Below are 230,686 nucleotides of genomic sequence, written 5' to 3'. Positions count from 1 at the left end.
CTCCGGAATCCGCGTGGTAAAATTTTTTGCCAAAGAAAAATACATCGAAAATAACTATTCGAATAAAGTCAAGGATTACCAGGACAAAGCTCTGGATCTGGCGAAGACCGAAGCCTACTTTTTTACCATCATTCTTTTCGTCATTGGCCTGCTGAATGTGGTGATTCTCCTGATCGGTGGCCAGAAATATATGAACAACGAGCTGAGCGTAGGCAAGATCGCTGATTTCTTTCTGTATATCAATATTCTGATTTTCCCTTTCTCAATGGTCGGTTGGGTGACCTCTGTAAATCAAAGGGCTGAAGCATCAATGTCCAGGATCAATGAATTCCTGGATATGAAAACTGACATCATTAATATAAACCATGAAGTTTATCCCATCAAAGGAGATATTGAGTTCAGAAACGTGTCGTATACTTACCCGAACACCGGAATCAGGGCGCTCGATAATTTAAGTTTTAAAATAGAAGCGGGAAAATCACTGGCAATTGTCGGTAAGACAGGTAGCGGAAAATCTACCATCGCGCTCCTGCTGTGCCGTTTGATCGATCCTACGGAAGGCGAAATTCTTGTGGACGGAAAAAATCTAAAAGAACACAATCTGGAAAACTACCGCCGGCATATCGGCTATATCCCGCAGGAAAGTTTTCTGTTTTCAGATACCATTGAAAATAATATTGGTTTTGGCGTTGACCATCCGACACCGGAACTTGTTGAAGAATATGCGAAGAAAGCAGATGTCCACAAAAATATCGTGGGCTTCAAGGAAAAATACAAAACCCTTGTGGGCGAACGCGGCGTGATGCTTTCCGGTGGCCAGAAACAAAGGATCTGTATCGCGCGCGCGCTCATCAAACAGCCGAAGATTCTGATCTTTGATGATTCACTCTCTGCTCTGGATACGGAAACCGAAGAAAACATACTTCGGAATATTGAAAATGATATTCAGAAATCAAGTTCAATCATCATTACCCATCGAGCCAGCAGCGCCAAACGTGCAGATAAAATCCTGAATCTCACCAAAATAGACAATCCTTTGCCGGCTTAGGTGCAGATTATGCAGTTATAATTCTGTTTTCTTAACAAAAAGTTAAAAAAAATTTTGCAGTTAAAAGAAATCTTTTATATTTGTGATATAGATTCACAAATTGAAAGGACATGAATGATTATAATCAAAGGAACGAAAACGAAATTTTTACAAAAGTTCTGAAGGCAGGCCGCCGAACCTATTTTTTTGATGTGCGCGAAACCAAAGCCGGCGATTACTATCTCACCATTACCGAGAGCAAAAAAAATTATGGCGAAAACGGTGATGCTACTTTCGAGAAACACAAAATTTATCTTTACAAAGAGGATTTCAAAAACTTTGAAGACATGTTTAAGGACTCTACCGATTTCATCATCAGCCAAAAAGGTGCAGATGTAATTTCTGAGCGGCACGACAAAGATTATAAAACACGGTCTTTCACCATAGAATCAGAAGAAGAACTGTAAAATCAATCAGCACCCAAACGGGTGTTTTTTTATTAATGGCTTTAAGATCTTCCCCAAGGTCACGCAGCAAAACAAAAAAAACGCATTGAAGATCAATGCGTTTTACGTGGGTGAATGAGGGGTCTCGAACCCCCGACCTCCGGAACCACAATCCGGCGCTCTAACCAACTGAGCTACAATCACCGTTTGGGTGTGCAAATATAGTATTTTTACAAATATTACAAAATTATTCCCTCAAAATTTTTGAAAGCAAGCAGCTTTTCTGTCGTAAAGCCCTCTGCAAAGGCCACGCCGGAAAGCCGGCCGAGATCCTGAGCTCTGTAAGTCAGGCTTTCGAGGAAATCTTTGGTCGCGATGGGCGTCATCGGTTCGGTTGACTTTGGATCATAAAACTGTGTTTTATACGCCAGGCATGCCTCAATCTTCTGATCCATAAAATCCGAAATATCGATCACGAAATCCGGTTCAATATTCCGCCACTGGATATAATGAAAAATGTGCTTTGGCCGCCACGGCTGTTGAATTTCGCCGTCGAGCTCTGTTTCTATCTTAACAAGTCCGGAGAGAAAACAGGCATCGGAAACGAGTTTCGCCGCCTTTGCATGATCAGGATGGCGATCATCGATCGCATTGGCAAGTACAATTTCGGGTTTGTATTTCCGGATCATTTTCACGATCTGCATTTGGTAATCTCCGCTGTTAAGCAAAAAACCATCTTTCATTTTCAGATTTTCGCGTGCTGAAAATCCGAGAAGTTCTGCGGCGTGAGCTGCTTCTTCGGCTCTGGTCAGGTTTGTCCCCCGCGTACCCAGTTCACCCTGTGTAAGATCAACCACGGCTACTTTTTTACCTTCACTGATGAGTTTGGCTAAAGTTCCGCCGCATCCAAGTTCTACATCATCGGGATGTGCGCCAATTGCTAAGATATCTGTTTTCATGATGCAAAGATACGAAACCGCCAAATTTTGAGCGGACGATTAAATACTTTAAAGGAAAGCGGAACATGAAATCCTGAAAACTATTCAGCCGGTACCATTAACAGGAAAAAGAGAAAAATAATTTTTTAGTAAACTCAGCTCCTTATTTAATTTCCTGATAAATCGTGGTGAGAAACTGGCCAAATGACTGCTCGACGCGGATGATGTCGCCGGACTTTAAATTTATTCCTGCCGAGCCGTAGGGATTTGAATTGACTGAAAATCCGGAAATCTGAAAATACTGCGCCGGCTGGTCTTTCTGGCCGGATAGCTGAATGGTAGAGCCCAAAAGCTTTTTAGTTGAAACTGTAAGGATTTCGCCGTCGGAAAGTTTTCTCTTGGTAAAACTGCGTGGCGGGAACAGCAATGTCGCTTTGTTCACCGCGATATTCTGCTTTTTGTAGGGCGACGAAATCAAATAAACCATATTATTTTCAGCGGGAAAAGCGGTGGGCTCCAAATAATAAAGCGCGAGTCTATAATGGGCGGGATCAAACTTCTGATTTCCTCCTTCCAGCGATTCAAAGGGTTTGAAAGCAAAGGCATTTGCACCGACTTCTTTGGCTTTTTTATAGATCATCCCGAAGACTTTAACATCATCATCGGAATATCCCTGAACTTCGATTTCTCCCAGATATTCGGCTGCCGTATCCTCCGGCGATATCTTATACAGGAAACGGTCGGTATTGGGGTGCGTTTTTACGACTTTGTTTAAGATCACATTTTGTGCAAAAGCAAAAGAACTGAAAAACAGGAAGGTAAAAAAGTATCTGATCATTGTTTCTGTAGGATTTCAATACATTCTTCGAGGGAATTTTCCCAGTATTTAGGTTCGATACCGTATACCTTTTCAATTTTATCCAGAGCCATTGTGCTGCGTTGCGGGCGCTTTGCTGCAGTGGGAAACTCAGCCGTGGTTATCGGCTTTAACTTTATTTCTGAGGCTGCAAGCTCAGCTATTTTTTCAGCAAAATCGAACCATGTCGTTTCGGGATAATTGGAAAAGTGGAAAATGCCGTAAGTTTTCGGCTCGGCTTCTATAATTCTCATTACCGCTTCTGCAAGGTCATTGGCATTTGTCGGCTGGCCGAACTGGTCTGCAACAATTCCCATTTCATCCTTTACAGTAAATAATTGCAGCATGGTTTTCACAAAGTTTTTGTTGAATTCCGAATAAAGCCACGAGGTGCGTAAAATGACTGTCTTCGGATTTTCCTCAAATGCCAGCTCCTCGCCTTTGAGTTTCGATGCACCATACACTCCCTGCGGCGCAGTAAAATCGTCTTCGTCATACGAAATATTAGTGTCACCTTCGAATACATAATCCGTTGAAATATGAATCAGCGTGGCTTTTTGTTCAGCGCAAGCCTGCGCTAGATTGGCAGCACCGCCCGCATTGACGCTAAACGCTTTTTCAGGTTCCGACTCTGCAAGATCTACAGCAGTGTAAGCTGATGCGTTGATGCAGTAATGCGGTTTATAGTCCTCAAAAAAATCGAGCACTTTTTCGAAATCTGTGATATCCAATAGGTCGGAATCTGCGAATATAAATTCATATCTGTTTTCGAAATCGGGCGCGATCTTTCGGAAGCAGTTCCCAAGTTGGCCATTGGCGCCGGTTACAAGTATTTTTTTTATCATTTCAGGGCTGCTTTATTAAATTTTCTGCACGACTGAACCCGGCTTGCAAAGTCTTTTTCATCCATATTGACCAGAAAGCGCTGAAACAACTCCTTGGTATCATCCGGATGCTTGGCTGCGCGGCGGGTTTTCATATCAAAATACAGCACCGTGAGCCACAAAACACTGTGAATTATTTTGCCATCGGGACTGGTCATTAGAATTTCCACCTTCGACAGTGTGTCGCCGACTTCAATTGTTTTGCTGGTGATCAGAACCCGGGCATTGTAGCGAACTTCGCGCAGGTAAGCGATCTCATTCTGAACTGTGATCCAGGTGCAACCCGTTTTGCGGGTATATTCCTCATAAGTGAAGCCGTAACCGCTTTCCACATGATCCTCTCTGGCATTGAGCATATACTCCAAATATTTCACATTGTTCAGATGACCGATCGGATCGCAGTCGCTGAAGCGGATCCTGACCAGTGACGATAGTTCTTTTTGCATGTTCCAAAATTAAAAAAACCATCCCGAAGATCGAGATGGTTTCGTTTAAAAAAAATATTGATTAGAGTCCTAATTCTTTTTTAACTAAAGGAGTAGCATCGGCACCGCCTTTGTAAATAAGAGCTGTAGAATCTATTACGAATTCGTATCCGTTAGCCTTAGCCACTTTAGTCACGGCATTGTTCAGCTTTTCGATGATCGGTTTTACCGCTGCATCTCTTTTCTGAGCAAGGTCATTCTGAGCGGTTTGCTGGAGGCTTTGTAGGTTCTGTTGTTTTTTTTGCAGTTCAGATTCCTTGGCAGTTCTTTGGGCTTCAGTCATTTTAGCACCTTCTGCCTGATATTGCTGTACTTCTTTTTGAAAGGCTTCGGCCTGTTTGTTGAGTTCGTCACCTTTGGTTTTGCTGAAAGTATCTAGATCCGAGGTCATTTTCTTAGTTTCCGGCATTGCAGACAAAACTGCTTCATAATCCATAGAAGCAACTTTTTGAGCCTGAGCAAATCCTGTTGCTGCAAACATCATCACCGCTGCAAATAATACACTTAATTTTTTCATAATAAGGGATAAATTGATTTATTGTTGGTTTTTAAATTTTATTTCTGTGTGCTTCTGGAGCGGTCGATCGCTCTTCTTCCTGAACTTTGCTGAAGCATCTTCTCTTTTTCACTTCGTTCTGTATTCACAGAGGTTCTGGTTGATGTTTCGGTGTTTTTCGTTGCCGAATTTTTCAGCAGCAAATCTAAGACTTTATCCGTATAGTCGTATCTTTTTTCCAGAAAAATCACACTAATGTTATTGCTTTTATCAAGAACTATGCCTAAGCTATTCTTGTCGGAAACGGTCTTGATTGCGTTCCAGATCTGATCCTGAAAGGGTTTTGTGAGATTTGACCTGGCATTGTTGATCTCGCCCAACAAGCCGAAACGGTTGTTGACCATGGTCTTGATTTTCTTGTCCAGATCATCAACTTCTTTTTGTCTTTGTTTCAGCTGATCGCCTACAAGAAGCACTCTTTCGTTCTCCAGTGTGGCTTTCTTTTTTTCGAAATCAGACTGCAGGGTTTGAATTTCAGTTTGCCAGGCAGTGATCTGGGCATTCAGTCTGTCTTCCGCATCTTTGTATTGCGGCAGTTTGCTCAGAATGTAATTCGTATCAACCACTCCTATTTTTTGGGCGCTGAGGATCCCTGCAAGCAGAACCAGCGCAACCGAAAATATTTTAAACTGTTTCATAATTATGTGTTTATAAAGATTGATTCATGAGGAAGTGCGTTTTCCAGCCGGATGGTTCAGTTCCCATAAGCGTTTTATCAAAACCATATGCGAAATCAAACCCGATAAGTCCGAAAGCACCCATATAAACCCGGATGCCAACACCGGCTGAACGTTTCAACTGGAAAGGATTGTAACTGCCAAAGGAGTTCCAGGCGTTACCACCTTCCAGGAAAGTAAGTGCGTAGATCTTTGCAGTTTGGTTCATCGATACAGGATATCTCATTTCAAGTGCAAAACGGTTATAGATCGTAGCACCACCATAAGGCGTGATATCTTCCTGCGCACCACCCGACGACGATGAGTTTTCGTAACCGCGAAGCGGCACCAACTCACGCCCATCGTACCGGCCGCCAAGCAAACCCGTTCCACCTACATAAAATCTCTCAAACGGCGGAGCTCCCAGTTCTTTGTTATAGCCATTAAGAAAGCCCATCTCTGCGGTACTTCTTAACACCATTTTCCCTACTACCGTGTTGTACACATCGGCTTTTAATTTCACTTTATAGAATTCCAGCCATTTATACTTTTCAACCGGCGACATCGTAGAATAATCCTTGTCGCTGAAAAGTGAATATGGCGGCGTAAACTTAACCGATGCCTCAAGGTTTGAGCCCTGTGTTGGGAAAATTGGATCTAATCCTGCGGAATTCCTGCTTAAACCTACATTAAAACTGAAGTTTTTGGCCGAACCGTTATACTCGGTAGTATTACCGAACTGGAAAGGATAATTTTCGAAGTCGTAACTCTGATACTGGATTCCCGTGTAAAGCGAGAAATAATCATCCGGCCATCTGAGAAGTCTGTTAAGACCTGCGGAAGCGGAGAAAATATTCAGTTTCTGCTTAGCACCAAACTGATCGGTATAGCGCACCAGCGACTGATTTACACCTACAGAAAGTGCGGTCGGTTTTGTACCGAACAACCAGGGTTCTGTAAATGAAATACCATAATTCTGGAAATACTGTCCTGCCTGCGCCTGAATGGATAATGTCTGGCCATCTCCCTGAGGAACGGGTTTGAAATCCTTAAATTTCAAAAAGTTCTTTAAGGAAAAGTTATTAAAAGTAAGGCCCAGCGTTCCAATGAAGGAGCCACCGCCATAACCTGCCTGGAGCTGAACCTGGGAAGAACCTTTCTCCACAAGTGTCCAGTGAATATCCACGGTATTGTCCTGTGGATTCGGTGTAATCTGCTGACCTACCTGCTGCGGATCAAAGAACTGCATACCCGCGAGGTCGAAATAAGTTCTCTTGATATCACTTTTCGCAAATAAACTTCCCGGTTTTGTACGTAAAGACCGTAGAATTACGTGGTCGTGTGTCGTGGTATTTCCACTCCAGGTCACGCGGTTCCAGGTGGCTTTTTCACCTTCGCTGATTCTGATCTCCAGATTGATGGAATCACCCTGAACACCTTTTTCGATCGGTGTTACATTAGAAAAGAGGTAACCATTGTTCATATAGATCGACTTGATATCGGAATCATCTTCCTTACCGCCGTCTTCACCCACTTTTTTATTAAAGCCGACCGCATCGTAAATATCACCCGTTTTATAACCGAGGATCTTTTGCAGATAATCGGTCGAGAAAGCAGTGTTACCTAGAAAATTGATATCGCCGATGTAATATTTTTTTCCTTCGTTGAGTTTTACATTGATCTCATAATCGTTCTTCGGGTTTCTCCAAACCGAATCGGACACAATCCTTGCATCGCGGAAACCTAATGAACGGTAATAATTAATGAGGTTTACTTTATCTTCCTCATATTTTTCTTCGATGAATTTGGAAGGTTTTAAAATTCCCTTGATACCGAATCTTTTCTGTTTCGTGTCTTTGAAAGCTTTGTTGCGCAGTTTGCTGTCCGAGACGCTTTCATTTCCTTCAAATTCAATGTGGCTGATCTTTACTTTTTTGCCTTTGGCAACATCGATGGTCCAATCGACAAGATTTGGATCTTCCGCATTCACTTTATCCTGAATCGTAACTTTCGCATCAGCAAAACCTTTTTTCACATACTCTTTCGGAATATTGGTTTTAAGTGTTGAGATCAGATTCTGGGTAATTTTGGTGCCGGGTTTCAGGCCGTTGTCTTTGGCGAGTTTTTCACTTTTAGATTTGCTGATACCTTTTCCCGTAAATTTCACGGTTCCCAGCTCCTTTAAATCCTGAAGATTAAAACGCAGAACGATCTGCTCGCCTTCAATGCTTTGAATGTAAACTTCCACCTCGGAAAACGACTGTGTTTCCCAAAGTTTTTTAATGGCGTTGCTGATCTTCTGACCTGGAATTTCAACGCTTTCGTTCTTATTCAGACCTGTAAACCTCAGGATTTGCGCCGGAGTATATTTTTTTACACCATCTACAACAATGTCTTTCAGGATATAAGTGCCTGCTTCATTTTGTGCATACACCGGGGAGTTGTCCGGGTTGTTCTGCTCGGGCGTAATTTGACCATAGAAATGCGCCGAGGCCGCAAACATGATGATAGGTAAGAATTTGAACTTCATTTTTTATCTTGCTAACTTTTTCTTTTATAAATTTTCGTTAAGCTGCTCGCTTGTTTTGCCGAATCGCCTTTCCTTGTTCTGGAAGTTATAAATGCACCGGAACAAATCCTCCCTGCCGAAATCCGGCCACAGAATATCCAGAAACTGCAGTTCCGCGTAGGCGATCTGCCAGAGCAGGAAATTACTGATCCTCACCTCGCCGCTGGTGCGTATCAGCAGATCTACAGGCGGGAACTCCTTAGTGTAAAGATGCTCTTCGAATACTTTTTCGGTGATTTCGTTTTCGGTGAGTTCACCGTTTTTAACTTTCGTACTTATCTGTTTTACAGCGTTTAGGATCTCATTTTGGGAACCGTAGCTCAGCGCCAGAATCAGGTTTCCGCGCGTGTTGTCTTTTGTAATATCAACCAGATGCAACATCTGGGTCCGGACCAGCTCGGGTAATTTATCAATATCCCCGATCACGTGCATTCTAAGGCCTTTAGAAAAAATTTCCTCCGCCTCCAGCAGCAAAGTCTCGGAGATCAGACTCATGAGTGTACTAACCTCATCATCCGGCCTTTTCCAGTTTTCTGAGGAAAACGTGTAAAGTGTGAGAAATGGAATATGTATTTCATTGCAGGCATTCACCACATCGCGCACAGCTTTTATGGCATTTCTGTGCCCGAAAGTCCGCGCCTCGCCACGTGATTTTGCCCAGCGTCCATTCCCATCCATAATGATGGCAACGTGCTTTGGGAGCTGCTCCAGGTTTAATTGATCTTTTATAGACTGCATTTTATTGTCCACAATAACAAGGTGGTCTGCCAAAGGAGTAAGTGAGACCCAGGGTAACCGAGTTCACCCAATCTTTGGAATTAATATTACCGATCTGCCGGTTTTCTATGAACTCTGCAGCGCGCTTTTGGGCTTCCTCAAAATAAGGACTGTCCTGCAATAGCGAATTGGTTGTTCCCGGCGAAGTTATATCTTTATTATAAGTTATCTTCACGTTTTTGTCATCGATCATACTGTAATCAATGGAATCTGAAAAAGTAGGCCTGAACATGAATTCGCCGAAAAGCGCCCAGTTGTAGTTGAATTTATATTTTAGACCAACACCAAATGGAATCGCCATGGTAAGTTCTTTACCGGAGACGTAGGTTGGGTTGGTATCGAAATCCTGTGCGCTGGTTGGCGCGATGGCATTTCCGCCCGGATCTCGCTTAAAGTCATTTGCCAGTGAAACCTTGGTGGTGTTTGCAAGCATTCCGCCGACACCTCCAAAAATATAGGGACTCAGCAAACTCTTCTGCTCATCATTCACCGGAAAAAAATTATACTCGAAAAGCACATCAGCCTCTACAATTGAATTTGTACCCCAAAGTTTTCTTTTGCGCCGGTAGTTTTCCTTCGCAGCACCATCCACAAACTGTATGTTACTGAAACCCAGATTTAAACGTACGGTCTGATAAGGATTAAAATTCATGCGGTAAAGAATTCCGCCATAAAAAGGTATACCGTAATCTGAAACGTTACTCAGCGGTCTTTGTAACACATAGTTCGTTCTGCCAATATCGCCTACTAAATTACTCATGCCAAGCTGCACGCCTATTTCATGACGCTGCCCCTTATAGGAAACTGAAATAAAAATGGCTGCGAGCAGGGAATAAATAAATTTCTTTTGCATGAACGGCGGGACCTCTATTTTCATAAATAATTTTGCAAATATAATATAATTTTCCTTGAAGGAAATTCTTAATTTTTAGTTAAATAAGCTCAAAAAAGCATAATATTTTGCCTTAAAAACGGGAAAATACTTATTTTATGATTTTATAAGAACAAAACCCCCGAAGAGGAGGGTTTGTGTAAAATCAATTCCGGCCGAAAAGCTTCCGGAGTTTATTGCGGATCTTTATAAGTGTAGGCTCCTCATAATTCTTGTCCTCATCGAAATAGCCATAACCGTAGCCATAACCGTAGCCATAGCCATAACCGTAACCCTGATTCATCTGGAAGTCATTGTAAACCAGACCAAGATTCTTGATCTCGTGATTCTGATACTTTTCGGTGATCATCTTCAGCATATATTTCTCCGTATACTCGTGGCGCACCACATAAATGCTCGCGTCTACATACTTCATCAGTTCAAACGGATCGGCCACCAAACCTACGGGTGGAGAATCGATCACAATAAAATCGTAATGTCTTTTCAGTTCTTTAATGAAATCAATATTTCTGTCGCTCATCAGGAGTTCCGACGGATTTGGCGGGATTGGCCCCGAGGTCGCCACATGAAGATTCGGGATTTTTGTTTTATTAATGATGGTTTCCATATCTACCTCACCGGTGAGGAAATTTGAGATTCCATATTTATTATCGATTTTAAAGTCGCCGAAAATTTTCGGCTTTCGGAGGTCCATTCCCAGGAGGATGGTTTTTTTGCCGCTTAAGCCTAAAACCGAAGCAATATTGATCGAGATATAGGTTTTTCCTTCGCCACCTACCGATGAAGTCAGGAGTATTACTTTGGACTGTTCATCTTCTTTATGCAGAAAACGCAGGTTCGCACGTATACCTCGGAACGCTTCAGAAATAGAAGATCTGGGCTGCTCGAGCACCGTAAGATTATTGTCGTGCGTATTTTTACCAATAACTCCCAACAGCGGAATTTTTGTTACCTGCAGTAACTCTTTTATATTTCGCACGCGGTTATCCAGCGCTTCAGAAAGTGCGATGATCAGCAACGGCAAAAGCAGTAACCCACCCATAATTGAATATTTTGTTCGCTGTACATCCGGCGCTATTGGTCCCTGTCCCAGATTCTTAGCTGGATCAATTACCGTAATATCGGATTTATTGGTAGCGACACGGATCTGTGTTTCATTCTGTTTTGTGAGCAGGCTGTTGTAGGTGGCTTCGATCATGTTATATCCCCGCTCCGCATCCAGGTACCGGCGTTCTTTCTCAGGATAGGCTACGAGGTCGCGGCCTTCTTCCGCGATATTCCGGTCAATTCGCGAGATCTCATTGAGGTAAGTACTGAAATAAGTTCGCAGTGATCCCGTGGAGTTTCCGCGGGCTTCGCTGATCAGCCTGTTGATCTCAATCATGGGTTCAGAATTCGGCGTGTAAATTGTCGCCATCTCCCTTCTTTTGGCATACAGGGCCTTGAGCTCGGATACACTTGCGGTGAAAGCCCCGTCGTCAACGCCTGCAGAATTCAGGCTGATCAACCGGTCAAGATTTTGGGAGGCCAAAGAATTTTTAATGGCATTAAGCGAATTCACTTTGGTGATCAGGTCCGCTTTTTTAGCCTCAAGCTCTTTGATCCTGACCAAAGCTTTCTCGTCGCGGTCTTTAATATCATAAAGACCTTCAGACACTTTCATGTGGTTTAAAAGCGTAGCGCTGGAATCGAGTTTTTTCCTGATTTTGGAAAGGTTTTCGTCGAGATAGTTCTCGGTGTTTTTGTCCACCGTATTTCGGTCTACAAGCCGTTTCTTTTCGAGTTCTTCTACCGAAGTGTTCAGGAAATTAACAGTTCCGTTCAGGTTATAACCACTTTTGGTAATGACCATAATGGTATTGATCTCCTTGTCGAAATCAACATTAATGGTGGAAACAAGATTGTTAACCGTTTGGTTCACCGTAGAAAGTGAAATGATAATATTATCAAGAATAATCGGACTTGGGACAGGATTTCTAACGAGTTTAAATTTCAGGTGCGGTGAAACATACCATTCATTAAGGGAAATAATTTTATTTTCAGGGCGGCTGAATTTTGGGATATTGCTGAAATTTTCGGTCTGAAAGGAATAGAGATAAGTGCTTTCACCTTCTTTAGGCAGCACCACTTCGAAGCGGTTACCGGATTTGGGAAGTAAGGTTACGGGATAATTCGGCTGCTGGAGATGGGCTTTATCGATCTCCAGGAAAACCGGCGAATCATATTTATCCAGATAGGTTTGTTTGATGAGACCTTTAGTAGAATAATTCACATAAAGGTCAAGCTGGTTAACCAAATATTCATTATGCGAGCGCGAGAGCAGCATTTTCTTCAGGTAAATCCCGTCCTGATTCCCGGTTTGTCCCCAGATAAAGTTGATTGACTGATTGGGCGTAAAATAACTCGCGGTGTTATTCGAAACGCTTAGGGAAAGGTTTGAGGCATAAATGCGCTGTGCGTAATATTTACTGTAAAACCAGGAAATACAATAACCCAAAGCCGCCATAAGAACGAACCAATACCAGTTCCGCAAAACCCTTCTCAGGAAATGCTCGATATCGAAAAGTGCAAAGGAACCGGCTTTTTCAGCTGTTCCGGCAGATGCAGTTTCATTTTCTTTTCCCGGTATCATCTAGAGTCGTGTTAAAATTAGATATACCGACAAGGCTGTGGTAATAACCGAAACTCCTGTCGTAATCGTCTGGATGGGGTCTTTGCCTAAACCGTTCAGATTCTTGGCCCGCGTGTTGAGCAGTATCTCATCACCGTTTTGCACCCAGTAATACGGTGAATTCATTACATCTTCGCGCGTGAGATCTACTTTTGCGATTTTGATCCCTTCGGGAAGTTTCCGGTGGATGATGATATTTGTACGGTCTACGGTTCTGTTCAGCCCACCATTTATCGCCAGCGCCTCGGTGAGTGTAAGTGTATTTTTATGTGTTTTTTTTTCACCGCTGATGCCCACTGTTTCTACATCACCCAATAAATAATAGGTGATCCCGTCGGTATTCAGCCGGACTTCTGATTTGCCGTCGAGAAAATTCTCGTTTACACGGTTCTGAATTTCAGTTGTAATATCTTCTATGGTGCGGCCTTCGGCTTTTACAAAACCAATGCCCATGATATTGATATCGCCCTTGGAATCCACCTTTAAACCATTAAAATAGAAATTCGCATTTCCACCGTCGCCCTGTACGGAATTGAAATTGGAGGAAGCACCTGCGCTGTTTACGGTATTGGGAGGCGGCGCATTGAGCGCGGAATAAAACTGAGCGGCATCACCTTTCGGCGTGGTCACGATATTTAAATTCAGCATATCGTTTTTCGTTACGCGGTATACAGGAATATTGTAGGGAACCAAACCCTCTTCGTTAATGACGAGATTCTCGTTAGGCTGCATGTACCGCACATCTTTTGTTGAAATGCAGGAACAGAGTAAAAGTGGTAAAGCGAGAAAAACAAAGAGTTGATTTATTTTCATCTTGTGGTATGTGTCGTTACAAAAATAGCAAATAATTAATTGATTTCCTTTCTTTTCAGCAAAATGAGCCGTGGAATATAGGCGCCTGTAAAACCAAGTACCACGATGAGTAACAGAAGCACATTTACATTAATATGCCTGAAGTAATACGCAACCGCCACGATGAAAAGATAATACAGTATAATATAAAAGGTTGACCGCCTGTGCGAGAGCCCCAGTTTTAAAAGTGAGTGATGAATGTGATTGTTATCGGCAATAAAAGGCGATTTACCGGCTGAAATTCTGATAATGAATACATTAAGCGTGTCGACCAGCGGCAAAATCAGTATTGCAATCGCTATAGCCGGCGCGGCCTGAAGGTAATATCTCGGAACATCCGGCAGTTCTTTATCAATGAAAATATCAATAAAACAAATCGCCGTGAAAGCAAGTAAGAAACCCAGAATCATGGAACCTGTATCTCCCATAAAAATCTTTTGGGTGCGAGATAGTGCGAGATTATAATATAAAAATCCAAGCACGGACCCAATGATTACGGCAGAAAGTACCACAAGCGGATAATTATATTCACCTAAGCGGAAATAACTGATCCCGAACAGGGCACTGCAAATGATGGAGTAAACTCCGGCCAGCCCATCGATGCCATCAATTAAATTAAAAGCATTTATTAAAACAATAAATGTAAAGATGCTGATCGCCACACTGGCAAAGTATGACAGTTCATAAATGCTGAACAACCCGAAAAAACTTCGTATCCGCACATCCGAACCAATCACCATCAAAGCGGTTACAATAATTTGGGCCAAAAGTTTCTTATATGCACGCATCACCACAATATCGTCCATCACACCAATGTAGAGCAGGATAACGAGCGACGCAAAAAGAAACTTGTACAGATCGAAAAGCTCAAAAGCAAAGATAGACGCACAAACGGCAAGCGAATAAAACATGGCAATTCCGCCGAGATTTGGAATTTTACGCAGGTGCGAACTCCTGAGCCCGGGTTCATCCATCAGATTTTTCCGTTTGGATATTTTTACAATGGTAGGTACAGAAAGGAAGGTGATCAAAAACGAACACACCAAACCCAAACTCAGTTTTAAATAAAACTGCGCGACTCCCAACTCATTTAATATGCCTTTAATACCTTCCATTTTTACCAAAGTGCATTTTGATACCGCTCGGTAGTGAAGCCGCCACGATGACCGTTGCCGCTGCCAAAGTAGAAAAACATCGCCACAAAATACGCCATAAAGCCCAGATAGAGGATCTGGCGCGGACGCTTCGGTACAGCATAAACCAAATTGCTCAAACAGAACATGGTTACAAAAAACATGTATGCACCCGGCAGACGGATCGCAAAGATCTCATTGGACCGGAAAAAGTAGAAAAGCGCCATGCCAAAAACCGCCAGGTTCCGCATGTATTCGTACCACCACACGCGTTCGCAGCCATCTTTATCGTAGCGGATCAGAATAAAGATGAAGATGAGTTTTACAATATCATTTAATCCCGTTTCTACCTGTGTGCCATAGTAGCGGTCATCCAGATAACCGGTATATGCGCCGGAAACATCTTTCGGCGACAGCGTGGCAAAAAATTCACCGCCCAGGCGGTAAAGTTCAAAGGGAGAACTCAGTACAGCGAGCACCAGGATCCAGAATATACGTTTGCTGTTAAGTGGGATTTTCACTAGCCAGTAAGCGGGTAAAAATATGATCGCGGTTTTATGAAATCCCAGCGCAATATAAATACAGAGCAGAAAAAGGGGCAGGTTTCTTTCTTTGATAAATTTAAATGAGGCCACGCACACGGCGATTCCCAAGCCCTGGCGCATTTGCCCCGAATCCTCAAAAAACATGATCGGCATAAAATAGAAAAGTAAAGCCAACGTAGGAAATCCCACATTTCTATAAATCGCTGTAAACTTCAGCGAGACAGTGATCGCGGCCATGATCAGCGTTACAATGTAGAACGGAAAGCCAAAATCGAAAACAAGTTTATTGATAAGTACAAAGATCCACTCGATCTCCTCGGTATTTGGGCGAAAGAGTGCCTTATCCAGCACATCGCCATACGTTGTGTAAATAGCAAAACCCGAGAAAAGCATTTTGTATACGGGATAATCAGCGCCCACATTGATTCTGAAACCAACCGCAAGTACCACGAGAATACCTGTGATCCAAACAAAAATACTCTGTTTTTTCTGCAGAAAGAAAATCTCCAGATAGCTTGCCACGGCAAGAAACAAAAAGATCAGTATAAAAACAGGGTGCAGGATCGGCATCTAGAGCATTGTGTTTAAATTAATTTCCGCATCAGATCTTCCTGCCCCAAAAAATACAGCAAATAGTATATTTTTTTCTTTACAGACAAAGATAGCAGATAATTCCTTCCAAAGCGTTTGTACCGCAATATTTCTGCAAGCGAAATATCTTTTGCTTTCAGGAACACTTTCAGTTCGGCCGACATTTTTTTGTAAACCTCATCATCTTTAACAAATGCTAGGTAAGCGAGAAAACTGTACACACCTTCCAAAATCTGAAAATCCTTAAAAATTCCCGCGTGATTTCGGTAGCGCGAGTTCCGGAAAACATCTTCAACTTCATTTACCGCACGCAAAATATCCAGACCTTTTTCGGTATATGTTTTACTAATGGAGTCTGACCTTTCCAGATACTGATAATGATAGCGGGAACTATGCGCAATAACTTCAGAATCTAAAATCAGTTGGGGAATCAGCTGTATATCTTCAAAGTGAACTCCGCACTTAAACCGTCTCTGCTCGAACAGCGATTTCTTGAAAATTTTATTGCAGGCAAAATAACTGATGTCGGCAAAAAGTGAGAAATCCTCGGCCAGAATTACTTTTTCCGGCAGGTTAGGTATCTGTGGAAGTTTCTGCCGTACCTTGTCGTTTTCATCAACTTTCTGCAGATCGCAGAGTGCGATTTCGGCATCGTATTTTCTTGCAAGCATATAAAGATTTTCAAACATGGTTGCCGAAACTTTATCATCGCTGTCTACAAAACCAATATACTCACCGCGCGCATGATCCAGACCTAAATTCCTTGCACTGCTCAGACCGCCGTTTTTCTTTTTAAAGGCTTTAATTATTAAAGGAAAATCTTTCGCGTAATCATCAATGATTTGCTGTGAGCCATCGGTACTGCCGTCGTTCACGACGATAATTTCAAAATCACCCAAAGTTTGATTCACAAGCGAATACAGACATTTGCCGAGGTATTTCTCTACATTGTAAACCGGAACGATTACCGAAATCCTTTTCATTGCACCTTGTTTTTTTGCTGGCGTACGTAAAGATAATAGTCCTTCCCTATCGGCCGTATTTTGTAGATCCAACGCAACATTTCGGGTGCTTCTTCATAAATCTTCGAGATGCGGTATTTCCTGAGGAGCTTATAATCTTTAAGGAAATTCTGTTCGTCATTACGTTGCATCCTGTAAAAGGTATCAGGATTTCCGGCCTGGGCACCCACTGTCAAAATATAAGTGGGCTGGAATTTCCTGACCGAATTGCTCCACCAATAGTTTTCATCAGCCAGCATTTCTGCGGTGATTTTTTTATTGACGAGCCCAACCTCATCATAAGTATAGAGCCGGGTGTAGAAAGGAATAATGCCCGCAGGCTCCAATAAAACCGACCCGCCTTTTCCGCCGGAAACAGCCAGAATATCTTTCGCGACCTGCATCCGCTGGCCATGCTCCATGTAACCAATGGCGTAAGACTGCAGAAGCTGAGAAGCGTACAATCCTAAAGAACCGATAATCATCAGCAGCAATAAAATACGCAGCCGAAGCCGCACATAATCCAGCAAATAAAACAGCACAGCGACGAAAAGAAATGTTCGCGGCAGCCAGTAATACCAGTCGAAATATGCTTTTAGAAATGCAAATACAGAAATTTTCGCCAGAGCAAAAACCACCACGGAAATTAAAATGATCTTGGCGCGTGTTGAAGCCGTGTTTTTATCGCGTACGACTTTAAAAATAATCCAGCCAAGAAATCCGAGAAACGCAAGCCATAATATAAAGGTGAAAACTGAATATTTCTTGATAAGGCCGCCATAATAAGCCCACTGAAAAAGATAAAATTCCGGACTGCTGTTTTGCAGCAGATTCCTGTATGCCAGTTTTTTCGCAGTAATGGTATGGTTTACAAACTCACCAAAATAAAAATAATTGAACAGTATTACGCTAGCAAGGCCGACTAACCCACCAAAAATGAAAGAAGTGTTCAGCCGTTTCCGGAGGACGATGTCAGCTAAAAAGATGATGCCGAGAAAAACAACACTGTCGATTCTGGTCCAAAGCATCAAAACAGGAAAAAGGAAATATGCCCATTTTTTACCTTTTTGCAATCCTAAATAGATGAGTCCACAATACAGGAAAAACAAAAGTCCGTATTCCATTCCCAGAAATGAGGCGGTAAGTGCCGGCGGAGTAGCATTAAGAAAAAGCACAAAGAATCCGCGCTTTAAATCGTCATTTTCAAAAAATATTTTTGCCAGCCAGAAAGTTCCGACCGCAAAAAGGATCCCACTGAAGATAAGCAGCGGATAAATAAAGTTTCCGCCAAAAATAAACTGAAAAAACGCGGAGACCAGCACATAAAGATGTGTAGTGGAAGCTGAAATACGTTCTTCACCATTGAAACCGATCACACCAAAATCCAGCAGATTTCTCGCCACGCGCCAGGTGATAAAGGAATCCTCCTGAATGTGTCTGGTAAAAAAAAGCGGCACCTTAATAATTACTGCAAGTAAAATCAGCAGATAAGGGTGAGAAAAAATCCGGATTAGTGCGCTTTTCATCTAAATGTGTGTAAGCAAAAATAGCGTTTTAAATCTATTCTTGCACATTTGCTATTTCAGGAAACGCGGATTCAGGAAACCGCGTTTTGCATCCTCATATTCCCATTTCCCACAGGGAATTAAATCGGCGGCGTTTTCACTGTCGCCAAAATACCAGAGATTGGTAAAGGTATCGCGTTTAAAGGCATACTGAGCATCATCGCTCAGAACCCAAAATGTCTCGAAAGACCGTTCAGCAGGATGCGATTTCTGAATATTAATGCCTTCGATAAGATACCAGATCATTTGCGCCAAAAGCTGGTGATTCAGGATATCTTCCGACTGCCCATTAAAATTAAAAATGCCGACCGAACGCAGATTCTCACCAAGTCCGATCTCTTTCATATAAGCGCAGATTTCTCTTTTATTCAAGCCGTTAACCTGCGGATTTACCGAGAAACCATCACCGATACTTTCTACGGCATCGCAGTTTACAGTTACAAGGTCTGCGCGGCGCAGAAAGGGTTCGGCGCGCTCTGTTGTGTTCATCATTTCGGCAAGCCGCATTACATCAAACTCCACTTCTTTCATGAGTTTCACAGAATCTACAGCGTTCAGATGCTTTTGATAGCCGAGATGATGATAGTTTTTTAAACTGAATGTTTTTGAACTCAGGATCCGCGAAAGAAAGTTTTTCCCGGTAAGTTCCGCTCCGTCATTTGCCAGAGAGATTACGTTCGAGATCTGCGTATAACTGATGTTTTGCTGCTGAAAATTCAACGCTGAAAAAAGTGAAAATGCCAAATCGCTACTGCCGCCGATTACGATCGGAACAGCATTCTTCTGATGGCACATCGCAAGAACTTCCTGCAAAATAAAATGCGAATCCTCATGCGACCTGCCGGAAATAAGATCTCCAAGATCACAAACAGGAATTTCAAAATCGAGGCGCGACAGTTCGTAAAGTTGTTTTCTCACCTTTCTGAAATCGAGAATTTCCGCGCTGCCGTTTTTCAGACCCCGGTAATCGGAACAGAAAATGAGAACAATACCATTTTCCTGAATTTCTGAGGAAATCATATTTCCGAGTTGCCATTTTTCAGTTTCAAATTCGCGCGGCGGCAGCAGGATGTCTTCGATATTCATTTTAATAGTAGCTTCTGTGGGAAATTTTGAAGCGAAACAAAAGTAACAAAAAAAGCACAACCCCGGAAGATTGTGCTTTTCATTAAACAAGAAGAATTTACTGCTTGATCATTTTTTTAGAAAAAGCCGAACCGTCCTTTAATACAACTTTTAAGACGTATGCACCATTCTGCAGTTTGCCGGCATTTATTTTTTTATTAATGATTTCGCCCTTCAACAGCATTTTTCCGCTGAAATCGTAAAGTTCATACGAAACCGCATCAGTATTGCTGACTTCAAATTCATCGCGGAAAGGATTCGGATATACCTTGATTTCCTTTCGCGCCTGACCGGTAACTTTGGGATCTACGCCCTCGGTGCCCAACTGGGGATATTCTACAGTGGCACCCAGCAGACGTTTTTCGTCTTTAGCGCAGCGCACACTCATCCCAGCTTGCGGGTAAACGCCTGTTCCGGTCTGCATTTTATTACCCTGAAACTGCATCGCAAGGGCATAACCTGTATTCATATCGGCGAGTGCCGCTGTCCATACGCCTGAGCGCTCATAGGACACGGTGTTTTCTCCCAATTCACCACGAATCCCGTCGCGCGGGAAATCGCCTATCCTGAAATTCGCGTCTTCAAATTTCCAGCCGTTTGTTCCTGCCACATTACCTCCATAGAAGCTCGCCACATCATGCCACTGATCCTGAATCACACCCTGCTTTCCGTACGCATCAGCGCGGTAACCGTTGTACCAGGGCGAATTCCCTTTGGACCCGGTGTACAGGTTTGTAAAAGAAACATCGGGCACACGCCATCCTTCCGGACACGGATCGAACGGTGATTTTTTATCAGCATGTCCCCATCTGTTGTTGGCCTGGCCACGCTCGTCCGATGCCCAGTCGCGGATTCTGCTGAGATCGTTCGCGTAATGATTTCCGCCGTCGTAGAGCGTTCCAATTCCTTTTTGGTACAGGAATTTAAGGGGATTTTCAACGGAATATTTGATGTTGTTTCTAACTTTGATCCTTTCCGAAGGATTTGCGGAACCATAGATGTCATAGGATTTCGTATAATCTGTCAGATATTTTGTGGCCGGCACATCGATATAGGTTGGCACACCTGAACTGCCGGTACTTCCATCAATATAAATCAATGGTGAGGAGGCATTGGCAAAAGTCGGCAGCGGATCTTTTCTGCCCCACTGATAATGCAGCCCATCAGCACGCCCGGATGTAAGGTCACTGCTCTGCGCACCGAGATTACGGTCCATAAACGTTGTTTTCAGCGTAGGACTTTTACTCACCGTTGGATTTATAAAGTTGTAGGTTACAGGGATTGGCGCTTCAGTAACGTAGGTTAAAGGGTTAGCTGTAGGATCATTATCAGGAGCCCAAATATGCCAGCTCCAAAGTACAGGACTGTTTTGGCTGTTATAAGATAAAGCGACCACCGCGTTGCCTTTAATGTTCGGATCAAGTTCGACTTCTATCGTTGATAATCTGGCGTCTGCTGAATTGGTATTTAGCGTTATGTTTTTAACCAAACCTTTCTGGGTGGTCCACAAAACCTTCGCCGCAAGGTTTGTTGATGGAATCATTTCCTGGTCAGAGAGCAACTGGTTATACACCGAAAAAGCTTTACTTACAGGAATTGAAAGATGTGTTTGATTAACAGCCACATAAGAATTCGGGTTATCTAAACCAGCCGTAAAGTTTTCTTTCTGAGAAGCAAAATACTGTGTGGCAAAATCACCGATTTTAGCCATATTCGGATCTTTCATACAGCGTACGGCGTTTCCGGCTTTTGATGGGTTGGTCTGGTTAATATAAATTGCGTGTAAACCGACACTTGTATTTGTACGCACAGGATCGGTAATCAAGGAAAAAATTCTTGCACCGTCGTAGGCATACGTAGAACTCCATAACCCACCGTTTGCAGCATTATCCTGAAAAGTTATTCCTACCGGTGCATTTGGAGCTGCAGAATTCGGATAGTACACATAAGTTCCAGAAGCCGGTAAAATCCCCAGATTTCTTTCTCCTGCTAATGCCTGTGTAAAATCCATGCCCAGACCGGGATAAACTTTTATACCATGAAGGTTAGGGTTTTGGGAGTCCGGAAAAAGCTGTCTTTTTGCGGGATCAATATCATCATTATTCCAGTCGTGTTTTCCGAAAAAAGCAAGGTTATTGTTTTGCGTTTCGCGGCCCAGATAAGATGGAATCCGCCAGCCGTTCGGGCACGGATCCAACTCCGATTTCAACTCGTAAGAGCGGCTTTCCTTTTGCAAAGGCACGCTTGAGCTGTTACCATTGCTGTTACCACCTTTGGCATTATCCGACCACAAATCCCAGGTGATATAATTGGGGCTTACACCGGCTACTTTATATCTGTTGCTGGAGAACCAGTTTCCCGTCGCATCTGTATTTATAATATAAGTTATGGGATTCTTTACAGAATACTGAATGTTCTTTTCAATTTCATTAAATGGCCGCACCTCAACCGGGATTGTGTTCAGTGCATCGATCTGCTTATGTCGCAAAACACCTACTTCGCCGGAAATCGCATAGAAATCTGCATCTTTATAAACCAGCGGTGGAAAAGGATCTTTCCTGCCCCATTCGTACATCAGGCCGCCGGATTTCTGCCACTGATCATCGAGAAAGCTGTGGGTTGTGGCTCCCAGATTCCGGTCCATATATTTATTTACAAAAAGATTTCCGTCGATATCAGTTTCTGTACCGTGGCTGAAAAGGTTGCCGTTTTCGGGATTGTCGGTTACCCAGATATGCCAGCTCCAGTAAATCATGCCGTCAACTTTAAAGGCAACTACTGCATTTCCTTTACCTTTTCCCTTATTGATCTCTACTTTTATTTTGGAGGCCGACGGTTCGCCGCCGGGCACAATACTTACATTCTGCACAAGACCGGGTACATCTTCCCAATACAGTGTTGCTGACTGTATGCCGGGCGGGATCGGTGTAAAAGAGCCGTTGGTTTTCAGGTATTCATACTTCGACCACATTTCGTAGGCCTTCACTACAGGTATTTCTAATCCGCCGTAGTTATTGGACTGTGCGAGCTGTATATCGTAAATATAACTGTTGGGAGCTTTCGCATTATTCACCATTTGGGAATAACCTAAGTTTGCCGCAAGGCAAAGAAGGAGCAAGTTAAATTTTATCATAGTTAAAAAATATTACGTACAATTTTGTAAATCTTTTAACATCATTTGTGTGATATTATTTCTAAAATCAGTGTGTTTTGATAAATATTAATCTTCTCATTGTGGATGTCAAATATATAAATATTCTCGAAATCGACATACGTTTTTTAAAAAATATTATGCACAGAATATAACACCCTGATAATCAATGTGTAAATTTTTAAAATATATGAAAAAGGTTTAGATATGACGAAAAGCGCGTGCAAAACCCACAAATCATTCGGTAAAAAATTCACCAAAACAATCACTTTGACTGTTTTTTTTCTCGAAATTAAATTTTTTCACGAACCAATATGGATGAAAAATAAAAAACCCGAAATATTTACTATTCCGGGTTTTTTGTTAAAGATATGACAATCAATGTCTATTTTTTTGGAGTTGTCTTTTTTGCAGGCGCTTTTTTAGCAGTGGTTTTCTTTGCAGTGGCTTTTTTTGCCGGTGCCTTCTTTGCTTTTACTTTAAAGGCATTTTTATCCTGTGCAGTAATCCATTTTTTTACCTCGTCCAGCGAAACTTCCTTCAGTTCTTCAGCTGTATATTTTTCATCGTTCTTATTCTTCGGAATTTTGAACATGGCTTTGCCAAATTTTATAAACGGTCCCCAACGGCCGTTTTCCAGAGAGATCCTTTCGCTTTCCCACTGCTGTATGTAGCGGTTGGCCTCTTTCTCGAGTTTCGCATCGATCAGTTCATTGATGTCGTTTTGCGAAAGATTTTCGAAGTCATATTTTTTGGGCACATTTACAAAAATAGATTTGTACTTCAGAAAAGGACCAAATCTCCCCGTTCCTTTTGTCACAGGTTCGCCTTTGTAAGATGCAATCGGCGCATCGGCGATTTTCTTTTCGGCAATAATTTCTTCCGCTCTTTCCTGCGTGATCGAAAGTGGCTCTTCGCCGCGCGGAATACTGATATAGGTTTCGCCCCATTTTACGTACGGTCCGAAACGGCCTACGCCTACCGTAACAGACTCTCCATCAACATCCTGCAGGTCAAACGGAATTTTAAAAAGTTCCAGTGCTTCCTCCAGCGTGATTGTAGCGATATTCTGGGTTTGCATTAAACTGGCAAAAACAGGTTTCTCTTCATCGTCCTGCTCACCCATCTGTACGATCGGCCCAAATCTGCCGATCCGTGCGATTACATTTTTTCCGGTTTTCGGATCAGTTCCCAAAATTCTTTCACCACTGGCGCGGTCAGCATTTTCCTCTACATCTTCGATACGTGGGTGAAACTCTTTATAGAAACCCTGTAAAACTTCTTTCCATTTCTCAGCACCCTCGGCAATATGGTCAAAATCCTGCTCTACTTTTGCCGTGAAACCATAATCCAGGATTTCTGCAAAATTCTGAGTCAGGAAATCATTAACTACTTCACCAATATCGGTGGGAACGAATTTATTTTTATCGCCGCCAAATTTTTCGGTCAGGATTTCTTTTTTCAGACCGGCTTTGCCTAAAGTCATTTTCATGATCTCTCTTTCCTGTGGCAGGATTTCGCGCTTGTCCACATATTCCCGATTCTGGATCGTCTGTATGGTAGGTGCGTAGGTAGAAGGACGGCCGATGCCGAGTTCTTCAAGTTTTTTAACAAGTCCCGCTTCTGTATATCTTGCAGACGGCCGTGTAAATTTCTGTGTAGCTTCAATTTTTTTATAGTTCAGATTTTCACCTGCAGAAACTTTGGGCAACAATTTTTCATTGTTTTCTTCCTCGTCGTCATCGGTCTTGGTCACGCCATATACTTTCAGGAAACCATCAAAAACAATCACTTCACCCTGCGCTTCAAAATTCTGCGGAAGCTTTGAGTTTCCGATCTCAATTACGGTTTTCTCAATTTTGGCCGGCGCCATTTGCGAAGCTAAAGTTCTTTTATAGATCAGCTGGTACAGTTTATTGAGCTGCACATCGGCGATCGACTTTAATGAAAAATCTGTCGGGCGGATGGCTTCGTGAGCTTCCTGTGCTGATGCTGACTTGGTGGTGTAATTTCTGGGATTCGAATATTGCTCGCCGAACTCTGAAATGATCTGGGATTTTGCTCCGTTAATGGCCTCCTGCGAAAGATTTACAGAATCCGTTCTCATATAAGTTATGAAACCTTCCTCATAAAGCCGCTGTGCCACGCGCATGGTAGAAGTTACGCCGTAACCCAGGCGGTTGCTGGCTTCCTGCTGCAGAGTGGATGTGGTAAAAGGTGCCGAAGCAGTGCGTGTGCCGGGTTTTTTCTCCACATTCAGCACTTTAAATTCGGTGTCTTTGGCCAATGTCAGAAATTTCTCTGCTTCGTCTTCTTTGGCAAAATCTTTTTTGAGCTTCGCGGCAATCTCCTGCGAGGCTGCATTTAAAAATATACCTTCAACTTTATAGGATGATTTTGGCTGAAAGCCGCGGATCTCGAGTTCGCGCTCTACAACCAGACGCACAGCAACCGACTGTACACGCCCGGCAGAAAGTCCGGTTTTTATTTTTTTCCAGAGTACGGGCGACATCTCAAAACCAACAATACGGTCCAGGACGCGGCGTGCCTGCTGGGCATTAACCAGATTCTGATCGATTTTGCGCGGTTTCTCGATGGCTTTTAAAATGGCATTTTTGGTAATTTCGTGAAAGACAATTCTCTTGGAGTTCTCATCGTTCAGTTTAAGCTCCTGCGCAAGATGCCAGGCGATCGCTTCACCTTCGCGGTCCTCATCGGAAGCGAGCCAGGTCATGTCAGCCTTTTTCACAGCAGCTTTCAGCTCGGTTACAATTTTCTTTTTATCGGCAGAAACTTCGTAATCCGGCGTGAAGGATTGCAAATCGATCCCCATCCCTTTTTTGGGCAAATCCCGAATGTGTCCGAAACTGGATTTAACCTCGAAATCCTTTCCCAGATACTTCTGAATAGTTTTTGCTTTTGCGGGTGATTCTACGATTACTAAATTTTTTGCCATCCTTGAAATTTTTGCAAAAGTAGAAGTTTTTTTTTAATAGTTATTTCAGGCTAGTTCAAACACCTTTAAATATAAGATCAGAAAATTTTGAAACGCTTATTTTTGTGGTCAGTGTCCGGTCGTGAAAAACATCATTAAAAATACCATTCAAAGTCAGAAAGTATTCTACCGATATTTCCGGAAGAAAGGTTTTAAGCGTTTCCTGAAGGAGAATATTCTGGAAAGTGAGGGTTCCAGTGAGGTTAAAGCGAAGTCTGTGGCTCTTGGTGTATTGATCGGTTTATCGCCGATCTGGGGATTTCATATGGTCGCGGTTTTATTTCTGGCTTCGTACCTGAAACTCAACAGAGCCATTTCTTATATGTGTACGCATGTGAGTTTTCCGCCATTCATTCCGTTCATCATCTTACTTTCCATGATTGTGGGCGCACCCTTTACGGGAGGCCACGCTGATTTTGCGCACGAAACGCTGGATTTTTCTTTTATAAAAAGACATCTGCTGCAGTATCTGGTAGGAAGCCTGATCCTAGCTGTCAGCTGTTCCGCGATTTTTGGTTTTGCCACATATTATTTTCTGGAAAAATTCGGGAACAGGAAAAGTATGAGAAACGGTGCAGGTACAGCGCAGAAATAATTGGATTTAAAATCCTATTTTTGTGAATAAACACATTTTAGGTATGCTCGCAGTAATTCGTACGATCATTGAACGCGACACCTACAACAGTCTCCTTTATACTATATTGGGCGGACTTCTGCTGCTGACCACTTATCACCTGATGCTGTTTTTTCAGAACCGAAGCAGAGCGTATTTACTATACAGCTGCTACACTTTTTTTTCAATGCTTGCATATATTCCGTTAGCAGAAGGCGGTTTCCTGCAGGAAATATCAACATACTTCGGCCTGGATGACGGCACGAAACAGTATTTCACCATTATATTCAACTGTCTTTATTTTGTGTTCTTCGCCGCATTCCTGAGGATCAGAAAGGTGAACCCAAAGTGGCACCGGATCATTACACTGCCGGTTTATATTCTAATGGCTGCGGCAACGCTGAGCTTTTTGGTCATGCGGTTCGGCGATTACGATCTTTTTTTTCATCTGTTTAAGAAATCGTTTATCCCGCTGATTGCCGTACAGATCTTTGTTTCGTTTTCGCTACTGTTACGGGTTAAAAACGATCTGAAGTACTATATTATTTTTGGTGGCGTTATGCTGTTTGTCACTTCGCTCATTGGTGTGCATTTCGTGCGCGAACTCCCGTGGATCAACATCAGCAGAAAAATGGGCGATGCAGTTTATTATTTCGGAGTTATAGTCGAAAACCTTGCGTTTTCCTATGCTTTGGGTTATCAGCAAAAAATAAATTATCGGGACAAGGTGACCTTACAGGAAAACTTCATCGCGGAAATGAAGAAAAATGAACTTTTAAAAGACAGCATTAGCAGGGAAAATGAAAAGCGTCTGCTGGTTGAAAATGAAAAAATTAAGTACCTGCAGGAAATTTCGGATCTTAAGCTTTCGGTATTGCAAAGTCAGATCAATCCGCATTTTATTTTTAATGCTTTAAACTCCATTAAATATTACATTTTGGAGCATGAAACCCAGATTGCCGCAGAATATCTGACTAAATTCTCGAATATAATCCGCACCATTCTCGCGGCATCGATGAAACGCGAGCTCACCCTCGAGGAAGAACTTCACACCCTGAAAATTTATATCGATATTGAAAATCTGCGTTTTAATAATGAAATGGATTTCAGTATAAAAATCAGTCCGGAAATTGATCCTACAAAAGTTACCCTTCCACCGCTCGTGTTGCAGCCCTTCCTGGAAAATGCGATTCTGCACGGTATTTCCACCGTTGATAATAAGAAGATCAATGTAGAAGTTGAACCTTGCAACAATGGGATAAAAATCAGTATAAAAGATAATGGCATCGGTCGCGAGCTTGCCTTTAAAAACAATAAAAACCCCGTTACGCGGCAGTCAATGGGACTGAAAATCGCACACGGAATGCTTAAAAATTATTTTGGTGCCGGCGCGTATGACATTAAATATGTAGATCTGTACGAAAATGAAAAACCTGCCGGAACGCTGGTTGTTGTAGAATTGCCGATATGCAAGTCCTGAGAAACACAGCACCATAATTTCACGAAAAAACCTTATATTCGCAAACTTAATTAAAAAAGACAATTCTTTTTGAACCGACTGACAATGAAGAAGTTTAGCGAATATAAAAATCTCGATTTAACCGCTGTTGCCAAAAACATTTCAGATTTTTGGGCAGAAAATAAAACTTTCGAAAAATCTGTAGAAATACGCACCGGCCAACCCGAATATGTATTTTATGAAGGCCCGCCATCGGCGAACGGTATGCCGGGAATCCACCACGTGATGGCCCGTGCGCTGAAAGATATTTTCTGCCGTTACCAGACACAGCAGGGAAAACTCGTTTTTCGCAAAGCCGGTTGGGATACACACGGTTTGCCAATAGAACTTGGTGTAGAAAAGGAACTTGGCATTACAAAAGAAGATATCGGTAAGAAGATTTCTGTTGAAGAATACAATCAGGCCTGCCGAAACGCGGTCATGCGCTACACCGATGTGTGGAACGACCTTACTGAAAAAATCGGCTATTGGGTAGATCTCAAAGATCCATACATCACTTACGAACCGAAATATATGGAAACGGTTTGGTGGCTTTTGAAACAGCTTTACAACAAGAATCTTTTGTACAAAGGCTACACGATACAGCCTTACTCGCCGAAAGCCGGAACCGGATTATCGTCGCACGAACTTAACCAGCCCGGAACGTACCGGGATGTTTCCGACACCACTGTGGTTGCGCAGTTTAAGATTAAAGACACGCAGAAAAATCCGAGCGGACTTTGGAAAAGACTGGCAACATTGTCTTTTGCAGAAAGCAAAACGGACAGCAGCGAGATTGCAGAAAACACTTGTGGCGGCGCTTTGCACTGGGCAGAATTTGACAGTGAAAACACAAAGCCGGATATTTACTTCCTCGCGTGGACGACCACACCATGGACTTTACCGTCGAATACGGCATTGGCCGTGGGGCGCGATATTGAATATGTGTTGGTTAAAACCTTCAACCAATATACTTTTGAGCCCGTACACATTATACTGGCGCGGGTGCTTCTGGAGAAAAATTTCGGTAAAAAATATTTTGAAGGAAATGCGGACGACTTTAACACTTATAAAGCCGACGATAAAAAAATTCCTTACCAGGTTCTTGGTGAATTTACGGGAGCAGATTTAGCAGGAACTGAATATGAACAGCTGATTCCATGGTTTTTACCTGCAGAAGATCCCGAGAATACCTTCCGCGTGATCACGGGAGATTTTGTGACCACCGAAGACGGCACCGGGATCGTACACATTGCGCCGACTTTCGGGGCAGATGATGCGCGCGTGGCAAAAGAGAACGGCATATCGCCGATGCTCATTAAAGACGACAACGACAATCTTGTGCCGCTTGTAGACCTTCAGGGAAGATTTGCCAATGGAAAAAATGTTCCCGAAATATTTGCCGGCAAATACATCAAGAATGAGTATTACGACGAGGGGACAGCACCTGAGAAATCCTGGGATGTAGAACTGGCCATCCTTCTGAAAACAGAAAACAAAGCCTTTAAAGTAGAAAAATACGTACACAGTTATCCGCACTGCTGGCGCACAGATAAACCGGTTTTATACTACCCGCTGGATTCCTGGTTTGTGAAGATGACTGCCGTTAAAGACCGTTTGGTGGCTTTAAACGAGACCATCAACTGGAAACCGAAGTCTACAGGTGAAGGCCGTTTTGCAAACTGGCTCGAAAATGTGAACGACTGGAATCTGTCGCGCTCCCGGTATTGGGGAATCCCGCTGCCGATCTGGCGTACCGAGGATCAGAAGGAAGAAATCCTGATCGGTTCCGTAGAAGAATTAACTGCAGAGATCGAAAAATCAATAGCTGCAGGTTTCATGACAGAAAATCCTTTCGGAAAATTCGAAACTGGAAATATGTCCTATGAAAATTACGCGAATATCGATCTTCATAAAAATATTGTTGATGACATCACGCTGGTTTCACCTTCCGGAAAACCGATGAAACGGGAGGCAGACCTCATCGACGTGTGGTTTGATTCCGGCTCTATGCCGTACGCACAACTCCATTATCCGTTCGAAAACAAAGAACTCATCGACGAAAGAAAAGCTTTTCCCGCAGATTTTATTGCGGAAGGAGTTGATCAGACGCGCGGTTGGTTTTACACCTTACACGCTATTGCGACCGCCGTTTTCGATTCTGTAGCTTATAAAAATGTAATGTCCAACGGTTTGGTCCTGGACAAGAACGGCCAGAAAATGTCGAAACGGCTGGGCAATGCGGTAGATCCATTTACCACGCTCGATAAATACGGTCCCGATGCCACGCGATGGTACATGATCGCCAACGCAAATCCGTGGGAAAATCTGAAATTTGATGTGGAAGGTATTGATGAAGTGCGCCGGAAATTTTTTGGAACACTTTATAATACGTATTCATTCTTTGCGTTGTATGCGAATGTCGACGGTTTCAGCTATTCTGAAAAAGAGGTGGAAAACCGCCCGGAGATCGACCGCTGGATTTTGTCAGAATTGAATCTTCTTGTTAAAGAGGTCACCGGTTTTTACAATGATTACGAACCGACGAAAGTGGCGCGCGCCATTAATAATTTCGTGAACGACAATTTAAGTAACTGGTATGTAAGACTTTGCCGACGAAGATTCTGGAAAGGCGATTATTCCGAAGACAAGATCTCGGCGTACCAGACATTATATACCTGTCTGGAAACCGTAGCAAAGATTTCTGCACCTGTAGCTCCGTTTTACATGGATCAGCTTTATCAGGACCTTAATGAAATCACCGGAAAAGAAGTGGCGGAATCCGTACACCTTACAGATTTCCCGCAAGCGGATGAAAAACTGATCGACAAAGATCTGGTCGCAAAAACACATCTCGCGCAACAGATTACTTCCATGGTATTTTCATTAAGAAAGAAAGAAAATATCAAAGTTCGGCAACCGCTTCAAAAACTCATGATCCCCGTGATGGATTCAAAAACCAAAGCACAGATCCTTGCCGTCTCCGACCTCATCAAACAGGAAGTAAACATCAAAGAGCTGCAGCTGATCAATGCAGAGGAGGCCGCGCATCTTATTGTAAAACAGATCAAGCCCAATTTCAAAACCCTGGGATCGCGCCTCGGAAAAGATATGAAAGCGGTTGGAAACGCAATCTCAGCATTAACTTCCGAAGATATTACTCAATTCGAAAAAGAAGGCAGGATCGATATTCAGGGATACGGGATCACTTTAGATGACGTAGAAATCTTTACCAAAGATATACCGGGCTGGACCGTGGCCAATGAAGGCAAAATCACAGTGGCGCTGGACCTTACGTTAACACCGGAACTGAAGGCTGAAGGTGTAGCACGGGAATTCATCAACAGGATACAGAACTTAAGGAAAGATAAAGGCTTTGAACTCACCGACAGAATAACCATTGAAATCGAGGCGAATTCGCCTTTTGAAAAAGAACTTCTGGCGAATAACACCTATATTTCCGAAGAAGTATTGTCAGATAAAATAGAAATTGTAAATTCACTTTCAAATTTTGACGAAATAGAAATCGATGATCAAAAATTTAAGGTAAAAGTAGCACAGCAATGAGTCATAAACAAGTTATACTCATCACGCAGCTGAATTATCACACTAACAAATTATTAAAAAAATGCAAGAAGAAAGACAAAGATACAGCGCTGCCGATTTGGAGGAATTCAAAGAACTGATCCAGGCAAAAATTGAAAAAGCGGAAAAAGATCTGATGCTGATCCGCGAGAGTTTTATCAACGACCAGAATAATGGCACCGATGATACTTCGCCAACCTTCAAAGCTTTTGAAGAAGGTGCAGAAACACTCAGCAAAGAGCAGAATGCGATCCTGGCCGGGCGTCAGGAAAAATTCGTACGGGATCTGAAAAACGCACTCGTACGTATAGAAAACAAAACCTACGGCGTGTGTCGGGTAACTGGCAAACTCATCGGCAAAGACCGTCTGAGAGCTGTTCCACACGCTACATTAAGCATCGAAGCTAAAAATATGCAGCGATAAAATTATGCTTTTCGTACAGTAAAATGTACAGAGTATCTTGTGTTTTTACTGTTTAAAACGCATTTTACTTTGTACATTTTACATTATACCAAATTATGGAATTCATCTTTATACTGCTCGCGGTAGCCGTAATCTTCATTTACTTTTTCCGAAAGGATATCAAGGAAAAAATTCGCCCCGCCAGGCAGAAAAATTATACGATAGACGACCGCTACAATTCTGAAAAACGCGAACGCGAAAAGGAAATCGATACACTGCTCTCTAAAATGAAGAACAACGGCGTGGGAGATCTTACCGAAAAAGAACTCAACCGCCTGAATGAACTTTCAAAAAAATAAATGAAAATGGAATCACTTGTTGTACATCCGAAAAATCAAATGGAACTGAATGCGCTGAAAAGTGTAATGAAGGAGATGGGAATCCGGTACGAAAAATTTCACACCAGAAATACAAAAACCCAGTCTGGCGAACCACGAACCGCGATTAAAAAAGATAAGCCGGCCAAAAATTTTAAAGACAAACCAAAGACGGATCTCTAATGAAGAAAATCGCTCTTATTACGCTTGTAATTCTGCTGATCGATCAGCTTTCTAAATTTTACATTAAAACACATTTCCACCTGGGCGAAAGCGCAGATGTATTTCCCGGTTTTAAACTGACTTTTGTGGAGAATCCCGGCATGGCTTACGGTTTTCATTTCGGCGGTCTGCTCGGTAAATATTTTCTGGTGATCGTACGCGTATTTTTGATTGGCGGCATGATCTACCTTTTCGGAAAATGGCTGAAGGAAGGCGCCAGCAATTACCTCATCATTCCCATGTCGATGATATTTGCCGGTGCGATCGGTAACCTGCTCGACGGTATGTTTTATGGCCTGATCTTCGACAGCGGAACCGTGTATGATGAAAGTATCGGCCGCTGGATTGAATATGGCGGCATATCAAAAGTGACGGAACTTGGAAACGGTTACGCAGCATTTATGAAAGGTTGTGTGGTCGATATGCTTCACTTCCCGCTCGTAGACTGGGATGTGCCGGAGAGCTGGCCACTGGTCGGCGGTAAACATATCGAGTTCTTTCGGTATATTTTCAATATCGCAGACTCTGCAATTACGGTCGGTGCAGCGCTGCTGCTGATCTTCCGGAAGAAGGCTTTTCCTCATGGACTTGATTTTTGATTTGCAGAAAATTCAACTGCAAAGCGGATCACCTTTGAAAAAAATAAAAAAGTTCGCCGGAAAATTTCCGACGAACTTTTTTTTGCGAAAAAATTAATGAAGTTTATTTTTTAAGTACTTTAATACTCTGCGTTTCGTTACCTGTTTTTATTTTCAGGATATAAGCGCCTTTTGCAAGTTTAGACACGTTCAGACCCTGGTCTGTAATCTTTTGCGCCGACAGCACTTTTTGGCCGCTCAAATTATAAATTTCTATGCCCGTGATTTTAGTTGCGTTTGACAGGTAAAGAACGTCTTCCACAGGATTTGGGTAAATGCGAACTTGGTTCTGCTGATTTACGTGTTCTGTTGCCAGAAGATCAGTCAGCTTAATCACGAAACCCACATAATCGTAATCTCTTGCGCCGATACCTGCTATATTTTTTCCATCTGGAGATAATCCCATTGGCAGGGCAAATGTAATCCCAAGATCGTTTAAACCTAAAGCCGCCACATGTGCATTCAGGTCGACCGTACCTGTTTCTTTTGTCCAGATAAAACCACTTCCCGTCAGCGCTCCTGTTCCCCATTCCCGGTAAAAGCCGATCACTGTTTTTCCGTCATCGGAAACTCCTGTAGCCACACCTTCGAACATAGGATTTTCGTGTGCCAATTCTGTGAAACCATCGGCCTCGTTCCAGATGAAGGGATTTTCGTAGTTCGCGCCGATCATTGTTTTGCCATCCGGAGTCACCGCAGAAATTTCACCTACAAGCTCGCCATTGTTATCGGTGAGGTGGGTTTGCACGCCATCCTTCCAGTAAACGCCAAACCGGTCGCCATAATCATCGTCCTGCCAGCCTACGACAACCGTTCCATCATCATTCACTGCATTGGCTCGGGAACTGCTCCCCGAAACCGTGCTGCCCAGATCAACCAGTCCTGTGGTTTCTGACCATTTTACAGCATGGCCCAAATAATCCTCTTCCTGGCCCAGGCCTACGATTACGGAACCGTCGCTGGTCATTCCCCAGGAAGAACTCGTACCGGACGCACTGAGCGCACCCAGGAATTTCCACGTTCCTGCTGCAATATCATAGCGGGACATCTGCTCCAGCCCGGTCGCAGGGTTCACCATGCTTCCCGAAATATATTTTCCGTCGGACGAAATACTTACCATGCCGGGAACCTGATCACCGTTTGCCATGGTGCCGATGTTTACTGTGCCGTTTGCCTCGGTCCACATTACATGTGAGTCGCCGCTGGCTCCGGATGCAACGCCCGTATTTGAAACATCATGCATAAATACCATGTCACCAGTTTCAAAAACCTGCGCGTGCGTTAAACCGAATCCGGCGAAAAAAAGAGCTGCTAAGTAATAATTCTTCATAATAATAATTAGATTTTATAGTCTTTCAAATCTAGATCAAAAACTCACTTAACAGGGAAATTAGGGTTGCAGATTTCACGAAATTTGAAAATAGCATCACGGTTTATTAATGATTATCAAAGGATTATTACATTTCGCATTTTAATTAACAGGGTTCACATTTTGTGATCTGAACTTTTACGCGTTAAACTTCTTGGCAAAAAGATATTAAAAAGGTTATTTTATTAATCAGCGGGAGTTCCAAAAATGAGTATTTTTGTGAATGCGCCAATCGTTGCGGTTTCTTTTTTTCTTTGTTTTTGGGGTGAGCGTGCTGTCAGCTCAAAGCACTTCCGACTTTAAAATGCGCGTGGAAAACAGTTTCCTGAAACTCTATGAAAATCCCGACGTGGCACTTCATGCGGCCAAAGAAATCAGGAACAGCGCCCGGCAGCTTATTGTAAATGATATTTTGGCTAAAGGTTACTTACTGAAAGGTGACTATTTGGAATCTGTGCGGCTCGCTTTTGAACAGTCTGAACAGCAAAATCCAGCGCAGGACCTGCACCGAAAGCTTATGGTGGCAAGGGAATTCTATGAACTCAATCTTTACGAGCAAGCCGCTAAAATACTTTCACCATTACTTTCCGACACGCAGAAACCAAAGTTCCGGCCCGAAGACGATGTTCTGTATGCGCAGCTTTTTCAGTTGCAGGCCAGAAACTATTTAGCATTAAAACAGTATGACCAGGCCCGGAAAGATCTCAACCTAAGTTCCGATTATGCGAATGGCGCGGGAAATCCATCAGAGTTGGTCTTAAAAGAGAATGATTTGCTGGCAGCCGTTATTCTGTCGGAAAAAGGCCGGAAAAAGGAAGCCTGGAACCGGGCAGACAGGTTGCTGTCCGATTTGGGAAAGATTCCGCGTGCGGTCTATCTGCGCTCACTTACACAGCAGTTTCGCGGTGAACTTTATTTTGAGGAACAAAAATATGATGAAGCGGTACAGTGCTTAAAAAGTGCTTTACTGCCTGTCGAAAAGCTGAGTTACGAACCACTAAAACGAAATATTTACGCAGATCTTCTGAAGAATTACCTCGTCATTAAAAACACTTCAGAATACGACTTTTACAAGAAGAAACTAGCGGAAAGTTCTAAGTCATTAGAGGAAAATAAAAAAGAAGCCCGCCGCGCACTGGTGCAGCTCAATACCGAACTGCTGACCGAGCAGACCAAATCTGCCGCACAACAAAAGAAAATGCAGTTTTTTTATATTGCCGGAATTTTACTTTTAATGCTGCTGGCGCTTGGTTTTCTGTACGTGCGCGAAGTTCAGCGGGCGAAGGTCCTTAACAAGCAGATTAAATTTTTCCGGTCAGTAAACCTCCCGAACCCGCAGAAAAAAGTACAGGCCAACGAAAAGGAAAATTCAAAAAAACCACTCCTTATTCCAAAAGAAACCGAAACTGAAATCCTGGAAAAACTGGAGCAGTTCGAAGAATCCAAAAACTACCTCGACAACAACATGTCACTGGCGACACTGGCTGCACAGTTGGGAACCAATACAAAATACCTCTCGGAAATCATCAATAAATTCAAAGACAAGAATTTTAATTCTTATATTAATGAACTTCGGGTAAAACACGTCATTCAGCTTTTATCTACTGACCGAACGTACCTGCAGTATAAAATAAGCTATATCGCAGAAATCGGCGGATTTACTTCACACAGCGCCTTTACCAATGTTTTTAAATCCATAACCGGCATGTCTCCACAGGAATATATGCAGACTTTAAGAAATACGTAATGAAGCACTTTACCACTCTTTCGGTTCTATTTTTTCTGCTCTGGTCTGCAGGATTTGTGGCTCAGCAAAACAACGATTCGCTGATGAAAAGGGCGAGGCTGATCATCTACGAAAATCCTGACGAGGCGATATCGATTGCCCTAAAATTATTGAAGCAGGAAAATAAAACCGATGAAGTCGCACATCTTTACATGCTCGTCTCCAATGCATATATCGCTAAAAGAAATAATGACAGCTCACTTTATTATATTCTGAAAGCAACGGATCTCATTGATAAAGAAGCTTTGCCCACGACAAAAATCAAGATCCTTAATTCTGTCGCCGTGCAGTATCAGCAGATGGAACTATACGATAAAGCGCTGGAAACTCTGGACAAATCACTTATACTCACAGAAAAGCTGGATAATGGCGACAAAGAGCGCCTTCCCAACATCGGTTTTAATTATGCAGTGCGGGGCATGATCTACCGCAACCAGTCCAACCCCGACCTGGCGCTGGAAAAATTTAAAATGGCAGCAGAAAGCCTGAAGAATTCCGTACCCAATAAAAATACCGCCGCAAATCTGCGCATCATCAATTACAATATCGGTTACTGTTACATGGATTTGGAGCAGCTGAAAAATGCTTCGCAGTATTTTGCACTTTCGGAAACGTACGCGAAAACGGCAAAAGCCAAAAGCCTGGAAGCCTATGCTTTAAAAGGACAGGGCGAAAGTCAGTTCATCACCAAAAATTATTCGGGATCACTGGAAAAACTTTACCGGGCAGAAGAGCTCGCTTTGCCAATTGGCGATCTTATTTTAAATGAAGGGATTTATAAACTGTTGGCAAACAATAATCTCGCGCTTAATAATTTCGAAAAGTTTCAGGTGTACAACAACAGGTATCTCGCGATCCGCAAAACGCTGGAGCAGAATGAACTGAAATCACTTAACCGGTATCTCAACACGCGGGATCAGGAAGAAAAAGTACAAATTGCGGCAGTTACGGAGCGTTTTCGGATATACAACTGGCTTTCGGGAATCGCGGCCCTGGTGTTCGCGGCATTTTTAGTAAAGAATTATCTTACGCTCCTGAAACGGAACCGCCGCCAGCGAAAACTTCTGGAAACACTGACAAAAGCAAAAAAGTAAACGCACAATCGCGCGCACGGTTGGCAAAGAGGCATTTCTTTCGTATTTTTGCGCAAAGCAGATTATAATATGTCCAGAATACTTACAGGAATACAGGCGACAGGAACGCCACATCTCGGAAATTTACTTGGCGCCATCATTCCCGCTATCGAACTTTCGAAAAAGTCTGATAACGAATCATTTCTTTTCATCGCCAATCTGCACTCATTAACCCAGATCAAAAACGCAGCGGAACTTCGGCAGAATACGTATGAAATTGCCGCAGCGTGGCTCGCATGCGGCCTGGATCCGGAGAAAACTTATTTTTACAGACAAAGCGACATCGCCGAAGTCTGCGAACTTTCCTGGTATCTTTCCTGCTTTTATCCTTATCAGCGATTGACGCTGGCACACTCTTTTAAAGATAAAGCCGACCGGCTGGATGATGTGAACGCAGGACTTTTCACTTATCCCATTCTTATGGCTGCGGATATTTTACTTTATGATGCCGAAGTTGTTCCGGTTGGCAAAGACCAACTTCAGCACCTGGAGATGGCGCGCGACATGGGTTCCAGATTCAATCACCAAATGGGCGAAGTCTTCGTGTTGCCACAGGCGGAACTTCAGGAAGACACCAAATATGTTCCGGGCACCGACGGCCAGAAAATGAGCAAATCCCGGGGAAACATCATCAACATCTTTCTGCCCGAAAAGGAACTGAAAAAACAGGTGATGGGAATTGAGACCGATTCCAAATCCCTGGAAGAACCAAAAGATCCGGAAACCGACAAGGTTTTTGCGCTCTACGAACTCATCGCTACGGCTGAGCAGACGGCAAGTTTAAGACAAAAATATCTCGCCGGAAATTTTGGATATGGGCATGCTAAAAACGAACTGCTGAACCTCATCTTAACGCGTTTCGCAAAAGAGCGGGAACTCTTCAGTTATTACATGAACAATTTACAGGAACTCGAAGAGAAACTTCAGCAAGGTGCTGTAAAAACCCGAGCCATTGCAAAGGAAACACTTTCCAGAGTACGTGAAAGTCTGGGAGTTTAAAAAATTTAATCAAGACCTTTTCGATTATTGAAAAGGTCTTTTTTCTTTATAAGATATCTTTAAGTTCGATCAGTTTTTTGATCACAGTTACATTTTCCGCTTCGAAATTATCATTAAAAACATCGAAAAAAACGACCTGTAAGCCAAAGGATTTACCACCTTCCACATCAGCGATCCAGTCGTCCCCGATCATCATTGAGTTTTCCTTTTGCGCGCCGGCTTTTCGCAGGGCGTATTCGTATACTTCGGGATGCGGCTTTCTCACGTTGATTTCATCAGCGCTGGTGATGGTTTGAAAATAGTTCTTGATGCCCGAAAGTTCGCATTTCTTATAGGTCACTTCCTGGAAACCGTTTGAAAGAATGTGCAGGACATAATCTTTTTCGGAAAGATATTCCAGGATCTGAAACGCACCTTCCACGAGATCGTTATAATTAAGAATCTCATCAAGAAAATTACTTTCAAAAGTCTGGGCGAGCGTGGCATCCTCGATCCCGAAAAACGCGAAAGCATCGTAGAAACGGTGTTCGCGGAGATAATCCTTGGTAATCTCACCATCGCGGATCTGTTCCCAGAGTCTCTCGTTGATCGTAAAGTATTCTTTGTGAAAATCCTCAAAATCGAGGTTGTATTTTTCTGAAATATCTTCTTTTTTAAAGATTTCTTTCAGAGTGAGATACGCATTTCGGCGGTGATCCCATAGAGTGTTGTCGAGGTCAAAAAAAATGTGCTGAATTTTCATACAGCACAAATTTAATCAAATTAAGGTTAATTCTTGGATACGGTCTGACTTTTACCGGAGGTTTTCAGAACTGCAATACTCCTGGAATAACTTAGTAAAAAGTCGACGGTCTGTCTTTTTGGTTTCAAAAGGTTTTGATTTAAAGTGTCATTTTTTTTCATAGGCGGGATGTTTTATTTCCCTAAAAACGAAACTTTATTTCAATTATTATCATCTGGTTAAAATAATCTGATGGTCGGCCATAATTTTACGCAAATTGATAAGTGCATAGCGCACTCTGCCCAAGGTTGTATTGATGCTGCTGTCGGTTTGCTCGGCAATTTCCTTAAAACTTAAACCATCAAAAAAACGCAGCCGGATCACTTCCTGCTGATTTTCGGGCAGATAAATGAGCATTTTGGTAAGGTCATCGTGAATCTGCTGACTGATGAGGCGCTCTTCAATATTTTCTTCTTTCTCAGAAATCAGGTCAAATATTGAAAATTCGTCATTGTCATAAGTGGTCTCAGAAACCTTGATGTGTTTGGCCTTTAACCGGAAATGATCGATGATCAGGTTGTATGCGATGCGTTTGGCCCAGAGGATAAATTTACCTTCTTCGTTGTAGCGCCCTTCCTTCAGCGTTACAATAATTTTCATAAAAGTATCCTGGAATATGTCGTTGGCCAGATCTTCATCCATCAGTTTATAAAAGATAAATGAGAAAAGATCTTTTTGATGTCTCTCGATCAACACCGGCAAAGTACGTTCGTTTCCGTTGCGGTATTCTGAGATCAACCAGCTGTCTGTTTGTGTTTTCATAACTCTCTTCTGTTTTTTCACCGTGTGTGCACCCCAAAATAAGTTCAGGTTGGGAAATCCGGTTTTAAAATAAGAAGTAGAGTTTAGTCGATAGTCGGTTGTTTTATGGAGTGGTAAAAATAGCAAAAAAGTTAATACAACGTTAAAATTTCGAAAATATTTAACAGAAATAAATTATTGTGACAGATCATGCAGCAATACAAGCGGGATATTGAGGGTAAAATTGATATTTAATCCTTTCAATTCTTTGCCATTGATTCCACTTTTGTCCAGTGAAAAAGCGTAACCGCCTGTAAGGTCGAGCAAACCAAATAAGGTAAGACCGACTTTCGGCGCTATATATTTCGTGGTAACTTCTGCGCCTGCCAGAAAATAATAGGAATGATAAAGGTCAACATTCCGCTCAAAATTAATCAGAATATCGCCCTGAAGCTTGGGTAAAACTGCAAACTTTCCGTTGGCAGAACCCAGCAGTGCCGCAGCGCCGATCCTGTAAATCACATCATCGGTATTGAGGAGCAGCAGTCGGCCGCCTATCTCGCCGAAACTTTGGTTCTGGTACACGTAACCTGCGTGAACCATTTTGTGCACCGTGAGCTGAGCCTTGGCCAGACTTCCCACCGAAAACACTATTAAAAGGAATAAAAAAAGATTTTTCTTCATAAATTAAAATCGCTTATCTGCGTAAAGTTAAAAAAAACTGCCTTATCAGTTCCGATAAAGCAGTTTAAAATTAAATGGTAATTAAATACCAAATTCCTCTTTGATCTCATCGACCTTATCGAGTTTTTCCCACGTAAAGAACTCGAGGTTGTCGATCGTTTTTTCGTTGTTCTTTCCTTTATTAAAGGTTTTCGACGCCGTATAATATTCCCGGCCCATATGCCCGTAAGAAGCAGTTTCCTGGTAAATCGGATTTCGCAGTTTCAGATTCTGCTCGATAGCGTAAGGCCGCAGGTCGAAGATTTTTTGGATCCGCTCCGCAATCTCGCCGTCGTGTAAATTAATTTTCGAGGTTCCGTACGTATCAATGTAAAGACCGCAAGGTTCGGCCACACCGATCGCGTAGGAAACCTGCACCAAAACCTCATCGGCAACGCCGGCTGCAACCAGGTTTTTCGCCATGTGACGTACGGCATACGCGGCACTTCGGTCTACCTTGGAAGGATCCTTACCGGAGAACGCTCCGCCACCGTGAGCACCTTTGCCACCGTAAGTATCGACAATAATTTTCCGCCCGGTTAAACCTGTATCGCCATGTGGCCCGCCGATGACAAATTTTCCTGTTGGGTTGATATGATATTTTATCTCATCGTTGAACAGTTCCTGAATTTCTCTTTTCTGAGCTGCCTTCACTCGCGGAATCAGAATTTCGATGATGTCTTTTTTTATTTTTGCAAGCATCGCCTCCTCACTCCCGAAATCATCGTGCTGGGTTGATACTACAATAGAGTCAATTCTCACCGGTTTATGATCATCGGAATATTCTATGGTTACCTGTGATTTTGCATCGGGTCGCAGATATTTAATGGCGTCGTTCTCGTCGCGCAGTTTCGAGAGTTCGCGCAGAATGGTATGCGCAAGGTCAAGGGCCAACGGCATATAATTATCGGTTTCATTGGTCGCATAACCAAACATCATTCCCTGGTCACCGGCTCCCTGAGCATTGGCGCGGGTTTCGAAATCTGCATCATCGGAAACGCGGTCTACACCCTGGTTAATGTCCGGCGACTGCTCATGTATTGCAGAAATCACTCCGCACGAATCACCGTTGAACATGTATTCACCTTTGGTATAACCGATATCATTGATCACTTTTCTTGCAATTTCCTGAACATCAAGGTAAGCCTGGGATTTCACTTCGCCGGCAAGAATTACCTGACCGGTGGTGACCATCGTTTCACAGGCTACTTTGGAGTTGGCATCGTAAGCCAAAAAATGATCGATAAGCGCATCTGAAATCTGGTCGGCAACTTTATCAGGATGACCTGCGGAAACTGACTCAGACGTAAATAGATAGGACATATTTCTTTTGTTTTTAAAAAAGATTAATTTTTAAAGGAAAATGAAGTGATTACAAAAGAAACTAAAATAGAAATTCTGTTTTAGCATTTTTTATGGAGGTTGCAATCAGGTCAAATTTTTCCTCGTGAAGTTCTTCGGTTGCAAATTTAGAAAGTATTTGGCGATCCACAAAATTAATTCACGGAATTAACCTACTGCGGTTTTACACTTACAAAATCTGCGGGATTCTTGTTAAAATTAAGTTTTGCCGCCACCGAATCTTTAATGTAAACCGCCATTTCACTCAGAATTTTCTGCTTGTAAGTGGGTTTATAGTAAAGCAGGCTGATTTCTCGGAACGGAAAAGGTTTCCGGAAACGGGAAACTTTTTCTTTTTGTGCGCCTGAAAGCTGTGGCAGCGCCAGCTCGGGCAGCACCGTAATACCACCAACTGTATCTACCATTTGAATCAGCGTATTGATATTCGAGGCCATAAAATCCAGGTTTTTTGGCTTCAGTTCGTTTTCCTTTAAATGACAGATGTTTTCGAACTGGGTTTTCAGGCAGTTTCCCTCTTCCAGGAGCCAGACCTTGTTGGTGTCAATTTCCTCCGGCACTACAAAGGAATCATCTTTTAAAATTTTTTCCGATGAGTAAATCATCAGTTCTTCATTAAAAAGAAAATCCTGGTAGAAATCGGCGGCTGCATCATAAGGCGTAGAAATTATGCCCGCATCAAGTTCACCCGATTTTAGGGCTTTAATGATATTTTCGGTCGTCATTTCTTTTACTGTAAGTTCAATCTTCGGATTTTCCTGCACAAAACTGAAGATTTCTGAAGGCAGTATAAAACTCGAAACGGTAGGAATAATACCAAGATTCAGTTTTCCGGCCAGGATATTATTCAGCAGACTCGCTTTATTTTTGAGTTCATTTACGGAGCTGATGACCTGTTTTGCTTCTTCAATTATATGAATTCCCACATCGGTTGTACGGATCGGATGCGTGGTACGGTCGAAAATCTTCACATCCAACTCTTCTTCAAATTTATGGATCATCGCGCTGAGCGTAGGCTGCGTAATGAAACACGACTGCGCGGCTTTGCCAAAATGTTTGTACTTATCGACCGCAATAAGGTACTCTAACTGTTGAATGTTCATGTGGAAATTTTTCTGTCGCAAATATACCATGTTTAATTGATTTCAATTTTTTTAAGGTGTGCGTTGAAATACCTAGATTTGTACTAGAAAATATACAGAAATGGCCTCTAAAAAACTCACCTCCGCAACCGGTGCGCCTTATTTTGAACATCAGGATTCCCAGACTGTGGGAGCCCGCGGGCCGGTGCTTTTGCAGGATTTTATACTGCAGGAGAACCTTGCGCATTTCGTGCGCGAACGCATTCCAGAGAGAATTGTACATGCAAAAGGAAGCGGCGCATACGGAAAATTTACAGTGACACACGATATTTCCCAATATACCAAGGCAAAACTTTTTGCTGAAGTCGGCAACGAATGCAGAATGTTTGCACGTTTCTCTACAGTCGGCGGCGAAAAAGGCAGCGCCGATACCGAAAGAGATCCGCGCGGATTTGCGCTGAAATTTTATACCGAAGACGGAAACTGGGATTTGGTGGGAAATAACACACCCGTTTTTTTCATTAAAGACGCTAAGAAATTCCCTGATTTCATCCACACCCAAAAGCGTCTCCCAAAAACCAATCTAAAAAGCGCTACGATGAAGTGGGATTTCTGGAGCCTGAATCCGGAATCACTGCATCAGGTTTTAATATTGATGTCGGACCGCGGTACACCTTATGGTTACAGACATATGCATGGTTTTGGTTCCCACACTTACTCAATGGTCAATGCAAAAAACGAAAGAGTCTGGGTGAAATTTCACTTCAAAACCAAACAGGGAATTAAGAATTTTTCTAATGAAGCAGCGACTGAAATGAAAGGTCAGAACCCCGATTTTGCTCAGGAAGATCTGGTTCACGCTATAGAAAACGGCAATTTCCCGAAATGGACTTTATATATTCAGGTGATGACCGAAGAGGAAGCGCAGGATTTCCGCTGGAATCCCTTCGATGTAACCAAAGTCTGGTTCCACGATGAGTTCCCTTTAATTGAAGTAGGTGAAATGGAACTCAATGAGATTCCGAACAATTTCTTCGCGCATGTGGAGCAGGCCGTTTTTTCGCCCAGTCATTTAATTTCAGGCATCGGTTTTTCACCCGATAAGATGTTGCAGGGGCGTATATTCTCTTATCCCGACGCGCAGCGGTACAGAGTCGGTGTAAATGCGCACCTGCTCGAAGTGAACCGCTGCCCTTTTGGATTCAACAATTACCAGAGAGACGGCGCGATGGCTGACTCCAGCAGTTACGGCGATCAGCCGAATTATTTCCCCAACAGTTTCGACAATACGATTGCTGATGCACAGTACAAAGAGCTGGAATATGATCTTGACAGTACGGTTGTCGCACACTTTAACCGAAATGAAAATGATGACGACCACTACTCACAGCCAGGTTTGCTTTACACAAAAGCAATGAACGCCGAAGCGCGCGAAAACCTCATACACAATATCGTAGACTCGATGAAAAATATTTCCGGGCCAAAACGCGATGAGATCATCAACCGCCAGCTTTGCCATTTCTTCCGTGCAAATATTGAGCTGGGGATGAAGATAGCCATGGGTCTGCAGGTAAATATTGATGCCAATATGATGACCCATTTAAAGGGTGCGGAAGAGGGAATTTCATAAAATAGCGGAAACGCAGAAAATGCCTGATTTGGCATTTCACAAAAAATCGCTAATTTGCACCGTATCGTAAAATATTTTCTTTATTAAAATGAATTACCAAAATATAATTATAGAAAGAGAAAACAGAACCGCTGTTATTTCCATTAACCGCCCGGCGAGTCTCAATGCGCTGAACGGTGAAACAATCCGGGAATTAAGCGAAGCTTTCGAAAGGTTGAATAATGATGGCGAGATCCGTGTCATCATTCTTACAGGGAGCGGTGAGAAATCATTTGTGGCCGGTGCCGACATCAAAGAGTTTTCTGATTTTGGAACTGCCGCTGCCGAAGAACTCTCCCGAAACGGTCAGGAAATTCTCTTTAATAAAATAGAAAACCTGGGCAAACCTGTAATCGCTGCCGTAAATGGTTTTGCCCTTGGCGGAGGTTTGGAACTTGCCATGGCCTGCCACATTCGTTACGCATCAGAAAACGCGAAGCTGGGTTTGCCGGAAGTCACGCTGGGACTTATCCCCGGTTATGGAGGCACACAGCGGCTGCCGCAACTGGTAGGAAAAGGCCTTGCCAACGAAATGATTTTTTCAGCCAAAATGATCTCGGCCACAAGAGCGCAAGAAATCGGTCTTGTAAACGAAGTTTTTAGTCTGGAAGATCTTTTACCGAAAACAAAAGAACTTGCAACTGCAATTTCCCGAAATTCACCAATGGGTATCGCCAAAGCGATAGAAGCTGTAAACCAGGCCGGAACCCCAGGTGGTTTCGAAACAGAGATGCGTTCCTTCGGCGAGCTTTTCGAAATGGCAGATAAGAAAGAAGGCGTCTCGGCGTTTTTGGAAAAAAGAAAACCAAACTTCTAAATATATAATTCACTTTTAGCGGAAGAAATCCGCAGATTACCGATATTAAATTACAGTTTTTGGAACCAACAAAATTCGACAAAGCCTATCTGAAAATGGCAATGGAATGGGCGAAACTTTCCTATTGCGAAAGAAAAAAAGTCGGCGCTTTAATTGTAAAGGACAGAATGATCATTTCCGACGGCTACAACGGAACACCCTCGGGTTTCGACAACTGCTGTGAAGATGAACACGGAAAAACACAGTGGTTTGTACTGCACGCGGAAGCCAATGCGATCCTGAAACTCGCCGGATCTACCCAGTCTGCAAAAGATGCCACCCTGTATTTAACGCTTTCGCCCTGTAAAGAATGCAGCAAACTTATCCTGCAGGCAGGCATAAAAAAACTCATCTACATTGATGAGTATTCAGATAATGACGGAATTGCGTTTCTGAAAAACCACGGTATTTCCCTTTTGAAAATTTCAAAAGAAGAGCTCTTATAAAAACTAACACTATGATGACCTGGGACGAAAAAATTAAAGATTTTGAAAACTTCCTGAAATTCGAAAGGAATTTTTCTGATAATACGCTTGATGCTTACCTGCGCGATGTGCGGAAACTTCGGGATTATGCCGAATTTGAGCTAGAAAACACAGGACCGCTGGAAATAACGTATGAAAACATACAGCATTACCTCTACGAAATTTCAAAGAAAAAATTCAGTGAGCGCTCCCAGGCACGCTGGATCTCATCGATAAAATCTTTTTTTAAATACCTGCTGGAAGATGAAGCACGGACCGACAATCCCGCCACGCTTTTGGAAGCGCCGAAACTGGGACTTTACCTGCCCGATACGCTGAGTTTCGGTGATGTGGAACGCATCATCAATGCAATCGATATCACCGCTGACCTTGGCAAGAGGAACCGTTGTATGATCGAAGTTCTGTACGGCTGCGGTTTACGGGTTTCTGAACTCATTGACCTGAAAATTTCGAATATCAATTTCAAAGAACTTTATTTAAAAGTGGAAGGCAAAGGCGACAAGTCGCGGTTTGTACCTTTGGCAGCTTATACATCTTCATTAATTAAAGATTATATTCACGAAGTTCGGTCAAAATATAAGATCAATAAAAAGTGTGAGGATATTCTCTTTTTAAACAGCCGCGGCTCGGCAATGTCGCGTGTGATCGTTTTCATCATCATCAAGGAACTGACGGAAAAAGCCGGCATCAACAAAAAGATTTCGCCGCATACATTCCGGCATTCGTTTGCCACACATCTGCTACAGAACGGCGCCGATCTTCGTTATATACAGGAAATGCTGGGACATTCCAGTATTACTACAACGGAAATTTATACCCATCTCAAAAACGAGGAACTCCGTGACGTGATCCTGAATTTTCATCCCCGAAATATATCTTAGTGGAAGATCTGAAATTTTGCCCCAAATGCGGCTACGAAAGTTTACTCTGGGATGGTGAACAAAAATGGAGCTGCAGTAACTGCGATTATGTGTTGTACCACAATGTGGCAGCGGCAGTAGCTGTGGTAATTTCCTGTAATGGAGAATTTCTGTTTACGCGCAGAAACCAGGAACCGAAAAAAGGAAAACTGGACCTTGCCGGCGGTTTTGTAGATTTGCGCGAAAGTGCTGAAGAAACCTGTGTGCGGGAACTCTATGAAGAGTTGAAAATTAAAGTTGATATTTCTAAACTAAAATATCTGGCGGGATTGCCCAACACCTACGAATACAAAAACATCCCCTACAATACTTTGGATCTTTTTTATGAATATGAAGTTGATGAAAAATTTGATATAGAACTCGAGCTTTCTGAAATTTCGGAAGCAGTTTGGATTAAAAAAGACAACATCATTTTAGACGAAATCGCTTTTGATTCGCAAAGAATATTTTTTAAGAATTTTATTGCAGGTTAGACATTTTTCAGGATAAGCGCAAACTGAATTTGTAATTATTAAACTTAAATTTGCAATTGATATTTAGTTATGCAGGAACAAATCGTTTTCGAAGATAATCATCTTTTAGTGATCAATAAAAAAGCCGGGCAGCTTGTTCAGGGCGATAAAACCGGTGATTTGTCATTGCTTGATCTGATAAAGGATTTCATTAAAAAAAGAGATCATAAACCCGGAAATGTTTTCCTGGGTTTGGTACACAGGATCGACAGACCTACATCTGGCCTGGTAATTTATGCCAAAACTTCGAAAGCGCTGACCCGTTTAACCCAAATGGTGAAGAACCGCGAAATCAAGAAAACATACTGGGCGGTTGTTCCAAAAATTGAGATTCCGAAATCGCAGCGGCTCGTTCATTACCTTAAAAAGAACGAAAAAAATAACAAAGCCACCGTTTTTCCAAAACCTACGGAAGGCGCCAAAGAAGCCATTCTAAATTACGAAATCATCAAAACTTTAGATAATTTCCAGTTGCTGGAAATTGATCTGGAAACCGGCCGACACCACCAGATCCGCGCACAGCTGGCGAAAATTGGTGTGCCAATAAAAGGCGACCTGAAGTACGGTTCGCAAAGATCAAATCCCGATGGCGGAATTCATCTGCACGCCCGAAAACTGGAATTCCAGCATCCTGTTACCACTCATAACATTAGAATTACGGCACCTGTTCCGCAGAATGATCCGCTTTGGAAAGCCTGTGAAGATTAAGTAAAAAGGTTTCTGATTTTGCAGAAACCCTTTGTTGTTTATTGTAGCGGCGGTATTACACTGCTGTCATCTTTCTTATCTTTATCAAGCAGATTGGGATCTATTTTGGCATTTTTATTCTTCGTGGGAATCTTATAGTTTAAAGAAATTCCATATTTACGCGTATCATTCTTACTCGATAAAAAAACATTGGGAACAGACGATACTGAATGAAGGCCCATTTCCTGCGTGTTGAAAACGTCATCAGCAAAAAGCGAAACAGTAAGCCGGTCATCCATAAATTTCTTCGACAGATTCAGATTCAGGGAATTGCTGAAGGGTTTATCGGCCACGAAATAGTAGTAATTTCCTTTTGGTGTAAGGTAACTGTAATTTGCTACAAATTTGATGTCTTTCGGTAAAATGAGCTGCGTCATAAAATTGAAAACCCAGAAACCTTTTGTCTTAATATCCGGCAGTTCGTGTAGCTGATAAGCCGAATAAATATACACGAAATTCAGCTTGTCCGGGTTCATATTAAATTTCATCAGTTCTTTCAGCGGCGTGTTAAAGATTGCAAACGGGATCGGGAAACCGACATTAAAATTATGGATCTTCAGTTCCGAAACGTTATCCTGCGAATTAATGACGACATCTCCCTGCCGGCTGATTTTCTGCACGACCTGATTTCTGGCGACGCTCACATTATAACCGATAAAAACATAATCAACAGCACTTAATTTGGCCTCGAAATTATCGAAGATCGTTGGTTGCAGATTCGGATTTCCGGACGATTGGGAGTTGGGACCTTCGAAAGTCGTATTATTCGGATTCAGCACAGAAATACTCGGCAACGAAATCTTTCGGTTATAATTCAGAGCAAAATACACCTGTTTCGCAAAATTGTACTGCACACTTGCATTGGGGAAAAATTTGAACTTTTTGAAAGCGGTCAGCAGTTCATAGTTCTCTTTCTGATAATTGTACGCGGTACCGGAAATATCGTAATCTTCCGCACGGGTGCCCAAAATGAAATCAATATTTTTTAATGTTGCCTGAAATTCCAGATACGCTGCTGCATTCAGTTTCTGGTAATCCAGGTTAAGTTCCCGGAAACTCGACGTCCTGTAATTTTGCTTTTCATAAAGTCCGCCAAAACTCACTTTCCCGTCATCGAGTATTTTTAAAGGTTGGGAATAATCGATCCGGAAATTGGCCACTTTCATCACCGAAGAATTGTCCAGCACATTTTCTGCCTGTGGTAAATTTTCCTGCGCAAAGGCGGCATCTGCCTGCGAGTACGATGCTTTAAAATCGAGCTTTTTACCTTTGTCTGCAAACTTTTTCTGATAAGTTGCTACCGCCTCGTTTCTGTAATTTTCAGAATCGAGAAAAGAGTTCTGGATGTAAGGATTTCCCTGCGAAATTCCTGAACTCATATTATATACATCGCTGCCGTTTTTATAAAAGTCGTAGTTTAAAAGCAAACGGTCCAGACCAAGGTCAATGGTCACCGCACTTTTAGCAAAGATGCCGCGGTTGATCCTGTCGGAATTGATCAAGGCGATATTATCCTGATTAGAGTTCATCATACTTTCGCGGTAATTCTGTCCTGCATTGATCTGCCAGCCAAAATATTTATTTCTTGCATTCAGGTTAATGGAATTTCCTGTTCTGCTCCTGAACTTATCATCGTCTGTAAAGCTGTAATTACCTGAATAGGTTGCTGTTAAATACTTTTTAGAGTTTTTATTGGTGATGATGTTCATGATTGCACCGCCGGAAGTGGCAGGAAATTCTGCACCGGGCTGTGTAATGATCTCAATTCTTTCCACGGAATTCGCAGGCATTCCTTCCAAAAAAGAATTGAGTTCGTTGCTCGAAATATTCAGTGGCCGCCCATCCATATACACAGCGAGTTGTTTTCCCTGGTAAAGCATACCGGCGACATCGGACACGATCAAACCCGGCAGTTTTTTCATGCCTTCCATCACTGTTCCGGAATTAAGGTTCGGCTGTTCGGAAAAATCAAATATCGTACGGTCCGCTTTCTGCTCGACGGCTTTTTTAGTCTGCGTGATCGTCACGCCGGCGATCTGCTGCTCTTTGGTAGTGGTGGTGGGTTGTTTTTCCTGTGCGAAATACAGTTGCGAAAAAACAAGTGCCAAGACGGCGGCCGTAAATTTTTGAGTCATAAATTATTTTGTAATCCATTAGACAGAAGAAAACCGATTTTGTTACAACGCTTCGTATTTAAGTTCATTTGTACTACTAATGAAAAACGAGCGCCCTGTTCCTTTATATTAAAAAGAACGGTATTCTGCCGAAACCTTTATAGCTTCAAAACCGACACAATAGTTCATGAGTTTATTTCCACAAAAAAAACCGCTCAGATCTCTGAACGGCTTTAACTCATCTCAAAATTGAGAAGTATCGAATATTTTTACGAAGCATTTCTTGCAGCTTCAGCAGCAATTAGATTCAGCGCAGAACCTGCTTTGAACCACTCAATCTGCTGTGCGTTATACGTATGATTGGTTACAACGAGATCTTTCGTTCCGTCTGTATGTACGAATTCCAGGATCAAAGGTTTCCCGGGAGCAAACTGATCCAGCGTGAGGAAATTGACGGTGTCATCTTCCTGGATTTTGTCGTAATCCGCTTCGTTATCGAAAGTCAGACCGAGCATTCCCTGCTTTTTCAGATTGGTTTCGTGAATCCGTGCGAAGGATTTTACCAAAACTGCTTTCACGCCAAGATGTCTTGGTTCCATGGCGGCGTGTTCTCTGGATGATCCTTCCCCATAATTCTGGTCACCCACTACAATGGTTGGGATATTTGCGGCTTTATAAGCTCTTGCTACAGCCGGCACTTCACCATATTCGCCCGTCAGTTGGTTTTTCACCATATTGGTCTCCATGTTATAGGCATTCACCGCACCTATCAGCATGTTATTAGAAATATTATCGAGGTGACCGCGGTATTTCAGCCACGGGCCTGCCATAGAAATGTGGTCGGTAGTACATTTTCCGAAAGCTTTAATTAAAACTTTAGCGCCGGTAATGTTCTGTCCATTCCAAGGTTCAAACGGTTGCAGTAACTGCAGTCTGTCGGAATTTGGATCCACTTTTACCTGAACTGCGGAACCGTCTGCAGAAGGTGCCTGGTAACCGTTGTCATCCACATCAAAACCTTTTGGAGGCAGCTCAAAACCTTGCGGCTCGCTGAGTTTGATCTGTTCACCGGCTTCATTAGTTAAAGTATCTGTGATCGGGTTAAAGTCCAGTCGGCCCGCAATTGCTACGGCAGCTACCATTTCCGGTGAGGCTACAAAAGCATGTGTGTTCGGGTTACCGTCTGCACGTTTCGCGAAGTTTCTGTTGAAGGAGTGGATGATCGAATTTTTCTCGCCTTTATCGGAACCTTCGCGGTCCCACTGGCCGATACACGGCCCACAGGCATTTGTAAATATTCTGGCAGACTGAAATTTTCTGAATGAATCGAGGAATCCGTCGCGTTCAGCGGTAAACTTCACCTGCTCTGAACCGGGATTAATTCCCAGAATCGCTTTAGGTTTAACACCTTTAGCAAAAGCATCTTCCACAATGGAGGCTGCTCTGGACAAATCTTCGTAGGAGGAATTGGTACATGAGCCGATCAGTGCCCACTCCACTTCAATCGGCCAACCGTTAGCCACTGCTTTTTCGTGAAATTCCGCAACAGGTGTAGCCAAATCCGGGGTGAAAGGTCCGTTTAAGTGAGGTGTTAGTTCATCCAGATTAATTTCGATGACCTGGTCAAAATATTTTTCAGGATTTGCATACACTTCCGGGTCACCCGTTAAATGTTCTGCAATTGCATCTGCGGCATCCACGACTTCCTGCCTTTCTGTGGCAACTAAATATCTCCGCATGGAATCATCATACCCGAAAGTCGAAGTGGTGGCGCCGATCTCCGCACCCATATTACAGATCGTTCCTTTTCCGGTGGCAGAAAGTGACTCTGCACCTTCACCGAAATATTCCACGATGCAGCCTGTTCCTCCTTTTACGGTAAGAATTCCGGCTACTTTTAAAATAATATCTTTTGCAGCAGTCCAGCCGCTGAGTCTACCTGTTAATTTAATACCGATAAGTTTCGGCATTTTGAGTTCCCACGGCATTCCTGCCATTACATCTACCGCATCTGCACCACCGACGCCAATAGCAACCATTCCCAAACCACCGGCATTTACCGTGTGGGAATCTGTTCCGATCATCATACCGCCGGGGAAAGCGTAATTTTCTAAAACAACCTGGTGAATAATTCCTGCGCCTGGTTTCCAGAATCCAATTCCGTACTTTTCGCAGACCGAGCTCAGGAAATTGAAAACTTCTGAGTTTTTATTGATACCTTCCTGCAGATCTGCTTCAGCACCCACTCTGGCCTGGATCAGGTGATCCGCATGAGCAGTTGAAGGAACTGCCACTTTCGACTTACCCGCCTGCATAAACTGCAAAAGCGCCATCTGCGCGGTAGCATCCTGCATTGCAACACGGTCCGGCGCAAAATCCACGTAAGAATTGCCACGTGGGTAATCCTGTGTAGCATTTCCTTCCCAAAGATGCGTATAAAGAATTTTCTCAGAAAGTGTCAGCGGTTTACCCAAAACTTCGCGGGCCTTCGCAACCCTCTCAGGGTAAAGTGAATACACTTTTTTGATCATATCAATATCAAAAGTCATATCTAAATAATTTAATTGATTTTTAAGGAATCCAAATTTACGAAAATTTAAGTTTAAATATCTTTTAAAATAATATCACCATTAAAATTCACAGGCGATACTCACCTGAATTTTGTTATTTTTATAAAAAATTAAATCATGGAAAATTTTAGTCAACCTTCAGACTTTCGTCCTTCGCCAAACGGCTTCCCACCTAAAAGCTGGCTGGTGGAATCCATCATTGTAACCATCCTGTGTTGCGTACCGCTGGGGATTGTGGGGATTATCAGCGCGGCAAGTGTGGAGGGTAAATATGCGAAAGGCGACATTGCCGGTGCACAGAAAGCGGCAAACCTGGCAAAAACAATGGTGCTTATTTCCGCGATTTCAGGTTTGGTGGCGGCGTTTGTCTACATCGTGTTCTTCGGCGGTCTTGCTCTGTTCTATAATACAAACTCTTAAATCAGCTTCCATCAAAAATAAGTGGCTTTTACTCATAGGTCTGCCCATCATTTTTTTGGGTGTGTTTGTATTTTACTTTTACGATCCAGCGAATTCTGCCCTTTTCCCAAAGTGTCCTTTTAAATACATTACTGGTTTTTCTTGTCCTGGATGTGGTTCGCAGCGGGCGTTACATGAAATTTTACACTTTAATTTTTTAAAAGTTTTTGAATATAACGCGCTGCTAATTTTCTCACTTCCATATATTCTGACAGGGTTTGCATTCAATTTCAACGTGGTTAAAAACCGTTTTCCCAACGCCCGAAAATTTCTTTTTGGTCAGCAGGCGATAATCTTCGTACTGTTGGTCGTTTTTATATTCTCAGTTCTTAGAAATTTATAAAACCTTATTTTTGGCCACAGATTTGTAAAATGAAGCTGATGAAATATTTTTTTATGCTGCTCACCATCCTGAGCTCTGTCCTATTTAATGCGCAGAAGAACGCGCTACCTAAAAAAACAGCTGCTGTTACAAAATTAAATCCCAATTTCATCAAAGTCAACGATTCTGTAGCGGACCTCATTCCACAGAAGATGGCCGGAAAGTTCGGTTTCATCAACCAGGCCGGGAAAATTATCATTAAACATGAATACTCCAACGTTGGGTTTTTTGCCCGGGATTGTAATCTGCAGAATTCTCCCAATAAAAAAGTGCAGCAATTTGGTAGCGATCAGTATGCTTCCGTAAGGCTTAATGGATCAGATTACCGCATCAATAAAGCGGGAAAACGCGTTTATCACTTCAAGGAAAGTGATTTGGGGAAATGCGCGCCGGAGTATAAAGCACAGCTTTTCCACGCTTATATTATGAATGGCGCTTACGGAATAATTGAAGACTCAAAATTTGAAAATCCAGGTGATTACAGACAGTTTACCATTTATCCGCAATACGATTACCTGCATATTATGGAAGGTGATGACCTGCACAACCCGATGATCATTGCATCATACAGAAACCGGTTTGGTGTGATCGACATCCACAATAAAGTAATTATACCTTTTGAGTACAGCGATATTAAAAGAAATTTCAGCTGGAAACTTGCCCGACTTTTTGAGGTGACCAAAGACGGAATAAATTATTTTTATGTCGACGGAAACAACCATGGATATTAACAATATTTGATGTAATTTTGTGCCTGAAATTTAAGGGGTGCTGTGAAAAGCTGAGATTATACCCAATGAACCTGGAACAGGTAATGCTGTTTAGGGAATTACATGAGCTGTTTGAACATTTGAAAATGTAAATTATTATTTTTAAATTCAAAAATTTTCAAATTAACACATTTTAATCGCCCCTTTTATTCCATTTAATCTTCAAAAAATTAATAGAATGAAAGGATTTATTTTTTTAGGACTGCTCGCCGGTCCGTTCTACTACGCACAAAACGTGCAGGATTCCGTCAAAACCGCAGAAATTGAAAGCATCAGCTTTCTGAAGCGGCTTCCCGTCACCAAAGAAATCATCAACGTTGAGAAAGATTTAGGTCAGAAGAATCTCGGGCAGGATCTGCCGATTTTACTGAAAAACCAGATGTCGGTCATCTCAACCTCCGATGCGGGGAACGGCGTGGGTTATACCGGTTTTAGAATTCGCGGCGTTGGCGGAACCGCGATTAACGTAATGCTGAACGGCGTTCCTTACAATGATTCCGAAAGCCAGGGAACTTTTTTCGTGAATGTGGGCGACCTGACGAGTTCTGCCTCTCAAATCGTAATCCAGCGTGGCGTGGGAACTTCATCGAACGGGGTTGCTGCTTTTGGCGCCAGTGTGAACGTACTTACCAAAAATCCCGGCGAAAAATTTTATCTGAAGTCCGATGACTCATACGGCTCATTCAACACCCAGAAATATTCGGCAGAAATCGGGAGCGGGAAGTTCTGGAAAAACAGATTGTCATTAATGGGAAGATATACGCAAATACATTCTGATGGCTATATCGACCGCGCTTTCTCTGATTTGAATTCTTATAATTTAACCGCACTGTTTGAAGAAAATAAAACAAAGATCCGGTTCATGGCTTTTGGCGGAAAAGAAAAAACGTACCAGGCCTGGAATGCTGTAGACCGAAAAACGTGGGAAACAGATCCCAAATTCAATTATTCAGGAGCGATTTATGATGCTGCCTGGGAAAACATAATCGGGTTCTATAATAATGAGACCGATAACTACCACCAGAATCACTACCAGTTACTTTGGGAGCAAAACCTGAACAGCCACTGGAATCTGGAAACGACTTTTCACTACACCAGGGGAAGCGGCTATTATGAAAATTACAAACAGGACGCTAAGTTTTCAAAGTATAATTTACCAGACTTAATTGTTGAAAGTCAAACAGTTAAGAAAACAGATCTCATCCGTAAGAAGTGGCTTGATAATGATTTTTATGGCGCAGTTTCAACGCTTTACGGTAAATTCGAAAACCTGGATCTGAATTTTGGCTTAGTCGGAAATACTTATTTCGGAAAACATTTCGGTAATGTTTCCGGCGTTTATTTCCCGGAAATCTTCGAACACGAATACTACAGAAACAATGGTACGAAAACAGAATTTTCAGGATTTGCGAAAGCGATCATCAAGCTGAAGCGGTTTGAGTTTTACGGCGACGCACAGCTCAGAAATATCATTTATAACACCGAAATCATACAGCAGGGTGACGGTGAAGGTGTGGAACTGGATAAGACCTGGTTGTTTTTTAATCCGAAACTGGGCGTAAATTATCGGATCGATTCCGGGAAACTTTTCTTCTCCTATGCCCATGCCCATCGTGAACCAAACCGCGACGATATTTTTGCAAATCCGGAAATCCAGCCGGAAAAGCTGCACGATTTCGAAGCGGGTCTGGAGAAATCCTTCGGCGCAGTTTCATTTACCACAAATCTGTATTACATGAATTATGTAAATCAACTGGTTCTGAATGGTCAGATCAATGATATCGGAGAGTTTATTCGGGTGAATTCCGGAAAGAGCTACCGGATGGGCGTTGAAATTGGCGCACTCGCCAGACTTTCAAAACAGTGGAATGTCTCCGGGAATTTGACCTTAAGTAAAAATGAGAACAAAGACTTTAAAAATGAAACCGACAGCGGATTCGAAAGCCTTGGAAATACCCCTATTTCGTTTTCACCCAATTTTATCGGTAATTTATTGATCAGTTATACACCTACACAAAATTTAAGCTTAGGAATTCAAAACCAATATGTTGGAAGCCAATATTTGGACAACACCAATAATTCTGATTTAGAATTAAATGCGTATTTTCTTACCGACCTTAATGCGAAATACACTTTAAATCTAAAAAGAACTGCAGTTGATTTTAAACTGCTGCTTAACAATATTTTCAATAAAAAATATGTGAACAATGGTTTTGTGGATGACCGGGAACCTTACTATTTTTCCCAGGCGGGAACCAATTTTATGTTTGGCGTCAGTTTTAGGTTTCAGTAGTGTTTGACTGGCAATTATTTAGGTGAATTAAATGGCGGTCAACAGGAAATTATTTTCCACAATGATTGAGCGGGCTGACTTTATTAATCAGCGGCAAACAGCAAAAACTTTTACTAAGGTCTATAAAGTGCTTCAGTAACGTAATTGGTTGAATAGATATGGATTATTAGACCGCGGTTAACAGAAAATATATAAATCTGAAATGATTTGAAATGCAAATGAAGTCAATTTGAAAGTCCATTTCCGCGGCAGCCTTTTATTTGTGTACAACCGCTCAAAAACATAAATTTGCGTCATTATGAATTTTTCTCAGTTTCTTTTCGAATTTCTGAAAAAAGAAGGTCACGCCACGCTTCCCGGTTTCGGTGTTTTCTCACTGAAAACCGCCCATGCTTTTCTGGATAAGGATGGTAAAAACATTTTGCCGCCCGGGCTGGAGATCGCCTTTGATAATAATGCCGAAGTGGAGAATCAAACTTTTGTGAACTTTTTAGCAAAAGAAAAAGGAATGCCATTTAACGACGCTCAAGCCGAAATAAAGAAACAGGTGGACTTTTGGAATTTGACTTTGGAAAAAGAAGGAACGCTTACCGTAGAAAATTTCGGTACTTTTTCTATTGATGACAGCAAGGTTCACTTTAAACAAACACGTACCGGCCCGGTATCTCCCGATTTTTACGGTTTGGAAGAAATCAATATTTCGGAAATAAAAAAACCGGCAGCCATAAAAGATCGGAATAAACCCCGCGCTTACCGCTTTTCAAAATCCCTGGTTTGGGTTTTGCCACTGTTGGCAGCGATTGCGGCACTTGCCTACTTTGGGCTTACGCAGCCGGAAATGCTTTTCGGAAAAAGATCATTTGCAGAAGACATTAAAAGCACACCTGTTTCCCAACCTGCGGTGCAACCTTTAAAGAAAGATACGCTACAAAACCAAAATCCGGTGCTGGATTCTACAGGAACCGACTCGCTGACAACCGCTGCAGCCGCAGTTTCGGCGAAAAAATGGAGTTCTAAAAAATACCCTAAATCTAAATGGCAAAATCAAAAAAAGCGTCGGAATCCCTGACGGTAATGACCAATATCGTTTTACCAAACGAAACCAACTCTTTGCGGAACCTTTTCGGGGGTGAACTTCTTGCAAAAATGGACCGCTGCGCCTCCATTTCTGCAACACGCCATTGCGAAAGACGTGTGGTGACGGCATCTGTAAATCACGTATCCTTCAATCACCCCATTCCCGAAGGCGGAATTGTGGTGCTGGAATCAAAGGTTTCCCGCGCGTTTTCAACATCGATGGAGATTTATGTGGATGTGTGGCTTGATGATCCCATTAATCAGAAAAAGATTCATACCAACGAAGGAATATACACGTTTGTGGCCGTAGATGAATTCAACAGACCGATCCCCATCCCAAATATGGAACCTGAAACTGAAGAAGAAATTTCGAGATTTGAAGCCGCGATGCGTCGGAAAGAACTTTCGCTGATACTTTCCGGGCGTATGAAAGCTACAGAATCTATAGAACTGAAAAAGCTATTCTGCAGTTAAATATTTTCCAAGCGTATTATACCTGCTATTTGATGCGGTAACACGCTGTTTTAAAATAAATTAACGCGAAAATAGCCCTTACATTTAAGACTGTCTGCAGACGTTTCGCCATTAATAAAATTGAAATGAAAATCCTGCTCCTCGATAAAAATCATCCGCTGATCACAGAACAGCTTACGGCAAAAGGCTTTATTCTGGAAGAAGATTTCACTTCAACTTATGCTGAAATTTTAACGAAAATTGAGCGCTATGATGGAATCATCATTCGCAGCAGAATTCCGGTCGACGAAAATTTTCTGAAACACGGCGCAAACCTAAAATTTATCGCCAGAGTCGGTGCGGGAATGGAAAACATCGATACTGAATCTGCAAAAAAATTAGGAATTAAACTCATTTCTTCGCCCGAAGGTAACCGTGATTCCGTTGCTGAACATGTGCTGGGTATGTTGCTGATTTTAATGAACAGGCTTTTTATTGCTTCAGAGGAAGTGAAAGAAGGAGTTTGGGAAAGAGAAGGTAACCGTGGTGATGAACTTCTGGGGAAAACCTTTGGTATCATTGGCTATGGAAATATGGGAAAAGCAGTAGCCAAAAGGCTTTCGGGTTTTGGCGTGCGCGTAATATTTCATGATATCTTACCCGGCCTTTCAGATGAATTTGCCACGCAGGTTTCCCTTGAAGATTTACAGGCGGCAGCGGACGTTCTCAGTCTGCATATTCCAATTACCGAATCAACTCACTATCTTATAGACGCGGATTTTATTTCAAACATGAAGAAAAATTTCTACTTTGTAAATACGGCGCGTGGAAAAAATGTGAAAACCTCAGATCTGGTCACAGCCTTAAAATCCGGAAAAGTGAAAGGCGCTGCTTTGGATGTTTTGGAATTTGAAAAATCATCCTTTGAGAAATTAGAAGCTGAAAATGAGGATCTCCGTTATCTTCTTCATTCAGAAAAAGTACTGATCACTCCACATATCGCCGGTTGGACAGTTCAAAGCAAAGAAAAACTGGCACAGGTAATCGTGGATAAAATTCTGGCTGGTTTTGCGCGGCCTTAACAAATCTTTATGATTTCAGCCCTGTAAATTTTTCCTAAAAACTCCTACCTTGCGGAGATTTTTCAGCCCAAAAAACTTTAAATGAAATTTTTACCGCACTTCATTATCCTCCTATTCAGTGGATTTATGCTCTTTTCCTGTTCAAAAGAAACTCAAAACGACACAGACTCAGAAACTTCGTTACCAAACTACGGAAATATAGACCTCGACGGCATTTTCAAAAGAAAAGACAACCGCCTGGCAAACAAGGATTCAATCGTGCGCGTGATTGACAATTATTACAGGAATGTGTGGGAAAACGGCGATCTGTGGGGTGGCTTTCTGATCGCAAAGGGCGATGATATTCTCTACGAAAAGTACCGCGGATTCGCGCAGGACAACAAGCAGGTTCCAATCAGTGATACCGTCGCGTTACATGTAGCTTCGATTTCTAAGACACTGACTGCCATGGCAGTTATGAAACTTATTGAGGAAAAGAAACTGAATATGGATGATCATGTGACCAGTTTCTTTCCTGAATTTCCTTATCCGAAAGTGACTGTTTTTACCTTGCTGTCTCAGCGGAGCGGCCTTCCGAAATACGAGTATGTCATCGATAAAATTAAGCCCAGGCCCGCCGAACTGGACAAAAAGTTTCTTACAAACCATGACATCCTGAATCTGCTGATCAAGTATAAACCCGAACTGGCGCGTAACACGGATACCGGCTTTATGTACTGCAACACCAACTATGCACTGTTGGCTTTAATTATAGAAAAGGTGACTAAAACGCCCTTTCCCGAAGCAATGCAGCAAATGGTTTTCCGGCCTCTAAAGATGACACATACTTACATTTTTGAGGAGAAAGATACGCTGACCGCGGCAAAATCTTTTTTTCAGCGTGGCCCAAAAGTTTATCCTTATGATCGCCTGGATTTAATTTATGGTGATAAAAACGTGTATACCACGCCACGGGATCTGCTTAATTTCTCCAAAGCGCTGTTTGCCAAGAATTTCCTGCGTCAGGATCTGCAGGATATGATCTTCGAGCCTTACAGCAACGAGCGACCTGGCGTTAATAATTATGGAATCGGCTTTCGCATGAAGATCTTCAGCCCCGATGACAAACTGACCTACCATAACGGCTGGTGGCACGGCACGAATTCGGTTTTTGCCCATCTGTTAAAATCAAATGTCACCATTATCGCTATTGGGAATAAATACTCATCACGTGTTTATTCTGCGCTGGCGCTTTCCGGCCTTTTTGAGAATTTCCCCTACGAAACCCAAAAATTTCAAAAAGAAATGCGCACGATCGACAGTTTAAAAAAGACCGGCGGAAAAAAAGCGGACGCCGGTACGCAAGATGCCTACAGCGAATAATTTAAGTATTTTTGCCTAAAAGTTAGTCATGAGGAAAATTGTTTTTCTTTTTGTTTTAAACCTGCTCCTGTTTTCCTGCGCACGTGTAGGCTCTCCTGTGGGCGGTGCCAAAGATACCATTCCGCCAAAAGTGGTGAGCACCAATATTGATTCGGCAAGGGTAAATGTGCCGCGCGACATTCGCGAACTCCGCATTGACTTCGATGAGTATGTGACATTAAAGGACATTAACAAAAACCTAATTATTTCGCCGCCGATCCAAAAGATCACCAAAATACTGCCTTCCGGTACGGCCAATAAGTATGTGCTTATTAAATGGAGTGACACACTACAGGCGAACACGACCTACAATTTTAATTTTGGCAACTCGATAGTTGACAGCAATGAGGGAAATCCGCTGCAGTATTATAATTTCGCCTTTTCCACAGGTGATAAGATCGATGACCTTTATCTGAGCGGTGAACTGAAAAGTCTGATTGCAGCATCTTCGGCAAAAACGGAGCAGGCCAGTTTGGTTGTGGGCTTATATAAAGCTGAAGATTCCGTGAATTTCCGCCAGAAACCCTACTACATTACCAAGGCAGATCCAGATGGCTACTACGAATTGAACTATCTGTCGCCAGGGAAATACCGCGTATTGGCTTTTGAAGATGCCAACTCAAATTCAGTTTACGATGCCGGAAAGGAAAAAGTGGGTTTTCAAAAGGATGTACTTATTCTGGACAAAAGTGTTTCGGGTCTGAATTTAAACCTGTACCCTTCGCGTAAAGCACTTAAATATCAGGAAATGAAAGAGGTTCCCGGTGGAATCCTGATGACTTTTGAAGGGAATCCCCAAAACGTCGGGGTAAAATCATTAAATGAAAAACTGAAAGATTATAAAATTACGCACGCTCCGAAATCCGATTCTGTAAATATCTGGTTTGATGCGAAGAAAAACGAACTCGGAACAACTACCAGCGAAAACTTAAAATTCAGTTATGACAACGGTGTAAAACAGGACACGGTTTCTATATTTTACCGCTACAACGCCAAGAATGAGATGACAGTCGGGAATGCAAAAGGAAATCTGCTGCCTCCAGCAGATGATTTCGTGATTTCGTCGAATTATTTCATCGATAAAATACAGCCGGAGAAATGGACCTTGGTTTCCGACAGTTTGGCGCAGGAATTCAGCGCAAATATTTCTACTGAAAATCCGTACGAAATCCATGTAAAAGCCAACTTTAAAGAAGGTAAAAAATACGCGCTCACGGTTCCAAAGGAAACGGTATCATCATTCTACGAGTCGATACAGAAATCTTACCGTTTTGATTTTGAAAGTGATAAGACAGAAAACTACGGTTCTTTGATTTTAACGCTGGAGAACGCACCGGAACATAAGTTTTGGCTTCAGTTGCTGAACGAGAGCGGCAATATAAGTTATTCGAAATTTGGAACAGAAAAATTACTCACTTTCCAGTATTTAAAACCGGGAAAATATCAACTGCGAATCCTGGTGGATAACAACGGGAACGGCATTTGGGATTCTGCGGATCTGAACCTGGAGGAATATGCCGAGGACGTGTACTTACTAGAGAAAAAGATAGAAGTCCGGCCACTCTGGGAAATCCGTGAAACCTGGAATCTGGCGAATCCCACATTAACTGCGGCTCCTGAAACCCTGCCGCAAACTGAACCGAAATAAACTGAAATGAAAACTTTTAAAACAGTCATTTACTGGTTTCTCATATTTATCGCCGTCATACAGTTTATTCCCGTGGACAGAACGAATAAGCCGGTTGTGAAAAAGGATAATTTTGTAAACGTATTGCAGACGCCGGAAAACGTGCAGCATATCTTAATAAAAGCCTGCTACGACTGCCACAGCAATGAAACGGTTTATCCGGATTATGCTTATGTAGCACCAGTTTCGTGGTCTATAAAAAGTCATGTAACAAAAGGAAGAAAGCACCTGAACTTATCGGAATGGGGAACGCTGAACAAAGACCTGAAGAAAAACATGCTCGAAAATTCAGTGCATTCGGTGAAAGACTATTCCATGCCACTGCCGGCTTATATTACCAGACATCCGGCGGCCAATCTCACAAAAGCTGAGCGCAGTTTACTTGCTGATTATTTCGAGGGCATCCTGAAATCAAATAAATATTAAGACCGAAAAGGTCGTAGCTGAAATTAAGCTTAAAAAATCGCTTTCAAAAAAATTCTGCGAATTATAAATCCGCAGAATATTATCAGTTACAGAACTTTCAGCAGGTTATAACCTTTAAGAATTACTGTCGTGTAAGTTTTGGTCTGCTGAAAATTGAAAGAATAACTCCGGCGAAAAGTCCAATGGTTTTAATCATCGCAAACTGCGAATCTTTGGGAAGAAAAGCGCCGATGATGCAAAGTGCAGCAGCAACGTACATAGGATAAAGAAAATTCTTGTTCGTTAAGGTTGGCGCCTGAAAAAAGAAACTCACGCCAATTAAGAGGTAGAACAGTTTATTGTAAAGCAGATCATTGATTTCCGGAGAAAACAGATTGAAAAATCCTACGACCAGGCAAAGCAGCGCGGCAATGGATAAAATTCCCTGAATGGTTTGTGTATTGGTGTTCATTAATAACTTTCGGTTTGGTTAGGGAAATCCGCAGATTTCACATCTTTTACATATTGCGATACAGCGCCGGTAATTTCGGAATACAGATCCAGATAGCGTCGCAGGAATTTTGGAGTAAAGTCTTTGTTCATGCCCACCATATCGTGGTATACAAGCACTTGCCCATCGCAGTCTGCGCCTGCACCAATACCTATTGTAGGAATTGAAATACTCTCCGAAACTTTCTTGGCAAGTTCTGCGGGAATTTTTTCCAGAACCAAAGCGAAGCAACCCAATTCTTCGAGCAGTTTTGCATCACTGATCAGTTTGTCGGCTTCATCGTTTTCCTTTGCGCGGACTTTGTACGTCCCAAACTGGTAGATCGACTGTGGCGTAAGACCCAGATGTCCCATTACCGGAATTCCCGCGTTTACGATTTTTTGAATCGACTCTTCCACTTCACTTCCACCTTCCAGTTTTATGGCGTGTGCTTCGGATTCTTTCATGATCCTAACCGCAGATTCCAACGCTTTTTCGGGGTTTGATTGGTAACTTCCGAAGGGCAGATCTACCACTACCAAAGCTCTGTCGACACCGCGAACCACGCATTGCGCGTGATAAATCATCTGGTCGAGCGTAATTGGCAAAGTAGTTTCGTAGCCGGCCATCACATTCGAGGCTGAATCACCGACCAAAATCGCATCCACGCCGCCGGCGTCTACCATCTTGGCAGTGGTGAAATCGTAGGCTGTAAGCATGGTGATCTTCTCTTTGTCGAATTTCATTTTTCGCAAAGTCTCGGTCGTGATCTTTTTTATTTCAGAATGTACAGACATGTGGCGGCAGTTTTATTTATTAATAATAAAGTCATTAAAAATGAAAAGGTTAGCTCATCAAATGACCTAATTTCCGTAATTTATCGTGCATTAATATTTTAATGTTTCTGCCTTCAACTTCAATTAGACCGTCCTGTTTAAATTCAGAAATCAGGCGGATCGCGCTTTCCGTCGCAGTGCCGATGATATTTGCAATCTCCTCGCGCGTGAGAGAAATATTGATGAATCCTTCCGGATCGGTACCGAGTTTTTGTTCGAGCAAAAGCAGAATTTCCGCCAGTCTTTCACGAACCGTTTTTTGCGCAAGAAAAGTCACGGTGTTTGAAGATTCGCCGAGTTCAAAAGCAATTTTTTGAAGCATTACGAATGAAAGTTTCGGGTCAACTTCCAGAAGGTGAAGAAAAACATCCGCCGGCAAAAAAGTGGTTTCAATGTCAGTCATCGCCTCACCTTTTGCCTGCATATTTTCGCCGCAAAGCAGGGAACGGTAACCGAAGAGATCGCCTTCTTTTATGAAGCGCAGGATCTGCTCTTTGCCATAAACCCCTTGTTTACTAAGTTTCGCAGTTCCTTTGTTTATAAAATAAACACCTTTGGCAGTATCGCCATCCTCGAAAACGGTTTCGCCTTTTCTGAATTTTAAAGACTGTTTTCCGGCAAGGTATTTTTGATAATCCTCTGCTGAAAGTGTTTTCTCAAAAGATTCATCATTAAAAACTTTGAGCAGGTTTTCTTCTATTAAAGTTTGTTTTTCTAAAGACATTATCTATGACATTTGTCAGCAAAAATAGGGCTTTTTAAACCCTTGCCCAAATTTATTTGTTATAAGTTTGCAGGTTGAATTTTGTTAAGGAAGTGCCGGAAAACTGTTTTCATTGCGACCAGATTATCGACAAAGAGCGAATTGCCTTTGATGAGAAAATATTTTGCTGTAACGGCTGTAAGTCGGTCTACGAAATTCTGAATATTCACCAGCTGGGCAACTTCTACGAATTCAACAAAAGCTCCGGGATCCGCCCGGAAAATGAAAATACCGCGCAATTCGATTATCTGGATACGCCGGAGATTTTCGAAAAAGTAACCGACTTTTCGGAGGGGAACACTACCCTTGTGACTTTTAAAATTCCGGTGATCCACTGTTCGTCGTGCATCTGGCTTTTAGAAAGCCTTCATACGCTGAATTCACACATCAAATATTCCCAGGTGAATTTTGCACGCAAGAATGTGCAGATTTCATTCAATCAGGAGGAACTCAAACTCAGCGATCTCGCAAAATTACTTACCAATCTGGGTTACAAACCGGTCATCAATTTAGAGACCGCCGAGAAAAAAGAAGAGCTTATCGACAAAACGCTCGTCATTAAACTCGCCATTGCAGGATTTGCTTTTGGGAACGGAATGTTTTTCTCGTATCCCGAATATGCAGAACAGATCTTGGGAACTACCGATTTCTGGATGGATAAGTATAAAGATCTTTTCCGGTTCATTATGTTTCTGCTTGCTACACCCGTAGTTTTTTATTCTGCTTCCGACTATTTCAAATCTGCCTGGTTCGGACTTAAAAATAAAATTGTAAACATTGATGTTCCTATTGTGCTGGGAATACTTATGCTCTATGGCCGAAGCATTTATGAAGTGCTGACCGATTACGGAGCGGGTTATTTCGATACGCTCTGTGGCTTGCTTTTCTTTATGCTGCTGGGGAAACTCTTTCAGAAACGCACATATAACGCACTTTCCTATGACCGCGATTACAAGTCATTCTATCCGATCGCAGTAACGAAAGTGGATTTTGGCGGGGTGCAGGAAAACATTTTGCTTTCCGATGTAAAAGTAGGCGACCGGATTTTGGTAAGAAATCAGGAAATTATTCCTGTCGACGCCATTTTAATTAATGGCGAAGGTAATATTGACAACAGCTTTATCACAGGCGAAAGCGCCTCAATTCAAAAAAAAGCCGGTGACCGCATTTTCGCAGGCGGCAAGCAAACAGGTTCTGCCCTGGAGCTCGAAGTGATAAAAACCGTGAACCAAAGTTACCTGACTCAGCTTTGGAATAAAGAAGCTTTCAAAAAATTTGAAACCGGACTTGATACTTTAACCAATGAGATTTCGAAATATTTCACCTTCATCATTCTGGGAATTACGCTGATCGCGGGAATTTACTGGGCACGGATCGATTTCGAAAAAATGTTTCAGGTAGTTGCCGCCATACTGATTATTGCATGCCCGTGTGCTTTGGCACTTTCTGCACCTTTTACTTTTGGTCACGTGATGCGGATTCTGGGCAGAAATAAATTTTACGTAAAAGATACATTAACAATTGAAAAAATCTCGAAAACGGGAACACTGGTCTTTGATAAGACCGGAACGATTACACACCACAAACGTTCAGATGTCCGGTTTGATGGCGCCACGCTCTCAGACTTTGATGAAAAGAACATTAAAAGTCTTTTAAAAAATTCAAACCACCCTCTGTCGAAGGCACTTTACGATTTTTTGGATATTGCGGATGAGCATTTTCCTCTGTCGGATTTCCGTGAGATCCCGGGGAAAGGTTATGAAGCGGAAATCCGCGGCAGCCGGTACAAGATCGGCTCCGCAAGTTTAGTTGGCGAGCAAGCTGAAAACCATGAGACATCGGTATACATCAGCAAAGACGGAACATTTTTAGGGAAATACATCTTTAAAAATGAATACCGGGAAAATCTAAAATCGCTATTTAAAAGTCTTTATGGTTACAAAATCCATATTTTAAGCGGTGACAATTCGGCTGAACAGGAACAGTTAAGCAGACTGATCCCGAACGCGGCCGGAATGGCATTCAACCAAAGCCCGGAAGACAAGTTAAACTACATTAAAAACCTACAGGACAAGGGCGAGAAAGTCGCGATGTTCGGCGATGGTTTGAACGACGCCGGCGCATTGAAGCAAAGTAATGTAGGTATTGCAGTGGCCGATGATACCAACTCGTTTACCCCGTCTTCGGATGTGATCATGTCCGGCGAAAAACTGGTTGAATTTGCAAAATACCTGAGCTTCAGTAAAGATGCGATGACCATTGTAAAGATGACATTTGCGCTGAGTTTCCTGTATAATATCTTAGGTTTGACTTTTGCAGTAACCGGCCACATGTCGCCACTCTTTGCGGCGATCCTGATGCCCATCAGCTCGATCAGCGTAGTTGCATTTACGTCTGCAGCGACGTGGTGGCGCAGTATAAAATACTTTAAATTAAAGGGTTAGTGTACTTAAACTCTTATTTAGAAATGATTTAAATTAACATCATTTAACATTAATTGACGAAAATCATATTTTTTGAGTAAATTTGGCTGAATTTTATAATAAATTTGCAGAAATGGATATTTTGTACTTGATGATTCTCTGCAGCGTTTTACTGGCTGTTGTATTTCTCATCATTTTTATTGTAAGTGCGAAAAGTGGCCAGTTCGAAGATGATGAATCTCCTGCAGTACGGATACTGATGGATTCAGAGATTATCAAAGAAAAACCATCACCGGAAAAGGAGGTGGAAGTTAGTAAAGAAGAAAAAAGTGATTAATTTATATGGAAACACAAAAGTTTAGTTATGACAACGGCATTGTGCGCGCATTCCTCTACGCAACCATCGTCTTCGGACTTGTAGGATTTTTGCTGGGACTTACCGCCGCATTGATGTTATTTTATCCCGAACTTCCTGAGTATTTTTTCGGTACAGATGATGCTACGATCGCGAGTCTGCAGAGCGGAAATTTACAGGGACTCATCAACACCCACGGCGCTTTCGGTTTTGGCCGGATCAGAATGCTGCACACCAGTGCGGTAATTTTTGCGTTCGTTTGTAACGGTTTCTTTGCCGGAGCTTATTACTCCATTCAAAGGCTTCTGAAAACCAGAATGTGGAGTGACACTTTATCGTGGATCCATTTCTGGGGTTGGCAGCTGATGATCGTTTCTGTAGTAATTACCTTCCTGATGGGGATTAACACCTCCAAGGAATATGCTGAGCACGAGTGGCCAATTGATATTTTAATCACGGTGATCTGGGTAATTTTCGGTGCCAATATGATCGGTACCATCTTCATCCGACGGGTGCGTCACCTTTACGTAGCGATCTGGTTCTATTTGGGAACCTGGGTTGCAATCGCGATGCTGCATATCTTCAATAATCTGGAAGTACCTTTAACTTTTACCGGCTGGAAGTCATATTCCGCTTACGCAGGTGTAAAAGATGCATTGGTGCAGTGGTGGTACGGTCACAACGCCGTAGCTTTCGTTCTCACGACGCCAATTTTAGGTCTGATGTATTATTTCTTACCTAAGGCTGCAGACCGCCCTGTTTTCTCTTATAAACTTTCAATCATTCACTTCTGGTCGCTGATCTTTGTCTACATCTGGGCAGGACCTCACCACTTACAGTACACTGCAATTCCAGCATGGGCACAGGCTTTGGGAACAGGTTTCTCCATCATGCTGATCGCTCCTTCCTGGGGTGGAATGCTTAATGGGCTGCTGACCTTGCGTGGCGCGTGGGACAAAGTACGAGAAAATCCGGTACTGAAGTTTTTCGTGGTAGCAGTAACATGTTACGGTATGGCGACATTTGAAGGTCCGCTTCTGGCTACAAAAACATTAAATAAGATCGGTCACTTTACCGACTGGGTAATTGGTCACGTACATATCGGCGCTCTGGGCTGGAATGGTTTTATGACTTTCGGTATGATCTACTACCTTTTGCCGATCATGTGGAGAACCAAACTGTGGTCTACCAAATTAGCTAACTGGCATTTCTGGCTGGGCACTTTAGGAATTATTTTCTACGCTGTACCTTTATACATCGCCGGATTTACCCAGGGATTAATGTGGAAACAATTCAACCCGGACGGAACTTTACTTTATAAAAACTGGCTGGATACTGTAACAGCAATCATTCCATATTACGAAATGCGTTTTGTGGGTGGTCTGTTCTATATTTCCGGTGCGATCCTTATGGTTATTAATGTTGTTGCCACTGTTAGAAGCGGATCCTTCCAGAAAGAAGTTCCTGCAGAAGCTCCGGCTCTGGCAGCAATTACCAAGAAAAGAAAAGAAGGCGAAGGATTTCACCTTTGGTTGGAGAGAACTCCGATATTGTTAACTGTACTGTCATTCGTGGCAGTAGCGATTGGCGGTTTCCTGGAAATTGTTCCTACGCTCACGATTAAAGAAAATGTACCTACGATTGCCGCGGTAAAACCATATTCACCGCTTGAGCTTGAAGGGCGCGACCTGTACATCCGTGAAGGCTGTAACGCTTGTCACACGCAGATCATCCGTCCTTTCCGTGATGAAGTGGTGCGATTCAATGGTAAAAACGGTCAGTATTCCAAAGCGGGTGAATTCATCTATGACAGACCGTTCCTTTGGGGATCCAAAAGAACAGGACCGGATTTACAGCGCGAAGGTGGTAAAAACCCAAGTTCATGGCACTACAAGCACATGTTGAATCCACGTGTTACATCCGCAGGATCGATTATGCCACGATATCCATGGTTGATTGCCCGCGATCTTGACCGTAGCCAGACTGTGGCGAAAATCGAACTCATGAAAAATGTATTCGATGTTCCTTATACGCAAGCTCAGGTCGATTCTGTAGATTCATGGGCAGATAACCAGGCAAAGTTCATTGTAAAGCAAATCTATTCTGAAGCAGCTGACGTTAAAAACGCATATGCGGAAAGAAAAGCACAGCAAGGCGCGGATTTTGTACCACTGGAGAAAAAAGAGATCATTGCACTGATCGCCTACCTGCAGAGACTGGGAACAGACATTAAAACAACAGAAATTAAAACCGCAAGTACAAACTAATATATAATATGATACCTCAGAGTTTAAAAGACATTCTCTCAAACGGCGAAAATGTGGGCTTTTACCAAACGCTCGCCATGATTATATTTCTGATTTTATTCTTAGGTATCGTATTTTATGTTTTTTCAAGGTCAAAAAAACATTACGATGAGGAAGCAAACGCTCCTCTGAACGATGACATTGACGAAAAAAAACTGTAATCAAAAAACAATAAAATGAAACCAAGAACGCCCGTTTACATTACGATTGCTATAATACTTGTGATTCTTTTCATTATGTATTTTATGTTCATACAGAACATCTCGTTCCTTTCCTCACCTTATTTCTGGTTTACTGTAGTAATTGCCGCCATACTGGCAATGATCCAGCATGCAATTGGCGACCTGATCGAGAACGATAAATTCAAGAGCCTTTCGGATACCGAAAAAGCAGAATATCTGCAGTCCAAACAGACTCCCTATTTTAAGTCTCTTTTTGAAAGCGCCTTTAAAAAGCAACCTGCCGGAGATGAAAAAGACCTTCTTATCGACCACGGGTTTGATGGAATTATGGAGCTCGACAATCAGTTACCGAGATGGTGGCTGGGACTTTTCTACTTCGGTGTGGCATACTGTATCATTTACATGCTTTCGTACTGGCTCACGGATTTTGCAAATCCGATTAAGGAATATGATGCTGAATATAAAGCACAGACCGCAAGTATCGCTGAATACGTAAAAAACACACCGCCGCCTACCATCGAAAATGCAGAATATTCGCCGGACAACATTGCTGCGGGTGAAGAAGTATTTAAAACAAACTGCGTTTCCTGCCATGGCGAGGGTGGCCGTGGCGGTATCGGACCAAATCTTACCGATAACGCATGGATTAACCAGCCGGAAAAAACCTTATTTAAAAACGTTTTCCATATGGTAGAAAACGGTTCACCAAATAATCCTGCAATGCAGGCATGGGGAAAAAATGGCGTCCTAACAGGATTTGACATTCAAAACGTCGCAGCTTATGTTTATCACATTAACCAGGAACAAAATCCCATAACTCCGGCTGAAGGCGGGGCAGCTCCTCAGGGAACTGTCGCTAACTGGGAGAAATAATATTAAAAAACTGTAATAATTTTGAAAACATAATCCGCGATTCTGGTACATACGAGAATACGGGTTATGTTTTTTGTTTAACGAGAGTTTAGAAATGGCTGAACAAGATAATGTATTTAGAGGAGGACAGGGACAGGTTGTAGAAGCGGAAACCTTTAGGGATTCTGTAGGAACCATGGATCAGTCCGGGAAACGGAAATGGGTTTTTCCCCGTAAACCAAGTGGACGTTATACGAACTACCGGACTATAGTCGCCGTTTTCCTGTTGGCTTTATTCTTCATCCTACCTTTTATCAGGATTAATGGCAATCCTTTTCTTTTAGTCAATGTGGTTGAAAGGCACTTTTACATATTTGGCCAGCCCTTTTACCCGCAGGATTTCTTTATCCTTGCACTGGGAGCAATCACCTCGATTGTCTTCATTATTTTATTCACTGTGGTATTTGGCCGAATCTTCTGTGGCTGGATCTGTCCACAAACCATATTTTTGGAGATGGTTTTCCGTAAAATAGAATATGCAATCGAGGGCGACCGTAATAAACAGATGAGACTCGACCGCCAGGAGTGGAACTATGAGAAGATCTGGAAACGGGCTTTAAAATGGTCGATCTATATTGTGATCTCACTGATCATCACACACTGGATGTTTATGTATATCGTAGGTTACCAGGAAGTTTTTGATATGATCAAAGAAGGTCCACTTACAAATTTCACAAGTTTTCTGGTGATGATTATTTTCACGGCTTCATTTTACTTTACGTTTGCATGGTTCCGCGAGCAGGTCTGCACACTTGTCTGCCCGTACGGACGACTGCAGGGAGTTTTGATCGACAAACAGACTATTAATGTTTACTACGACTTTAAAAGAGGTGAAAACCGTGCAAAATGGAGAAAAGGTGAAGACCGTGCGGCTGCCGGAAAAGGCGACTGTATCGACTGTAACCAGTGCGTGGTCGTATGCCCAACCGGTATTGATATCCGCGATGGCCAGCAGCTTGAGTGTGTAAACTGTACTGCCTGTATCGACGCATGTGACGAAGTAATGGTAAAAACCGGATTGCCACCAGGACTGATCCGCTATGCCACCGAAGACGAAATCGAAAAAGAGCTTCCGTTCAAATATACCACAAGGACCAAAGCTTACACCGTAGTTCTGGCGTTGATGATCGGTTTCCTGGGTTTTTTGCTGTATAACAGAAATCCAGTCGAAGCTAAATTCATTAAACCTGCAGGTTCTTCGTTTTTTGTACGCGACAGTAAAATAACAAACACCTACAATTATACTTTTCTAAATAAAAGTAACAGGGATGCGGTGCTGACCATCAAAGTGCTGGAACCGGCAAACGGCGAAATATCTTTGAGCCAGACCAACAAGATCAAAATTAAAAAAGGTGACATTACAAAAGGGACTGTAAACATCAGTTTCCCGCAAAAAGACATCAAACTCTCAAAACAAAACATCAGTATTGGCGTTTATGATGAGAATGGTAAATTACTCGACACTTTTAAAACTTACTTTGAAGGACCATTTAAACTTCAATTTTAATCCGATATGTTAAAAAAATTCACTTGGGGCCACGGTGTAATTCTGGCGCTTGGTTCTTTCATTGCTTTCATACTTTTTATGATCCTGGTTTTCCCAAACGGCAAGCAAAATGCAGATCTGGTAACAGATGATTACTACACCGAAGAACTGAATTACCAGCAGGTCATCGATGCCAAAAACAATGCAGACGCTTTGCCGGAGAAACCTGTCTATACGCAGAAACCGGACGGGATCTATCTGGCTTTCCCACAGGCTATACTGCCCGATAACGCAAAGATACACTTCGACCTTTACCGCACCAATGACTCGAACCTCGATGTAAAAAAAGAGTTGCAGCTTGACTCGAAAAATTCGGTGCTCATTCCCGCAAAAGTACTTTCTGCAGGATCTTATACGCTGAAGCTTAAATGGCAGTTTCAAAAGAAGCCGCACGAAATCGATTACGACGTACAATGGAAATAGCACTTATTATTTCGGCGCTTGGTTTAGGTTTCGCTTCCGGCTTCCACTGTATCGGAATGTGCGGGCCTATTGCACTTTCACTGGGTTTAACCAGAAAGCAGGCAACGAATTACTATCTGCAGAACTTAACTTACCAATTTGGCCGGATCTTTACCTATTCTTTTTTGGGTGCCGTCTTAGGAATTATTGGTAAAAGCTTTCAGCTTGCCGGTTTCCAGCAGTATCTCACCATCCTGGTCGGCGTATTGCTGATCATTATGGCGGTTTTTTCATTTGGTGGTAATAACTTCGCCTCCAAAATTCCCTTTCTTTCTCATTTTTTATTAAAAATAAAGATGAATTTGGGGAAACTTTTACAAAAAGCCGATTATCGGTCACGTTTCAGCACAGGAATCCTAAATGGTTTGCTGCCTTGTGGAATGGTTTATATGGCGCTCACAGCAAGCTTGGCCGCCGGTGGAATTTGGCAAAGTGCGCTGTTTATGTCGCTTTTCGGTTTGGGAACACTTCCTTTTATGTTTTCAATTGTACTGCTGGGTAATTTAATGACGACCGCTTTCCGCATCAAGGTTCTGAAGATCATCCCGGTAGTGATGATCGTTCTTGGCGGGCTTTTTATACTTCGCGGACTGGAAGTTGGGATCCCCTACATTTCGCCAAAAAAAGAGGCTCTGCAAGTACGCCACAACAATTCCATCGAGCACATGGAGGGCAACCACGAAAGCTGCCATTAAAAAAAGCCCGCAATTCGGGGTGGTCAGTTGCCCGTTTACTTTGGTACTTCTTTTGAATCAAAAAGAAAAAAGTAACACGATGCAAAGTATATCTGCCTATTTCTTCTCGCAATATTTGGACTGCAGTCCTGTTCTGTAAATACCGAAACCACGTACTATAAAGATTCCGCAACAAGCATGGAGTCGAACATTCTTATGGATCAGAGTGCCCTTGGCATGATGGGAATGTTGGGCAATAATTCCGGTTTACTGCAGTCGAAAGAACTGAAAAACATTACCACTGACTGGAAAAGTCTGTATGATATCCAGAAAGATGGACTGGTAACCCTAAACAGTGATTCTGTGCAGATCCTGAAGAAGATGTTTATGAAAGTGAACAAAGAGAAGGGCGAAATTTATGGGCTGTCAATAAAGTACGATAAACTTTTACCCAGTGAAGTTACTGATCTTTTCACCCAAAGCAAACAACTGAAAAGCCTCCCGCTTCAAAACATGGCGACCTGGAACGGGAAAATGCTAACCATAGATACCGATAAGTTCAACAATGCAGAGTTTTTAAGCGAAATGGCCCAACCCGGTAAAACCGAAACGACAGCACCGAAAACCAAAAGCGATTCGCTTGAAGTTTACGGTAAACAGATGGCGCAGGGAATGCTGGGAATGATGAAAATGTTCAATATGAATTTTACCAATACGCTGAAATTCCAAAAGCCGATTAAATCAATTGTCGGTAAACATGATTTTGTGAAGCAGATCGATAACCGAACGGTTCAGATCAATGTCCGCAGTAAGGAACTTTTAGATGGAGGAAAAAATCTCATCAATAAGGATAAAAAAATAATCATCACCACCGAATAAAAGAAAACCACCGCAATTACGGTGGTTTTTAAATTTAATTCTGATTCTACTTAATGACCTCAAACCTCGCGTATTCGGCGATTTTTGCCGGTATTTTTATACCTTCCGCGGTCTGGTTATTTTCTAGAAGAGCAGCCATAATTCTTGGCAGCGCTAGTGCAGAACCGTTTAAAGTATGTACAAGCTGAGTTTTGCCATCTCCTTTAAATCTGCATTTCAGACGGTTCGCCTGGAAATTCTCGAAATTTGAAACCGATGAAACCTCCAGCCATTTTTCCTGTGCGGCGCTCCAAACTTCAAAATCATAAGTCATCGCCGAGGTAAAACCCATATCACCGCCACACAGCCGCAAAATACGGAACGGCAATTCCAGATCGGTGAGAAGCGATTTCACATGCTCCACCATTTCTTCCAAAGCGTTATAGGAGTTCTCAGGTTTTTCGAGGCGTACAATTTCTACTTTTTCAAACTGGTGCAAACGGTTCAAACCGCGGACATGGGCGCCATAACTGCCCGCTTCGCGACGGTAACATTGCGAAAATGCGGTATTTTTAATCGGCAGATCTTTTTCATCAAGCAAAACATCACGGTAAAGATTGGTCACAGGAACTTCGGACGTGGGAATAAGGTAAAGATTATCTTCATTAATGAAATACATCTGCCCTTCCTTATCAGGCAATTGTCCTGTACCGTAACCTGACGCTTCATTTACGACATGTGGTGGATTCACCTCCATATAGCCGGCTTCTACATTCTTATCGAGAAAATATTGCACAAGCGCGCGCTGAAGTCTGGCACCTTTACCAAAATATACAGGGAAACCGGCACCAGCGATTTTTACCCCAAGTTCAAAATCGATCAGATTGTATTTCTTTGCGAGTTCCCAGTGCGGAATTGCGCCTTCACCCAAACCTTCCACATCGTGCGACTGAAAGATGATCTCGTTGTCTTCTGCAGCAGTTCCTGCAACTACTTTTGAGGAAGGAATATTAGGAATCAAATAAAGTATTTCTAAAAGCCGGCTCTCGGTATCTTTCAGTTTTTGCTGTAAACTCTGGGAATTCTCTTTGAATTCGGCTGTTTTAGCTTTTGCGGATTCAACTTCCTGCTTTTTACCTTCTTTCATGAGAATGCCAATTTCCCGTGAAATCCTATTCATTTCCGCTAAATTCTGATCGAGATCAAACTGGATTTTCTTTCTTTCATCATCCACAGCAATTGCTTCTGCCACGAGTTCTGTGTGCTTAAAGTTCCGCTTTTTCAATCCTTCTAAAACGCGCGCCGTATTTTCGCGCAAAAAATTAACCTGTAACATTCAAATGAGATTTAAACTGGTCCAAGCCTGCGCTTAGTACCAAGTAGTTTCCGGCAAATTTACAATTTTTAAAAAGGATTTCCCGCCGAATTTATTTCTGGATTTTTATGGTATTCGGTTCGGTTCCGGCCTTTGTAAACTGAAGAATGCCGTTATAGAAAACCTTTGAAATCTGAAAAAGTTCGGGCGTGGCTGTGTATTGAATGGTCATGGTGTCATTGGCCACACTTGTCGTAGAATCTGTCACCTTCCGTGTGAGCGCCAATGCGATTCTGGATTCATAGGTCTTCGTAACACCGGCCGAATCGATCAGCTTCCGTTTTGCACCTGCAAGATATTCCAGATAAGTTAATGTATCTGCATCTTTTTTAGTTGTGAAACTAACCGGAGCATTATCCGTAAGGCCATAAATATCATTCCAGCGTATATTGCTGTATGAACCCGGAATCTTGCTGTTGAGCATATCCTGCCCGGCAGAATCGATATACAGATTCAGAATCTGATCGATCCGCTGTATACCGTCATCGGTATTTCTGCAGGAAAGCACCGCGAATAAAATGAGGAAAAAGGAGAAAAAGAGATTTTTCATGGTAACAAAGATAAATTATTCCAACTCTTTTAAATAAAGAAAAAAGGAGAACATAAGTGCGAAACCACCTAGAACCATACTCAGGCTTAAGCTTACAGCCATTCCGTTAAATCCGAACCTGGGCACAAGAATAAATGAAACAGCAATAAGTAAAAAAAGCGTGAAAAGTGAAACCATGGTGTTGATCTTCATTTTTCCTACCGCTGAGAGTAAATTACCGTAAAGGTTCCGCAACAGCATATTCAGGCAAAAGCCGCCAAGTAAAAGCGCAAAAGCCCAGGAGTTACCGACATACTTACTGCTGAAAAAAAGCTGCAGAATCTGCGTTTTGAAAAGCAGTCCGAAAACAAAAATTAAAAACGCGACAGGAATGAATATTTTGTAATAATTCCTGATATAATCTGCGAGAAACGATTTGTCTCTATAATTTTTTGCCAAAACCGGAAAATCACTCTGCATAAAAGTGAGGGCTAAAAAAGTAATATTGGCCGGAATTAAAATAGCAACTTTATAGTTTGCCACAGCATTCTCGTTCATCAGAAAACTGAGCATCAAAACATCTGCGGAGAAAAGGGCATCTGAAAGCAAGGCGGTTCCTGAGGCGTGAAGACCGTAGCTCCAGATCTCTTTTTTATGGAATTTAAGAGCTTTCTGAAGGGAGCGGAAATGCTCCCTGCGAAACCAGAACAAAGCCAGAAACGGTGTGCAGGCAATTGTCAAAAGATAACCCATTAAACCAAAAAGATAAGATAGGACCAACAACAGGATCACGCCGCTCACATTTACCACATTGGTGATCTGCGCAAATCCGCGGTTATTTCCAAAGATCCTAAGTTCGGACTGTATATGACTGACCAGATAAAAACCGACCAGCCGCACGGCGAACAAAAGGAAAATGAGCAAAATATCTTCATATTTACTGATGAAAAACAGGCTCACAATCAGGAATATAGCGCTTAACAAAAGCTGATAAATGAAACCTGTACGTAAAAGATAATTTGAAAGGAGTTTTTTTTCTAAAAGATCTGTGCTGATGGCGCCAAAACGCAGCAGACTCTGTTGACTGCCAAATCCGCTGAACGGTGCAAATACCGCAAAAACTGAAGCCACAATGCTTAAAGTTCCAAATTCACCGGCAGGTAAAATCCGGATAATAAACAATGAGCCTAAAAAAGCGCAGACCTTGGCAATCAGCAGCGAAAAAAAAACGTGCTGACCTTTGTTCTGAAAAAAATTATGCAGGAAACTGCGCAGGCTTTTCATCTTTAAAAATAAAGTTTAAAGATAGACAGAATATTTACTGCTTTGGATTTTACCGAAAAGCTGCGCGAATTAAAAAGTTCCTCCACATCCCGGTAAAGTTCCGGGTACCGCTCTAAACGGTGAATATTCCCGTCAAAATAGTTTTGATAATAAGTTTGAATTGCCGGATCGCTATCAAAATAATACTGGTAGGGATACATGCTAGAATTTTGCGGTGTTTTCAATATCTTATCGTTCAGAACCTTAAAACCACGCTTCAGAAACCGGTCGCCAAAAGATGTTTTCCAATTCGCATTGGGTTTCATCAGCGTCCTTTCCCACCGGTATTTTGTTGCTTCCCGGCAATGTTTATTGATCCAGTCGATATAAAAACGGTGATTAAACTTCCATTCCTCCGGAAGCGAGAGCGCGAGGTTCAGAAAGTCTGCCGTCATAAAAGGCGAAGTCTGGTAGCGCTTTTGCTGGAAAACATGTGCACCTAGACCGGTTCTGTTGTACGCCACATTTCGCAGCATAAAGAGTTCTTCACTCTCATACTTTTTTAGAATTTGATCTAAAGACTGCTGTACTCTTGGCAGAAACTTTTCATTTTCCACAATTTTAAAGTAAGTGGGTTTCTTTCGCCGGGGTTCCGTATTGAAACCGCCCAAAACGCCGTCGCCAATCTGGCCGCTGTGAAAGAGTGAAAAATTTTCGTACTTCATATTTTCCAGCGCGTGCTGCACATGAATCCCACCGGTATAAAAAACCATTCCTTCGGAAATCTCGGTGAGTTCATCAATTTTATTTAAAAATTTGCCACCGTTTAAAGGAATAAATTCATAATGAATATCAAAGTCCGCAGCAATTTTCTGCGAGATCGTATGATCAAAGTAACCGGACTGCGAGAAGCAAAGCGCATTTCCCGGCTTATGCTGATTTTTAACGGCATAAAGCATTGCCACACGACTGTCTAAACCGCCGCTTAAAAGTGCGAGATGATCCGTCCCCAATTCCGTATCCTTCTCATATTCAAGCAAAACCGAATTAGAAAAAACCTCATGAATCTGATCGAGTGCATTTGATTTTGAACCGGAAAAACGCGGAGTTCCTGAAGGATTAAAATATTCCTTTTGCTCCACCTGAAGTGCGTTTACATCAATTTCCAGATAATGTGCATCCAGAAGTTTTTTTACATTGGAAAGCGGAGTTTTATCCTCGGGCAAATTGGTAAAACATAACAGCTGATACATCGAGTCCAGATCTGGCTCCGTCGTTATACCGGAATTACGTAGGGTTTTGTTGAGCCGGACCAAACCGGAATCTACAAAAATTCTGTCCTTTTCAACACTGTAAAAAACCCGCTGCGTTGAAGTGATGTTTGTATAAACGAAAACTTTGCCTTTAATTTTATCAAAAATAAAACCGCGGAACTCGCCCTCAAACAGTTTGATGATGGCTTCTTTTTTCTGCAGATATAGTTCCTGAACTAAAGTCGCGATATCCTTTAACGCAAATTCCTGAAGCAACTTTCGCCTATTCAGCAAAACACCTTCAAAAAGAAAATCGAACTGCGGATTCTTTAAATAAAAGCTGTCGTAGTCCTTTGCAATAAAAGAATTTACCCGAACATCGCCAGGAGAAATGACAAGCGAAAATCCCTTTTTCATTTTAAAATAGCTGTGTAAACATCAGAAAACTGTTTTGCAATTGCTTCTACGGAAAATATTTCTGCCGCATATTCTGTAAGAAACTCAGGTCTTTTCTCAAATTCCGACGACATTATTTTAACCATGGCTTTTTCGAGCAGATCTTCATCTGGTTTTTCCAATAAAATTCCTGCACTTTCGGGGAAAAATTCTGAGATTCCACCAACATTTGTGGAGATCACATTCAGGCCGCTTGCGAAAGATTCTGCAATCACGCACGGCTGATTTTCATCATCGCTCAACAATATAAAACAGTCTGCTGATTTCATTTTTGCGGCGATCTGCGGCAAAGTCTGTATGCCAAAAATTTCAATATTGTTTTTAAACCGGGACCGCTGACGGATCTGCTCCAGATGCGAAACATCACCGTCGCCGCCGATCTTTAAGTAAAGGTCATTTCCTTTTTCCATCAGTTTCAGTGCAGCATTCAGGATCTTCTCCGGATTTTTGCGTGCAATCAAATTGGAAACGTGGATGAATGTAAATTGCCCGTTGGGCTTCTCTTTTGGCTCAAAAAGTTTCGTATTCACTACATTTGGAATGACTTTCATCGGAGTTGAAATCCCTAAAAATCTTAGACCAGATAAAAGGTCCTGAGAAACCGGCAAAACCATTTCTGCCTGATTGCCAATAAATTTAGCAATACGTTTTATATTCGACGAAGTAGTTTCTGCATTAATCCGGCGCAGCGCGGTCCAGTGTTCTGTTACTACAAACGGGATTGAATACCGCTTTTTCAGATAAACGGCGAAAAGCATATTGTTATGCAAAACATTGGCGTGAACCAGGTCGGGTTTTTTCAGTTTTTTAAAGCCTAAAGAATACGCCTGCATCCGTCGGAGAAAGTTAACCGCAGGATTGGAGGAATTCCTGTAATAGACAGTTAAAATTTTCAGACCATTCTCCATCTTCTTTTCAACTGCAAATTTCTGAGACTGCCCTTTGATACCGATGGCGTGCAAAACCTCCACGGAATGAATGCCGGAAACAGCTTCGGCATGCCGCTGCACAAAATTACCGTTGGTCGGCTCCGCTTTATTGGGAAACCATGAGGAAATAAAAAGGATGTTTTTCTTCTGCAAAACTCTTTATAAATATTATCTTTGTTTGACACCATTTTGCCAAACAAACCTTCCAGTAACAATGACCGCCAAATTTCAAAAATTATTTTCTTTTCTTAAAATTGTGCTTAAAAGGCCAGCCTTAATTAATCTGATTAATGACAGCAACATCGTTTACGAGGAAAGATTCAAACAAAAATACTCTAATTTTACCAGTTTACCACAGATTGAAATTAAAGATTTGAATGGCGGAAATGCAGTGGAAGAGGTGGAGAGCTTTCTGCTCGACGGAAGTTCGCTTATCACTGATTTACAGCTTCTTGCAACCTTAGCCAACAGAGAATCCGTACAAACTTATTTTGAGATCGGAACATGGCGTGGCGAAAGCGTGCATAATGTCGCGAAGTTTACGAAAGACTGTACTACTCTCAATTTATCGGCAAAGGAAATGGAGAAATTAGGTTGGGAGAAAAAATATGCACAGCAGCACGGGATACTTTCTGAAGGGAATCCTAGAATAATTCACCTTACAGGAAATACCAGAAATTTTGATTTTAAGGGTCTTCAGAAAAAATATGACCTGATATTTATCGACGGTGATCACAGCTACGACATGGTTGTGAGCGACACCAAAAATGTTTTCGCTCACCTGTTACACGAGAATTCTATTGTGGTATGGCACGACTACGCATACAGCGCACAAAAAATCCGGTTCGAGGTTTTCAAAGGAATTTTAGACGGAATTGGCGCCGAAAATCACCGCTATCTTTACCACCCAAAAAACACCATGTGCGCGGTGTTTACGAAAGATAAACTAGCTGCAACGGTTTTTGATGCGTTGGAAATTCCATCGAAAATCTTTGAGATCAACATAAAGCAAAAAAACTTTTGAAAATGATTTCAAAAGTTTTAAGAATATTTAATATTTTGTTGATCAGGTTTCTCTTAACTGATGTAAATCCCCGCCCAGCTTCTTCTTAAAGGCAGCAGAAAATCGCTGAGAAAAGCAATGTAAGAATTTTTAGAAAAGTCGAATACCTGAATATCCGGCGCAAATTTCCCTTCTTTTATACCTTTTTTAAAGTCCTGGAGTTTCAAGGTTTTAACTTCACCGTTTTCTATAAAACTTGCTTTCATACGGTCAAAAAATCCCAGCTGGAACTCATTATCGATCTCTCTGATTACGCCTCCAAGTTCATCAATTGAGCAGCCTGACGCAGCTTCCTTTTCTTCATCCACACAAATGATGATGAACTGGTTTTTCTCAATCTTAAATGAGGCTTCCAGAGGCTTTCCGTGCGCAGCCCATGAACCGATGAAATCATATAATTTTTCGGCGATCACTTTTGTTTCCTTCGCCGAAAACGGGCGCGAAGCCGGATAAATAATTACACGGTAATCGTTAGTTTCTACTATAGAAGATTCTTCAATTTTCATTTTTCTTTCTTTTTCTTAATTCTACAAAACCCAAAACGACCATTAGAAGGCTGGCCGCGGCGCTATAAAAATTAATTTTTCCTGTATCGAAATCTGCAGACCAGATATTTCCCACAAATAACACAAAACCTGCGCTAATCAGAAAGTAAAGTACATTTTGTGGCATTACAGATCTTCTGCTTCGGCGAGCAGTTCTACAATATCACGTACTTCAACTTCCGTATTATTAAAATGCTTTACGCCATCGGTGATCATGGTGTTGCAGAAGGGGCAACCTGTAGCGATAATATTGGGTTTTTCTGCCAGGGCTTCTTCGGTGCGCTCCACATTGATATCTTTATTTCCCGGTTCGGGCTCCTTAAACATTTGCGCCCCACCGGCGCCACAGCAGAGACCATTGGATTTACAGCGTTTCATTTCAACAAGTTCGGCATCGAGTTTTTGCAGGAGCTGTCGCGGTGCTTCGTATTCGCCGTTGCCGCGGCCTAAATAGCAGGGATCGTGAAAAGTGATCTTTTTTCCTTTGAAACTTCCGCCTTCGATTTTCAGCCGGCCTTCTTCCATCATTTTTCGCAGGAACTGTGTATGGTGCAAAACTTCATAATTGCCGCCAAGTCCAGGATATTCATTTTTAATGATATTGAAACAGTGCGGGCACGCAGTTACAATTTTTTTCACGCCATAACCATTCATGATCTCGATATTCGTATGCGCCATCATCTGGAAAATGAACTCGTTGCCCGCACGCTTTGCAGGGTCACCGTTACACGATTCTTCCTGCCCGAGAACAGCGAACTCAACCCCTGCTTTGTGCAAAATCCGGCACAGCGCTTTTGTAATTTTTTTTGCACGGTCATCAAAACTGCCCATGCACCCGACAAAAAATAAAACCTCGGGTGTTTTACCTTCGGCGGCGTATTCGGCCATTGTTTTTATAGTAAAATCCATGTAATGATCACTTAATTTTAATCTAATGTCTTAACCATTTTAATATTGCATCTGGCATACTCCGATTTCTCTACCGGAATTTCTTCAAAACCAAACTTCTTATACAGACTTATGGCAGGTTCCAAGCCCGTGTTGGAATAGAGGATCAGGTTTTTGCTGTCCATCTTTTTGGCTTCATCGATACAGTACTGCATTAGCAGATTGCCAAATCCTCTGCCCATATAATTTTCGGCTACAGCCATCTTTGTAAATTCCAACTCGTCATACTCATTGTACATCAGAGCGACAGTTCCTACTGCTTTGTCATCTTCCACCAAAAAATAGATCTGACCGCCTTTATCTAAAATATATTTTTGTGGATTCGATAGAACTTCGTCATCATACGGTTCCACAACGAAATTTTTTTCAAGCCATGCCGTATTCAGATTTTTAAAATCGGCTGCGAATTCAGGTCTGTATGAAATTATTTCCGGCATTTGTTTCTTTAAAAGAGCGACAGTTATTTAGACTTTTATTCGTTTGCCCAGTTCAAACGGTCTGCCTGATTATATTGCCACGGTGCGGCATTGTTTTCAACATTGGTCATCATCAGATTAAGTTCCTGCGGTGCGGAGGATTGCTCCATCACCAGAAACCGACGCAGCTCAACAATGATCGACAGTGGATCGATAAGAACAGGACATGCCTCAACACATGCACTGCATGTTGTACAGGCCCAAACCTCCTCTCTAAGTATATGATCGTCTAAAAGTTTTTTTCCGTCGTCAACAAACTTTCCGTTTTTATTGATGTTCTTCCCTACTTCTTCAATCCGGTCGCGCGTATCCATCATAATTTTACGTGGCGACAGTTTCTTGCCTGTAATATTTGCCGGACACACCGCGGTACAGCGCCCACATTCGGTGCAGGAATACGCATTGAGCAACTGGACCTGATTGAGATCGAAAACATCGCTCGCACCGAATGTTTCCGGCACAGCATTCGGATCAGTTTCCGGCGGCGCGGCGTAGGGATCGGCATTTGGATCCATCATCAGTTTAATTTCTCTGGTAACCGAATCCAGGTTGTTAAACTTCAGTTTAGGTTCCAGATTAGCAAACCAGGTATTGGGAAACGCGAGTATAATATGAAGATGTTTAGAATAATAAAGATAATTCATGAAAAACAGGATGCCGATAAAGTGAAACCACCAGGCGGATTTTTCTACTATATGAAGCGTTCCTTCATCAAAGCCCGAAAAGAAGCCAAAAAGATGTCTGGAGACGGGGAAATTACCCGCAAACTGCTGTGAGTCGCTGTAATAATCCGCGGCATTCATGGTGAAAAATGCCACCATCAAAGCAAATTCAATAACCAGGATCCAGTTCGCATCTTCCTTGGGCCAGCCGAAAAGTTCCTTCATATTAAGCCTTTTGACGCCGTAAAAATTTCTTCTGATGAAAAACAGTACAACTGCGATCACGACAAGAAGTGCCAAAATCTCTAAAGTGGATGTAAAAAATGCATAAAGCCCCGGCCCAAACACCGGTGCAAGAAAGCGCTTGGTTCCGAAAATCCCATCAATAATGATCTCCAGAAGTTCCAGATTGATGATGATAAAACCCACGTACACAAAGATATGTAAAATACCTGCGATCGGACGCTTGGTCATTTTACTCTGGCCGAGTGCCACTTTTCCCATTGTTTTCCAGCGCAGCGGAGCCTGATCGGTCCGGTCAATTTTTTTTCCGAGTTTGATGTTCCGGTAGATCTCTCTTAAACTTTTAAAAAAAAGTCCAAATCCTGCAATCAGAGCGATGAGGAAAACAATATTGTCAATATATTGCATATTGAAGGGTTTTTTAGTCTTTTACATTCTTGCCAAATACAGAGAAATTCAGGTAACGTTTTGGATTGGCTTTAAGGTCTTCGATCAGTTTATTGAGATTGTCGGACGCTGTATTCAGATTGTTATAAAGCTGATCATCTTTGGTAAGCTTCCCTAAACTTCCTTCACCATTCTGAATACCGGAAACCACTCCGTTGAGTTTATCAGCAGTAGTACTGAGTTTGTCAATGGTGTTATTGAGTTTTTGCACATCGACTTCGTCTGCAACGCGACCATATTTATCGATCGCGGTTCTGGCGCTGATGGTTGCTAAATTGGCATTATCCAGCATACGCTGGATCCGCGGATCGTTGTTTGCTAAAAGTGCGTTGGTCTGGCGCGATGTATTTTCGAAGGAAGAAACTGTTCGGTTAAGGTTAAGCAGCAGCGCGCGAATTTCCATCTTGTTCTGATCATTTAAAAGTTGATTTGCATTGGCCGTAAGTGAATCCACCCTTTTCAGGACAACCTGCAGCTGATCTTTTACCGGGCCTACCTGCGAGGAAATACTGTTCATCATCGACAGTTTAAAGGCGCCCTTCAGCGTGTCGCCGTCTTTTGCCATTGGTTGACCATAAGCCAGATTTATACGCATTTCCTTGCCCGACATAAGTCCGGGTTCAAAAATCTCCAGCGTTGACCGTTTTGAAAACTCAAAATTATCATCAATAATGACTTTAACCACGAAATGGATCTTACCGTCGGGATCTGTAATAGGTACGATCTTATCGACCTGCCCTACCTTTAGACCATTAATTGAAACAGGATTAGATGCGGCTAAACCTTCAACATTATCGAATTTTGCATAAAAGATATTATCGGTGGTAAAGAGGCTTTTCCCCTTCATAAACTGAAAGAGGAAAACGAAGCCAACTATAGCCAAAAGTGCGATTAAACCTGCTTTTATTTCTTTTGTGAATTTCACTATTCTTGAATTTTATAATCAACAAATATAATACATTTTAAATAAAGCGCGGGTAAAAAACTTGTGCGGCACACACAGAAAAAGCGGCCCGAAAGCCGCTTTAAATATATCATAAATCATGTCCTATTGCTGTTGTGCAGCCTGATTGTAGACTTCGATCCTGTAGTCTTTGATATCTGCATTGTCTTGCAGACTCTTCAGTAAAGCCTGTCCAAACTGTTGCGAATTCTGGCTGGCGATTGCCTGCGTAACCTGCTTGATATCTCCCGGCTGTTTATTAACTGTTTCAGATTTTTTCACTAAAACATACACACCTGTCATACCTTCTACCGGGTTCGAAAGTTTGCCTTTCGCCACACCAAACGCTGCACCGGCAACCTTGGGCTCCATTGCACCAGCCACCATTGGGTTCAGCATATTAACCTGTGCAGAAGCTTTGGGAGAAGCAAATAGTTTTGCGATCTGATCCAGAGTCGTTGCTTTGGCAGCGGTAATTTTAGCTGAGATCTGTTTTGCGAGCACTTTATTTTTAATGATTGGCTCCAGCTGATCTCTCACAGCTTCGGGATCTGCAGTTCCTGCGTCCTGCACACCATTTAAGTAAGCAACGATCCTGTCGCCGGTTCCGTCAACTGTAAAAATATCAGTATCTCCTTTTTCACGCTTCTTGTTGAAAGCCCAGGCGATGATCTCTTCGTCTTTATCGGTTCCCAAACCTGGCAACTGACCCTGGAAACGGCCCACTTCTTTTGGATTAAAGAACTGGTAGTTGCTTTTCTTGGCAATGTTTGAAAAATCATTGAATGATTTGCCCTGAACCTGCTGAATAAATTTGGTTGCTTTGGAATATACCTCATTTTCAGTTTTGTCTGAAGCTTTGATCGCTTTGATCAGGTTTGCGACTTTATAAGTCATTGCACCGCTTTTCTTATCCTCAATGTTGATAATGTGGAAACCAAACTGTGTCTCAACTACGCCTGTAGCACCTTTACCATTATTGGCAAGGAAACTTAGATATTCCGGTACGAACGGTGTGGCAGGAGTTGTCCAGCCTACACTGCCACCCTGTGCGGCAGAATTCGGATCGGCAGAATATTTCAGGAATTCCGTGAATTTAGCGGGGTTTGCTTTAACAATTGCACCGATAGAATCGGCCAGTTTTTTCGCGGCCTCCTTTGTACGGGTTTCAGCTCCTGCCGCCTGAGTTCCTTTATAAGTAATGAGGATATGACGTGAAAGTGTAGAATCTGAAGGTTTTTTATCTAATAATTTAGAAACTACATATAAGTTCTGTTCCTTGTAAGGACCGAAAGTCGAGCCGATCGCAGCACCACTTACTTTATCCTTAATAGCCACCGGTAGCTGATCTGCAGAAAAGTACTGCGCATTGAAAGGCATATCGGAATTTAAAGCCACGAACATGGAATCGTTAGTGGTGTTCTGAAAGTTTTCTTTGCCGTCGCTCAGCTCACTTCCCTGGTTGTACAGTTTGTTGATCTCTGCCTGTGCTGCAGCATCATCCTGTGCGCTGGGCGCTGCCGGGAAATATACAAGACCTATATTTCTGCTGGCAGGGCGCTTAAACATGACCGGATGTTTTTTAATATAATCTGACAGATCCTGAGTGGTAACCTTTACAGGGTTTTTCTGCGCATAAGCAGCATAATCTACCTTTACAAAATCGATGTCGGCAAGCTGGTCTTTTTGCTTCATCATTTGCTCAGCTTCTTTTTTACTTACTGTAATTCCTGTAGAAACATTGGCGAACAACTGTCTCGCCATCATTCTGTATTCAATGGTTTTCTTGGTTTTCAACCAGTTGTTATACATTTCCACATTACCGCTTGTACGAAGTTCCTCGACCTGCTTTTTTATTTCCTGACCTTTAAAGTTACCTTTAGCGTCGAAATTATCTTTGTTTTGGGCGAACATCGGATCGAACTGCAGTTGATTCCAGAACATATCATCGGTTAGGGTAAGTCCCATTTTGTTGAATTGCTGTTCAATGAGTTTAGACTGCACCACCATTTGCCAGGCCTGTTCTTCCAAACCTTTGGTTGGTTGCCCCTGTTGCTGTGCCTGCTGCTGCAGAATAAAGAGCTGGTCATCAAAATCTTCCTTTGTGATTTCGTCGCCATTTACTTTACCGTAAACGCCTGGTTTCGCACCGAACAGCTTCGATAAACTGTCTGGATTTACAACGAAAGCCAACATCGCTACAGCGATAATTCCCATCAAAAGCCAGGGTCTGTTTCTAATCTCTCCTAAAACTGCCATTTCTTGTATAATTTTATCAGTGTGCGAAAATACACATTTTTAAGAGATTGAGAAAAATTTTGAAGATTTTAAAAGATATTTTTTATTTAAAACGGCAATTTTGTCTAAATTATCTATTGGCACAGAGGTTGTCAATTTACCCGAGCCTTTTTATTGAAAGGACTTTGCAGGTAAATGCAGCGTTTTAACAATTAATCTTACACTTAAAATGACAACTTGTCATTACAATATACTATGACAGAATTTGAAGATATCGCATTCGAAGAAATGATGGGTGATGGGTTCAGTATCGTGGCAGAAGAAATCAATCTCTCGGATATGATGGACCTTTCGCAAACTGCCGAGCAGGTGATTTTCCCAATCTTGCCGGTACGAAATATGGTGATGTTCCCAAAAGTTGTAATTCCAATTACGGCCGGGCGGGAAATGTCGATAAAGCTGCTGGAGGAAGCACAGCGAAACAACCAACTTATCGGCGTGCTCAGCCAGAACAATTCCAGCATTGAGAATCCTACGGAAAAAGATCTCTATACCGTTGGAACATTAGTCAAGATCATTAAGATCATCAAACTGCCCGAAGGTAACGTAACTGCTATTACAAGGGGTTTCCAGCGTTTCAAAGTGAAGAACTTTACCAGCACGGCACCTTATTTTAAGGCGGAAGTTACGCGCCTAAAAGATGTCAACACCAAGAAAAAAGAGGAATACAGTGCACTTCTTGAAAACATTAAGGCTTTGGCATTAAAGATCATCGAGCTTGATCCAAATATCCCAAATGCCGCGAATTTCGCCATTAAAAATATGAGCGATAATGAAGATCTGCTGAATTTCATCTGTACTAATGCCAATTTCACTTCTGTAAATAAGCAGAAACTTCTGGAGGAGAAAAGCCTACTCCTGCGCGCGCAGAAATGTTATGAACTGATGCACGATGATTTCCGTAAACTGGAACTCCGCAACCAGATCCACCAGAAAACCAACCGCGAACTCGATAAGAGTCAGCGCGAATATTTCCTCAACCAGCAAATGCGCACCATTCAGGAAGAATTAGGCGGCGGCCCGGAATCTGATGTCGAAGAACTGCTGGAAAAAGCAAAAAAAATCAAGTGGAACGAAGAGGTTGAAAATCATTTCCAGAAAGAGATCAGCCGCCTGCAGCGGCAGAATCCGAGTTCGCCGGATTATAATGTACAGCGAAACTATTTGGATTTCTTTACAGATCTGCCCTGGGATACTTATTCAAAAGATATTTTTGATATCAATAAAGCGCAGAAGACATTAGACAATGCACACTTTGGCCTGGAAGATATCAAGAAAAGGATTTTGGAACACATGGCAGTTCTGAAACTTAAAAATAATATGAAATCTCCGATCCTGTGTCTTGTCGGGCCTCCGGGCGTTGGTAAGACGTCGCTGGGGAAATCTGTTGCAGATGCGCTTCACCGGAAATATGTGCGGCTTTCTCTGGGCGGTCTTCACGATGAATCGGAAATCCGCGGGCACCGGAAAACCTATATCGGCGCAATGGCCGGCCGTATTTTACAGTCGCTGAAAAAGGCGGGAACGTCAAATCCTGTGATCGTTCTGGATGAGATCGACAAGATTGCAGCCAGTAATCATGGTGATCCCAGTTCCGCCCTGCTCGAGGTTTTGGATCCGGAGCAGAACAGTTCCTTTTACGACAATTTCCTGGAAATGGGTTATGACCTCTCGAAAGTAATGTTTATTGCTACGGCAAATTCGCTTTCCACTGTGCAGCGGCCTTTGCTCGACCGTATGGAAGTAATTGAAATTGCGGGTTACACTTTGGAGGAAAAAGTAGAAATTGCCAAACGTCACCTCATCAAAAAGCAACAGGAAGAGAACGGGCTCACCACAAAATCATTCAAAATAGGAGATGCAGAACTGCGCCATATTATTGATGCGCATACCTCTGAAAGTGGCGTACGTGGTCTGGAGAAACAGATCGCCGCGGTGGCGCGCTGGGTTGCGCTGCAGACAGCCATGGAAAAAGAATATGATCCTAAAATTTCCATTTCCAGAATTGATGAGATCCTGGGTGTGCCACGGCCAAAAAACTTTGCTGAGATCACCGGCGTGCCAGGTGTAGTTACAGGTTTAGCATGGACTTCCGTCGGTGGTGACATCCTTTTTATCGAAAGCATTCTGAGCGAAGGAAAAGGAAATTTAACCATGACCGGAAACCTTGGAAATGTAATGAAAGAGTCCGCAACGATCGCGCTGGAATACATCAAAGCGAAACATGGCGAGCTCGGAATTGCCGCGAAAGAAATCCAGAAAAAAAACATCCACGTACACGTGCCCGAAGGTGCAACGCCAAAAGACGGACCTTCCGCGGGAATCGCCATGCTGACTTCCATTGTTTCGAGTTTTCTTAACAGGAAAGTGAAATCGCATCTTGCGATGACCGGCGAAATAACCCTGCGCGGGAAAGTGCTGCCTGTCGGTGGTATTAAGGAGAAACTTCTTGCCGCCGCGCGTGCCGGGATCACGGAAATCATTCTATGTGAAGCCAACCGAAAAGATGTGGAGGAAATCAAAAAAGATTATCTTAAAAATCTAAATATCAATTATGTACAGCGCATGAGCGAAGTTATAGAGCTCGCGCTGGAAAAATAAAATCTCCTAAAACGTTTCATATTGCTGAAACGTTTTTTTTGGCAAAAACATTTTTATCGTTTCTTTGTTTTATGAATGAAATAAAACTACCTTTTGTTGTTCGGTTTGCACTGATCCTCGTAAGTATTGTTGCGATTGGTTTTTTGGCAAAGTTGGGTAAAACGGTTCTGGCACCGCTCTTTTTTGCATTTCTAATGGCGCTGCTGTTTGTGCCGTTTGCAAATTTTCTCGAAAGGAAGTTGAAATTCTCGCGCACCATCTCCACATTTTCTGCTTTGTTTGTGATGCTGATCGTTTTGTCGGGGCTGATCTACTTCTTCAGTTCTCAACTCAGTGAATTTGCCAATGATTTTCCTGTGCTGAAGGCACAGCTCTCGAAATCGTTTAATGAACTTCAGCTTTGGGTGTCCCGGACATTCCATGTGAATTTCGACCGGCAGATGAGTTATATCAATCAGGGTCTGGAAAAACTGCTTTCGTCTACCGCACTTATACTGGGTTTTACGGTAACGATGTTCTCGAGCACGCTGGCTTTTTTTGTATTCAGTGCTTTATTTTTTATCTTTCTTTTAAATTACCGCCGCACACTTTACAGTTTTATCGTTTCTATTTTTAATGAAAAGCATTTTGCAAAGGTAAATGAGGGAATTCTGGAAATCCAGAAAATCATTAAGAATTATATTTCGGGCATCTTCATACAGGTTGTGATCGTGAGCATTCTTACAACCATTCTGCTCAGCGTTCTGGGTGTAAAATATGCAATATTACTGGGCGTTTTAACGGGTTTACTCAATGTGATTCCTTATATCGGGATCATTTTCTCCGGCCTGATCGCCTGTCTGATCTCCTTTGCGACGGGTGGCAACCATACGCTGTTCGTCCTGTTTGGCTATATAGCAATCCACGCAGTGGATGCGAATATTACACTTCCGCTGGTTGTTGGTTCCAAAGTTAAGATCAACGCACTCTTTTCGTTTATTGGCCTTTTGGTAGGTGAAGAATTGTGGGGAATCGCGGGCATGTTTTTAAGTATTCCTTTTCTGGCAATTCTAAAGATAATCTTTGAACGCACGCAAGGTATGGAACCCTGGGGAAGGCTGCTCGGCGAAGAAAGACGTGCCGGCAAACCGCGCAGGAAATATAAGATCACCAAAAAGATCACTTTGGAAGAAAAAGAATAATTCTACAACAGAAAACCCGCAACAGATGCGGGTTTTAACTCAAAAAACTTGCGTTTATTTATTTTGTGATGTCGCCATCGCCATCGGTAGCATCGTGGGCAGCATCTTTTACTTTATCAGCACCTTCCTTAATTGCATCACCTGTCGCATCAACCGCTTTCTCTGCAGAATTGTCAACAGCATTAACAGTAGAATCTGTAGTGATTGGCATAGAATCATTATCTACCACTACAACTGAAGCAGTAGAATCTGCAGTTCCGTCGGTACTTACAGTTTCAGTTTTTTTACAAGACGTAAGTGCAAAAGCAGCAACCGCTCCAAGAATAAAAATTGTTTTTTTCATAATACAAATATTTTTAATTGTTAAATTTTTGTAAATATATTAATTTTATCTTAATTTAATAATTGTCTTCCTCGCCTTTCATTTTTTCGGCGTTCTCTGCCATTATTACGGCATCGATCATTTCCTGCAGGTCGCCATTCATATATGCATCCAGATTGTACATGGATTTATTTACGCGGTGATCGGTAACGCGGCCTTGCGGATAGTTGTAGGTTTTAATTTTCGCCGAACGGTCTCCCGTTGAAACCATTGATTTTCTTTGGGCTGCCACATCGCCAACCGCTTTCTGCAGTTCGATATCGTATAATTTTGTTCGAAGCATTTCCATGGCCAATTCACGGTTTGCCAACTGCGAGCGCGCCTGCTGACAGACGACAACCATTCCCGAAGGTTTGTGCGTAAGCTGAACCTTGGTTTCAACTTTATTTACGTTTTGCCCACCGGCACCGCCGGAGCGTGAGGTCTGCATTTCAATATCTGCGGGATTCAGTTCGAAATCGACTTCTTCAGCCTCGGGCAGAACTGCAACTGTAATGGCAGAAGTATGCACACGGCCCTGAGATTCGGTTTCGGGTACGCGCTGCACGCGGTGCACGCCGGACTCAAATTTCATAATTCCGTACACGCCGTCGCCTTCAACTTTTAAAATAAGCTCTTTATATCCTTTGCTCGCTTCGTTGGCATCGGTAATTTCGTGTTTCCACCCTTTGGATTTGAAGTACATGGCATAGGCACGGTACACATCTTCGACAAATATTGCGGCTTCATCTCCACCTGTTCCCGCACGAAGCTCCACGATCACATTTTTATCATCTGCAGGATCTTTGGGGATCAGAAGTACTTTTAGCTGTTCCTCTAAACCCGGGATTTTTTCCAGCGCCTCATTTTTTTCTGCTTTTGCCATTTCCACGAACTCCTTATCGGATCCGTCCGCTATAATCTCATCCGATTCTTCGATCGAAGTTAAGGCCTGCTGATACTGGTCGAAAACCGCCACGATCTTCCCGAGATCGCTGTACTCCTTATTCAGCGCGGAATATTTCTTCTGATCAGAAATAATATCGGGCTGTATAATGAGGTCGGCAACTTCATTATATCTTTGTTTAATGGCTTCGAGCTTAGGAATGAGGGACTTTGACATTTAAAAAAATTAAGTGTGCAAAGATAAATAAAAATGAACTAGCTAGAAAACGCGGTGCTTTGCCTGTCGGGGAAACGATACCTGAGATTATAGCCCCGATTAAAGTGAAAATCCCGGACCCGCCACAGCGGGGAGGAATTGTAACGGAAAGCGGGCCGGCTCTGCGGCAGAGAAACGACGATTGGTGCTCCTGAAAAGTCCTGAACCTTTCTGAAATCATCAAAAAAAAATCAGCTCCTGAAAGAACTGATTCATATATAGCGTTTTGCTTTGTGATTGCGTTTCCCGGGATTAATGTGGGAGCGCAATGACATCACCTAGTGATGACCGTGAGTGTCGTGGCTGTGAAGAAACGGACCGGAACCTTTCGGGTCGCTGAAGATCAGTTCTACACCTTCCTGCTCTGTAACGAGCTTTCTGCGCACATCTTCGGGATCAAACGGTTTTGTTTTCCCAAAATATTCGGCTAAACCTAAAGTAAGCCAAATCGGAATAATATAACCGAAGAACATGAAAATACACCAGAAACCGACAAGGAACATGATTACGAAATACACGGTCCACAGGAACTGGTAAAATGGCCAGAAAGATGATAACAGCATCATTGTAATAGATTTTAGGCAAAAATAGGATAAATTCTGGTGAGTGCAAAAGTTTTGCGCCGGATTTTATTATTTAAAGTGATTTTAAATTGGATTCCTGGATTGCGGATTTAAAGTATTACTGTTTATTCTGCAGCTTGTAGGATCTATAAAATCACGTAAGATCTCCGATATAAAAACGGAATCAAAATCCTTGTTTTTTTATTTGTGTTTGGCAGTGCAAGAATACCGGTAATTTATTGTTTGCCATTTCCTGTCTAAATCTGTTTTGCGCGGAACGAACTTTTTGAAGTAGCGATTTGTCTTTTTTATTCATTTCGGTGGCTCCCAGGACATTTCCGGTAAACGTATCGCTTAGTAAGCGTTCAGATTTTTGGGACATGCACGGCTTCAAATCGGCTTAAAAAATACATTTGGTTAAAGCCGGGATGACTGTTTAGGCTATTTCTTCATAAGTCTGAATATTCGTAACTTTATATCTTCAAAAAAACATCACTAAAAATGAATTACAGAACAGAAAAAGACACGATGGGCGATGTGCAGGTTCCTGCCGATAAATTTTGGGGCGCGCAAACCGAACGTTCCAGAAATAATTTTAAAATCGGGCCCGAAGCCTCTATGCCACACGAAATTATTGAAGCTTTTGCCTATCTGAAAAAAGCTGCCGCTTATACCAATGCTGAACTTGGCGTTTTGTCTGTCGATAAAAGAGATATGATCGCCAAAGTCTGCGATGAAATTTTGGAAGGTAAGCTGAATGACCAGTTCCCGCTTGTGATCTGGCAAACCGGTTCGGGCACGCAGTCGAATATGAACGTAAATGAAGTGGTTTCTAACAGAGCGCACGTAAACAACGGCGGAACCCTCGGCGAAAAATCAGAAATTCATCCCAACGATGATGTAAATAAATCCCAAAGTTCAAACGACACTTATCCTACAGCGATGCATATCGCGGCGTATAAAAAAGTCGTGGAACATACTTTGCCGGCGGTTGAAATCCTGAGAAATACACTGCATGAGAAAGCCGAAAGCTTCAAAAATGTGGTGAAAATCGGAAGAACGCATTTGATGGATGCAACGCCTTTAACCTTAGGCCAGGAATTCTCCGGATATGTGGCGCAGCTGGATTACGCTATGAAGGCGATCAGCAATACATTAGACCATTTACAGGAAATCGCTTTGGGCGGAACTGCAGTTGGAACCGGTCTGAATACTCCAAAAGGATACGATGTTTTAGTGGCAAAATATATCTCCGAATTTACGGGACTTCCGTTTGAAACAGCACCGAATAAATTTGAAGCTTTGGCTGCCCACGACGCGATCGTTGAGGCGCACGGCGCACTGAAACAGTTGGCGGTGGCACTTTATAAGATCGCACAGGACATTCGTTTCCTGGCCTCGGGACCAAGATCGGGAATCGGCGAAATTCATATTCCTGAAAATGAACCGGGTTCATCAATCATGCCGGGAAAAGTAAATCCTACACAAAACGAAGCATTAACCATGGTTTGCGCGCAGGTTTTGGGTAATGACACCACCATTTCATTTGCCGGAACCCAGGGCAATTTCGAACTTAATGTGTACAAGCCGGTGATGGCCTACAATTTTCTGCAGTCTGCCCAATTGCTGGGTGACGCCTGTATTTCCTTTAATGATCACTGCGCGGTGGGAATTGAACCGAATGAGCCGAGAATTAAAGAACTTGTTGAGAAATCTTTGATGCTGGTAACTGCACTGAACACACACATCGGTTATGAAAATGCCGCGAAAATTGCGAAAACCGCTCACAAAAACGGCACCACTTTAAAAGAAGAAGCCATCAATCTGGGTCTTTTAACTGCGGAACAGTTTGATGAGTGGGTGAAACCTGAAGATATGGTTTAGTCTGGACTTTTAGATAATAGACGATAAAAAATAGACTTTTAAATGCAAAAACTCTGGAGAATTCCCAGAGTTTTTTGTTGATATGAATTGCTGTTATAAATTTATAAACCCAGCGCCAGACCAATGACGAGCGCCTTATCATTATTGAATGCACCTTTCTCAAAGAAATTGCTGAAATCTTTCTTTACAAAAAGGCTCAGGTCATTATAAGAAAAAGTAAGCTGCGCGCCGTAAATAAAAGGATTAACCTGAAAATTTTCACGATGCCTGTAATCATCGCCGTTACCGCGTACGATATTATTCGATGACATTTTTACACCGCCGTACATTTGCGCAGCTATCCTAAATCCGTCGGAATAGCTTCTGTATTGAATATCCATGCCGGCGTTTTTAATTTTCGAAAAATTATACTGCAAACCCACGGGAACCATGAGATAGCCCGTTCTCAGTTTGCTTTTGCTGGTATTGCCGCCGTAATCAACCACATTTACATCTAAAATGGGATCTTTTGCAAAGATCTTATTATTTTCCAATCGAACCGTTCGCCAGGAAAATCCAATTCCTGAAGTGAAACCCCACGCGCTGGTTCTGCTGAACTGATAATTATATTTAAGCCCGAATTCCAGGTTATTGCTGTAGCCGATGTTTTCGTCAAGAACGTTGTCGGGCAGGTTGTTTGTGAGCATCATGATTCCGTAGGAAAAGTAGCCGGTAAGATTCTTTGTAGCCTGAAATTTTTTCAGCAGATTGGCTTTTATTTCTTCATCAGATTTCGCATCGGAATTCAGGAGTGAGTAGCGCACCTGCTTTTGAATTACAGAATCCAGATCAAACCCCAAGGCTTCAATACGTGCATCAATCTTTTCTGAATACCGGTCGGCGATCGCGGCTTTTTGCGTCTCAAAATCATTTTGTGCAGGGTGCTTGGCTTGCAGAACTGCGAGCTCGGCTTCCATCATTCTTTTTTCTTCCTGAATGATCACATTGATTTTAGCGGCATATTCCTCCACTTTTTCTTTTACAAGGGGACTTACCTCTGTATTTTCCCTGGACTGAAGATTGATGTTAATGTTCTGCGCAGAAATAGCGGAACAGAGCAGGCATACGAATCCCGACATGATAATTTTGTTGATCATATTATTGGTTTTTAAATGTTTAATGGGCTTATTTAGAATTCAGGTCAATGGTGGCCACGTTGCTTCCATCTTTTGTTTTTTCGATCACATCTTTGTGCTCCACTGAGAACAGTAAGGTTGCAGGATCCACAAACCGTTTTCTTTTCGGTGCAGTCTTAGCGGAGTCTGCGAAGGCGATAACCTGCGGAGACACGTCATCTTTAATTGCAGGCAAATCAGTATTCTGTTTTTCATTTTCTAATGGAAATGCGTTCTTTACGGCGATATTTTTATTTTTTTGAAAGCGCAACTCCGGGGAATAAACTTCCACACTTTTTTTCGATGGAAGCGCCTGCATTTCCGCAGGTTTCAAAACCGATATTTTTGGAATGGCTGCTTTTTCCGCGGGCACATCTTCCGACAAATTTTTCAGTTCTACGATTTGTGGTTCAGGAGTTTCATTGTTATTATTAATGAAAATAAACCCTAGACTGAAAAGTAAAGCGATCCCTGCCGCAACTAAAAACCCGTTGATCTTTGGTTTTGCCGGTTTATCATCTTTAATTTGACTTTCAATTTCAGCCCACAAATCTCTGGCCGGAGTAATTTCCCGCGCGTCGATCTGCTTTTTTATCTCTTGTTCAAAATTATATTCCGGAGTATTCATTTCTCAAGTTTTTCTGTTGCTGAAAATAGATTTTCCTCAGTTTTTCTTTGGCACGAAACAGTTGTGTTTTACTTACAGCTAAGGAAATGCCGAGTATTTCGGAAATCTCCTGATGTGGGCAACCTTCAATGAAGTAGAGGTTAAAGACCATTCGGTACGCATCGGGAAGCTGATCCAAAAGTTCCTGCGCATTAAAATCAAAGTCGGTGATTTCGTCATGAAAATCTTCCAAAACAGAAGGATTAATGTCATCAATATAGAAAACCGTTTTGTGGCTTTTAATAAAATTAAGACATTCGTTCACCACGATTTTTCTCGCCCAACCTTCCAGGTTTCCTTCACTTCGAAAAGTTTCGATACTTTTAAAAATCTTGCAAAATGCTTTGATTACACAATCTTCAGCCTGATAAATATCGCTGACATAGCTTTTGCTCACACTTAAGAATCGCTTTACATTTTGTTCATAAAAGAGTTTCTGCGCAGCAGCATCTTGTTTTTGCAGGCGGCTTAGCAGATCATCTTTTTTATGGCTAAACAAAATTTTCATATCTATCCTGTTTCTGCTTTTAAGACAACAAAATTTTCTAAAGGTTACAGACAAATAAACTTTTCTGCGATTATATGCGTAAAAACCTGATAATGAACATTAAAAATTCATTGATTAGTTTTAAAAAATGGAGCGGAGTTATGAAAGCGGATTTAAAATTCGACTGAATTTGCGAAAAACTCTTCCAGTTCCTTCAACGTTTCGGGCGTGGTGATAATGTCTTTCACCATTTCACCTTTGTCCAGCAAAACGATTCTGTTGCTCACTTCCGTGGTATGCGCAAGATCATGGCTGGAAATCAGGAAAGTGACCTGTTGGTCTTCCGTCCAGTTCTTTATTAATTTTTTCAGTTTGATCTGTGTTGATGGATCCAGATTCGCAAAAGGTTCATCCAAAACAATAATCTCCGGTGTACCGATCAAAGCGCCAACAATTCCGACTTTTTTCTGATTTCCTTTTGAGAGATCGCGTATGTATTTTTTGGCATTTAATATTTCGCCGTTGAAAAAATCGTGAAACTGCTTTAAAAATTCATCAACATCAGCTTTATTCTGACCGCGCAGTTCGCCGAGAAAATAGAAATATTCCTCCGGAGTCAGATAACCGATCAGAAAAGTATCATCAATAAACGCCGAAACTTTCTTTTTCCACTTTTCATTTTCACTGACTTTGTCACCATCGACCTGAATAAAGCCGGTTGTAGGTTCTATTAAATCCAAAAGCAGGCTGAAAAGCGTGGTTTTGCCGGCGCCGTTATTTCCTACCAAACCGAAACTTTCGCCTTTGGGAATTTCCAGGTTTTCAATTTCAAGCACTTTTTTGGTGCCGTAAACTTTGGTTATATTTTGAATGGAGATCATATTATTGGGGTTGGTGTTTGGTGTTTTGCGTCTTGCCTCCTGCCTCTTGATTTCTTGATTCTTGGTTCTTGGTTCTTGATAAAAAATTATACTTTTTTAAAGGCGTCGAGTGTGGAATATTTTTCGGTTTTATACACTTTCACTATAATATCGAAAACTTTGTCTCTCAATACAAAACCAATAATACCCAAAACCGCCAAACAGCCCACTGCGGGAAATATGCCGAAAAAATATTTGACCACGGCAAAAACTGCCATCGGTAAAATCATTTGTGGAAGTAACAGCAGCATGATCTTCATATTGAAATTGTTTTGACCGCCACCAAAAGACTTCGCCTTTGAATTCAGATCTATAGGTTTTTTATTAAAGGCGCCTGCCAGCAAAGTGATGTAGGAATTAACACCCAGATTGTACAAACCTGCCGCAAGAATCGTGAGATAAAATTCCCAGCTGATAAAAAGATAAGCCGAAGCCAACACAATAGAAACAGACACCGCAATAACGATCAAAGCCCACTTGGCTTTAAGATACTGCTTATACGGCACATTCTGCGTCATCATCAGCGGATAATATGAACTGTCCCAACTTGGAACGCGCTGGCCAAACACGAGCATAAATCCGCCGGTGACAAATATTCCCGTAAACAACTGCATGAAATCATTTTGGTAACCTTTGGTAAAAGTCAGAAGGCCATAAAACAAAAAGAAAATGCTCATCGTGAGCGCAGATTTTGCCGCTTTGCTGCGTTTGAGCAGGCGAATATCATTGTTGATGAAAGTTCCGGTGACACCATAGCGGTTGAGGAAAGCAATATTTTCAGTTTTCCCTTCGGCGGTTTTCAGTTCAAGACCACGGTCCAGGTAAAAATTTGTATAAATCGTTTGGTATGCGATATAAGCTACAACCGCCGCAAGCAAAACCGGGATTATAAAGACACCTGAATATTCGTAGAAACTGTAAAAAACTTTGGCCGAATAGTGGGAAAGCTCCACGATCTTATAGAATTCCAGCGCGCCGAAAACCGCCATAACGCCAAAAACGGAATATGCCACCAGATCCTTTCCATTCAATAAAATATTCAGGAAATTATTAAAATAGAAAACCGCGAAAATCCCGACGGTAAAAGCCAGAACGTGAACCACCGGATAACCGCCGTCGAAAATGAGTAAACCCGCAAACGGCAGCAGGAAAAGTAAATTCCCCCAGTTGAAAAAATTGAAAAGCATTTTTAGAACCGTATAATTCACCAGCTTCTTTTTCGAAATTCCCAGCGTAAGAAACGGTTTGATGTTCTGCGTCGGCATCTGCTGCATAAAATAGCGCACCACCAGATCGAAAGCCCAGTAATAGACAAAGTATTTGCTGAAAAGAAGTACAGGATCGGTCTTTGATTCGTCTTTTGCAAAAAAATAAAGCAGAAACGGCATGGCCAGAAAAAGCAGGCTGAAATACGCCATTCCAAAAAACATCAGAATTTTCATTCCGACGTTGGCTCCAAATTGCGGATTGCGCATAAAATTCTTGAGTTCGAACTGCAGGAGCCTTTTGTACATTTCCTTTTTTTTTATAAGTCTAAAAATAAGGAAAAAGTTACAATGCTATTTCATTAGTTCCCTGGCCTGGGAAACGGCGGCTTCGGTGATCTTGCTGCCGGAAAGTAACTGCGCAATTTCCCGCAGTTTTTCATCTTCATTTAAAAGTACTACATCCGACTGTGTTTTTCCTGCGACCTCTTTTTTAATGACCTTGTAATTGTTATTGCCCTTGGCGGCAACCTGCGCAAGATGTGTAATCACGATAAGCTGCATATTTTCAGCCATTTCTTTCATTACATTGCCGATCTCCTCCGCAACTTTTCCCGAAACGCCGGTATCGATCTCATCCAGAATCAAAGTCGGCAGGTCGGCATTTTCCGCCATCAGTTTTTTGATGGAAAGCATAACGCGCGACCTTTCACCACCGGAAATTGCAGTATGAATGGGTTTTAGCGGAAATCCGGCATTCGCCTGAAACAGAAGTTCAATTTTTTCTTTGCCAAAAGTGTTAAACTCCGGCACAGCGGTAAGTTCCACGGCGAGTTTGGCTTTTTCAAGACCCAACTGCTGCAGAAGTTTTTCAATTTTTTTAATGAAACCCGGAACTGCTTTCTGGCGGTTCTGAGATAAATCGGCAGCCATTTTCTCGAGGCGTGCGGCGGAAGCGGCAATCTGTTTTTCGCGGTCGATGATCCAGTCTTCAAGTTCGGCAAAACCGGTTTGTTCACCGCGGATTTGATCGCGAACTTCACGAAGCTCCGTCACTGTATTTACATGATGTTTAAGCAGCAAAGCGTTGACTGCATTGATTTTTGCGGTGAGGTCGAACACCACTTCCGGATTGATGTCGACATTTTCTGCTGCATTCTGCAGATCGAAAAGCAAATCTTTGAACTCAAGAAAATTCTCTTCAAAACGTTGCTGAAAAATCGTAAACTCATGCGATAAACTGCCAATCCTGGAAAGTCTGTTTTTAATGTCGAGCATCAGATCCAGCAAACCGGTTTCTTCCTGATCGGTTTTATTGAAAATGAGCGCGAGATTTTCGGTAATCGCATCGGCGTTTTCCTGGCGGCTCAGCTGATCCTGAAGCTCATCCAGATCGAGTTCATCAAGATTCGCGGCCTCAAGTTCATCAAGCAGATAAGTCCTGTAATCGTGTTCTTTATTGCCTTCCAGGAGCTGCTTGCGGTAATTCTCCAACTCCTTTACCAATGATTTATAAGTCTGGAATTCAGCCTGATAATCAAGTATTAAACTTTTATTTTTTGAAAGACCGTCGATCATGCGGAACTGATATTCTTCGTCCAGAAGACTTGATGTTTCGAACTGCGAGTGAATATCAATCAATTTTTCTGAAAGTTTCTTCAGCGTTTCCAGCGTTACCGGCACGTCATTTACAAAAGCCCGCGATTTACCTGTGGGAAGTATCTCCCGGCGGATAACGGTTGGGTTTTCAAAGTCGAGGTCATTCTCATCAAAGAAATTTCTAAAGGTATCTGAGACCGAAAATTCTGCTTCTACAATACTTTTGGCTTCCGAATTCTGAAGCGATTTTGTGTCGGCGCGCTCACCCAAAATCAACCGTAATGCGCCAAGAATAATCGATTTTCCCGCACCTGTTTCTCCCGTAATCACCTGCAAACCTGCGTGCAGATCAATTTCGAGGGTTTGGATAAGGGCAAAATTCTGAATAAAAATTCTTGAAAGCATTTTCTAAAAGGCGGATTTTGAATTTAAAGAATAACTAAAGCCTGTAAATTTAAGACTTTAATAAAGAATATAAAAAAGAAGCGACCTTAAGAAGCTGCGGGAATTACTTTATAACTGGAAATGTTATTTCCATTTATTCCACTTTGTATCGATGTCCTTTGGTGAGAAGGTGATGAACAGGGCTTTCAGGTCCGCCATATTTATATTGGCGTTGGAACCGGTACTGAACAGATCGAATATTTCCTGCTTCTTGGTATCGATAAAGATATTGACGGGATAGTTCATCTGAAAATTATTTTCGTACACTTTCAACTGCATCAGTGCGTCGGCAATAATTTTCTTCCCGGCACTCTGATCCTGCTTACCCATATTATCGAGGCCTGCACGGTGGTAAGTGTAATAAATGTTGCGTAGTGTATTCTGCTCGGGTTTCAGCATATTATCGATTAGCGAAGCGCGGGTTTTGGGACCTTCAACCATCGACCAGCCCGGGAAATTTTGGTTTTGGGAATTGTTGGATATTTTCTGCGCTTTCTCAAACCACGGCTGTCCGCCCTGCACTTTAAAACTGTCGCCATCATAACCGAGGATTGTATACACATAAAAGCTGACTACATCAATCAGATTTTTGCCGGAAAACTGTCGGTCATTAAATACAAGATTTTCATTTTCAGTATAGTCGAAACTGAAATTGGTATCGTTCAGATTAAGCAGCGGCGTTTCATAAGTGGTATTAAAAACGGGGCGAACCGCCTGTACCACAATACTTCCCTTAAAATTGCTGCTGCCGTTTCTTTCGGAAATAATAATGGCAAAATTGCATTTGATCTTCTCGAAATTCTGCAGTTTCTTGCCGGTCCAGCTTGTATTGTTAATGAAGTCGCGCAGATTTTTTTCGAGCGTTTTGAAAACCTGTGTATTGCTGCTGCCCAACTGCTGCGCGTTAACCTGCACTGTAGCCAAAAGTTCCTGTGAAAAACTGAGTTGAAAACTGAAAATCAGAAGGAATATGGTAAAAAGTTTCTTCATGCGAATGTAAAATTTGAGAACGGAAATTTAGCGATATTATTTCGAAATCTGTTCCTCCACAAAATTTAAAATGTCTTTTGCGACTTCCCTTTTGGATTTTAATAAGAAGGATTTCTCCTCATTTTTTGTGAAAATTCTGATCTTATTGGTGTCTTGCTGAAAACCTGCACCCTCGTCGCGCAGCGAATTCAAAACGATCATATCCAGGTTTTTATTCTTTAGTTTTCCTTTTGCATTTTCTGCTTCATTCTGTGTTTCCAGCGCAAAACCGACGAGGAACTGATGCGTTTTTTTCTCACCCATGGTTTTAAGGATGTCGGGATTTTTCACGAGCTCGACTGTCAGCGAATCATCATTCTTTTTAATTTTCTCCGTTGCAATTTCTTTTGGAGCATAATCTGCTACAGCGGCACTTGCAATGGCAATATCCACTCTATCATAATTCCTGAAAACTTCAGCATACATTTCCTTTGCCGACATTACGCGGTGAATTTCTATATTTTGATGATGTGCAGTCTGTGCACTTGGACCTGAAATCAGGATCACTTTGGCCCCGCGTTTCGCAGCTTCTTCTGCGAGGGAAAATCCCATTTTGCCGGAAGAATGATTGCCGATAAATCGTACCGGATCCAGCGCTTCATAAGTCGGTCCCGCTGTAATAAGTACGGTTTTTCCTGAAAGGCTTTTATCTTTTTCGGCCTCACCGAAATAATCGTGAAGTTTTTCCAGAATTGCTTCAGGCTCTGCCATTCTTCCCTCGCCTACAAGGCCGCTCGCAAGTTCGCCAATTTCTGCCGGAATAATAAAGTGACCGAAATCTTCAGCCATTTCCAGATTTTGTTTTGTAGAAGGATGCCGGTACATATCCAGATCCATAGCCGGAGCGATGAAGACAGGTGATTTGGCCGACATATATGTTGCAATCACGAGGTTGTCGCAGATGCCATGAACCATCTTCGCCAAAGTGTTCGCTGTGCAGGGCGCCACCAGAATCGCATCTGCCCAAAGCGCAAATTCCACATGGTTGTTCCAGGTGCCATCTGCGCCATAGAAATCGGAATAAACCGCTCTTTTGGAGAGTGTGGAAAGTGTGAGTTTCGATACAAAATTCTCTGCCGCAGGCGTCATTAAAACCTGAACTTCGGCTCCGCTTTTCACCAGCATGCGAACGAGCAAAGTGATCTTGTAAGCGGCAATACCACCGGAAATACAGATCAGAACATGTTTACCTTCAAGAGCCATTAAATAAGATTTTAAAGTTGAACGAATTTAGCGATTTTTTCGGAAAGCTGATTTACGGTAGTTATACACCTGGCCTTTCGCGGAAACAAAAAACCGCAAAAGAAAATCTTCTGCGGCTTATGGATGTATGCAAAACTTTTGCCTAGTTTTTTTCGTCGGTATTACGGAAGTAGATTTCCCCGTCTAACCATTCCTGAATTGCAATAGAGGTTGGTTTGGGAAGTTTCTCGTAATGTTTGGAAATTTCAATCTGCTCTCTGTTTTCAAAAACCTCTTCCAAAGTTGAATTGTGCACTGCAAATTCATCCAGTTTATTATGAAGCTCCGAGCGGATTTCTGCATTGATCTGCTCTGCTCTTTTCCCCATAATTACGATGGCTTCGTAGATTGAACCCACTTTTTCCTCGATTTTATCTTTGTCGTAAGTTATTGTACTTAGTTCAGCTCTTGAATCTTTTACGCTCATTTTCAGTGAATTATTATATTGATAAGTTTGCAAATATACTGCTTATTTTTTTATCTGGAAAGTTGCTGCCGGCTTGGGTGTTGAAAGTTGCGCACTGTCTCTGCGGATCTGGTTACTTTTCTTTTCAGCTTCTGCCTGGTCTTTTTCCGCGTTTATTTTTGCTTCTTCCACTTTCTGCTTCTCCATAAGTTCTTTCCGCTTTTCGTTAACCTTCGCTTCTACTAGCAGAAAATCTTCTTTTTCCTTGGTAAGTTTATTGCGCAGTTCACCGGCGGTTTTGGCATTGTCGGTTCCCGGCATCTCGCGCTCTACCTGTTTTGTAAAGGCAAGTGCATTTTCTATACGGTCTTTTTTAAGATCATAAATTGAATTCACCGCAAGTTCATACCGCGAACGCAGAATATAATCATAGATTTTTGGGCGCAGTTTGGTGCTGGGAAAATCATCGAGCACATTTTCGAACGCTACATTGGCAGCTTTGTAATCGGCGATCTGATAATATTGTTTCGCATTTTCGTAGGCCTTGAACTCCAGTTTATAAGTCAGTTCATCAATAAGTTCATTGATATTTTTTGACTTTTCAGAATTTGGGTAGTTATTCAGGAAATTCTGCAGTTCATTAATTGCAAGTTCGGTACTTGTTTGATCGAGGTTATAATCCATAGAACCTTCGTAAAAACACAGCGCCGACATATAAGCGGCATCTTCAGCACGCTTGTCCTGCGGGAAAGTGACCGAGAAATTCTTGAACTGATGGCCGGCTAATTTGTAATTTTTATCGTAGTAATTGGCATAAGCAGAATTATAAACCACATTTGGCGCATCATCGGTTCCGGCTACAAGGTTCGAAAGTCTTTCGTACAGACTCAGGGCGTCGGCCCATTTTTTCTTTTCAAATTTTTCGTTCGCAACTTTAAGTATGTAATCCTTGTCTGCACTTTTCAGGGCTAAATCAAGTTGTCTGTTGCAGGCAGACAGGGCGAAAAATGCCAGCAACACTATCAAATATTTTTTCATAAATCTTTTATTGCAGAAAATGGAAATAGGGGTTTCTGCGGTTCAGTCTGCAAAAATATAATATTTTTATCAATAGATTTTTTTTTATGATAGTTTAACTATTAAAATAAAGCTTTTAAGGCAAAAAGCAGGGCAAAGTGCTGCAAAAGACTAAGACGGCTGATAGCCGATGACCGAAAATACAGTGACGAGGAGATTTGCCATTACTTTTTTCTCGGCTTCCTCCAGATATATTTCGTCATCTCCGCCTACAAACAGTTCATAAAAATTTTTATTTCTGATGACAAATAAAGACGAACCCACGATTACCGTAAGAATATCCTCAGGTTTGGGACTGTTTTTGAACGTGCCGGCAGCAATGCCTTTCTTTATTACGTCATCGATCTTCTGGGTAAAAGTGGTATAAAATTCCAGCAGATCATCTTTCAGATGCTCAGTATGGCGCAGTTCCTGGGTGACAAACCCGTGAAAATAATGGTATTTGAAAAGTTGTGTCACCACATATTTTACCAGTTCTTTCATTTGCATTTCGGGTTTACCGTCTTTAATGACTTCTGCAAACTCAGCAAAACTTTCCCGCGTTTTCTGTACCCGGTAGCGATAGAGGTACGACATCATTTTTTCCTTGGAGCCGAAATAGTAGGAAATCATGGCCACATTGATATTGGCGGTGGTGGAAATATCCCGTACAGAAGTGCCTTCGAAGCCTTTTTTAGCGATGAGCTTTTCGGCAACATCTAAAATATGAATCTGCTTTTCGGAAAATTTCTTTTTCATGCGAACTGTATTTGTAGTAAAGTTAAGAAATTTTTAACATCATTTAAAACATTTGTTTAAATAAACACCCGCAATTTTAATTAGTTTTGAAAATGGTTTTTTTCGATTTTCATCACCACACTTTCCCGCATAAGTCTGGAATTTACAATTTGAGTTTTCCCGAAACTCCGGCCGGTCAACAGTTTTCTGCGGGAATTCATCCAAATGAGATTTCAGATGATCTGGATGAAAAGTTTTTGTGGCTAAAAAAAATGAGCGCCCTGCAAAACTGTGTCGCGATTGGTGAATGTGGTCTGGACGGAAGAATTGACACTGCTGACGAGTTTCAGGAAGAAGTTTTCACAAGGCAGATTTCGCTGGCGAGTGATTTAAAAAAACCTTTGATCCTACATTGCGTAAAAAGATTTTCGCGCCTTATTCCACTGTGCCGAACAGCCAGTGTTCCGGTGATCCTGCATGGCTTTAATAAAAAAGAAACTATTGGTCGCGATCTTCTGGAAGCAGGATTTTATTTAAGTTTCGGAAAATCTCTTTTATATGATGTAAATTTGCAGCGTTTTTTAAGCGAAAGTCCGCCGGCCCAAATTTTTCTGGAAACCGATTCGGTGGACATCAGCATAGAAAGTATTTACCACAAAGCTGCGTCACTGAAAAACCTTTCGGTTCGCGACCTTACCGAACAAATTAGACAAAACTTGCAAACGATAAAAATCCCCATTTAATGCAGAAAAACTGGCTGGAAAGAACCGAACTCCTCATCAAAGAAATTGGCACCGAAAAACTGAAGCGAGCCAATTTACTCGTCGTAGGTCTGGGTGGTGTAGGTTCCTTTGCCGCAGAATTTCTGGCGCGTGCCGGGGTAGGAAAAATGACTTTGGTTGATGGCGATATTGTAGACATTACCAATATCAACCGCCAGCTTCCGGCGCTGCACTCCACCATCGGAAAATTAAAGGTGGATGTGGTGGCAGAAAGACTGCGCGATATAAATCCCGGACTGCAGTTAACAACGCTCAGCGAATTCCTGAATCCTGAGCGAATGGAAGAGGTAATCGGTGCTGAAAAGTTCGATTATATTTTAGACTGTATCGACAGTGTGACGCCGAAAATCAGCTTGATCAAAGCCGCAAAACGCAAAAAAATAAAAATTGTAAGCTGCATGGGAGCAGGTGGGAAAATGGATCCTGCCAAAGTCTTGGTGCGCGACATCAGTAAGACGCACAATTGCTACCTTGCAAAACAGGTTCGGAAACGCCTGAAAAAAGACCATATCAACAAAGGAATCCGCTGTGTTTTTTCCAACGAGATCCAGAGCGAAGAAAGTCTGGCCCTAACCGACGGTTCCAACTATAAACGTTCTTTTTACGGAACGATCAGTTTTATTCCGGCTGTTTTCGGACTTTACGCGGCCGCCGAAGTCATTAATTATCTGCTGAAAGATTCTGCAGAATGATTTTTTTCTCACCGCAGGCAGACTTTAAAAAAAAATAAAACTATCATCGTGAACCAAAAATATCCGACCCGCGAAAAACTCAAACAGAAAAAAGAGATCGATTTCCTTTTTTCAAAAGGAAAGTGGCAAACTGTTGGAAATCTGCGCATTATTTCGGTGGATATGACAAAAAAACCTTCGGATGAGATTCAGCTGGACAATCAAAAAGTCGGTGTTTCGGTTTCAAAAAGATATTTTAAAAAAGCGGTGGACCGCAACAGAATCAAAAGACTTTTGCGGGAAACTTACCGCCTCAACAAAGATTTATTTACGGCAAAATTCGGCACAAACTCCTTGTCAATGCTGTTTTGGGTGTCACCGGAAAAGCCAGCCTCCTACAAGGCAGTTGAAGATTACTTCAAAAGTCTCTGCGACGTGCGCAAATAAATCATTTTCAGGTTTATGCACTTATTGTAAATTTGGTTAAGCAACCTATAATTTACGAAAATGTCTGAAACAACTTCTTTTTTGCCTTACGCTCTCAGCGCTTTTATCGGCGTTGGCCTCGCCGCCGCCACCGGCTTCCGCATTTTTTTACCCATGTTCGCAGTAAGTCTTGCTTCGTATATGGGCTGGATTCCAATGAATGAAAGTTTCCACTGGCTCTCGGGTTTGCCTACACTGATCGCCACTGGCATTGCGATGACCGCCGAAATAGCAGCGTATTATATTCCTTTTGTAGACCATCTTCTGGATACGCTTGCTGTTCCGCTCGCTACGGTAGCCGGCTCGGTAATGTTTGCCAGTCAGTTTGCCGACATCGGGACTTTTCCGCAGTGGGCTTTGGCGCTGATCGCAGGAGGAGGTACCGCTGCCGCGATAAGTTCGGGATTTGCGGGGACACGCGCCGCATCTACTGCGACAACAGGCGGTTTGGGAAATTCTGTAGTTGCAACCACTGAAACGGCCGGCGCAGGCATCATGTCATTTTTGGCCCTGGCCGCACCAATTATCGCCTTTGTGGTGGCGGTAATTCTAATTATTGTGGTATTGATTTTAGGTCGAAAACTTTGGCGGAAAGTCAAAACTTTTAAATCTGACCGCCCGGCAAAAATTATCGATGTGGAAGCCGTTGAACGGAAACATCTTGAAAAATAAATGTCCCTCTAAAAATTTCTGCGCATTTCCTTTACGGCCTGAATTTTCTCTTCAAAATAGGCTTTACGCTCCGGATATTTTTCGGTAAGCGTTTCATAACCTCTGATTGCCATGGTGTAAAGTTTCTGATCTACATACAGTTGCGCCAGTGTTTCTGTCATTAAATGAGAAATATTAGAACCCTTTTCTTTAGGTACAAAATCAGATTCTTCTTTCAATTTTGAGATACGCGGCTCCTTTTCAATGAACTTTTCGATGACATTTTCTTTCGTAATTGCGGGTTCCGCAGCAATCTCTTCAGGTTCAGCGGTGGTTTCCCTGCGACCGATCTTGAGCCAGGTTTGCCAGGTATTGATGAATACGGGAACATTGCTTTTATTTTCCTCTTCTTCGGCGTTTTTCGATATACTTTTCGATTCCTGCGCAGAGATTTCCGGAGAAACTGTTTCCGGAGAAACTGTGGATTCACTGCTATTCTGCTTGGTTGCGACACCTGAAGATGCGGGAAATTGAGCCGGCTGATCCACAGCTGACTTTTCGCTAATGCGGTCTTGCTTCTGCAATAATGCGTCCGGCGTGTGAGAATCGAACTGCATAGGTTTCCAGGTCGGGGAGCCAATATTTGCAGTTTCTTCGGCGGCAGATTTTTTTGGAGTATCAGGTTCCGCGGTTTTGCTGTTTTCCGTTAAAGGAGCGGCATTCTGTTGGCTTTCGTCAGCAGTTTTTTCTTCTTTAATGACGTTGAAACTTTGGGTTTCTCCAAAATTCACTCCGAAATTATGAACTGGTTCCTCTTCCTTTGCTTTCTCTTTTTTCGAAGCTTTTACCTTGGCTTCCACTTCGGCAATCAATGCCTGCATCTCAAGTTCCTGCTTGCTCGGTTCAGCTTTTGGAACGGTGTATGTTTCTGTTTTGGCATGCGCCGGTGTAATCTGAACATCGGGCAGAAAGTCGTCTAAACCGTGAAAGCTGATTTTCGCGGATTCGATGGTTGAAGCTTCTTCAGAAATCGCTTCTTCGTTAATGATCTTTTCTTTTGAAAAACTTTCGGCGTCTGCCGTTTCGGTAAATTCCGGTTCTGTATCACTTTTCAGCCCGCGTTCTTCGACGTCCTGTCCAGCGTTTTCATTTGCAGTCGCAGGCGGAACTTTTACTTCCGGCAAAAATTCCTTCACTTCATGAAAGCTTTTTTCTTCGGATTCAATTACCGGCTCTACTTTGTCGATTTCATCCTGATGGATGATTTTTTCTGCAGAAAAAGTTTCGGCATCCGCGGTTTCAGGAAATTTGTCCTCTGCCGGAAAATCGCCGGGCTTTTCGATATTCACCTGTCCGGCAAATATTTCTGGAGATGTAGTTTGCTTAATGTGATTCCCTTCTGTTCTTTCGGTTTCTGTCTGTGGTGCCTCGGTTCTGTTCAGTATATTCTGAGTCACAATTTTTCCGGCTTCCAGCGTGGCTTCCATATCGATGGCATCACTTTGCCTGTCCATGAAGTCCTCTTCGCCTTTAAATAAAATACGGTTGAGCTCGCCATTAATATAAACCGGTTCCGGCGGCGTAACCGGGTTCAGGGCCACATCATTGTACACCTCTTTAACCTGTGTGTTTTCCTCGTTTCCAGCGGATTCATCAGGAATCTCAGTGCGCGGTTCTTCATGGGTTTCCAGTGCATTTTTTTTATTGATGAACTGGTACAGGATTTTTTTATCGGTCGTATAAGCGGCCGTGGTAGAAAGTTCCTGCACATAATTTTCGGAGTCGAAACGGTGAACACCCAGAAGATAAAGCGCCCGAAGACTCTGCATGTAAGGATGCAGCTGCAGTTCGGAACCAAGGATCTGCAAATCCTGTTTCTGTAGAAGTTCGGGGTCTCTTATTAAATCTAAAATTCGTGCATTCATTTTACCAGTTGGCTACAATATCGTTAAAAATTTTATTGATGATTCTTTCATTCACAAGTTTTACCTGCGAGGCTTCGATCACGTTGATATCAAGATCACTGCTGAAAACTGCTTCATCGGAATACGTCCGGTCAAAACTTTTGTCGGGCTCCACCTTGTTTTCGTAATGGACCTTCACCACAATGGTCAACTTATTCTGCGCTGCCTGAATGGTGCCGCCCGGCGCATTTACAGCGCTGGAAATCGTGGTTGGAGAAATCATGTAATCGGTGATCTCACCTTCGATCAAAATGTCAGGATTTTCAGTGGAACCTTTTAAAGTGGTCCGCTGCAGAAACCTGTTCTGGATATCTGTGGAAAACTGCTGCGACAGGTTGGGATTCATCAGGGCAGCGTTATTCGGGAACTCTTTGATCTGAATAGTTTTGGTTTCAGGACTTAGCGATGAACCCGTGAAACTATAACAGGAAACCAGGCTCAAACAAAATAAGTTCAGCAGGAGAATCAGCACAAAACGAAGATTTTTATACTGAAACTGGCTACAAATATGATTGGATCTCTGCATTATTCCTCCAGATTATATTGTTTGATTTTGCGGTAAAGCGTCCGCTGAGAAATTCCCAGCTCATCTGCCGCGCGGTTCCGGCGCCCCTTGTGTTTTTCGAGCGCACGCACGATCAATTCACGCTCGTTGTTCTGCAGAGAAAGTGATTCGGGCTTTGCTTCTTCAATCTCAATATCTTCCACTTCCTCGTAAGGCGAATTTTGACTGTTGATGAGATTCGGGTTTTGCGCGGTTGTATGATTGCCGTTTTCAAAGTACATCAGCGAACCTGGATTGGGATTTTGAGGTTCAGGCGTAAAAACCCTGTTGATCAGACTTTTCTCCTGACTGCTGAGATCACCGTTGCCGCGGTTCTTGATGAGTTCTGAAGTCAAGGATTTCAAATCATTCAGGTCATTGCGCATATCAAAAAGGATTTTGTACATAATATCCCGCTCAGAATGAAATTCATTTGACGAAACACCCTGCCCTTTCTGGATGACAGCCGGCAACTGCGACTGCATGGGAATATATTCGCTCAGTTTCCTGGCGTTGATATTTCTGTTTTGCTCAACTACGGTCATTTGCTCCACAAGATTGCGAAGCTGACGGACATTGCCGGGAAAAGGATAATTTTCAAGATAATTGATCGCATCGTCATTTAAGATCAGTTCAGGCATTCTGTATTTTTCGGCAAAATCGATGGCAAACTTTCGGAACAGCAAATGAATATCGCCCTTTCTTTCCCTTAGCGCAGGCATGTCTATCTGCACCGTATTAAGCCTGTAATAGAGGTCTTCGCGGAATCTTCCGTCGTTAATGGCGTTCAGCATATTCACATTGGTAGCCGCTACAATACGGACATTTGTTTTCTGAATCTGCGATGAACCGACCTTCATAAACTCACCGCTCTCCAAAACGCGAAGCAGGCGGACCTGTGTCTGAAGCGGCAATTCACCCACTTCATCTAAAAATATAGTTCCACCGTCAGCGACTTCAAAATAGCCTTTGCGGGTGGAGGTTGCACCGGTAAATGCGCCTTTTTCATGCCCAAAAAGTTCCGAATCAATCGTACCTTCGGGAATGGCGCCACAGTTCACCACAATATAGGGCTGATGTTTCCGACGGGATTCCGCGTGGATTATTTTCGGTATAAATTCTTTCCCCACACCGCTTTCGCCCATCACAAGAACAGAAATATCTGTGGGCGAAACCTGCACGGCTTTCTCCAGCGCGCGGTTCAGCGCGGGATAATTGCCGATGATCCCGTAACGTGTTTTTATAGATTGTAAATCTGCCATTTTCGAATTCTTATTTATTTAAAGATGAGGGAAATCCAGTCTTCAATTTCTTTTGTCGATACTAATTTCAATAGCAAGTTTATTAAATTTAGCTCTTTCAAAAAAACAGGTAACCGGCAATAAAAAATGAAATCATTAAGAAAAACTTAAATTCCACAAAAAAATAAAACCAGCTGATAAGCTAAAAGTGTCCTGATTTAATTCTTAACCATTGACCGCGGCCTGGTTCAGAATTCCCTGTTTTTCCTGCACGGTTTCGGCTAACAGGGTTCCCTGCGTATTTCCATATACATAAACCGTCACCAAATCACCGAGTTTCTGACCTTCGATCTTGTCGAAAACACAAACTGCATTCTGCGAATTTCTGCCTTTCCACTGGTTTTCATCTTTTCTTGAAGTTCCTTCAATTAAAACTTCATGTGCACGGCCGACGTAGCCCTGCATTCTCTTGCGGGAGAGTTCGCCCTGCAGCGCAATAACTTCTGCGAGTCTTCTTTGCTTTACCTCAGCTGGCACATCGTCTTCCATCTTGCGGTGCGCGGGTGTTCCGGGCCTTTCGGAATAAGCAAACATATAACCGTAATCGTATTCCACCTCTTTCATCAGCGATAATGTAAGTTGGTGATCTTCTTCGGTTTCGCCGCAAAAGCCGATGATCATATCCTGAGAAAAGGAAATTTCGGGAACGATTTCTTTTGCGCTTTTTATTAAATGGAGATATTCGGCACGTGTGTGTTGGCGGTTCATTTTCTCCAGCATTCGGTCCGAACCACTTTGTACCGGCAGGTGAACATATTTGCAGATATTGTGGTGCTTCGCCATCACCCGGAAAACATCGGTCGTCATATCATGCGGGTTGGAAGTTGAAAAGCGAATTCTCATTTGTGGAACCACTTCTGCAACCATATCTAAAAGCTGCGCAAAATTTACCGCCGTAAGTTGCTGCATTTCAGTGGCATTTTTAAAATCTTTTTTCGGACCGCCACCATACCACAAATAGGAATCTACGTTTTGGCCGAGTAAGGTGATTTCCTTGTAACCGCTGTTCCACAGGTTTTTACATTCCTCTAAAATCGAATGCGGATCGCGGCTTCGCTCGCGGCCGCGTGTGAAAGGAACCACACAAAAAGTGCACATATTGTCGCAACCACGCGTGATGGTTACAAATGCCGTAACACCGTTTCCGCCCAAACGCACGGGATTAATGTCGGCATAGGTTTCATCTTTGGAAAGTATGACGTTGATCGCATCTCTTCCGCCATCAGTTTCTTTCAGAAGGTTGGGTAAATCCCTATACGCATCGGGACCAACAACGAGATCGACTAACTGCTCCTCTTCCAGAAACTTGGTTTTCAGGCGCTCGGCCATACAGCCCAGAACGCCCACGGTAAGATTGGGTTTTTGTTTCTTTAAATTTTTGAACTGCGAAAGCCGCATGCGCACAGTCTGTTCTGCTTTTTCACGGATCGAGCAAGTATTCAGCAGGATCAGATCCGCTTCCTCCACTTTCACCGTTGTGTTATAACCCTGCTCGTTCAGAATCGAAGCCACGATTTCTGAATCGGAAAAGTTCATCTGGCAACCATAACTTTCTAAAAAAAGTTTTTTAGAATTGGTGGGCTTTTCAGCAATCGAAAACGCTTCACCCTGCTTTGTTTCGTCTATATATTTATCCTGCACTGTTGTGGTATTTAAGAGTTTAAGGAATATTTTTCCACCGCTTCAGAAGTTTGACCGGCGGATGGAACTTCATTAAACCTGAAAGTTTAGGCTGCAAATATACAAAATTTATATGCCAGAATGGCAGAATAAGCTCAGGTTAAAAGTATTGAGAAAGTTAAAATTATGGTAGGTAATCCGAAATCCAATCGCTACAAATTTTAACTGGCACGTTAGTCGGTAACGGCGTTCAGTGTTATCCGGTGTGTAAAATCAACAGATTTTCCGTTGATCGTGGCGGGAGTCCACCTTTTTGCTGTACTTTTAATGCCGTTTGCAATGCGTTTATCAAACTCGTCGGAACCCGAGGATTTAATGAAGATGACATCCCTGATCTGGGAGTTCTTCGTGATCACAAAATCGACGATCACATCGAACCGGTCGTCCCAGCTGAAACCACGCAAATCGGTTCTGTTTGCAATCGCCTGTCGAAATTCCTGGATGCCGTTGTTTTTAAATTTACCATATCCGGGGAATTTTACATCGGGAGTATAACCTTCGCGGTAATTCCCGAAAAGATCGGCAGGATATATAAGGAACATGGCAACTGCCGGCTGTTTAAAACCGTCCACCGTGGCGGCATTCCAATTTTGCTGATGCCGCGCTACTTCGCGCGCGAGGTCATGCGCACATTGATTTTGCGACACGTTTTTCACATTATGATCTTTTATAAAATTGATGGAACCATCGGGATTGATCAAAACCGAAAACTGGTAAAACTCGTCGGGATCAGAACATGGCTTTAGATTCTGTTCATTAATGATGCGGTGAAAGTCGCTGTAATAACCTTCATATCCGCCAAGGTAAGGCACTTGGTAGCGCGGAAAACTGTTCAGTATCTGACCGTTAACGGCCATGGAAATCATCATTAATAAAAAACCCAAAGGTCTTTTAAACGCACAAAAAGATTTTATATCAGTCATGATCATATACCTCTGTATTAAAATTGATTTTGTAAATAACAAACGACTGTGCAGGCTTGCCCTGTTTGTAAGCAGGTTCCCAATTTTTATGGGGTTTCTTCAGAACATAATTCAGATCGTCCATCAGGAGTTTGTAGTTTTTTACTTTTGGTTCTACGTCGATGATCTTTGCCTTGCCGGTTTCATCAACGAAAAGCGAAAAAGTTAAATCACCATAAACCACGTAATTCTGGTCAACTGCAAAACTCAGGGCACGCTAAAACTCCCTGTGAAGTTTAGTTTCGCCCGGTTTATAATATGCGGTCTTATCAGTTTCGTCAACCGGCGAATCCACAGACTGAGAATAGTGAACGACGGCAGTAAGAAAAAATATAAAAAGTAAAATTCTCTTCATCAAATAATGTTTAGAGTTAATCTGCAGACAGACTGAAGGGTAAAACAAACCGCCATTTTACAGCAATGCCATGAATTTTCTGCGGTGTCCATTTTGTTTTTACTGCGCGGACTGAAGATAGAATCATGTCGTCATACGCCTGAAGGCCAGAACTTTTTTCGAGTTCGATATTTTGCATTTCCCCATCTTCATTAAGGACAAAACGCACGCGGCTCACCACAGGTGCCGAACCCTTTACAAAAAAACCTGAGGGATCTGCCCTTTTCATCACTTCACGCCGGAAATCCCGAATTCCCGTTTTAAACTTTGCGGGTTCTATAAATTTATCAGCCGAATACCCTTCCTTAAAATTAGAAAAAAAAGCGTGCGGAAAAATAATATACGAAGTTTTGGCCGTCACCGCCTTACCCGCAATATGAGCAGGAATCCAACCTGTCATTTCGGGGAGAACCTGATCAGCAAGTAAAGCTGCGCATCTGTTTTTATCGCCCGATGTATTATCAGAGAAAAAGTGGCTGGCAGAGCCATTTTCATTGATGACCACATTTGCTACCACAAGTTCCTGGGCATTTTCACAAGGCTGTAATTTTTTATTAAGGAGCACTTTCTGAAAATCTTTGTAAAACCCTTCTTCACCACCCAGATAACTGTACTGATCACGCGGAAAAAAGGCTGGCTTCTGGGCGCTTAATAAACTTGAGCAAATCAGGAACAGATAGAAATACCGCATACTTTTTTTTCTTTAAAACTAAAAAACTTTGCAGTCTCCCACAAAGTTTTCCTTGTATTATAATTATGTGCGTCCTTTAGGTATGGATAAACAGGAATGATTACATATCCGCACTTTCTGTCTCAAAATTCAATTGTACGCGGATTTTGGAATCCACCGGAATATTGTTGCATTTTGAGGGCGTCCAGGTTTTTTTCTGAATTTTTCCAAAAGCATATTTCAGATCGCGCAAAAACATGCCGCTGTTTTCAACTTTTGGGGTAATATCCAGTTTGGTGATCTTTCCTTCTTTACTAATGTTGATATTCATATAGAAAGGGCCGTTGACCACATACACCTCCTTATCAACATACGCCGAAATATACATGAAAAGTTCTTTTTTAAACTCCGCATCGCCGCCGGGGAACTGCGCTCTAACAAACTGCATATCATCAGTGCAACCGGGAACTTTGTAGTAATCGAAAGGTTTCTTAATGTCGACACGGAAGAAATTCTTGCTGGTCTCTGAGTAGAAAAAGCCTTCCTGCTGGTCCTCGATATCCTGAGCACGGAAGAAAACTGATCCGAAGATCACTAGGAAAAACAATCTTTTCATAAATAAATTAAAAAGTAAAATTACGAAAAAGCCACTGATAAAAACGAGTGCAAAAAAGTGACTTTTACAACACTTCGATCTGGTTTCTCAAAAGATCTTCAAATTCATCGCGGGTTCTGATCAAATGTGCTTTACCGTCCAGAAACAGAACTTCTGCAGGCTTCAGTCTGGAGTTAAAGTTGGAACTCATTTCAAAACCGTAGGCACCGGCATTTCGGAAGACCAGAATATCGCCTTCGCGCACCTCATGCAGTTTTCTGTCCCAAGCAAAAGTGTCGGTCTCGCAAATATTTCCCACCACGGTGTAGATCCGCTCGGCACCTTTTGGGTTCGAAAGATTTTCGATAATGTGATAAGAATCATAAAACATAGGGCGGATCAGGTGATTGAAACCCGAGTTGATACCCGCAAAAACTGTAGCTGTAGTCTGTTTGATGACATTGGTTTTCACCAGAAAATGGCCGCTTTTGCTTACCAGGAATTTGCCGGGTTCAAACCAGAGTTCGAACTTCTTTCCGGAACTTTTAGAAAAATCTGAAACGGCCTGCTCTACTTTTTTGCCCAAAACTTTTACGTCGGTTTCCAGATCGCTTTCCTGGTAAGGAACCTTGAAACCGCTGCCCATATCCAGGTATTTAAGGTTCGGGAAATGCTCCGCGAGTTCGAACATGATATCGAGTCCCTGCAGAAAAACATCGGGATCTTTGATCTCACTGCCGGTGTGCATGTGAAGGCCTTCCACATTGAGGTTCGTGGTTTTCATTACTCTTTCAATATGCCGAAGCTGATGGATAGAGATGCCAAATTTGGAATCGATATGACCGGTAGAAATCTTATAATTACCACCTGCAAAAATATGCGGATTGATGCGGACAAAAATAGGGTAAGAATCTCCGTACTTGTTCCCGAACTGCTCCAGAATAGAAATATTGTCGATGTTAATGTGAACTTTCAGCGACATGGCTTCCTCAATCTCAACCAAATCCACACAGTTTGGCGTAAAGAGAATCTTTTTGGGCTCAAAACCTGCTCTCAGGCCCAGCTTCACTTCATTGATGGAAACACAGTCCAGATTGCCGCCGAGCTGGTTTACATATTTTAAAATATTAATGTTCGAAAGCGCTTTACATGCATAGAAAAACCGTGTGCTCCTGTGGAACGAGGAAGTGAGTTTTTCATATTGTGTTTTAATGGAATCTGCATCATACACATAAGTCGGCGTGCCGTACTGCGCGGCGATTTTCAGTAAATCTTTATTGGTCATCGAAGGAATAATGTTAGTTAAGTTTGAACTTTTGTGTCAGCGAAAACCGATAAGACAGCTCACGCCTTTCACCCGAAAAAGTTCAGTTTAGAAAGTGCAAATTTATAATTTTTCAGTATATAATTACTGCGGAAGTGGCTGTATATCAAAATCACCACGCAACAACGATAACGCCAGATCATTTTGAAGGTATGAGGCGCAGCTTTTCAGATCGATTTTAATCTTGTTAAGTTTCTCCTGAGAGTTGATCTGGGTATGAAGTTCATAAAACCCGTAAGAAGTGAGCGTGCCGTTTTGCAGAATTAAAAAGGATTTTTCGCCTAAAGTCCGTCCGGTCGAAAGCCACAGTTCATTCCTGTTCTTAAGGCTGATCACAGTTGTTAATTTCTCAAGGGTATCGAGATGCGGCTGTGTCTTTATAAAACTGATCGCCTTCAGGCCCTGTGTAAATGAGCTGAATTTAATAAGCGGCTTATCCGACAGCAGGTTTACTTTTTCGACCCTGAATTTATCTTTGTGGAAATAAAGACCATACGGCAGATGATAGCGCTTGTCCAGGCCTTTGGTCTTCATCATGAGTTTGGCCAGAATGTCATTTCCGGTAAGTTCGTAACTGATGTGTTCAGTTTCCTGCTGGATCTGCTGCCAGCGTTTTGATTTTGAATTGAAAACACTTTTCGCAAACTTACTCAGGTCTTCCACAAAATCATGGTAAATGATTTTTCCCGCGGCGTTTTGAAAATATATGATTCCTCGCTCAAACGGCAGATCGCGGGTGACGTTCCGAACTTTGTTCAAATACGTCTTGGCATTGCTTTCCTGGTGGTGCTGCTGTATAATCTCAGAATCCTGGTCCTTGATCATCAGCAGTTTGAAGAGTTCCAGTGTGGCTTTGGCATCGCCACCTGCCCGGTGTTGGTCCACAAGCGGAATACCGAGCGATTTTACCAGTTTTCCGAGCGAGTAACTTTCAGCTTCAGGAAGAAGTTTTTTGGCTAATGGAATCGTATCCAGCGTATTGATGGTGAACTCATAACCCAGTCTCTTGAACTCCTGTCGCAGCATCCGGTAATCAAAATCGATATTATGGCCGACCAGAGTGGTGCCTTCCGTAATTTCTACAACGCGCTTTGCAATTTCGTGAAAACGCGGCGCGGTCCGCACCATTTTTGGTGAAATGTTAGTGAGTTTCTGCACAAACTGGGTGATTTCGCTGTCCGGATTTACCAGCGAGCTGAACTGGTCTACAATTTCGTGACCGTCATATTTATATATCGCAATTTCTATAATGCTCTCTTTTCTGAATCCGGCACCATTACTTTCTATATCTATTACTGCATACATCCGTCCTGCTTTTACTAACAATAATCTGCTCTTATCTTCGGCCTCCCAAACCAAACATTCCCAAAACAAACTTCGCTCCTTCCCTGGCCAGGGTGGTGGTAAAAGTTCTGCCGGCGCGGGATTTCATCACCGATTCGAAAACGCCGGGCTCCGGCTTTACGGCTCTTGACTTTTGGGTAGGCGGCGCGGCCTGCACTGCAGACTCCATTCTTTTGGTCAGCATTTCGAAGGCCGAATCCTTGTTCATGGGCTGTTCATATTTTGCAACCAGCGCTGACCTGGAAGTAAGGTCGGCAACCTCAGCCTCATTCAACACATCCATACGCGATTCCGGCGAGATCAAGTAAGTGTGAACAAGCGGCGTGGGAATGCCGCGCTCATCCAAAGCGGTGATGAAGGCTTCGCCAATGCCCAGGTTCTGAATAAGTTCACCTGCATTATAATATTCGGTCAGCGGATAATTTTCCACCGCTTTGGAAATTTCTTTCCGGTCTTTGGCTGTAAATCCTCGCAGCGCATGCTGAATTTTCAGGCCCAACTGCGACAATATATTTTCGGGAACATCGCCCGGAATCTGAGTGATAAAATAAATACCCACACCTTTCGACCGAATCAGTTTCACCATGGTTTCGATCTGACTGACAAGCGCTTTGGAAGCTTCATTGAAGATCAGATGCGCCTCATCAATAAACAGCACGAGTTTGGGTTTTCCGGAATCGCCTTCCTCAGGAAAAGTCATATAGATTTCAGCAAATAACGAAAGCATGAAAGTTGAAAACAGCTGCGGTTTACTCTGGATATTTCCTACGCGCAGGATATTCACTACGCCTTTACCGTCGCGCGTTTGCAGCAAATCGTGTACATCAAAACTCGGTTCGCCGAAAAACTGCGCCGCTCCCTGCTGTTCCAGCGCCACGATTGACCGCAGGATTGCTCCTAAAGACGCCGGCGCAATAGAGCCGTAATTGTCGGCGAGTTCTTTTTTCCCATCGGCATTGTCGGTGACATATTGCAGCACTTTTTTCAGATCATCAAGATCGATGAGCGGCAGGCCTTTGTCATCGCAGTATTTAAAAACAATCGAAATAATGCTTTGCTGCGTGTCGTTTAATTCCAAAATTTTTGAAAGAAGTATCGGCCCAAATTCGGTGACCGTGGCTCTCAGTTTTACACCTTTTTCACCGGAAATGGTCATGAGCTCCACCGGAAAAGATTGCGCAGAATATTCTAAAAGCGTTTTCGCGTATCGCTCCTTAATGATGGCATTCTCACTGCCCGGCTCCGCAATACCGGAAAAGTCACCTTTGATATCCAGCACCAGCGATGGAATGCCGGCATGCGAAAGTTGCTCGGCAAATACCTGCAATGTCTTGGTTTTTCCTGTACCTGTAGCACCGGCGATCAAACCGTGGCGGTTAATCGTTTTTAAAGGAATTGCAACATTCACCTCGGTTACAACTTCACCGCCGAGCATTCCTTTTCCAAGGGTAATAGCTTCGCCTTTTGCAGCGTAGCGACCTGTAAGTTCCTGTATGAATTTCGCCTGATCAGCCATTGTTTTAAAGTTTTAAGGCATTAAAGATAAAAAATAAATTCACGTAAAATTTAGTAGCGCATTGATTCTAAAAGTAATGATGAATATCATTTTCAATAAAGACGAAAATGTCTTAATTTTGCTTCAGCAATGAAACTCATTATATCACTACTTTTTTCGGCAGTCATCTTCGCCGCAAGTTTTCAAAACTCGCTGTTTATGATCGATTACCAGATTAACCGGGACTATTACGAGATTCACTGTATCAACAAGGCAAAATCCAGTCTGGAATGCCACGGTAAATGCCAGATGAAAAAAGAAAGTGAGCGCTCATCCAATGCCATGTCACTAGTTAAATATTCTTTTGAATTTAATATTTTGCCGGGCCAGCCTTTTGATTTTCCACTGAAATCAGCACCTGCATTTATTTTTAAAAGTATTCCCGCGGATTTGCAGGCTCCTTTTTTTAAGGAAGCTTTTGAAAAAGTTCTGCCGCATCCGCCGCAGTTTTCACTACGCTCTTTTGCCTGAATTATTTCTAAAATTCCGGCCTTGCCATTTTTATCATAAGCTGACTCCGGTTGAGGCGTGCTTTGCATTTGCCTGAATGTTTTTCTGACCTCTCAGTTTCAGTTTATCAAAAAAACTTCTTCGCAATATTTCCTTTAAAATTTAAAAAAATGAAAAATTTATTCAAATCCATATTTGTGTTATTCATAGTGTCTTTAACTGTCTTGTCGTGCAGCAGAACTTCAGATGAACCTGTAATGCCTGCAAATGAGCTTCAGGACCTCGTGAAAATAAAAGAAATCTCAAACGACACGCATATTATCGAGCTTTATTCCGCGACCGGAACAACCGTTCTGGGTTATAACGACCTGAAAATGAGAATAAAAAACAAAGCTACCAATCAGTATGAAAAGAACGCTTCGGTTTCCTGGATGCCACTGATGCACATGGCAATGATGGCGCACGCCGCACCAAGATCGGCTGTGACCAAAATAACACCCGACGGCACGCTCTATACCGGCTATATCGTTTTCCAGATGCCGCAAAACGCTTCCGAATACTGGGACCTTAAAATTGATTATACCATAAACGGAACCGCATACAGCGTGACCTCAACAGTAGATGTGCCGGCAAGCACGAAAACAAAAGTGACTTCCTTTTTGGGTACAGACAATGTAAAATACGTGATGGCTTTTATCGAACCCAAAACTCCCAAAGTAGCAATAAATGATCTTTCTGTTGGCGTCTGGAAAATGGAGGATATGATGAACTTTTCTGTTGTTGATGGCTACACGGTAAAAGTAGATCCAAGGATGACCGGCATGGGCAACCATACCTCGCCAAATAATGTCGACGCCAAACAGACCGCTGCGGGACAGTTTTATAAAGGTAAACTTTCGCTCACCATGACCGGCTACTGGAAAATAAACCTTCAGCTTCAAAAACCTGATGGCACAATCGTGAAAGGCGAAGAAGTAACAGCCGCAAACCCCGAAAGCAGCCTTTATTTTGATTTTGAATTTTAAGCTTTCATTTCTCCGCCACTTATTCCACTTTAATGTGGCGGAGCTTTGCTAAAAATAGCACCTCAACATTAGTATTTACCAGCGCTCATCATCATGCAAAAACTAACAGTCTTATTTTTCTTCGTCTTCTTTTTTTCTAAAGGTTTCGCGCAGGATTCACTGCAGTCACACCATATACAGGAAGTGATCGTCATCGGCACAACCAAGGTTTCTGCGAAAGAAGCCAAACCCTTAAGTTCCATTGATGAATATCTGCAGAAGTCTGCAAAAATAGATATGATCAAGCGCGGAGCCTATGCCTGGGAACCGCTGATCAACAATATGCCAACGGAGCGCACGCTGGTTACCATTGATGGCATGCGGATCTTCGGCGCGTGTACCGATAAGATGGATCCCGTCACTTCTTACATTGAGGTTTCCAACCTGTCCGAAGCTGTGATCAGTTCCGGTCAGCAGGGTTCTTCCCACGGCAGTACGATTGGTGGAGCAATCGACCTGAAAAGACCTCAACCTTTTTTCGGTCCCGAAAAATGGAACTTCAATATCAGTTCGGGTTTTGAATCGGTGAATCAACAGAAAATCTTTGGTGCCGGCACAACCTTCAAAAATGAAAGTTTCTACACGGATGTTAATTTTATGAGCCGCGATGCGGAAAACTATATGGCCAGAAACCATACCGAAATTCCGTTTTCCCAATTTAAAAAAATCAATCTCTCAGGCATTTCCGGTTTTAAATTTGGCGGTAATAAAATTCTGGAAGGTTCACTGATTTACGATAAAGCCACAGATGTCGGTTATCCCGCGCTGCCGATGGATGTTTCACTGGCTGAAGCGCTGATCACTTCACTGAAATTCCAGGTCCTGCCACAAAACAGCTCAATTCACAGCTGGGAAACAAAAGTTTATTATAATTCCGTCACCCACCGAATGGATGACACCAAAAGACCCGCAGTACCCATTCACATGGATATGCCGGGCTGGAGCACCACTGCCGGTTATTATTCTCAGTTAAAAATGGGTTTTGCTGACCATCATTTCCTTGCAAACCTCAGTGGATATTACAATAAATCTACCGCCGAAATGACGATGTATCCCACAGATATTTCCGAGCCGCTGATGTTCATGTACACCTGGCCAAAAGTCCAGACCTTTTATCAGGGCCTGTATCTGGAAGATCATTTTTTGCTGAATGAAAATTCTGAACTTAAATTCTCGGCTTCCGTAGGTTTTCACCGCAATAATGTGGAAAGTGATTTTGGTCTGAGCAGTCTGCAGATCTTCTATCCCGAAATGACCTCCGACAAAAATCGCATTTTAAAGAACTTTGCCGCCAATTTCCGGTTTGCCAAGAATATCTGGGAATTCGGTTTAGGCGCGGGTTATGGAGACCGCGCACCGTCGGTTTCTGAAGGATATGGTTTTTATCTTTTCAACAGTTTCGAGAAATATGATTACATCGGTAATCCAGATCTAAAAAATGAAAGCTCGCTGGAAGCCAACGCATTTATGGGCATTAAAAAAGAAAATGTTGCCTCTAAAATTTCACTCTCGTATTTTCACATATCAAACTATATTGTGGGCGAAATCCTGCCTGGTCTGGCACCCATGACCATTGGCGCCAGCGGCGTGAAAAAATACGGTGCGCTGGATTTCGCTGACATCCTCAATATCAGCTGGACTTCGGACGTAAAGCTCTTTCCGTTTCTCAAATGGAACACCCAACTGGTGTACAGCCGAGGTCGGGATTTCGAAAAAAATAATCTGCCGTTTATGAGTCCGTTCAGTTATAGCTCATCCTTACGTTACATTCAAAACAAATTCAGCGCAGAAATTTCTGCCAAGGGAAATGCCGGACACCGTGACTTTGCAGCGAATTATGGTGAAACAGAAACTCCTGCCTATACGCTTGCCAATGGAAGTATCGGTTACATTTTCAATTTCTCCGGTGCAAAAATACTTGCGAAAGCGGGCATAGAAAATATCTTTGATAAATATTACACGACATACTCTGACTGGAATAAAATACCGCGGCCAGGCCGCAACTTTTTTCTGAATCTCAATATTAATTTTTAAAACTCTTCAATACAGACCGAAACTGCCGTACAAACTTCCTAATCTAAATTTCACTAAATTTGTTAAAGGTTAAAAGTGGAAACAGGAAACCGCTGGCAGCTTATAAAAGTTCAATCCTTCAGTGATGACTGAGTGATTAAATTTTCACTTTTTTTAACTTTAAAATCAGAAACATATGACCTGAAAATTACAGGTTAATATCTCAAATTTATTCGGATGATGGAATTACTGGGCTACTTTTCTGCAGTTATAATTGGACTTGTGATGGGGCTGATCGGTGGCGGCGGCAGTATTTTAAGCGTCCCTATTTTTGTATATGTATTTGGCTTTGATGCCGTTACAGCCACCGCCTTGTCCCTTTTTGTGGTTGGTGTTACAAGTATTGTAGGAACTGCAGGATTCATCAAACAGAAACAGATCGATTTCCGTACTGCATTTACTTTTGGTTTGCCTTCAATTTTGGGTGTCCTGTTTTCGCGCCGGTTGGTTTTGCCGCATTTGCCACACTACATCATTAACCGCTGGGGAATTACGCTGACAAAAGATATGTTTCTTTTACTGCTTTTTTCTGTGTTAATGATCATCGCTTCATATAAAATGATCCGGAAAACCGAGCGCCCGCGCGCGCAGAAAGAACCCGGACACAACTACACAATTCTGATCTCACAGGGCCTTTTGGTCGGAATAGTTACAGGACTGATCGGTGCCGGCGGGGGTTTCCTCATAGTGCCTGCACTTGTGATGCTGCTTGGATTAAGCATGAAAAGAGCGGTCGCCACTTCCCTCTTTATCATAGCGATGAACACGTCGATCGGATTTTTGAGTACCATGAAAATGGTAAAACATGACTGGAATTTCCTGTTGGTTTTCAGCGCGCTATCCGTAGTAGGAATATTTTTGGGCCTTCGAATTTCCAAAAAAATGGATGGCCGAAAACTAAAGCCGCTTTTCGGTTATATCGTGCTGGCAATGGGAATTTTTATCATCATTAAGGAAGTTTTCTTAAAACAACAATATTAAATATGAAAAACGTATGTCTTGCACTGATCACAGTGTTTCTGCTGAACTCCTGCAAAAAAACCGATCCAGAAACTGCTACTGAAGTTTCCACTTCATCCACCGAAGTAAGCCAGACTCAGAAGCCGGTGCAAATGGTCAACAGCGCCGGTGAAGAAATTACAGTGACTTATTTCGCCGAAGGTCCGCAGGTCGCGGTAAAAATCCAGAAAGCAGGTCAGCCGGAAGAAAAACTTTCTGCAAAAACTACGAGTTCCAACGGGAATCCTGTGTTTACAAACGATAATTATATGTGGGAAATTACGCAGGAGGGAAAAGGTGGCAGACTTTCTGATAAAGATGGGAACGGCAGCGAATATAAAGAGCCGTAAATTACGTGACCTTCCATAAGGAACGCATTAGCTTCTGCAGGCCAGAAGAAATCATTAAAAAAAATTAAAATGAAAGTAGAACAGATTTATACCGGATGTCTCGCACAGGGCGCATACTACATCGTCTCTGAAAATGAGGCAGCGATCATTGATCCACTGAGGGAAACTAAACCCTATATTGACAGGCTGGAAAAAGATAATGTAAAACTCAAATATATTTTTGAGACGCATTTTCACGCAGATTTTGTGTCCGGACATTTGGATCTTTCCCAGAAAACCGGTGCACCAATTGTGTACGGACCAACTGCAGAACCGGATTTCGAAGCGGTTATCGCCGAAGATAATCAGATCTTCGAGATCGGTAAAGTAAAAATAAAAGTACTGCATACACCTGGACATACCTTGGAAAGTTCCACCTATCTCCTCATTGATGAAGACGGAAAGGAAACGGCTATATTTTCCGGCGACACCTTGTTTCTGGGTGATGTCGGCAGACCGGATCTCGCACAGCAGGCCGCGCACATGACGCAGCAGGAACTTGCAGGTTTGCTCTACGAAAGTCTGCAAAACAAAATTATGCCACTACCCGATGAAATTACAGTATATCCCGCACACGGCGCAGGTTCGGCTTGTGGAAAAAATATGCAGAAAGAAACGGTAGACACGCTCGGAAATCAGAAAAAAACAAACTATGCCCTTAATCAGCCCAATAAAGAATCATTTGTAAAAGAAGTTCTGGATGGTCTGGCGGCACCGCCGAAATATTTCGGAATGAATGTTGCGATGAATAAAGGCGGTTACACTAATTTCGACGAGGTTTTGGCAAAAGGAAATACCGCAGTTTCAATTGAGGACTTTGAAAATTTGGCGGAACAGTCGGGTGCACTCATTTTGGATACGAGAGGCGCTGACGAATTTTCGAAAGGTTATATTCCCAATTCCATCAATATTGGTCTGAAAGGTGATTTTGCTCCATGGGTCGGCACCATGATCGTAGATGTAGCACAACCGATCTTACTCGTCGCTGATGCAGGGACTGAGGAAGAAGTGATTACAAGACTGTCTCGCGTCGGTTTTGACCATGTGATCGGATTTCTGAAAGGTGGATTTGAAAGCTGGAAAACGGCCGGAAAAGAAACAGATAAAGTGAACAGAATCTCAGCGGAAGATTTTGCGGCCCAATATAAACCTCATTCAAAAGTAATCGACGTGCGGAAAGAATCTGAATATGCGGCGGAACATGTGAATGAAGCTTTTCAAAAACCTTTGGCCAACATCAATGAATGGATCGGAGATCTTGATGCCAACGAACATTTTTTCGTGCATTGTGCAGGCGGGTACAGAAGTATGATCGCGGCCAGCATCTTGAATTCCAGGGGTATCAGGAATTTTAGTGAGGTGGAAGGCGGTTTTAAGAAAATTAAAGAAACAGCAGTACCGACAAGTGACTTTATGTGCCAGACGAAAATTTAAAAAATGAAAACAGTTAAAAATTATTTGAAGTTTGCAGCCATCGCCGCGTTTGCGGTTTCGTGTACCAGCGCAGTTCCCATGGTTCAAAGTCCACGCGCCGATATGAAGGAAATCGTCGTAAGTCCGGAAACTACGTTGGTCGACGTGCGGATTCCTGAACAGTTTAACGAGAAAACCGCAGCCGGAGCCATCAACATTCCATTGGCTGCACTTAGTGAAAATATTGATTTTCTGAAAAAGCAGAAGCAGGTGGTCATCTTCTGCAATAGCGGAAAACAGGCAGGAGAAGCATTTGAAATCCTGAAGAAAAACGGCGTAGAAAATGTGTACAACGCTAAAACCCTTAAAAATGTAGAAGCCATTAAAAACGAAAAATAATGAATATACTTGAAAATATAACATTCAGTACCGAAAAGCCCAATGTGGTTTATATCCGAAAAAGCGATAAAGTAAAATACATCTGCATTTCTTTGGGGAAAGATGCGGTCCTTAAGAAACACCGCGCGCCAAATCCTGCTACGCTTTTGGTTTTAGAGGGCGAAATTAGATTTTTGATCGACGGTCGGGAACTTCATTTCAAGCGTTTGGATACCTATGAAATTCCTGTAAATGTAGAACACGAAGTCATCGGCGTTACAGATAAAAACCTGTTTACAGTCGTGCATGAACTTGTAGCTCCGAAAGAAAGCTAAGATATTTGCTGAAAAAGATATGGGATCTGAGTACATTACGAAAGTAATTCAGTAACTTATAAATAAAAAAATGTTACAGTTTATAAAGAAAAACAGGCTGGGTTTGCTCGGAATCTTAGCGGGCGGCATAGCAGGATTTTGCTACTATTACTTTATCGGCTGCGAAACGGGAAGCTGCGCGATTACCTCCAAGCCGCTAAACTCCTCGGTTTATGGGATGGTAATGGGTTATCTGGTTCTCTCAATGTTTCAGACATCAAAAACTGCTGATCATGTTTGAAGCCGTAAAAAAAATATTTGGACTCAGTACGGTGGATTTTAAATCCCTGGTAGAAAATGGTGCCCAAATAATTGATGTAAGAACGCCTGCAGAATTTAGTGGCGGTCACGTTGGAAATTCTAAAAATATACCCCTGCAGAATCTTGGTTCTGAACTGAACAAACTCGACAAGAAAAAGCCAGTGATCACCTGCTGTGCCAGTGGAATGCGCAGCGCCTCTGCGAAGGCAATTTTGAAACAGAAAGGTTTTGAAGCGTACAATGGCGGCGGCTGGAATGCTCTGCAGAATAAATTGAAATAATGGAAAAGTTTATAAAAAATTGGAATTTAAGAAGGATCATTTATCTGGTCGGTGGCATTTTCTTTGTTCTTATCGCAGTAAATGACAGAACCTGGTGGCTGATTCCTTTCGGTCTATATTTTGTCGCGATGGGGATTTTCCGCTTTGGCTGTGCTTCAGGCAACTGCGAAGTTCCGTTTAAGAATGATCCTAAAATTAATGAGTAAAGTGAAAAACTTTACAGTAAAATTGATGTTATGTCTCAAAAGTTTCAGGAGCTTATAAACTCCGAACGCCCGGTTTTAATAGATTTTTTTGCCACTTGGTGTGGTCCGTGCAAAGTGCAGTCCTCTGTGCTGAATACCGTGAAGGAAAATATTGGCGATTTGGCTCGGATCGTAAAGATCGATATCGATCAGTTCCCCGCGATTGCCAGTGAATATGGAGTGCGCGGCGTTCCCACGCTGGCGGTTTTCAAAGAAGGTAAACTGCTGTACAAGGAGAGCGGCGTACACGATGTAAACCGCCTGACCGATCTGTTGAGAAGTTACGCTAACCGATAAATTACAGTATTTTAAAGGAATCCCTGTCGTCGAGGAAATGAAACTTTCTACGGAATTCCGCAAGTTTTTCTGCATTAAATTCCGCGTTGATGATATTGCCGTTCTTTGCTGAGCAGATATTTCCATCGGCAAAAAAGCAAAACGTGCTTTCTGTATATTTCAGATTATTTCCGTCGGTGCCGACTCGGTTCACCCCAAAAACATAAGCCTGATTTTCTACAGCCCGCGCACGCAACAGAATTTCCCACGCATCAATACGCGAATCCGGCCAATTTGCTACATATAAGATCGCGTCGTAGTCTCCTGAATTTCTGGAAAATACCGGAAAACGCAGGTCATAACAAACCTGAAGCAGAATGCGACAACCTTTAAAATTAATGATGACTCTTTCATTTCCCTGCGTGTACACCTTATCCTCTCCGGAGTATGAAAAAAGGTGTCTTTTATCGTATTGATGATTTATGCCGTCGGCCTCTACAAAATAAAAGCGGTTATAAAACTGACCGTTTTCGGACACTGAAACGCTGCCACAAATCGCCACATTTTTTTCTGCAGCACATTTTTTCATCCAGTTCAAAACCTGGTGAGTGCGGTCGGCAATTTCATCGGGTTTCATATTAAATCCTGTGGCAAACATCTCTGGCAGCACAATCAGATCCGCATTTATGTTTCTGATTTCGTGCACTATATTTTCCAGGTTTGCCTCAATATCCGCCCAAATTATATCGTAACTAAGTGCGGCAATCTTCAAATTATTATTCATAATTATTTGTAAAATGTCATTAAATATACAAAATATCGAAGTCTTTTCTGTACGCACATTTTTCTTTGGCTTTATTTTTGATGGTTTGCAGGCATAATATTAAAACTATAAAATTAAACATTATGAAAAAGCTACTATTGGCGTGCTCAATGTTCTTTTTAGGACAAATGGCTTTCGGTCAGGCATGGAACGGGAAAGGCGATCAAAAAATCCAGGTTGGATTTAACGGCTGGGGTTACGGAACAGGAATTACTGCAACGTACGATTACGGCTTGTCAAACATCATTTCACTTGGTGCGGGTGCAAACTTCTTCTTCGATCATAATAATGATAAATATGACGATGATGATTTCGGCGTGTTTGGCCGTTTAAACTTCCACTTGCAGCAGCCATTAGGACTTCCATCTAACTGGGATATTTATCCGGGAATCGACCTGGGACTTCTTGGGAAGAGCGGAACTTATTTCGGTGCGCACGTAGGCGTAAGATATTTCTTCAACCAGAATGTTGGAATTTATCTTGAAGCCGGTAACAACGGAAGTATCGGAGTTTCTTTCAACTTATAGAACTTCGCAGAATACAGCATAAGGCTCTCCATACTCGGGAGCCTTTTTTTGTGGGGCAAAGATTTTATTAATTCGTATCTTCGCCCATCTTTAATTTTAATAAAAATCAATGACGCTCATTCAATTATTTCAATTTATATTAAGCATCTCAATTCTCGTCATTCTGCACGAACTAGGGCATTTTATCCCCGCCAAACTTTTTAAGACAAAGGTTGAGAAGTTTTATCTCTTTTTTGATCCCTGGTTTTCGATTGCCAAAAAGAAAATCGGCGAAACTGAATACGGCATTGGCTGGCTGCCGTTTGGTGGCTATGTGAAGATCGCCGGTATGGTCGATGAAAGTATGGATACCGAGCAGCTGAATAAACCTCCAGAACCTTGGGAGTTCCGCAGTAAACCGGCGTGGCAGCGACTCATTATAATGCTGGGTGGTGTGACGGTGAATTTCTTCCTGGCCTGGGCCATTTATTCGTGTTTAAGCTATTTCAAGGGTGAGATCTACCACGATAACGCCAAGTTCGAAAGTGGTGTAGCCGTGTCTGCAGCAGGAAAGAAAATGGGCTTGCAGGATGGCGATAAAATTCTGAAGATCGACGGAAAACCGGCGGAGCGTTTGGAAACATCAACCGTAAATATGCTTTTTGCGACAGAAGCTACCGTTTTAAGAAACGGCAAAGAAGTTACCTTCCCAATAAATGAAGATGGTGTGGCCGAAGTTTTAGCAGAAAATGAAGCTAAAGCTTATTTTAGTCCAAGATTCCCTGTGGTTATAGACAGCATAACCCCACGTAGCCCGGCTACGGATGCAGGTTTACAGCGTGGGGATAAAATTACCGGCATCAACGGGCAGCCTGTGCGTTACTTTGATGAACTTGGCAATGTACTTTCTGAGTATAAAAATAAGGAGGTGGTTTTGGATATAGTACGAAACAATACACCTGAAAAAGTAAACGCGCTTGTTAACGGGAAAGGAAAACTTGGTTTTTCAACCGACTTGAAAGTAGCCCAGGCAGAACTTGAAAAAACCAGAGTTGTCAGAAAATATACCCTTGCTGAGGCAATACCACGCGGTCTGGAGCGAACCGTTGATGTTCTTACAATGCAGATCAAGCAGTTTAAGATCATCTTCAACACAAAAACTGAAGGTTACAAAAAAGTGTCGGGCCCGATCGGCATTATCAAGATGATGCCGGAAACGGTAAACTGGGAATTTTTCTGGAGTTTTACGGCCATGTTCTCGGTGTGGCTTGCCTTCTTAAATTTAATTCCCATTCCGGGTCTGGATGGCGGTCATGTGGTATTTACACTTTGGGAAATGATCACCGGCAAACCTGTTCCGCAGAAAGTTTTGGAAAATGCGCAGATGGTAGGCGTTATTTTCCTGCTTGGTTTAATGGTTCTGATCTTCGGAAACGACATCGTGAAGTGGATTACAGGAAAATTTTAAAAATTTAGCAGATAAATTTTGGCAGGAATAAAAAAGTATTTATATTTGCAAACGCTTACAGCAAAGAGCAACACTCCTCTTTAGCTCAGTTGGTTAGAGCATCTGACTGTTAATCAGAGGGTCCTTGGTTCGAGCCCAAGAAGAGGAGCAAAACCATCACAGAAATGTGGTGGTTTTTTTGTGTACTGAACTAAAAATCCTGTTGACCTATAATGTTTTACAGGAATAATTTCAGCCAGTTTCTGATCATTAAACCCAGAAACCTCAAAAAAAAACCACCTCCCCGAATCTGGGAAAGGTGGTTCATTATCTTGAAAGTCTTCTTCTATCTTTTCTTCACCGCTTTGGCAATATTTACAATAACTTTCACCGCTTTCTCCATCGATTCCAGACAAACATACTCGTACGGTCCGTGGAAGTTCAGACCGCCGGCAAATATATTCGGACACGGCAAACCCATATAAGAAAGCTGCGCACCATCGGTACCGCCGCGTATGGCCTTAATTTTAGGTTCCACATTCGCATCTTTCAACGCCTGTTCTGCAATATCGATAATATGCATTTTCCCCTCAAACTGCTGCTTCATGTTGCGGTACTGCTCTTTGATCTCGATCTCCGCAGTTCCTTCACCAAATTTTTTATTGAATTCTGCGACTTTCTGCGCCATGAATTGTTTTCGCGCGTCAAATTTTTCGCTGTCGTGATCACGGATTATATATTGGATCTTCGCTTCAGATACATCGGATTTTAGATCGGTCAGGTGATAGAAACCCTCAAAACCTTTGGTGGTAGAAGGTGTTTCATTTTCCGGCAGCATTTTTATAAACTCGGCAGCCAGAAGTGAGGCGTTTACCATTTGACCAAATGCATAACCGGGATGCACACTCAGTCCATGGATTTTTACTACCGCTCCGGCAGCATTGAAGTTTTCAAATTCAAGTTCGCCGATTTCACCGCCATCCATTGTATAGGCCCATTCGGCGCCAAACTTTTCCACATCAAACTTATGAGCGCCACGCCCAATTTCTTCGTCGGGCGTAAAGCCCAAAGCAATTTTACCATGTTTAATGTCGGGATGAGCCATTAGAAACTCTGCGGCAGTAACAATTTCGGCCACACCGGCTTTATCGTCTGCACCCAGAAGCGTTGTTCCGTCCGTCGTGATCAGCGTTTTCCCGACATAATCTTTCATCGACTTAAATTTGGCCGGCGAAAGTGTAAAACCTGTTTCCTTGTTCAGCAAAAGATCCTTGCCATCATAATCGTCCCAGATCTGTGGGTTCACTCCTTCTCCATTAAAATCCGGCGATGTATCGTAGTGCGAAATGAAACCAACAACGGTTTCATCGTCATTTTCCAGATTCGAAGGAACGTAACCGTACACATACCCGTTTTCATCGATCGAAACATCGCTGAGTCCCAAATCGTTTAATTCCGCAAAAAGCAGATTTGCCATATCCCACTGTTGTGGTGTAGACGGCGTTTCGTCGCTTTCTGGATCACTTGTAGAATAAATCTTCACATATTTCAAAAAGCGGTTCTGCAGTTTCAGTTTCCACTCCAGCGTAAAGTCAATAGTAGTCATATAGCAGTATTTTTAACAAAGTTAAAATTTTAGGCTGAGTTGACAGGCACCAATTATGAATAATTTGCGGATCGCAAAACCTTTAAAACAGCTTTAAATAACTGTAAATCTACGGATTATATTCAGGTTCTATTATTTTTAAACTTTTGGTATATTTGAGAAAGTCAAAAAGTACACATGTTTTTAACCGAATGTCCACGCGATGCAATGCAGGGTTGGGGCGAATTTATACCTACCGACCGCAAAATCGACTATATTAATTCCCTGATGGAGGTTGGCTTTGATGTGCTCGACTGCGGCAGTTTTGTCTCACCGAAAGCAATTCCGCAAATGGCAGATTCCGGAACGGTGCTCGACGAGATCGACAAAGGTATTTCGAATACCAAATTATCCGTAATCGTGGCCAATTACCGCGGTGCTGAGAAAGCGCTGAAACATGATCAGGTCGATATTCTCGGGTTTCCCTTTTCAATTTCTGAAACTTTTCAGCACAGAAATACGAATAAAAGTCAGGAAGAAGCCTTTAACGAAATTCAAAAAATTGTTGAACTGCTGGAAAAGGACGGCCGCGAACTTAATATTTATTTTTCAATGGCCTTCGGAAATCCTTATGGTGAACAATGGAAATGGGAAGATGTAGATCAGTGGGCACAACGCTTCAGCGATATCGGCATTCGCAATATTTTGCTTTCAGATACCACAGGTACCGGAACTGTCGCTCAAATTGAACTTCTTTTTGAAAAAATTCCGCCAAAGTATGAGAATATTGATTTCGGTGCGCACTTTCATAACCGTTATGAAGATTCATACAAAAAGCTATTTGCTGCGTACAGCAACGGTTGCCGCAGGTTTGATTCAGCAATAAAAGGAATTGGCGGCTGTCCCATGGCTAAAGATGATCTGGTTGGAAATATGCCCACGGAACAGGTCATCAATTTTATGTCTGCAGAAAAAATCGAACATTCCTTAAATCTTTTGAATTTCGAAAGTGCTTACAATCAGGCAAAACGTATTTTTCATTTTTAATAATTTCAAATATGACATCTAAAGTAACATATATCGGCGGTTTGCGCTGCGAATCCGAACATCTGCAGTCCGGAACAACCATCACAACCGATGCTCCAACCGATAATCACGGCAAAGGAGAAGCCTTCTCGCCCACAGATCTCTGCGCCACCTCATTGGCGCAGTGTATGCTGACAACAGTAGCGATCCTGGGAAAAGACAAAGGAATAAATATCGAGGGATCGTATGCAGAAATCCAGAAGAACATGAATCCCAAGCCAAGAAAAATTGCAGAGATTGTGTGTGAACTTTTTCTGAAAGGCAATTTTACCGGGTCACAAAAAGAATTTATTAAAGAAACCGCCTTAAACTGTCCGGTTGCACTTTCCCTCAACTCGGAACTTAAGAAAACGGTTACGTTCACCTACGACAACTAGATCCTGCTGCGGCTGGATCAGCCTGAAAATTACCAAAGCGCTTCAGACAAAGGACCGAAGCATTTATTGTTTATGAGAGTATGTGTTTGCGGAACAGCGCAAATTGCTTAACTTTAATAGTAATAAAACACTTTGATATGACTTCTACAATTACTTATTTAGGCGATTTCAAGATCGAATCACAACACGAAAAATCCGGTGCCAAAATCACAACCTGTGCCCCGCTGCGCGAAGGCGGGACCTCAGAAATGTTTTCGCCATCGGATTTGTTTGGAATATCATTTGGCCAGTCGATGCTGATGGCTGTTGCGGTGCTGGGTAAACCGCGCGGCATCGATATTTCCGGCGCCACCTGTGAACTCAAAAAAAGCACTTTTCCTGAACCCAAGCGGATTGGAACCATTTTCTGTATCGTGAGATTTCAACAGAACTTTACGGCAGAACAAAAAGAATTTATCGAAGAAACAGCGCTGAACTGTCCGGTAGCACTTTCAATGCACCCAAATGTGCAGCGAACGGTGATGTTTGAGTACGGCCAGGCATTTTCACAGAACTGAAAACAGTACGGGAAAAGAGTTTATTCTAAATCATACCAAGTTCAAAACGTGCCTCTTCGCTCATCATATCCTTGTTCCATGAAGGTTCAAAGGTAAGTTCCAGGTCTACATCGGTTACTCCTTCTACTTCGCCTACTTTCTCGCGTACTTCTGCGGGTAAGCTTTCTGCAACGGGGCAGTTTGGTGTAGTCAGGGTCATGATCACTTTTACAGCGCCCTCGTCGGAGATCTGTACATCGTAAATAAGGCCAAGTTCATAGATGTCGACGGGAATTTCGGGATCGTAAACAGTTTTTAGATTTTTAATGATATTTTCGCCAAGATCGGCGATTTGGTCGTCGGTATATTTCATAATTGAGAATTGATGAGGCGGGACCGTGTCGGATGGAATGGTAGTTGTAACCTATCAGCACGCTGGTCTCTATTCACTTTTTTGAAGCACATCCTCCTGCCGCATACGACGGAAAACGTTTGCCAAAGTTAACACATCTTTTTCACAATATTGAACTATTCTAAATAAGTCTTTTTCTATATAATAAATCGATGCGACCATAGAACCGTCGATATCATCCTTGGGTGTAGGAATTCCGAAAACATGCGCCAGCAGTTCCAGCGATACAAATGATTTATAATCGCCGAATTTCCAAAGTTCCAGGGTATCCAGATGCGGGATTTCCCAGGGTTTTTTACCATAAAGCTGAAATGGTTTGGGTGGCTGCATTCCATTGATCAAAAACCTCCTTGCAATCCACGGAAAGTCGAACTCTTTACCATTATGCGCACACAGAATAACATCGCGAAGTTTCGGCCGGTTAAAAATTTCACCGAATTCCTGCAGAAGCACTTTCTCATCATCGCCGTAAAAACTTTTCAGCATCAGTTTTTCATTTTTCTCCAGAATGCCTACCGAAATACAGATGATCTTACCGAATTCTGCCATAATTCCACCGCGTTCACGATAAAATTCCGCCGCCGTAAATTCATCTTTTCTTTGGGATTTTGTCTTCTTATCCCAGAGCATTTGGTGGGTTTCCTCCACTTCGTCCCAGTTTCCGAACTGCGGAACAGTCTCAATATCCAGGAACAGAATCTTTTCGAAAGGTATATGTTGCAGCATCAGCAGATTTTTTTAATTGGTAACTTATCCTACATGTGATCCATTCTCAACCGAACGCGTCGTAGTGAGCAGTGTAACTTCGTTTTTGTGGCCATAAACACCAAGCACCAGACATTCGCTGAGGAAATTGGCAATTTGCTTTTTTGGGAAATTTACAACCGCAAGTATCTGCCTGCCCACGAGTTCTTCTTTGCCGTAAAGTGCGGTGATCTGCGCAGAAGATTTCCTGAATCCCAAAGCACCAAAATCAATGGTGAGTTGATACGAGGGATTTCTTGCTTTTGGAAAATCCGATACAGCAACGACTGTTCCCGTGCGGATGTCGATTTTTTCAAAGTCACTCCAGGATATTTCCGGTTTTAATTCCATTTGTTAATTTTTGCAAAAGAAGATAATAAGAATTTCGGAGCAATCGTGCTTTCCTCAATGTTCACATTTGCCACTTTCAAAAATAAAGAATTTTCAGCAACTAAGCTTTTAATAAAAAAGGTGCCGAATCGAATTTCCGATTATTTATAATTAAAAATTTTTCCGAAAAGAATTGTATTTTTGGATGGATGGAAAATTTTTCGACTGAAAAACTTATCGAAGGTATACGAGCGGGCGACAAGCGAATGCTGGGCAAAGCGATCACTCTGGTTGAAAGCAAAAAAGCCGAGCACCGCGACCAGGCCGAAAAGCTGTTAAAAGAAATTATGCCACACACCGGAAATTCGGTACGTATCGGCATTACCGGCGTGCCCGGTGTTGGAAAATCTACATTTATAGAAAGTTTCGGAAAACTGGCTTTGGCTCACGGGAAAAAGGTGGCAGTGCTTGCTGTTGATCCAAGTTCCACAGTGAATAAAGGCTCCATCTTAGGCGACAAAACCCGCATGGAAGAGCTTGCAAAAGAGCCGAATGCCTTTATAAGACCTTCACCAACCTCGGGGTTTCTCGGCGGAATTGCAAATGCCACGTTCGAAACCATGCTGATCTGCGAAGCAGCGGGTTACGATTTTATTTTGATCGAAACGGTAGGCGTGGGACAAAGCGAAGTGTTGGTTTCCGACATCAGCGATGTATTTCTATATTTAAAAATTATCGGCGGCGGTGATGAACTCCAGGGTATAAAACGCGGAATTATGGAAATGGTTGATGTGATTTTCATTAATAAAGTCGACGACGATAACATGCTGAAAGCAAAAGCTACCAAAGTTGAACTGCAGCGCGCGCTGCATTTTCTGCCACCAAAAGAAAAAGACTGGAAAATTCCGGTACTGCTCGGATCCGCACTTAACCAAACCGGCCTCGACGGAGTTTATGAAAAAATAATAGAATTCGTGCAGCTGAAAAAAGAACATGGTACTTTCGAACAGATCCGTAGCGTGCAGGCCGAAAAACGTTTTGATTACTGGGTACAGCAATTGATACTGCAAAAGACAAGAGAAGACCGTTCGGCAGAAAACCTTTATACAATATATAAAAAAAATGCCTCCGATCTGAAGGCAAATCCAGTTTCGGAAGCAAAAAATTTTGTGGCTCAACTCTTCGGCAGGTAATTTATTTTTTTCCTGTCACCGAAGTTACGTAACCGTCATAGGAAATTGACTGTCTGTCGTTTGAGCGAACTGTGAGATAGGCTTTGCCGTTGCTGTAAACTTCCAGGATCATCTGGGTGTCGTTCTGCTGATCTTTGGCTGCAATATTATAAATTACACTTCCTTTTTTACCATCGGTTTTATTGATCGTAAAATCATTAGATGTAAATCGGTACGAATTTTTTTCCTGATTCATAGTCGGCATATACATTCTGCCAAAATATGGCAATTCTGCCTTGATCACATTTTTTCTTATCTCCAGATTATAACCGGGGTCCAGGTTCAGCATTTGTGCAGAACTTGTACGCGGCAGTGAATTCAGCACATTTATCACATCATTACCCGAGGGATTCGCGCGTTCGGCCATAAAGGTAAATTCTCCGGACTGCAAGATTCCGGCGACATTTGACGGTGAAACCGCAGTGTGAGTGGCACAGGAAAGCATTAATAATCCGATAATTCCCGGCAGCATTATTTTAAGTAAATTTTTCATTTTTTTTAAAAAATTACGTGCAAAAATTATGCTATTGAGAAACCCCGAAAATTTAATTGGAATAAAAATTGATTTACGCAGCGTACGTAAAAATTTACTGCTATGAATAAAATAAATAAGTTATTAGGTATAGGTGCATTATCCTTCGCGCTTGTAGCATGTACAACAAATCCAATTACAGGGCGCTCGTCTCTCCAACTCGCAAATAACCAGGAGATTTCGGCAATGGCGCTACAACAATACAGGGAGACTTTGTCCCAATCGAAGGTCATCACGGGCACCACAGCAGCGAAAAGCGTGCAGAATGTTGGTCTACGCATTAAAAATGCCGCAAATAATTATTACCGCAGTATCGGCCGCGAAGGTGATCTCGCCAATTATCAGTGGGAATTTAACCTTCTGGATGATAAACAGATCAACGCCTGGTGTATGCCGGGAGGTAAAGTAGCGGTTTATACCGGAATATTACCTATTACAAAGAATGATACCGGCTTAGCAGTGGTGCTGGGCCACGAAATATCCCATGCTCTGGCAGGACATGGAAATGAAAGAATTTCGCAGGCAATGGTCGCGCAGTATGGCGGGGCTATTTTGGGCAGTACAATTTCCAGCGGGCAGATGGCCGCGATCTTTCAGCAGGTTTACCCGATCGGTGCACAGGTTGCACTGCTGAAATATGGCAGAAATCAGGAATTGGAAGCTGATGAAATGGGCCTTTATCTCATGTCAATGGCGGGTTACGATCCGCGGGAAGCGCAGCCGTTTTGGCAAAGAATGGAAGCGGCATCCACCGGAAACCGACCACCGGAATTCCTTTCAACGCACCCCAGCCCATCCAACAGACGTGCAGACCTGGAAAAACATATGCCGAAAGCGCTGGAATATTACAGAGCAAGCGGCGGAAAAATTTAATTTTCACAAACCGAAAACCTTTTCAAAAAATAGCTAAATTTGAAAAGGTTTTTAATTTAACTCTTATGAAGAATCTCACTTTTGTCGGAGCACTCCTTTTGGGACTGGCTTTCTTACTTTATTATATGTTGCCGGAATTTTCGGTGGTGAAATTGTTTGAACCAATGAATCTTATGGGAATTCTCGCGGGAATTGGGATCGGATTAATTCTCGGTGGTATTGTGGGATATGTAAGCAAAGGGACAGCTCTGCGCGAAGCAGAAAAGAAGAAAGAACTGCAGCGCCTGCGAAAGGTGAATGAAGATCTGGAGAAACAGGCTGCGGAACTGGCGCGGCAGCAAACTGTAACCTACGTTCCCGACGAAAAAAACAATCCTCAGAACTATTAATTCTGAGGATTTCTTTATCATTAAAGCTTTAAACTCTTAAAACTTGTAACCAAGTCCCAGCATAAATAAGCTTGGTCTGTTATCGTAGTTGATTTCCTGATTGGAACCTGCGACCGTATTCACAAATTTTCGCTGATCTTTACTGAACGCACCTTCATACCGCGCGGTCAGGATCAATTTAGAAATCTCACTCTGGAAACCGATCTGGTAACCAACCGTAAATTCCTTTGCATTTACTTTTTGCATAAAACTACCGTAGTTATCATCTTTCGCCAGATTAAAACTTGCAACCGGCCCTAAATAAGCGCTTAAGGTATTACCAAGCAGATTATAACCCAACAGAACCGGGATATCGATCTTGCTGCTTTTCGCTTCCAGTGTTGTAGTTTCTGTATTGGTATCGTTGGAAACGGTGACTTCATTTTTGAAGTTGGAATAGTAGATTTCCGGCATCAAATAAAGTGACATCGGCAGATTTACCTGTAACGATAAGCCCGCGTTGAATCCTGCAATATTTTTTCCCTTTTCGGAAACCGCTGTGGTGGCAGCCGTCTTCAGGTTTTGCCATGTCGCAGAACTCGTAGGAATTAACACATTTGCTTTAGCAGCTACCGAGATCTGGGCCGAAGCAAACAGCGCGCTGGATAGAAGTGCAATACTAAGAATTTTCTTCATTAGGATGGGGTTTAGTGATAATGTTATCGATTGATGTTTTATTGGTTTCCAGGAAATATTCCCGTAATTCTTTAAATAATTCTGAGGAGTAAACGAAATCGATCAGGTTTTTATTGCCTGCGTTAATCAGGATGTCCTTGTTACCTTCCCATTCCTTAATACCTAACCGCAGATATACGATCTTTTCGCCAATGGTCATCACCGAATTCATGTCGTGCGAGTTGATGATCGTAGTGGTATTGTATTCTTTTGTAATTTCCAAAAGTAGATCATCGATGATGTTTGAGGTATAGGGATCCAAGCCGGAATTTGGTTCATCGCAGAAGAGGTATTTCGGATTATTGACAATTGCACGCGCGATAGCCACCCGTTTCTGCATGCCGCCGGAAATTTCTGAAGGGAATTTACGGTTGGCTTTTTCAAGATGCACGCGGCCAATTACCTCGAAAACACGTCTTTTCTTTTCTCTAAAGGAAAGGTTCGTAAACATATCCAGCGGAAAAGTGATGTTTTCTTCCACAGTCATGGAATCGAAAAGCGCGCTCCCCTGAAAAAGGGTTCCGATTTCGGCGCGCAGATTCTGTTTCTCGTCACGGGACATCTTATTAATATCGCGGCCATCAAATAAGATCTCACCTGCCGTCGGCTGATATACATTAAGTAAACTCTTGAGGAACACAGTTTTACCGCTCCCACTCTGACCAATGATGAGGTTTACCTTACCGGTTTCGAAGGTCGTGCTGATTCCTTTCAGAACTTCCACGTTTTCGAAACTTTTTCTTAAATTTTTTACTTCTATCATTAGCTTAGGAACATTTGGGTGAGAATTAAATTCATGATGATGATGGAAACAATGGTCCAAACTACCGCCTGTGTACTTGCCCGGCCTACTTCCAGCGAGCCCCCTTTTACATTATACCCGAAATATGCCGGTATTGTGGCAATAAGAAAGGCGAAAACCGCCGTCTTGAAAAAGGCGTACCAAATAAAATGCTGCGGCATATACATTTGAATTCCAATGATATAATCAGCCTTACTCCAGTTTCCTGTAGCAAGACCTGCAAGATAACCTCCCCAGATTCCAAAGACAATACTTATTGCGATCAACAGCGGATTGAAGATAACACTTGCTAAAATTTTCGGAAGAATGAGAAAGTTGGGAGAGTTTACACCCATGATATCCAGCGCATCGATCTGTTCTGTAACCCGCATGGTACCAATGCTTGAGGCAATATATGAACCCACCTTACCGGCAAGAATTACAGATATAATTGTTGGAGCAAATTCCAGGATCAATACCACCTTTGTAGCGTAACCGATAAAGGATTTTGGGATCGGAAAGGTAGACGCGCTGAAATTATTATACATCTGAATGGATACCACCGCTCCTACAAATATCGAGGTAAACAGAACCAGACCAAAGGAATTAACCCCGAGATCATAAATTTCGCGGACAAAAAGTTTCCCAAAAACCGAAGATTTCTGCGGTCTTTTCATCGTTTTCGACATCAGAAGAAAATACGCGCCGATCTCGCCTAACAGTTTTTTTAACATTGCGCTAAATTAGTGTTTTATTTTTTTTAAAATTTTCTTTAATTGGCATTTTTGTCACCACCAATTACCAGAAAAACGGTTTTCAGAATTATAACCAGGTCAAGACTTAAACTCCAGTTTTTTACATAAAAGGCATCAGCCAGAATCCGTTTCTGCATCTTAATGTCCATATTTCCCATATCGCCGCGCAAACCATTAACCTGAGCCAGGCCTGTAACACCGGGCTTCACAAGACTGCGAACCGAGTAGCGCCCAATCTTGAGCTTATAAAAATCATCAACCAAAAGCATGTGCGGCCGCGGACCTACCACCGACATTTCACCTTTCAGCACATTCAGAAACTGTGGCATCTCATCAAGACTTGTCTTGCGCAGGAACTTGCCGATTTTGGTAATGCGCTTGTCATTTTCGGAAGTGATTTTTTTCGCTGAGTCATCATTAACAAACATCGTGCGAAATTTCAGACAGCCAAAAACCTGATCGTGATAACCGTATCTTTTCTGTACAAAGAAAACGGGACCTTTGCTGCCGGATTTTATCAGGATCGCTACAATAGGGAAAAGCCACGAGCACACAAAAACCAGCATCAACAATGAAAAAACAATATCAAAAGTTCGTTTTACTGTAGAGTTCGTCAGATAATCCAACGGGAATTTAGCGCGTATCAAAACCGGCTGCATCTCAATATACCCAAGATCAAACTGGAAGAAATTATTTTTAACAATACTCGGAATTAGTGAGATCCGTACTTTATGCCGTTCGGCCAGGCGATAGATCTGCTGTTCCTCATTTTTAGCAAAGCCGTTGGTAGAAAGATACATGGTATGGATTTCCTTCTCTTTCCAGAAACGCACGAGATTATCCATATCCGAGCGTGCTTCAAAAGGATATTCGAAAATCCTGAAACCATAATCCTTTCTTTCCGTTAAAATATTTCTAAGGATCTCTGTAGAGGAATCTTCATTCAAGAACATGATATTCCGGTAATTAATCCCTTTGGTCCGCAGATACTTTAAGGTAAAAAAGACGATTGATTTGGTAAGGAACAGCAGCAAAAAAAGCATGATCGCGATCAGAAACCGGTCCTGCTTCAGAAAATCGTTGTTGCTTACTTTTGCCAGCAGGATCACGCCAAAAATAAATATGAAAATGTGTGTGACAAGCCTCTCGAGATAAATGGTGTACGTAAGGTTCCTTGCAATGGAATAAAGTTTTGTACGGCCACTCAGTAAAATCCAGAAGAGTATAAGCAAAGTGAGCGACAGGATATTCTGTTCCCAGATTTCTGCTTCGTACCTGAACTCATTATTCCTGAGGAAAAAAAACAGAAATACGGCGGCAATAACCAAAACGTCGAGCAATATAAAACTGATCTTGAAATACCTGGAATACCGTATCTTCTGCATACTGCCAAATTATATAAAAAGTAAATTTAACATAATTTAAGGAATATTCAAATATTTGTGTGTCTGTACCGAAACCTGCCACTGCGGGTTTGCCATCGCAAACTCTATAATTTTCGGGTACATTTCTGCCCTTTTGCTCCATTCGCTTTGCAGGTAAAGTTTACAGTTTGGCGAAACTTTTGCCGCCTGCGCTTCAGCAAACACAAAATCATTATTGTTGAAAATGATCATTTTCAGTTCGTTTGCCCGGGCATAGATTGCTTCTTTCGGCAGCGCTGTTTTCTTAGGTGAAAGGGTGATCCAGTCCAAAGAGCCGCTCATTTCATAAGCGCCCGAAGTTTCTATATGAATGTCGCAACCAAGCTCCTTTAATCTCTGTGTTAATGGCTCCAGGTTGTACATCAACGGTTCGCCTCCTGTGAGCACAATTGTTTTGCAGTGTTTTGCCGCAGTTTCGGCAATTTCGGCAGTTGACATTAGTGGATGAAGTTCAGCGTTCCAACTTTCCTTCACATCACACCAGTGGCAGCCCACGTCGCAGCCGCCTAAACGGATAAAATAAGCCGCTTTGCCCGTATGTGCACCTTCGCCCTGAAGCGTGTAAAAATGCTCCATCACAGGCAACAGTTTTCCCTCGTTGAGTAATTTATTTTCCTCTTCCTTAATCATTATATACAGACGTTTTATAAGCTAACAGGGTGTTTTTCATGAGCATAGCACGCGTCATGGGACCCACGCCGCCCGGCACGGGAGTAATTGCCGATGCTACTTCGCTGCAGCTTTCAAAATCTACATCTCCCACTAATTTATATCCTTTTTCCGAGGTATCCTCTACTCTGGTAATTCCTACATCAATGACGACGGCCCCGTTTTTAATCATTTCACCTTTCAAAAAATTGGGATCACCCAAAGCCGTAATTACAATGTCGGCATTTTTTGTAAACTCCTCAATATGTGCAGTATAGGAATGAGTAAGTGTTACGGTAGAGTTTCCCGGAAAATCTTTTCTTCCCATCAATATACTCATCGGCTTGCCTACAATACGGCTGCGCCCGATGATAACGCAGTGTTTTCCTTTGGTATCGATTTGATACCGCTCAAGCAGCGCAAGGATTCCGAATGGTGTTGCCGGTAAAAAGGTCGCCATTTCGAGCGCCATTTTTCCAAAGTTTTCAGGGTGGAAACCATCCACATCTTTGCGCGGATCGATGGCCATAATTATCTTTTCCTGATCGATCTGTTTCGGCAAAGGCAGCTGAACGATAAATCCGTCAATATCTTTTGATTTGTTCAGTTCTTCAATTTTTTCTAAAAGCTCGGCCTCAGAAACCGTACTCGAGAACGTGAACAGCGATGATTTGAAACCGACTTCCTTGCAGTCTGTAATTTTATTCCTTACATAGGCCTGGCTCGCACCGTTATTACCCACAAGAATTGCTGCAAGATGCGGCGGCCTTCTGCGGTCGGCCACTATTTTATCGACTTCAATGCGGATTTCATTTTTAATTTCTTTAGAAACTTTAAGTCCGTCAAGAATTGTTGCCATGTTCTGTTTATTTTTTGGTGTTTTCTCTGTAGTAATTCATCAGACCATTCGTAGATGAATCATGAGAGGTTATATTTTCGTGCGTTTTAATTTCGTTTAAGATCTTTCCGGCCAATACCTTTCCGAGTTCCACGCCAAACTGGTCAAAACTGAAAATGTTCCATATAATTCCCTGTACAAAAATCTTGTGCTCGTACAGTGCAATCAGCTGCCCGAGGGAAAACGGAGTAAGTTCATCAAAAAGCAGGGAATTCGTAGGCGTATTGCCGTGAAAGACTTTATAATTTAGAAGCCGCATTACTTCAGCTTCGTCAAGCCCTGAGGTTGCTAATTCGTCACGAACTTCAATATCTGTCTTACCAAACGCCAAAGCTTCGGTCTGTGCAAAAAAATTAGCGAGCAGTTTTTCCTGGTGGTCGGAGATATCGTTTGCCGATTTGTTGTAAGCAATGAAGTCTGCCGGAATTAATTCTGTTCCCTGATGAATCAGCTGGTAGAAGGCATGCTGCCCGTTGGTTCCCGGTTCGCCCCAAATAACAGGTCCCGTTTCATATTCCACAAAATGCCCGTTGCGGTCCACACATTTTCCGTTACTTTCCATATCACCTTGCTGAAGATATGCCGGGAAACGCTCGAGATATTGAGAATACGGCAGAATCGCGTAAGTACCCGCATCAAAAAAATTACGGTACCAGATTCCCAAAAGCGCCATCAGTACAGGCACATTTTCATTAAAGTCAGCAGTTTGAAAATGAAGATCGGTTTCATGTGCTCCCCGTAAAAGCTGCTCGAAATTGTCGTATCCTACTGCAAGAACGATACTCAGACCAATCGCACTCCATAAGGAATAGCGGCCACCAACCCAATCCCAGAATTCAAAGATGTTTTCTTCCGCAATTCCAAAATCTTTCACTGCTTCGGTGTTTGTAGAAAGCGCTACGAAATGTTTTGCAACTTCGCCTGCATTTCCTTTCTGTAAAAACCATTCTTTGGCAGACGCCGCGTTGGTCATGGTTTCCTGGGTGGTAAAGGTTTTGGAAGCGATGATGAAAAGTGTGGTTTCCGGATCCAATTCCTTTACCGTTTCCGCGAGGTGATTGCCATCAACATTTGAAACAAAATGGACATTCAGTCGCGTTTTATAATGCTTAAGTGCCGAGCAAACCATAACCGGACCCAGGTCAGAGCCTCCGATTCCTATGTTCACGACATCCGTAATTTCCTTACCGGAAAAACCTTTGTGAGTACCGGAAATAATTTTTTCGGAAAATGTTTTCATCTGCTCTAGGACCTTCTGGATCGCAGGTTTAATGTTTTCGCCATCCACCAGGATCATTTTGTCTGAAAAATCGCGCAAAGCGGTATGAAGAACTGCCCGGCCTTCTGTTTCGTTGATTTTCTTGCCCGAAAACATGGCCTCAATCGCCGGTTTTACTCCGCATTCGTCGGCCAGATCCTGCAGCAAAGTGAAGGTTTTCTCATCGATTAAATTTTTTGAAAAATCAAAAAGGTAATTTTCCCGCTGTACAGAAAACTGCTTAAAGCGTGCAGCATTGTACTGAAACAGTGTACGCAGATCAAAATCATTATCGGCAAAATGTTCATTCAGAGCTTTCCAGGCGTGGGTTTGGGTCGGATTTATTTTCGGTAGCATCAATTAAAAATTTAAATTAAATACCGACTGCCGTGTGCAGTAATATTTGAAATTTAACGGCAAATTTACGAAAAAAACACCCGAATTCCTGCATCAAAACAGGCCGAACACTGCTTTACACATTCCTTTTCCTTCTTCATAATCGGTTATAGAATCCGAACTTTATAAAAATACCTAATCACATCTTCCCAATACTGTACGGCCATGATTTCAGGGAATATTGTAACTTTACCTTCTACAAATTCAGTGATAATGCGCAAAAAAATTCAGAACCAAAAACCCGATTTTTCAATAAGTAAAGAAGCGCTTTTACCCTACTATTTTGAAAAGGATGGCCTGGACATGAAATCCTCCTACACAGAAAATGACGCAAAGGCCCTTACAGAAAAGGGATATTCTGCCGGAGTTGCGCCCTTCTTACGCGGACCGTATTCCACAATGTACGTTCAAAAACCCTGGACGATCCGCCAGTACGCAGGATTTTCTACAGCGGAAGAATCAAACGCATTTTACAGAAGAAATTTAGCGGCCGGCCAAAAAGGTTTGTCAGTCGCTTTTGATCTCGCTACACACCGCGGTTACGATTCCGATCATCCGAGGGTTCAGGGCGATGTAGGGAAAGCCGGCGTTGCAATAGATTCTGTAGAGGACATGAAGATCCTTTTCAATGAAATACCGTTAGGAGAGATATCAGTATCGATGACGATGAATGGGGCGGTTTTACCGATTTTGGCTTTTTACATTGTGGCCGCAGAAGAACAGGGAGTTTCTCAGGAAAAGCTTTCAGGCACGATCCAGAATGATATTTTAAAAGAATTCATGGTGCGCAATACTTACATTTACCCGCCGACGCCATCAATGAAAATTATTGCTGATATTTTCGAATATACGGCGAAGAATATTCCGAAGTTCAATTCGATCTCAATTTCCGGCTATCACATGCAGGAAGCCGGCGCCACGCCCATCCTGGAAATGGCGTATACTTTAGCAGATGGTTTGGAATATGTACGAACCGGTATAAAAGCAGGAATGAATATCGATGATTTTGCGCCGCGCCTTTCCTTTTTCTGGGCGGTGGGCATGAATCACTTTATGGAGATCGCTAAAATGCGGGCCGCACGTTTTATCTGGGCAAACCTCCTGACACAGTTTGATCCGCAAAACCCAAAATCTCTTGCTTTAAGAACGCACTCGCAAACGTCGGGCTGGAGCCTGACCGAGCAGGAACCTTTCAACAATATTACAAGAACAGCGATCGAAGCCTTATCTGCCGCATTAGGTGGCACGCAGTCGCTGCATACCAATGCGCTGGACGAGGCGATTGCCCTGCCTACAGATTATTCCGCGAAAATCGCAAGAAATACCCAGATCATTTTGCAGCAGGAAAGCGGTATTTGCGATGTGGTAGATCCAATGGGTGGCAGCTATCTGGTAGAAAGCCTCACGCAGCAAATGATTGATGAGGCTATGAAATTCATCGATGAAGTGGAGAAAGAAGGCGGAATGACCAAAGCAATAGAAGCGGGAATCCCAAAGATGCGAATCGAGGAAGCGGCCGCAAAAAAGCAGGCCAAGATCGACAGTGGCGAAGAATTCATCATCGGTGTGAATTCGTTTAAATCCGCCCAGAAACAGATGGAACTTGACATATTAGATATTGACAATTCCGAAGTCCGCCGGAAACAGATCGAAAGATTACAGCAGATCAAAACCGACAGAGATCCTAAACTGGTGGCCGAAATTTTAGAAACCTTAAAAGAAGCCGCAAAATCCGGCGGAGGAAATCTTCTGGAAATCTGCATTGAAGCAGCAAGAAGAAGAGTAACATTGGGCGAGATGAGCGATGCCATGGAAGAAAGTTTCGGGCGGTACAAAGCCAACATCAGAACTATACAGGGAGTTTATGCCATGAATGCAAGCAAGAATGAATATTTTGGGAAAGCACTTTCACTCGCCGAAAAGTTTGAAGAAAGTGAAGGGCGACGGCCACGGATCATGGTCGTAAAAATGGGTCAGGACGGTCACGACCGAGGTGCTAAGGTAGTTGCAACGGCTTTTGCAGACATGGGCTTTGATGTGGATGTGGCGCCGCTATTCCAAACCCCGGCGGAAGTGGCTAAACAGGCGGTAGAAAATGACATTCATATCCTGGGCGTTTCGTCATTGGCTGCAGGCCATAAATATCTGGTTCCCGAAGTGGTAGCAGAACTGAAAAAACTTGGCGCAGACGACATCACGATCGTGATCGGTGGCGTCATTCCGAAACAGGATTATGTTTTCCTTTACGAAAACGGCGCCGACTACATCTTTGGTCCGGGTACGAATCTGCCGAAATCTGCGTGCGAGATTTTGGAGGGATTTCTTAAATAGACGACTAGAAGCACAAACAAGGTACAGACAAGCAAAAAAAGTTCTTTTTAAAAAATTCAAGTTTAAATACTCGTTGCTTTAGAAAAGCCATTACAAAAATCCAAATGCTGTAATCTTTGCCTTAAAATTAAGTTTCGGCTAAAGCCAACTCGTTGCTTTAAATAAAAAAAACGTGCTAAAGCCCGTTCCTATTGATTCTGTAAAATTCCTGCGTGAAAACGGAGCGGATTATATTTTCGGACCGGGAATGAATTTGCCGAAATCGGCGTGTGAGATTTTGGAGGGATTTCAATAAAAAATATGATAAAAGCACAGATCCATTAAGATTTAAGGCACAAAAAAAATGTACTATTTTTTAGAAGGTTTATTATTGCTTGTAATTTATAAAAAGAAAAAGATTTAGGTCAAAATATTTATTCTAAATTGGACTGTCGTAAAAGTTGTAGGAAATTATGTATAGGAAGGGAAATACCAACGGATTACTGAAGAATAACATGGAAGAAAAAAATCGAGTAGCCCAGAGTTTATTAATAGGAGTTGTTTTAAGTATAGTGTTTGCTGTTGTTTCTAGAGAAACGACGTATTATTATAAACTTAAAGAAATTACGCCTCAAAAGTGGAATAGGTTAAAGAACGAAAATGCAAAAACATTAAATATGACATCAGAGGATATATTAAATAATTCGATTCGAATGATAGTTGAAACTGATGGCCAACCTGACAAGCAATACGATGAAATGCTAGTGGAAAGTGAAAAAAGGGACGCAAGGAAAAATTTAGAAAACCTTTCTCAGAAACACTTCTATAATTATATGTTTATTTTTTTATCTCTGATTGGAGGTACGGCTGCAGGATATCTTTTGCTACCAATGATAGGTGAAAGAAGTAAACAAAAATTAAAAAAAGATTGTATTCAATAATAGAGGAGAGTATATATCCACCGTGAAAAACAGCACAACTTTAAATGTCACTATAAAATATTAAGGTTTGGATTAAGAATAAAGAGCGAAAGAGTCAAAAAATCTGATGGGCTAAAACCCGTTCCTATTAATTCTTTAAGTTTTTTATAAAGAAATTTTATTTTTAAATCCCAACCGCGACCCGGCCTGAACGGAGCTCTTTTTGCGCAACGGAGTGAAGCAAAAAAGCGGGAGTGGAGGACGGAAGAAGTCGCCCTAATAAAATCCGTCTTTCAATCGATTTTACTCAATATCTTCAAACTCCATTTCCACTTCCAGTTTTTCGGCTAAAAGTTTCGAGATTTTCACCTTTAATGGCTCAATATCAATATTTTCCATCGCATCATTGGCAAAGGCAAACAAAAGCATTGCCTGCGCTTCCTTCTTGGAAATCCCACGCGCACGCAAATAGAAAAGTGCATCATCATTGAGTTGACCGACGGTACAGCCGTGCGAACATTTCACGTCATCAGCGAAGATTTCGAGTTGCGGTTTTGTATCGATCCTTGCACCTTCGTCCAGAAGTACATTATTGTTTTGCTGGTAAGCATTCGTTTTCTGTGCGATCTTATCTACAAAAACTTTCCCGTTGAAAACGCCATGGGATTTGCCTTTATAAATTCCCTTATAATTCTGATAGCTCTCGCAATGCGGCGTTCTGTGGTGTACAGCGGTATGGTGATCCACCAGCTGTTCGCCATCGATGATCGTAATTCCGTTCATAAAGGAGTTAATGTTTTCGCCGTTGTGGATGAAATCCAAATTATTTCTTACCAGTTTCCCACCGAACGAAAATGTGTTTACCGTGGTTAAACTGTCGCGCTCCTGTTTTGCAAAGGTATTGTCTACAAGGTAAGATGTATCGCTGTCATTCTGCAGCTTATGCCAGTCGGCTTTGGCGTTCTGGGCAGTGAAGATCTCGGTCACGGAGTTGGTGAAAACATAAGTCTCATCAAAGTTGTGGTGACTTTCGATGACTTCGATCCTGGCACCTTCTTCTGCAATCAGGAGGTTTCGGGTGTTGTAGAAAATGTTTTCATCCTGATTTTGGGAGAGATAGAACACGTGAACAGGCTTTTCGATCACTACATTTTTGGGCACTTTCAAAAAGAAACCCATCTTGCAGTAAGCCGTATTTAGATTGGTGAAAGCCAGTTCGGGATCCGCTAGTGTATTGAAATACCGTTCAAAAACATCTTTATGGTTGGGATCATTCAACGCATAATTAAAGGATAGAAGTTCCACATTCTCAATGGAAATTTTGGACAGTTCCTTATGCAAAACACCGTTAATGAAAACGATCCAGTCGAAATTCTCTTCACCTAAGTGCAGCTCATCGATCTTTTCCTTAGAGATCGTATGCGCTTCTTTGGGGAATATAGAGTAGTTTTTGTCGGTAATTTCTTTAAGATTCGTGTATTTGTATTCCTCATCTTTTTTGGTCGGAAAACCGAGCCTGAAGAATTTTCGCAGCGCAGCATTTCGGGTTTCATCCAGAAAGCGGTGCTGGAGCGTATCTAAGAAAGCGGAATGATTATTTTGTATATTTTCTAGTAAACTCATTGGAGTGATTTGAAATTTGACATTTATAAAAGTAATCTGCGGTCTGCAAATTCCAAATTAATTCAAAAGCCAGTCGTAACCCTTTTCTTCGAGTTCCAAGGCAAGTGATTTATCACCTGTTTTAATGATCTTACCGTCGGCCAGAACGTGTACAAAATCCGGCTGAATATAATCCAGAAGTCTTTGGTAATGGGTGATCAGTAAAACTGCATTTCCTTCGTTCCGGAACGAATTTACACCGTCGGCCACGATTCTGAGCGCATCGATATCCAAACCGGAATCGGTCTCATCTAGGATTGCGAGTTTCGGATCGAGCATCATCATCTGGAAGATCTCGTTTCTTTTCTTCTCACCGCCGGAAAACCCCTGATTCAGTGAACGTGCCAGGAAATCGCTTTTAATATTCAGTTTATTCGAATTTTCTTTCACTAAAGCCAGGATTTCCTTTGCAGACATATTTTCCAGGCCTTTGGCCTTTCGGTTTTCGTTGATGGCTGCCTTAATGAAGTTCGTTACAGAAACTCCCGGAATTTCTACCGGATACTGGAAAGAAAGAAAAATCCCACGGTGGGCACGCTCTTCCGGCGCATCTTCATTGATATTGTTTCCCTCGAAAAAAATCTCTCCTTCAGTCACTTCGTAATCCTCTTTCCCCGCCACTACAGAAGCGAGCGTAGATTTTCCGGCACCGTTGGGTCCCATTATGGCGTGAACTTCGCCCGGATTTATTTGGAGATTGATACCTTTCAGGATTTCGGTCCCGCCTTCTATTTGAGCGTGTAAATTGTTAATTTTTAACATGATATGAAATGAGGTAATAGTTTAAAGTTAATTACTTCCTGTTTTTTTCTTTAATGATATTTTCTTTGAAATTTGTACCGGCAATTGGCTGCAGGCGTGCGTTATCCTACACTTCCTTCCAGAGAGATCTCTAATAATTTCTGAGCTTCGATCGCAAATTCCATCGGCAGTTTATTGAGAACTTCTTTGCCAAAACCATTTACAATCAAGGCGATGGCCTTTTCGGTGCTTATACCGCGCTGGTTGCAGTAGAAAATCTGATCCTCACCAATTTTTGAGGTGGTAGCTTCGTGCTCAAGTTGCGCAGTGGGATCTTTTATTTCAATGTACGGAAACGTGTGGGCGCCGCATTCATTTCCCATCAGCAGGGAATCGCACTGCGAAAAGTTACGCGCTCCTTTGGCAGTAGGCATCACTTTTACAAGTCCGCGGTAAGAATTATTTGATTTCCCTGCGGAGATTCCTTTAGAAATAATCGTCGATTTCGTGTTCTTCCCGATGTGGATCATTTTTGTTCCCGTATCCGCATACTGATGGTGATTGGTAACGGCAATGGAATAAAACTCGCCAATCGCGTTGTCACCTTTTAAGATACAGCTCGGGTATTTCCACGTAACTGCTGAACCGGTCTCGACCTGAGTCCAGGATATTTTTGCATTATTCTCACAAATTCCGCGTTTTGTTACGAAATTGAAAACACCTCCTTTACCTTCAGCATCTCCGGGGAACCAATTCTGTACGGTAGAATATTTAATTTCTGCGTTATCCATGGCGATAAGTTCTACCACAGCTGCATGGAGCTGATTTTCATCACGCGCAGGTGCGGTACAGCCTTCGAGATACGAAACGTAACTTCCTTCGTCTGCAATGAGCAAGGTTCTTTCGAACTGGCCACTGCCGGACTGGTTGATCCTGAAATAAGTTGAAAGTTCCATCGGACATTTCACACCTTTCGGAATATAACAGAAACTGCCATCTGAAAATACAGCGGAATTTAAGGCTGCATAAAAATTATCGCCGCGTGGCACCACTTTACCGATATATTTTCGCACGAGTTCGGGATATTCGCGGATGGCTTCCGAAATAGCGCAGAAAATAATTCCTTTTTCCTTTAATGTCTTTTGAAAAGTCGTTTTTACAGAAACCGAATCTACCACAATATCCATGGCCACGCCGGTCAGTCTTTTCTGTTCGTTGATGTTGATGCCCAGTTTCTCAAATGTTTTGAGCAATTCGGGATCTACTTCGTCTAAACTGGCGAGCTCGGGTTTCTTTTTGGGTGCTGCATAATACTGTATAGCCTGAAAATCAACTTTCTCGTATTTTACGTTTGCCCAGTGCGGTTCTTCCATCTTCTGCCAGATCCGAAAGGCCTCCAGACGCCAGTCCGTCATCCATTCCGGTTCTTCTTTTTTTGCCGAGATCATCCGCACAACGTCCTCATTTAAACCAATAGGGAAATCGTCATACTCAATATCTGTGGTAAAACCATATTCGTACTGCTTGTTTTCCAGATCGACTCTCAGGTCGTCTTCTGTATATTTTGTTGCCATAATAGGATTCATAATTTTAGATTACAGCGAGAAACTCTCGCCACAACCGCAAGTTCTGTTGGCATTCGGATTGTTGAATACAAAACCCTTCCCATTCAGTCCGCCGGAATATTCCAAAACTGTTCCTGCAAGGTAAAGGATTGATTTTTTATCGATAATGATCTTGATCCCATTATCTTCGAAAACCTGATCTGCATCGGTTTTTTGATTATCAAATTTCAATACATATTCTAAACCCGAACAGCCACCGCTTTTTACTCCAACACGGATAAAATCTTCAAAAGGTTTAAACCCGTCTTCAGTCATTAGCTGAATGGCTTTGTCCTTTGCGTGATCGCTAACTTTTATCATTGTTTTTATTTAGAATGATTTTAGATTGCAAAATTACTAATTATAAAGTGAAAATCAAATTACCGTGCGTATATTTGTCTATGTCTCTTATAGACGCGCATGTTTAACTTTATAGCGGCAACGGCATCAAAAAAAATAAATAGAAAAGATGAAAAAAATCAGCCTATTGCTTTTTGCGCTGTTCGCGCAAATGACTTTTTCGCAGGCAAACCGGTTTGTTTATCAGGTTACCATGAAACCGGATTCTACCAACAGAAGCACCATTAAAACCGAAACTGCTTTTCTGGACATTTCTGACGGGAACTCTGTTTTTTATCCGGAAAATCGGCTGAAACGCGATTCGCTCTTTTCCAGGATGCGCCAGACCGGTAATTTCACTTTCGACAGGAGTCAAATGCAGAATCTGCAGACAAACCTGGATTTCACCATTACAAAGGAATATGCCACACAAAAGAAAACCTACAAGGCACGAATTGGAAGAGATCAGTATGCGTATGACGAGGATCGTGAAATGACCTGGAATATTCTCCCGGAAACAGAAAAAATTGGCGATTACAAAACTCAAAAAGCAGAAACGCAATTTGGCGGCAGAAAGTGGCTCGCCTGGTTCACACCCGAAATCCCTATTCCGGACGGACCTTATAAATTCTCCGGCTTGCCCGGTCTTATTGTGAAGGTAGAGGATACTGCCGGTGATTACAGTTTCGACCTGAAAGAAGCTAAAAAAATTCCGGCACCTGCGGCATTCAACGAACGTGGTCAAACCATAACTGTTAAGAGAGCCGCCTTCCTGAAACAGCAGGAGCAGTTTCGGAAAGATCCCGCTTCAGCATTTTCGGGTCCGGGTCGCGGAGGAAGAATGCAGACTGATCCTGCGCAGCGCAAACAGCTTACAGACCGGCTGAAAGAACAGGCCCGCGGAAACAACAACCCAATTGAACTTGAATAAAAATGATAATCCCGCTGCGAACCTTGCGGGATTATTTATGAATGTTATTTTAAATTACTTCAGCCTGCAACCATTTCGAACTTGCCAGGTAAGCTGAATCGGGATAATAAATGAAAAGGCAGTTACGGCCTTTGATGGTATTGATGATGGGCGCGGCCAGGGCGCGGGGAACTGCGGGACAGCCCCAGCTTCTGCCAATCCTGTGTTGTGATTTTATAAAATCCTGGCTTACGTAATCTGCACCGTGCATTACGATCGACCGTTGCAGAGCAGCATCATTATAACCCGGATCCATGCCGAGAAGCTTCAGTGAAAAGCCATTATTCCCATTATAAGTACTTTCGGTAATATAAAAGCCGAGACTGCTCTGAAGTGAACTTTCGGTATTCGAAAATTTTTGCGCAAACTCATCACCCGTGTTTTTTCCGTGTGCGACCAGGGAATTAAACAGAATCTTCTTTTCATTAAGGTCGATCACCCACAAACGCTGTTTTGTTGATGAAAGGGAAAAATCGCAGATACTTAACAGATGAGCATCTGCAGCCAGTTTACCGGCCTTTTTTAAATTCTGAAATCCCATGAATGCCTTGTAAAATACTTCGGAATTCAACGTATTTCCCTCCTCAAAAGATAGCGAGGAATACAACTGTTCTGCGGAAGAAAGGGCGGTTTCGGAATTTTCTATTTTTAAAGCATGAATGTTTTTTATAACCGGTAATGAATCGGTTTCTGACATTGAAGTCTCAATTTTGTAAAAGGAAGTTGCAAAAAATAACACAGTAAGCAGGGAGCCAAAGAATCTATACATGAAATATTATGTTAAATGATTTTGAGCCTGCAAAAATACAAAGATTTAAATATCAACCAATTGAAGTATGGTTTTTTAACTTTAATTAAGAAAGTTTAACGCAGAATTCTTCAGTTGTAATAAATGTATTAATTTTGCAAAATAATGTCGCGTACGCTGAAAATAATCTTGTTGATTTTCGGTCTGAGTATTTTTATTCTGCCGAAGCAAACCCTGTCGGCGCAAAGCACGGAACAGTGCAGTGACAAAAAGGATATGCAGGAAAACTGCTGCTCTAAAGACAAGAAAACCTGTCATTCCGACAGCTCCAAAAAGAAATCCGAAAAAAGCAACTGTGATGATGATTGTACCAGCTGCCATTTCTGCAGTGTACATGTAATTCAGAATTTTATACCTGCTGAGGCGGTGATCACTGCGGTAAACAGCACATTTGCTGTTAGACTTCAGTCGGGATACAGATTGCCTTATACTTTTTCTTCCATTCCCAATATTTGGCAGCCGCCGAAAATAGGTTAATACATCAATAAGCCAAAGGACTGTTCTTTTGGCAAATTTTTTTTGTCACTTAACTTATTTTAAAAAATGAAAACTTTATTAAAAAGTCTTTTAGTATTTACCCTGTTTTCCTTCTCCTTCTTATCAGCACAAAACCTTTCCGCATCTGCTTTTTATGTAAAAGGTAACTGCGATATGTGCAAAGAAAGAATAGAAACAACAGCTATAAAAACCGGCGCTTCGACTGCCAGCTGGAATTCCGCCACCCAGCAGCTCAAAGTAGAATTTGATCCCGCAAAAACCTCAGCGGAAAACATTCTGCAAAACATTGCGGCCGCCGGACACGATAACGAAAAGTTTAACGCTCCCGCCGAGGCGTACAATAACCTCCCTTCCTGTTGTCATTACGAAAGAACGCCTTCTTTCTTAAAAACCCCTGAAACAACAGCCCTACAAACTGACAACACATATTTTGTGCGCGGGAACTGCGATGAATGCAAAGAGCGCATAGAAACTGCAGCAAAATCTGCAGGTGCAAGTTCAGCATACTGGTCACCGGAAACGCAGGCTGTAGTGTTGGATTTTGATCCTGCAAAAACTTCAGCAGACGCGATTCTTAAAAAAATCGCAGACGTGGGGCATGATAACGAGAAATATCCTGCATCGGATAAAGTGTATAAGAACCTGCCGGGATGCTGCCTTTATGACCGTGATGTGGCCTTTGGCGAAAAAGGCAGCGGTGTACATTCAGACGGACCTGCGCCCAAGAAAGATTTTGCCGACTACGCTGACCACTACAACAAAACCCTGGAGGAAGTGCGTGTGACCAAACTTGCCAGCGCCACCGCATTGAACCGAAAAGACGCGGGATTAACTTTTAACATTGGAACAAAGGAACTTTTAAAAGCTGCATGCTGTAATCTTTCTGAAAGTTTCGAAACCAATGCCACCGTTGATGTTTCTTTCAGCAACGCGGTAACTGGCACCAAACAACTGAAAATGCTTGGGCTGGACCAGAAATATACGGCATTGACCAAGGAACTGTTGCCATCCGTTCGGGGCCTTGCTGCACCTTACGGTCTGAACTTAATTCCGGGCCGCTGGATCGGCGGAATTCAACTCACCAAAGGAGGAAGCACCGTGGTAAACGGCTATGAAAGTATTACGGGCCAGATTAATACGGAACTGCTGAAAACCAATGAAAATCCAGAATCATCGCTCAACTTTTTCGCCGATACCAATGGCCGCGTAGAGAGCAACATTACATCCACTTCACAACTGAACGAACACTGGAACCAATCTGTATTGCTCCATGGAAATGCCACCCTGGGCCGCACAGATTCCAATGATGACGGATTTCTGGACCAACCAACCGGCAACCAGATCAATGCGGCGTATCTTCTGAATTATAACGACCTGGAACATTCGGGGATTGGAACGCATTTCGGAATCAGCTTTGTGAAAGATGAGCGTTTTGGCGGGCAGACTGCCTTTGACAAAAAGATTGACCAATCAAACCAAAGCGCTTACGGTGTCGGAATCGACCTTTCCAGATTTGAGGTCTGGAATAAAACAGGTTACATCTTTAAAGATAAACCTTTTCAAAGTATCGGGTGGATGAACCAATTCACCACTCATCAACAGGACAGCTTTTTCGGAAACCGAAATTACTGGGGAAACCAAAACACTTTCTATTCTAATTTGGTTTTTGAAAGCATCATAGGAAATACCAACAATAAGTTCAAAACCGGCGCAAGTTTTCTATTCGATAAATATGATGAAGACTACCTGACTAAAAACTTTAAACGGACAGAAATTGTTCCGGGTGCCTTCTTCGAATATACTTTAACCGGTTTAAAATATACTTTGGTAGCCGGAGCGCGTGTAGATTTCCACAATGTGGCGGGAATACAGTTTACACCGCGCGTGAACTTTAAATATGATATCGCACCCAAAACCATACTGAGGCTGTCAGCGGGGCGGGGTTTTAGAACAGCCAACATATTCGCGGAAAGCCAGCAGTATTTTGCTTCGAACCGACAAATAGAAATACTGGGAAATGGCGGAAAGATCTATGATCTGGAGCCCGAAATCGCATGGAATTACGGGGCGAGCCTTCACCAGGAGTTTAAACTCTTTAACCGTAAAGCATCATTGGTAGCAGATTTCTTCAGAACAGATTTCCAAAACCAGGTACTGACAGACCTGGATATGTCACCGCAAAAAATTGTGTTTTATAATCTGAAAGGAAATTCTTTTGCGAAAAGTTTCCAAACACAGCTGGATTTTGTGCCGCTAAAAAACCTGGAAATGAGACTGGCATATAAATACTATGATGTGCAGGCAGATTTCGCCGGCGGAAGAAGGGAAATTCCATTTATGGCAAAAAACCGCGGCTTCTTCAACGCCTCATATTCTACTGACAAAACAGAGAAAGGTGCGTTCTGGAATTTCGATACCACACTGCAGCTGGTCGGAAAACAGAAGTTACCAAACCTGAATTCAAATCCGGCAGAATATCAATTACCGGCATTTTCAACTGGCTACGGAACGCTTAACGCGCAGGTTTCCCGAAATTTCAATAAATCAATAAGGGCCTATGTTGGCGGTGAAAACTTAACCGGTTACACTCAAAAAAATCCGATCATCGATGTGCAGAATCCCTTTGGGAATTATTTTGATGCAGGAATGGTTTACGCACCGATCATGGGAGCCAATGTGTATGTGGGGCTCGATTTTACATTATAAATAAATTGTCTATTTTTGAGAAAATTAGAAATATGAAAATACTTCCACTAACAATAATTGGCGCTGTGATGCTGCTTTCCTGTGAGAATAAAAATGCACAGGTTGCAGAAACGCAAACAAATGTGACTGCAAACGTAGATTCTCTGCAGCTCGCAGAAACTTCGGTTTCCACTGGTCAGGCGACTGAAGTCACGGCGGAAACTTCTGCAAGACCGGCACTGAACCCAGCCCATGGTGAGCCTTATCACAGATGCGACATCCAGGTAGGCGCGCCTATTGACAGTGCTCCTGAGCCATCTGCGCCGCAGTTGACACCGAGTCCGCAAGTTTCGGGTTTTAATACAAGTCCGATTGCGCCTTCAGTTACTTCTTCGGCAGCGCCCGCGGCGATTAGCGGACCTAAACCGGCACTTAATCCCGCGCATGGCGAACCGTATCACCGCTGCGATTTGCAGGTTGGAGCACCTTTAACATAAACTTTTTTCGAACTTTTCGATAAGATAAATGCAGCCTGAGCGCTGCATTTTTTTTGTTTGAAATTGTACATTCAGACCTCTGTAAATCTTTTACTGAACGCAAAGGGAAATATAAGAACAGTCGTTTTTTTAGTCGGCATAGAAAGGAATATTAAACCAAAATCTAATTTCGGCTTTTTTTCAGGAAATTTTATTGCTCAATATCCACCGCTTCAAATGCCACCAATTCTTCAGCCTCAAAACTTACATGTAACTCTATAGGATTGCAGCAAATTTCGCAATCTTCGATATAGGTCTGATCGGAAACAGAGGAATCCAGCAGGACTGAAATTTCTTCCCAACAGTACGGACAGGTAAAAAAGTGTTCTAACATGACAGGCTGAATAAAGATTAAAATTTTTATTTAATGCCGGGAACAAGCTGTTGAGAAGATGAAAAATTTTACTGAAAACTTAAAAGATCTCCACGAGTCAAAATAATATTGCCCACGAAATTTATTTTTGAGCAATAATTTATCCAAAAATGCAGTTTATTTTGCTGCCACCTTACTATCCGGTACAAATTCAAGGCTTACAGAATTCATACAGAACCGTGTACCTGTAGGTGGCGGACCATCATTGAAAACGTGGCCTAAATGCGAATCGCAACGTTTACAGAGAACTTCGGTGCGCTCCATCCCGTAAGAAGAATCCCGCTTATACGTTACGCCTTCTTTATCTGCCTCGAAAAAACTTGGCCAGCCACAGGTTGACGAAAATTTCGAATCTGAACGAAACAGATGATTACCGCACACTACGCAGTAATATTCGCCCAGTTCATCAAATTTATTGTATTTCCCAGTGCCGGGTCTTTCGGTTTCGGCTTCGCGGGCTACTGCGTAGACTTCCGGATCCAGGATTTTTTTCCATTCAGAATTGGGAACATTCAGTTTGGTTCGGTCCGTTCGGGAGTAATAAGGATTGTTCTTCGCTTGGGTATTTTCCATCTTGAAGGTAGATTTTTGGGGTTGCTTAACTTGTGAACACATCTGTAAAGAAATGCAGACTAATATAAATAGGATTGGTTTCATAAAGAATTATACGATTTTCTGCACGGTTTGGATTTAATTAAAAGTTTCCTGATCAAAATTAGTATTTTTGAAGCAATGAACGACACTGAAAAAAAATCGCAGCTACAGAAATACAAATTGTTTGCCACGGGATTGTTTGTCTTAATGGCACTTATTTTTGTTCTGATGACGGTACTGCAAAAAGAAAACAAAGCACACTGGATCGGCTACATCCGCGCCTTTTCGGAAGCCGCAATGGTTGGTGCACTTGCCGACTGGTTCGCGGTAACAGCGCTTTTCAACTATCCACTCGGGTTAAAAATCCCCCACACCAACCTCATCGAAAACAGTAAGGAGAGAATTGGCGATAACCTGGGCAACTTTGTGGTGGAGAACTTTCTTTCCCCGAAAAACATCCGGCCGTATATCCAGAAAATCAAAGTATCTAATTTCGTGGGTGACTGGCTCTCAAAGGACAAAAATCAACAAAATCTGTTAAAAGAACTTTCAGCAGTTGTCCTAAATATCCTGAATAAACTTGATGATACCGAAGTGGTAAATTTTATCGCTAAAAAAGCAAATCAAATGACCGATGACGTAAAGATCAATCAGATCATCGGCAATGGGCTGCAATATGTTTTAGATAAAAACGACCACCAGCGGTTTATTACCAATCTTTCCAAACAGATCAAAGAATATGTGCTGAATAATCAGGAAATCGTGAAACAAAGGGTAAAAAGCGAGAGTTTCTTTTTGGTTCCCAAGTTCGTAGATGACGGCATTGCAGAAAAGATTACCAAAGGTCTGTCGAACTATTTTGAAGAAGTGGAAAATGACGAAAACCATGCCCTGCGTCACGAAATCACGGGCAAACTGTATGGATTTTCAAAGGAAATTCAGACCGAAGAGAAATGGGCAGAAGAATTCCGGGAAATAAAAAACGATTTTTTAACGGAAGAAAAGATCACCCAATATTCTACCGACATTTGGAATTCCATCAAAACTACTTTGTCAAAGGAACTTCAGGAAGAAAGGTCAGCCTTGAAGAATTATCTGCAAAAAAATCTGAGTGAATTGTCTGGAAACCTGAAAACTGATGAAAATTTTCAGCATAAAATCGATCATTGGGTTCGTGTGACAGCATACAAATACATTCTTAAAAACACACATCAGTTTGGCGCGCTGATCAGTTCTACAGTCGGAAACTGGGAAGGTAAAGAGCTTAGCGAAAAACTGGAACTGGAAGTTGGCAAAGATCTGCAGTTCATCCGCGTGAACGGAACTGTGGTAGGCGGTTTGGTAGGCCTGATAATTTACACTGTGACGGAATTCTTTTTATAAGCGGGAAGTTTGAAGTTGGTAGTCGGAAGTCGGTAGTTGGTAGTTTGATAACTGCTTGAGGAAAGCATGAATTAATTTTAATAAATCTTTATTTTAAGCTGTTTCTAAATGCTACAATCTAATTCATTAATTGAAATGCTTCGTCATAGTTTCGCGAAACCCTCCTCTTGAAAATAATTTCAACATATGATCCCCGAAATCCATAGAAATATTCCAAACTCTTAATTTTTCAAATTTGAATGCCATAGGTTTATGTTAATATTTGATAGCACTGTCTATATTTCTGCCTAAGATCTTCGGACTCCAGACTTCAAACTCAAGTCTCCAGACTTCAGACTACAAACTTTCTAACAGCTTTTGATTGATCTCCCCGATCAGTTCCGGACCTTCATAAATAAATCCGGTATACAACTGCACCAAACTTGCGCCTGCCTCAAGCTTTTCGAGTGCATCTTCCGCAGAATGAATTCCACCTACACCAATGATCGGGAACGCTCTATCACTTTTTTCGGAGAGAAATCGGATTACTTCTGTCGATCGTTTCGTTAAAGGTTTTCCGGAAAGGCCGCCGCTTTCCTTTTTATTTTCCGAACTTAAATTTTCCCGCGAAAGCGTGGTATTGGTAGCGATCACGCCGGCAATTTTTGTGTCTTTAATAATTTCAATAATATCCAGAAGTTGGTCATCACTTAGATCCGGCGCGATTTTTAAAAGAATGGGCTTCGGTTTTGCTTTTTGGGAATTGAGTTTCTGAAGCGTCCCTAAAAGTTTCGTTAAAGGTTCCTTATCCTGAAGTTCGCGCAGATTCGGTGTATTGGGCGAACTTACATTAACCACAAAATAATCAACGTGATCGAATAATTTCTCGAAACAGATGACGTAATCATTTACTGCATCTTCGTTTGGAGTGATCTTATTTTTACCAATATTGCCACCGATCAATACATTTTTATTTTTCCTGAGTCGCGCTACTGCTGCGTCTACTCCACCGTTGTTAAAACCCATTCGGTTGATAATCGCTGAATCTTCTTTCAAACGGAACAATCTTTTTTTTGGATTTCCATCCTGCGGTTTCGGCGTTAATGTTCCGATCTCAACAAAACCAAACCCTAAACGGGAAAGTTCGTTGAACATTTTTGCATCCTTGTCGAAACCGGCAGCTAAACCAACGGGGTTTTTAAATTTCAAGCCAAAAACTTCACGTTCGAGCCTTTTATCTTCGATTGGTTTGGGGAGAAAAAATCTGGTAAGAAAAGGAAATTTCTTTAAAACCCAGAAAGTAAAATAATGAACTTTTTCCGGATCAAATTTAAAGAGAATCGGGCGGACAAAGGTTTTGTACATGAAAAAGAGGTTTTGCAAATATAATCATTTCAGGAGATTTGTTTTCTAATCTATAGCGAAAACCGCACTAATTTTAATATTTTAGCAACAAAAGAAATCAATGCAAAAAATTTTACTTTTAAGTTTATTAATCGTTTTCCAAAGTGTTTTTTCTCAAGTTAGTATGGAGAAAAATAAGCTGACAAAAGATGGACAGGTTTATAAAACCTCTCAGTACAAAGAAGTTTTTAAAAATCAGGACGCCATTAATTCATTTCAAAAACATAGAAGCAATAAGACGGTTGCAAGTGTTTTCGGCTTTGCGGGTGGATTTAGTTTGGGTTTTGGACTTGCTCAAGCTTTGCGCGGCGAAGAAAAAACGGTAACCACAAATGGTGGAACCCAAACCGTAAAAGTGGAAAAAGCAAAAGGATCATTGGCAATGATCGGAATTGGAGCTGGCTTAATTGGAGTGGCAATTCCCTTCGCAATCTCTTCCGGAAAAAATGCCAAAAAAGCCCTTCAGCTGGAAAATGGAGAATCTACGACGTTTAAACCGTATTTTAAAGTGGAAACCGCGGGAAACGGTTTGGCTTTGAGTTATAATTTTTAAAGAATTTCTGAATAAAATTTATAATAAAGATGGAAAATCATTTCCGTCTTTTTATTTATAAAAAAACAGAACTTTTAAATCCAGGTCTGAAATAGCCCTGATCGAAACGGCATCCCCGCCGCGGCGGGATACAGTGGAGAGCAGGTTCCCGGCTCCTGAAAGTCACAATAAAATTCCCTATTTTTGCATAAATTCTAAAGACGATGGCTAAACAGGAAGATGTTTTCAAAAAGTTGATTTCGCATGCTAAAGAGTATGGTTTTATTTTCCCTTCAAGTGAAATTTATGACGGGCTTTCAGCGATTTACGATTACGGACAAAATGGGGCTGAACTTAAAAACAACATCAAGCAGTATTGGTGGAAAGCAATGGTACAGCTGAACGACAACATTGTGGGAATTGATTCCGCGATCTTTATGCATCCAACAATCTGGAAAGCTTCGGGTCACGTTGATGCTTTTAACGATCCATTGATTGATAATAAAGACAGTAAAAAACGTTTCAGAGCCGACGTTTTGCTTGAAGATTATTGTGCGAAACTAGAAGATAAAGCGCAAAAAGAAATCGACAAAGCTGCGAAAAGATTTGGCGATGCATTCGATAAAAATGAATTTGAAAACACAAATCCACGTGTTTTAGAATACAGGGAAAAACAGAAAACGATTCTTTCGAGAATGGCACAATCCCTTGAAAAAGAAGATCTTGCCGACGTGAAAGCATTGATTGAAGAACTGGAAATTGCTGATCCTGATACCGGTTCTAAAAACTGGACGGATGTTCGTCAGTTCAACCTGATGTTCGGCACAAAATTGGGTGCGTCGGCGGATTCTGCAACGGATTTATATTTGAGACCGGAAACGGCGCAGGGAATTTTCGTGAACTTCCTAAATGTCCAGAAAACATCCCGTCATAAATTACCTCTTGGAATTGCTCAAATCGGGAAAGCCTTTAGAAATGAGATTGTTGCGAGACAGTTTATTTTCAGAATGCGTGAATTCGAGCAAATGGAAATGCAGTATTTCGTACCTCCGGGAACGGAATTAGGTTTCTATGAAACCTGGAAAGAGAAACGTTTGAACTGGCATTTGGCATTAGGTCTGGGTGCAGAAAATTATAAATTCCACGATCACGAAAAATTGGCGCATTATGCAAATGCTGCGGCTGATATTGAATTTAAATTCCCATTTGGATTTAAAGAACTGGAGGGAATTCACTCCAGAACTGATTTTGATTTAAGCGCTCACGAAAAACATTCAGGTCGTAAATTGCAGTATTTCGATGCTGAGAGAAATGAAAATTATGTTCCTTATGTTGTGGAAACTTCGGTTGGTTTAGACCGTTTGTTCCTGGCAATTTTCTCTAACTGTTTGAAAGACGAAGTTTTAGAAGACGGTTCAGAAAGAACTGTTCTTTCTCTTCCACCAGCTTTGGCGCCAGTAAAAGCAGCGATTTTACCTTTAATGAAAAAAGATGGTTTAGGCGAATATGGTGAGAAGATCTTCAATGAATTGAAATATGATTTCAACATGATTTATGAAGATAAAGACAGTATCGGAAAACGTTACAGAAGACAAGATGCGATCGGAACGCCTTTCTGTATCACGATTGACCACGATTCACTAACCGACAACACCGTGACTTTAAGAGACAGGGATACCATGAAACAGGAAAGAGTTGCTGTTGCGGATCTGCGTAGAATTATCGACGAAAAAACAAATTTCCGAAATTTGCTTTCCAAGATTTAATTGTTAGAGAAAACTTATAAAAGTCCCGCCTTGATGCGGGACTTTGCTGTTTAAAGGTTATTTTTATAGTACAGGAATATTAAAGAAAACACAATGTTCAAAAAAATTTTTCAGGGCCTACTTCTCGCACTTGCTGCTGCAATAGCTTTTACGTACGCTTTTGGCTATGACTACCTTTTCAGGGGAATCCGCAACACCTATCTTCGTGGAGAAAGCGGCTCTACGATCGACGACGGTAAATATTTCCCATCGCATTCAATCGCAAAAGGAAACGCGGTTCCGTGGACTGAAGATTCACTTTACAACCGTAAGCCTTTACCTAAAGATCTCGTTGAAAATCTAAAAAAATCCAAAACGGCCTCTTTCCTTGTCATTAAAAAAGGAAAACTTCTGTACGAAGAATATTGGGATGGTTACACAAAAGATTCTGCAACCAATTCTTTTTCTATGGCCAAAGCAGTTACGGTGATGCTTGTTGGAAAGGCAATTCAAGAGCAAAAGATTAAAACTCTGGACGAAAAATTCGCCTCTTTTTTTCCGGAATTTTCTGAGCTCGACCCTGGGAAAGATCTTACCCTCGAAGATCTGGCGAAAATGGAAGCCGGCCTGAACTGGGACGAAGACTACAGAAATCCTTTCCTTCAAAATGCAAAAGCGTACTACGGAAAATCTCTGGAAGTGGCTGTCCTGCGCAGTACTTTTAAAAATAAACCGGGCACAGAATTCGAATATCAGTCCGGCGCGACGCAACTGCTGGGTTTTGCGCTGAGAAAATCTTTGGGCGGCACAATTTCGGAATATGCCTCAGAAAAACTGTGGAAACCGCTTGGCATGGAACACAGCGCCAAATGGAATACCGACGATTTTGGTATGGAAAAAACATTCTGCTGTATCAATTCTTACCCGCGCGATTTCGCCAAACTCGGGCAGCTTTTTCTGGATGATGGAAAAGTTGGAAATACCGAAATCATCAGTTCTGAATTTCTCAAAAAAATGCAGACTCCTACCAAACTTTCCCGTGGGGCGTACGGAATGGGGCTTTGGATCAATAATGATGCACTCATAAAACACTATTATTTCTACGGATTGTACGGCCAGTATATTATCATTGTTCCCGAAAAACAACTTGTAATCGTACGCACCGGCACTTATAACAATCAGCCGAAAGATGCCAAAGGCCGCCCACTGCAGGTGGAATTCCTGGTGAATGAAGTATCGAAATATCTTTAAAGAAAATTTTTGGTTTCTTCAAATTACACTGAGAAATTAAAACAGCATTTTCAGGCAGATCGGAACAGTTTTTAACCCAATCTTTTAACTTTATAACTGTAGTTTTATTGCAAGTGAAATCCGAATATTTAAATTTAAAATCCGTAAATTTGAAACATTCTAAATAAGCACCATGTTCGACATTCAAAATATCCGCAGTCAGTTTCCTATACTCTCCCAAACCGTGAACGGTAAACCTTTGATTTATCTTGATAATGGCGCCACTTCGCAGAAACCGGCGTCGGTCATTGAAAGCTGGGAAAAATATTATACGACCATCAATGCCAATGTTCACCGGGGAATTCACACGCTGAGTCAGCTGGCGACCGAAGAAATGGAAGTTTCCCGCAGGAAAGTGCAGAAATTCATCAATGCTAAAAATGATTTCGAAGTTATTTTCACGAAGGGAACAACGGAAGGCCTTAACCTCATCGCTTATGCAGTTACGAATTTCATTAAAAAAGATGACGAAATAATCATTTCCTATTTAGAACATCATTCCAACATCGTTCCCTGGCAAATGCTTTGCGAAAGAACCGGCGCAAAGCTGAAAGTGATCCCGATGGATGAAAACGGAATTCTTCAGCTGGATTTTTTGGATCAAAATTTAAGTGAAAGAACGAAAATCGTTTCCTTAAATCAGGTTTCAAATGCCTTAGGCGTCATTAATCCAATTGAAGAAATCATTAAAAAAACCAGAGCGAATTCAGACGCGATGATCGTAATCGATGGTGCGCAGTCCGTGCCGCATTTCAGGATTGATGTACAGAAAATGGATTGTGATTTTTTCGTTTTCTCGGGGCATAAAATGTACGCACCGATGGGCACGGGAATTCTTTACGGAAAAGAAGATATTCTAAGAAAGATCAGTCCGTTTCACGGTGGCGGTGAAATGATTGCCACCTGCTCTTTCGAAAAAACGACTTACGCGGAACTGCCCTTTAAATTTGAGGCAGGAACCCCAAATGTTGGTGGGGATATTGCTTTGGGTGCAGCTGTTGATTTTATGGAAAAGGTGGGACACGAACATATTCAGACGCATGAAAATGCCTTGCTTGAGTATGCACAAAAGAAACTCCTGGAAATTGAAGACCTGAAAATTTATGGTGAAAAAGCCCACAGAACCGGCGTTGTTTCTTTTAATTTAGAAGGCGTTGGCATTGCTTCAGATGTCGGAATGATACTGGATAAACTGGGAATTGCTGTGCGTACAGGCCACCACTGCACTCAACCTATTATGGATTACTTCAATATCGCAGGAACTGTCCGTGCAAGTTTCGCAGTGTACAACACATTTGAAGAAATCGATGTTTTAGCAGATGGTGTTCGGAAAGCGCAGCGAATGCTGGGTTAGTTAAACGATTGCACCCTTATCTATATCTGAGTTTTTGAATATTCGAAATAAAGAACTGTTGATCAGCCCTGAAGAATCTGTTGTGCCGCTTCCTGCGTTTTAACCTTGTCAATTACGCGGGTGCAGATTCCGTTCTCATCAAAAATAAAAGTGGTCCGAACTATTCCCATGAACTCTTTTCCCATGAATTTTTTCAGTTGCCAAACCCCGAATTTTTCGATCACCTCCTTACTTTCATCGGCAAGAAGCGGATATTGAAAATCAAATTTCTCGTGAAATTTCTTTTGCGCTTTTACGGGATCGGCCGAAACTCCCAAAAGTTCATAGCCTTCTTTTTTTAAAACTTCAAGATTGTTATTCAGATCACAGGCTTCTGCTGTGCAGCCGGGCGTATTGGCTTTGGGATAAAAGAAAACGATCAGTTTTTTGCCTGCAAAATCTTCAGAACTCACGGTCTCGCCTTCCTGGTTAACACTTTTAAATTCGGGCAGACGGTCTCCAACTTTAAGCATAATGTGTATTTTTGTTCAAATTTAATGTTAAAATGACGAAAAAGCAAAGAGCCGAAATCATCCTCACAGAACTGGAAAAAATTTACCCCAAAGTAGCGATTCCGCTGGATCATGTGGATCCGTTTACTTTGCTGGTAGCGGTCGCACTTTCGGCCCAGACCACCGATAAAAAGGTAAATGAAGTGACACCGAAACTTTTCGAGGTAGCGGGAACACCTTTTAAAATGAAGGAACTGGAAGTGGACGAGATAAAGTATCTGATCAAAGAAATTGGCCTGGCAAATACGAAAGCGCGGAACCTGAAGAAGATGGCTGAAATTCTGGTGGAAAAACATAACGGTGTGGTACCACAAACCTTCGGGGAACTTGAAGAACTTCCCGGTGTAGGCCATAAAACCGCTTCGGTAGTAATGAGCCAGGCGTTCGGAATTCCTGCTTTTCCTGTGGATACGCATATTCACAGGTTAATGAAACAGTGGAAACTGACCTCAGGAAAAAATGTAGTGGAAACAGAAAACGATGCTAAAAAACTCTTCCCGAAAGAGACCTGGAACAAAGTTCATGTGCAGATCATATTGTACGGCAGAGAATATTCGCCGGCGCGCGGCTCTCAGGAACGTGATTTCCTCACGCCGCTGCTTTTCCCTGAAAAATAAATTAGTGAATGAATTTGTAAATGATCTTCATTTAAGAAACCGGGTTTTCCCCCGAAAATTCAGGTTTCATCAGCTGATCTACCTTGCCGATCAGATCTTCAATTTCAAAAGGTTTGGTAAGAAAATCATCCACACCCGCGTTTTTGCTTATTTTTCTGGCGTCCGGATGTGCAGACATCATCATGATTTTAATATGGTTTGTGGCAGGATCCTTCTTGATTTCTTTAGTTAAAGTGCGCCCGTCGTAACCCGACATCAAAAGGTCGGTGATAATAAGCTGCGGTTTGGATTTTTTGATGATGTCGCCGAACTCGAGCGGATTACAGCAGGATTCCACTTCGTAACCTTCAGAAAGAAGAATATTTTCTATGAGCTCGCAGATATCTTTGTTATCATCAACAACCAGAATTTCCATACTTAGAATTTAAATTTTATTTAAAGGTAGAGAAAAGTAAAATTTACTGCCTTTCTCTTTCTCACTTTTCACCCAGATCTTGCCTTCGTGTCTTTCCAGAATATCTTTAACAATGAAAAGCCCGATCCCAAAGCCGGGGTAAGTTTCCTCATCTTCACCGGAGACACGGTAGAAACGCTCGAAGATCTTCAGCAGCTCACACTCATCCATGCCGATACCGAAATCTTCTACAGACACCACAGCATTGCCGCGCTCCACAAAAAGCTCAACATCTACCCTTTTCTTTAGCGGCGAATATTTAATGGCGTTGGTCAGCAGATTATTTAAAACCTGGGTAATTCGGTCCTTGTCTGCATACACCTCAATATCCGACGTATGTTTCAGTTCGAAATTGATCTGATGGCTTTGTTCGGAGGCCTTAATATCTTCGATGGTTTCGGTTACCAGACCAACGAGTGAAAAAGTTTTTTTGTTAAGCGGCAACTTGCCCGATTCCATTCGCGAAATATCCAGCAAGTCACCAATGAGCATTGTGAGCTTATTCACCTGATTTTCGATGGTGTTCAGGGAATTTGTCAGGAATTTATCATCGGACTGGCCGCGCATTTTTTTCAGCAGCTGCACATATCCTTTAATGGTTGTCACAGGAGTTTTCAGTTCGTGATTGGCCATTTTAATGAAATCATTCTTCTGCTTTTCCTGCTTCTTCATATCGTCGATATCCGTACTGGTGCCGACCCATTTTCTCACATTTCCGTTTTCATCAATTTCGGGGAAGGCGCGGCTCAGGAACCAGCGGTATTCATTATTCTTATTGCGGAAACGGTGCTCAAAATTGAAAGGCTCCTTGGTGCGCACGCAATGTTCCCATAACCGCACATTTTCAATCTGTTCGTCGGGATGCACGATGTCGATCCAACCATTTGCGGAAACAAATTCGTTATAATTCTTACCGGAATAATCCAGCGTTGCCTGGTTAAAATAGGTCAGGCGCCCATCGCTCTCGCCAATCCACACGATCTGCGGCATTGCATCGGCCAAAAACCGGTATTTCTTTTCGCTCTCTTTAATGCTGCGTTCGTAATTTTTGTACTCTGTAATATCGCGGATGGTTCCGGAGATGTATGATTTTGCACCTTCGGGTGACTGTAGCAGACGGCCGTACAATTCGATCCACTTTTCCTGGCCGTCGCGCAAGATTACTTTTGCCTGATAGTAAAGATCGCCCGTTTTAGCGGCTTTCTGTAAAGCCTCCGCTCTTCTTTCCCGAAAATTGGGATGGATATGTTTTTCAAAAACCTTTGAACTTAATATTTCAGTCTTGGGGTCATACCCCAGAATTTCCATAAAACGTGGCGAAAAGTTATATTTTTCCAGCGTTTCAAAATTCATATCAAACCGGCCAAGTTTGGTGGCATCCATGGCAGTATTCAGCTGATGATGACTTTCCTGCAACAGCATTTCCTGGATCTTTCTGTCGGTGATGTCCTGCAGAACGCCTACCATGCGGCTTGGCATACCGTCTTCCTCAAAAAATATCTTGCCGTTGGTATAGATCCATTTTTCACACTGCTCTTTATCTACGATCCGCGCTTCATACTGATAAATGCCGGTTTTCAGCGCTTTATCAAAAGCCCGTTCAACTATGTCTGTCCGGTCGCGTTCCACAATATGACTCCGCAGAATCGCATGAGTGACCTGATCGGTTTTTTCATATCCAAAAATTTTCGACAGATAAGGAGAATGAATGATCTCGCCGGTTTTCAGATTAAGATCCCAGGTCGCGGTATGCGAACTTTCGGTAGCGAGACGGAGCCGCTCCTCATCGGCTTTAATTTTATTTTTAATGCTGATCAGATCCGTAACTTCCAGCACTACGGAGGCAAAAAATTTAAATTCGCCAGCGTCGTCGTAAATTGGGTGGTACACAAAATTAAAAAACACCTCCTCGGTCTGGCCGTTCCGGTTTCTCTTTAAACGGTATTCCGGTGAGTAAAACGGTTTTTTTGTTCTTTTGATATTTGCCAGAATGGCTGTGAAATCACGTGCATTATCGGGCATGAAATCGAAAATATTTTTGCCGATAACTTCTGCATGTGAGCGGCCGAGAATATTCAGCCAGGTTTCGTTGGCGTACTCAATAAGATGATCGCTGTTATGCAGCGAAAATCCAAAAGGCAGCTCCCATAATACGTTTTCTAAAACATTTTGCTGCACGGCGAAAGCAGGAAGTGGCGCATCGGTTTTCATTAAGACAAAAAAAATTTAAATGTAAAAATACTGTTTTTATTTAAAAGGTCTTTGACCGCATTTTATTATGGTGCCATATTTCTTACTGATAATCCTAAAGATTTAAAGCTTTAGCAAAAGTTTACTGCGGTTTTTCAAAAGAGCTGACAAAACCTAATTTCCTTTATTGTTTCTTCGCCCAGTTATCCATCTTTTGCGACAGTACATCGAGCGGCAGGCAACCCTGATTAAGGACTTCATCATGAAATTTCGCCAGACTGAATTTGGAACCGAGCTGTTTTTGGTATTTATCCCGAAGTTCCCGGATCTTAAGTGAGCCAATCTTATAGGAGACTGCCTGTCCCGGCATTGCCATATATCTTTCGATTTCGGCAGTAGCGCCAGCTTCATCATAGGAAATGTTGCTTAGGAAATATTGAATAGCCTCCTCACGTGTCATTTTTCCCGTGTGTATTCCCGTATCTACCACAAGGCGCACCGCACGCAGCATCTGATCACTCAGATATCCCATTTTCTGGTACGGATCTGTGTACAGCCCCAGCTCCGGGCCAAGTGTTTCACAGTAATGTGCCCAACCTTCGCCATAGGCACCGAACCACCCGAAACGCATAAATTTGGGTAACGATGTATTTTCCTGCTGCAAAGAAATCTGATAATGATGTCCCGGAATTGCCTCGTGCAGGAAAAGCGACTCCATGCCGGAAGTCACATTAAATTTCGACGGTTCAGGCAGAGGAATATAAAATATGCCTGGCCTTTTCCCGTCGGGCGTTCCCTGAATATACTCGGCACTTGCGGTCGCTTCCCGAAACTTTTCGGTTTGGCGGATCTCAAAAGGAGTTTTAGGTGTCACCGAAAACATGGTTTCAAGTTTGGGTGTTATCTTGGCGAGTATGTCATTAAAAGCTTTTAAAACCTCTTTACTGGTTTTATATGGCATGGCTTTCGGATCTGCTTTAAGGTGCGTAATGAATTCCTCTAAGGTTCCTTTAAAACCCAGCTGCTGCTTTACCTTTTCCATTTCAGCACGAAGCATGGCCACCTGCTCCAAGCCGGTTTTATTGATTTCCTCGGGTGTTTTTCCGGTAGTAGACCAGCTTTTGGTGTAGTATGCGTAAATCTCGTTGCCGCGCGGTAACGCATTGATTCCATCCGTAGTACGCGCTTTGGGCAAATATTCAGTTTCCAGGAACTGAGCCATCTTCGCATATGCCGGAATGATTTGATTTTTAATCATATCCCTGTACTTCGCTGTGAATCTTTCTTTTTGCGAGGCTGAAAAATTCGCGGGGAAATTCCGTATCGGGCCGTAAAAAATGTTTTTGTTGAAATCCGTGGAGGTGAGTTCTTCCGCTTTCATTTGAGGAATCATTTTCAGAACCAGCTTTTTAGGCAGTACATACTGATTTGCTACTCCCAATCTGAAATTTGCAATTGCAGTATCCATCCACACGGGAAATTTTTCGCATCTCTTCAGCCAGTCTGTATAATCTTTCTCGGTTTTGAAGGGTTGTGTTCCTTCGCCACTTCCCAGCAGCGGAAAATCCAGCGGCAGACCACCAAACTGTGTGAAGGGAATATATTCCGGGTGGTAAGCATATCTTTCGATTTTATCTTTTAAGGTATAATCCAACACGTTATATACGGTTTTCTTATCGTCGCTCAGATTTTTATAATCAACTTTGCCCAACTGTTTTTGCACGGAATTGTAAAAAGTGATTTCTTTGGAAATGAAATCTTTGCTGATGTTTACCGGCAGCTGGTCATTGTACTGTGAATCTCCCTGAGCGGTGGCCTCTAGCGGATAAAACTTTAGATATTGAGCATAATATGCAGCGGCAATCGAATCCAGGTCGGCGGGTGTTTCTTTGGTTAAAGGCGAATCCGATTTTTTGCAGGCCGAAACGGAGGCGATCACAGCCAGGCCGGTAATCACTTTATAAAAGAGGTTTTTCATTTAAATATTTTGAATACGCTAAATTAATTTTTTTTGTTCAAATTATTCGTTTTAACTTTATATGGTAATCAGCAGAAGAACTTTAAACATATTAATGAAGCGAAATCCACAAAACAGTAGTGTTTTTGGGTTAAATAAAAAAGATTTTTACCAACCACACATTTTTTTATCTTTGCTCAATACAGATTTGACCGATAATTTTTTTATAACACAATTTTTTCTTACAAAATGAAAGGGATTTTAAAAATCTACCATCCTGAAGAAACCCTTAAATATCACATCAAAAGCACTTACTGCAAGGCGGTTTACAGCAACAAGCAACATTTTCTGGAAGTGGAGGTCATAACTGATGACTGCCTGGATCATGTTGACGATGATTCCCTGCAATATAATTTCCCGCAACTCTCCCTGGATGTAGTGGAGTTTCCGCTGGAAGATGGCGAGATCGTGAACAGGAAATTCGAGATCGACGAGTCTGAAGAAACGTACACCGAAGTGGATCTTTTTGATGACGAAGATGCCTACCTTTACGACAACACACTCGCTTTTCAGAAAAATGCAGAAGACGAGCTTGAACTCTTCTGGTCCGGCCACATCAATGATTTTTACACAGGCTCCGGGGAACCGATCCCGTTTAAACTGAAATGCCATTTTAAGCCCGATGTGATCGAAGTCGGCGAAGATTAATCCAAATTTTGTCCTAATCCGCGGAAATGCCTTAAAATCTATAATATTAAGGTACTTTTGCCGTTCAACTTTAATACAAAAAAAAGCACTCAATGTTCTTACAAACACCCGTTCCCGCGCTGAACACAACTACAGAAAAGCATATTTTTTCGCTTTGGGATATCCTCTTCAGTGGCGGATTAATTGGAAACGTTATTATGATCGCAATTTTTCTGCTGGGAATCCTGGCGCTTTATATTTTTTTGGAGCGTTTTTTCTTTATTAAAAGGGCATCGAAACAGACACCGAATTTTCTGGAGAATATCAAAGACTTCGTACAGGAAGGGAAAATACAGACCGCGGTAGATTACTGCAAAACTATAGATTCTCCCGAAGCACGCATGATCGAAAAAGGGTTGGCAAGAATCGGAAGACCGATTTCTGATATTTCAAACGCGATGCAAAACCAAGGTCAGCTCGAAGTTTCGAAGCTTGAAAAAAATCTCAACATCCTGGCTTCTGCGTCAGGTGCCGCGCCGATGTTGGGCTTCCTGGGAACTGTGGTCGGAATGATCATGGCCTTTTTCGAGATCTCAAATGTAACCGGCGCTGTAAGCCCAAAACTCCTGGCCTCGGGAATTTACACCGCCATGGCAACTACCGCGGTCGGATTATTCATCGGAATACCTGCTTACTTCTTTTATAATATTCTGGTTACCAATGTGGATCGTTTGGTTTTAAAGATTCAAACCCATGTCAACGAATTTTTAGACGCCCTAAATAAACCACTCTAATGGAACTTAAACGCAGAAACCGAGTCAACGCCGAGTTCAGCATGGCCTCCATGACGGATATTATTTTCCTGCTGCTCATCTTTTTCATGATCACGAGTTCGGCAATTAGCCAAAGTGCTATTGATGTGAAACTCCCCAAAGCAGAGGCTGCCAATCCCAGTGTCCAGGATCCCGCCACAGTCACGATTCAGGAAGATGGCAAATACTTTGTAAACGATAAGGAAATTCCGAAGCAGGACCTGGAAAATTATCTGGTGAATACTTTAAAAGATGATACCAATCCCGCCTTTACGATTCGTGCGGATGAAAACACCAGACACAAGGATGTGGTTTTTGTAATGGGAATTGCCGAAACACATCACTACAATTTAGCTATTGCTACCACACAGACCGACGGAAATTAATTTTTTTATTTTTAAAGATCTTGTATTTAAATGGATTACGCCCTGCGACATAAGAAAAACTCCGAGAACGATAAACGTAAAAGTGCCGTGCTCACTTTGCTGATCTCGCTTCTTGTTTTTCTGGGAATCTTCTATTATAAATTTACCAAGATTACAGAAAAACCCGAAGAACTGACCACAATGCTGATCAACTTCGGCGATCAACAAAATGGCGCGCAGACCGAAGAGCCTGCCAACCAGGAAGGTAGTCTTGCAGCAAATACCGAAACAGAACTCCCGGAAACTGCTGCTGAAAATCTGCCGGAAACAAAACCTGAACCTAAAACTGAAGTGGCAAAACCGGTTGTAAAAGAAAAAATTCTCACAGGTACAAATACCAAGGTTTCTGCTCCGAAGGTGGAGAAGGCCATTAAAACCACCAAGCCAAACGCAAATTCGGCTTCATCGAAAAGTACAACCACAAAAAGCGCACCGGCAAAACCTTCAACAGCAAATGCAAAGACCGGTTCCGGCGACGGGAAGGGAACTGCCGCTATTGGAAATCTCCTGAAAGGTCGCGGCACAAAAACCGGCACGCAGGGAACAGCCGGCACCACAGGAAACGCCGGCGATCCATTGGGCGGCGATGGAAATGGTGACAGCAAGATCGGCATCGACCGTAAGCTTATTGGTTTTATACCGGGAACTATGGGGCGCGGAGGTGCGCAACCCACACACAGCTGCACTGCCAGTGGAACAATTAATATTTCTTATACCGTGGATAAAGCCGGCAACGTAGTGTCAGCCAGGCGCTCTGGTGGCGTTTCAGATCCTTGCGTGGTCACAAATTCGGTTTCCTGGGTAAAAAAATATGTAAAGGCAGAAAAAGCAAATACGTCGTCTACAGGCGTCTACCAAATTACTTTTTAAAAACCTTTTGCATTTCCGCAGGCCGGACTTTATTCACAACTTTACATCATGACAGATCAGGAATATCAGCAGGAAATTGACTGGCTCTTTGTTCAGATACCCAGTTTTCAGAATGAGGGCGAGACAGCCTATAAACCGGGGCTCGAAAATATTAAAAAGCTTTGCACCTTCTTCGGAAATCCGGAACAAAACCTTAAGATGGTTCATATCGGCGGCACCAACGGCAAAGGTTCTACAAGCAGCATGCTTGCCTCCGTACTTCAGGAAGCGGGTTACAGAACAGGCCTGTACACTTCTCCTCACCTTATCGATTTCCGCGAGCGCATCAAAATAAACGGTAAAAAGTGTGACCGTGAATTTGTATACCAGTTTATCCGAAAACTGCAGAATTTACCGTCTCATATTGTGCCCTCTTTTTTTGAATTTACCACCGTAATGGCTTTTGAATACTTCCGGCTGCAAAAAGTAGATATTGCCATTATTGAGGTTGGACTTGGCGGCCGACTGGATTCAACAAACATCATTCAACCGTTAGTCACGGCGATTACAAATGTGGCGCTTGATCACCAGAATATTTTGGGAAATTCGATTCAGGAAATTACTGCTGAAAAAGCCGGAATTATAAAACCCGGAATCCCGGTAATTTGCGGTGACGAGGATCCGACAACCCGTGAAATCATTAGAAAAAAAGCGCAGGATACAGGCGCCGAATTTGTAGATGCAACGCTTATCCGGACGGATTTACGTTCTGATCTGCAGGGAAATTACCAGAGTAAAAACATTAAAGTAGTTCTGGCTTTAATTGCAGAGTTGCGGAAAATTGGTTACGCGATAACGGAATCAGAGGTTGAAAATGGACTTTTGCACGTGCAGGGACATACAGATTTCCTGGGAAGGTGGTATCAGTTTTCCGATGAGCCTTTAGTAATTTGTGATACTGCACATAATCACGCGGGTTTGGAGAAAGTTTTTGCACAGCTAAATTCAATACCAAAATTTAAGCATATTGTCCTGGGTTTTGTAAATGATAAAAGAATTGACGAAGTATTGATGATTTTACCTCTTAATTCTTCCTTCTATTTTGCGAAACCGGGCAATAACCGCGGCCGCCACCCTGCTGAATATGAAGATTTGCTCCAAAAAGCGGAAATTTCTTATAAAATTTTTAATGACGTTGATGCGGCCTATCTTTCTGCGAAACAGCATGTTCAGAAAGATGAAATGATATTTATCGGCGGAAGCAACTTTGTAGTGGGAGAATTTTTAGAAAAAAATTTGGAGAAATAAAAAATACTTGTATATTTGCCGAACCAAAATTTGAGAAATCAAACACGGGAAAAGGGCTCTTAGCTCAGTTGGTTCAGAGCATCTGGTTTACACCCAGAGGGTCGGGGGTTCGAATCCCTCAGGGCCCACAAAAACCTCAGTTTTTTCTGAGGTTTTTTTTATTTCGGGCGGTTAGCTCAGTTGGTTTAGAGCGTTGCGTTGACATCGCAGAGGTCGCTGGTTCGAACCCAGTACCACCCACAAAACTTCTCAGGAAACTGCGGAGTTTTTATTTTTATTGAAAGGTTTAGAGTCCCGAAGCTTCGGGATTGACATCGAAGAGGTCGCTGGTTGGAACCCAGTACCTCCCGCAAAATTTCTTAGGAAACTGCGGAGTTTTTATTTTTTATTTTAAGGTTGAGAGTCCCGAAACTTCGGGATTGACATCGCAGAGGTCGCTGGTTCGAACCCCGTACCACCCATTGAACTCCTCAGGAAACTGCGGAGTTTTTTTATTCCGGTAAACACCGCGCTTAAATAGATCGCCGTATTTTATTTTCTTTCTGCAGATTACAATTATTTTACTAATTTTAGTATCTAAACACAAATCATGCTGGTAAAAGTTTATGGAAGTGCCATTTACGGTGTTTCCGCCCAAACGATTACGATTGAAGTCAATGTCGACACTTCCGGCGTGGGCTATCATTTGGTGGGACTTCCCGACAATGCCATCAAAGAAAGCAGTTACCGCATTTCTGCCGCACTGAAAAATGTTGGATTTAAAATCCCGGGCAAAAAAATCACCATCAACATGGCGCCTGCTGATCTTCGAAAAGAAGGTTCAGCCTACGATCTCAGTATTGCAATCGGAATTCTGGCCGCTTCGGACCAAATCGCGGCCGAGAATATTGGTGAATATATCATCATGGGAGAGCTTTCCCTCGACGGCGGCCTTCTGCCCATCAAAGGAGTTCTGCCCATCGCCATCAAAGCGCGGGAGGAAGGTTTTAAAGGCATTATTCTGCCAAAACAAAATATCCGCGAAGCTGCGATTGTGGATCAGCTCGAGGTTTACGGCATTGAAAACATTAAAGAAGTCATTGATTTCTTTAATGAAAATATCCCGCTGGAGCGGACAACGATCGACACGAGAAAAGAGTTCCAGGATAAGATCAATTACTTTCCTTTCGATTTTTCGGAAGTTAAAGGTCAGGAAACCGCCAAGCGTGCAATGGAAGTTGCGGCTGCAGGCGGACACAACATTATACTTATCGGACCGCCGGGCAGCGGTAAAACAATGCTTGCAAAAAGAGTTCCCAGCATTTTGCCGCCTTTAACATTAAAGGAAGCTTTAGAGACTACAAAAATTCATTCTGTTGCAGGAAAGATCGGTACGGAAACCTCGTTGATGACCGTGCGCCCTTTCCGCAGTCCGCATCACACAATTTCCGATGTGGCTTTAGTAGGCGGCGGCAGCTATCCGCAACCGGGCGAAATTTCCTTAGCGCATAACGGTGTACTTTTTCTGGATGAAATGCCAGAATTTAAACGGACAGTGCTCGAAGTGATGCGCCAGCCGCTCGAAGACCGCGAAGTCACCATTTCCAGAGCGAAATTTACTGTCAATTACCCCGCAAGTTTTATGCTTGTGGCGAGTATGAATCCCAGTCCGAGCGGATTTTTTCCGGACGATCCCAATAATACCTCCTCGCAGTTTGAGATGCAGCGTTATATGAATAAACTTTCAGGACCACTGCTCGATCGCATCGATATTCATATCGAAGTGCAAAAAGTGGAATTTGAGCAGTTAGCGGACAAAAGAAAAGGCGAACAAAGCGATACCATACGGCAAAGAGTGCTGAGTGCAAGAGAAATTCAAACCAAAAGATACACCAACTCGGACATACACTACAATGCGCAAATGGGTCCGAAAGAAATCGAGAAACATTGTGAACTTGATGATGCCTCCCAAAACCTCATTCGGATTGCGATGGAAAAACTGAACCTTTCGGCGCGGGCTTACGACAGGATTTTAAAAGTCGCCAGAACCATTGCCGATCTGGAACTTACCGAAAACCTTAATGCAAGTCATATTTCTGAAGCAATTCAGTACCGCAGCCTCGACCGCGAATTTTGGAACGTGTAGAATTTGAAAAATTCTGCAGAAATTCTTTAAGAAAAAAATTACTCAATCTTTGGATTCAGGCGGTCGATAACGAAAGGTTTGATGACTTTTTTATCTTTTTCTTTGAACTCATAGCCCAGATTATACGAAAATCCTACGCCGAGCGTTTGCTTCATCTGAAGTTTCTGGATCTGATCATGGTCATAAAGAAGATCCAGGCTAACCACTGTAGAAATAAATTTGTTGAAACGGATATTCAGAGTCCCGTTATAAGCGATATCAACCCGTTCCGGATGAAAGACGTAGTTGCTGAAAAAATTAATCTGGTTCACAAAATCGATATCCTTATAAATCTTGATGCGGTAAAGTACATTGACAAGCGCACCAATTTCCGCCCGCACACTTTGTCCGTCTTTTTCCAAACCATATCTTCCCGCTTTCTGCAGGTCGGGATCAAGGACAAATGTAAACTTTCCGTTAATCGGTCGGAAAATGACCTGAAAATTTTCGTTGGGGTTGTAAGAAATACCAAAACCTGCATTTAAATAACCGGGCGACATAAAGGCTGAGATCCGGTCGCTGTAATCGGGATCTGGAGTTTCGGCATAATTGTAACCTGCTGAAAACTGCGACAGAAACTGAAATCCCGTTGAGAGATAAAAATTCTTACCAATATCGTACCCATAATTGCTCATCAGGTTGATATAATCTTCGGTTTTCCGAGCAGACTCGCCTTCAGACGCCACGAAGCCATAGCCAACTTTCAGGTTGTTATCCAGAAAATGCTTGTCCTTTTTATAGCTTAAGTTATACCGCACTTTTCCGATGATCCCAATATTATTATTACCGCCGGAATTCCAGTTGGAAAATGATGACTGGTTAAAAACAACATTACCCTGGCCGTAATGGAACCAGCGGATCGGATCTTTCATGCGGAGCATGTTATAGGGCGTGACGGGAATTTCATCGGTAAGATTCGCTATTACGACCTTATCACGAATCACGATGGTATCCTTAAAATGCCGGTCAAAATTTACAAACTTTGGATTTGCAAGGCTGTCCAGATCAAGCGCTGCAGAGTCCCACCGTTTTTGGGCAATGGAATCGATCTCCTTCAGGCGGTCTTTGGCATTTTGGGAAAAGAGCATTGATGAAATTAACAGAAAAGCGAAAACTAAAATTACATTTCTCATACGTTGCAAATTTAGGGCAAAGAAACAAAAGGCTAAAACTTGAAGTTGGCGATTTTATTACTTTTTGTCTCAATAATTTGAGTTTTTTAAAAGATATAGCCATATTTACTCAATAATTATTTTGGTCGCAATTTTGTCAAAAAAGTATTTATGCTAAAAGAGACCCTCAACTACAAGGCGGTAATGTATGCAGCCCTGATGGTTGCGGCCATGTGGCTGGGTTTCCTGCTTCAGCATCTCAATCTTTTCGACGGTTGCAGCGGTGCCATCATTCCGCTGAATCCTGCGGGGTTGAAAGGTATATTCTTCTCGCCTTTTCTGCATGGCAATCTGGAGCACATCTTTGGCAATTCGGTACCGATTTTCGTACTGATGTTTTTGCTGTTTCAGTTCTATCCGTTTATTGCTGAAAAAGTTTTCTTTCTGGGCTGGTTTGTTACCGCCTTCCTGGTGTGGCTTTTGCCGCCTATTGATATTTTTACCGGTGCCTATAATACAGTGTGTATCATTGGTGCCAGTGGCATTGTTTACGCGCTGGCATTCTTTCTGTTTTTCAGTGGCATTTTCCGTTGGAATATGAAATTGCTTACAGTTTCTATGGTTGTTGCGCTATACTATGGCAGTCTGGTCTGGGGCGTAATGCCCGAGGAACTTTTTTCACACTTACAAGAACCCAGCAAAATATCCTGGCAGTCTCACCTTTCCGGGGCAGTAGTAGGAATTATAATGGCGTTCATATTCCGCAAAAGTGGCGAAAAAAACATTCGTTTTATCTGGCAGTATCCAAATTATTACAGTGAGAAAGACGATAAACTTTGGCAACAGTACAAAGAAAACCATCCCGACGATTTTCTGGAACTCCCTTACAAAGAGAAAGATGACATCTGGGATCATTTAGATGAAATCCGGAAAAACGGATAAATTTCGATAACTTTGGAAAAATCATGTCATGTTCTGCGAAGAAACCTTCTACGCTGTTGCACTCCGGCACTGCCCGCTGATCGGCGATATCGTCTTTCGGAAACTTGTCGCTGAGGCAGGCTCTGCCAAAGAAGTCTGGGAACTTTCCAAATCGGGGCTTAAAAACATTTACGGTATCGGAAAAAAGATATCAGCTGAAATTGGCAACTCCGAGCATTTAAAATTTGCAGAAAAAGAACTGGCTTTCTGCGAAAAAAACCACATCAAAATTAACCTGAGACATCTGGGTGAGCTCCCTGCCCTACTCAACGAATGTGACGATGCTCCCGCAATTCTGTACCAGAAGGGAAATTATAATCATGACCTGAAACCTTTAAGTATAGTCGGTACGCGCAATATCACGTCCTACGGCAAGCACTTTATTCAGGATTTTCTGGAGCAGGCACAAAACAGAAATATTCTTACTGCCAGCGGTCTTGCGTTGGGTGTAGATACAGAAGTCCATCAGCTCTCACTTGAAAACAATATTCCTACGCTTGCTGTTCTGGCACACGGTTTCCACACACTTTATCCGTCGAAGAACCGGAAACTGTCCGAAAAAATTCTGCAGGAGAACGGTGTGCTTTTTTCGGAGTTTAATTCCAGCCAAAAACCCGACCGCGAAAATTTCATTCAAAGGAACAGAGTAATCGCAGGCCTCTCACCGGCTACAATTGTAGTAGAAACTGCTTTTGGCGGCGGCTCGGTAAGCACGGCCACTTTCGCCGCAAATTACAACCGCGATGTGTATGCACTGCCTGGTAAGATTAACGATAAATACAGCCAGGGTTGCAATCACCTGATTTCCCAGAACAAAGCCGGCATCATTTCAACAGTAGCCGGATTGCTGAGTCAGCTGAATCTCCACGATCTTTCGGAAAGTGTTGGGAATCTGTTTCCTACCTCCGAGATAAAAATTGTACTCAGCGAAAGTCAGGAAAATATTCTACAAACGCTGGATAAAATAAAACCTGTCTCACTGGACGAGATTTCGGAGCGTTTGGGTGTAGCTACGTACAGGATTTTGCCGGATTTATTGCAGATGGAAATTTCGGGAGTGATCAAGGCGCTTTCAGGGAGACAGTATATGGTTGTGTAGCCCAATTGCTTTTTATAAAAATTTAGTGATTTGCAATTAACATTTCATTATCATCAGAAAAGGCGTGTAAATTATCATTTTAATAAAAATAATGTAGAAATTTATTAATATTTTCTCAAATCACAAAATTTTACTTGCAAGAGTTGAAAAAACAATTAAATTTGTTAACAATAATAATTAACCTTTATGGAACACTATAATGTAGAGCAAAAAATTCAGGAATTTATTGCCAAAATCGAAGCTAAAAATCCAAACGAGCCGGAGTTTCTTCAGGCTGTAAAGGAAGTTGCAGTTACTGTAATCCCATTTATTTCGACGAGGCCGCAGTACAACGGTATGAAGCTTCTGGAAAGGATGGCAGAGCCCGAAAGAACTATTATTTTCCGTGTGCCATGGGTTGATGACAATAATGAAATTCAGGTAAACCGCGGTTTCCGAATTCAGATGAATTCCGCGATCGGACCTTACAAAGGCGGTATCCGTTTTCACCCGACGGTAAATCTGTCGGTGCTGAAATTTCTTGCATTCGAACAGACATTTAAAAATTCACTGACAACGCTGCCAATGGGCGGCGGAAAAGGCGGTGCAGATTTTGACCCACAAGGTAAATCTGATATGGAGATCATGCGCTTCTGCCAGGCTTTCATGTCGGAGCTTTGCAAATATATCGGTCCTGAAACCGACGTGCCAGCCGGTGACATCGGTGTGGGAGCGAGAGAAATCGGTTATCTTTTCGGTCAGTATAAAAAAATACGCAACGAATTTACCGGTGTTCTTACTGGCAAAGGTTTGGCTTACGGTGGTTCACTTATCCGGCCCGAAGCTACAGGATACGGCGTTGTATATTTTGCAGAACAAATGCTGAAAACCATTAATGAAGATTTTAAAGGTAAAACGGTTTGCGTTTCCGGTTTTGGAAATGTGGCCTGGGGCGTGGTGAAAAAAGTGGAGGAACTCGGCGGAAAAGTACTTACAATCTCCGGTCCCGATGGCTATATCTACGACAAAGACGGAATTACCGGTGAAAAAGTAGATTATATGCTCGAACTTCGTTCCTCCGGAAACAACAGAGCGGAAGATTTTCTTAAAAAGTTCCCGAATGTGGAGTTCCACGCGGGCAAGAGACCTTGGGAAGTCAAGTGTGATGTGGCCATTCCTGCGGCAACACAGAATGAACTCGATCTTGATGACGCAAAAAAACTGGTGGCGAACGGCGTTGTCTGCGTAACGGAAGCTGCAAATATGCCATCGAGTCTGGAGGCGATCAATTATTTCCTCGACAACAAGGTACTGTTCTCGCCAGGGAAAGCGTCCAACGCAGGTGGCGTTGCTACATCCGGTCTGGAAATGACGCAAAACTCCATTCGCCTAAACTGGTCATCGGAAGAAGTTGATGCACGCTTAAAAGAAATTATGATCGGTATTCACAAAGCCTGCAGAGATTACGGCACGGAAGAAGACGGTTATGTAAATTATGTAAAAGGTGCAAATATCGCCGGTTTTGTAAAAGTGGCAGAAGCTATGCTGGCGCAGGGCGTTGTATAAAACTTTAACAGATAATAAACAGACACCGTAAACCGGTGTTACAATTTAAAACAAAATTCCCGCCTGGCAGCGGGAATTTTTCAGTTTGGGTTGGTCCGGAATTAATCTTCCAGCTTGGCCGGTTCCATTTTTTTCTCAGCCTTCGCTTTTCTTTTCATTTCAGCAGGTGCTTCCTTTTTGGCGGTGGTTTCCTCAGCCTGCAATACATCGGCTTTGGTTTCCATTTTTGCCTCTTCTGTAGCCGGAGCCACAACGTTGGTATCCGCTTTTAATTCAGCAACTGCTGATTCCGACTGTACTTTTTTTGCAGAGTCTGTAGTTTGCGCGTTTGCAAGTGTTACACTTCCAGCTGCTAAAACCAGGGCGATTGATAACTTTTTCATAATGCTTATTTTAAATTTTATTTCCCCAATAACGGCGGGAAATAAAGCGAAGTATTTCCAGAAGCTAACTTTAACTTTAATTACCAGATTTTATGAGCTTTTGGGATTTTATTTCCTGTCGATACGCTGCTGAATCCTTTCTACGAACTCGAAAGCTGCGGGGCAGACCAGCGTATTCTGTATGGTAAGGTGATTGATCTGATAGATCTTTTTGCGGTCGGTGTGCGGAAATTCCCGGCAGGCTTTAGGCCGCACTTCGTATATGGAACAGGTATTATCCGGATTCAGAAACCAGCACGGTAAATTCTGCAGCACTTTGTCGTGATCTTCATCTACCCGTAAAAATTTCTTCTCAAAATCTGCGGGTTTCATTTTTAAATGCTTCGCAATCCTCTCAATATCCTTTTCGGTAAAAAGCGGTCCTGTGGTTTTGCAGCAGTTCGCACATTTCAGACAGTCGATTTCACTGAAAACCTCGTCGTGGGTTTCCTGCACGATATAGTCGAGATTTTTGGGCGGCTTTTTCCGGAGATTGTCGAGAATCTTTTAGTGTTCTTTCTGGCGTTTTAGGGCCTGACTCTTGTAGAAGTCCAAATTCATACTGCAAAAGTAAGGGTAATTTCGGTCTGATCACAAAAGTTCGGATTTGCGGAAACTGCGGCCGCGATAGAAGCGGTTACCCCGGAACTGCGCGGCGCAACGCAGTGGAGCCGCGCAGTGAGGAGTATGAGCGGATAGCGCGAATTGTCCGCCCAAAAAACTTTGCTGACCCAGGTCATAAGCGATATCTTATAAATGTAGTAATTTTGAACTATGAAAAAGTTGGAAACAAGAGCTGATATTGAATTGATGGTAAACAGATTCTACGATAAAGTAGGCAGCGACGACACGATTGGTTTCTTTTTTAATGACGTTGCAAAGGTGGACTGGAGTAAACACCTGCCGAAAATGTATTCTTTCTGGGAAACGCTTCTTTTCGGGCAGATTTCGTATAAAGGCAATCCGATGGCGGTGCATTTCCCCATAAATTCCGAAGTCGCTATGGAAAAGCGGCATTTCGCACACTGGGTGAAACTGTGGACGCAGACGATTGAAGAAAATTTCAGTGGCGAGATGGCAGAAATGGCGATCTACAAAGCCACGAATATTGCAAACCTGATGGGTTACAAAATGGAAACGGCGCGCAAACTTACATAAGTTGGCGAAAGCCTTCCTTTCAGAGCAAAATGACCTAAAATTTCTTCCGGCGCAAATCTGAAGAGGTTAAAAGATAGATTCGGCGGTCTGGGTGGTAAATTCCTCCAGAAACTTCATGCCGCGGTAGGAATTCCCTTTTTCATTCAGCTTTGGGCTCCAGACCGCAATACAGTAGTGCTCCGGATAAAGTGCGATGATGCCGCCACCGACACCGCTTTTACCCGGCAAGCCAACCAAAAATGAAAACTCTCCGGATTCATCGTAAAAACCACATGTCAGCAGAATGGCATTGATTCTTTTTGCTTTACTGATGGAAATCACATGAGTTTCGCTCCCCGGAATTCTGCCGCCATTCGCAAGGTAAAGAAAGCTTTTGCTGAGTTGCCGACAGCTGAGTTCAATGGAACAGAGATGACAGTAAAGGTCAATCACGGCATCGGGCTGGCTTTTAATGTTACCAAAGGATTTCATGTAATTCGTCATTGCAGCGTTTCGGTAACTGTTCTGCATTTCACTGGCGGCCACTTTTTCATTGAAGAAAACCGAATCTTCGCCGGCAACGGCGCAAATGAACGCCAGCATTTCTTGTTTCGGATCTTTACAAATTTCCAAAAGAATATCGCAGATCACCAGCGCACCGGCATTGATGAAGGGATTTCGCGGAATTCCATGGTCCGCCTCCAACTGAACCAAGGAGTTAAATGCGGTGCCGGAAGGTTCTACGTCAACACGTTGCCACAATTCTTCTCCGAGTTTCTCGTATACAAAAGAAAGCGCAAAAACTTTGGAAATACTTTGGACTGAAAATTTTTCACTGCAGTCGCCGGCTCCATAGCTGAATCCTGACAGGTCGGTAAAGGACACGCCAAATTTATTTTCGCCGATGCAGGCGAGCTCAGGAATATAATCGGGAACTTTACCGCAATTTTCGCGGGTAAGAATATCCGCGTAAACACGCGAAATGATCTGGCTGTAATCTTTTTTCACAATGAAATTTCGGGAATAAAACGCAGGATTAAATAACGTTTAAAAGGAGATTAAGCTTCCTCTTCTTCATCATGATACTCGAAGAGGAAATCATTATATGGGAAACGCGAAATATGAATTTTTAAAACTTCGTCATAGATCATTTTCTTCATCTCGGGGAAATTCTCTTTGTTTAATGCAGAAATAAAAACAGTCGGATATTTTGATTTGGACATCCATGTTTTTTTCCATTCTTCCAGGGAAATATTTTTGCGCGTTTCCGGCGTCAGATCATCTTCATCCTTTTTCTCGTAGGCAAAGGCATCGATTTTATTAAAAACCATGATCATAGGTTTTTGGTGGGCATCGATCTCCATCAACGTCTGATTTACAGAATTAATGTGGTCTTCGAAACTTTCATGCGAAATATCTACCACGTGAATGAGCAGATCAGCTTCGCGGACCTCATCCAGGGTAGACTTGAAGCTTTCTACCAGCTGTGTGGGCAATTTCCGGATAAAACCTACCGTATCAGTGAGCAGGAAAGGTAAATTCCCAATGACTACTTTTCGCACGGTGGTATCCAGGGTTGCGAACAGTTTATTTTCAGCAAAGACCTCTGATTTTGAAATGGCATTCATCAAAGTGGATTTTCCAACATTGGTGTAACCCACCAGCGCTACGCGCACCATTTTGCCACGGTTCTGCCGCTGTGTCGACATTTGCTTGTCGATGATTTTCAGTTTATCCTTCAGTAAAGTGATCCGGTCGCGAATGATCCTTCTGTCGGTTTCAATTTCCGTTTCACCGGGACCGCGCATTCCAATTCCACCTTTCTGTCTCTCGAGGTGCGTCCACATACGGGTTAATCTCGGCAGGAGATATTGATACTGAGCCAGTTCAACCTGAGTCCTCGCATAAGAAGTCTGGGCGCGCTGTGCGAAAATATCCAGGATCAGGTTGGTGCGGTCCAGGATTTTCACGTCCATTTCTTTCTCCAGGTTTTTCAGTTGCGACGGCGAAAGTTCATCATCGAAAATGACGGTCCCAATATTATTTTCTTTGATGTATTCTTTAATTTCCTGTGCCTTTCCGCTGCCGATAAAGGTTTTGGGATCAGGTTGCGTAAGACGCTGTGTAAATCTTTTATCTACGCTTGCACCGGCAGTGAAGGCGAGAAATTCGAGTTCGTCGAAATATTCGGTGAGCTTTTCCTCACTTTGGTTTTGGGTGATAAGGCCGACTAAAACGGCTTTTTCGTATTGATGGTCTTTTTTTTCGAGCATATAATAATTTTCTTTGCCTTGAGCAGCAAAATTAGTTTTTTTCTTCGGTATAGTTCAGTTTTAACGCGAGCAGAATAGCCGTTGCAGCCACAGCAATTCCGTTGGTAACGATCATTGAAATATGACTTTTCTCCAGGCCGAACCACAGCCACAGACCGCTGCTCACAATTCCTATGATACATGTCAGCAGCGAAATCTCTTCGGCAGATTTTTCTTTCAGTATCTTGATGATCTGCGGAATAAAAAGTGCCGAGGATAAACCTCCCGCCACAAAACCGATGATTTCGGGATTTATATTCATAGATGATTTTTAAATATAAGCAATTTGTTTATTTTAAAAAAGCAGGAATCTAATCCCAGTCTTCTGCAACAAATTTCATCGTGTTACCGGCACCATCTGATAAAATCAGGTCATGACCTTTAACTTCGTATGAAGTCATGCGCGGCAGCGCTTTGCCAAAAGCAGCTTCCAAGTCCATATTTCGGTCGCAATACATCATTGTACTTCCTACCTGAGAAAATTTTACAGTTTGGTCAGTATCAAAAGTCGCCTCGAAAAACATACTGTTGCAGCCCATGTGCGCACTGTACCTTCCCGGTGTATTTTCAATTGGCGATAAATTGATGTGTGCTTTGGCAGCGGTCATTTCTTCTTTGGTAAAATTCTGAAATTCCACCAGCATCCATTTACGCTGAATATTTTGGGGTGTTGAAGCACTCTGTGTAGTACAGTTTGTCAGAAATAAAAGCGCGACAATTCCAATTAAGCTTAAAAGTAATTTGTTCATCAGTAAAATTTCCGAAGGATGAAACCATTTCTGTGCCGTGATTTTAATTAATTTTGATAAGTTTATAGACACACTTGCGACAAAACCGACAGGAAAACTTTAAAACAAAAAATGGAAAGAGGACAAACGATAGAAACCGAAAGACTTAGGCTGAAACCGGTTTCCATTTCAGATGCCGATGCGATTTTAGCTTTATATAATACGCCCAAGTTTCTCCTGTATGTAGGCGACCGCAAGATCCGAAGTTTAACAGATGCTGAAAAGTATATCACCGAAAAATTTGCGCCGCAGCGGAAAAATCCAGGCTGCGGAAATTATGTGGTGCAGTTAAAGGAAGACGGCAGCAAAATCGGCGTTGTCGGAATTTATGCGCGGGAAGGGCTGGATGTTTCAGACATCGGTTTTAGTTTTCTGCCGGACTCTGAGGGTAAAGGTTACGGCTATGAAGCGGCTTCAGCATTAATGGCGAAAGCTTTCGCTGAGTTTGGGATTTCAAAAATTGCAGCGATCACGGTAAAGGAAAATGAGGCCTCTCAAAAACTGATCACCAAACTGGGCCTAACATTTTTGAAAACCATAAGACTTCCAGGTGATGATGTAGACCTTCTTTACTATGAGAAGGAAAAACTTTAAAAAAAAAGAACGCATCCTGCAACACGTTCTTTTGTTTTTCACTAAAAATCTTTAGTAATAATGTTTTAATTCGGTTTCCAGTCGACCACTGCGCGAATAAATGCTTCGGCGTTTTCCAGCGGGATATTCGGTAAAATCCCGTGTCCAAGATTCACAATGTAACGGTCTTTCCCAAATCTGCTGATCATTTCGTGCACCATTTTCCGAATGGTTTCGGGCGATGAATGAAGGCGTGCCGGATCGAAATTCCCCTGCAGTGTCATCGTATGGTTTGTAAGTGACCGCGCATATTCGGGGCGAATCGTCCAGTCCAGACCAAGAGCCGAAACTTTCGACAAAGTCATTTCCTCGAGCGCAAACCAGCAGCCTTTACCAAAAGCAATTACGTGAGTCAGCGGACTCAGCGCCTCCACGATCTGGTTGATATAGCGCCAGGAGTAAACCTGGTAATCTTCCGGCGAAAGCATACCTCCCCAGGAATCAAAAACCTGTACGGCAGAAACGCCTTTTTCTACTTTTCTTTTTAGGTATGCAATCGTTGTATCTGTAATTTTCTGCAGCAGTTCATGAGCTGCTTCAGGATGCTGGAAACAGAACGCCTTTGCAATATCAAAAGTTTTGGAACCCCCCCCTTCAATACAGTAGCAGAGTATTGTCCAGGGCGAACCGGCAAAACCGATAAGCGGAATATCATTATCGAGCTTTTGCAGTGTAAGTTCAATGGCGTCGAAAACATAACCTAAAGTATCATCTACATCAGGAACTATAATGTTTTTGACCTGTTCCGGCGTACGGATCGGTGTTTCCAACCACGGCCCTGTTCCTTCCACCATTTGAAAATCCATTCCCATGGCTTGTGGAACCACCAGAATATCGGAAAAAAGTATGGCCGCATCCAGCGGGTATCTACGGATTGGCATCATGGTAATCTCTGAGGCGAGTTCCGGTGTTCGGCATCTGGTGAAAAAGTCGTATTTATCGCGCAATTCCCGGAATTCGGGTAAGAATCTGCCCGCTTGCCGCATCATCCAGACCGGTGGTCTTTCTACAGTTTCTCCTCTTAAAGCTTTTAAATACAAATCGTTTTTAATCATAATTTTAAAATTGTGCGCAGCTGTTATATTTCACGCTGCGCATAAATTAGTTTCAGCAAATCATCAAGATTGCTTTCTTTACTGGTAATAACCGGGTTTTTAGTATATTTTTTTATTTCTGTACTGGTGGTTTCGCCAATGGAAAAAATAAGTTCGCTGCCAAATGAATTGTGCTTTGCAAAACTACGCACGCCGCTTGGACTGAAAAAACTTAAGGCTGCGTAGTTTTCAGTAAACCTGGGATATAAAAGATCGGTTTCGTAAACAACCACTTTGCGGTAAGAAATATTCTGGAGTGGCAATGACTTCTTCAAGACCTCAAGCGCAAGGTCACCGCAGAAGTGAATGAATTTTTCGCTGCTGCTGTTTTCAATAATGAATTCCGACAGCTCTTTTGCATTCCGCGTTACTTTGAAAGTGCCAAAACCCGCTTCGCGCAAAGCTCTTTTGGTTTTGGAGCCAACGGCATATATTTTATTGTAGTTTTTTTCGGTAAAATTTTCACTCGGTTTAAACCCATTGGCGAAGAAACTCTCTACAGCATTTACACTGCTGAATATCAGCGAATAATCTTTAAGATCGAAAGGCGACACAGTAAGTTTTCTGGTATGAATCACTTCCTGAAAATCACAACAAAAATGATCTCCCAACTTCCGGGAAACCAATTTTGCATCTAAGATTTTTGTAAAAAGGATTTTCATTATAAATAATCTTCAGCCCGAAGATCTTATTTAAAGCGAGGTTTTAATTTCTGCCATCAAAGCGGCCCCGCCGTTCTCCAGAACCTGCAGACCGATCTGCCGGCCAAAATTCTCGTTTTCATTCCAATCGAAAATCTCATCAACTTCAATGCAGTTTTTACCGTCCAGCGAACAAATGCGACCTGTAAAGCGCACTTTATCCTCGTCAATCTCTGCAAACGCACCTATTGGCGCCGTGCAGCCACCTTCGAGCGTGTTGAGAAAATTTCGTTCTATGTCTACACAGATTTGGGTCTCTTTATCATTAATATCAGAAAAAATAGCGTGAAGTTCCAGATCCTCTGCGCGTCCGCTGATTGCTACAACGCCCTGTCCAGGCGCAGGAATCATCATCGGAAGCAACTCATAATCAACATCTAAACTCATTCTGGCAATTGCGGCTAAGGAGAACATTGTGGCATCGTAGCCATTTTCTTCAAGTTTGTTGAGGCGCGTCTGTACATTTCCCCGGATGTCCGAAAACTGCGTGTCGGGAAAAGCATTAAGCCAGAAAGCGCGGCGGCGGAGGCTGCTTGTGGCAACCTTCAGATCCTTGAGCTCAAGCGTCATGGAATCTTTCCTGCGAACCAGCACATCCTGCGGATAATCGCGTTTTAACACGGCGATAATTTTCAGATTTTGTGGAAGTTCGGTCGGTATATCTTTAAGTGAATGAACGGCAATGTCCACTTCCTTATTTAGAAGTGCAATATCGAGATCTTTGGTAAAAATACCTGTAATTCCCAGTGAATATAAGGGTTGTGTAAGGTTTTTGTCGCCTGAGGAAACGATCGGAATGATCTCGGTTTTATAATTTCTGTTCTGAAGGTTGCGCGCCACTTCCCGCGCCTGCCATAATGCAAGCGGCGAATTCCGCGTGCCTATTTTAATGCTTCTCATTGAATTCTTTGTTTGGCTGCTCTACTAAAATTTCGTGCATTAATTTCGTCACTTCCTCTGCCTTCCAGGGATTATCGATGATGTATTTTGCGAAACGGTTTGTAATTTTCTGAATCATTTTATCAGAAAGCTGCATATCGTGTACGGCTACATACTGATGTTTCTTATGGATGTTGTGCATTTCGTTACGCTCCATTTTCTTCAGCACCGCTTTGAAGTGATGAATGTTGGGTGCCAGTTTTCTTTTCTTTTCCCATTCCATAAAATCACGCGTCATTTCACGGATGATTTCTTCTGCCTTTGGGACTTCCTTCTGGCGCTGAAGCATGGTTTCGGAAATATGATTGGAAAGTTGGTCCACATCTACCAACTGCACATTATTGTTTTCGGTGATGCTTTTCTCCACATTATTGGGAATCGAAAGATCGATTACAAGCGTTTCCTTACCGTTTGGGAAATGTGTTTTATTAATGATGGGATGCTGCGCACCCGTGGCGACAATCAGGATATCGGTTTTGCTCAGTTCCTCCTGAAGCTGATCGAACTCAATATGTGGGATCTTGTATTTCTCGGCAATTTTTTCGGCTTTATCTAAACTGCGGTTGGCAATTTTCACCCGCGGCTGATGCACGTGCTTAACCAAATTCTCCACCGTATTCTGGCCGATTTCTCCTACGCCCAGCAGTAAAATGTTTTTCTGAGAAAGCTGCGGCTGATTTTTTAAAATATAATGAACGGCTGCATAAGATACGGACGCGGCACCATTGGAAATGCCGGTTTCATTTTTAATCCTTTTAGAAATCTGAATGGCAGAGTTTATTGCCCGTTCCAGATAAGGGTTTGCATTTTCCTTTTCTTTTTTGAAGCGGTAATACGCGTTTTTGATCTGGCCGACAATTTCGAAATCACCGATAATCTGACTTTCTAAACCTGCCGCAACGCGAAACAGATGGTTTACCGCATCTTCCCTGGTCAGGATGTTGGCATACTGCATGAACTCGGTAAGGCTCACGCCAATTGTTTTGCAGTATAATTCAGATATCAGAAGGTAATTTGGAGTAGTCGTATAAATCTCAGTGCGGTTGCAAGTAGACACTACGAATGCGTCACCAAGGTTCTGCTCATGGATCACCTGCACAAATTTCTTGATGTTCTCTTCAAAAAAAGAAAATTTCCCCCTTGTCCCGGCATCGGCTTTTTCAAACGAGACGCTGAGCACAGCAAAATTGGCAGTTTTATGAATATTTGAATCCTGAATCATAAGCAACCGCAAATTTAAGATTTTTTAATTGAATGCGGAAGTGATATCAATATGAAGATAATCACTAAATTATTGGCGCGGAAGAAGTTGTAAATACGATTTTTAGGTGCACGCGAAATATTTCAACCATTAAAAAGTTATATGGTAAACGGGCAAATTTTTAATAAAACTTTAACCAAAATTAGAGTAAAGTAATTTTTAGAACGGTTCTAAATTTATATCTTTGCTTACTTTAAAATTTACGAAAAATATGGGGTTATTTGATATGTTCACACAGGATATTGCAATTGATTTGGGGACAGCGAACACACTGATTATACACAACAACAAAATTGTAATCGACCAGCCATCCATAGTGGCAATTGAGCGGTCCAGCGGAAAACCCATTGCCGTAGGAGAGAAAGCAAAACACATGCAGGGAAAGACGCATGAAGATATAAAAACGATCCGACCGCTGAAAGATGGTGTGATCGCCGACTTTCACGCTTCCGAACATATGATCAAGGAATTCATCAAGCAGATTCCGGGCATTAAAGGAAAACTTTTTCAGCCGACTTTAAAAATTGTAATTTGTATACCTTCCGGCATTACCGAAGTTGAGAAGCGCGCGGTTCGTGATTCCGCTCAAAAAGTAAATGCCAAGGAAGTCCGCCTGATTTACGAACCAATGGCTGCGGCAATTGGTGTGGGAATCGATGTACAGAAACCTGAAGGTAACATGATCATCGATATAGGCGGTGGTACCACCGAAATCGCTGTTGTAGCCCTAGGCGGAATCGTTTGCGACAAATCTGTAAAAATTGCAGGCGACGTTTTCACTAATGATATTGCTTATTACCTGAGAACGCACCATAACTTATATATCGGTGAAAGAACTGCTGAACGTGTAAAAATTGAAGTTGGTTCCGCGATTGAAGAACTCGATGTGGAAATCGAAGATATCCCGGTTCAGGGCCGTGACCTAATCACAGGAAAACCGAAAGAGATCATGGTGAATTATAAAGAAATCGCCAGAGCGCTGGACAAGTCGATCATCAGGATTGAAGATGCGGTGATGGAAACCCTTTCGCTGACACCGCCGGAACTTGCCGCTGATATCTATAAAACAGGAATTTACCTTGCCGGCGGCGGTGCACTGCTAAGAGGTCTTGCCGACAGACTGCACAAAAAAACCGGACTGCCGGTATTCGTGGCCGAAGATCCGTTAAGAGCCGTAGTTCGCGGCACCGGTATCGCACTTAAAAACATGGACAAATTTAATTTCCTGATTAAATAATTATAACTTTTTTACGAAACTTAACGGATGGGATTTTTGCTGAGATTATTTTCGAAGAACGGTCTGTTCATCTTCTTTATATTTCTGCAACTCATTGGTTTGGTCCTGATTTTCAGCAGAAACTCTATGCAGCAATCCTGGATCGCGGGGCAGACTGCGGCGTTCAACTCGCGGGTTTCCGGCTATATAGATGAGGGAACCTCATACCTGAAACTGAAACAGATCAACGAACAGCTCGTAGCGCAGAATAAAGCGCTGATGACGCAGGTATACGGTAAAGACGGTTCAGAGATCCCGCAGTTCCGACGCGTGCACGATACCATCGGCGGTGGCCAGATCTATTCTTTTGTAGACGGCGAGATCGTTTTCAACAGCATCAACCGGAAAGACAATTACTTCACCATCAACCGCGGAAAGAGAGACGGTGTATTACCAAAAATGGGCGTGATGGCTCCGCAGGGAATTGCCGGAATCGTGATCAACAGTACAGATTCCTACGCTTTGGTGCAGTCAGTTCTAAGTGTAAATAAAATCAAGATCAACGCCGCCCAAAAAAAAACCGGCTATTTCGGAACGCTGACCTGGCGCGGAAATGATTCGCGAATCATGCACCTTTCCGATATCCCAAAATATGTTCCGCTGCAGATCGGCGACACGATCATAACCGACGGTAAATCAGCCATTTTCCCCCAGGGAGTCATGATCGGGAAAATTGCCGGTTATGAAGTTGACAGCAAAACCGGTTTTTGGGATATTTCCGTAGAACTCAGCGAAAAAATGGGCAATCTGCGAAAAGTTTATGTAGTTAAAAATTTAAAGAAAGCCGAAGTTCAGAAAATTCAGGACACACTGCAGGCCACGATTAAAAGAGAAAAATAATGAGCAGAACATTTTTTACAGACTTTCTGATGATTGTTTTGCTGATCGCATTACAAATCTTTGTGCTCAACAGGATCACTCTTTTCGGCAAATACACGCCGGTGCTTTATCCTGTATTTGTTTTGTTCTATCCGTTCTTCAGGAATAAATTTCAGTTTCTGGCTTTGAGTTTTCTTTTGGGTTTGGGAATCGATGCATTTCTGTACACCTGGGGAATAAATGCAGTTGCCACGACAACCATTGCCTATTTCCGCACGCTGATATTCCGGACTTCCACTGACACTTCCACAGACTTTTTCTCATTTCAGTCGCTACAGTGGTCGCAATATCTTTTTTTTATTTTTGTAAGTATATTTCTGCATCAGTTTTTGGTTCAGTATCTGGAATTCTTTAAGCTCAACCGGTTGTTCGACATCTTCCTGAATATTTTGGCGACCAGCGGAATTTCATTTATATTTATATTACTCTACTCATTAGCCTTTAAAATCAAACAAAAAGTTTGAAATCACAATACCTTAAAATCACAGTTATATTATCGGTTATTGCTTTAATATTTATTGCAAGACTATCTTATTTACAACTGTTTACCGACCGTTATGCTTTAAACGCCGCAAACACTTCCATCAAAACCGAGTACATTATTCCGCAGCGTGGCGTGATCTTCGACAGAAACGGTAAGATCCTGGTGGGAAACCAGCCGGCTTATGAAATTTCTTTTACAGAAGCTCTTTTAAAAGCAGATTTCGATACGGTGGGATTCTGTAATTTAATGAAGATTACACCGCAGGACTTCACGGCAAGGCTGACCGCCATTAAAAAAGAAAAATACTACTCGAAGCTCACGCCGATGACCTTTATGAAGAATCTGAGCCGCGAAGAAATTGCCAGAATCCAGGAAATCATTTTTAAATATCCTGCCTTTAATATTGTTTCGCGACCTCAGCGGCAGTACGAAGTTTCTACCTCCGGAAATCTACTGGGTTATACGAATGAAGTTAATGACCGGGAAATTGCCAAAGATTCACTGTATTATCTGCCCGGCGATTTCATAGGAAAGACCGGAATCGAGAAGTCGTATGAAAAAGACCTTCGTGGCGAAAAAGGCATTCAGTATATTCAAAAAGATATACGCCTGCGCAATATCGGTTCCTATAAGAACGGCGCGCTGGATAAAGATGTGGTTACCGGAAAAGATGTGACACTGACCATTGATTATGACCTGCAGCGCATGGCGGAAGAAATGATGGTCAATAAACAGGGCGCGGTAGTTGCGCTAGATCCGAAGACCGGCGAAATCCTGGTGCTGGCCACCGGTCCCGACATCGATCCCAACCTTTTCGTAGGATCCGAAAAAACAAAAAACCTCTACCGCCTGCAGATGGATACGATCTATAACAATCGTCCAACTTTCGACCGATCGGTGCAGGCCGCGTATCCGCCTGGCTCCACGTTTAAACTACTGACTGCCGCAGCAGCAATGCAGATGGGCGTGATGACTGCTGACACGGTATATCCCTGCAGTGGCGGATTTTTCTACCGCGGCCTAAGAATTAAGGGGCACGGCGGTGCAGATCCGCTGATTCCCGCTATTCAGGTTTCTAGCAACTGCTATTTTTCCCATGCTTACATCTCGATCATGGACAAATATCCCGGTGACCCGTCGCGAGGTGTGGATGAATGGAAAAAGATCATGAGCAGTTTTGGCGTGGGTGAATATCTGAATAACGATATTGCGGTAGGGTCCAAAGGCAGGATTCCCACAGGTGCTTTCTATGAAAAACGAAGCGGTAAGAAAGACTGGAGTTCTGCATATACAATGAATGGTTCGATCTTTAATGGTATGGGACAGGGCGACGTGCTGCTTACGCCGCTTCAGATGGCGAATGCTGTGGCAGCAATTGTAAACCGCGGTTGGTATTACACGCCACACATTGTGCGCGCCATCGATGGGAAACCTAATCCGGATCCGCGCTTTAAAGTAAAACACAAAACACTGGTTGAACCTAAGTATTTTGAGCCTATCATTAAAGGTATGGAGGCGGTTGTACTCAATGGGACCGCTCGTGGTCTTAAGTCCAGCGATTTTACCATGCTTGCGAAAACAGGAACAGCGCAGGTGCCGCAGGGAAAAGACAACTCGATCTTTGTACTTGCCGCACCTGCGGAGAATCCGAAGATCGTAGTCGCCGCGGTGATGGAGCATGCAGGTTTCGGTGCTACCTGGGCGGGACCGGCGGCAGTTGCAATTGCAGAAAAATATTTGCTGGGCGATCTGAAGCGTGAGCAACTCTATAAAAAACTGGTGAATGCGAGTTTCATGCCCGAGTATAAAAGACAGTGGACAGTGGAACTAAAGCGGAAAGGCCTTTATAAAGAACCCAACCGCGATTCTGCGAAGATCGAAAATATTGAAGACAGTCTAAAATTTATTAAAGACCAAAAGATACGCGCCAGACTTTTATTGAAGAGAGATTCGCTGCGGTCTAAATTAAAAATTCAAACGCCGAAAAAATGAAGTGGACGGAAGGTCTCGATAAATTAAGCATATTTCTGTATCTCGCAATCTCACTTTTTGCGGTAGCGAACATCTACAGTGTGAATGAGGCTTTGGGACAGAAACAGCTTATTTTTCTTGGTATTTCTGTTTTCGTGGGAATGATCATTTTTTTAATGAGAACCAAGTTTTTTGAGAATTTCTCGAGTATATTTTATGTGGTGGGTGTTTTGTTATTGATCGGTTTATTCCCTTTCGGGACAGAAATTCTCGGGCAGAAAAACTGGTACCGTTTCGGTGGCTTTACCATGCAGCCCGTAGAATTTGCCAAAATCGGTGTTTCGCTTATGCTGTCCCACTATGTCGCCGGACCGGACTTTAACCTGAAAGCGCGCAAGTCGCTTTACACCTGCCTGGCCATTATCGCAATTCCCGGTGCAGTTGTTTTGGCTATTCCCGATGTGGGTTCGCTGCTGGTATTTCTTGCTTTTTTTATTGCGCTTTTTCGGGAAGGTTTGTCAGGCTGGTTTTTTGGCGTCATCGGCATTTTTGCGGCAGTATTCCTGGTTGCCCTGGCGATTGACCCTTTGTATGTAATTGGCGGAATTGCTTTAATTTATGCGTTTATAATTTTTCTTAATTACTATAAGATCCACTGGCATGTTTTTTCGATAGCAGGTTTTCTTGGCTCTTTTCTTTTGCTGTGTGGTTTGGCTTATGGCTCACCAACCATTTTAGAAAAGTTGCCGAAACACCAGCGCGAACGGATAGAAGTATTATATAAAGGAGAAAAAGCATTCCGCGACACCTCCGGTTACAATCTGCTTTACTCAAAAACGGCGATCGGTTCCGGTGGCTTTTTTGGGAAGGGATATATGGAAGGTTCCGTAACGCGCGGTAAATTTGTGCCGGAGCAGGAAACCGATTACATCTTCTGTACGGTTGGTGAGGAATGGGGCTTTTTGGGCGCCTCGCTGCTTATCCTATTTTACGCGATTTTTATCGGGCGCATCTATTATCTTTCCGAGAAGCAAAAATCCACATTTAACCGTGTTTTCGGCTATTGTTTCGCCTCTATTTTGCTTGTGCACTTCGCCATCAATCTGGGTATGGTGATGGGACTTTTCCCCACGGTTGGGATTCCGCTTCCTTTCTTCAGTTATGGTGGTTCATCGCTGCTGGCGTTTTCTATAATGACTTTTATTTTCTTTAAGCTCAATTATACGGACCGAAACAGTCTGGTGTAATAATTGGGCAAAATCCTCGGCACCCCGAGACATTCAATCCCCAGCTGGACGCATAACAACGAGGTCATAATCCTGAAAGCAACATTCTTTCCCTTGTTCCACTCCAGAATTAGAAAAGCCGGCTGGGCCCGATTCTTAGGGAGTTCGAAGTGGTATCGAATGAAAGATGTGATCTGCCATTTATTTTTTTCGAAGGTTTTGCACAATACATTTGTATTTAACCGTTTTCTGCTGACTTACCAGACACCACGCTTTGGTGGATTCAAATCTCATCCCTGAACATTTGTGTTCAACTTATAGAAATTACGGAACGGTATACCTCTCCATTAAAAATACAACGACGGTCACAGCGTTTCCCGACTGTCTCTACTACAAATTATTAACTGTCTCAAGTCATCAAAAAAAGATTTCCTTAGAAGATGATGCATAAAAAAACCACCTTAGTGGTGGTTTTGATCAATTATTTAAGTGCTTGTGTCTAGTTTTGTGCAAAGTTACTGAAGTTCTCCTGCGATACCACTCTCTTTGCGAATCTGAATTTTGGTCCCCAATAAGAATCATTAAGCGAAGAAATCATCACTCCTCTGGAAGTCGCGGCGTGGATAAATCTCACCTCACCGTTTTCATCTACACTTTCTACGATACCTACGTGGGAAATTCTGCCTCTGCTGTGGGAAAAGAAAACCAGGTCTCCTTTCTGTAAGCTCCCTTTTTCGATTTTCTCACCCTCCTGCGCCTGGGATGCAGCCACTCTTGGTAAGTTTACGCCTGCTACAGCACCGAAAACTGAAAGTACAAAAGCAGAACAGTCGATTCCGTTTCTTGTAGTTCCGCCATATCTGTAAGGTGTTCCTAAATAAGATTCGGCCTCTATTAAGATATCATCGATTTTTTTGGTGAATTTTACAGTCTTGGCGATCTCGTCATTTTTCAGTGAAGCTTCAAGAACCTGGGCGGCAACGATATTTTGATCTTTAAAACTGTTGAGGAGCTGTAATTTTGCTGTTTCTAATTTTTTATTATCTAGAGCAGAAAGTTTGGCATTAGCTTTGTATTCATTAGAGTAAGTTGTGGGAGCTGAAACTACGTAATTACTGACACATGACTGTAGAGAAAAAGTAGTTAAAACACTTACGACTAAAAACAGAACTCTTTTATTCATATATATTAATTATCAGTGTTAAAAGACATATTTGGTTTTAAATGCAAGGCAAAATTAAGTATTACACTTCGGGGAGGGGTTAAAACACCTATTCTGCAAAGTCCTTTTAACACATTTTAACATTTTTATTATTAATGTTAATATTAGATTAAGCGCAATCGCCCTATTTTGGTGATTGCGTTTTTGTTTATATTAAGATTCGTTAACATTTATAATTGTTATCTATATCTTAAATTTAGCAGCTCTATAACTGGCCATTACATCAAAAAAAATCCTGCGACATTTGCAGGATTGTAACTTACAGGATTGCTTGCTATTTATCTGGTAAATAGTAGCTCGCGGTATTTGGTCATCGGCCATAATTCGTCGTCTACCACCATTTCCAGCGCATCCGATGAATCCCGGATACGGTCAAAGAGTGGCTTGACTTCGGTACAGAAAACCTCCGCCATTTCCTGCGAATTTGTACTGGTTTTTGCTTTTGCAGTAGCCTCAATCAATTGTTCCACGCCTACTTTCATAATAGAAACGTGTTCGCTGATCTCTGCGATCATATTCATCTGCTCCTTTGCCAGAGCTTTGAACTCACTGTCGCCAAATATTTCTTTAAGTCCTTTCACATTTTCAATAAGCCTGTTCTGGTAATTCAAAGCACAGGGAATAATGTGGTTTCGTGCAATATCGCCCAAAACAGTAGCTTCAATTGAAATTACGGTCGAATATTTTTCAAGTTTCACTTCGTTTCTCGCTTCAATTTCACGGTGCGTATAAATATTCAGGTCTTCATAAAGTGAAATAAATTTCGGATCCATTTCCCGTTCCAGCGCTTCCGGAGTGGTTTTCAGATTGTTGAGGCCACGTTCTTCGGCTTCCTGCGCCCAATCGTCAGAATATCCATCGCCTTCAAAAAGAATATTTTTTGACACCTTTATATATTCACGTAAAATATTAAATATGGCCTCATCTTTCTTAAGACCTTTTTCTGCGATCAGTGCGTCGACCTCTTTTTTAAAGGTTTGCAGTTGTTTCGCGGCAATTGCATTCATAACAGTCATTACTTCTGCACAGTTCGCAGAGGATCCCACAGCGCGGATCTCGAACTTGTTTCCGGTAAAGGCAAATGGCGAAGTTCTGTTCCTATCGGTATTATCCAAAAGTATCTCCGGGATCTTGCCTACCACATTTAATTTAAGTTCGGTTTTTTCTTCGGGCGAGAGTTTGCCGTCGGTTACTTTTTCAAGTTCTTCGAGTACGCTGAACAGCTGTGTCCCAATAAAAACAGAAATGATTGCCGGCGGTGCTTCGTTGGCGCCTAGCCGGTGGTCATTGCTGGCGGAAGCGATGCTGGCGCGCAGAAGATCCGCATAATCATGAACCGCTTTAATTGAATTCACGAAGAAAGTAAGGAACTGAAGATTTTTCTTCGGATTTTTTCCCGGGCTCAAAAGGTTTTCTCCGGTGTCTGTGGCAAGACTCCAGTTATTATGTTTTCCGCTGCCGTTAACACCTGCAAAAGGCTTTTCATGAAAAAGGATGTGGAAGTGATGCTTGTGTGCAACTCTCGCCATAATATCCATCAACAGGGAATTATGATCCACGGCCACGTTTACCTCTTCAAACATCGGCGCGAGTTCAAACTGGTTCGGCGCCACTTCGTTGTGTCGGGTAGTAACGGGAATTCCTAGTTTCATCGACTCGATCTCGAGCTCCTTCATAAAATTCATTACGCGTGTCGGGATCGATCCAAAATAGTGATCATCGAGCTGCTGCCCTTTTGCCGGCGAATGCCCGAGCAGCGTTTTGCCTGTAATCACCAAATCCGGTCTCGACTGGTACAGCGCAGAATCTACAAGAAAATATTCCTGTTCCCAACCCAGCGTTGCGGTAACTTTGGTGACATTTTTATCAAAATACGCACGGCAAATTTCTGTGGACGCATTGTCGACCGCCTGTAAAGCCTTTAACAGAGGCGCTTTATAATCCAGTGTTTCACCGGTATAAGAAATGAAGATAGAAGGTATGCAAAGTGTGGTCCCAATGATAAATGACGGTGATGACGGATCCCAGGCCGTATATCCTCTGGCCTCAAAAGTATTCCTGATTCCGCCATTTGGGAACGAAGAAGCATCGGGTTCCTGCTGGATCAGCATGCCGCCTGAAAATCTTTCGATAGCGCGGTCACTTTCAAAAGGCGTAAAAAAAGAATCGTGTTTCTCGGCTGTGGAACCCGTCAAAGGCTGAAACCAGTGTGTATAGTGTGTAGCTCCTTTGCTTAGCGCCCAGTCTTTCATTGCTACAGCAATCTGGTCCGCTACATCGCGCTGGATTTTTGTTCCAAATTTTATCGCATTCTGTATGGATTTAAAAGCTTCCTGCGTCAGATAAGAACGCATGGTCTCTTCCGAAAAAACATTCTGGCAAAAAAGCTCCGATAATTTCGCCGGAACTTCAACCGCGTTGTCTTTTCTGAAATCTTTGAACGAAAGCATTTCTAGTGCCTTGAATCGTAAATATGCCATAGTGGTAGTGTTTTGTTCGGCAAAAGTACGCAAAAAACAAAATAAATTATCACACACCCCCTAATTTTTTAGGGGTGTTGTATAAAAACTTTTAAATTATGTAAAAAAGCGAAGTCATTAGTTACCTTCTAACTGTTGTTTTTGATTTGGAGTGATGGATATCATTCCCCTGAAATAATGTCTGTTTTCGGGAATTTAACAGATATGTGCTATCTTTGCTAAAAGATACACTATGGTAAATTCACGTGCTAGAGAAACGACAGAAGCAATCGAGCGTTTGTATGTTTCTATGCGACACTTATTCTATCGCGGCTTTTTCAAACCATCCGGGATCTCCGGCGAAAGTCTCCGCTCACTGCTCACAGTCATTAATCCAGAAATTTACGGAACCATGGGCGTTCCGAACAAAATAGAACTCAACGGACTGCACTATGTACTCGACCGTTTACCGGAAGGTATTGAGGAATGCTCCTTCATACACCTAACCTCCGATGAAGGTTTTGAAAAAGGAAGTTTTGAAGTCATCGTGCCAAAGAAAAGAAGACGGAACTGCTACCGGATCGACGAGCATCAGATGAATATTGAAGTTTTACTCGGCCGTTCGGAAATTTATGATATCCTTACACACCTTACCTTTCTTTATATAGAAGCGGACAAGATCCGCGAACTCGCTTTCATTTCCGATGAAGGTGATAAGCCAACGCGTGCCTGGAAAATTATTGAAGAAGTTGCCAAAGGCGAGAAAAAATTCAGCAGAAAAGAAAAGGAAGTGGCCCTGATCCACCTGTCATCGCTGTTGGGACGAACTTTCGATGAAACATTGAATGCCTACAACAGTTTTGGCGACGATGCCAATCCGGACCGCCTGTTTAAAATCATTTATCACCTCGGTAACGAAAGCTTTAACGACTATAAAAAGATCCGCGAACGCGAAGTTTACTTCTCCGCCATTCTGCGCGAGAGAGTCGGTCACCATTTCTTTGGTGAAAAGTGGGCAAATAAAGTTAAACAGGTTCTGGCGGAAAATGACCTGCACATGCGGCCTCTGCATATTATCTCCGCAAATATGCACTCGGTGAAAAATATGCTGTATGCGAATGATGCCGTGGGAAAAAAGACCACTAAAGCGGTTGACTATAAGCTTTATGAGGAAATCTCCAACAAGAAATCCCTGCAGGAGAAGGTGCTTACCCATTCCCAAAAAGCAGGACTTATATATATAGACGACCAAAGCGGCAGTAATATCGATGTACAGATCATTGATCTTGCAAAAACAGACCTCAGAAATACACCGTTTGCCGGCTTAAACTTTTCGGGTGATGATGTAGTGATGGTTTTCGATTATGCTTTTGGTGAACAGGCCTATGAAGTGATGGATGAACTTCTGCGTCCCTACGATTTTAATGGGGAGATCTATACCATGAAAGTGAAGTCTATTTCGATCATGGGTAAAGCCGGAATCCTAATGGGCGGTAAGGGCGATATCATGATACCGACTTCGCATGTTTTTGAAGGTACTGCCGACAATTACTCATTTGAAAATGCGCTTCATCTTGATGATTTCATCGATGATGAACTTCAGGCCTTTGAGGGAGGCATGATCACGGTGCTCGGAACCTCACTTCAGAATAAGGACATCTTAAAATATTTTATGGAAACCTCCTGGAAAGCCATCGGTCTCGAAATGGAAGGTGCTCACTATCAGAAAGCGATCCAGGTGGCGTCGAAAATCCGCCATCACATCTCGGAGGACCTTTTCGTAATGTACGCCTATTACGCTTCCGATAATCCGTTGGAAACAGGATCTACACTTTCGTCGGGCGGTCTTGGACTCACCGGAGTTAAACCTACCTATTTGATTACACTGAGGATTTTAGAGAAAATTTTATCATCCGCAGGAAAAAACAAAACCCTCGATAAATAAACCGTTCCTTTTAGAATTGGTCTCAACAAAAGCTTTTCCCTTCGCGGAAAAGCTTTCTTTTTTTAAATTTTGTTATCTTTCCATTTCTAAATTTTTAATTGATATGAGCAAAGGATTTCTTGTACTATTCACCTTTATTATCGGAATTATTTCAGCACAGCAAAACCCGTATTATCAGCAAAGTGCCAAATACAAAATGGACATTGATGTAGATGCGGAGAATTTTACTTACCAGGGAAAACAAACCTTAACCTACACCAATAATTCGCCCGACGAGTTGAATGTGGTATATTTTCACCTTTACTGGAACGCTTTCAAGCCCGGCTCCCTGATGGATCAGCGGGTCGCATCTCAGGGAAAAAACGGCGACTCCAGACTGCAGAAAGACGGGATTTCCCGCCTGGCGTCAATTCCCAAAGAGGAGGAAGGTGCGCAGAATATTCACTGGATCAAGCAGAATGGCAAGGACCTCACTTTCGAGATTCAGGAAACGGTGATGAAAGTAAATCTGAACACGCCGCTGAAAGCAAACTCTTCCACAACATTCACCATGGAGTGGGACGCCGTAATTCCCATGCAGATACGACGTGCCGGCAGAAATAACCGCGAGGGAATTGCGATGACCGTTACACAGTGGTATCCGAAAATTGCGGAATATGATTACGACGGCTGGGCGACCTTTGATTATATCGGCCGTGAATTTCATGCGCCGTTTGCTGATTTCGATGTGAATATTAAAATCGATAAAGATTATGTCATCGGCGCAGGTGGAACGCTGCAAAATCCTTTAGACGTAAAAGGTTACGACAGCAACGCAAAGATTAAAGCAGATCAAAATAATAAAGTCACCTGGAAATGGACCGCAAAAAACATTCTCGATTTTGCCTGGGCCGCAGATAAAGATTACACCGTAGAAAATTTTACTGTTTTAGACGGGCCGAAAGTATATTTCGTGTATCAGAAATCGGAAAAAACAAAACTTTGGGAGGAGTCAAAACCTTATGTTTCAAAATTCTTCCAGCTGATGAATGCGGCATTTGGCAGATACGTGTATCCCACTTATTCATTTATCCAGGGAGGCGACGGCGGTATGGAATACGGCATGTGCACTATGATCCTGGGTGAAGCAACGAGTTTGCAGGGTTTGCTTGGTCTGATGGTGCACGAAGGCGGCCACTCCTGGAATCAGCAGATCCTGGCATATAATGAAGCGGTGCGCCCCTGGATGGACGAAGGTTTCACCAGTTATTTCGAGAGCATGGTTATGCACCAACTCTTCCCACCTGCGGAAGCCACCGCAAATCCTTTTGTAGGAACAATAGACAGTTACCGTAATTTCGTAAAACGCGGTATTGAAGAACCGGCCGTGTGGTTTGGCGACCACCACGATAACGGATCTGCTTATTCGTTTGCATCGTATGTTAAAGGGGAATTGTTTTTGGTTCAGCTTGGCTATATCATGGGCGAGGAGAATCTGTCATTAACATTAAAGGAATTTTACCGCACCTGGAAACTAAAACATCCAACCGACAGGGATCTTATGCATATTGCGCAGCGTACTTCGGGCATGGATCTTAAGTGGTTTCAGAATTACTGGATTAATACCACAAAAACCATCGATTATGCTGTAAAAGATGTGAGCTATGGTGAAAATTCCACCACGATCACTTTAGAGAATAAAGGTTCGGTGCCCATGCCTGTGGATTTTTCTATTCTTACTAAGGATAAAAAAGTAATCAATTACCAGATCCCGTTAAACATGACACATGTGTGGAAGAAAAAAGATATTTACGGTGATTTTAAAACTTTGGCTTACTGGCCCTGGACGCAGAAGGAATACAGTTTTACAATACCCTACACAAAAGCCGAAATTGCTTTACTTGGTATTGATTTTTCCCAAAGACTTGCAGATGTGAACCCCGAAGATAATTTTGTAGAAGTGAAGTAATAATTCCAGTAAAATTTCCAAACTATTTTTAAGGATCAGTAAAACTAATGTATGAAGTCGATTGTAATTAACATCGGGAATACCAATATCCGGTTTGGCCTTTTTCAGGATGCGGACTGCGAGATCTCCTGGATCATCAATACAAAACCTTACCGTACAAGTGATGAGCTGCAGATGCAGTTTACCATGATGTATCAAACCCATCAAATTACTCCACAGGACATCGATAAGGTGATCATAGGATCTGTAGTTCCGCAGCTGACCTACGATATTTCCCGTGCGCTGCAGAAAATGCACGGTAAAAGGCCGGTTATCGTTGACCGAAACAGTCCTTCGGGAGTTCAGCCGAAATCCTCGCAGATGGGAACAGATATTTACGCCAATCTGGTTGCAGCACATAATCTGTATCCGGACCGCAAGAAGATCATCTTTGATTTTGGCACTGCACTCACCGCAAGCTGCGTTACGGAGTCCGGCGAAACCTTGGGCGTCATCATCGCACCCGGCATTATCACCGCACTTAACTCACTGATTCACGATACGGCACAACTACCGGAGATCGAGCTCATCAAACCCAAAAAAGTGCTTGGCCTGGATACGGTTTCGTGCATGCAAAGCGGCATGGTCTACGGATATCTGGGTATGGTAGAAGGTTTTATTGACCGGATCAATGCCGAAGTACAGGACAACTGTTTTGTAATCGCAACCGGTGGTGTTTCGCATGTCTACCAACCGTTAACAGAAAAAATCCAGGTGGCCGACCGACTTCATACCTTGAAAGGCCTATATTTTCTTGGCAAAGACCTTTAGATTCACCCCCAGATTTGTCATCATTAATAAATAATCTGCGGTTTATCTTTTATTTTTAAAGAAGTCTTTAACGACTGTCGCGCATTCTTCCGCCAGGATCCCGGTTACTACTTCAGTTTTCGGATGCAGCGACAAATTTTTATTGATGAAGCCTCGCTGTTCGTCACGCGCGCCGATCACAACTTTTGAGATTTGAGACCAGTTGAGCGCGCCACAACACATCACGCAGGGCTCCAGCGTGACATACATCGTACAGTTCTGTAAATATTTGCCGCCGAGAAAGTTCGCCGCGGAAGTGATGGCCTGCATTTCTGCGTGTGCGGTCACATCGTTCAAGGTTTCGGTCAGATTGTGCGCTTTTGCAATGATGCGGTCCTGAGAGACAATAATACAGCCGACGGGCACCTCATCATTATCCAAGGCAGTGCCTGCTTCCTGCAAGGCCATTTTCATATAATATTCGTCTGTAAACATGTAGAAAATTTAATGTAAAGATGTTAGCCGAAAAGTTTTTAAACTTAACTAAAAATTATTCAAACCGCATGGCAAGCGGCAGTCGGAACCGGTATCGGACCGCGCTTCCATTGACCATTGCGGGTGAGAACTTTTCGGGCAAAAGGTACATTGCGATTTCTGCCTGGCGGTTAAAGGTAAAATTATCGCCTTCCGCATGTACGGAACTGATGCTGCCGTCGCGCTCCACAACAAATACCACGTTGGTTTTCATATACTTCTGGTCGGGCAATATCGCATCACTGTAGAAGATTTCTGCGACCTGCTTCCGCAGTGTTTCAAAACCGCCCGGATATTTAGCTTCGGCATTCACCACAGTTTTTGGCGGATTGTTTTTGGCAGACTGCCCATGATTTGTGTAAGAAAGCCGTTGTAGGTCTTCCCGGTTTTTTACTTTAATTAAAGTTCCGATGAATGCAGTATTTTGTATGCTGTCCAGCTTCTTCATGAATTCTGAAAAATCATCTTTAATGGCGACTTTTGCAGAGCGGTCTTTTTCTTTATCAAACTTTTTTTTAAATTCTGAATTTAACATATACCGCTGATAATCAAAATATTTCTTCGCTGAAATAAACTCCTCGTTTTGCTGTGCAAAAGTAATCTTTGCGCTGAATAACAGTAGAAGTAAAAAAAATTTTCCCGACATTGTTTTCAAGTATGGCTGTAAAAATAATTAAATAAAATGAACTGCTGGCAAAAAGGCATTTCTTGCCAGATTCCCGAACGCAAATAATTATTTTGATGGAATGCATCTCATTAAAACACAAAAATCCCGCCATAAAAGACGGGATTTTCAATGTATATGCTTGAAATTTATTCTGCGCTTGTTTCTTCTGTTGCAGGAGTTTCACCTTCTGCACCTGCTGATTCTTCTTCATCTTCATCCTCATCTGCACCACCACCTTTCATAGCAGTTCTAGACATCTTCACAGCAACAACTACTGCATTTTCAGGATGCATAAATGTAAAGTTGTTGGTTTTGATATCACCAACGTACAATTTACTTCCAATTTTCAGAGCTGTAACATCTACCACGATCTCATCTGGTAAATTCCCCGGAAGGGCTCTTAATTTTAGTTTTCTGAATGACTGACGGAGCGATCCACCGGCAACAACACCTTTTGAACGACCGGTAAGTCTTACGGGAACTTCCATAACTACAGGCTTGTCTTCTGCCAACTGGTAGAAATCCGCGTGCAGGATTTTGTCTGTTAAGGGGTGAAACTGGATGTCCTGAAGTACGGCAGGAATTGTGTTTCCGTCAACCTCAATAGATACCGTGTGTGCTTCAGGAGTATATACCAAACCTTTGAACGCTCTTTCTTCAGCAGAAAAGTTCAGGGTTTCGGCACCTCCGTAAACAACACAAGGAACTAATTCAGCATCACGTAAAGCTTTAGTAGACTTTTTGCCCACGCTTTCTCTTTTTGTACCTTGAATTGTGATAGATTTCATTATAATATATTAAAAAATTTTAAGGCTGCAAAGATAGATTATTTTTTTTAAATAATAAATTTCTCGCTGATGGATTTGTGCTCATGAACCATCTTCATCACATCAGCAAAAAGTTCTGCACAGGACAGAACTTTTATTTTGGTGGTAATCTCGGTATTTACAGGGATGGTATCAGTTACAATAACTTCGGAAAGCTGCGAATTCTGGATGTTTTTATAAGCATCTCCCGAAAGTACACCGTGGGTCGCCATCGCCCGCACACTTTTGGCACCATTTGCAACGAGGATATCCGCTGCCTTGCACAGCGTACCGGCCGTGTCGATCATGTCATCAATAAGGATTACATTTTTCCCTTCTACATCACCGATCAGGAACATTTCATCCACTACATTCGCTTTTTTTCTTTCCTTGTAGCAAATCACTACTTCGGCGCCGAGGTGGCCGGCATAATTCTTTGCCCTTTTCGCACCACCCATGTCGGGCGACGCAATGGTTAAATTCTCAAGATTCAAGGAAAGGATATGGTCTATAAACAGTGTTGAGGCATAAAGGTGATCCACCGGAATTTCGAAGAAGCCCTGGATCTGATCGGCATGCAGGTCCATAGTCATGACTCTGGTGGCGCCTGCCGCTGTTAACAGATTAGCCACAAGTTTGGCACCGATCGGTGCTCTGGGCTGGTCCTTTCTGTCCTGCCGCGCCAAACCGTAATATGGGAGAACTACGGTAATACTTTTCGCAGAAGCACGTTTTGCCGCATCGATCATCAGAAGTAACTCCAACAGATTGTCGGCCGGTGGGAAAGTGGATCCTATTAAAAACACGCGTCCACCCCGGACAGACTGGTCGAGTATAGGTTCAAATTCGCCGTCGCTGAATTCCTGAACTTTAATTTTTCCAAGTTCCTGTCCATAAAATTGTGCTATTTTTTCCGCTAAAACCTTACTCGTTCTCGTGGAAAATAAATAGCTCGCCTGGTCGCTCATTTTTAATTTTTTTGTTGCACAAATTTAAAAAAAATAAAACCACTTGAAGAATTCAAGTGGTTTTAAAATAGTTTTAGTTCAGTTACCGGTTATGGAAATTTAACTCCGGAGTAGGAATTCACATTGACCATAGGCAACGTTGATTTATACTGCTTGTTGATCGCTTTGATGAATTCATTGGCTACCACGGCATAACCACGACCTGTAAGGTGCACCCCATCTAAAGAGAAAGTTCCGCCGGTTACAAATTTCGCTGTGTATTTTACACCATCGAACTGAATTCCCGACATTGCGTTTAATTCTACCATTTTTGCATTTGCATCTACAAAGGCTAATCCGTAAGTTGTTGCAAGTGATTTAATGGATGCGTTATATGAATCAATAGCGGTTTTTACAGCTGCAGCTTCTGTTTTGGTTAAAACATGCTGATTCTCCAGCGGGTAAGAGATGCCGTATACATTAATGCTTGCCGGCGCACCCGGTACTGCAGATCCAATCACGGATTTTGAAGTCAGTAAAACATAATCTTCGGCGGTGGTCTGTCTTGCCTGTCCATAAATCTGTCCGAATGCAGTTGCTGTTGGTAATCCCAAGGCTGGCGTAAGTGCTGCCGTGATCTGCGCTGAAAGATTTGTTAACGAAACATCTTTAATTAAGACAGGATTAGGAGCAGTTGCCGATAACAGATTAATACGGTCACCAGCTCCAAAAGCAGTCAGCGCCTGTTTCAGCGGTCCGTACAAACTGGTATTAAGTGTAGCCAGGTTTGCACCTAAAGCTGCAGGGGACAACGGATTGTAAGGTACTGTAGTAAAATACGGGATTGAAGTTACGTAAGGAATGTTCGCGATAACTCCCTGTGTTGCACCCGCCGTTTTCATAGTCTGCAAAATTGTCTGGATGGATCCGGCTACCACGGCAGGGTCTGAAATATCATTTGGTCCGTAAGTGGAAGGATCGGTGTTTCCTTTTCTGTCGGTACCCATTCCACCGCTGGTGGCATAACTTAAAACATCATTGTTACCAATCCATAATGAATAGAAGGTAGGTTTCTGTGCTACGGCATCAGCCAGAACCGAGGAAGTGGCGCTTGAGGAAAACCGCACATAATACGGATTTGCCTGACCTGTCGCTACGCCGGCGATATTGCCATAACCCGGAGCCAGGAGGTGAAAAGATTTAGCACCGGGCACTCCCATATTGTTCAGTGGTCCTGTGATTTTCTTTGTTACATCTGTGGTTGGAGTCGCTGCAACATTCACAATATCCGGTGCACCATTGGTAAAGGATTTTATGTAAAGTTTTGTGCCCTGGATTACATTTCCACCAAGTACAAGTCCTCCGTTTTCATCAGCCATAAGCGGCTGTACAAACGCGCCACCATCGGCACGCTGCATTTGCTGGGCAATCATATTCGGGTAAGATTCCATCTGCCCGCTGAGATAAAGTGCATTATCCCGGTAACCGGAGGTAAGGGAATTTCCCAGTGCAACGTAATTTGCAAAGTTGGCCTCGCCCGGCGAAACCGCAATACTGCTCACATCGGTATCAAAGTCTGTATTACAGCTTACTGTAAAAAACAATGCTGAAACAGCTATCGTTGAAATTAATATTTTTTTCATAATTAAATTTAAATCTTAAAATGCGTTGTAAGATAAACCTAGACCAAAATAGTATGCTTTGGCTTTAGCTTGTCCGTAGAAGTTGTTATAAGCGTTTTCCACTTTTCGGCTTTTCGGAAGTGCAATTCCACCTGCTACATCCAGGCCGAAATTTTTGGCAAATTTAAATCCTAAACCCGCGGTAATTACATTTGAATCGAAAGACGGAGTTTCTGCCTGGAAATTTTCGTCATCATAAGGTGACTGATCATAGTAGTACCCAGCACGCGCCGCGATCATGTCATTGATCTGGTACTGCGTGCCCACTCTCCAGGTCTGTGTACTTTTAAAGTTTTTCGGGCTGACCAAAACAGTTGGGTCGCTTGGCTGGTTACCGATAGGTGCATTTTCAAAATCCAGGGTAAGTCTGCTGTACCGGTCCCAACCACTGTAATTAAAATCTCCGGAGATCAACCATTTCGGTGTCACTTTATAAGTAGCACCGATCGTATACTCATCTACCAACGGTAAAGTTGCCTTAAAATTATCCTGACCGGAAGCGTTGAGTCCGAGAGAAGGATATAAAGCAGGGGAAATATCGAAACTCACCGTTCCGTTTTTAGCTTCCATATCAATCGGTGAGCGGTAAGCAATACTTACGTCGAGCTTGTCATTAGGCTGAAAATAAAACCCAATCCCAAAACCGCTGCCTGAAGCTTTATCATCTTTCAGGTTGAGTGTTCCACCCAGTTGAGTCACTGCCTTATCCCAGTTTACAGTTCCTTTTGCATAAATATAGCTACCACCAAACGAAACCCACGGCGCCAATTTCACGGAAACCATAGGCTGGAAATAAAAGGCTTTCAGCTCCAAACGCTGCACAATCTCACGCCCCGCCCAGTCAGACGGCCACTCGATGGTACTGCCAAAAGGTGTAGAGAAGTTGAACCCGACTGAAAAATTATCTAAAACCTTATACGCAACGGCTGCATAAAGAGGCGTTCCGATCGGACTGTCTGTTTCATAAGAATTAAGCGTTTCGAGGTTTTGATAGGTAACTATCGATTTGGCACCGAAACCGCCAGCTGCAATACTGAATTTCGAAGGAATAAAGGACATTCCCGCAGGATTGAAAAATGTTACACTAGCATCCTCTGCATGGGCACTGGTATGTGCCATTGCCAATTGCTTAACACCCTGTAATGAAACTCTGAAGCCTCCGGCGTGCGCAAGAACACCACCTAACAATGCTGCTGTTAAAACTATTTTTTTCATATAATGATTATTAATGTCCCAAATATAAAATTATTTTTTAAACAATTGTTAACAAACCATAATCTTTTTCAAACAATGCGTTTTTCGCCCTTCCTGTTTGAATTTAATTTTCATGAGAATCGAGTTTGAATCTAATACAGCCTGCCTTTCAGAACATTTTTACATCAGGTTTTGCGCTCTGTGTTTAAATTAAATAATAATGCTCCTGCGCCACATTTTAAAATAAAACTAAATTATATGATTAGCATAATATTACATACTTCTTTAAACATTCTATAAGTTTTCAATTATTTTATTAATTATTATCAAAGTAGTGGCAATGCAATTTCAAATCGGCAGCCACAAAATAAATTTATACTAAATTTGCATCATTAATAACAAAAAATATGAGTTGTGGATGTAAGACATCCGGCGATTCTGCCCATTCCTGCGGAACAAAATCCGCGAATGGCTGTGAAAGTGTAGATACCTGCGGAAATAGCTATAAATTAAGCGTTTTCGATTGGCTCTCGAATATCAATAATCCTTCTACCCAAACTGATTTTGTAGAAGTAAGATTCAAGAACGATCGTAAATTTTTTTATAAAAACGTACATCAGTTACCACTCCATATGGGGAGTGTGGTCACAGTAGAATCCAGTCCGGGACATGATATAGGTGTAGTAAGCCTCACCGGGGAATTGGTGAAAATTCAGATGAAGAAGAAATTCGTTACTGAAGATAACCCCCTGAAAATATACCGATTAGCAAACCAAAAAGACATTGAGGTCTGGCAGGCGGCGCGCGCAAAGGAAGAAACCGTAAAAATGCAGGCCAGAAAAATCGCCTATGGTCTGAATCTCGATATGAAGATCACCGATGTGGAATATCAGGGCGACGGCGGCAAAGTAACTTTTTATTACACAGCCGATAACCGTGTGGATTTCCGTATGCTGATCAAGGAATTTGCCGCGGCATTCCGTACGAAGATCGATATGAAACAAATCGGCTTTCGGCAGGAGGCTGCAAAAGTCGGTGGTATAGGATCCTGCGGCAGGGAACTTTGCTGTTCTACCTGGCTCACGGATTTCCGTTCTGTAAATACTAATGCAGCACGTTACCAGCAGTTAAGTATCAACCCTCAGAAACTGGCCGGCCAGTGCGGAAAACTGAAATGTTGTCTCAACTACGAACTCGACAGCTATCTGGATGCCCTGAGTGATTTCCCACCTTCTTCGACCACACTGGATACCCAAAACGGAAAAGCTTTCTGTATTAAGATCGATGTGTTTAAAAAGAGAATGTGGTTTGCCTATGTAGAGCGCTCCATGGCGTGGTTTAATCTGGAAGTTAAGGATGTGAAGAAAATGGTTGCACTAAACAAAAGCGGCCAGAAAACTCCACCTCTGGAAGAATTTAATATTACTGATATTCCGGTGAAATCTGTGGACCTAATTCAGGAAAATACCATCGACCGTTTTGAGCGGCGGGGGAAAAACCCAGGCAAGAATTCCAACAAAAGAAAACCGAATAACCAACAGAAAGGCGACAGGAAACCCTCTGCCAAAGGACCTGATAACCGCAAACCACAAGCACCGAAGAAAGGAACGCCTGAAAGCCGAAGCCCCCAACAAAACCAGGGACCGAAAAAGTTTAAAAAGAAACCTCAGCCAAGACGCGATGACACTGCCTAAATTTATTGCCTGCTGCTCCGTTATACTCCTGCTTTTCAGTTGCAACAAAAATGCAGAAAAAGTGGTAATGAACGAACTCAACGGCAAATGGGGAAAAAAAGAGATTCAGAACTTCCGGTTTGAAGTGACGGATTTTCAAAACCTAAAAAATATTATATTTGTTGTAAGGAACAATAATGAGTACCCTTACAGCAATATTCGGCTCATCGTTGATCTACGTAATGACCAGACGAAACAGAAAGAAGTGGATACCCTGAATTATATTCTGGCAAAACCCAATGGCGAATGGATCGGACAGGGTTTTGGCGAGACCAAGGAGACTCTTTTTCAGTATAAACTGAATTACAAATTTCCCCGCAACGGCAGCTATACTTTGGGTATGATCCAGGCGATGAGAGCCGACACATTACCGGGAATTGAAGATATTGGCGTAAAAATAGAAACAGCAAAACCGTAATTTCATTTATGGAAAACAAAAAAAGTCCGGGACGCAAACCTCAGCAGACGTTCCCGCTTCCTCCAAAAAAAATTAAAAATCGCGGCTGGAAAAAGTGGGTGAAACTGATCTGGATGGGACTTGTGATTCTGGTCCTGGGAATTTCAGCTGTATTTTTCGGTGTGTCACAAGGTTTCTTCGGCTCAATGCCCGATGTGAAGGAACTCGAAAATCCCGACATCTATGTCGCCTCAGAAATTCATTCTTCCGATGGGAAACTTCTGGGAAAATTCGAAAAAGAAAAAACCCAGCCCATTACCTATAATCAGCTGCCACCCTATTTGATCTATGCGCTTCAGGCAAAAGAGGATGAGCGCTTCAAAGAACACTCGGGAATTGACCTGCAGTCTGTTGCACGGGCAGTAGCTTTCCGCGGACAGCGCGGCGGCGGTTCTACCATTACCCAACAGTTGGCAAAACTCCTGTTTACGGGAGCGGCTTCGCAGAATACCCTGCAGCGGTCTTTTCAGAAACTGAAAGAGTGGGTTGTGGCGGTAAGCCTGGAAAAAAGATATACCAAAGAAGAGATCATTACGCTATACTTCAATAAATTCGATTTTGTAAATAACGCCAACGGAATCGAAATGGCCTCGCGAATTTACTTCAACAAAAAAGCGTCGCAGCTCACTTTACCCGAAGCCGCCATGTTTGTCGCCATGCTCGAAGCTCCCGTAGCAAATAATCCTATGCGGAATCCGGAACGCGCAAAACGACGGCGCGATGTAGTGCTCGATCAGATGCTGAAAACAGGTTACCTCGATCAGAAAACTTATGAGCAGGCTGTAGAAACACCGATCAAGATTGATTTCCATCCTGTAAAATCTATTGATGAAGGTTATTCGGCATATTACAAATACTATCTGCGAAAGGAGATCGACAGCTATCTTAAGGATTACGAAAAGAAAACCGGTAAAACACTGAACCTTTATAAAGACGGTCTTAAGATTTACGTAACGTTGGACTCTAAAATGCAGAACTACGCGGAGGAAGCCATTAAAGAACATCTTACCGACCTGCAAAAAAGGTTCGATGCGGAGCAGCGCGGCCGTAAACAACGACCTTTTTATTTGATTAATGATAAGGAGATCAATTCTATCATGATGAGCGCGGTGAAAAGAACCGGCCGTTATAAGCAGTTGAAAAATGCGGGCGTTCCCGAAGATTCCATCATGCTCGAATTCCACAAACCGATCAAAACCTCCAGATTTACCTGGCAGGGTGAAGAGGAAGTTGAAATGTCGCCCTGGGATTCTATCCGCTATCACAAGCAGATTGCACAGGCAGGCCTGATGTCGATGGTTCCCGGAACCGGAGAAATCAAAGCCTGGGTTGGTGGGATCAACTGGCAGCATTTTCAGTATGACCATATTAAGCAGGGTAAAAGACAGGTCGGCTCCACTTTCAAACCTTTCGTTTATGCGACTGCCATTATGAAATTAGGAATGACGCCCTGTTCCACCGTCTCTAATGCAACTTATACCAAAGGAAGTTGGTCTGTACAGGGAAGTGGAGGCATGTTAACCTTAAGAGATGCCCTGGCGCATTCCAAAAACCCGGTCGCGGTAAGGCTTATAGAAATGACGACGCCAAAAAGCGTTATTCAGACCGCGCGGGATCTGGGTGTTACGGAGGAAATTCCAAACGAATACGCAGTAGCATTAGGTTCATCGGACATTACTATTTACGAAATGTTGGGCGCCTACAGTACTTTTGCGAATTATGGAAATTACATAAGACCCGAAATGATCTGGCGTATTGAAGACGCAAACGGCCGTGTGATCAAAGAAGTAAAACCTGTACTGAAGGAAGTGATGAATGAGCTTTATGCCTACACCATGATCGACCTGATGAAAGGTGTCGCCGAATATGGTACTGCATCCGGAGAACTCTCGCGCAGAGGTGTGGAAAAAAGTATAGAGATCGCCGCAAAAACCGGAACAACCCAAAATAACTCCGACGGTTGGTTCATGGGACTTACGCCAAATCTTGCTACCGGCGTCTGGGTCGGCTGGGAGGATCGCGCCACGCACTTCCGTGGAACCGGCGAAGGCCAGGGTGCAAAAATGGCTTTACCGATCTGGGCAATTTATATGAAAAAAGTTTGGGCAGATAAAGAGCTCGGTGTCTCGCCCGAAGATAAATTCGTAAAACCTTCAAACTGGACCGGCAGCTGCTCCGATTTGCAGGGACTTGGCGGCTATGGCGACGAGGGTGGCCTGCAGACGATTGATGAGATTAAAAATCCAAAACCTGTGGAACCCGATTATGTACCAAAAAAACCGACCAACAAACCGGAGGAAAACGTAAATGAAAAAATCAATACAGGCGACGATATTGATTTCAATAAATAGATATATTACATCGCGACCACAAATCCTTTCAATTTTTTGAAAGGATTTTTTTTGCCGAACTTTGAAAGATGAATCTTAAGAATATTACGCAGCCTTTCATCAAATACTTTCCCGGCGACTTTTCCGGCAATCCCATGCAGCGGCAAACTCCAAAAGTTGTTTTCGCAGCCGCAGAAATCGCACATTTTGAAAAACCGGAATTACTTTTTTTTAATGAAAAGCTGTCCGAAGAAATTGGTCTGGGAAAAATTGAAAACAGCGAAGATCTGGCCTTTCTGAATGCCTCGGCCGTTCCCGATACACTTACAACTTACGCAACTGCTTACGCCGGCCACCAGTTCGGTAATTGGGCAGGACAACTCGGCGACGGACGCGCTATTTTTGCCGGTCAAATTCAAAATGCCGCCGGAAAAAAAACCGAACTTCAGTGGAAAGGCGCAGGAGCCACTCCGTACTCGCGGCACGCCGACGGCCGCGCCGTGCTGCGCTCATCAGTGCGCGAATATTTGATGAGTGAAGCCATGCATTATCTGGGAATTCCTACCACAAGGTCACTTTCACTTTCGCTGAGTGGCGAGCAAGTGATGCGCGACATGATGTACGACGGAAATCCAGAATACGAAAAAGGCGCAGTCATGATGCGTACAGCCGAAAGTTTTCTGCGTTTCGGGCATTATGAACTGCTTTCTGCCCAAAACGAATTTGAAACCTTAAAAAAACTTACAGATTTCACCATCGAAAATTATTTCCCCGAAATCACCTCAACAGGCGCCGCGAAATATGCTGAATTCTTTCAAGCCGTGGCAGACAGAACGGCCAACCTTATGGCAGAATGGTACCGTGTGGGATTTGTTCACGGCGTGATGAACACCGATAACATGTCGGTTTTAGGCCTTACTATTGATTATGGTCCGTTCTCTTTTCTGGATGAATACAGCTTAAATTTCACACCAAACACCACCGATCTGCCCGGCAGGCGTTACGCATTTGGAAAGCAGGCGAAAATTGCACAATGGAATCTCTGGCAACTTGCCAATGCGCTTTTCCCTTTAATTAAAGACGAAAAAACTTTAGAAAATATTCTGAACAGTTTTACGGATAACTTCTGGCAAAAACATGACCGGATGATGGCCTCAAAATTTGGTTTCGATTCCGTTCTCAGGAAGGATGGTGAATTTTTTACCCTGGCCCAGCAGATGCTTGAGGAACTTAAAATCGATTATACATTATTCTTTACCAAACTCGAATCATGGACAGGAAATCACGATGCTGATTCCCATTTTTCCGATATTTTTTACGAAACTCCTTCAGAAGAAAATAAGGCCGGCTTTAAAACTTTCCTGCAAACATACCGTGAAAGGCTAGAAAAGAATTCCGTTTCTGCGGAAGCGTCGGCGGCGCTTATGAGAAAGACCAACCCGAAATTCATACTGCGGAATTATTTGCTTTTCGAGGCTATTGCAGAACTGAACGAAGGTAACAAAGATCTGTTTGAAAAGCTACTTACTGCGCTGCAAAACCCTTATGACGAAATCTATCCGGAGTTTTCAAAAAAAAGACCTGCGATTTACAATGGTCAAAGCGGCTGTTCTACCCTTTCGTGCAGTTCCTGAAATAATGTACTTTTGCGGAAAACTGCCTTGTGGACTTTAAAAAAAAATTTAGTGCTTTTCTGAAAACAGTTTTCCCCGCGACTAAATTAGAGCTTCTGCTCTTTTTTATATTTCTGTCACTTTACGGAATTTTGGGCGGTTACATTGCTTTAAACTACCGCATCATATTTGATGACCGGATTCCCTGGGATGCCTATTTCAGTTTTGACAACCGTGCGATCGTAATGACCGGCGGCGGTTTCGAACGTCATCCGCTGGCGAACTATCTTTTCAACTGGATCCGGGAATTTGCCTACCTCTTCTCAGACGGCCGTAAAAATGACACTTTCCGGCTGGTTTTAGCCTGGTGCAGCAACTTTGCCATTAGCTTAAGTCTGGTTCAGGTCTTCAAATACCTAAAGAATATCGTTGGGCTACCGACAGGCATTTCTGTGCTGATTCTTGGTTTTTTCTCGATTTTCTCTACAAACATTTTACTTTCTTTTACACCGGAAACGTACACTTATACACTCTTTTTCCTCATTTTATTTAATTATTACGCAGCATTAAAATTGAGGAAACAGGAAAAGATGAATACGGTTGCCCTTGTGCTGGCGGGGATTTCAGTGGGTGGTCTTACCATTACCAACATTATAAAGGTTTATATCCCTCTTCTTTTTGAAAAAAATATTTTCCGGTCGTGGCAGAAACTGTTCAATGGCCTGGTGCGGATCCTGATTTCTGTGGCAGCTATTATTCTGCTGTACATGTACCGCATGGATTTTAAATATTTCAACTTTTTACAAAAGTCGACTGCGCAGTACGAGAAATTTTCAGACGCGAAAACTACACCGGTCTGGGATATGATTGCTTCCTGGTTTTTTGGGGGAAATATCTTGCTTTCGGGCTACGAACTGCGCGATTACCACAGCAAAAAAGGCTTTTATTTCAAAGCCCTTTTTATGGATGTATATCAGTCATGGATCCCGTACGTGTTTGTGGGAGTAGTTACAACTCTTATTTTATGGAGTATTTTCAGGAACTTTAAGAATAAATTTGTGCAGCTTCTGGTACTTTCATTCGCCGTAGATATTGTCATTCACTGCGTTTTAAAATTTGGTCTGCATACCGCCTACATTTACGGCGGACATTTTATATTCGTATTTCCGCTGCTGCTCGGCTGGCTGTTTCATGCGTACAGAGATTCCCCAAAAATACTTACAGGACTTTCCGCTCTGATTTCTGTACTGTTCGCTTATCTTGCCTTAAATAACCTGTTCAGGATGGAGGAGTTTTTGAATTTCCTGGAAGCATACTACCGTTAAAGAAAATGGGTTTGAAAACATGATTTCCAAACCCAAAAACAGTTTATTATTTAATTTCTACACAACCCACGCGACCGCCGGCATTTCCGGTTGGCTGGGTTTTAAAGTCATCTCTGTCTGCGTGGATGATGAGTGATTTTCCTATTATATTCTTACTCTCATCGCTGCAGCCCATACACCATTTATCAGTTTTAAAGGTCAGTCTTGCAGTTCCGTCCTTATCGGCAACCAAATTACCGATATCGCCCATGTGGAAATGCTCGGAACCCCATTTGCCGTGATCATTTTTCGAAGGATTCCAGTGGCCACCTGCAGAACTGCCGTCAGTTGCCGAGCAGTCACCTTTTTCGTGGATGTGAACGGCATGAATTCCCGGTGTCAGTTTATATACATTCAGATCCAGCGAAACCGTCTTACCTTTTTGAGTAAAATCAGCGGTACCCTGAGTCATGGTTCCGCTTTTGGAATTTACGGTGTAGTTTTTTGTAGTCGTGCACGATACACCGAGAACTGCACTGCAAAAGAGCATAGAAATTTTTGCAATTTTCATAATAGTTTATTTTAATGTGAACACCTTTGCGGTGTATAGAATTCGCAGGGAATTTACCAAAAACAATTCAGTAAAGAATTTTAACCGTTCGGTCAGTATTTTTTTCAGCAAAACTCATTCCGCAATAGATTTGCAGTATAAAAATAAACCCATGCAAACTTTTATTATTTCCAAAGTCCTTCTGCTAACTGCCTTTCTGCTTGGCATCATTCTGAATGCGCAAGTGGCCATTTCGGGAAATGTTTCCTTTAAAGGCAAAGGTGTTAAAAACATTTCAGTGACGCTGAAAGACACCTACGACGGTGCTACTACCGATGAAAAGGGAAATTATTCATTTGAAACTTCCGAGAAAGGTGAACATTACCTGGTTTTCTCAAATCCCAAATTTGTGGAAGTTGAAAAAAGCCTGAATATCAATTCCCAACCGCTGACGGTAAATGCGGAGTTGAAAGAGGAGATCTCGGAAATTGCCTCAGTTGTCATTTCAGCGGGATCTATCGAAGCAAGTGACAGAAAAAGGGCTACCGCCTTACTGACGCCACTTGACATTTATACGACTGCGGGTGCAAACGGCCAAATCTCCTCGGCACTGGAAACGCTTCCCGGCGTGCAGAAAGTGGGCGAAACGGAGGGCCTTTTCGTACGCGGAGGTACAGGAACGGAAACGAAATTCTTTATGGATGGAAACCTTGTCAATAATTTTTTCGGCAATTCCGTTCCAGGCGTAAAATCAATGGACCGGTTGAATACATCTTTATTTAAAGGCAATGTCTTCTCCAGCGGCGGCTATTCGGCACTTTACGGCCAGGCGTTGTCGTCGGTACTGGCGCTGGAAAGTATCGATTTCCCGGACCGCAATTCTGTAGATATCGGGATTTCACCGATATTTCTGAACGCCGGTTTTCAAAATGTGAACGATGCTAAAACTAAATCTTTCGGTATTGGAGCCTCCTATTCAAACATCGGACTGATGACCAAGCTGATTAAATTCAACAATGACTTTACAAAAGCGCCGGAAAGTTTTATGACAAACTTTAACTTCAGGCTGAAGAATAAAGCCGGCGGCATCTTAAAATATTACGGTAGTTTCGACACGAACAGGATCGGTCTTCAGGCGGAAAGTTTAGAACCCGGCGCAGATTACGACAATACAGATCTGAAAGGGAAAAACACCTTCCATAATCTGTCCTTCAAGCAGAAATTTGGCGCATATCTGCTAAATGCCGGCAGTTCCTACACTTATAATTCGAACGGGCTCAGCCTCAGCAATACTTTTCAGGACAAAATCATCAATCCAAACCACATCAGCGGTCAGGGAAATTATTTTAATGCGAAGGCCGTCCTGGAAAGAAAAATTAACCGGATATCGGCAATTCGCGGCGGCGTGGAATTTAATCAGGCAGATGAAAAAACCGATGTGGCTTTGGCGGAAGTTCCTTATCATTTTGGAGATAAAACAACTTCTGTATTTGCCGAAACTGATCTGGGATTCAGCAATAATCTCTCGGCGAAAATAGGCTTGCGCTCAGAATATTCTTCAGCACTGGAAAAATGGAACCTTGCGCCCCGCGCTGCAATGGCTTACCGCTTGTCGCAAAAATGGACGAGTTCATTTGCTTACGGAATCTTCTACCAGAATCCCGAAAGCCAGTTTTTCGGTCCTTATCCTCTTTCTTACCAAAAGGCCGAACATTACGTCCTGCAGTTTCAAAGAAATGAGGAAGCGCGCAGTTTAAGGCTGGAACTCTTTTATAAAAACTACAGCGACCTCATTAAAACTAAAGTTTTAGATTACCGCCCGGTTGCCATAAACAATACCGGGGATGGCTATGCAAAAGGCCTGGAAGTTTTCTGGCACGATAAAAAAACCTTACCTAATATTGATTACTGGATTTCTTACTCATTCCTGGATTCCAGGAGAGATTTTCAAAACTACGACAGAAGTCTTTTCCCGAATTTTGCGGCGAAGCACACGGTTTCACTCGTCGCGAAAAAGTTTGTAACCAACTGGAAGACAGGATTTAATTTCTCTTACACCTATACTTCGGGGAGACCATATTATAATTTCCTGACAGACACGGACGGGAACTACCACCTTAACGCAGAAGGAAAAGCAAAAGATTATAACGCGTTGAATTTCAGTTTAAATTACCTGCCGTGGCTGGGTAAAAAAGATTCAAAAGCCTTCACCGTATTTGTATTATCGGTCAATAATGTGCTTGGACAAAAAAATATCTACGGTTATAACTTTTCAAAAGACGGACTTCGCAGTAAAGCAATTCTGCCCTCGACCAACACGTTTATTTTTATCGGTGCCTTCATCAGTTTTGGTGTAGACCGTACCGAAGACGCCATTAATAATAATTTATAGGCGCGGTTCAGAAAGTCAAAACGACCTTTCAGCAAGAAAATATTTTCTGAAACCTGCTTTTAAAATACCTTTGACCCATCACAAACAACCTTAACAATAAAAAATATTACAATGAAAAAATTACTTTTGACCGTTATGCTGATGACTGCAGTAACAGCTTTTGGCCAGACAGGCTTTGAAAAAACAATGGGAGAGAAAATCGCTAAAGTTGAACAGTCCCAAAATGCCGACGACCTTACGGCGCTTTCCAATGATTTCACCAGAATCGCCGACAAGGAAAAAACGGAGTGGCTCCCCTACTATTACGCCGCCTTTGCCTCCGTTCAGAAGGGCCGGATCATGATGCGTGAAGGCAAGCTCGCCGAACTGGATAACGTGGCCGACGAGGCGCAGCGTTCGCTGGATAAAGCTGCGGATCTAAGTAAAGATAATGCGGAAATCCTGATTCTTCAAAAAATGATTCATGGTTTGCGGATGATGGTGAATCCGCAGGCGCGGTTCATGAGCGAAGGAATGCTGGGCGCCGACGCGCTGAGCAAAGCGCAGAAACTGGAGCCCGAAAACCCACGAATTACGCTGCTGCAGGCAGAAGACACGTATTATACGCCTGAACAGTTTGGCGGCAGCAAGACAAAAGGTCTGGAACTTTTTCAAAAAGCACTGGACCAGTATAAAACGTATAAACCTAAAAGTGAGTTGAATCCGAACTGGGGAAAAGGCGAAGCAGAATATTTTCTGGCAAGTAAGCCGTAGATCCGTATTTTATAAAGAAATGTAACTCCTGGATCCCCGGGAGTTTTTTATCGGGTAAGCTGATCCGATAAAACCAGAAAATTTTAAAGCCCGAAAACCACCCCAATACTGGGGATGAAACCGCCGCCAAAAACGGATTTATTTCTATCGTAAAGCACATTGTACAAACCGCCGATCTGCATATAAGTATGCTCCCCCAATTTTTGCATGTATCCTCCACCGAGATAGAGCGCCGCTTCCTGGCCGGTATATTTTACATTATTGTATTTATCTTTTTGGGTGAAAAAATATTCCTGAAATAAACCGCTGAGGTAGAAATTCCGCGCGAAATAATAGTTCACAAAAGGCCCTACACCCACAGTACTCGAGGAATAATAACTGGAATTGGTCCAGTTGAAACTCCCTGCCAAACCGGCTTCAAAATTTTCGGTGACTTTATAACCGACACGCGGCGAAAGATAAATAGAGGTAGAACCACCACTCCCGAAAGAGCCACCCACGCCGGCATAGCCTCCAAAAGTCCATTTGGAATCTGTACTGCCCACAGTTGCAGAAGTTCCTATCTGCGCATTTACTCCAAAACCGATCGTAATTAAAGAAAGTAGAATAAGTTTTTCCATTGTTTTTCGTGTTAATGATTTGAATTACAATTTAAGGATTTTTATTAATGATAATAATTTTATGATTTCTATTAAGATTTTAAATTAGTGAAAGGTTTAACCATTGAAATATTAGCAGGAAAACTTTTTGCTCATAGAGAATTCTATAATTTTTGCTGGAAAAATATGTAGATTATGTTTACATTTGAGTTCTATCAAAAAAATTTTATTAAAATGAAAAAGCAATATTTTTTTTCTTTATTTATAACAAAGTTTACAAAATTATTTTTCCTACTGGTTATGTCCCTTCATGTAAATTTATTAATTGCGCAGTGTCCTTCTCTTTCAAATTTATATTTTGGGTCACAGTCAAGTGTAGATCAGTTTATCATTAATTATCCAAACTGTAAGAATATTACAGGTGATATAGAAATAAACGGAAATCAAATTATTAACCTGCAGGGATTACACAATTTAGAATCTATCGGCGGAAACTTGAGAATCTTGAATACAGGGATTACAGATGTTGATCCATTAATTAAACTCAACACCATCGGAATTCATGTAATGGGAGGAGGATTAGATATTGAAAACAATGCGGCATTACAAAACTTAAACGGTTTAAGTACAGTGACCACTGTTACGAACATAACAATACAGGGAAACCCAATCCTTCATGATTTAAATGGGCTGCATAATTCACCAAACATAGCCTTTGTTGATATTTCTATAAACAATGCATTACAAAACATTGATGCACTCGCAAATCTAACTAATCTAAACACACTATATTTATTCGAGAATAATTCACTAACAAATATCGACGGATTAAGTAATGTAACAACGGTGGATGATGATGTAACCATCACTGCAAATCCTGCGCTAACTAATTTAAACGGATTTTCTAATTTGACAAATATTAATGGCAGTTTGGAAATTATTTCTAATGGGTCCCTCTCAAATATTACCGGATTAAATAAATTAAGTCGCATTGAAAAAGACTTTGATTTTGTAGCAAATGCTGCGCAGGATTTTGTGGGACTTAATAATTTAAATTCTATTGGAGGTCGTTTCCAAATTAGTGATAACATCCCCCTGATAAATTTTGAAGGATTGAGCAATCTCAATTCTGTTGGAATTTTTGAAATCAGAAATAATCAAAACTTGCAGAGTTTAACCGGCTTAAACAATTTAACTCATATTGTAAGTTTCTTTAGATTTGAGGGTAACGCATCCTTAATTGATATAAGCAATTTAAACAAACTAAGTCAAATTGGAGGTTTAATTTTTACTCAAAATAATTCCTTATCAAACCTAAATGGTCTGAATGGATTGACTACTGTTGACGGAGATTTAAGCTTCATTGGGAACTCATCTTTAACAAATGTTGATGCTTTAAGCAATCTTAGAAACATCAATGGCTTTCTCAATTTTCGAGATAATTTATCCCTTGACAATTTGAATGCTCTGTCTAATATCACTCATATTGCGGGGTTCCTTCGTCTCATAAACAATGCTTCCTTAAACAATATTATAGGTTTGAGAAATATTGATCCAAATTCAATTACAGAAATTGATGGAATGCAATTAGTCATTGTAAATAATCCCAATGTTTCAGTATGTAATTTACCAAATATCTGTAGTTATTTGTCAAACCCTTCTCAAACACATTTGCGAGAAATTAGTGGGAATACCGGAAACTGTACTACAGAACAGGCGGTATTAAATGCTTGTAGCGAAATGTCGGCTTCAGAGATAGAGGAAGTATCTATCAATATATTTCCAAACCCTGTGAAAAATGAAATTAATATTAAATCTAATAAAAAAATAAAAAATATAACGATCCTAAATGAGGTTGGACAAGTTATAAAAACCGAAAATGAAGATAAACAGAACTATAAATTAAATATAAGTTCTCTTCCGTCTGGAATTTACCTGATCCGCATTGATACCGGTAATCAAATGATTACCAAAAAAGTCATAAAGCAATAGTTTTGAAAATCACAAAATCTCTGTACTGGCTTTTCTTCTAATATAAAGCCCTCTTAGATTCCGGTTGATGTTTAATATCGTAAATTTGCACCTCAATAAAAGAGCATCCTTGAAATGCTTTATAAAATGAAAATATGAAAATTGTAGTTGGCCTCTCCGGAGGTGTAGATTCGAGTGTTGCGGCATATTTGCTGCAGAAACAGGGTCACGAGGTTGTCGCATTATTTATGCGGAACTGGAACGATGCGTCGGTGACGCTGGAAGATGAATGTCCCTGGATCGAGGACAGCAACGATGCGCTGATGGTGGCCAAAAAACTGGGAATCCCTTTCCAGGTCATCGATATGAGCGAGCTGTACAAGGAAAAGATCGTTGATTATATGTTCGACGAATATAAGAACGGCCGCACGCCAAATCCCGATATTTTATGCAACCGCGAAGTGAAGTTTGATGTTTTTATGAAAACAGCCTTATCGCTTGGTGCTGAGAAAGTTGCAACGGGACATTACGCGCGCGTGAGCTCTACTTTTAATGAAAGCGGCAAGGAAATTTTTCACCTTTTAGCCGGAAAAGATAATAATAAAGACCAGTCTTATTTTTTATGTCAGCTGAGTCAGGATCAGCTCTCGAAATCGCTTTTCCCGATTGGTGAACTGACAAAACCTGAAGTCCGCGACATTGCCAGAGAAATGGAACTGGTGACGGCAGATAAAAAAGATTCGCAGGGTTTATGTTTTATCGGAAAAGTGAGTTTACCGACTTTTCTGCAACAACAGTTGGAACCGAAAGAAGGCGAAATTGTAGAGATTTTTAAAGATTTCAGCGGTTTTCACCAGGAAACGCCTCAGTTTTCTTCAAAACTGGAAGAACTGCAGTTTCTGTCTCAAAAACTCAGTTACGAAAAATCGGACGGAAAAGTAATTGGCAAACATTCCGGCGCACATTACTTCACCATTGGTCAGAGCAAAGGTCTGGGCATCGGCGGCCACGCAGAATCCTGCTTCATCATTTCCCGCGATATGGCGACGAATACGGTTTTCGTAGGCGAAGGACGGAATTTCCCCGGACTGTTCCGCAGGGCTTTAAAAATTGAAAACCCCGAAGTTCACTGGATTCGCGAGGATCTGCGTTTGCAAAACGGCGAATCGATGAAAGTTCAGGCCCGGATCCGGTACCGACAACCGCTGGAAGAAGCGACGCTTTACCAGTTTGAAGAAGGTTTGTATATCGAGTTTGAAAACCCACAATGTGCGATTGCAGAAGGACAGTTTGCTGCGTGGTATCTGGAAGATGAGTTGGTGGGAAGTGGCGTGATTGCGTAAAACATTCTCTTTTAATGAATTATATAATTCCTTTTGATTTTTCGAGAGGAATTTTTTGGTATTTTAGCCAGCACGTTACATTAAACTGAAAAAATACGTAGATGAAAAAATTAAATACAACGATATTATGAAA

The 230,686-nt window shown here is 42.4% G+C and carries 219 protein-coding genes and 4 tRNA genes (1 of these 223 cut by a window edge); 108 read left to right on the top strand and 115 right to left on the bottom strand.

Annotation, left to right across the window (positions count from 1 at the left end):
* Together H562_RS0102265 and H562_RS0102260 are read left to right on the top strand one after the other, a co-directional pair.
* Nucleotides 1–1,048 carry the 3' portion of an ABC transporter ATP-binding protein gene (locus H562_RS0102265; RefSeq protein ID WP_027376026.1) on the top strand. It extends 614 nt beyond the left edge of the window, so only the last 1,048 of its 1,662 coding nucleotides appear in the window; its start codon lies beyond the left edge, outside the window; its stop codon occupies nucleotides 1,046–1,048.
* A 110-nt stretch (nucleotides 1,049–1,158) separates the two neighbouring features.
* On the top strand, nucleotides 1,159–1,494 hold the full coding sequence (locus H562_RS0102260) for a DUF3276 family protein (RefSeq protein ID WP_027376025.1): 336 nt from the start codon (nucleotides 1,159–1,161) through the stop codon (nucleotides 1,492–1,494).
* Nucleotides 1,495–1,602: 108 nt separating this feature from the next.
* Here H562_RS0102260 and H562_RS0102255 read toward each other — a convergent pair.
* The 19 genes from H562_RS0102255 to topA form a co-directional block, all read right to left on the bottom strand.
* Nucleotides 1,603–1,678, bottom strand: a tRNA-His gene (locus H562_RS0102255).
* A gap of 34 nt (nucleotides 1,679–1,712) precedes the next feature.
* A complete protein-coding gene (gene bshB1, locus H562_RS0102250; RefSeq protein WP_027376024.1) occupies nucleotides 1,713–2,432 on the bottom strand; it encodes a bacillithiol biosynthesis deacetylase BshB1 in 720 nt (239 codons plus the stop codon).
* 142 nt (nucleotides 2,433–2,574) lie between these two features.
* A complete protein-coding gene (locus tag H562_RS0102245) occupies nucleotides 2,575–3,249 on the bottom strand; it encodes a hypothetical protein (RefSeq protein ID WP_027376023.1) in 675 nt (224 codons plus the stop codon).
* On the bottom strand, nucleotides 3,246–4,109 hold the full coding sequence (gene rfbD, locus H562_RS0102240) for a dTDP-4-dehydrorhamnose reductase (RefSeq protein WP_027376022.1): 864 nt from the start codon (nucleotides 4,107–4,109) through the stop codon (nucleotides 3,246–3,248). Before rfbD ends, H562_RS0102245 begins: the two co-directional genes overlap by 4 nt.
* Entirely contained in the window at nucleotides 4,109–4,597 is a 489-nt protein-coding gene (locus H562_RS0102235; protein WP_027376021.1) for an acyl-CoA thioesterase, read from the bottom strand. The genes rfbD and H562_RS0102235 overlap by 1 nt, the downstream gene beginning before the upstream one ends.
* A gap of 61 nt (nucleotides 4,598–4,658) precedes the next feature.
* The gene (locus H562_RS0102230; protein WP_027376020.1) at nucleotides 4,659–5,153 is read right to left on the bottom strand and encodes an OmpH family outer membrane protein; all 495 of its coding nucleotides are present in this window, start codon (nucleotides 5,151–5,153) and stop codon (nucleotides 4,659–4,661) included.
* A gap of 38 nt (nucleotides 5,154–5,191) precedes the next feature.
* On the bottom strand, nucleotides 5,192–5,830 hold the full coding sequence (locus H562_RS14510; protein WP_051190366.1) for an OmpH family outer membrane protein: 639 nt from the start codon (nucleotides 5,828–5,830) through the stop codon (nucleotides 5,192–5,194).
* A 10-nt stretch (nucleotides 5,831–5,840) separates the two neighbouring features.
* The gene (gene bamA / locus H562_RS0102220) at nucleotides 5,841–8,378 is read right to left on the bottom strand and encodes an outer membrane protein assembly factor BamA (protein ID WP_027376019.1); all 2,538 of its coding nucleotides are present in this window, start codon (nucleotides 8,376–8,378) and stop codon (nucleotides 5,841–5,843) included.
* Nucleotides 8,379–8,402: 24 nt separating this feature from the next.
* Nucleotides 8,403–9,155 carry a polyprenyl diphosphate synthase gene (gene uppS, locus H562_RS0102215; RefSeq protein ID WP_027376018.1) on the bottom strand — a complete coding sequence of 251 codons (753 nt, stop codon included), beginning with the start codon at nucleotides 9,153–9,155 and terminating at the stop codon, nucleotides 8,403–8,405.
* A gap of 1 nt (nucleotide 9,156) precedes the next feature.
* Complete coding sequence (porG, locus tag H562_RS0102210) at nucleotides 9,157–10,071, bottom strand: type IX secretion system protein PorG (protein WP_051190365.1); 915 nt, start codon at nucleotides 10,069–10,071, stop codon at nucleotides 9,157–9,159.
* A 160-nt stretch (nucleotides 10,072–10,231) separates the two neighbouring features.
* The gene (locus H562_RS0102205; RefSeq protein ID WP_027376016.1) at nucleotides 10,232–12,718 is read right to left on the bottom strand and encodes an exopolysaccharide transport family protein; all 2,487 of its coding nucleotides are present in this window, start codon (nucleotides 12,716–12,718) and stop codon (nucleotides 10,232–10,234) included.
* The gene (locus H562_RS0102200) at nucleotides 12,719–13,570 is read right to left on the bottom strand and encodes a polysaccharide biosynthesis/export family protein (protein ID WP_027376015.1); all 852 of its coding nucleotides are present in this window, start codon (nucleotides 13,568–13,570) and stop codon (nucleotides 12,719–12,721) included.
* Nucleotides 13,571–13,605: 35 nt separating this feature from the next.
* Nucleotides 13,606–14,724 carry a glycosyltransferase family 4 protein gene (locus H562_RS0102195; RefSeq protein ID WP_027376014.1) on the bottom strand — a complete coding sequence of 373 codons (1,119 nt, stop codon included), beginning with the start codon at nucleotides 14,722–14,724 and terminating at the stop codon, nucleotides 13,606–13,608.
* Nucleotides 14,725–14,726: 2 nt separating this feature from the next.
* Complete coding sequence (locus H562_RS0102190) at nucleotides 14,727–15,857, bottom strand: EpsG family protein (RefSeq protein WP_027376013.1); 1,131 nt, start codon at nucleotides 15,855–15,857, stop codon at nucleotides 14,727–14,729.
* 14 nt (nucleotides 15,858–15,871) lie between these two features.
* Nucleotides 15,872–16,861 (bottom strand): glycosyltransferase, encoded by a 990-nt coding sequence (locus H562_RS0102185; RefSeq protein WP_027376012.1) that lies wholly within the window; start codon nucleotides 16,859–16,861, stop codon nucleotides 15,872–15,874.
* On the bottom strand, nucleotides 16,858–18,405 hold the full coding sequence (locus H562_RS0102180; RefSeq protein ID WP_051190364.1) for a hypothetical protein: 1,548 nt from the start codon (nucleotides 18,403–18,405) through the stop codon (nucleotides 16,858–16,860). Before H562_RS0102180 ends, H562_RS0102185 begins: the two co-directional genes overlap by 4 nt.
* A gap of 51 nt (nucleotides 18,406–18,456) precedes the next feature.
* Nucleotides 18,457–19,530 (bottom strand): arginase family protein, encoded by a 1,074-nt coding sequence (locus tag H562_RS0102175; RefSeq protein ID WP_027376010.1) that lies wholly within the window; start codon nucleotides 19,528–19,530, stop codon nucleotides 18,457–18,459.
* Nucleotides 19,531–19,627: 97 nt separating this feature from the next.
* Nucleotides 19,628–22,702, bottom strand: a complete 3,075-nt coding sequence (locus tag H562_RS0102170) for a T9SS type A sorting domain-containing protein (protein ID WP_084466313.1) — start codon at nucleotides 22,700–22,702, stop codon at nucleotides 19,628–19,630.
* A gap of 403 nt (nucleotides 22,703–23,105) precedes the next feature.
* A complete protein-coding gene (gene topA / locus H562_RS0102160) occupies nucleotides 23,106–25,676 on the bottom strand; it encodes a type I DNA topoisomerase (RefSeq protein ID WP_027376008.1) in 2,571 nt (856 codons plus the stop codon).
* Nucleotides 25,677–25,797: 121 nt separating this feature from the next.
* Here topA and H562_RS0102155 point away from each other — a divergent pair, with 121 nt between their 5' ends.
* The 7 genes from H562_RS0102155 to H562_RS0102125 all read left to right on the top strand — a co-directional run bounded on the left by H562_RS0102155 (nucleotide 25,798) and on the right by H562_RS0102125 (nucleotide 33,012).
* On the top strand, nucleotides 25,798–26,310 hold the full coding sequence (locus H562_RS0102155; protein ID WP_027376007.1) for a DUF2062 domain-containing protein: 513 nt from the start codon (nucleotides 25,798–25,800) through the stop codon (nucleotides 26,308–26,310).
* Nucleotides 26,311–26,332: 22 nt separating this feature from the next.
* The gene (locus H562_RS15300; RefSeq protein ID WP_156831946.1) at nucleotides 26,333–27,808 is read left to right on the top strand and encodes a sensor histidine kinase; all 1,476 of its coding nucleotides are present in this window, start codon (nucleotides 26,333–26,335) and stop codon (nucleotides 27,806–27,808) included.
* Nucleotides 27,809–27,892: 84 nt separating this feature from the next.
* Nucleotides 27,893–31,393: an isoleucine--tRNA ligase gene (gene ileS / locus H562_RS0102145; protein ID WP_027376005.1), complete on the top strand. Its 3,501-nt coding sequence runs from the start codon at nucleotides 27,893–27,895 to the stop codon at nucleotides 31,391–31,393.
* A 61-nt stretch (nucleotides 31,394–31,454) separates the two neighbouring features.
* Nucleotides 31,455–31,835, top strand: coding sequence for a TraR/DksA family transcriptional regulator (locus H562_RS0102140; RefSeq protein ID WP_027376004.1), 381 nt, complete (start codon nucleotides 31,455–31,457; stop codon nucleotides 31,833–31,835).
* A 95-nt stretch (nucleotides 31,836–31,930) separates the two neighbouring features.
* Nucleotides 31,931–32,173, top strand: coding sequence for a DUF6576 domain-containing protein (locus H562_RS0102135; protein WP_233701961.1), 243 nt, complete (start codon nucleotides 31,931–31,933; stop codon nucleotides 32,171–32,173).
* A 6-nt stretch (nucleotides 32,174–32,179) separates the two neighbouring features.
* Entirely contained in the window at nucleotides 32,180–32,374 is a 195-nt protein-coding gene (locus H562_RS0102130) for a DUF2683 family protein (RefSeq protein ID WP_027376002.1), read from the top strand.
* Complete coding sequence (locus H562_RS0102125) at nucleotides 32,374–33,012, top strand: lipoprotein signal peptidase (RefSeq protein ID WP_027376001.1); 639 nt, start codon at nucleotides 32,374–32,376, stop codon at nucleotides 33,010–33,012. Before H562_RS0102130 ends, H562_RS0102125 begins: the two co-directional genes overlap by 1 nt.
* Nucleotides 33,013–33,115: 103 nt before the next feature.
* On the opposite strand, the gene H562_RS0102115 is transcribed toward H562_RS0102125, so the two are convergent.
* A complete protein-coding gene (locus H562_RS0102115) occupies nucleotides 33,116–34,381 on the bottom strand; it encodes a T9SS type A sorting domain-containing protein (protein ID WP_027376000.1) in 1,266 nt (421 codons plus the stop codon).
* A gap of 262 nt (nucleotides 34,382–34,643) precedes the next feature.
* Here H562_RS0102115 and H562_RS0102110 point away from each other — a divergent pair, with 262 nt between their 5' ends.
* The 3 genes from H562_RS0102110 (at nucleotide 34,644) to trpS (ending at nucleotide 38,338) form a co-directional block, all read left to right on the top strand.
* Complete coding sequence (locus H562_RS0102110; RefSeq protein WP_027375999.1) at nucleotides 34,644–36,167, top strand: helix-turn-helix domain-containing protein; 1,524 nt, start codon at nucleotides 34,644–34,646, stop codon at nucleotides 36,165–36,167.
* Complete coding sequence (locus H562_RS14500; RefSeq protein WP_051190363.1) at nucleotides 36,167–37,300, top strand: tetratricopeptide repeat protein; 1,134 nt, start codon at nucleotides 36,167–36,169, stop codon at nucleotides 37,298–37,300. The genes H562_RS0102110 and H562_RS14500 overlap by 1 nt, the downstream gene beginning before the upstream one ends.
* A 69-nt stretch (nucleotides 37,301–37,369) precedes the next feature.
* Nucleotides 37,370–38,338, top strand: coding sequence for a tryptophan--tRNA ligase (trpS, locus tag H562_RS0102100; RefSeq protein WP_027375998.1), 969 nt, complete (start codon nucleotides 37,370–37,372; stop codon nucleotides 38,336–38,338).
* Between the two features lie 46 nt (nucleotides 38,339–38,384).
* Here the strand turns inward: trpS and H562_RS0102095 are convergent, their stop codons facing one another.
* The 6 genes from H562_RS0102095 to H562_RS0102070 form a co-directional block, all read right to left on the bottom strand.
* Nucleotides 38,385–39,080: a YjjG family noncanonical pyrimidine nucleotidase gene (locus H562_RS0102095; RefSeq protein ID WP_027375997.1), complete on the bottom strand. Its 696-nt coding sequence runs from the start codon at nucleotides 39,078–39,080 to the stop codon at nucleotides 38,385–38,387.
* A 26-nt stretch (nucleotides 39,081–39,106) separates the two neighbouring features.
* The gene (locus H562_RS15805; RefSeq protein WP_262493280.1) at nucleotides 39,107–39,241 is read right to left on the bottom strand and encodes a hypothetical protein; all 135 of its coding nucleotides are present in this window, start codon (nucleotides 39,239–39,241) and stop codon (nucleotides 39,107–39,109) included.
* A gap of 49 nt (nucleotides 39,242–39,290) precedes the next feature.
* Nucleotides 39,291–39,881: an RNA polymerase sigma factor gene (locus H562_RS0102085; RefSeq protein WP_027375996.1), complete on the bottom strand. Its 591-nt coding sequence runs from the start codon at nucleotides 39,879–39,881 to the stop codon at nucleotides 39,291–39,293.
* Nucleotides 39,882–40,055: 174 nt separating this feature from the next.
* Nucleotides 40,056–40,544: a hypothetical protein gene (locus tag H562_RS0102080; protein WP_027375995.1), complete on the bottom strand. Its 489-nt coding sequence runs from the start codon at nucleotides 40,542–40,544 to the stop codon at nucleotides 40,056–40,058.
* Nucleotides 40,545–40,625: 81 nt separating this feature from the next.
* Nucleotides 40,626–41,906 (bottom strand): methionine adenosyltransferase, encoded by a 1,281-nt coding sequence (metK, locus tag H562_RS0102075; protein ID WP_027375994.1) that lies wholly within the window; start codon nucleotides 41,904–41,906, stop codon nucleotides 40,626–40,628.
* Between the two features lie 191 nt (nucleotides 41,907–42,097).
* Entirely contained in the window at nucleotides 42,098–43,045 is a 948-nt protein-coding gene (locus H562_RS0102070) for a hydrogen peroxide-inducible genes activator (protein WP_027375993.1), read from the bottom strand.
* Between the two features lie 100 nt (nucleotides 43,046–43,145).
* Between H562_RS0102070 and H562_RS0102065 the strand changes: the two genes are divergently transcribed.
* The 6 genes from H562_RS0102065 (at nucleotide 43,146) to H562_RS0102040 (ending at nucleotide 48,174) form a co-directional block, all read left to right on the top strand.
* Complete coding sequence (locus H562_RS0102065) at nucleotides 43,146–44,654, top strand: catalase (RefSeq protein WP_027375992.1); 1,509 nt, start codon at nucleotides 43,146–43,148, stop codon at nucleotides 44,652–44,654.
* 88 nt (nucleotides 44,655–44,742) lie between these two features.
* Nucleotides 44,743–45,510 carry an enoyl-CoA hydratase/isomerase family protein gene (locus H562_RS0102060; protein WP_027375991.1) on the top strand — a complete coding sequence of 256 codons (768 nt, stop codon included), beginning with the start codon at nucleotides 44,743–44,745 and terminating at the stop codon, nucleotides 45,508–45,510.
* Nucleotides 45,511–45,569: 59 nt separating this feature from the next.
* Nucleotides 45,570–45,995: a deoxycytidylate deaminase gene (locus H562_RS0102055; protein WP_027375990.1), complete on the top strand. Its 426-nt coding sequence runs from the start codon at nucleotides 45,570–45,572 to the stop codon at nucleotides 45,993–45,995.
* A gap of 14 nt (nucleotides 45,996–46,009) precedes the next feature.
* Nucleotides 46,010–46,915, top strand: coding sequence for a site-specific tyrosine recombinase XerD (xerD, locus tag H562_RS0102050; RefSeq protein WP_027375989.1), 906 nt, complete (start codon nucleotides 46,010–46,012; stop codon nucleotides 46,913–46,915).
* Entirely contained in the window at nucleotides 46,915–47,427 is a 513-nt protein-coding gene (locus tag H562_RS0102045) for an NUDIX domain-containing protein (protein WP_027375988.1), read from the top strand. The genes xerD and H562_RS0102045 overlap by 1 nt, the downstream gene beginning before the upstream one ends.
* A gap of 69 nt (nucleotides 47,428–47,496) precedes the next feature.
* Nucleotides 47,497–48,174, top strand: coding sequence for an RluA family pseudouridine synthase (locus H562_RS0102040; RefSeq protein WP_027375987.1), 678 nt, complete (start codon nucleotides 47,497–47,499; stop codon nucleotides 48,172–48,174).
* Nucleotides 48,175–48,212: 38 nt separating this feature from the next.
* Here H562_RS0102040 and H562_RS0102035 read toward each other — a convergent pair whose 3' ends face one another.
* On the bottom strand, nucleotides 48,213–50,348 hold the full coding sequence (locus H562_RS0102035; RefSeq protein ID WP_027375986.1) for an outer membrane beta-barrel protein: 2,136 nt from the start codon (nucleotides 50,346–50,348) through the stop codon (nucleotides 48,213–48,215).
* A gap of 248 nt (nucleotides 50,349–50,596) precedes the next feature.
* The gene (locus H562_RS0102030; RefSeq protein WP_027375985.1) at nucleotides 50,597–52,876 is read right to left on the bottom strand and encodes an aconitate hydratase; all 2,280 of its coding nucleotides are present in this window, start codon (nucleotides 52,874–52,876) and stop codon (nucleotides 50,597–50,599) included.
* Nucleotides 52,877–53,014: 138 nt separating this feature from the next.
* On the opposite strand from H562_RS0102030, the gene H562_RS14495 reads away from it, so the two are divergent.
* The 10 genes from H562_RS14495 (at nucleotide 53,015) to H562_RS0101975 (ending at nucleotide 62,927) form a co-directional block, all read left to right on the top strand.
* Nucleotides 53,015–53,317, top strand: a complete 303-nt coding sequence (locus H562_RS14495) for a CD225/dispanin family protein (RefSeq protein WP_034690425.1) — start codon at nucleotides 53,015–53,017, stop codon at nucleotides 53,315–53,317.
* 61 nt (nucleotides 53,318–53,378) lie between these two features.
* Nucleotides 53,379–53,699 carry a DUF2752 domain-containing protein gene (locus H562_RS15845; RefSeq protein WP_169463247.1) on the top strand — a complete coding sequence of 107 codons (321 nt, stop codon included), beginning with the start codon at nucleotides 53,379–53,381 and terminating at the stop codon, nucleotides 53,697–53,699.
* A gap of 38 nt (nucleotides 53,700–53,737) precedes the next feature.
* Nucleotides 53,738–54,469, top strand: a complete 732-nt coding sequence (locus H562_RS0102015) for a WG repeat-containing protein (protein ID WP_027375983.1) — start codon at nucleotides 53,738–53,740, stop codon at nucleotides 54,467–54,469.
* A gap of 217 nt (nucleotides 54,470–54,686) precedes the next feature.
* On the top strand, nucleotides 54,687–56,801 hold the full coding sequence (locus tag H562_RS0102010; protein WP_027375982.1) for a TonB-dependent receptor: 2,115 nt from the start codon (nucleotides 54,687–54,689) through the stop codon (nucleotides 56,799–56,801).
* Between the two features lie 298 nt (nucleotides 56,802–57,099).
* Nucleotides 57,100–57,870 carry a hypothetical protein gene (locus tag H562_RS0102000; RefSeq protein ID WP_027375981.1) on the top strand — a complete coding sequence of 257 codons (771 nt, stop codon included), beginning with the start codon at nucleotides 57,100–57,102 and terminating at the stop codon, nucleotides 57,868–57,870.
* Nucleotides 57,837–58,352 (top strand): acyl-CoA thioesterase, encoded by a 516-nt coding sequence (locus tag H562_RS0101995; RefSeq protein ID WP_027375980.1) that lies wholly within the window; start codon nucleotides 57,837–57,839, stop codon nucleotides 58,350–58,352. Before H562_RS0102000 ends, H562_RS0101995 begins: the two co-directional genes overlap by 34 nt.
* 125 nt (nucleotides 58,353–58,477) lie before the next feature.
* Complete coding sequence (locus H562_RS0101990; RefSeq protein WP_027375979.1) at nucleotides 58,478–59,413, top strand: 2-hydroxyacid dehydrogenase; 936 nt, start codon at nucleotides 58,478–58,480, stop codon at nucleotides 59,411–59,413.
* An 81-nt stretch (nucleotides 59,414–59,494) separates the two neighbouring features.
* A complete protein-coding gene (locus H562_RS0101985; RefSeq protein WP_027375978.1) occupies nucleotides 59,495–60,775 on the top strand; it encodes a serine hydrolase domain-containing protein in 1,281 nt (426 codons plus the stop codon).
* A 28-nt stretch (nucleotides 60,776–60,803) separates the two neighbouring features.
* Nucleotides 60,804–62,462, top strand: coding sequence for an Ig-like domain-containing protein (locus H562_RS14490; protein ID WP_034690420.1), 1,659 nt, complete (start codon nucleotides 60,804–60,806; stop codon nucleotides 62,460–62,462).
* Nucleotides 62,463–62,468: 6 nt separating this feature from the next.
* Complete coding sequence (locus H562_RS0101975) at nucleotides 62,469–62,927, top strand: heme-binding domain-containing protein (protein WP_027375977.1); 459 nt, start codon at nucleotides 62,469–62,471, stop codon at nucleotides 62,925–62,927.
* Nucleotides 62,928–63,048: 121 nt separating this feature from the next.
* Here the strand turns inward: H562_RS0101975 and H562_RS0101970 are convergent, their stop codons facing one another.
* The 3 genes from H562_RS0101970 to H562_RS0101960 are packed head-to-tail and all read right to left on the bottom strand — an operon-like array spanning nucleotide 63,049 to nucleotide 64,956.
* Nucleotides 63,049–63,378, bottom strand: a complete 330-nt coding sequence (locus H562_RS0101970) for a hypothetical protein (protein WP_027375976.1) — start codon at nucleotides 63,376–63,378, stop codon at nucleotides 63,049–63,051.
* Nucleotides 63,378–64,193, bottom strand: coding sequence for a 3-methyl-2-oxobutanoate hydroxymethyltransferase (gene panB, locus H562_RS0101965; protein ID WP_027375975.1), 816 nt, complete (start codon nucleotides 64,191–64,193; stop codon nucleotides 63,378–63,380). The genes H562_RS0101970 and panB overlap by 1 nt, the downstream gene beginning before the upstream one ends.
* 49 nt (nucleotides 64,194–64,242) lie before the next feature.
* Entirely contained in the window at nucleotides 64,243–64,956 is a 714-nt protein-coding gene (locus H562_RS0101960) for a Crp/Fnr family transcriptional regulator (RefSeq protein WP_027375974.1), read from the bottom strand.
* A 92-nt stretch (nucleotides 64,957–65,048) separates the two neighbouring features.
* Here H562_RS0101960 and H562_RS0101955 point away from each other — a divergent pair, with 92 nt between their 5' ends.
* The 9 genes from H562_RS0101955 (at nucleotide 65,049) to H562_RS0101915 (ending at nucleotide 74,734) form a co-directional block, all read left to right on the top strand.
* Complete coding sequence (locus H562_RS0101955) at nucleotides 65,049–67,439, top strand: heavy metal translocating P-type ATPase (RefSeq protein ID WP_027375973.1); 2,391 nt, start codon at nucleotides 65,049–65,051, stop codon at nucleotides 67,437–67,439.
* A gap of 112 nt (nucleotides 67,440–67,551) precedes the next feature.
* Complete coding sequence (gene ccoS, locus H562_RS0101950) at nucleotides 67,552–67,755, top strand: cbb3-type cytochrome oxidase assembly protein CcoS (protein ID WP_027375972.1); 204 nt, start codon at nucleotides 67,552–67,554, stop codon at nucleotides 67,753–67,755.
* Between the two features lie 5 nt (nucleotides 67,756–67,760).
* Nucleotides 67,761–70,040 carry a cytochrome-c oxidase, cbb3-type subunit I gene (gene ccoN, locus H562_RS0101945; protein WP_027375971.1) on the top strand — a complete coding sequence of 760 codons (2,280 nt, stop codon included), beginning with the start codon at nucleotides 67,761–67,763 and terminating at the stop codon, nucleotides 70,038–70,040.
* Nucleotides 70,041–70,048: 8 nt separating this feature from the next.
* On the top strand, nucleotides 70,049–70,240 hold the full coding sequence (locus H562_RS0101940) for a cbb3-type cytochrome oxidase subunit 3 (RefSeq protein ID WP_027375970.1): 192 nt from the start codon (nucleotides 70,049–70,051) through the stop codon (nucleotides 70,238–70,240).
* A 15-nt stretch (nucleotides 70,241–70,255) separates the two neighbouring features.
* Nucleotides 70,256–71,134, top strand: a complete 879-nt coding sequence (locus H562_RS0101935) for a c-type cytochrome (protein WP_027375969.1) — start codon at nucleotides 70,256–70,258, stop codon at nucleotides 71,132–71,134.
* 94 nt (nucleotides 71,135–71,228) lie between these two features.
* Nucleotides 71,229–72,680, top strand: coding sequence for a cytochrome c oxidase accessory protein CcoG (ccoG, locus tag H562_RS0101930; protein ID WP_027375968.1), 1,452 nt, complete (start codon nucleotides 71,229–71,231; stop codon nucleotides 72,678–72,680).
* A 6-nt stretch (nucleotides 72,681–72,686) separates the two neighbouring features.
* Complete coding sequence (locus tag H562_RS0101925; RefSeq protein WP_027375967.1) at nucleotides 72,687–73,142, top strand: FixH family protein; 456 nt, start codon at nucleotides 72,687–72,689, stop codon at nucleotides 73,140–73,142.
* On the top strand, nucleotides 73,133–73,876 hold the full coding sequence (locus H562_RS0101920) for a sulfite exporter TauE/SafE family protein (RefSeq protein WP_027375966.1): 744 nt from the start codon (nucleotides 73,133–73,135) through the stop codon (nucleotides 73,874–73,876). The genes H562_RS0101925 and H562_RS0101920 overlap by 10 nt, the downstream gene beginning before the upstream one ends.
* Before the next feature lie 177 nt (nucleotides 73,877–74,053).
* Complete coding sequence (locus tag H562_RS0101915) at nucleotides 74,054–74,734, top strand: hypothetical protein (protein ID WP_156831945.1); 681 nt, start codon at nucleotides 74,054–74,056, stop codon at nucleotides 74,732–74,734.
* Nucleotides 74,735–74,780: 46 nt separating this feature from the next.
* Here the strand turns inward: H562_RS0101915 and serS are convergent, their stop codons facing one another.
* The 5 genes from serS to H562_RS0101890 form a co-directional block, all read right to left on the bottom strand.
* The gene (serS, locus tag H562_RS0101910) at nucleotides 74,781–76,049 is read right to left on the bottom strand and encodes a serine--tRNA ligase (protein WP_027375964.1); all 1,269 of its coding nucleotides are present in this window, start codon (nucleotides 76,047–76,049) and stop codon (nucleotides 74,781–74,783) included.
* A gap of 91 nt (nucleotides 76,050–76,140) precedes the next feature.
* Nucleotides 76,141–76,638 carry a hypothetical protein gene (locus H562_RS0101905; protein ID WP_027375963.1) on the bottom strand — a complete coding sequence of 166 codons (498 nt, stop codon included), beginning with the start codon at nucleotides 76,636–76,638 and terminating at the stop codon, nucleotides 76,141–76,143.
* Between the two features lie 15 nt (nucleotides 76,639–76,653).
* On the bottom strand, nucleotides 76,654–77,901 hold the full coding sequence (locus H562_RS14485; RefSeq protein ID WP_034690415.1) for an oligosaccharide flippase family protein: 1,248 nt from the start codon (nucleotides 77,899–77,901) through the stop codon (nucleotides 76,654–76,656).
* A gap of 2 nt (nucleotides 77,902–77,903) precedes the next feature.
* Nucleotides 77,904–79,550 carry an asparagine synthase-related protein gene (locus tag H562_RS0101895; RefSeq protein WP_027375962.1) on the bottom strand — a complete coding sequence of 549 codons (1,647 nt, stop codon included), beginning with the start codon at nucleotides 79,548–79,550 and terminating at the stop codon, nucleotides 77,904–77,906.
* Complete coding sequence (locus H562_RS0101890) at nucleotides 79,547–80,671, bottom strand: glycosyltransferase (protein WP_027375961.1); 1,125 nt, start codon at nucleotides 80,669–80,671, stop codon at nucleotides 79,547–79,549. The genes H562_RS0101895 and H562_RS0101890 overlap by 4 nt, the downstream gene beginning before the upstream one ends.
* A 103-nt stretch (nucleotides 80,672–80,774) precedes the next feature.
* Here H562_RS0101890 and H562_RS0101885 point away from each other — a divergent pair, with 103 nt between their 5' ends.
* Nucleotides 80,775–81,542: a class I SAM-dependent methyltransferase gene (locus tag H562_RS0101885; RefSeq protein WP_169463245.1), complete on the top strand. Its 768-nt coding sequence runs from the start codon at nucleotides 80,775–80,777 to the stop codon at nucleotides 81,540–81,542.
* A 53-nt stretch (nucleotides 81,543–81,595) separates the two neighbouring features.
* Here the strand turns inward: H562_RS0101885 and H562_RS0101880 are convergent, their stop codons facing one another.
* From H562_RS0101880 to H562_RS0101850, 6 genes are all read right to left on the bottom strand, one after another.
* Nucleotides 81,596–82,087 (bottom strand): hypothetical protein, encoded by a 492-nt coding sequence (locus tag H562_RS0101880; protein ID WP_027375959.1) that lies wholly within the window; start codon nucleotides 82,085–82,087, stop codon nucleotides 81,596–81,598.
* Nucleotides 82,088–82,252: 165 nt separating this feature from the next.
* Complete coding sequence (locus H562_RS0101870; RefSeq protein WP_027375958.1) at nucleotides 82,253–83,035, bottom strand: (Fe-S)-binding protein; 783 nt, start codon at nucleotides 83,033–83,035, stop codon at nucleotides 82,253–82,255.
* Nucleotides 83,036–83,052: 17 nt separating this feature from the next.
* On the bottom strand, nucleotides 83,053–83,511 hold the full coding sequence (locus tag H562_RS0101865; RefSeq protein ID WP_027375957.1) for a GNAT family N-acetyltransferase: 459 nt from the start codon (nucleotides 83,509–83,511) through the stop codon (nucleotides 83,053–83,055).
* A 35-nt stretch (nucleotides 83,512–83,546) separates the two neighbouring features.
* Nucleotides 83,547–84,863, bottom strand: a complete 1,317-nt coding sequence (locus H562_RS0101860; RefSeq protein WP_027375956.1) for a (Fe-S)-binding protein — start codon at nucleotides 84,861–84,863, stop codon at nucleotides 83,547–83,549.
* Between the two features lie 13 nt (nucleotides 84,864–84,876).
* The gene (locus tag H562_RS0101855) at nucleotides 84,877–85,827 is read right to left on the bottom strand and encodes an MlaD family protein (protein ID WP_027375955.1); all 951 of its coding nucleotides are present in this window, start codon (nucleotides 85,825–85,827) and stop codon (nucleotides 84,877–84,879) included.
* Between the two features lie 123 nt (nucleotides 85,828–85,950).
* Nucleotides 85,951–88,104, bottom strand: coding sequence for a peptidylprolyl isomerase (locus tag H562_RS0101850; protein ID WP_027375954.1), 2,154 nt, complete (start codon nucleotides 88,102–88,104; stop codon nucleotides 85,951–85,953).
* Nucleotides 88,105–88,338: 234 nt separating this feature from the next.
* Between H562_RS0101850 and lon the strand changes: the two genes are divergently transcribed.
* Nucleotides 88,339–90,744: an endopeptidase La gene (lon, locus tag H562_RS0101845; protein ID WP_027375953.1), complete on the top strand. Its 2,406-nt coding sequence runs from the start codon at nucleotides 88,339–88,341 to the stop codon at nucleotides 90,742–90,744.
* A 71-nt stretch (nucleotides 90,745–90,815) separates the two neighbouring features.
* Complete coding sequence (locus H562_RS0101840) at nucleotides 90,816–91,925, top strand: AI-2E family transporter (RefSeq protein ID WP_027375952.1); 1,110 nt, start codon at nucleotides 90,816–90,818, stop codon at nucleotides 91,923–91,925.
* Between the two features lie 58 nt (nucleotides 91,926–91,983).
* On the opposite strand, the gene H562_RS14480 is transcribed toward H562_RS0101840, so the two are convergent.
* The 3 genes from H562_RS14480 to H562_RS0101825 form a co-directional block, all read right to left on the bottom strand.
* Nucleotides 91,984–92,268 carry a hypothetical protein gene (locus tag H562_RS14480; RefSeq protein ID WP_051190361.1) on the bottom strand — a complete coding sequence of 95 codons (285 nt, stop codon included), beginning with the start codon at nucleotides 92,266–92,268 and terminating at the stop codon, nucleotides 91,984–91,986.
* 55 nt (nucleotides 92,269–92,323) lie between these two features.
* On the bottom strand, nucleotides 92,324–93,409 hold the full coding sequence (gene prfA, locus H562_RS0101830; protein WP_027375951.1) for a peptide chain release factor 1: 1,086 nt from the start codon (nucleotides 93,407–93,409) through the stop codon (nucleotides 92,324–92,326).
* Nucleotides 93,410–93,726: 317 nt separating this feature from the next.
* Nucleotides 93,727–94,011 (bottom strand): hypothetical protein, encoded by a 285-nt coding sequence (locus tag H562_RS0101825; RefSeq protein ID WP_027375950.1) that lies wholly within the window; start codon nucleotides 94,009–94,011, stop codon nucleotides 93,727–93,729.
* Nucleotides 94,012–94,512: 501 nt separating this feature from the next.
* Here H562_RS0101825 and fumC point away from each other — a divergent pair.
* Nucleotides 94,513–95,895, top strand: a complete 1,383-nt coding sequence (gene fumC, locus H562_RS0101815; RefSeq protein ID WP_027375948.1) for a class II fumarate hydratase — start codon at nucleotides 94,513–94,515, stop codon at nucleotides 95,893–95,895.
* Between the two features lie 101 nt (nucleotides 95,896–95,996).
* Here fumC and H562_RS0101810 read toward each other — a convergent pair whose 3' ends face one another.
* The 11 genes from H562_RS0101810 to H562_RS0101755 form a co-directional block, all read right to left on the bottom strand.
* Nucleotides 95,997–97,031: an outer membrane beta-barrel protein gene (locus H562_RS0101810; protein WP_027375947.1), complete on the bottom strand. Its 1,035-nt coding sequence runs from the start codon at nucleotides 97,029–97,031 to the stop codon at nucleotides 95,997–95,999.
* A 28-nt stretch (nucleotides 97,032–97,059) separates the two neighbouring features.
* Entirely contained in the window at nucleotides 97,060–97,677 is a 618-nt protein-coding gene (locus tag H562_RS0101805) for a hypothetical protein (RefSeq protein ID WP_027375946.1), read from the bottom strand.
* Nucleotides 97,658–98,224, bottom strand: a complete 567-nt coding sequence (locus H562_RS0101800) for an RNA polymerase sigma factor (protein WP_027375945.1) — start codon at nucleotides 98,222–98,224, stop codon at nucleotides 97,658–97,660. Before H562_RS0101800 ends, H562_RS0101805 begins: the two co-directional genes overlap by 20 nt.
* A gap of 152 nt (nucleotides 98,225–98,376) precedes the next feature.
* The gene (locus tag H562_RS0101795) at nucleotides 98,377–99,084 is read right to left on the bottom strand and encodes an ABC transporter ATP-binding protein (protein WP_027375944.1); all 708 of its coding nucleotides are present in this window, start codon (nucleotides 99,082–99,084) and stop codon (nucleotides 98,377–98,379) included.
* A gap of 86 nt (nucleotides 99,085–99,170) precedes the next feature.
* Entirely contained in the window at nucleotides 99,171–100,637 is a 1,467-nt protein-coding gene (locus tag H562_RS0101790) for a DUF5687 family protein (protein ID WP_027375943.1), read from the bottom strand.
* A 45-nt stretch (nucleotides 100,638–100,682) separates the two neighbouring features.
* On the bottom strand, nucleotides 100,683–102,332 hold the full coding sequence (locus tag H562_RS0101785; protein ID WP_027375942.1) for a DNA repair protein RecN: 1,650 nt from the start codon (nucleotides 102,330–102,332) through the stop codon (nucleotides 100,683–100,685).
* Between the two features lie 123 nt (nucleotides 102,333–102,455).
* Nucleotides 102,456–103,361, bottom strand: coding sequence for a type IX secretion system protein PorD (gene porD / locus H562_RS0101780; RefSeq protein WP_027375941.1), 906 nt, complete (start codon nucleotides 103,359–103,361; stop codon nucleotides 102,456–102,458).
* Nucleotides 103,362–103,397: 36 nt separating this feature from the next.
* Entirely contained in the window at nucleotides 103,398–104,603 is a 1,206-nt protein-coding gene (gene coaBC / locus H562_RS0101775) for a bifunctional phosphopantothenoylcysteine decarboxylase/phosphopantothenate--cysteine ligase CoaBC (RefSeq protein ID WP_027375940.1), read from the bottom strand.
* A 142-nt stretch (nucleotides 104,604–104,745) separates the two neighbouring features.
* Entirely contained in the window at nucleotides 104,746–105,069 is a 324-nt protein-coding gene (locus tag H562_RS0101765; protein WP_027375939.1) for a DNA-directed RNA polymerase subunit omega, read from the bottom strand.
* Nucleotides 105,070–105,111: 42 nt separating this feature from the next.
* Nucleotides 105,112–106,086 carry an outer membrane protein assembly factor BamD gene (locus tag H562_RS0101760; protein ID WP_027375938.1) on the bottom strand — a complete coding sequence of 325 codons (975 nt, stop codon included), beginning with the start codon at nucleotides 106,084–106,086 and terminating at the stop codon, nucleotides 105,112–105,114.
* 150 nt (nucleotides 106,087–106,236) lie between these two features.
* Nucleotides 106,237–106,863, bottom strand: coding sequence for a TetR/AcrR family transcriptional regulator (locus H562_RS0101755; RefSeq protein ID WP_027375937.1), 627 nt, complete (start codon nucleotides 106,861–106,863; stop codon nucleotides 106,237–106,239).
* A gap of 92 nt (nucleotides 106,864–106,955) precedes the next feature.
* Between H562_RS0101755 and H562_RS0101750 the strand changes: the two genes are divergently transcribed.
* The 4 genes from H562_RS0101750 to H562_RS0101735 are packed head-to-tail and all read left to right on the top strand — an operon-like array spanning nucleotide 106,956 to nucleotide 109,453.
* Complete coding sequence (locus H562_RS0101750; protein ID WP_027375936.1) at nucleotides 106,956–107,585, top strand: TatD family hydrolase; 630 nt, start codon at nucleotides 106,956–106,958, stop codon at nucleotides 107,583–107,585.
* Nucleotides 107,585–108,316, top strand: a complete 732-nt coding sequence (locus H562_RS0101745) for a tRNA threonylcarbamoyladenosine dehydratase (RefSeq protein ID WP_027375935.1) — start codon at nucleotides 107,585–107,587, stop codon at nucleotides 108,314–108,316. The genes H562_RS0101750 and H562_RS0101745 overlap by 1 nt, the downstream gene beginning before the upstream one ends.
* A gap of 48 nt (nucleotides 108,317–108,364) precedes the next feature.
* On the top strand, nucleotides 108,365–108,742 hold the full coding sequence (gene rnpA, locus H562_RS0101740) for a ribonuclease P protein component (protein ID WP_027375934.1): 378 nt from the start codon (nucleotides 108,365–108,367) through the stop codon (nucleotides 108,740–108,742).
* Nucleotides 108,743–108,802: 60 nt separating this feature from the next.
* Nucleotides 108,803–109,453, top strand: coding sequence for a DUF4126 domain-containing protein (locus H562_RS0101735; RefSeq protein ID WP_027375933.1), 651 nt, complete (start codon nucleotides 108,803–108,805; stop codon nucleotides 109,451–109,453).
* Between the two features lie 8 nt (nucleotides 109,454–109,461).
* Here H562_RS0101735 and H562_RS0101730 read toward each other — a convergent pair whose 3' ends face one another.
* The 12 genes from H562_RS0101730 to H562_RS0101675 form a co-directional block, all read right to left on the bottom strand.
* Complete coding sequence (locus H562_RS0101730) at nucleotides 109,462–111,357, bottom strand: hypothetical protein (RefSeq protein WP_027375932.1); 1,896 nt, start codon at nucleotides 111,355–111,357, stop codon at nucleotides 109,462–109,464.
* A gap of 1 nt (nucleotide 111,358) precedes the next feature.
* Nucleotides 111,359–111,922 carry an LPS assembly lipoprotein LptE gene (lptE, locus tag H562_RS0101725; RefSeq protein ID WP_084466309.1) on the bottom strand — a complete coding sequence of 188 codons (564 nt, stop codon included), beginning with the start codon at nucleotides 111,920–111,922 and terminating at the stop codon, nucleotides 111,359–111,361.
* Nucleotides 111,922–113,202, bottom strand: coding sequence for a sigma-54 interaction domain-containing protein (locus H562_RS0101720; protein ID WP_027375930.1), 1,281 nt, complete (start codon nucleotides 113,200–113,202; stop codon nucleotides 111,922–111,924). The genes lptE and H562_RS0101720 overlap by 1 nt, the downstream gene beginning before the upstream one ends.
* Before the next feature lie 204 nt (nucleotides 113,203–113,406).
* Entirely contained in the window at nucleotides 113,407–114,882 is a 1,476-nt protein-coding gene (miaB, locus tag H562_RS14475; RefSeq protein WP_051190360.1) for a tRNA (N6-isopentenyl adenosine(37)-C2)-methylthiotransferase MiaB, read from the bottom strand.
* Between the two features lie 212 nt (nucleotides 114,883–115,094).
* A complete protein-coding gene (locus tag H562_RS0101710; protein ID WP_219729255.1) occupies nucleotides 115,095–115,844 on the bottom strand; it encodes an energy transducer TonB in 750 nt (249 codons plus the stop codon).
* A complete protein-coding gene (locus H562_RS14470) occupies nucleotides 115,837–116,067 on the bottom strand; it encodes a hypothetical protein (RefSeq protein WP_051190359.1) in 231 nt (76 codons plus the stop codon). The genes H562_RS0101710 and H562_RS14470 overlap by 8 nt, the downstream gene beginning before the upstream one ends.
* A gap of 33 nt (nucleotides 116,068–116,100) precedes the next feature.
* On the bottom strand, nucleotides 116,101–116,238 hold the full coding sequence (locus H562_RS15600; RefSeq protein WP_156831944.1) for a hypothetical protein: 138 nt from the start codon (nucleotides 116,236–116,238) through the stop codon (nucleotides 116,101–116,103).
* A 16-nt stretch (nucleotides 116,239–116,254) separates the two neighbouring features.
* Entirely contained in the window at nucleotides 116,255–116,968 is a 714-nt protein-coding gene (locus H562_RS0101695; RefSeq protein ID WP_027375928.1) for an energy transducer TonB, read from the bottom strand.
* A 100-nt stretch (nucleotides 116,969–117,068) separates the two neighbouring features.
* Nucleotides 117,069–117,563: a hypothetical protein gene (locus H562_RS0101690; RefSeq protein WP_027375927.1), complete on the bottom strand. Its 495-nt coding sequence runs from the start codon at nucleotides 117,561–117,563 to the stop codon at nucleotides 117,069–117,071.
* Nucleotides 117,564–117,627: 64 nt separating this feature from the next.
* On the bottom strand, nucleotides 117,628–118,827 hold the full coding sequence (gene lysA / locus H562_RS0101685; protein ID WP_027375926.1) for a diaminopimelate decarboxylase: 1,200 nt from the start codon (nucleotides 118,825–118,827) through the stop codon (nucleotides 117,628–117,630).
* A gap of 123 nt (nucleotides 118,828–118,950) precedes the next feature.
* Complete coding sequence (locus tag H562_RS0101680; RefSeq protein ID WP_027375925.1) at nucleotides 118,951–120,171, bottom strand: 3'-5' exonuclease; 1,221 nt, start codon at nucleotides 120,169–120,171, stop codon at nucleotides 118,951–118,953.
* A 31-nt stretch (nucleotides 120,172–120,202) separates the two neighbouring features.
* On the bottom strand, nucleotides 120,203–121,726 hold the full coding sequence (locus tag H562_RS0101675) for a helicase HerA-like domain-containing protein (RefSeq protein WP_027375924.1): 1,524 nt from the start codon (nucleotides 121,724–121,726) through the stop codon (nucleotides 120,203–120,205).
* 129 nt (nucleotides 121,727–121,855) lie between these two features.
* On the opposite strand from H562_RS0101675, the gene H562_RS14465 reads away from it, so the two are divergent.
* The 12 genes from H562_RS14465 to H562_RS0101615 all read left to right on the top strand — a co-directional run bounded on the left by H562_RS14465 (nucleotide 121,856) and on the right by H562_RS0101615 (nucleotide 129,989).
* Complete coding sequence (locus H562_RS14465) at nucleotides 121,856–122,236, top strand: hypothetical protein (protein WP_027375923.1); 381 nt, start codon at nucleotides 121,856–121,858, stop codon at nucleotides 122,234–122,236.
* Between the two features lie 149 nt (nucleotides 122,237–122,385).
* Nucleotides 122,386–123,240 (top strand): hypothetical protein, encoded by an 855-nt coding sequence (locus tag H562_RS0101665; protein ID WP_027375922.1) that lies wholly within the window; start codon nucleotides 122,386–122,388, stop codon nucleotides 123,238–123,240.
* Nucleotides 123,241–123,333: 93 nt separating this feature from the next.
* Nucleotides 123,334–125,313 (top strand): TonB-dependent receptor, encoded by a 1,980-nt coding sequence (locus tag H562_RS0101660; RefSeq protein ID WP_027375921.1) that lies wholly within the window; start codon nucleotides 123,334–123,336, stop codon nucleotides 125,311–125,313.
* A 219-nt stretch (nucleotides 125,314–125,532) separates the two neighbouring features.
* The gene (locus tag H562_RS0101655; RefSeq protein ID WP_027375920.1) at nucleotides 125,533–126,333 is read left to right on the top strand and encodes a sulfite exporter TauE/SafE family protein; all 801 of its coding nucleotides are present in this window, start codon (nucleotides 125,533–125,535) and stop codon (nucleotides 126,331–126,333) included.
* A 2-nt stretch (nucleotides 126,334–126,335) separates the two neighbouring features.
* Entirely contained in the window at nucleotides 126,336–126,701 is a 366-nt protein-coding gene (locus H562_RS15295) for a hypothetical protein (protein ID WP_051190358.1), read from the top strand.
* Nucleotides 126,702–126,770: 69 nt separating this feature from the next.
* On the top strand, nucleotides 126,771–128,174 hold the full coding sequence (locus tag H562_RS0101645) for an MBL fold metallo-hydrolase (RefSeq protein WP_027375919.1): 1,404 nt from the start codon (nucleotides 126,771–126,773) through the stop codon (nucleotides 128,172–128,174).
* Between the two features lie 3 nt (nucleotides 128,175–128,177).
* Nucleotides 128,178–128,552 carry a rhodanese-like domain-containing protein gene (locus tag H562_RS14455; RefSeq protein WP_051190357.1) on the top strand — a complete coding sequence of 125 codons (375 nt, stop codon included), beginning with the start codon at nucleotides 128,178–128,180 and terminating at the stop codon, nucleotides 128,550–128,552.
* Entirely contained in the window at nucleotides 128,552–128,866 is a 315-nt protein-coding gene (locus tag H562_RS0101635) for a cupin domain-containing protein (protein ID WP_027375918.1), read from the top strand. The genes H562_RS14455 and H562_RS0101635 overlap by 1 nt, the downstream gene beginning before the upstream one ends.
* Nucleotides 128,867–128,936: 70 nt before the next feature.
* Nucleotides 128,937–129,146 (top strand): hypothetical protein, encoded by a 210-nt coding sequence (locus H562_RS0101630; RefSeq protein ID WP_027375917.1) that lies wholly within the window; start codon nucleotides 128,937–128,939, stop codon nucleotides 129,144–129,146.
* Nucleotides 129,139–129,447 (top strand): rhodanese-like domain-containing protein, encoded by a 309-nt coding sequence (locus H562_RS0101625; protein ID WP_027375916.1) that lies wholly within the window; start codon nucleotides 129,139–129,141, stop codon nucleotides 129,445–129,447. Before H562_RS0101630 ends, H562_RS0101625 begins: the two co-directional genes overlap by 8 nt.
* Nucleotides 129,447–129,653, top strand: coding sequence for a hypothetical protein (locus H562_RS0101620; RefSeq protein ID WP_027375915.1), 207 nt, complete (start codon nucleotides 129,447–129,449; stop codon nucleotides 129,651–129,653). Before H562_RS0101625 ends, H562_RS0101620 begins: the two co-directional genes overlap by 1 nt.
* A 30-nt stretch (nucleotides 129,654–129,683) precedes the next feature.
* Nucleotides 129,684–129,989: a thioredoxin family protein gene (locus H562_RS0101615; protein WP_027375914.1), complete on the top strand. Its 306-nt coding sequence runs from the start codon at nucleotides 129,684–129,686 to the stop codon at nucleotides 129,987–129,989.
* A gap of 1 nt (nucleotide 129,990) precedes the next feature.
* Here the strand turns inward: H562_RS0101615 and H562_RS0101610 are convergent, their stop codons facing one another.
* Nucleotides 129,991–130,752, bottom strand: coding sequence for an amidohydrolase (locus tag H562_RS0101610; protein WP_034690402.1), 762 nt, complete (start codon nucleotides 130,750–130,752; stop codon nucleotides 129,991–129,993).
* A 122-nt stretch (nucleotides 130,753–130,874) separates the two neighbouring features.
* Here H562_RS0101610 and H562_RS0101605 point away from each other — a divergent pair, with 122 nt between their 5' ends.
* From H562_RS0101605 to H562_RS0101595, 3 genes are all read left to right on the top strand, one after another.
* The gene (locus H562_RS0101605) at nucleotides 130,875–131,318 is read left to right on the top strand and encodes a DUF6646 family protein (RefSeq protein ID WP_027375912.1); all 444 of its coding nucleotides are present in this window, start codon (nucleotides 130,875–130,877) and stop codon (nucleotides 131,316–131,318) included.
* A 109-nt stretch (nucleotides 131,319–131,427) separates the two neighbouring features.
* Nucleotides 131,428–132,765: an RIP metalloprotease RseP gene (gene rseP, locus H562_RS0101600; protein ID WP_027375911.1), complete on the top strand. Its 1,338-nt coding sequence runs from the start codon at nucleotides 131,428–131,430 to the stop codon at nucleotides 132,763–132,765.
* 74 nt (nucleotides 132,766–132,839) lie between these two features.
* Nucleotides 132,840–132,913 (top strand) — tRNA-Asn (locus H562_RS0101595).
* 177 nt (nucleotides 132,914–133,090) lie between these two features.
* Here the strand turns inward: H562_RS0101595 and pepT are convergent.
* Nucleotides 133,091–134,350, bottom strand: a complete 1,260-nt coding sequence (pepT, locus tag H562_RS0101590) for a peptidase T (RefSeq protein ID WP_027375910.1) — start codon at nucleotides 134,348–134,350, stop codon at nucleotides 133,091–133,093.
* Nucleotides 134,351–134,527: 177 nt separating this feature from the next.
* Here pepT and H562_RS0101585 point away from each other — a divergent pair, with 177 nt between their 5' ends.
* From H562_RS0101585 to H562_RS0101575, 3 genes are all read left to right on the top strand, one after another.
* Complete coding sequence (locus H562_RS0101585) at nucleotides 134,528–135,376, top strand: hydroxymethylglutaryl-CoA lyase (RefSeq protein WP_027375909.1); 849 nt, start codon at nucleotides 134,528–134,530, stop codon at nucleotides 135,374–135,376.
* An 11-nt stretch (nucleotides 135,377–135,387) separates the two neighbouring features.
* Nucleotides 135,388–135,792 carry an OsmC family protein gene (locus tag H562_RS0101580; protein ID WP_027375908.1) on the top strand — a complete coding sequence of 135 codons (405 nt, stop codon included), beginning with the start codon at nucleotides 135,388–135,390 and terminating at the stop codon, nucleotides 135,790–135,792.
* Between the two features lie 137 nt (nucleotides 135,793–135,929).
* Nucleotides 135,930–136,349: an OsmC family protein gene (locus tag H562_RS0101575; protein ID WP_027375907.1), complete on the top strand. Its 420-nt coding sequence runs from the start codon at nucleotides 135,930–135,932 to the stop codon at nucleotides 136,347–136,349.
* Nucleotides 136,350–136,374: 25 nt separating this feature from the next.
* On the opposite strand, the gene H562_RS0101570 is transcribed toward H562_RS0101575, so the two are convergent.
* The 3 genes from H562_RS0101570 to H562_RS0101560 form a co-directional block, all read right to left on the bottom strand.
* Nucleotides 136,375–136,701: an SUF system Fe-S cluster assembly protein gene (locus tag H562_RS0101570; protein WP_027375906.1), complete on the bottom strand. Its 327-nt coding sequence runs from the start codon at nucleotides 136,699–136,701 to the stop codon at nucleotides 136,375–136,377.
* Nucleotides 136,702–136,770: 69 nt separating this feature from the next.
* Complete coding sequence (locus tag H562_RS0101565; RefSeq protein ID WP_027375905.1) at nucleotides 136,771–137,466, bottom strand: ribonuclease H-like domain-containing protein; 696 nt, start codon at nucleotides 137,464–137,466, stop codon at nucleotides 136,771–136,773.
* Between the two features lie 24 nt (nucleotides 137,467–137,490).
* Nucleotides 137,491–137,835 carry a tRNA-binding protein gene (locus H562_RS0101560; RefSeq protein WP_027375904.1) on the bottom strand — a complete coding sequence of 115 codons (345 nt, stop codon included), beginning with the start codon at nucleotides 137,833–137,835 and terminating at the stop codon, nucleotides 137,491–137,493.
* Nucleotides 137,836–138,023: 188 nt separating this feature from the next.
* Between H562_RS0101560 and meaB the strand changes: the two genes are divergently transcribed.
* Nucleotides 138,024–139,007, top strand: coding sequence for a methylmalonyl Co-A mutase-associated GTPase MeaB (meaB, locus tag H562_RS0101550; protein WP_034690397.1), 984 nt, complete (start codon nucleotides 138,024–138,026; stop codon nucleotides 139,005–139,007).
* A gap of 1 nt (nucleotide 139,008) precedes the next feature.
* Here the strand turns inward: meaB and H562_RS0101545 are convergent, their stop codons facing one another.
* Complete coding sequence (locus tag H562_RS0101545) at nucleotides 139,009–139,539, bottom strand: DUF4251 domain-containing protein (RefSeq protein WP_027375902.1); 531 nt, start codon at nucleotides 139,537–139,539, stop codon at nucleotides 139,009–139,011.
* A gap of 102 nt (nucleotides 139,540–139,641) precedes the next feature.
* Between H562_RS0101545 and H562_RS0101540 the strand changes: the two genes are divergently transcribed.
* Complete coding sequence (locus tag H562_RS0101540; RefSeq protein ID WP_027375901.1) at nucleotides 139,642–140,451, top strand: M48 family metallopeptidase; 810 nt, start codon at nucleotides 139,642–139,644, stop codon at nucleotides 140,449–140,451.
* 65 nt (nucleotides 140,452–140,516) lie between these two features.
* Entirely contained in the window at nucleotides 140,517–140,840 is a 324-nt protein-coding gene (locus H562_RS0101535) for a hypothetical protein (RefSeq protein WP_027375900.1), read from the top strand.
* Between the two features lie 36 nt (nucleotides 140,841–140,876).
* On the opposite strand, the gene H562_RS0101530 is transcribed toward H562_RS0101535, so the two are convergent.
* The 7 genes from H562_RS0101530 to pgi are packed head-to-tail and all read right to left on the bottom strand — an operon-like array spanning nucleotide 140,877 to nucleotide 147,675.
* Nucleotides 140,877–141,515 carry an outer membrane beta-barrel protein gene (locus tag H562_RS0101530; RefSeq protein ID WP_027375899.1) on the bottom strand — a complete coding sequence of 213 codons (639 nt, stop codon included), beginning with the start codon at nucleotides 141,513–141,515 and terminating at the stop codon, nucleotides 140,877–140,879.
* The gene (locus tag H562_RS0101525; RefSeq protein WP_027375898.1) at nucleotides 141,499–142,317 is read right to left on the bottom strand and encodes an ABC transporter ATP-binding protein; all 819 of its coding nucleotides are present in this window, start codon (nucleotides 142,315–142,317) and stop codon (nucleotides 141,499–141,501) included. The genes H562_RS0101530 and H562_RS0101525 overlap by 17 nt, the downstream gene beginning before the upstream one ends.
* Nucleotides 142,317–143,069 carry an MlaE family ABC transporter permease gene (locus H562_RS0101520; RefSeq protein WP_027375897.1) on the bottom strand — a complete coding sequence of 251 codons (753 nt, stop codon included), beginning with the start codon at nucleotides 143,067–143,069 and terminating at the stop codon, nucleotides 142,317–142,319. The genes H562_RS0101525 and H562_RS0101520 overlap by 1 nt, the downstream gene beginning before the upstream one ends.
* A 38-nt stretch (nucleotides 143,070–143,107) precedes the next feature.
* A complete protein-coding gene (locus tag H562_RS0101515) occupies nucleotides 143,108–144,475 on the bottom strand; it encodes an exopolysaccharide biosynthesis polyprenyl glycosylphosphotransferase (RefSeq protein ID WP_027375896.1) in 1,368 nt (455 codons plus the stop codon).
* A 36-nt stretch (nucleotides 144,476–144,511) separates the two neighbouring features.
* Nucleotides 144,512–145,144 (bottom strand): 7-carboxy-7-deazaguanine synthase QueE, encoded by a 633-nt coding sequence (locus tag H562_RS0101510; protein WP_027375895.1) that lies wholly within the window; start codon nucleotides 145,142–145,144, stop codon nucleotides 144,512–144,514.
* On the bottom strand, nucleotides 145,137–146,021 hold the full coding sequence (locus tag H562_RS0101505) for a bifunctional 5,10-methylenetetrahydrofolate dehydrogenase/5,10-methenyltetrahydrofolate cyclohydrolase (protein WP_027375894.1): 885 nt from the start codon (nucleotides 146,019–146,021) through the stop codon (nucleotides 145,137–145,139). The genes H562_RS0101510 and H562_RS0101505 overlap by 8 nt, the downstream gene beginning before the upstream one ends.
* Before the next feature lie 7 nt (nucleotides 146,022–146,028).
* Nucleotides 146,029–147,675, bottom strand: coding sequence for a glucose-6-phosphate isomerase (gene pgi / locus H562_RS0101500; protein WP_027375893.1), 1,647 nt, complete (start codon nucleotides 147,673–147,675; stop codon nucleotides 146,029–146,031).
* A 252-nt stretch (nucleotides 147,676–147,927) separates the two neighbouring features.
* On the opposite strand from pgi, the gene scpA reads away from it, so the two are divergent.
* Both scpA and H562_RS0101490 read left to right on the top strand, forming a co-directional pair.
* A complete protein-coding gene (gene scpA / locus H562_RS0101495; protein ID WP_027375892.1) occupies nucleotides 147,928–150,045 on the top strand; it encodes a methylmalonyl-CoA mutase in 2,118 nt (705 codons plus the stop codon).
* A 494-nt stretch (nucleotides 150,046–150,539) separates the two neighbouring features.
* Nucleotides 150,540–150,965, top strand: a complete 426-nt coding sequence (locus tag H562_RS0101490) for a hypothetical protein (RefSeq protein ID WP_156831943.1) — start codon at nucleotides 150,540–150,542, stop codon at nucleotides 150,963–150,965.
* A 282-nt stretch (nucleotides 150,966–151,247) separates the two neighbouring features.
* On the opposite strand, the gene sufD is transcribed toward H562_RS0101490, so the two are convergent.
* From sufD to H562_RS0101470, 4 genes are all read right to left on the bottom strand, one after another.
* A complete protein-coding gene (gene sufD, locus H562_RS0101485) occupies nucleotides 151,248–152,567 on the bottom strand; it encodes a Fe-S cluster assembly protein SufD (protein WP_027375890.1) in 1,320 nt (439 codons plus the stop codon).
* A 57-nt stretch (nucleotides 152,568–152,624) separates the two neighbouring features.
* Nucleotides 152,625–153,368, bottom strand: coding sequence for a Fe-S cluster assembly ATPase SufC (sufC, locus tag H562_RS0101480; protein ID WP_027375889.1), 744 nt, complete (start codon nucleotides 153,366–153,368; stop codon nucleotides 152,625–152,627).
* A gap of 101 nt (nucleotides 153,369–153,469) precedes the next feature.
* Nucleotides 153,470–154,921, bottom strand: a complete 1,452-nt coding sequence (gene sufB, locus H562_RS0101475; RefSeq protein ID WP_034690505.1) for a Fe-S cluster assembly protein SufB — start codon at nucleotides 154,919–154,921, stop codon at nucleotides 153,470–153,472.
* A 21-nt stretch (nucleotides 154,922–154,942) separates the two neighbouring features.
* The gene (locus H562_RS0101470; protein ID WP_027375887.1) at nucleotides 154,943–155,272 is read right to left on the bottom strand and encodes a HesB/IscA family protein; all 330 of its coding nucleotides are present in this window, start codon (nucleotides 155,270–155,272) and stop codon (nucleotides 154,943–154,945) included.
* A 148-nt stretch (nucleotides 155,273–155,420) separates the two neighbouring features.
* Here H562_RS0101470 and H562_RS0101465 point away from each other — a divergent pair, with 148 nt between their 5' ends.
* Nucleotides 155,421–156,221 carry a GLPGLI family protein gene (locus H562_RS0101465; protein ID WP_027375886.1) on the top strand — a complete coding sequence of 267 codons (801 nt, stop codon included), beginning with the start codon at nucleotides 155,421–155,423 and terminating at the stop codon, nucleotides 156,219–156,221.
* A gap of 49 nt (nucleotides 156,222–156,270) precedes the next feature.
* On the opposite strand, the gene H562_RS0101460 is transcribed toward H562_RS0101465, so the two are convergent.
* The gene (locus H562_RS0101460) at nucleotides 156,271–156,957 is read right to left on the bottom strand and encodes a murein L,D-transpeptidase catalytic domain family protein (protein ID WP_233701960.1); all 687 of its coding nucleotides are present in this window, start codon (nucleotides 156,955–156,957) and stop codon (nucleotides 156,271–156,273) included.
* Between the two features lie 216 nt (nucleotides 156,958–157,173).
* Here H562_RS0101460 and H562_RS0101455 point away from each other — a divergent pair, with 216 nt between their 5' ends.
* The 3 genes from H562_RS0101455 to H562_RS15290 all read left to right on the top strand — a co-directional run bounded on the left by H562_RS0101455 (nucleotide 157,174) and on the right by H562_RS15290 (nucleotide 160,748).
* The gene (locus tag H562_RS0101455) at nucleotides 157,174–157,545 is read left to right on the top strand and encodes a hypothetical protein (protein WP_027375884.1); all 372 of its coding nucleotides are present in this window, start codon (nucleotides 157,174–157,176) and stop codon (nucleotides 157,543–157,545) included.
* Nucleotides 157,546–157,611: 66 nt separating this feature from the next.
* Nucleotides 157,612–160,272: a TonB-dependent receptor domain-containing protein gene (locus H562_RS0101450; RefSeq protein WP_027375883.1), complete on the top strand. Its 2,661-nt coding sequence runs from the start codon at nucleotides 157,612–157,614 to the stop codon at nucleotides 160,270–160,272.
* Between the two features lie 32 nt (nucleotides 160,273–160,304).
* Nucleotides 160,305–160,748, top strand: a complete 444-nt coding sequence (locus H562_RS15290; protein WP_027375882.1) for a hypothetical protein — start codon at nucleotides 160,305–160,307, stop codon at nucleotides 160,746–160,748.
* A gap of 190 nt (nucleotides 160,749–160,938) precedes the next feature.
* On the opposite strand, the gene H562_RS0101440 is transcribed toward H562_RS15290, so the two are convergent.
* Nucleotides 160,939–161,121 (bottom strand): CPXCG motif-containing cysteine-rich protein, encoded by a 183-nt coding sequence (locus H562_RS0101440; RefSeq protein WP_027375881.1) that lies wholly within the window; start codon nucleotides 161,119–161,121, stop codon nucleotides 160,939–160,941.
* A 156-nt stretch (nucleotides 161,122–161,277) separates the two neighbouring features.
* On the bottom strand, nucleotides 161,278–161,817 hold the full coding sequence (msrB, locus tag H562_RS0101435) for a peptide-methionine (R)-S-oxide reductase MsrB (RefSeq protein ID WP_027375880.1): 540 nt from the start codon (nucleotides 161,815–161,817) through the stop codon (nucleotides 161,278–161,280).
* Between the two features lie 75 nt (nucleotides 161,818–161,892).
* Between msrB and H562_RS0101430 the strand changes: the two genes are divergently transcribed.
* On the top strand, nucleotides 161,893–163,137 hold the full coding sequence (locus tag H562_RS0101430) for a DUF445 domain-containing protein (protein ID WP_027375879.1): 1,245 nt from the start codon (nucleotides 161,893–161,895) through the stop codon (nucleotides 163,135–163,137).
* Between the two features lie 336 nt (nucleotides 163,138–163,473).
* Here H562_RS0101430 and H562_RS0101425 read toward each other — a convergent pair whose 3' ends face one another.
* Nucleotides 163,474–164,481, bottom strand: a complete 1,008-nt coding sequence (locus H562_RS0101425) for a quinone-dependent dihydroorotate dehydrogenase (RefSeq protein WP_027375878.1) — start codon at nucleotides 164,479–164,481, stop codon at nucleotides 163,474–163,476.
* A 100-nt stretch (nucleotides 164,482–164,581) separates the two neighbouring features.
* Here H562_RS0101425 and H562_RS0101420 point away from each other — a divergent pair, with 100 nt between their 5' ends.
* From H562_RS0101420 to H562_RS0101405, 4 genes are all read left to right on the top strand, one after another.
* Entirely contained in the window at nucleotides 164,582–165,073 is a 492-nt protein-coding gene (locus H562_RS0101420) for a hypothetical protein (protein WP_027375877.1), read from the top strand.
* A gap of 203 nt (nucleotides 165,074–165,276) precedes the next feature.
* Entirely contained in the window at nucleotides 165,277–166,818 is a 1,542-nt protein-coding gene (locus H562_RS0101415; RefSeq protein ID WP_027375876.1) for a glycine--tRNA ligase, read from the top strand.
* Nucleotides 166,819–166,911: 93 nt separating this feature from the next.
* Entirely contained in the window at nucleotides 166,912–168,048 is a 1,137-nt protein-coding gene (locus tag H562_RS0101410) for a serine hydrolase domain-containing protein (protein WP_027375875.1), read from the top strand.
* A gap of 172 nt (nucleotides 168,049–168,220) precedes the next feature.
* Nucleotides 168,221–169,441 carry an aminotransferase class V-fold PLP-dependent enzyme gene (locus tag H562_RS0101405; protein WP_027375874.1) on the top strand — a complete coding sequence of 407 codons (1,221 nt, stop codon included), beginning with the start codon at nucleotides 168,221–168,223 and terminating at the stop codon, nucleotides 169,439–169,441.
* Nucleotides 169,442–169,503: 62 nt separating this feature from the next.
* Here H562_RS0101405 and bcp read toward each other — a convergent pair whose 3' ends face one another.
* Nucleotides 169,504–169,953, bottom strand: a complete 450-nt coding sequence (gene bcp / locus H562_RS0101400; RefSeq protein WP_027375873.1) for a thioredoxin-dependent thiol peroxidase — start codon at nucleotides 169,951–169,953, stop codon at nucleotides 169,504–169,506.
* Between the two features lie 32 nt (nucleotides 169,954–169,985).
* Between bcp and nth the strand changes: the two genes are divergently transcribed.
* Complete coding sequence (nth, locus tag H562_RS0101395; RefSeq protein ID WP_027375872.1) at nucleotides 169,986–170,609, top strand: endonuclease III; 624 nt, start codon at nucleotides 169,986–169,988, stop codon at nucleotides 170,607–170,609.
* A gap of 31 nt (nucleotides 170,610–170,640) precedes the next feature.
* On the opposite strand, the gene H562_RS0101390 is transcribed toward nth, so the two are convergent.
* The 3 genes from H562_RS0101390 to H562_RS0101380 form a co-directional block, all read right to left on the bottom strand.
* Nucleotides 170,641–171,024 (bottom strand): response regulator, encoded by a 384-nt coding sequence (locus H562_RS0101390; protein ID WP_027375871.1) that lies wholly within the window; start codon nucleotides 171,022–171,024, stop codon nucleotides 170,641–170,643.
* A 9-nt stretch (nucleotides 171,025–171,033) separates the two neighbouring features.
* Nucleotides 171,034–173,274: a PAS domain-containing sensor histidine kinase gene (locus H562_RS0101385; protein ID WP_027375870.1), complete on the bottom strand. Its 2,241-nt coding sequence runs from the start codon at nucleotides 173,272–173,274 to the stop codon at nucleotides 171,034–171,036.
* A 163-nt stretch (nucleotides 173,275–173,437) separates the two neighbouring features.
* The gene (locus H562_RS0101380; protein WP_027375869.1) at nucleotides 173,438–175,231 is read right to left on the bottom strand and encodes a DUF885 domain-containing protein; all 1,794 of its coding nucleotides are present in this window, start codon (nucleotides 175,229–175,231) and stop codon (nucleotides 173,438–173,440) included.
* Between the two features lie 228 nt (nucleotides 175,232–175,459).
* Between H562_RS0101380 and H562_RS0101370 the strand changes: the two genes are divergently transcribed.
* From H562_RS0101370 to H562_RS0101335, 8 genes are all read left to right on the top strand, one after another.
* Nucleotides 175,460–175,918, top strand: coding sequence for a hypothetical protein (locus H562_RS0101370; RefSeq protein ID WP_027375868.1), 459 nt, complete (start codon nucleotides 175,460–175,462; stop codon nucleotides 175,916–175,918).
* 92 nt (nucleotides 175,919–176,010) lie between these two features.
* The gene (locus tag H562_RS0101365; RefSeq protein WP_027375867.1) at nucleotides 176,011–176,691 is read left to right on the top strand and encodes a MotA/TolQ/ExbB proton channel family protein; all 681 of its coding nucleotides are present in this window, start codon (nucleotides 176,011–176,013) and stop codon (nucleotides 176,689–176,691) included.
* Entirely contained in the window at nucleotides 176,691–177,095 is a 405-nt protein-coding gene (locus H562_RS0101360) for an ExbD/TolR family protein (RefSeq protein WP_027375866.1), read from the top strand. The genes H562_RS0101365 and H562_RS0101360 overlap by 1 nt, the downstream gene beginning before the upstream one ends.
* A gap of 30 nt (nucleotides 177,096–177,125) precedes the next feature.
* Entirely contained in the window at nucleotides 177,126–178,004 is an 879-nt protein-coding gene (locus H562_RS0101355) for a hypothetical protein (protein WP_034690390.1), read from the top strand.
* 48 nt (nucleotides 178,005–178,052) lie between these two features.
* Complete coding sequence (locus tag H562_RS0101350; RefSeq protein WP_027375864.1) at nucleotides 178,053–179,291, top strand: bifunctional folylpolyglutamate synthase/dihydrofolate synthase; 1,239 nt, start codon at nucleotides 178,053–178,055, stop codon at nucleotides 179,289–179,291.
* Nucleotides 179,292–179,344: 53 nt separating this feature from the next.
* Nucleotides 179,345–179,419 (top strand) — tRNA-Val (locus H562_RS0101345).
* 37 nt (nucleotides 179,420–179,456) lie between these two features.
* Nucleotides 179,457–179,531, top strand: a tRNA-Val gene (locus H562_RS0101340).
* Nucleotides 179,532–179,880: 349 nt separating this feature from the next.
* Entirely contained in the window at nucleotides 179,881–181,416 is a 1,536-nt protein-coding gene (locus H562_RS0101335) for a YifB family Mg chelatase-like AAA ATPase (protein WP_027375863.1), read from the top strand.
* A gap of 38 nt (nucleotides 181,417–181,454) precedes the next feature.
* Here the strand turns inward: H562_RS0101335 and H562_RS0101330 are convergent, their stop codons facing one another.
* The gene (locus tag H562_RS0101330) at nucleotides 181,455–182,588 is read right to left on the bottom strand and encodes a DUF3078 domain-containing protein (protein WP_027375862.1); all 1,134 of its coding nucleotides are present in this window, start codon (nucleotides 182,586–182,588) and stop codon (nucleotides 181,455–181,457) included.
* 150 nt (nucleotides 182,589–182,738) lie between these two features.
* Between H562_RS0101330 and H562_RS0101325 the strand changes: the two genes are divergently transcribed.
* The 3 genes from H562_RS0101325 (at nucleotide 182,739) to gdhA (ending at nucleotide 186,192) form a co-directional block, all read left to right on the top strand.
* The gene (locus tag H562_RS0101325; RefSeq protein WP_027375861.1) at nucleotides 182,739–183,509 is read left to right on the top strand and encodes a rhomboid family intramembrane serine protease; all 771 of its coding nucleotides are present in this window, start codon (nucleotides 182,739–182,741) and stop codon (nucleotides 183,507–183,509) included.
* Nucleotides 183,510–183,537: 28 nt separating this feature from the next.
* The gene (gene dprA, locus H562_RS0101320) at nucleotides 183,538–184,647 is read left to right on the top strand and encodes a DNA-processing protein DprA (protein WP_027375860.1); all 1,110 of its coding nucleotides are present in this window, start codon (nucleotides 183,538–183,540) and stop codon (nucleotides 184,645–184,647) included.
* Between the two features lie 186 nt (nucleotides 184,648–184,833).
* The gene (gene gdhA / locus H562_RS0101315; protein ID WP_027375859.1) at nucleotides 184,834–186,192 is read left to right on the top strand and encodes an NADP-specific glutamate dehydrogenase; all 1,359 of its coding nucleotides are present in this window, start codon (nucleotides 184,834–184,836) and stop codon (nucleotides 186,190–186,192) included.
* A gap of 101 nt (nucleotides 186,193–186,293) precedes the next feature.
* Here the strand turns inward: gdhA and H562_RS0101310 are convergent, their stop codons facing one another.
* From H562_RS0101310 to H562_RS0101300, 3 genes are all read right to left on the bottom strand, one after another.
* The gene (locus H562_RS0101310; RefSeq protein ID WP_027375858.1) at nucleotides 186,294–186,575 is read right to left on the bottom strand and encodes a hypothetical protein; all 282 of its coding nucleotides are present in this window, start codon (nucleotides 186,573–186,575) and stop codon (nucleotides 186,294–186,296) included.
* A 108-nt stretch (nucleotides 186,576–186,683) separates the two neighbouring features.
* The gene (locus tag H562_RS14445) at nucleotides 186,684–187,118 is read right to left on the bottom strand and encodes a YkgJ family cysteine cluster protein (protein ID WP_156831942.1); all 435 of its coding nucleotides are present in this window, start codon (nucleotides 187,116–187,118) and stop codon (nucleotides 186,684–186,686) included.
* A 53-nt stretch (nucleotides 187,119–187,171) separates the two neighbouring features.
* Entirely contained in the window at nucleotides 187,172–187,354 is a 183-nt protein-coding gene (locus H562_RS0101300) for a hypothetical protein (protein ID WP_027375857.1), read from the bottom strand.
* 34 nt (nucleotides 187,355–187,388) lie between these two features.
* On the opposite strand from H562_RS0101300, the gene H562_RS0101295 reads away from it, so the two are divergent.
* Nucleotides 187,389–187,772 (top strand): group III truncated hemoglobin, encoded by a 384-nt coding sequence (locus H562_RS0101295; RefSeq protein WP_027375856.1) that lies wholly within the window; start codon nucleotides 187,389–187,391, stop codon nucleotides 187,770–187,772.
* Between the two features lie 66 nt (nucleotides 187,773–187,838).
* On the opposite strand, the gene H562_RS0101290 is transcribed toward H562_RS0101295, so the two are convergent.
* Genes H562_RS0101290 through H562_RS0101275 form a run of 4 tightly spaced genes read right to left on the bottom strand, consistent with a single transcriptional unit; the run spans nucleotide 187,839 to nucleotide 190,812 of the window.
* Complete coding sequence (locus tag H562_RS0101290; protein ID WP_027375855.1) at nucleotides 187,839–188,759, bottom strand: glutaminase; 921 nt, start codon at nucleotides 188,757–188,759, stop codon at nucleotides 187,839–187,841.
* Nucleotides 188,760–188,809: 50 nt separating this feature from the next.
* The gene (hflX, locus tag H562_RS0101285) at nucleotides 188,810–190,024 is read right to left on the bottom strand and encodes a GTPase HflX (RefSeq protein ID WP_027375854.1); all 1,215 of its coding nucleotides are present in this window, start codon (nucleotides 190,022–190,024) and stop codon (nucleotides 188,810–188,812) included.
* 31 nt (nucleotides 190,025–190,055) lie between these two features.
* Nucleotides 190,056–190,325: a SemiSWEET family sugar transporter gene (locus H562_RS0101280; protein ID WP_051190356.1), complete on the bottom strand. Its 270-nt coding sequence runs from the start codon at nucleotides 190,323–190,325 to the stop codon at nucleotides 190,056–190,058.
* Nucleotides 190,326–190,374: 49 nt separating this feature from the next.
* Nucleotides 190,375–190,812 (bottom strand): META domain-containing protein, encoded by a 438-nt coding sequence (locus tag H562_RS0101275; RefSeq protein WP_156831941.1) that lies wholly within the window; start codon nucleotides 190,810–190,812, stop codon nucleotides 190,375–190,377.
* A 111-nt stretch (nucleotides 190,813–190,923) separates the two neighbouring features.
* On the opposite strand from H562_RS0101275, the gene H562_RS0101270 reads away from it, so the two are divergent.
* Entirely contained in the window at nucleotides 190,924–191,445 is a 522-nt protein-coding gene (locus H562_RS0101270) for a GNAT family N-acetyltransferase (protein WP_027375851.1), read from the top strand.
* Between the two features lie 65 nt (nucleotides 191,446–191,510).
* On the opposite strand, the gene hemE is transcribed toward H562_RS0101270, so the two are convergent.
* The 4 genes from hemE to hemA are packed head-to-tail and all read right to left on the bottom strand — an operon-like array spanning nucleotide 191,511 to nucleotide 195,440.
* The gene (gene hemE / locus H562_RS0101265; RefSeq protein WP_027375850.1) at nucleotides 191,511–192,539 is read right to left on the bottom strand and encodes a uroporphyrinogen decarboxylase; all 1,029 of its coding nucleotides are present in this window, start codon (nucleotides 192,537–192,539) and stop codon (nucleotides 191,511–191,513) included.
* Between the two features lie 23 nt (nucleotides 192,540–192,562).
* Nucleotides 192,563–193,240 (bottom strand): uroporphyrinogen-III synthase, encoded by a 678-nt coding sequence (locus H562_RS0101260; protein WP_027375849.1) that lies wholly within the window; start codon nucleotides 193,238–193,240, stop codon nucleotides 192,563–192,565.
* Nucleotides 193,241–193,270: 30 nt separating this feature from the next.
* A complete protein-coding gene (gene hemC / locus H562_RS0101255; protein ID WP_027375848.1) occupies nucleotides 193,271–194,179 on the bottom strand; it encodes a hydroxymethylbilane synthase in 909 nt (302 codons plus the stop codon).
* Nucleotides 194,166–195,440, bottom strand: coding sequence for a glutamyl-tRNA reductase (gene hemA, locus H562_RS0101250; protein WP_027375847.1), 1,275 nt, complete (start codon nucleotides 195,438–195,440; stop codon nucleotides 194,166–194,168). Before hemA ends, hemC begins: the two co-directional genes overlap by 14 nt.
* A 250-nt stretch (nucleotides 195,441–195,690) precedes the next feature.
* On the opposite strand from hemA, the gene H562_RS0101245 reads away from it, so the two are divergent.
* The 5 genes from H562_RS0101245 to rodA are packed head-to-tail and all read left to right on the top strand — an operon-like array spanning nucleotide 195,691 to nucleotide 201,336.
* Nucleotides 195,691–196,716, top strand: coding sequence for a rod shape-determining protein (locus tag H562_RS0101245; RefSeq protein WP_027375846.1), 1,026 nt, complete (start codon nucleotides 195,691–195,693; stop codon nucleotides 196,714–196,716).
* Between the two features lie 27 nt (nucleotides 196,717–196,743).
* Nucleotides 196,744–197,595, top strand: coding sequence for a rod shape-determining protein MreC (gene mreC / locus H562_RS0101240; protein ID WP_027375845.1), 852 nt, complete (start codon nucleotides 196,744–196,746; stop codon nucleotides 197,593–197,595).
* Nucleotides 197,592–198,098 (top strand): hypothetical protein, encoded by a 507-nt coding sequence (locus tag H562_RS0101235; RefSeq protein WP_027375844.1) that lies wholly within the window; start codon nucleotides 197,592–197,594, stop codon nucleotides 198,096–198,098. Before mreC ends, H562_RS0101235 begins: the two co-directional genes overlap by 4 nt.
* Nucleotides 198,095–200,110 (top strand): penicillin-binding transpeptidase domain-containing protein, encoded by a 2,016-nt coding sequence (locus tag H562_RS0101230; protein WP_027375843.1) that lies wholly within the window; start codon nucleotides 198,095–198,097, stop codon nucleotides 200,108–200,110. Before H562_RS0101235 ends, H562_RS0101230 begins: the two co-directional genes overlap by 4 nt.
* Nucleotides 200,107–201,336, top strand: coding sequence for a rod shape-determining protein RodA (gene rodA, locus H562_RS0101225; protein WP_027375842.1), 1,230 nt, complete (start codon nucleotides 200,107–200,109; stop codon nucleotides 201,334–201,336). Before H562_RS0101230 ends, rodA begins: the two co-directional genes overlap by 4 nt.
* Before the next feature lie 478 nt (nucleotides 201,337–201,814).
* Here rodA and H562_RS0101220 read toward each other — a convergent pair whose 3' ends face one another.
* The gene (locus H562_RS0101220; RefSeq protein WP_027375841.1) at nucleotides 201,815–202,498 is read right to left on the bottom strand and encodes a C40 family peptidase; all 684 of its coding nucleotides are present in this window, start codon (nucleotides 202,496–202,498) and stop codon (nucleotides 201,815–201,817) included.
* Between the two features lie 317 nt (nucleotides 202,499–202,815).
* On the bottom strand, nucleotides 202,816–205,017 hold the full coding sequence (locus tag H562_RS0101215) for a glutamine synthetase III family protein (RefSeq protein WP_027375840.1): 2,202 nt from the start codon (nucleotides 205,015–205,017) through the stop codon (nucleotides 202,816–202,818).
* Nucleotides 205,018–205,249: 232 nt separating this feature from the next.
* On the opposite strand from H562_RS0101215, the gene H562_RS0101210 reads away from it, so the two are divergent.
* From H562_RS0101210 to H562_RS0101200, 3 genes are all read left to right on the top strand, one after another.
* Nucleotides 205,250–206,941, top strand: coding sequence for a DUF6909 family protein (locus H562_RS0101210; protein WP_027375839.1), 1,692 nt, complete (start codon nucleotides 205,250–205,252; stop codon nucleotides 206,939–206,941).
* Between the two features lie 103 nt (nucleotides 206,942–207,044).
* Nucleotides 207,045–208,889 (top strand): M1 family metallopeptidase, encoded by a 1,845-nt coding sequence (locus H562_RS0101205; RefSeq protein ID WP_027375838.1) that lies wholly within the window; start codon nucleotides 207,045–207,047, stop codon nucleotides 208,887–208,889.
* Nucleotides 208,890–208,940: 51 nt separating this feature from the next.
* A complete protein-coding gene (locus tag H562_RS0101200; RefSeq protein ID WP_027375837.1) occupies nucleotides 208,941–209,699 on the top strand; it encodes a type III pantothenate kinase in 759 nt (252 codons plus the stop codon).
* 42 nt (nucleotides 209,700–209,741) lie between these two features.
* Here H562_RS0101200 and H562_RS0101195 read toward each other — a convergent pair whose 3' ends face one another.
* The 6 genes from H562_RS0101195 to H562_RS0101170 form a co-directional block, all read right to left on the bottom strand.
* Entirely contained in the window at nucleotides 209,742–210,173 is a 432-nt protein-coding gene (locus H562_RS0101195) for a nucleoside deaminase (RefSeq protein WP_027375836.1), read from the bottom strand.
* Nucleotides 210,174–210,228: 55 nt separating this feature from the next.
* Nucleotides 210,229–210,858, bottom strand: coding sequence for an energy transducer TonB (locus H562_RS0101190; protein ID WP_027375835.1), 630 nt, complete (start codon nucleotides 210,856–210,858; stop codon nucleotides 210,229–210,231).
* 167 nt (nucleotides 210,859–211,025) lie between these two features.
* Nucleotides 211,026–211,667, bottom strand: a complete 642-nt coding sequence (locus tag H562_RS0101185) for a 50S ribosomal protein L25/general stress protein Ctc (protein WP_027375834.1) — start codon at nucleotides 211,665–211,667, stop codon at nucleotides 211,026–211,028.
* 47 nt (nucleotides 211,668–211,714) lie between these two features.
* Complete coding sequence (locus tag H562_RS0101180) at nucleotides 211,715–212,653, bottom strand: ribose-phosphate diphosphokinase (protein WP_027375833.1); 939 nt, start codon at nucleotides 212,651–212,653, stop codon at nucleotides 211,715–211,717.
* 89 nt (nucleotides 212,654–212,742) lie between these two features.
* Entirely contained in the window at nucleotides 212,743–214,275 is a 1,533-nt protein-coding gene (locus H562_RS0101175) for an SGNH/GDSL hydrolase family protein (protein WP_027375832.1), read from the bottom strand.
* A gap of 15 nt (nucleotides 214,276–214,290) precedes the next feature.
* Nucleotides 214,291–215,529, bottom strand: a complete 1,239-nt coding sequence (locus H562_RS0101170; RefSeq protein WP_027375831.1) for an OmpP1/FadL family transporter — start codon at nucleotides 215,527–215,529, stop codon at nucleotides 214,291–214,293.
* Between the two features lie 386 nt (nucleotides 215,530–215,915).
* Here H562_RS0101170 and H562_RS0101165 point away from each other — a divergent pair, with 386 nt between their 5' ends.
* The 5 genes from H562_RS0101165 to H562_RS0101145 all read left to right on the top strand — a co-directional run bounded on the left by H562_RS0101165 (nucleotide 215,916) and on the right by H562_RS0101145 (nucleotide 222,966).
* Nucleotides 215,916–217,202: a PSP1 domain-containing protein gene (locus tag H562_RS0101165; RefSeq protein WP_027375830.1), complete on the top strand. Its 1,287-nt coding sequence runs from the start codon at nucleotides 215,916–215,918 to the stop codon at nucleotides 217,200–217,202.
* On the top strand, nucleotides 217,195–217,659 hold the full coding sequence (locus H562_RS0101160) for a gliding motility lipoprotein GldH (protein WP_456236131.1): 465 nt from the start codon (nucleotides 217,195–217,197) through the stop codon (nucleotides 217,657–217,659). Before H562_RS0101165 ends, H562_RS0101160 begins: the two co-directional genes overlap by 8 nt.
* Before the next feature lie 8 nt (nucleotides 217,660–217,667).
* Entirely contained in the window at nucleotides 217,668–220,049 is a 2,382-nt protein-coding gene (locus tag H562_RS0101155) for a penicillin-binding protein 1A (protein ID WP_027375828.1), read from the top strand.
* 68 nt (nucleotides 220,050–220,117) lie between these two features.
* Nucleotides 220,118–221,662 (top strand): protein adenylyltransferase SelO, encoded by a 1,545-nt coding sequence (locus H562_RS0101150; RefSeq protein ID WP_027375827.1) that lies wholly within the window; start codon nucleotides 220,118–220,120, stop codon nucleotides 221,660–221,662.
* Between the two features lie 29 nt (nucleotides 221,663–221,691).
* The gene (locus H562_RS0101145) at nucleotides 221,692–222,966 is read left to right on the top strand and encodes a DUF6080 domain-containing protein (protein ID WP_051190354.1); all 1,275 of its coding nucleotides are present in this window, start codon (nucleotides 221,692–221,694) and stop codon (nucleotides 222,964–222,966) included.
* Nucleotides 222,967–223,012: 46 nt separating this feature from the next.
* Here H562_RS0101145 and H562_RS0101140 read toward each other — a convergent pair whose 3' ends face one another.
* Nucleotides 223,013–223,516: a superoxide dismutase family protein gene (locus tag H562_RS0101140; RefSeq protein WP_156831940.1), complete on the bottom strand. Its 504-nt coding sequence runs from the start codon at nucleotides 223,514–223,516 to the stop codon at nucleotides 223,013–223,015.
* A 151-nt stretch (nucleotides 223,517–223,667) separates the two neighbouring features.
* Here H562_RS0101140 and H562_RS0101135 point away from each other — a divergent pair, with 151 nt between their 5' ends.
* Nucleotides 223,668–225,887 (top strand): TonB-dependent receptor, encoded by a 2,220-nt coding sequence (locus H562_RS0101135; RefSeq protein ID WP_027375824.1) that lies wholly within the window; start codon nucleotides 223,668–223,670, stop codon nucleotides 225,885–225,887.
* 111 nt (nucleotides 225,888–225,998) lie between these two features.
* The gene (locus H562_RS0101130; protein ID WP_027375823.1) at nucleotides 225,999–226,640 is read left to right on the top strand and encodes a hypothetical protein; all 642 of its coding nucleotides are present in this window, start codon (nucleotides 225,999–226,001) and stop codon (nucleotides 226,638–226,640) included.
* Nucleotides 226,641–226,723: 83 nt separating this feature from the next.
* Here the strand turns inward: H562_RS0101130 and H562_RS0101125 are convergent, their stop codons facing one another.
* On the bottom strand, nucleotides 226,724–227,260 hold the full coding sequence (locus H562_RS0101125) for a hypothetical protein (protein ID WP_027375822.1): 537 nt from the start codon (nucleotides 227,258–227,260) through the stop codon (nucleotides 226,724–226,726).
* Nucleotides 227,261–227,473: 213 nt separating this feature from the next.
* Between H562_RS0101125 and H562_RS14440 the strand changes: the two genes are divergently transcribed.
* Together H562_RS14440 and mnmA are read left to right on the top strand one after the other, a co-directional pair.
* A complete protein-coding gene (locus tag H562_RS14440) occupies nucleotides 227,474–229,231 on the top strand; it encodes a T9SS type A sorting domain-containing protein (RefSeq protein WP_169463243.1) in 1,758 nt (585 codons plus the stop codon).
* 134 nt (nucleotides 229,232–229,365) lie between these two features.
* Complete coding sequence (gene mnmA, locus H562_RS0101115; protein ID WP_027375821.1) at nucleotides 229,366–230,553, top strand: tRNA 2-thiouridine(34) synthase MnmA; 1,188 nt, start codon at nucleotides 229,366–229,368, stop codon at nucleotides 230,551–230,553.
* The last annotated feature ends 133 nt before the right edge of the window (nucleotides 230,554–230,686 follow it).

This window comes from Kaistella palustris DSM 21579 (assembly GCF_000422265.1).
Lineage (GTDB): Bacteria > Bacteroidota > Bacteroidia > Flavobacteriales > Weeksellaceae > Kaistella > Kaistella palustris.
This window is presented reverse-complemented; position numbering and strand designations above follow the sequence as displayed.

Bases quoted from the DNA above. Each gene is read 5' to 3' on its own strand.
- H562_RS0102040 (WP_027375987.1), top strand. From the start codon at position 47,497: ATGCAGGAACAAATCGTTTTCGAAGATAATCATCTTTTAGTGATCAAT.
- H562_RS0102035 (WP_027375986.1), bottom strand. From the start codon at position 50,348: ATGACTCAAAAATTTACGGCCGCCGTCTTGGCACTTGTTTTTTCGCAA.
- H562_RS0101470 (WP_027375887.1), bottom strand. From the start codon at position 155,272: ATGATAAAAGTTAGCGATCACGCAAAGGACAAAGCCATTCAGCTAATG.
- H562_RS0101545 (WP_027375902.1), bottom strand. From the start codon at position 139,539: ATGAAAAATTTACTTAAAATAATGCTGCCGGGAATTATCGGATTATTA.
- H562_RS15805 (WP_262493280.1), bottom strand. From the start codon at position 39,241: ATGAAAAAAAATGACACTTTAAATCAAAACCTTTTGAAACCAAAAAGA.
- H562_RS0101205 (WP_027375838.1), top strand. From the start codon at position 207,045: ATGAGCAAAGGATTTCTTGTACTATTCACCTTTATTATCGGAATTATT.
- H562_RS0101995 (WP_027375980.1), top strand. From the start codon at position 57,837: ATGGCAAAATCAAAAAAAGCGTCGGAATCCCTGACGGTAATGACCAAT.
- H562_RS0101280 (WP_051190356.1), bottom strand. From the start codon at position 190,325: ATGAATATAAATCCCGAAATCATCGGTTTTGTGGCGGGAGGTTTATCC.
- H562_RS0101295 (WP_027375856.1), top strand. From the start codon at position 187,389: ATGAAAAAGTTGGAAACAAGAGCTGATATTGAATTGATGGTAAACAGA.
- H562_RS0101465 (WP_027375886.1), top strand. From the start codon at position 155,421: ATGAAAAAAATCAGCCTATTGCTTTTTGCGCTGTTCGCGCAAATGACT.
- H562_RS15600 (WP_156831944.1), bottom strand. From the start codon at position 116,238: ATGAAGAGAATTTTACTTTTTATATTTTTTCTTACTGCCGTCGTTCAC.
- coaBC (WP_027375940.1), bottom strand. From the start codon at position 104,603: ATGGCTCTTGAAGGTAAACATGTTCTGATCTGTATTTCCGGTGGTATT.
- H562_RS0101660 (WP_027375921.1), top strand. From the start codon at position 123,334: ATGCAAAAACTAACAGTCTTATTTTTCTTCGTCTTCTTTTTTTCTAAA.
- H562_RS0101850 (WP_027375954.1), bottom strand. From the start codon at position 88,104: ATGGCAGTTTTAGGAGAGATTAGAAACAGACCCTGGCTTTTGATGGGA.
- H562_RS15295 (WP_051190358.1), top strand. From the start codon at position 126,336: ATGAAAAACGTATGTCTTGCACTGATCACAGTGTTTCTGCTGAACTCC.
- H562_RS0101970 (WP_027375976.1), bottom strand. From the start codon at position 63,378: ATGAACACCAATACACAAACCATTCAGGGAATTTTATCCATTGCCGCG.
- trpS (WP_027375998.1), top strand. From the start codon at position 37,370: ATGTCCAGAATACTTACAGGAATACAGGCGACAGGAACGCCACATCTC.
- H562_RS14485 (WP_034690415.1), bottom strand. From the start codon at position 77,901: ATGAAAAGCCTGCGCAGTTTCCTGCATAATTTTTTTCAGAACAAAGGT.
- H562_RS0101385 (WP_027375870.1), bottom strand. From the start codon at position 173,274: ATGAAAACCGATGCGCCACTTCCTGCTTTCGCCGTGCAGCAAAATGTT.
- H562_RS15290 (WP_027375882.1), top strand. From the start codon at position 160,305: ATGAAAATACTTCCACTAACAATAATTGGCGCTGTGATGCTGCTTTCC.
- H562_RS0101245 (WP_027375846.1), top strand. From the start codon at position 195,691: ATGGGGTTATTTGATATGTTCACACAGGATATTGCAATTGATTTGGGG.
- H562_RS0102200 (WP_027376015.1), bottom strand. From the start codon at position 13,570: ATGAAAATAAATCAACTCTTTGTTTTTCTCGCTTTACCACTTTTACTC.
- lon (WP_027375953.1), top strand. From the start codon at position 88,339: ATGACAGAATTTGAAGATATCGCATTCGAAGAAATGATGGGTGATGGG.
- H562_RS0101330 (WP_027375862.1), bottom strand. From the start codon at position 182,588: ATGAGAAATGTAATTTTAGTTTTCGCTTTTCTGTTAATTTCATCAATG.
- H562_RS0101260 (WP_027375849.1), bottom strand. From the start codon at position 193,240: ATGAAAATCCTTTTTACAAAAATCTTAGATGCAAAATTGGTTTCCCGG.
- H562_RS0101860 (WP_027375956.1), bottom strand. From the start codon at position 84,863: ATGCAATATATTGACAATATTGTTTTCCTCATCGCTCTGATTGCAGGA.
- rseP (WP_027375911.1), top strand. From the start codon at position 131,428: ATGACGCTCATTCAATTATTTCAATTTATATTAAGCATCTCAATTCTC.
- H562_RS0101520 (WP_027375897.1), bottom strand. From the start codon at position 143,069: ATGTTAAAAAAACTGTTAGGCGAGATCGGCGCGTATTTTCTTCTGATG.
- H562_RS0101710 (WP_219729255.1), bottom strand. From the start codon at position 115,844: ATGACTGATATAAAATCTTTTTGTGCGTTTAAAAGACCTTTGGGTTTT.
- H562_RS0101170 (WP_027375831.1), bottom strand. From the start codon at position 215,529: ATGAAAAAAATAGTTTTAACAGCAGCATTGTTAGGTGGTGTTCTTGCG.
- H562_RS0101840 (WP_027375952.1), top strand. From the start codon at position 90,816: ATGAATGAAATAAAACTACCTTTTGTTGTTCGGTTTGCACTGATCCTC.
- H562_RS0101810 (WP_027375947.1), bottom strand. From the start codon at position 97,031: ATGATCAACAAAATTATCATGTCGGGATTCGTATGCCTGCTCTGTTCC.
- gdhA (WP_027375859.1), top strand. From the start codon at position 184,834: ATGGAACACTATAATGTAGAGCAAAAAATTCAGGAATTTATTGCCAAA.
- ccoG (WP_027375968.1), top strand. From the start codon at position 71,229: ATGGCTGAACAAGATAATGTATTTAGAGGAGGACAGGGACAGGTTGTA.
- H562_RS0101675 (WP_027375924.1), bottom strand. From the start codon at position 121,726: ATGGCTGATCAGGCGAAATTCATACAGGAACTTACAGGTCGCTACGCT.
- H562_RS0102245 (WP_027376023.1), bottom strand. From the start codon at position 3,249: ATGATCAGATACTTTTTTACCTTCCTGTTTTTCAGTTCTTTTGCTTTT.
- H562_RS0101140 (WP_156831940.1), bottom strand. From the start codon at position 223,516: ATGAAAATTGCAAAAATTTCTATGCTCTTTTGCAGTGCAGTTCTCGGT.
- H562_RS0101985 (WP_027375978.1), top strand. From the start codon at position 59,495: ATGAAATTTTTACCGCACTTCATTATCCTCCTATTCAGTGGATTTATG.
- uppS (WP_027376018.1), bottom strand. From the start codon at position 9,155: ATGCAGTCTATAAAAGATCAATTAAACCTGGAGCAGCTCCCAAAGCAC.
- lysA (WP_027375926.1), bottom strand. From the start codon at position 118,827: ATGACCAATAAAGATTTACTGAAAATCGCCGCGCAGTACGGCACGCCG.
- pgi (WP_027375893.1), bottom strand. From the start codon at position 147,675: ATGCTACCGAAAATAAATCCGACCCAAACCCACGCCTGGAAAGCTCTG.
- H562_RS0101585 (WP_027375909.1), top strand. From the start codon at position 134,528: ATGTTTTTAACCGAATGTCCACGCGATGCAATGCAGGGTTGGGGCGAA.
- hemA (WP_027375847.1), bottom strand. From the start codon at position 195,440: ATGATTCAGGATTCAAATATTCATAAAACTGCCAATTTTGCTGTGCTC.
- H562_RS0101360 (WP_027375866.1), top strand. From the start codon at position 176,691: ATGGAACTTAAACGCAGAAACCGAGTCAACGCCGAGTTCAGCATGGCC.
- H562_RS14500 (WP_051190363.1), top strand. From the start codon at position 36,167: ATGAAGCACTTTACCACTCTTTCGGTTCTATTTTTTCTGCTCTGGTCT.
- H562_RS14440 (WP_169463243.1), top strand. From the start codon at position 227,474: ATGAAAAAGCAATATTTTTTTTCTTTATTTATAACAAAGTTTACAAAA.
- H562_RS0102000 (WP_027375981.1), top strand. From the start codon at position 57,100: ATGAATTTTTCTCAGTTTCTTTTCGAATTTCTGAAAAAAGAAGGTCAC.
- H562_RS0101190 (WP_027375835.1), bottom strand. From the start codon at position 210,858: ATGTCGGGAAAATTTTTTTTACTTCTACTGTTATTCAGCGCAAAGATT.
- H562_RS0101540 (WP_027375901.1), top strand. From the start codon at position 139,642: ATGAATAAAATAAATAAGTTATTAGGTATAGGTGCATTATCCTTCGCG.
- H562_RS0101785 (WP_027375942.1), bottom strand. From the start codon at position 102,332: ATGCTTTCAAGAATTTTTATTCAGAATTTTGCCCTTATCCAAACCCTC.
- H562_RS0101680 (WP_027375925.1), bottom strand. From the start codon at position 120,171: ATGTATGCAGTAATAGATATAGAAAGTAATGGTGCCGGATTCAGAAAA.
- H562_RS0101760 (WP_027375938.1), bottom strand. From the start codon at position 106,086: ATGAAAAAATATTTGATAGTGTTGCTGGCATTTTTCGCCCTGTCTGCC.
- hemE (WP_027375850.1), bottom strand. From the start codon at position 192,539: ATGATTAAAAACGATTTGTATTTAAAAGCTTTAAGAGGAGAAACTGTA.
- H562_RS0101805 (WP_027375946.1), bottom strand. From the start codon at position 97,677: ATGAATACTCCGGAATATAATTTTGAACAAGAGATAAAAAAGCAGATC.
- H562_RS0101165 (WP_027375830.1), top strand. From the start codon at position 215,916: ATGAGTTGTGGATGTAAGACATCCGGCGATTCTGCCCATTCCTGCGGA.
- H562_RS0101645 (WP_027375919.1), top strand. From the start codon at position 126,771: ATGAAAGTAGAACAGATTTATACCGGATGTCTCGCACAGGGCGCATAC.
- H562_RS0101210 (WP_027375839.1), top strand. From the start codon at position 205,250: ATGGTAAATTCACGTGCTAGAGAAACGACAGAAGCAATCGAGCGTTTG.
- H562_RS0101635 (WP_027375918.1), top strand. From the start codon at position 128,552: ATGAATATACTTGAAAATATAACATTCAGTACCGAAAAGCCCAATGTG.
- H562_RS0101370 (WP_027375868.1), top strand. From the start codon at position 175,460: ATGAAAGGGATTTTAAAAATCTACCATCCTGAAGAAACCCTTAAATAT.
- sufC (WP_027375889.1), bottom strand. From the start codon at position 153,368: ATGTTAAAAATTAACAATTTACACGCTCAAATAGAAGGCGGGACCGAA.
- H562_RS14490 (WP_034690420.1), top strand. From the start codon at position 60,804: ATGAGGAAAATTGTTTTTCTTTTTGTTTTAAACCTGCTCCTGTTTTCC.
- H562_RS0101560 (WP_027375904.1), bottom strand. From the start codon at position 137,835: ATGGAATTAAAACCGGAAATATCCTGGAGTGACTTTGAAAAAATCGAC.
- H562_RS0101270 (WP_027375851.1), top strand. From the start codon at position 190,924: ATGGAAAGAGGACAAACGATAGAAACCGAAAGACTTAGGCTGAAACCG.
- H562_RS0101990 (WP_027375979.1), top strand. From the start codon at position 58,478: ATGAAAATCCTGCTCCTCGATAAAAATCATCCGCTGATCACAGAACAG.
- H562_RS0101430 (WP_027375879.1), top strand. From the start codon at position 161,893: ATGAACGACACTGAAAAAAAATCGCAGCTACAGAAATACAAATTGTTT.
- H562_RS14495 (WP_034690425.1), top strand. From the start codon at position 53,015: ATGGAAAATTTTAGTCAACCTTCAGACTTTCGTCCTTCGCCAAACGGC.
- H562_RS0102130 (WP_027376002.1), top strand. From the start codon at position 32,180: ATGGAATCACTTGTTGTACATCCGAAAAATCAAATGGAACTGAATGCG.
- H562_RS0101895 (WP_027375962.1), bottom strand. From the start codon at position 79,550: ATGAAAAAGGGATTTTCGCTTGTCATTTCTCCTGGCGATGTTCGGGTA.
- H562_RS0101565 (WP_027375905.1), bottom strand. From the start codon at position 137,466: ATGCTGCAACATATACCTTTCGAAAAGATTCTGTTCCTGGATATTGAG.
- bshB1 (WP_027376024.1), bottom strand. From the start codon at position 2,432: ATGAAAACAGATATCTTAGCAATTGGCGCACATCCCGATGATGTAGAA.
- bcp (WP_027375873.1), bottom strand. From the start codon at position 169,953: ATGCTTAAAGTTGGAGACCGTCTGCCCGAATTTAAAAGTGTTAACCAG.
- H562_RS0102135 (WP_233701961.1), top strand. From the start codon at position 31,931: ATGGAATTCATCTTTATACTGCTCGCGGTAGCCGTAATCTTCATTTAC.
- H562_RS0101185 (WP_027375834.1), bottom strand. From the start codon at position 211,667: ATGAAATCTATCACAATTCAAGGTACAAAAAGAGAAAGCGTGGGCAAA.
- H562_RS0101515 (WP_027375896.1), bottom strand. From the start codon at position 144,475: ATGCAGAAGATACGGTATTCCAGGTATTTCAAGATCAGTTTTATATTG.
- H562_RS0101750 (WP_027375936.1), top strand. From the start codon at position 106,956: ATGGTTTTTTTCGATTTTCATCACCACACTTTCCCGCATAAGTCTGGA.
- ccoS (WP_027375972.1), top strand. From the start codon at position 67,552: ATGGATATTTTGTACTTGATGATTCTCTGCAGCGTTTTACTGGCTGTT.
- H562_RS0102230 (WP_027376020.1), bottom strand. From the start codon at position 5,153: ATGAAAAAATTAAGTGTATTATTTGCAGCGGTGATGATGTTTGCAGCA.
- H562_RS0101755 (WP_027375937.1), bottom strand. From the start codon at position 106,863: ATGAAAAAGAAATTTTCCGAAAAGCAGATTCATATTTTAGATGTTGCC.
- H562_RS0101180 (WP_027375833.1), bottom strand. From the start codon at position 212,653: ATGAGCGACCAGGCGAGCTATTTATTTTCCACGAGAACGAGTAAGGTT.
- H562_RS0101665 (WP_027375922.1), top strand. From the start codon at position 122,386: ATGAAAAATTTATTCAAATCCATATTTGTGTTATTCATAGTGTCTTTA.
- H562_RS0101655 (WP_027375920.1), top strand. From the start codon at position 125,533: ATGGAATTACTGGGCTACTTTTCTGCAGTTATAATTGGACTTGTGATG.
- H562_RS0102085 (WP_027375996.1), bottom strand. From the start codon at position 39,881: ATGAAAACACAAACAGACAGCTGGTTGATCTCAGAATACCGCAACGGA.
- H562_RS0102095 (WP_027375997.1), bottom strand. From the start codon at position 39,080: ATGAAAATTCAGCACATTTTTTTTGACCTCGACAACACTCTATGGGAT.
- H562_RS0102015 (WP_027375983.1), top strand. From the start codon at position 53,738: ATGAAATATTTTTTTATGCTGCTCACCATCCTGAGCTCTGTCCTATTT.
- H562_RS0101610 (WP_034690402.1), bottom strand. From the start codon at position 130,752: ATGAATAATAATTTGAAGATTGCCGCACTTAGTTACGATATAATTTGG.
- H562_RS0101455 (WP_027375884.1), top strand. From the start codon at position 157,174: ATGTCGCGTACGCTGAAAATAATCTTGTTGATTTTCGGTCTGAGTATT.
- H562_RS0101460 (WP_233701960.1), bottom strand. From the start codon at position 156,957: ATGTCAGAAACCGATTCATTACCGGTTATAAAAAACATTCATGCTTTA.
- H562_RS0102140 (WP_027376004.1), top strand. From the start codon at position 31,455: ATGCAAGAAGAAAGACAAAGATACAGCGCTGCCGATTTGGAGGAATTC.
- H562_RS0101380 (WP_027375869.1), bottom strand. From the start codon at position 175,231: ATGAAAAACCTCTTTTATAAAGTGATTACCGGCCTGGCTGTGATCGCC.
- dprA (WP_027375860.1), top strand. From the start codon at position 183,538: ATGTTCTGCGAAGAAACCTTCTACGCTGTTGCACTCCGGCACTGCCCG.
- H562_RS0101800 (WP_027375945.1), bottom strand. From the start codon at position 98,224: ATGAAAATTTTGTTTAGCCATAAAAAAGATGATCTGCTAAGCCGCCTG.
- H562_RS0102180 (WP_051190364.1), bottom strand. From the start codon at position 18,405: ATGAAAAGCGCACTAATCCGGATTTTTTCTCACCCTTATCTGCTGATT.
- nth (WP_027375872.1), top strand. From the start codon at position 169,986: ATGACGAAAAAGCAAAGAGCCGAAATCATCCTCACAGAACTGGAAAAA.
- H562_RS0101905 (WP_027375963.1), bottom strand. From the start codon at position 76,638: ATGAAAAATCTCTTTTTCTCCTTTTTCCTCATTTTATTCGCGGTGCTT.
- H562_RS0101870 (WP_027375958.1), bottom strand. From the start codon at position 83,035: ATGGATTTTACTATAAAAACAATGGCCGAATACGCCGCCGAAGGTAAA.
- H562_RS0101825 (WP_027375950.1), bottom strand. From the start codon at position 94,011: ATGCTGTTATCATCTTTCTGGCCATTTTACCAGTTCCTGTGGACCGTG.
- porD (WP_027375941.1), bottom strand. From the start codon at position 103,361: ATGAAGAAACTTTTTACCATATTCCTTCTGATTTTCAGTTTTCAACTC.
- H562_RS0101525 (WP_027375898.1), bottom strand. From the start codon at position 142,317: ATGATAGAAGTAAAAAATTTAAGAAAAAGTTTCGAAAACGTGGAAGTT.
- H562_RS0102170 (WP_084466313.1), bottom strand. From the start codon at position 22,702: ATGATAAAATTTAACTTGCTCCTTCTTTGCCTTGCGGCAAACTTAGGT.
- H562_RS0101440 (WP_027375881.1), bottom strand. From the start codon at position 161,121: ATGTTAGAACACTTTTTTACCTGTCCGTACTGTTGGGAAGAAATTTCA.
- H562_RS0101135 (WP_027375824.1), top strand. From the start codon at position 223,668: ATGCAAACTTTTATTATTTCCAAAGTCCTTCTGCTAACTGCCTTTCTG.
- H562_RS0101365 (WP_027375867.1), top strand. From the start codon at position 176,011: ATGTTCTTACAAACACCCGTTCCCGCGCTGAACACAACTACAGAAAAG.
- H562_RS0101880 (WP_027375959.1), bottom strand. From the start codon at position 82,087: ATGAAAATTGAAGAATCTTCTATAGTAGAAACTAACGATTACCGTGTA.
- ileS (WP_027376005.1), top strand. From the start codon at position 27,893: ATGAAGAAGTTTAGCGAATATAAAAATCTCGATTTAACCGCTGTTGCC.
- H562_RS0101935 (WP_027375969.1), top strand. From the start codon at position 70,256: ATGAAACCAAGAACGCCCGTTTACATTACGATTGCTATAATACTTGTG.
- H562_RS0102110 (WP_027375999.1), top strand. From the start codon at position 34,644: ATGCGCCAATCGTTGCGGTTTCTTTTTTTCTTTGTTTTTGGGGTGAGC.
- H562_RS0101575 (WP_027375907.1), top strand. From the start codon at position 135,930: ATGACTTCTACAATTACTTATTTAGGCGATTTCAAGATCGAATCACAA.
- H562_RS0101155 (WP_027375828.1), top strand. From the start codon at position 217,668: ATGGAAAACAAAAAAAGTCCGGGACGCAAACCTCAGCAGACGTTCCCG.
- ccoN (WP_027375971.1), top strand. From the start codon at position 67,761: ATGGAAACACAAAAGTTTAGTTATGACAACGGCATTGTGCGCGCATTC.
- prfA (WP_027375951.1), bottom strand. From the start codon at position 93,409: ATGTCAAAGTCCCTCATTCCTAAGCTCGAAGCCATTAAACAAAGATAT.
- H562_RS0101975 (WP_027375977.1), top strand. From the start codon at position 62,469: ATGAAAACTTTTAAAACAGTCATTTACTGGTTTCTCATATTTATCGCC.
- H562_RS0101510 (WP_027375895.1), bottom strand. From the start codon at position 145,144: ATGATTAAGGAAGAGGAAAATAAATTACTCAACGAGGGAAAACTGTTG.
- H562_RS0101940 (WP_027375970.1), top strand. From the start codon at position 70,049: ATGATACCTCAGAGTTTAAAAGACATTCTCTCAAACGGCGAAAATGTG.
- H562_RS0102205 (WP_027376016.1), bottom strand. From the start codon at position 12,718: ATGATACCGGGAAAAGAAAATGAAACTGCATCTGCCGGAACAGCTGAA.
- H562_RS0102195 (WP_027376014.1), bottom strand. From the start codon at position 14,724: ATGGAAGGTATTAAAGGCATATTAAATGAGTTGGGAGTCGCGCAGTTT.
- H562_RS0102190 (WP_027376013.1), bottom strand. From the start codon at position 15,857: ATGCCGATCCTGCACCCTGTTTTTATACTGATCTTTTTGTTTCTTGCC.
- H562_RS0101355 (WP_034690390.1), top strand. From the start codon at position 177,126: ATGGATTACGCCCTGCGACATAAGAAAAACTCCGAGAACGATAAACGT.
- H562_RS0101195 (WP_027375836.1), bottom strand. From the start codon at position 210,173: ATGTTTACAGACGAATATTATATGAAAATGGCCTTGCAGGAAGCAGGC.
- H562_RS14510 (WP_051190366.1), bottom strand. From the start codon at position 5,830: ATGAAACAGTTTAAAATATTTTCGGTTGCGCTGGTTCTGCTTGCAGGG.
- H562_RS0101390 (WP_027375871.1), bottom strand. From the start codon at position 171,024: ATGGAAATTCTGGTTGTTGATGATAACAAAGATATCTGCGAGCTCATA.
- H562_RS0101620 (WP_027375915.1), top strand. From the start codon at position 129,447: ATGGAAAAGTTTATAAAAAATTGGAATTTAAGAAGGATCATTTATCTG.
- H562_RS0101695 (WP_027375928.1), bottom strand. From the start codon at position 116,968: ATGCGGTATTTCTATCTGTTCCTGATTTGCTCAAGTTTATTAAGCGCC.
- H562_RS0101570 (WP_027375906.1), bottom strand. From the start codon at position 136,701: ATGAAATATACCGACGACCAAATCGCCGATCTTGGCGAAAATATCATT.
- H562_RS0101425 (WP_027375878.1), bottom strand. From the start codon at position 164,481: ATGTACAAAACCTTTGTCCGCCCGATTCTCTTTAAATTTGATCCGGAA.
- H562_RS0101745 (WP_027375935.1), top strand. From the start codon at position 107,585: ATGCAGAAAAACTGGCTGGAAAGAACCGAACTCCTCATCAAAGAAATT.
- H562_RS0101915 (WP_156831945.1), top strand. From the start codon at position 74,054: ATGGAGTCGAACATTCTTATGGATCAGAGTGCCCTTGGCATGATGGGA.
- H562_RS0102080 (WP_027375995.1), bottom strand. From the start codon at position 40,544: ATGAAGAAAAATCTTTTTTTATTCCTTTTAATAGTGTTTTCGGTGGGA.
- H562_RS0102235 (WP_027376021.1), bottom strand. From the start codon at position 4,597: ATGCAAAAAGAACTATCGTCACTGGTCAGGATCCGCTTCAGCGACTGC.
- sufB (WP_034690505.1), bottom strand. From the start codon at position 154,921: ATGGCAACAAAATATACAGAAGACGACCTGAGAGTCGATCTGGAAAAC.
- H562_RS0101410 (WP_027375875.1), top strand. From the start codon at position 166,912: ATGTTCAAAAAAATTTTTCAGGGCCTACTTCTCGCACTTGCTGCTGCA.
- H562_RS0101150 (WP_027375827.1), top strand. From the start codon at position 220,118: ATGAATCTTAAGAATATTACGCAGCCTTTCATCAAATACTTTCCCGGC.
- H562_RS0102260 (WP_027376025.1), top strand. From the start codon at position 1,159: ATGAATGATTATAATCAAAGGAACGAAAACGAAATTTTTACAAAAGTT.
- mnmA (WP_027375821.1), top strand. From the start codon at position 229,366: ATGAAAATTGTAGTTGGCCTCTCCGGAGGTGTAGATTCGAGTGTTGCG.
- H562_RS0101605 (WP_027375912.1), top strand. From the start codon at position 130,875: ATGAAAAAGCTACTATTGGCGTGCTCAATGTTCTTTTTAGGACAAATG.
- metK (WP_027375994.1), bottom strand. From the start codon at position 41,906: ATGTCCTATCTATTTACGTCTGAGTCAGTTTCCGCAGGTCATCCTGAT.
- meaB (WP_034690397.1), top strand. From the start codon at position 138,024: ATGGAAAATTTTTCGACTGAAAAACTTATCGAAGGTATACGAGCGGGC.
- H562_RS0102185 (WP_027376012.1), bottom strand. From the start codon at position 16,861: ATGAAAAGGATTTCGGTAATCGTTCCGGTTTACAATGTAGAGAAATAC.
- H562_RS0101415 (WP_027375876.1), top strand. From the start codon at position 165,277: ATGGCTAAACAGGAAGATGTTTTCAAAAAGTTGATTTCGCATGCTAAA.
- porG (WP_051190365.1), bottom strand. From the start codon at position 10,071: ATGAAAATAGAGGTCCCGCCGTTCATGCAAAAGAAATTTATTTATTCC.
- msrB (WP_027375880.1), bottom strand. From the start codon at position 161,817: ATGAAACCAATCCTATTTATATTAGTCTGCATTTCTTTACAGATGTGT.
- H562_RS0101960 (WP_027375974.1), bottom strand. From the start codon at position 64,956: ATGTCTTTAGAAAAACAAACTTTAATAGAAGAAAACCTGCTCAAAGTT.
- H562_RS0101215 (WP_027375840.1), bottom strand. From the start codon at position 205,017: ATGGCATATTTACGATTCAAGGCACTAGAAATGCTTTCGTTCAAAGAT.
- H562_RS0101505 (WP_027375894.1), bottom strand. From the start codon at position 146,021: ATGGCAACAATTCTTGACGGACTTAAAGTTTCTAAAGAAATTAAAAAT.
- H562_RS0101130 (WP_027375823.1), top strand. From the start codon at position 225,999: ATGAAAAAATTACTTTTGACCGTTATGCTGATGACTGCAGTAACAGCT.
- H562_RS0101530 (WP_027375899.1), bottom strand. From the start codon at position 141,515: ATGAAGAAAATTCTTAGTATTGCACTTCTATCCAGCGCGCTGTTTGCT.
- H562_RS0102125 (WP_027376001.1), top strand. From the start codon at position 32,374: ATGAAGAAAATCGCTCTTATTACGCTTGTAATTCTGCTGATCGATCAG.
- pepT (WP_027375910.1), bottom strand. From the start codon at position 134,350: ATGACTACTATTGACTTTACGCTGGAGTGGAAACTGAAACTGCAGAAC.
- H562_RS0101735 (WP_027375933.1), top strand. From the start codon at position 108,803: ATGTCTGAAACAACTTCTTTTTTGCCTTACGCTCTCAGCGCTTTTATC.
- H562_RS0101580 (WP_027375908.1), top strand. From the start codon at position 135,388: ATGACATCTAAAGTAACATATATCGGCGGTTTGCGCTGCGAATCCGAA.
- fumC (WP_027375948.1), top strand. From the start codon at position 94,513: ATGAATTACAGAACAGAAAAAGACACGATGGGCGATGTGCAGGTTCCT.
- H562_RS0102070 (WP_027375993.1), bottom strand. From the start codon at position 43,045: ATGAACATTCAACAGTTAGAGTACCTTATTGCGGTCGATAAGTACAAA.
- H562_RS0102065 (WP_027375992.1), top strand. From the start codon at position 43,146: ATGGCCTCTAAAAAACTCACCTCCGCAACCGGTGCGCCTTATTTTGAA.
- hflX (WP_027375854.1), bottom strand. From the start codon at position 190,024: ATGCTCGAAAAAAAAGACCATCAATACGAAAAAGCCGTTTTAGTCGGC.
- H562_RS0101865 (WP_027375957.1), bottom strand. From the start codon at position 83,511: ATGCCGGAAATAATTTCATACAGACCTGAATTCGCAGCCGATTTTAAA.
- H562_RS0101765 (WP_027375939.1), bottom strand. From the start codon at position 105,069: ATGAGCGTAAAAGATTCAAGAGCTGAACTAAGTACAATAACTTACGAC.
- H562_RS0101490 (WP_156831943.1), top strand. From the start codon at position 150,540: ATGGAAGAAAAAAATCGAGTAGCCCAGAGTTTATTAATAGGAGTTGTT.
- H562_RS0101125 (WP_027375822.1), bottom strand. From the start codon at position 227,260: ATGGAAAAACTTATTCTACTTTCTTTAATTACGATCGGTTTTGGAGTA.
- serS (WP_027375964.1), bottom strand. From the start codon at position 76,049: ATGTTACAGGTTAATTTTTTGCGCGAAAATACGGCGCGCGTTTTAGAA.
- panB (WP_027375975.1), bottom strand. From the start codon at position 64,193: ATGTCTGTACATTCTGAAATAAAAAAGATCACGACCGAGACTTTGCGA.
- bamA (WP_027376019.1), bottom strand. From the start codon at position 8,378: ATGAAGTTCAAATTCTTACCTATCATCATGTTTGCGGCCTCGGCGCAT.
- H562_RS0101325 (WP_027375861.1), top strand. From the start codon at position 182,739: ATGCTAAAAGAGACCCTCAACTACAAGGCGGTAATGTATGCAGCCCTG.
- H562_RS0101335 (WP_027375863.1), top strand. From the start codon at position 179,881: ATGCTGGTAAAAGTTTATGGAAGTGCCATTTACGGTGTTTCCGCCCAA.
- H562_RS0101790 (WP_027375943.1), bottom strand. From the start codon at position 100,637: ATGTACAAAAGGCTCCTGCAGTTCGAACTCAAGAATTTTATGCGCAAT.
- hemC (WP_027375848.1), bottom strand. From the start codon at position 194,179: ATGAGAAGCATTAAAATAGGCACGCGGAATTCGCCGCTTGCATTATGG.
- H562_RS0102175 (WP_027376010.1), bottom strand. From the start codon at position 19,530: ATGAATATCGAAGACATCCTGCTGCCGCCGCGCGAATTTGAAACTGAA.
- H562_RS0101450 (WP_027375883.1), top strand. From the start codon at position 157,612: ATGAAAACTTTATTAAAAAGTCTTTTAGTATTTACCCTGTTTTCCTTC.
- H562_RS0101720 (WP_027375930.1), bottom strand. From the start codon at position 113,202: ATGGCAGATTTACAATCTATAAAAACACGTTACGGGATCATCGGCAAT.
- scpA (WP_027375892.1), top strand. From the start codon at position 147,928: ATGCGCAAAAAAATTCAGAACCAAAAACCCGATTTTTCAATAAGTAAA.
- H562_RS0101625 (WP_027375916.1), top strand. From the start codon at position 129,139: ATGTTTGAAGCCGTAAAAAAAATATTTGGACTCAGTACGGTGGATTTT.
- lptE (WP_084466309.1), bottom strand. From the start codon at position 111,922: ATGCAGAGATCCAATCATATTTGTAGCCAGTTTCAGTATAAAAATCTT.
- sufD (WP_027375890.1), bottom strand. From the start codon at position 152,567: ATGAGTTTACTAGAAAATATACAAAATAATCATTCCGCTTTCTTAGAT.
- H562_RS0102060 (WP_027375991.1), top strand. From the start codon at position 44,743: ATGAATTACCAAAATATAATTATAGAAAGAGAAAACAGAACCGCTGTT.
- xerD (WP_027375989.1), top strand. From the start codon at position 46,010: ATGACCTGGGACGAAAAAATTAAAGATTTTGAAAACTTCCTGAAATTC.
- H562_RS14465 (WP_027375923.1), top strand. From the start codon at position 121,856: ATGAAACTCATTATATCACTACTTTTTTCGGCAGTCATCTTCGCCGCA.
- H562_RS0101690 (WP_027375927.1), bottom strand. From the start codon at position 117,563: ATGAAAAGATTGTTTTTCCTAGTGATCTTCGGATCAGTTTTCTTCCGT.
- H562_RS14455 (WP_051190357.1), top strand. From the start codon at position 128,178: ATGAAAACAGTTAAAAATTATTTGAAGTTTGCAGCCATCGCCGCGTTT.
- H562_RS0102115 (WP_027376000.1), bottom strand. From the start codon at position 34,381: ATGAAGAATTATTACTTAGCAGCTCTTTTTTTCGCCGGATTCGGTTTA.
- H562_RS0101310 (WP_027375858.1), bottom strand. From the start codon at position 186,575: ATGAAAAAGTTATCAATCGCCCTGGTTTTAGCAGCTGGAAGTGTAACA.
- H562_RS0101175 (WP_027375832.1), bottom strand. From the start codon at position 214,275: ATGAAAAAAATATTAATTTCAACGATAGCTGTTTCAGCATTGTTTTTT.
- H562_RS14480 (WP_051190361.1), bottom strand. From the start codon at position 92,268: ATGAAAAAAACAATTTTTATTCTTGGAGCGGTTGCTGCTTTTGCACTT.
- H562_RS0102030 (WP_027375985.1), bottom strand. From the start codon at position 52,876: ATGACTTTTGATATTGATATGATCAAAAAAGTGTATTCACTTTACCCT.
- H562_RS0101920 (WP_027375966.1), top strand. From the start codon at position 73,133: ATGGAAATAGCACTTATTATTTCGGCGCTTGGTTTAGGTTTCGCTTCC.
- H562_RS0101350 (WP_027375864.1), top strand. From the start codon at position 178,053: ATGACAGATCAGGAATATCAGCAGGAAATTGACTGGCTCTTTGTTCAG.
- topA (WP_027376008.1), bottom strand. From the start codon at position 25,676: ATGGCAAAAAATTTAGTAATCGTAGAATCACCCGCAAAAGCAAAAACT.
- H562_RS0101220 (WP_027375841.1), bottom strand. From the start codon at position 202,498: ATGAATAAAAGAGTTCTGTTTTTAGTCGTAAGTGTTTTAACTACTTTT.
- H562_RS0101925 (WP_027375967.1), top strand. From the start codon at position 72,687: ATGTTAAAAAAATTCACTTGGGGCCACGGTGTAATTCTGGCGCTTGGT.
- H562_RS0101630 (WP_027375917.1), top strand. From the start codon at position 128,937: ATGTTACAGTTTATAAAGAAAAACAGGCTGGGTTTGCTCGGAATCTTA.
- rodA (WP_027375842.1), top strand. From the start codon at position 200,107: ATGAAGTGGACGGAAGGTCTCGATAAATTAAGCATATTTCTGTATCTC.
- H562_RS0101535 (WP_027375900.1), top strand. From the start codon at position 140,517: ATGAAGAATCTCACTTTTGTCGGAGCACTCCTTTTGGGACTGGCTTTC.
- H562_RS0102010 (WP_027375982.1), top strand. From the start codon at position 54,687: ATGAAAGGATTTATTTTTTTAGGACTGCTCGCCGGTCCGTTCTACTAC.
- H562_RS0101200 (WP_027375837.1), top strand. From the start codon at position 208,941: ATGAAGTCGATTGTAATTAACATCGGGAATACCAATATCCGGTTTGGC.
- H562_RS0101615 (WP_027375914.1), top strand. From the start codon at position 129,684: ATGTCTCAAAAGTTTCAGGAGCTTATAAACTCCGAACGCCCGGTTTTA.
- H562_RS0101275 (WP_156831941.1), bottom strand. From the start codon at position 190,812: ATGAACAAATTACTTTTAAGCTTAATTGGAATTGTCGCGCTTTTATTT.
- H562_RS0101795 (WP_027375944.1), bottom strand. From the start codon at position 99,084: ATGATCTCCATTCAAAATATAACCAAAGTTTACGGCACCAAAAAAGTG.
- mreC (WP_027375845.1), top strand. From the start codon at position 196,744: ATGGGATTTTTGCTGAGATTATTTTCGAAGAACGGTCTGTTCATCTTC.
- H562_RS0101420 (WP_027375877.1), top strand. From the start codon at position 164,582: ATGCAAAAAATTTTACTTTTAAGTTTATTAATCGTTTTCCAAAGTGTT.
- H562_RS0101730 (WP_027375932.1), bottom strand. From the start codon at position 111,357: ATGAATGCACGAATTTTAGATTTAATAAGAGACCCCGAACTTCTACAG.
- H562_RS0101405 (WP_027375874.1), top strand. From the start codon at position 168,221: ATGTTCGACATTCAAAATATCCGCAGTCAGTTTCCTATACTCTCCCAA.
- H562_RS0101300 (WP_027375857.1), bottom strand. From the start codon at position 187,354: ATGACCTGGGTCAGCAAAGTTTTTTGGGCGGACAATTCGCGCTATCCG.